The following is a 228,777-nucleotide window of genomic DNA, read 5'->3' on the forward strand; positions in this document are numbered from 1 at the left end:
TCAGGACGGCTCCAACCTCAGCCTGCAACGCTATCTGGAGCGGGTGGCCGCCACCCGGCTCAAGCTGCAACAGGTGGCAGCCGCGCCGGACCCGGACGCCGCCGCCCGCGCGCTGGCGCAGGCGGTGTTCCAGGGCAAGGGCGGCGAGCTGGCCGAGGGCCGCGACTACGCCGCCCAGCTGGCCGCCAGCCTGGGCGAGGACTGGCAGGGCCTGGGCCAGCACCTGTTCCTGCAACCCTTGAACCAGTCCTGGCACACCCTGCTGCAACCGGCGGCGGCCAGCCTCAACCAGTTGTGGGATCAAAGCGTCTTGCGGCCGTGGCAAGCCAGCTTCGCCGGCCGCTACCCCTTCCACCGCGCCGACGCCGACGCCTCGCTGCCGGAACTGGGCCGCTTCCTGCACCCCGCCGACGGCCTGATACAGCAGTTCGTGCGCCAGCAGCTGGGCGGGGTGCTGGAGCGCCAGGGCGATCAATGGTCGCCGGACCCGGCGGCGGCGCAGGCGCTGCGCTTCGATCTGGACTTCCTCAACGAACTGAACCGGCTGTCGCGGCTGTCCAGCCTGCTCTACGCCCAGGGCGACGCCGGCATCCGCTTCGAACTGAAGCCCATCGCCAGCGTCGGCCTGGAGGAAACCCGGCTGCAACTGGACCAGCAAAGCCTGCATTACTTCAACCAGGTGGAAAGCTGGCAGGCGATGCGCTGGCCCGGCGATCCGCTGAAAGCCGGGTCCAGCCTGCTATGGCAAAGCGTGGACACCGGCTTGCGACTGAGCCAGGACCACCCCGGCCGCTGGGGCTGGCTGCGCATGCTGGAGCAGGCCAAGCGCGAACAGCTCGACCGTTCCAGTTGGCAGCTGAGCTGGGCGCTGCCGGACGGCCATCAGGCGCGCTACCAGTTGCGCAGCGAGACCGGCGCCGGCCCGCTGGCCTTGCTGCAACTGGTGCAGTTCCAGTTGCCCACGCGGATTTTTATCGTGGAGCCGGGCAAACCGCCGGCTCCCCCAGGGAGCAAGCCTAAACCATCCCGGCCGGCCGTCGTTTCGACTAGTCCTGGACGTTGAAAGGGAAACAGGAGGACATCATGATTAATATATTGATTCGACAACACCTGACGCTCAAAAAAGCGGCGCAGCTAATCCTGGTCTGCGAAACGGCGCATGGCCCCGTCTCCTTGGCGGACCCGCGCCTCGCCCACCTTGCCAGCAACGCCGAACTCAAGCAGGAGCTGAAGCAGACCATGGAGCTGTACTACCGCTGGATGCGGAGGCATGGCCCAATGCTGCGGCTAGGCGGGCTGGCAAACCTCCAACTGCTCTCGCCAGTCAGGCCCCACGATGAGGCCGCCTGGGCGACCATCCGCAAGTTCTGGACCTCCGGCAGGTGGAGCAACCGGGACAACTGTGTTCGAGCCTGCTACAAACAGGCGGGCTTGACCAATCTTACCGAAGCCCGCCAGGCGCTGGTCAAGCAGCCCGCGCCGCCCAACAAGCTCTCTTGGCCGGCCCAGACCTTTCTGGAAAACCACTAGCGGACGCGCGGCAGGAACAACTCGGCCAGCATGCAGCGGCAACTGCCGCCGCCCACCGCTTCTATGGTGGGGATGGGGTTCACTACCGGCTGGCCGTGGCGCTCCAGCACTTGTTGCTGCGCAGGCGTGAAGCCGTTCCAAGCCTGCTCCGACATCGCGATCAGCGGCTGGCCGCCGGCCCCGCGCAGCTGCAGGATATTGCCGCAGAAGCTGCGTTCCACCTGGGCCAGGCTGATGTCTATCACGTCGTGATGCTCGCCCAGCGCGCTCAGCACTTGCCGCCGCTGCTCCGGCCGGTGCAGACTTTCGGAACAGATCACCGCGAAGCCCTCGCCCACGCTCATCATCACATTGGTGTGGTAGATGGGGACGCCGCGGCTGTCCACGGTGTCGAACAGGTGTACCGCCTCCAGACCGCGCCGGCGCGCGTAACGATACAAGGCGCTCGGGTGGCAGCGCTGTGAACGCGCCGCGTACACACGCTTGCGCGGGTGATCGAACACCATCACCCCGGTGCCCTCCAAAATCAACTCCTCTTCCAGCGGATGGCCGGCCCACACCACTTGCTCCACGTCGTAACCATGGTTCAACAGCAATTGGCACAGCTCTTCCACTCGCCGCTCCCGACGGCGGTTTAGCGTGTGCATCGGATAGACGTGCAGGCTGCCGTCGGCGCTGGTGGTGAACCAGTTGTTGGGAAACACGGCGTCCGGCGTCGGATAGCCGTCCGGGCTTTTCTCCAGCACCAGCACTTCTACGCCGTGATCGCGCAGCCGCTGCGCCATGGCGTCGAATTCGGCCAGCGCCAGCGCGGTGACCTGGGCCGCCGGCAGTTGCAGCCGGTGCTGGAACACGTTGTCTGCCCCGGTTTGTTCATTGAAGGCGAAGTCGTGAGGACGCACCATCACAACAGCGCGGGCCAGTTGGCCTTGTCTCGCGCGGAGCCAGAGCGGCTCCAGATTTTCTTGCGGCGCCGCATCTGCGGCGGCGATAGCTTGGGCTTGCATGGTAGGCGACTCTTGGGTGGGTGGTTGCATGGCCGCCCGCGGGCGGCAAATCATTCTACTGACAGTACGCGTTCCGGCCATGCCGGAAACATGACGCTAACGTTCAAGCAAGCGACACGCGCGCGCTGGCGTCTGCCCGACCCAGAATGCGGCACAATTCCATGCCGGCCTGGGCGTAGCGCAGCGGGTGGCTGACGTAGAGCAGGCCCTCAGCCGGGCTGAGCACCGGCGTGACGCGGTTTTCCAACGGGTCTATCAGTTCCAGTAGCGGTTGGCCGCGCTTGACCTCCGCCCCAACCACGCAATGGCGCAGCACCAGGCCGGGCGTGGGCGCGCTCACGCTGGCCATGCCTCGCCAGGTCCACGGCGCGGGCACCGGCGGCGGCATAGCCGGCGCGCAGCCGCCTATATGGCCCCGGAGTTGAAGATAGGCGTACAGCGCCTCCGCGTCCCGCCGCGCCTGACCATGATCCAGATCGCCTTGCCCGCGCAGCTCCACCGTGGCCGCCACGCAGCCTAGCGGCAGCGGTTGCGCCGGCCCCAGTTCGCCGGCCAGCCGCCACCAACTCTGGCCGCAGGACTCCTCAAAAGTCGTGCCGCCCGGCTCGTCATTCAGCACCACCGCGGCCACGCCCAGATAGCGCGCCAGCGGCTCCAGCGCCGGCCAGAACGGCGCGTCGGCGTATAAATGCAGCAGCGCCTGGCTGTCGCAATGCAGGTCCAGCACCAGATCGCTGTCCAGCGCCATCCGGCTTAGCTCCAGACGCAAAGCGTCTAGTTCCGTGACCGGCGCTTGCGCGTCCAGCGCGGCGCGCATCCGGGCGCGCACCGTCCGTAGATTGGCGTCGGCGTCGTTGCCCAGGCAGTCTTCCAGACCGGAGCGCAGCAGCGGGTGGAAATCGGTGAAGCGGCGATTGAAGTTTTCGCCGCTGCGCAGCTCGAAACGCCCCGGCTGCTGATGCAGCAAGGCTTGGGCCAGGCCGATGGGATTGGCCGCCGGCGCCAGCACGATTTCGCCGCGCAGCAGGCCGGCCGCCTCGGCCTGCTCCAGCAGCCGGCGCAGATGGTGGATCACCAGCATGCCGGGCAGTTCGTCGGCGTGCAGGCTGGCCTGCAAATAGGCCTTGGGCCCGTCGCCGCGCCGGCCGTAGTGCAAACTCAGCAGTTCGCGCCGCATGCCTATGCTGGCCTGCGGCAAAACCCGGCTGACGATTTCCATAAAGCGCCCTCCTTTTTCATGCCGTTCAATTGAAAAACCCATGGTGGTTGCGCCGCCTTGACACCACCGCCCGCCAAGGCTCAAATCAGCGGACAGCCCCACCTCATCCCGAAGCCCGCCATGAATGAGAAGAAACCCAGCCTGGACCGCATAGACCTGAAAATTCTCGCCGCCTTGCAAGAAGACGGCCGCATGTCCTTTCAACGGCTGTCCGAGCAGGTCAACCTGACGCCGCGCCCCTGCCTGGAGCGCGTTCGCCGCCTGGAAAAAGCCGGCGTGATCCGCGGCTACCGCGCCGTGGTGCAATTGCCGGCGCCGGTTTACCCCGTCATCGTGGCGGCTCAGGTGGCGCTGGCCGATCACGCCTTGTCGCAACAAGCCTTCATCAAGGAGCTGCAGCGCAGCGAGGCCGTGCTGGATGCCTGGCTGGTGGCGGGCAGCTTCGATTTTCAGGTCCGCATCGGCTGCCGCGACATCCAGCAGTACCGCGAGCTGGCCGAACAATGGCTGGCCAGTTCCGCCTTCAAGATCGACAAGATCATCACCATCACCGAGCTGCAGGAGATCAAGCGCAGCGCCGGCCCTCTAGGCTGAGCGCGGCTGCAGGAATTTCAGCCAGCGCCGCTCCGCCTGGCGGAAGCTCGCCAGCAGCGCGAAGGTGCAGCCCAAGTAGATCGCCGCCGCCATCAGGAACGGGAAAAACGGCGCGTAAGTGGCCGCGTACAAGGCGCGCGCCACGCCGGTGACGTCCAGCAGCGTCACCGTGGACGACAAGGCGGTGGCGTGCAGCAGAAACACCATTTCATTGCTGAGCACCGGTATCGCGCGCCGTAGCGCGCCGGGCAGCACGATGCGGCGTATGGTTCGCGCCCGCGACATGCCGAAGGCCTCCGCCGCCATGATTTCCTCCCGCGGATAGGCGGCGAGCGCGCCGGCCAGAATCTCCTGGGCGTAGGCCGCGGTGTTCAACACATAAGCGAGCACGGCGCAGAAGGTGGCGTCGCGAAACAGCAGCCAGAACGGGTCTTCCGCCTGCCAGCCGTCTATCACCCAACTGAATTGCGACACGCCGTAGTAGATCAGCATCAATTGCATGAACAAGGGCGTGCCGCGAAAGAAATAACTGAACGCGGCCACCGCCCATCGCAACGGCGCCGGGCCGTAGACCCTGAGCAAGGCCAGCAGCACCGCCAACAGCATGCCCAAGCCGCCGGAGATCAGGAACAGTTTTGCGGTAACCGCCAGGCCGCTCCATTGGCCGCCGTCTCCCCACAGATAGCCGGGCAAAGCGCGCAGGATTTCGTCGAGCGTCATTATTTTCCCCTCAGAGCAAGCCGCGGCTGTAGCGCAGCCCCAGCCAGCGGAACACGCCCCCGGAAGCGGCGGTGAACAGTAAATAGACCAGGCAGACCAGGAAATAGAACAGGAAAGGCATCTGGGTGGCGCGGCCGGCCTGCTCGGCGAGCCAGGCCATGTCTTCCAGGCCGATCAACGACACCAGCGCCGCCGATTTCATCAACGTCAGCCAGTTGTTGTTGATGCCGGGCAAGGCGTGGCGCAGCATCTGCGGAAACAGGATGCGCCGGAACAGCTGCCACGGCCGCATGCCGTAAGCGACACCGGCCTCCAACTGGCCGCGCGGCACCGCCAGGAAGGCGCTACGGAAAGTTTCAGTGTAATAAGCGCCGAAAATGAAACCTATGGTCAGCACCCCCGCCAGGAATTTGTCGAACTCCACCGCCGGCAACCCCAGCGCCCCCAGCAACAGGTTGAAAACCTTCTCGCCGCCGTAAAACAGCAACAACATCATCACCAGTTCCGGAATGCCGCGAATCACCGTGGTGTAGGCGATGGACGCCGCGCGCAGCCAGCGCGGGCCAAACAGCTTGACGCAGGCGTTGGCGAGGCCGAACAGCAGCGCCAGCCCCAGCGCGGCCAGCGCCACGCGCAGGCTGAGCCAGGCCCCGGTCAGCAACAGGGGCAAATAGGACGCCACCATGGCCGCCCTCCTTGTGAAACGGCCGGCGGACGCCGGCCGGGAAAACGGACGTATGCACGAGGATCAGAGCCTAGCGAGCAAGGGCGAGACAAGGCGAAGACTGCGAAGAAAGCGGAATGTCCGTTTGGTACATAAGCATTTCGAAGCAGTAATCCCCGTAGCAAGTCTCACGAAGCGCCGTAGACTTTGAACAGGTTCTTAGTGGTAAATATCGAAGCCGAAGTATTTCTTGCGCACGCCTTCGTACACCCCGTTGGCGCGGATGGCGGCGATGGCGCGGTTGATCGCCGCCTTCAGTTCCGGATCGCTCTTGCGCACAGCGATGGCCACCGGGATGGATTCGCCCAGTTTGGAGCCGGCGAAAGCGAACTGCTTGCCGCGCTCGGTGCGTAGAAAGCTGGTTTCGGCTTGGATATTGTCCTGCAAGGCAGCGTCTATGCGGCCGGAGGCCAGGTCCAGATAGACGTTGTCCTGATTGGCGTAGGTAACAATCTTCACCTTGCCGCCGCCCCAGTTAGCCTTGGCGTACTGCTCGTGCACCGAGCCGGACTGCACGCCCACGGTCTTGCCGGCCAGCGACTGCGGCGTGGGCCGCAACGGGCTGCCTTTGCGCGCCACCAGCTGAGAGGCGGACGCGTAGTATTTGTCGCTGAAGTCCACCTGTTTCAGCCGTTCAGCCGTCACGTTCAGCGAGGCGATGACGGCATCGAACTTATTGGCGTTGAGCGCGGCTATCATGCTGTCGAACGGCTGCTTGACGAAGACGCAGCGGGCCTTGAGTTCGGCGCAGACGGCTTTGGCGATGTCCGGATCGAAGCCGGAGATCTCCCCGTTGGGGGCCAGCACGTCGAACGGCGGGTAGCCGCCGTCCACGCCCCAGCGGATCTGCTTGATGTCCTTGGCCAGTACAGGGCCTGCGCTTAGCGCCAGCAAAAGCGCGATCTTGATGGTTTTCATCTTTTTCTCCTTGTAGAGCCTGTTCATGGCCGGCTGCGCGTCGGCGACAGGTTCTGAATCTCCCCGGCTCTGCGGCCGGTGGCGAATGAAACGGCGCTGCTTTTAGAACGTGTTTACGATCTCGCTAGCTAGAGCGCGACAAGGCGAAAACGGCTGAAAAAGCGGAGTGTACATACGGTACATGAGCATTTCGAATGCCGCTTTCAACGCCGTATCGCCGACGCGCAGCAGATCGTAAACAGGTTCTTAGAAACGCAAGGACATGCAGGTCAAGCCCCCGTCCATCTTGCGGATTTCGCTGGTGTCGGTCTCGATGATGGGCAGGCCCAGCGTCTTCAGCTTGCGCAGCGTGTCCGGGTAACCGCTTGGCGTGATCAGGGTGTCGTTGATCCACAAGGTGTTGCCGGCGTATTCCTCGTCCTTGGCCAGCACGATCTGCTGATAACCGCGGAATACCGGATCGTCAGCGCGGTCCTCGGACAGGATCAGCGTGTTGCGGCCCACGTAATTGACGATGGACTTCAAATGCAGGCCGGCGCTGACTTCCACCGCGGTGACGACGTAACCGAACTTCTCCACCGCGGCGGCAAACTGGCTGATCCCGGCCTCGTTGGTGCGGCTGGTCAGGCCGACGAAGAAACGCTTGTCTATCATCAAGACATCGCCGCCGTCCATGCGCGCGTCGCCGTTCATCCACACTGCGTGGCGGAAGCGAGATACCAAGGGCGCGATGCTGCTCACCTCGCCGCGGCGTGCCGGCGCGCCGGGCTGGGTGATCACCGCCAGCTCCGGCATCAACACCGCGGTGTCTTCAACGAAATGGGCATCGGGGAAATCGGGCTGGGCCGGCAAGGTGCTGACGGTCAAACCCAGGCGCAGCAGGATATCCACGTAATCGCGGAATTGGGAGCGAGTCAGCGCCGGGTCCGGCGCGCCGATGTTGGCTGTAGTCAAGCCGCCGGCCACGGTGTCGGCAGGCAGACGGGTGATCGCATGGGTGAAATGCATGGGCAGGCTCCTTGATCAGGCGGCCCAGCAACCAAATGGTTGATGGGGGCGGCGCGTGGCCGTTCTCGCTCGAACCATTCTAGGCAGCGCCCTGGGCCCGCGTCGGTCGTATGGGCCGGCGGCGACAGCCGGTTTCGGCTGTTTTGGAGCAGAGGGCAGCCGCTTTGCGTGGCGGCCGCCAAACCCGGCCATATCCTACTCAACTAAACCAATGGCCAGTCGTTTAAATCCTGTTTTTGTTTGAAATTAAGCATATTATTTCAAGGGCTAGAGCAAAAATGCCGTATATCAAACTATCCATCCTCCTTCTTTTTGCGCTCTGCACCATCTACATCCATTATCGCGGCCGTCAACGCTTGGGGTTCTGGCGGCAATTGACCGACCACTCTACCTTCATGGCGCCGATCAACTGCTTCTGCTATCTGTTCTCCACTCTACCCGCGCACCCCTATTTGCCGCTGCAGCGCTTTCCGGAGCTGCAGGCGCTGAACGATAACTGGCAACGTATCCGCGCCGAGGCGCTGGCCTTGTCCGACGATGGCGCGATCAAGGCATCCGATCGTTACGACGACCTGGGCTTCAATTCTTTTTTCAAGACCGGCTGGAAGCGTTTCTACCTGAAGTGGTACGACCAGCCGCACCCGTCGGCGGCCAAGCTGTGCCCGTACACGACCGCGCTGCTGCAAAGCATTCCCTCGGTAAAGGCGGCGATGTTCGCCAGCTTGCCGCCGGGCAGCCGGCTAGTGCGCCACCGAGACCCCTTCGCTGGTTCGGTGCGCTTCCATTTGGGCTTGTCCACACCGCAAAACGAGGCCTGCTACATAGAGGTGGACGGTGAACGCTACAGCTGGCGCGACGGCGAGGCGGTGATGTTCGACGAAACCTATCTGCACCACGCGGAAAACGCCACCACTGAGCAGCGCATCATCTTGTTCTGCGATATCGAGCGCCCGATGCGCTTCCAGCTTGCGGCCTGGGGCAACCGCCTGATCAGCCGTCTGCTGCTGGGCGCCGCCAGTTCCCCTAATCAGGACGGAGATCGCACCGGCGCGCTCAACCGCCTGTTCCGCTATGTGCAGGCGGTGCGGCTATTCGGCAAGCGCATCAAGGCGCAGAGCCGCCTTGGCTACTATGCGCTGAAATGGCTGTTGTTCGGCGGCTTGTTGCTGGGCTGGCTGCTGAGCTGAAGCGCCCTATAGATTGAAGAAAGCCCGCGCATTATCCGTCAGCAGCCGCCGGCGGATCTCCGTGTCCGCCACCGTGTCGCGGATCAGGCCGCCCACCGTCTGCTCGCCCAAGGGAAACGGCGCGTCCGAACCCAGCATCACCCGCTCCGTGCCCATCGTGGCGATCAATAGCCGCAACGCGCCCGGATCGAAGATGGCGGAATCCACGTAAAAGCGGTCCAGATAGCTGGACGGCCGCCGCGGACAGTCTTCGCGCACGATGTCCCGCTGCTCCCAGGCGTTGTCCACCCGCCCCAGCAGATAGGCAAAGCTGCCGCCGCCGTGAGCGAAGCAGATTTTCAGGCTGGACGGCAGCCGTTCAAAAGCGCCGGACAGGATTAGCGACAGGATGGCCAGCTGGGTTTCCGCCGGCATCGACACCAGCCAGGGCAGCATCCAGCGCTTCATCCTCGCGCCAGCGCCCATCATGTCCCATGGGTGCACCAATAGCGGGATGTTCTCGGCAGCGCAGTGAGCCAAAAACGTCAGCAGGCCTTCGTCGTCCAGATCCCGCTCACCGACATGATTGCCGATCTGCACGCCGACATGGCCGGCCTCGCAAGCGCGGCTGGCTTCGCGGCAGGCGGCGTCAATGTCCTGCAGCGGCACTTGCGCCAGCACTTTCAGGCGTTGCGGCGCAACGGCGGCCATCTCCAACGCGCGGTCGTTCATCAGCTGCGCCCACGGCAAGGCGCGCTCTATCGGCGCGGCGTAGGCGAACATCACTGGCGTCGCACACATGATCTGCGTATCGACTCCCTGCTCGTCCAGCCAGGCCAGCCGGCGCGCGCCGTCCCACAGCGCATCGTGCACCGGCCGGAACGGCTGGTCGCCTACCATGATCTGCCCGTTGCGACCGGAGGTTTCCAGCCAAGGCCCGCGCCGCGGGTCCAGCCGGGCCGCCTCGGCCTGGCTGATCCGCGGAAAAAAATGGGAGTGGATGTCTATCATGGCGGCGTTTCTCTAGTTAACGGCGTTTCTTCAAGAACCTGTTTAAGGCTCGCGAGCTAAAGCGAAACAAGGCGTTTTCAACGCCCATTTCAATCCATCCCGCTGAAGCGCAGCAGGAATGAAGAACCGCTGACAAAACTCAGTTTTACGGCTGAGGCAAGGCGCGCCGACGCAGACAGTGCAATGAGTACGACAAGTCGGGGCAACGCAGCATCAGGGAGTTTGTTAGCGGGTCTAAACAGGTTCTCAATGGTTGGACCGCTGCCTCAGTCCATGCCAGGCGGCGTAATCCTTGCCTGGGTGCACGGTGCCGCAATGGCGGCAACGGCGTTCGTCCTCGCTCCGCGCGTAAAACAGCTGATAAGCCTTGGGCAAGTCGTCCACCAGGCTTTCCAGCTGCTTGGAGAAGCGCCAGACCTCAGTGGCGCAAACCGGACAGTACCATTGCAGGCTGTCGTGCTCGCCGGCCGGCCGCGGCTTCTCCACCAACAGGCACAGGCCGGGTTCCGGCCGTTGCGGCGAGTGGATGACATGGGCCGGCAGCAGGAAGGCGTCGCCCTCGCGCAGCTCGATGCGGTCGAAACGCCCGCGGTCCCAGATCTCCAGATAGGCGTTGCCCTGGATCTGGTAGAAGATTTCCTCGGTGGGGTTGTCGTGAAAATCGGTACGGGTATTCGGCCCTCCCACCATATTGATGATGTAGTCGCCGTCCGGCCAAACGGCCGCGTTGCATACCGGCGGCTTGAGTCGGCTTTGATTGCCTTGCGCCCAGTGCAGCAGATTGAGCGGCGCGCCATATTGCAGTTCCATCTCCTATCTCCTTCTCTTGCGGTCAATTCCGTCTAAATCCGTCTAAAGCGGTTTGTAGGCGATCGCCTTGATTTCAATGCGCAAATGCGGATGCGGCAGCTGATGCACCGCCACCGTGGTCCGCGTCGGTCCCGTCTCGTCGAAGTACTCGGCGTAAACCTGGTTGTATGCGGCGAAATCGTTCATATCCACCAGGTAGGCGCTGATTTCAACCACATCGGCCAGTCCGGCGCCAGCCGTGGCCAGGATGTCGCGGATATTCTCGATCACTGCCCGGGTTTGCAGAGCGATGTCCAGCCGGGTCGCGCCCATGGCGTCGGCTTCGGCGCCGGCTATGCTGTTGTCCGGCCGCCGCGAGCTGGTGCCGGAGATAAAGAGGAAATCCCCGGCCCGCTTCAGGTGCGGGAAGCGGCCACGCGGCGTGGCCTTGCCGCTGACGGTGGTGGCTTGGGTGCTCATGCGGCGCTCCCGCTGGTTACAAATTCGCAGCGCCCCAGCCCGGCGATCTCCACGCCGATATGCAGGCCGGCGCGCAGCGGCTCGGCCGCGGTGGCGGCACCGGCCAGCAGCAAGGAGCCGGCCGGCAGCGTGCGCCCCGCCGCGTGCAGCAACGCGGACACTTCCATCAGCGCGCGCAAGGGCTGGCCCAGGATGGCGGCGCTGCTGCCCAGCTGCACCGGGCGGCCGTCGAAGCGCAAGGTCACGCCCAAATTGTCCAGCGGCGCGTCCGGCGGGCTCAGCGGGCCGACGACGAAATGAGATGAAGAGCAGTTATCCGCCACCACGTCCTCCAGGCTGAAACGGAAGTCGCGGTAGCGCGAATCGATGATTTCCAACGCCGGAGCCACGCCGGCCAGCGCCAGCCCGGCCTCGGCCAGGGACAGCGGCCGCGAGATCTCCTGCGCGGTGATGAAGGCGATTTCCGGCTCCACCCGCGGATGGATCAAGCGCGCCAGGTCCAGCTCGCCGCCGTCCGCCAGTTGCATCGCGTCGGTCAGCTCGCCCCAGATCAGCGCGTCCACACCCATCTGTACGCGCTTGGCGCGGCTGGTGAAGCCCAGCTTCAAACCCAGCGCGCGTTCGCCGCGCTGCTGGCGCAGGCCGATGCCGGCCTGCTGGATGCGGTAGGCCTGCGCCAGATCGAAGGGCTGCCGCGCGCTTAGTTGATCGACGGCTTCGCCGGTTTGGGTCGCTATGTCCAGTTCGCGAGCGCAGCTTTGAATGAAGTCGGTCATGCCGCGCCTCCTTTGGCCTTGAGCAAGTCCAGCGCCACGTCGACTATCATGTCCTCCTGCCCGCCCACCATGCGGCGGCGTCCCACTTCCAGCAGGATGTCCAGAGTTTTCAAACCATATTGCCGCGCCGCCGTTTCCGCGTGGCGCAGGAAGCTGGAGTAGACGCCGGCGTAGCCCAACGCCAGTGTTTCGCGGTCCACCCGCACCGGGCGGTCCTGAGTGGGGCGCACCAGGTCGTCGGCGGCGTCCATCAGCCGGATCAGGTCGCAGCCGTGGTTCCAGCCCAGCCGCTCAGCGGCGGCGATGAACACTTCCAGCGGCGCGTTGCCGGCGCCGGCGCCCTGGCCGGCCAGCGAGGCGTCGACGCGGCGACAGCCTTCTTCCACCGCCACAATGCTGTTGGCCACGCCCAGCGACAGATTGTGATGGGCGTGCATGCCGGTTTCCGTTTCCGGCCTCAAGGCCTCGCGCAAGGCGCGGAAGCGGTCTCTCACCTCCTGCATCAACAGGGCGCCGCCGGAATCCACCACGTAGACGCAGTTGGCGCCGTAGCTTTCCATCAGCTTGGCCTGCTCCGCCAGCCGCTGCGGCGTGGTCATGTGCGACATCATCAGAAAGCCGACGGCGTCCATGCCCAGTTCCCGCGCGTAGCCGATGTGCTGTCTGGCGATGTCGGCCTCGGTGCAGTGGGTGGCGACGCGGACGATGCGCGCGCCGGCGTCGTAAGCGTTGCGCAAGGCGCCGACGGTAGCGATGCCGGGCAGCAGCAAGGTGGCGATCTTGCTCTTACTCACCGATTCGGCCGCTGCGGCGATCCACTCCACGTCGCTATGGGCGCCGAAGCCGTAGTTGAAGCTGGAACCCTCCAGCCCGTCGCCGTGCGCCACTTCGATGGAATCCACGCCGGCGGCGTCCAGCGCCGCGGCGATGGCGCGCACCTGGGCCAGCGAATAACGGTGACGGACCGCGTGCGAGCCGTCGCGCAGGGTCACGTCGGAAATATACAGTTTGTCCATGCCGTGCTCCTCAAGCTTGCTGCAGGCGGGCGGCGACGCGTTCGCCGCAGGCCATCGCCGCCGATGTCATGATGTCCAGATTGCCGGCGTAGGCCGGCAGATAGTGGGCCGCGCCTTCCACCTCGATGAAAACCGACGCCTTGAGCCCGCCGCTCCGCGCCAGTTCCGGATAGGCCGCCAGCGCTTCCGCCGGCAGCGCCTCGAACTGCACTTCCTGTTTCAGCCGGTAGCCGGGCACGTAGGCGCTCACCTTGTCCGCCATCGCGGCCACCGAGCGCGCGATCGCGTCCCGGTCCGCCGGCGCGGTCAGACAAAACACCGTGTCCCGCATCATTAGCGGCGGCTCCGCCGGATTGAGGATGATGATGGCCTTGCCGTGACGCGCGCCGCCAACGCCCACAATGGCCTGGGCGGTGGTTTCGGTGAATTCGTCGATATTGGCGCGGGTGCCGGGACCGGCCGATTGGCTGGCGATGGAGGCGACAATCTCGCCGTAGAACACCGGCGTCACCGCGGCTACCGCCGCCACGATCGGGATGGTGGCCTGGCCGCCGCAAGTGACCATATTGATGTTGGGCGCGTCCAGGTGCGCGTCCAGGTTCACCGCCGGCACCACATAGGGGCCAATGGCGGCGGGCGTCAGGTCTATCACCCTGACCCCGCGCGGGCGCAGCAACTGCTCGTGGCGCGCGTGAGCGCCGGCCGAAGTGGCGTCGAACACCAGGCGGATGTCGGCGGCGCCGGGCATGGCCAGCAGCCCTTCCACGCCCTGGTGGCTGGTGGCCAGGCCCAGGCGTCGCGCGCGGGCCAGGCCATCGGAATCGGGATCGATGCCTATCATGGCGGCCAGTTCCAACTGCCGGCCGTGGCGCAGGAGTTTGACCATCAGATCGCAACCGATATTGCCGGAACCGATAATGGCCGCTTTGACGCGAGCGGGATGGTTCATGAGGAGGCTCCCTGAAGTGAGGCGAAACGGGCCGAGACTTCGCCCAAGCCCTGGATGCGGGCGGTGAACACATCGCCGGCTTTCGCCGGCGCCATCGGACCCAGCGCGCCGGTCAGCACGATGTCGCCGGCCTTCAGCGGCTCGCCGCGCCGCGCCATCGTGTCCGCCAGCCACAACGCGGCCAGCAGCGGGTTGCCCAGACAGGCCGCGCCGACGCCCACCGAAACCGGCTCGCCGCGCAGTTCCAGCGTCATGCCGCAGCCGAGCAGATCGACATCGGCCAGCCGCCGCGGCCGGTTGCCCAGCACGAACAGGCCGCTGGACGCGTTGTCGGCGATGGTGTCGCTGATGCGGATATCCCAGCCGGCGATGCGGCTGTCCACGATCTCCAAAGCCGGCAGCACCGCGTCCACCGCGCGGAACAGATCGGCCAGCGTGTGCTTGTCATGGTCCAGGTCGCGGCCCAGCAATAACGCCACCTCCGCCTCTATCTTGGGCTGCAGCAGCCTGCGGCTGTCGATCTCCTCGCCGTCGCACAGCGCCATGTCGGCGAACAGACGGCCGAAATCCGGCTGGGACACGCCCAATTGCCGCTGTACCGCCAGCGAGGTCAGGCCGATCTTGCTGCCGACCAGCCGCCGCCCCTGAGCCTGGGCATGCCGGACATTCAGCGTTTGCACCTGATAGGCGGCGTCGACGTCTCCCTCGCCAAGCAAGCCGCGCACCGGAGCGCAGGGCTGGCCGGTTTCGGCGGCGCGACGCAACTGCTCGGCGGCGGCTTGCAATGTGGATGATGAAGCTGGGCTCACGGTTCTCTCCTTATCAAGCGGTCCGGCGCGGCCAAACCGGCCGTTCAAACAGGGACGCGTTCCAGTCTATGGGGCGCGGCAATAAGGAGAAAATGAATATGCGGGCTTCTGCTATTCCCTAAAGTTATGCCATAGTCTTGATCGTCCCGTCCCAACCGCACAGGAGCGCCAATGGATCCTCTCACGCCTTTTTCCGTGCAAGACATGGTGCTGAACCGGCTCAAGCTGCGGCCGCTCTTGGTGTTCGATCGGGTGCTGCGCTGCCAGTCCATCGCCCGCGCCGCGCGCGAGCTGAACCTGACCCAGCCGGCGGTGACCAAGGCCATACGCGAGCTGGAACAACAACTGGACACCGTGCTGTTCCTGCGCGGCAACCGCGGCGTGACGCCCACCGAATACGGGCTGCTGCTGGGCGAGCGCGTCAAGGCGGTGATCGCCGAGCTGCGCTATCTGACCGACGAGATCAACGCCTTCAAGGGCGGCATTTGCGGGCATGTGATCGTCGGCACCCAGATCTCCGCCAGCGCCAGCCTGCTGCCGCAAGCCATCCTACGGCTGAAGGCGCACGCGCCCAAGCTGCTGGTCACCGTGCGCGAGGGGCCACAGGATTATCTGTTTCCGGCGCTGGCCGCCGGCGAGCTGGACCTGGTGGTGGGCCGCCTGCCGGACCCGGAAGCGCCGCTCACCCGCAAGCTGCCGCTGCGCCATCAGCCGCTATACCTTAACCGGCTGTGCATCGTCGCCGGCGGCCACCATCCGCTGCTGGCCGCGCCGCCGTCCAGCCTGGCCGAACTGCGCGACTGGCCGTGGATCCTGCCGCCGCCGGATTCGCCGGCCCGCCTGGTGGCCGAGCAGTTCTTCCACGATGCCGGCCTCGCGCTGCCGGACAATCTACTGGAGTCGCTGTCCTTGCTGACCAACGTCAATCTGCTGGTGGACTCGGACTGCCTGGGCCTGATGCCGCGGCTGGCGGCGCGCCGCTTCGCCGCCGCCAAGCTTCTGGCGGTGCTGCCGTTGGACGAGGTGGGGCCGCCCACCGCCGTCGGCTACTCGGTGCGCGCCGACAAGCCGCTGCCGCCGGCGGCCAGGCAGATGATAGACAGCTTGAAACTGGCCGCAGCCCAGCTGGACGCGGCGGATCAGGTATAAGCGCAGGGAATAGCAAGACTCGATTTATTCATTTTCACGAGGAGGCCCGCGTTTCCTACACTCGCCGACATGGCGCCGCCCCATACCTCGGCGGCGTCCAAACACCGTTGACGAGGATAGAAACCATGAGCCGTCCCGCCCTGCTGCCGCTGTACATCAATGGTCGATTCGAAGAGGAAGGCGCCCGCTTCGACAACATCAGCCCGGTGGACGGCCGCCTGTTGAGCCAGGCGGTAGAAGCCGACGCCGCTCAGGTGGCCCGCGCCGTCCAGGCCGCCAGCGACGCGCTGCAAGGGCCTTGGGGCCGCTACAGCGCGCCGGAACGCGCCGCCTTGCTGCACAAGGTGGCCGACGGCATCCAGGCGCGCTTCGACGACTTCGTCGCCGCCGAGGTGGCGGACACCGGCCGCCCGCTGCATTTGGCGCGCACGCTGGACCTGCCTCGCGCCATCGCCAATTTCAGAACTTTCGCCGACCTCGCCGTCGCCCAGATCGACGATTGCTGCGAAACACCGCAAGCAGACGGCGGCCTGCTGTTCAACTACACCGTGCGCAAGCCGCTGGGCGTGGTGGCGGTGATCGCGCCGTGGAATCTGCCGCTATTGCTGCTGACCTGGAAGCTGGGCCCCGCGCTGGCGATGGGCAACACCGTGGTGTGCAAGCCGTCCGAAGAGACCCCGTCGTCGGCCGCCTTGCTGGCCGAAGTGATGGACAAGGCCGGCATCCCCGCCGGCGTGTTCAATCTGGTGCACGGCTTCGGCCCCGGCTCAGCCGGGGAATTCCTGACCCGCGCGCCGCAGATCAGCGCCGTGTCCTTCACCGGCGAATCGCGCACCGGCAGCGCCATCATGAAGGCGGTGGCCGACGGCGTGAAGGATATTTCCTTCGAGCTGGGCGGCAAGAACGCCGCCGTGGTGTTCGCCGACGCCGACTTCGACACGACGGTGGCCGGCGTGGCCCGCTCGTCCTTCTTCAATACCGGACAGGTATGCCTGTGCACCGAGCGGGTCTATGTGGAACGTCCGATCTTCGATCGCTTCGTCGCCGCGCTGAAAGCCCGCGCCGAGGCCCTGAAGCCGGGCTATCCGGACGAGGACGGCGTGGACCTGGGCCCGCTGGTTTCGCGCCAGCACCGCGACAAAGTGCTGTCTTACTTCGCGCTGGCGCGCGAGGAAGGCGCGGTGGTGGTCACCGGCGGCGAAACACCGCGCTTTGGCGACGCGCGCGATCAGGGCGCTTATGTGCGCCCGACGATCTGGACCGGCCTGCCCGACCACGCCCGCTGCGTACGCGAGGAGATCTTTGGCCCGGTCTGCCACATCGCGCCGTTCGACGACGAGGAGGAAGTCCTCCGCCGGGTCAACGACAGCCCTTACGGCCTGGCCTGCGCGCTGTGGACCCAGCGGCTGGACCGCGCCCACCGGCTGGCGCGGCGCGTCCAGGTCGGCATCGTCTGGGTCAACGCTTGGTACGCGCGCGATCTGCGCACCCCCTTCGGCGGCAGCAAACTGTCCGGCCTCGGCCGCGAGGGTGGCCGCCATTCGCTGGATTTCTACTCCGACATCAGCAATGTCTGCGTCAAGCTGTGATGCGCCGGGAGAACGCCGCCATGCCCGCCACACTGGATGTTGACCGTTTTATCGACCAAAACCGCCTCGGCCCCTTCCACGCCGTCTTGCTGACGCTGTGTTTCCTGGTCATGTTCGCCGACGGCTACGACCTAGCGGCCCTGTCCTACATCGCGCCGGCGCTGATGGAACAATGGGGGCTGAGCAAGCCGCAACTGGGCCAGGCGCTCAGCGCCGCGCTGTTCGGCCTGGCCGGCGGCGCCATGCTGGGCGGGCCTCTGGCCGACCGCCTGGGCCGCAAACCCGCGGTGATCGCATCGACGCTGCTATTCGGCGTCGGCAGCCTGCTGACCGCGGCGGCGGACTCGCTGAGCACGCTGACCGTCTATCGCCTGCTCACCGGCATCGGCCTGGGCGCGGCCCTGCCCAACACCATCACCCTGCTGTCCGAGTACAGCCCGGCGCGGCGGCGCGCACTGCTGGTCAGTTCCATGCTGTGCGGTTTTCCGCTGGGCGCCGGCGCCGGCGGCTTGTGCGCCGGCTGGCTAATCCCCTCCTATGGCTGGCGCGCGCCGCTATGGCTGGGCGGCGTCTTTCCCTTGTTGCTGGCGCTGGCGCTGTACCGCTGGCTGCCGGAATCGGTGCGCTATCTGGTGGCGCGCCGCCGCTCCGTCGCCGATATTCGTCAGCGGCTGCGCCGTCTCGCCGCCACGCCGGAACTGGAACGAGCCGCCGCCTTCCGCCTTGGCGGTCCCAGTGAAGACGCTCCGCGCGACGGCCTGCGCGCGGTGCTGAGCCGGCCCTTGGCCGCCGGCACCTTGCTGCTCTGGCTCAGCTGTTTCATGAGCATGCTGATCTATTACCTGGTAGTAAACTGGATGCCGCTACTGTTGAAAGAAGCCGGCCTCTCGCTGAGCCGCTTCGCCTGGATCAGCGCGCTGTTTCCACTGGGCGGCGGCGTAGGCTCTATTTTGCTGGGCTGGTGGATGGGCCGTGCCGAACCGCACCGCCTGTTGGCGGCCAACTTCGTCGCCTCCGGCATGCTGGCCTGGGCGATTGGCGCCGCCGTCGCTCAAGGCGAGCAAGGCGGGCAGCTGGGCTTGCTGGTGTTCTGCATGGGCTTCGCTTCCGGCGGTGGACAATCGGCGCTGGCTTCGCTGTCCGCCGCCTTTTATCCAACCCATTGCCGCGCCAGCGGGGTGGGCGGCATGTACGGCGTCGGACGCGGCGGCGCCATCTTCGGCGTGCTGGCCGGCGCGGAGTTAATGCGCCAGCAGGCGCGGCCGGACTGGATTTTCAACGCGCTGCTGCTGCCGGCGATTATCATAGCCATCTCCCTCTTGCTGAAGCGGCGACGCTACGCCCCCAGCCTGACGCGAGAAATCTGAACCGCCGCCCTTATCTCGCCGGCGCGGCCCCGTCCGCTCCAAACGCCAGGTCTCCCTCGTTGAAACTCATTTCCATTGCCTCCCCGGCGGCGTCCCGGCAACTTACCGCGAAATCCGGCCGCTCCGGACTCTTGCTGCCGGGGTGCAGCCTGACCGACGTCACTTCCATGCAGTCGCGCACTAGCGCCGCTTGGCGCCCCACATCCGCCAACGCCGGCGCCCAACCGCAAAAGGCGCCGCCCGCGAAGGACTCGGAACCGCACAACTCCCCCGCAGCTTGTTCGGCCCCCGGCAGCACTACGCCGGCGATTTCCTTCAACTCCGCCTCGTTCCTAGATGCGGCCTGTTGCTGGCTGGGCCAAGCGGTATAAGCCAATACGCCCGCTCCGGCCAGCAAAGCGGCAAACACCACGCCCACATGCGTCCATTGCAGGCGGGAAGCTTGCCCCGGTTCCTGCCGCGGCAGCGGCTGAGGGTACATTTCCTGATAAGGCGCCTGGCACAACGGACACGCGTAATGCGGCGCTCTCTGATCGCGCGGAGAATCGCCGCGCGAGTATCCGCAGTGTAAGCACAGTTTCTTTTCCATTGGCACTTCTCCCCAGGTGGAAGTCAGTCACGCTCGCCGGCGCTTTTAGAGCTGCTTCCCAAATGATTGACGCCCCCATGCGTACGTCCTGACATGCTAACAAAGAAATGCCATTGCAGTTTCACATCGCCGTCGCGACTCTTGCACTAGCGCTTTGGCCAGGTGCAATCCAATCGGATTGCTTGCCGGCGCGCACTCATCTGACCGGGGCTCACAATGGCGCTCCAGCAGGCTTGTGAATAGCGGCTCAACTCGCGCCAATATTAAACCATTTAATTTAAACAAATATTTAACTTTGTTTCTTATAAGAGTTGTGCTAGCTTAATTTAAACAATGTAAAACAGTAGTTTCAACAAAATACAAAAAGATATGCTGAACGCTCGTGAATTGCCTTGATGGAGATAATATGTTTACCGTACTAACAATCTTTGGCACCCGTCCGGAAGCCATCAAGATGGTGCCCGTGATTCACGCACTACAAGACTGCCCGGGCGTGGCGTCTAAGGTCTGTGTGACCGGCCAACACCGCGAGATGTTGGATCAGGTATTGGACTTTTTCGAAATCCGCCCGGACATCGACCTGAGGCTGATGCAACAGGGACAGAGCCTGGCGTCTTTGACCGCCAGGCTGGTGGACGCGCTAGACAAAGTCCTAGAGGAAGTCCAACCCGACGTCGTGCTGGTGCACGGCGATACAGCCACCACGCTTGGCGCCAGTCTGGCCGCGTTTTACCGCCATATTCCGATTGGACATGTTGAAGCGGGATTGCGCACCGGAGACTTGTCTTCGCCTTGGCCTGAGGAAATGAACCGTCGCGTCACCGGCATTCTTGCGTCTTGGCATTTCGCTCCGACGGAGGCTTCCCGACTCAACCTGCGGAATGAAAAGGTCGACCCTGATCGGATATTCATCACCGGCAATACCGTTGTCGATACCTTGCTGTTGGCGGTGAAGAAGCTGGAACAACAGCCGGATCTCAAGGCCGGCATCGCCTCCCAGTTTGCCTTCCTGCGCCCGGAGGCCAGAGTGATACTGGTCACCGGCCACCGCCGGGAAAATTTGGGGGAGAGGTTTGAAAGCTTCTGTCGCGCGCTGGTGCGGCTGGCCGAGCGCTACCCCGACGTGGACATCGTCTACCCGGTGCACCTCAATCCCAATGTGCGCAAACCGGTGTACGCGCTGTTGTCCCAGGTGAGCAACATTCATTTGATCGACCCGCAGCAATACCTGCCCTTCGTCTATCTGATGGCCCGTTGCCACCTCATCATCACCGACTCCGGCGGCATACAGGAAGAGGCGCCTGCGCTGGGCAAACCGGTGCTGGTCACCCGGGACACAACGGAAAGACCAGAGGCGCTTGCGGCCGGCACCGCCATGCTGGTGGGCACGGAAACCGAGCTCATCGTCCAACACGCCAGCGCCTTGTTGGATGACGAGGTGGCTTATCAACGCATGTCTCAAGCCCATAATCCCTATGGCGACGGCGACGCCGGCAGACACATCGCCGCCATTCTCTCGTCGCTGCCGCGTCGGCGGCAGGCGGCGAACACAGCCAGTCGGACCGTCGATGCGCTCGCTCCCGTACCCGGGAGATAAGCATGCCCCCGCGACTCCTACTCTGGTTGATCCTGCTGATGTGCTGTTACCCCGCCTGGTCCGCCGTGGACCCGTCCAAACCGGCCGCCAGCCACCCGCATCGCCACGGCGCGGCCACGTCTACGGAGAGCCAGGCCGCCATGGCGGCTCTGCCCATGGACCCAGACGAACACCCCTCCTCTGTCAGCCCCACAGTGAGCATCAAGGGGGCCTCGGACAATGTCGATCTGCGCCATACCCAGCAGTTGATCCTGGACCAGATCGAAGAAGCCCGTCGCCGCACCGTCAGCCAGGAGGACGACCCCCTGCTGCGGCGCGACACCGCAACGCCGTTCATCTGGCCTTTGCGCGCGCTGAGCTTCGTGCTGTACGGCGTGGTGCTCTTGGTCGTGGTGTACGCGGCGCGGCATATGGCGTTCACTTTGAACCGGCTGTTCGGCCATCAGCGCCACCCCTATCTGGACATTGAAACCGCGCAATGGCCCAAAGTCACGGTCTTCATCGCGGCGCACAATGAAGAGGCCGTGATTGCCGATGCGATGGAAGCGTTGCTTGAGTCCGACTATCCGCCTGGGCAAATGATCATCATGCCCGTCAACGACCGCTCCACGGACGGCACGCGCGCCATCATAGACCGCATCGCGGCGCGCAGACCGGACGCGATCAGGCCGTTTCACCGCACCCAGGGCAAGCCTGGCAAAGCCGCGGCGCTGAAAGATGCGACGGCATTGATCGACACCGATATTTTCATCGTCTTCGACGCCGACTACCTGCCAAGCCGCGGCCTGCTCAAGCAATTGATCGCGCCGTTCTTCGATCCGGAAGTCGGCGCCGTGATGGGCCGCGTGGTGCCCTTGAACCCGGGCGCCAACCTGTTGACCCGCATGCTGGACATGGAGCGCGCGGGCGGCTACCAGGTGGACCAGCAGGCCAGGATGAATATGAAGCTGGTGCCGCAGTACGGCGGTACGGTCGGCGGCATTCGCGTCGCCGCGCTCAACAGCGTGGGCGGCTGGCACGACGACGTGCTGGCGGAAGACACCGATTTGACCTACCGCCTGCTGATCGGCGGCTGGCTCACGGTCTACACCAATCGCTCCGAGTGCTACGAGGAGGTGCCGGAGAGCTGGCCGGTTCGCATCCGGCAATTGATGCGCTGGACGCGCGGCCATAATCAGGCGCTGGCGCGACATGTCGGCCGTCTGCTGAGCACCCGAGGAGTGCAACGGCGGGAAAAACTGGACGGGCTTCTGCTGTTGGGCACTTACGCCATGTCCCCGCTGCTGCTGCTCGGCTGGGCCATCACCTTGGTGCTGTTCTTTTTCGACAGCATGCTGCCGTCCCCCGGCCTCCTGCTGATCCTGGCCCTGGTCTGCTACAGCGCGATGGGCAATTTCGCCGCCTTTTTCGAGATCGGCGCCGCCTGCTATCTGGACGGCAACGGCAAAAGACTGCGTATTTTGCCTTTCGCCATTCTTGGCTTTTTGGTCAGTCTGGTCACCATTTCCCGCGCCACGCTGCAGCAGTCGCTGGTCGAACCCTTCAAGAAAAACAGAACGCTGCATTGGGATAAAACCAAGCGATATCGGAGACAGCCGGGATGATGGCCATACTTTACGTGCTCGGCGTGGCGCCGCTGATCGCGCTGCCGCTCTTGCCCGGTCTATTGGAGTTGCTGCGCAAGACCGACGCCTCCGCGCTGGGCATCAACCGGCTGCACACCGGCACCGCCGACGTCTTCGCCCGCAACTACCGGCAACGGCTGGAAACGCTGGACTTGGGCGAGCGGCGGCAGGACTGGAACGCTCGCCTGGACGCCATCGGGCCGGAAAACCGCCCGGTCGTGGACGAGGAGGTCTTGGCCGCGGGCGAGTTGCGCATTCCGGCGCGCTTCAGTTTCCTGAAAGAAATCCATTGCGACGACAACGTCGTCACCGGTCCGGGCGTGATCCTGCGCAGCGTCTTGGCCGACGGCGATCTGAACCTGGGACGGAGCAGTTCGATTCTGCGTTGGGCCGGCGCCCGTAACGTCCGCATCGAGCCGGACAGCCTGTTGTTCGGGCGCACCGTGGCGGAGGACACCCTGGATATTTCGGGACCTGTCCGCTTCCAGCGCCTTCAAGCGGCAACCATCCGCATGGGAGAAACCCCGCGCCATCAGCCCCCGGCCACGCCGCTGCGTGAGGTGGATATCGAAAGTTTGGAAACGCCCCACCCCTTTAACTCGGAAATGCGCCGCGCGGTAATGGACGGCGATTTCCTGCTACCGGAAAACAGTTTGCTACGCGGACACTTGGTGGTGCGCGGCGGCTTGAGCATCGGCCCCGGCTGCCGGATCGAGGGCAGCGTCAAAGCCAGCGGACCCGTCCGCCTGGCCAGAGGAGTGGTCGTGGACGGCGCCGTTGTTTCCGATGACTCCATCATCTGCCGCGAGAACTGTCTCTTGCTGGGCCCGGTTGTTGCCGACCGGATTGTCGTCATTGGCGCCCATTCCGTATTGGGCGCGCCGGACTCGCCCAATACCGTTTCCTCGCGCTTGGTGCTGCTCACGCCGCCCCTGATCGCTCACGGCACTATCTGGGCCCGCATCCGCGGCAAGGTGCGCGGCCGATGAAGCATCTATGTTTACTGCTGGCCTTGTGTTGCGGAACAAGCCAGGCCGCGGACAGCGCATTCAAGCTGCCTGGCTACCAGGACGAGGACGGCGCCATTCTGCTGCAAGCGCATGGACGGCATGTCGACCCCTATTTCGCCATGAAAGCCTTGCTGACGGCCGAGGAGCTGGGGCTGTCCATCGCTCCGGCCACGGACGCTTGGGTGGCGTGGCTGGCGCCCAGGCAGGAGCGCAACGGCAGCTTTCCCCGCTTCGAGCGCCAAACGGACGGTGCCTGGCGCCGAACGGCCGACGCCGACGCCGACGACTCCACGCTGGCCATGTGGATTTCCCTGCTGAGCCGGCGGTATGGGCAACAAGACATGCCCCCGCCGCTTCAGGCATCGCTGGCGCGCGCCAGGCGGGCGCTGTGGCGACTGAGGCAAACCCGCAGCGGCATTTATGACTATGCCGCGGGCGTCAAGCTGGGCTACCTGATGGACAACGTCGAAGTTTACGCCGCGCTGCGCGACGACTGCGCCAGAACAGGCGCCAGTTGCCGGAGGATGCGACAGTTGGCCGCGGCGCTTCCCAAAGCGTTTTGGGAGACGAAAACCCGACGCTGGCGCGTAGCCAGCCGCGACCTTCCCCCTGTCGCCTTCTACCCGGAAGCCGCCGCGCAACTGTTCCCCCAAATGGAGGGCATGCCGGCGATGCCGGGGCAAGCCTCCTTCGACGCCTGGCTGCAGGGCGAAGGCCGGCCCTGGCTTGCTCAGGACAAGGCGCATCTGGACTTCCCATGGGGCGTGCTGGCCCTGGCCGCGTTAAGAGACGGCCGGGAGGACGCCGCGCGCGCCTGGTTGCAGAAGGCGGCGCCCGCGCGAGGAACCCCGCGCTGGAATGTGCTGGAGGAGGCGGTTTTTCAAGGACTGGAGCGCCGTCTGGCCACAACGGCGGAGCAAGAACAAAGGTTGGAAAAATGAATAAGATTCGATCCTGTCCCCGCTGGGTGTTCATCATCCTGCTGCTGGGGCTAATACTGGCGGCAAGCGCGATCTGGCACAGCTTGCGCGCAAGGCAAACGCCGCAGCCCCAGGCTTTCATCGCCTTGCTGCTGCCGGACAAACCGGCCAGCGGCAAATACTCGCTGGCATGGCAAGACGCCGCCAGCGAAGGCGGCGTGGCGATGATGCAAATCACCGCCAGCCAACTGGTGGACATGGAACCGGAGCAACGCGCCCGTCTCCGCGGCATCATCTTGCCGGACACGATACACCGCTATGTCGATGCGGCGCTGACCGGAGTGCTGGAGGAGTACGTGCAGGCCGGCGGCGCTCTATGGATCAATTACGACGCCGCCAGCGAAAACGCCGGCGGCCGCTTTTTGGACAAACCGGCGCTCTCGCGCCTGGTGGGCGTGGATTATCTGCTGTACCGGGAGTTGGGCAAGCAGATGGTGCGCAGAGATTTGATGTTGATGCCGCCCTCCGCCGTTGCCGAGCTGGGCATCACCCCCGGCCGCTTCCAGCCCTATCCGGACGGCAAATCCGCCTTGCTGCAAGCCTCGACCTACGGTTACGACCAGGCGGCGTTCAGCTACCTGGCGACCCGCGGCAGCTTCCCGGGACGCGTGCTGGCTCAAGGGCCGGACGGCACCTTGATTGCCGGCGTGCGCGATTACGGCCGCGGCAAGGTCTTGTTCGTCAACCTGCCGGTCACTTTTCTCAAAATACGCACCGACGGTTTGTGGCTGCAGTCCTACCTGCACTTCTTCAATAGCCAAGTTCTACATCTGCCCCAATTGGCCTCCGTGCCGGACGGCGTGGGCGGGCTGGTAATGAACTGGCACGTCGACGACGCCAACGCCATTCCCTATCTGGACTTGCTCAAAAAACTGGGTTTTCTTGAGCAAGGCCCTTATTCCGTCCATTTCACCACCGGGCCGGACACCAATCAGCCCGGAGACCACCGAGGCATGGACCTCGCCCATAACCCGAAGGCTCAGGACTGGGTTCGTCGCTTGAGCGAGCGGGGTTACGAAATCGGCGCGCACGGCGGCTGGGCTCACAACTACTTCGCCTTCAACATCAATGAGCATAACGGCAAACGCTGGGAACCCTATCTCGCCAACAACAAGAAAGATCTTGAAAAACTCACCCAACAACCTCTCACCGAGTATTCAGCGCCCAACGGCCACCATCCGGACTGGGTAACCACTTGGCTGCGCCAGCACGGCGTGCTGGCTTATTACTACGTGGGCGACCTGTCCATGGGGCCCACTCGAGCCTATATCGATCCAGCCAACATGCATGGCCGGCCCTGGGCCTTCCCGGTATCGGCCAACGGCGGCATCGCCTCCTTCGAAGAAGCCGTGCGCAATAAACTGCCCAGCGCCCAGATGACGCTTTGGCTGCAGGACATGACACGTTTCGCGGTGCAACAGCGGGTGGCGCGCCTGGTTTATTTTCATCCTCCGGGTGTCTATTTCTATCAGCAAACCGTCCGCGAATGGCTGGCCCAAACCCGGACTTTGGGCAAGCAGGGCGTGTTTCATTGGTACACGATGACCGAGCTGTCCCGTTTCCTGTCCCAACGAGAACTGACCCAATGGCAAGCCGCGCCGGCGGAGGGCCGGGACGCGTCCTGGATCAGCATAAGCGCGCACAACCCAAAGACCTTGGCGCGGCAAAGCTGGCTGCTGCCCAAAACCCCAACGCCGCCCATGCTGAGGTCCGGCCAAGCCGATATCGAAGCGCTGCCGGACGCTTGGCGAATCACCGCCCGATCCGGGCAGGACCTTAGATTTGAATACGTGCAAACAGCGAGCAACACTTTGGAGAGCAGCCATGCTCAGTAAACGATTAGCGCAAATCTGCCTTTTGGCCCTGTCTCTTGCCGGGCATGCCCGCGCCGACGAAATGGCGGCCCCTGATACGCCGGAAACGGCGTCCGCTCCCGCAGATGTCGAGACAGAGTCCCCGCCGTCAGCGCCGGAGCCGTACTCATGGGCGCGCAGCATCGAGATCGGCGCGCAACACTCCCGTCTCACCGGAAACAACCCCGCCTGGGATGGCGTTTATCTGTCCGGTGTCTGGCAAACCGACGCCGGCAACGTCTTCGATTGGACCGCGGAGCAGGACAGCCGCTTTGGCGAACGGGGCATGGCCTTGAACGGCGGCTGGAACCACGACATCAACCCGGACTGGTACGGCAGACTGGAGTTGGGGCGCAGCAGCAGCGGCACCTTCTGGCCCGGCACCCACTACGGCGCGGCCATCAACCGGAAATGGCTGCCCAACCGCAATCTAGTCACCACCTTCGGCCTGGCCTACAACGACAATCGCCAAGGCTATAGCGACCGCATTCTGACCTTGGGCATGGTCTATTACTTCGACGCGCCCTGGGTCGTGGAAGGCGGCGTGCACCGCACCTTGAGCAACCCCGGCAGCGTAAGCTCCATGCAGGGTTACGGCGCGGTGACTTATGGGCGCGACCGCTGGCGCCTGATCACCCTGGCCGTCAACGCCGGCGGCGAGGGTTATATGCCCATCGGAGTCGACCAGCCCAAGCAGAGCTTCGACAGCCAACTCTATCAACTGAGCTGGAGGGAGTGGATAGGCAAGCATTGGGGCATCCATGCCGCCGTTGAACGCTACCACAGCCCCTATTACGAGCGTACCGGCATCACTACCGCCGTGTTCTGGAACCTGCCATGAGCCTTCAAGAACGTCTGAAACATTTCAAGGCGCTGCGCCACACCGGCCATGGGGGCGAACTCATCTCCCTGCACCGGGCCATGCGCACAGAATCCTTCCAACGTCTTCGCTGGCTGGAGATCCTCGGCATTCCGCTGCTGTTCAACCTGTTGCTGCTCGCCTTCCTGCCGCAAACGCTTGCGCTATGGCGGCTCGTCACGCAATGGAGCATAGCGGTTACCGGCGTGCCGGCCCAGCTCTCCAGCCTGGAGATACTGAACGGACAAATACCGGGCTTATTGTTGCCGTGGCTGGATCTGCCGGCCTCGGTGCCCTCGTTCTGGCAATGGTGGGGCAACGGTCTCGCCGGCCTGCTGCTGCTGTTGCTGTCGTTTTTGATCAGCCCGGAAAACATGCCGATGCGCTACTTGCTGCGCTTGTTCGTCATCATCCATGGCTGTTCCTGCGTTTACTTTGCCCTATTGCCGGCGGCCTTCAACCACTCCCTTCCCGAATATCACAGCTCCTGCCTGACATTTGTGCTCACCTTGCTGTTTTTGATGCCCTGGGTGCACGCGCTGACCTTTCACGTGCTGGAAAAACCGCTCTGGCACAAGTTTGCCCTCACCGGGGTCTCCCTGGCCTATTTGCTGCTTGAGGCTCCGCTGCATTACTTCGCCGCCGCCCTGGTGCTGCACTACGGCTCGCTGCTGTTCATGCCCCTGCTGTTCATACTGGGCAGCCTGATGATGGAGGTCATGATGATGATTGCGCTATACGCCTGGGCGATGAGTTGGGAGTAAGAACGGCAAATCCCCTGATGCGAAATATATCCGCGCCCTATCATTCAAACCGCGCGGCGCGTGTATCCTGTGGCGTGGATAGCAATCAAGACAGGGAGGACGCATGGGTTTCAGCTCAGATGAAAAAAACAAGATGGTGGCTTTGAAAGGCGTGGGCGCCACCGTTGTGTCCAGACTGGAGCAAATCGGCTTTTCTTCCTTGGCGCAGTTGGCGGACCAGGACCCGGCCTTGCTGACGCGCCAGATCGCCGACATGATGGGCTCCAGCTGCTGGCACAACAGCCCGCAAGCCAGGGCCGCCATCCAGGCCGTTGTCGATCTGGCCCGCGCGGAGCGCCGCCTGGCCGCGGCGACGGACCTGGACCCGATTGCCTGATAGACGGGCGGCAGTTTGAGTCGACAACGTGGATGCTATGGCGGAGGTGGCATTGCTGCGGGTTGCGATATTAATAGAGAGGTATAAGACGGTGCTGGGCGGCAGGCCGGCCAAACCGTTTTGATGAGGTGCTGCGAACAGCCCGATCATCCGGTATAGTGTTTTTCATCCCAACCCCCAGCAGCAGTCTTAAAAGCCCAGCAAAACCATTTGGGGGTACAAACGGGGGTATCAAACACACGGCAAGTCACTTGCCCACAGCAAAATCAAGGACTTAAGCCAATCATGCTGTTGATGATCGACAACTACGACTCCTTCACCTACAACCTGGTGCAATACTTCGGCGAGCTGGGTCAAGAGGTCAAGGTGTACCGCAATGATGAAATTTCCTTGCAGCAAATCGAAGCGCTGCAGCCTAAATACCTGGTGATCTCGCCCGGCCCCTGCACGCCCAACGAGGCGGGTGTGTCCGTGCCGGCCATCCAGCACTTCGCCGGCAAGCTGCCCATCATGGGCGTGTGCCTGGGGCATCAGGGCATAGGCCAGGCTTTCGGCGGCCGCATCGTCCACGCCAAACAACTAATGCACGGCAAGGTATCGCCGGTTAAACACCGCGATGTCGGCATGTTCCGCGGCCTGCCCAATCCAGTGACCTGTACTCGCTACCATTCCTTGGTGATCGAACGCGAGACGCTGCCGGACTGTCTGGACGTCACCGCCTGGACCGACGACGGCGAAATCATGGGCGTGCGCCACAAGACGCTGCCGATCGAAGGCGTGCAGTTTCACCCGGAATCCATCCTCACCGATCACGGCCACGCAATGCTGGACAACTTCCTGAAAGAGTTCGCCTGATGAAGAGAATGTTGATGCTGAGCACCGCGCTGGCTTTGTCCAGCGCGGCGCAGGCCGGCGCGCTGGACGACTGCATGCGTACGGAAGCGCAGACTCCGGCGGTATCCGCCTGCCTGCAACAGCGGCTGAGCAAAGCCGAAGCCGAACTGGCCCAAAGCGAAAACAGGGCCTCCGCCGCGATGCGCGAGCTGGACCAGATCACCGGCAACCGCTACCGCGCCCGGCTGGCGCTCAGCCAATCCAAGCGCGCCTTCAAGACCTATCTGGACAAGCAATGCCGTTGGGTGGCCAGCAGCTACGCCAGCGGCAACGGCGCGGACCAGGCGCAAGCCGCCTGCCGCGCCGACCTGATCGAGCAGCGCCTCTCCCAGCTGGCGGCGCACGCCGGCAATTGAATTTTTGGACGGCCCGCCTCCGCGCGGCGCCGCCCACGCAAGCAAAAGGACTCCCCGATGATTACCCCGCAGGCCGCGCTGAACCGGCTGATCGACGGCAACGAACTGTTTTATGACGAAATGCTGGACTTGATGCGCCAGATCATGCGCGGCGAACTGACGCCGGCGCAAACCGCGGCCATCCTGATCGGCCTGCGCGTCAAAGTGGAATCGGTGCTGGAAATCGCCGCCGCCGCTACCGTGATGCGCGAGTTCGCCACTCCGGTGCCGATCAGCCAGCGCGACCACTTGGTGGACACCTGCGGCACCGGCGGGGACAAATCCCACACCTTCAACATCTCAACCACCTCCGCCTTCGTCGCCGCGGCGGCAGGCGCCCGCGTGGCCAAACACGGCGGTCGTTCAGTGTCCTCCAGTTCCGGCAGCGCCGACGTGCTGGAGTCGCTGGGCGTCAAACTGAGCTTGAGCGCAGAGCAAGTGGGCCGTTGCGTCGACGAAATCGGCATCGGATTCATGTTTGCGCCCAACCATCACACGGCGATGCGCCACGTGGCGCCCATCCGCAAGGAGCTGGGCGCCCGCACCATTTTCAACATCCTGGGGCCGCTGACTAATCCGGCCGACGCCGAGAATCAGTTGATGGGCGTGTTCCACCCGGACCTGGTGGGCATCCAGGCGCGGGTGCTGAAGCAGTTGGGCAGCCGCCACGCGCTGATCGTGCACGGCCTGGACGGCCTGGACGAGCTGACCTTGTCCGGCCCCAGCATGGTGGCTGAACTAAAGAACGGGCAGATCGAGGAATACCAGCTGGATCCGCGCGAACTGGGCCTGGATTTCGCCGAGCTCAAGCAGCTGCGGGCAGATACCGCCGCAGCTTCGCGCGACATTCTGTTGGCGGTGCTTGACGGCCAAGCCGGCCCCGCGCGCGACATCGTCTGCCTCAACGCCGCCGCAGCCATCTACACGGCAGGCGTTTCCCCTACCCTGGCCGACGGTGTTACCATGGCGCGCGAAGCGCTCGACTCCGGACAAGCCCGCGCCAAGCTGGACCAATTGATCAGCCTGAGCGCCGCGCTGGCCGCCTGAGCCCCCAATTTCCGACGCGGAGCGCCGCCGCTCCGCGCTCATCCTTCATTTCGATTGCATAAGAACGCCATGAGCAAACTGTCCAAAGACATCTTCAAGGCCTATGACATCCGCGGCATCGTCGGCAAGACCCTGACCAATGACGTAGCCCGCCAGATCGGCCAGGCCGTCGGCTCCGAAGCCAAGGCCCGCAAAGTGAAAACCATCGTGGTAGGCCGCGACGGCCGCCTGTCCGGCCCGGACCTATGCCAGGCCCTGGCCGAAGGCATTCAGGCCGCTGGCGTCGACGTGATCGACGTCGGCCGCGTCGCCACCCCAATGCTGTACTTCGCCGCCCATGAGCTGGGCTCGATGTCCGGCGTGATGGTCACCGGCAGCCACAACCCGCCAGACTACAACGGCTTCAAGATGATGTTGGCCGGCAACACCCTGGCCGGCGACGACATCCAAAAACTGTACCAGCGTATCGTCGACGGCGATCTTTCCAGCGGCGAAGGCGCTTACGGCACCCACGACATCGCCGAAGCCTACTTGGACCGCATCACCTCCGACATCAAGCTGGAGCGCCCGCTCAACATCGTGGTGGACTGCGGCAACGGCGTGCCCGGCGCTTTCGCCCCGGTGCTGTTCCGTCGCCTGGGCTGCCGCGTGCGCGAACTGTTTTGCGATGTGGACGGGAATTTCCCCAATCACCACCCGGATCCGGCCAAGCCGGAAAACCTGCAGGACGTGATCGACGCGCTGCAGAAAACCGACGCTGAAATCGGCCTGGCCTTCGACGGCGACGGCGACCGCCTGGGCGTGGTGACCAAGGACGGCACCATCATCTGGCCGGATCGTCAGTTGATGCTGTTCGCCGCCGACGTGCTGGAACGCAATCCCAAGGCCAAGATCATCTACGACGTGAAGTCCACCCGCCTGCTCAAGCCGTGGATCAAACAGAACGGCGGCGTGCCGGTGATGGCTCGCACCGGCCACAGCTTCATTAAGGCCAAGATCAAGGAAACCGGAGCACTGCTGGCCGGCGAGATGAGCGGCCACGTATTCTTCAAGGAACGCTGGTACGGCTTCGACGACGGCATGTACGCCGGCGCTCGCCTGCTGGAAGTGCTGTCCCGCGTGGAGAATCCGAGCGAGCTGCTCAATGCGCTGCCCAATGCGGTGTCCACGCCGGAACTGAATCTGAAGATGGCCAAGGAAGGCGAAAACCACGCCTTGATCGCCAAACTGCAGGCCTCCGCCCGCTTCGACGGCGCAGAGGAGGTCAACACCCTGGACGGCCTGCGCGTGGAGTATAAGGACGGCTTCGGCCTGGCCCGCGCCTCCAACACCACGCCGGTGATCGTGCTGCGCTTCGAGGCCGACAACGACGCGGCGCTGGAGCGCATCAAGGGCGACTTCCGCCGCGTGCTGGGCACCGCCACCGACGCCAAGCTGCCGTTCTGACGCCCGCCGTTCAAAGTCATTGCCCGCGCTCTCCGCGAGCGTGAATCAACACCGCCGGGGACATGGCCGCAGCCATGTCCCTGTTGTATTGAAAGGAAAACCATGTACGCCCAGGCTGCATCCAGCTTCACCACCTTGCGCGACCTGCTGCGCTTCGCCGTATCGCGTTTTAACGACGCAGGCCTGTTTTACGGCCACGGCACTCAGAACGCCTACGACGAAGCAGCCTATCTGACGCTGTCCGCGCTAAAGCTGCCGATGGATCAGCTCGAGCCCTTCCTCGACGCCAAGCTGCTGCCCACCGAGGTTCAGGACGTGGTCGACATGATCGAGCGCCGCGCCGAACAGCGCGTGCCGGTGGCTTATCTGACCCACGAAGCCTGGCAAGGCGACTTCAACTTCTACGTGGACGAACGCGTGCTGGTGCCGCGCTCCTTCATCTACGAGCTGCTGGGCGAGCCGCTGCAACCGTGGATCGAACACCCGGAACTGGTCCAGCGCGCGCTGGACCTGTGCACCGGCTCCGGCTGCCTGGCCATCCAACTGGCGCACCACTATCCGGACGCGGAAATCGACGCGGTGGATATTTCCCTGGACGCGCTGGAAGTGGCTGCCATCAATGTGCAGAACTACGGCCTGGACGAGCGCGTGCAGCTGATCCACACCGATATGTTCGAGGGCCTAGAGGAAAAGTACGACCTGATCATCTCCAACCCGCCCTACGTCGACGCCGAATCGGTGGACGCGCTGCCACCGGAATATCTGCACGAGCCGGAACTGGCTTTGGGCTCCGGCGAAGACGGCCTAGACGCCACCCGCGAAATCCTGCGACGCGCGCCGGACTTCCTGAACGACAAGGGCGTGCTGCTGGTGGAGATCGGCCACAACCGCGACATGCTGGAAGAGTGCTTCCCCACCCTGCCCTTCATGTGGATGGAAACCGAGAGCGGCGACGGCTTCGTATTCCTGATCACCCGCGAGGATCTGGTGGCCGGCCTGGCCGCTGACGCTCAGTAAAGCCTGTTCAAAGTCCACTGCGTTTCAGCGCATAGTGGATGAGCGCATGTAAAACGCCAAGCTTCGCAAACGAAAAACCGGCGGCCCCCTTGCGGGGGTCGCCGGTTTTTTGCGACCGCTAGCCTTTGGACTGAGCCGCTCCCGGATGCAATTCGCGCCAAATCTGCTCCGCGCGCTCCGTCGCCGCCGCTTTCTGCCCGGCGTTCAACTGCCGATAGTCCTTGGTGGTCAGGAACCAGTCCGCGCTCAACGTGTCTCCGGCCCGCCGCGCCACCAGATTCCAGGCCGCGGCCTCCAAGGGCTGCCGTTCCAGCAGATAGCTCTCGGAGATCATCGCCGCCGCATGGCGGTTGCCCAGCCGGTACGCCTGCTGCAAAGCGGCGCGCGCCTCCTCGCGGTAACGCATCTCGGGCTCAAAGCCCGGCCGCTGCGGCTTGCCATCCAGCTCGAACAGATAGCGCTCTGCCAAGTGAGTCAAGGCCTGGACATTGCCGGCGGCCGCCAACTTCCGCAGCTCGGCCAGCGGCATCCGGTAGAAGCGCTCGTCGATGACGTAGCCCAGTTGGCGCAAAACCTGCTTGCGCTGGCGTTCGGTCTTGCTCTCGGGCAAGGGCTCCGCCGGAGCAGCGGCCGGAGCCGGCCCGTCGCCAACCGCGAAGCTCAGCCCCTGGTAAGCCCTCGCCGGCACCTCCCCCTTGGCCGGCTGCGACGCGGCTCCGGCAGCCCCGGCGACCAAAGCCGCCGGGGCCGGAACGCTCAGGCCAAGCCGCGCACGAACCGGTTCAGGCAGACTGACCCAGGCCAGGCCCAACAGAGCCAGCCCGCCGGCCAGCCCCCACGCTTGCTTGCCCATCGTCGATTAGATCGAGTTCAGGCAAGCGTTGAGCCCGTTGGCGTGGCCGTAGCGCGAATAGTAATCGCGTTGAGACGGCGTGCCGTGTTCGCCGTAATCGGCGGCGTTGCGCGCCGAAGCCACCGCGTTCTCGATAAAGCTCGGATAGCGCAGATTGGTTTCGGCGTACTTGGCGAAAGTTCCTCCCACGCAATCGGCCTGCAACTCCTGCATCGGCGCCTGACGGTAGATATTGTGGGTGAACTGGATGGAATGGCCCCATTCATGCGCCAGGATGAACTTGGCCACATAGTTGCCGTAGCTGTTTTCCTGTTGCTGCAGGAAGCCGGTGCCCACGCTGATGGTGTAAGGCCCGCACGCCATCGCGCTCAGTTGAGGTTCGCGGCAAGCGTACTGGTTGACGTAGACCGTCGGCCGCGCGTAGCCGCCGAGAAAACCGCGAATCTCGTTGGCGCTGGACTGGATGTAACTGTTGTTCACCGGAGCGGCCGCAACCTGGACGGATGCGCCGGCCAATACAGAAACCCCAATCAAACCGGCTTGGATCAGACTTCTCATGACTAACTCTCCTTATGTTGTTCACAACGGAGATTTAGTTATGGTAAATGATTTGGTATTTACAAAATTATTTTGCAATTCCAAATACATAAATACGTGGTGAAAAATTACCTTGTCACAACAAACTACATATGAAAAAGTGACGGGTTGCTTAAAAGCAAGCCGTCACTTTCAAAAAACAAAGCGCCAACTCCCATCCCAGCCGCTCAGGCCATCCCCTCGAAACCGTAATTGCGCAACAACATGAACGCGGTGAACAGCATTACCAGGCCAATGACGCAATCCAGCACCCGCCAGCTTTGCGGACGCTGAAACAGGGGCGCCAGCTTGCCGGCGAAGCAGCCGATCGCGCCGAACCACAGCACGGAGGCGCTGAGGCTGCCCAACAGAAAGGATGGCGCGGCACTCTCTCCATAAATGGCGGACACGCCGCCGATCAGCACCACGGTGTCCAGCCAGGTATAGGGATTGAGCAAAGTCACCGCCAGCACGGTGCGAATAGCGCGCTTGCGATCTTTCTCCACGCCGCCCGCCAGCGACATCGCCCCAGGCGTCAAGGCGGAACGAAAGGCTTTATAGCCCAGCCACAGGATGAAGCCCGCGCCCAGCCAGGTCACCGTGACAATGAAGCCGGGAATCGCATTGAGCAGTTTGCCCACGCCCATTACCCCGCAGGCGATCAGAAACACGTCCGCGACAATACAGATCGCCACAATGGGCAGGATGTGGCTGCGGCCTATGCCCTGCCGCAATACGAAGGCATTCTGCGGCCCAATGCCGACAATCTGCCCGATGGATAGCCCAAGGGCAGACAGATAAACGCTAAAGTTGAACAAGAGCCGCTCCCGGAAATTTTCAACACAGACTAAAGGAGCGGCATAGCAAAGTAAAACTAATAAAAATTATTATATATAAGTGGAATTAATACTTGCTCGCCGCTCCCAATCCGCCATCCACTCCGGTAACTGCTTAGGGTCCACCGGCGGTGAAATCTCGTACCCCTGTCCGTCCAGGCAGCCTATTTCCAGCAGACGGTCCCAGATCGCCCGGCTTTCCACCCCCTCCACCACCAGTTTGCGCCCAGTGTAGTGGGCAAAGGACACCATGCTGCGGATGATGGCCTCGTTACCCGGCGTATCCAGCAGCAGCCGGACAAAGCGCTGGTCTATCTTGATGGTGTCGAAGGGCAGTTGCTGTAAATGCACCAGCGAGGATGCCCCGGTGCCGAAATCGTCCAAGGCGATGGACAGGCCGAGATCGCGGCAATGCTCCAACTTGGCTGTGATCTGCTCCGCCTCCTGCTGGGTCACGCTCTCCAGCACTTCCAGCTCCAGGTAGCCGGCCGGCAGCGGGTAAGCCTGCAACAAAGCCTGGATGCCAGGCACAAAGCCCTCGTGCTTCAAAGTGATGGCGGAAAGATTGACGCTGACCGGAATGTGACGGCCGTCCGCCAGCCATTCGCCTGACTGACGCAGCGCTTCGCGCAGCACCCACCAATCCAGCTCCCGCATTAAGTCGGTGTTCTCTATCGCGGGAAAGAAGGCCCCCGGCATTTCCAAGCGGCCATCACGACGCCAGCGCACCAGCGCCTCCACGCCTTCGATTCGGTTGTTGCGCAGATTGATCTTGGGCTGATAAAACAGCGCCAGCTCTTCGCGGGCGATGGCCTGCGCGAAAGCGTTGCGCACCGCGTGCATGTGCTGGATCTCTTCATCCATGGTCACATGGTAATAACGGCAATGGCCGCCGCCCGCCTCCTTGGCCCGGCTCAACGCCAACTCGCCGCGCCGCAACAGCGCGGAGGCGTCGCTGCGGTCGCTCACCGGCTCCACCACAATACCCATGCTGCAGCGGGTGTGAATCACCACGCCCATGCAGTCCACCGGCTGCTGCAGGCTACCCATCAGACTATCCACCAGTTGGTCCAGCCGTTCGTGGCGGTCGCTGCAAGCAACGAAGCGCGAAGCGCCCACCCGGCCGACGTAGCCGTAGGGATAGATGCAGCGCCGTAGCCTATTGGCCACCTCGCACAACACCGCGTCGCCGCCCTCGTGTCCCAGGCGAGCGTTGATTTCGTGAAAACCTTCGATGGACAGCACCAGCACCGCCAGTTGCGCGTTGGCGCGCCGGATCTGCAACTGCTTATTGATGTGCTCTTTCATCAGGTGACGGTTGGGCAGGCCGGTCAACGGGTCATGAAAGGACAGGAAGGCCAGTTCGGACTCGGCGCGATGGCTGCGCTCCAACGCGTCCTGGCGCTCCAGCGCGCGACTGATCTCCCGCGCCATAGTGTCCACCAAGGCCACCTTGGTGTCGTCGAAAAAGCCCGGCAAACCAGAATACAGCGACAGGGTGCCGATCACCTGTTCGCGCAAGGTCAACGGCGCCACCAGCGCGCTGCGCACATTCCGGGCGTTGAGCACGCGCATCCACGGCTGCATCGACGGATCTTCGCCGCAATCGTTGACCACCTGCACCGCCAGGCCGCGGATGGCCCGACCGCTGGGCCCGCGGCCATGCAGGCTTTCGGAATGCGCAGAGACTTGCAGCCAGGGGATGAAGGCTTCGGCGTGAGCGCCGGCCATCGCGGCGGGACGCACGCTTTGCGATTCGGCGTCCAGCAGGCCAACCCAGGCATGGGAGAAATCGCCCTCGCGGACGCAAACGTCGCAAATCGCCTGAAACAGCTCGCGACGCTCGGAACAGCGCACCAGGGCCATGCTGACGCCGCTGAGAGTGGCGTACAAACCGGACATGGTCTGCAAATGGCGGTGCTTGCTGTCCACCGCTTCCTGCAAGGACTGCTGGTGGCCGTGCAACTGCAGCATCTGGTCCAGCAAAATGCGCTTGCGCAGCAGCCTAGACAGCGCGGCGAGCTCGTCCAGATCCAGCCCGGCCTCGGCCAGCCGCGCCAGGAAATGCGCCTGACAGCGCTCGTAAGCGCCCACCACCCACATCAGCCCCACGCCCAGCTGGCGCATCAAGCGCCCCTGCTCCACCACGCGCCAGGCGGCGCGGCCGCTCACAGGACGGGTCAGCATCCGCTCGCAATATTGCAACAAGGCATCCACCAGGGAATCGATGCCGCCCGGCAGGCGCTCGCTCAGCAGCGCCAGCGTGTCCGGGCATTTCAACGCATACCAGTAAAACTCCTTGCCCAAGGCCTCCTTGCGCGACAACAAGAGCGGAGCATGGACGGTGAGCTTCGCCATATGATCCGCCCGAACCCCGATAAAACGGCACATGCCATCCAATAGTGCCTTATTATCTGCTTGCATCTTCAACATGCCTGTCATTGGCCATGAGCCGCCGGCGCCAGCCGATCAGAACCGTCGCCGCCAGCCGCTCTAATTATTTTTATGCCGCCACCGCGTGCAGGCAAACCTTTGTACCGTCCGTGTTCGGACGAAGCAGCACAACATGCCATAGGTCGCGGCGACAAAGCAAGAAACACCGTGGAATTATCACGGCGAGGACGTCAATACATGCTTGATCCTAAACAACTGGAAACCTTATCGGCCGTAGCCGAAACCGGGGGCTTCGACAAGGCGGCCAAAAAGCTGTTCCTGACCCAGTCCGCCATTTCCCAACGCATCCGTCAGTTGGAAGAACAACTGGGCCAGCCGGTGCTGACCCGAACCATTCCGGCCGAGCCCACCGAGGCCGGCCGCCAGCTGCTGCAATACTTCCGCCAGATCAGCCTGATGGAAAACCATTTGATGAACACCCTGTTGCCCAGCGGTCCGCGGCAGGAGTTCACCACTCTCGCCATCGCCGTTAACGCGGACAGCCTGGCCACCTGGTTTTTGCCGGCGGTGCGGCCGGTGCTGGACAGCCAGCCAGTGCTGCTGGACATCATGGTGGATGATCAGGACTATACCCACGAGTTGATGCGCGCCGGCCATGTGGTCGGCTGCGTCAGCACCCGGCCGCAGCCGATTCAGGGCGGAGACAGTTTGTTCCTCGGCCACATGCGCTATCTTTGCGTCGCCACCCGCGATTTCGCCCGCCGCTATTTCCCGGACGGCGTCACCGAGTCCGGACTGGCCGCCGCGCCCACCATTCTGTACAGCCGCAAGGACGATGTGCATCGAGAGTTTCTCTTGCACACCGTGTCCTATCACGGCGGCTTTCCCTATCTGACCGTGCCCACGCCGCAGGGCTTCGTCGAGATCACCCGCCAGGGCCTGGCTTACAGCCTGCTGCCCGAGCTGATGCTGGACGACGACATCGCCGCCGGCCGGCTGATCGATCTGTTTCCGCAACAGCATCTGGACATTCCCTTGTATTGGCACCACTGGAGGGTGGAGTCGGAATTGTCTCAGGCGCTGGCCGACGCGATGGCGCGGCATTGCCAAGAGCACCTGCGCCAATGATCAGTCGAGGCCGCTTGCGCCAGGCCGGATATTGACAGCCCGGCCGCGCCCGGCGCAACATGCCACGCCAATAGCAACGGAGGCAATATGACCGGCAACGCACCCAACAACGAGCAATGGGCCGAGTTGGAAATGGCCGCCCGCCTGGCCGCTCGCCAGGCTTATGTCCCTTACAGCAAGTTCGCCGTCGGCGCCGCCATCCTGGACGGCGCCGGCAAGATCCATATCGGCTGCAACGTGGAGAACGCCTCTTACGGCCTGACCAATTGCGCCGAGCGCACCGCGGTCTACGCCGCGCGCGCCAACCACGGCATCCAGGATGTGCTGGCGGTCTGCATCTACACGCCCACCCCCACACCCACGCCGCCCTGCGGCGCCTGCCGTCAGGTACTGAACGAGTTTGGCCCGGCCATGCGTGTGCGCGCCATCTGCGACGGCGAGGACCTGATAGACACCACGCTGGAAGTACTGCTGCCGGGCGCCTTCGGGCCCAAGAACCTCAAAAACGCGAGCTAAAGCCCGCTCACGGCTCGCGCGGCGCCGGACTTACCCGGTAGCCGCGCTGCCGCAGCAGCTTGACCAGCCCCTGCTGTCCGGCCAGATGCAAGGCGCCCACCGCTACCAACAGCCGCCGTGAAGACGCCAGTTCATCAATGCGGCGCGCCATCGTCAGGTTGCGGCGGTCCAGCATTTCATGCTGGGTCCAGGCGCTGAGCCGCGGATAGCCCGGCAGCGCCACCATCGCCTGCAGGGCATCCAGATCGCCGCGCTCCCAGGCTTTGGTCAGCTCCCGATAATAGCGGTCAGCCTCCTCCACTCCCTGCCATTCCGCACTCTGGCGCACCCATTCCCGCAAGGCCGGCGCCGGCATCTCGAACAGCAAGCGGCTTTGCTCGCCGGCGGTTTCCAGCGCCAGCACCGGCCGCCGCGCCGCGCGCGCCATCTCCAGCAGCATTTCCTCCCGGCTGTGCTGCGCCTGCTGTCCCATGCGCTGGTATTCGCGCAGCGCCAGCTGCATCAGCCAGAGGCTGGGCGCCAGGCCGCGCGCCTGCTCCCGCGCTACGCCGATCCGCGCCAACTGCCCCTCCAGCGAGCGCTGGCTGGCGGCGTCCAATTGCCGCCATTGCCGGGACGCGGCCGCGCCGGCCAGCGTCGTCACCTCGGCCGCCGCCTCCGCCGTCGTCGGGTCCAGTTCCAGCACCAGCGCGTCGCTGACGCGCAAGGCCTGTTTCAGCCCCCAATCCGGCGTGTCCGAGCCGGGCCGGCCCACATGCATGGTGCCGTACAGATAGTGGATGCGGCCCTGTTTACTGAAGGAGAACAAGGGGCCGTAGGCGGGCTCCGCCTGCGCCGCCTGCAGCAGCAAGCACAGCGCTAGCCAGCCGCCCCAGAGGAAATGCCATCGTTTCATGTCTGCCATCCGAATCAAAACCGCTCAAGGATACCAGTTCGACGCGCCGGCTCCTCCCGTTTTCAAGTCCTTCGCACGCATACCGACCGCCACTTGCAAGCGCCGCTTCAAATAAGTAGTTGCCCCGAGACAAAAACCATTCTTTAGGACAGTTCGAAGCCGTCTCGGTTTGCTAATCCGAATACACCGCCTCACCGCCAGCCTTAGCTCCTCCCGCCACGGCCGCGCCGGAGCGGCGTTCGCATCAAGGAGAACGACATGGCTCGCGTCCGCAAAGACATCTTGAAGATGAGCAACCCCTGGGACCCCACCGTGCTGTGGTACGCGCGCGCAGTGGGGGAAATGCAGAAACGGCCGATCAAGGATCCCACCAGCTGGCGCTATCTGGCCGCCATTCACGGCTTCGACCCCCAGCTATGGCAGCAACACGGCTACCTCCAAGCCGGTGAAGCGCTGCCCAGCGCCGCCGACCAGAACACCTACTGGCGGCAATGCCAGCACCAGAGCTGGTACTTCATGCCCTGGCACCGCGGCTATCTGGCCGCCTTCGAAGCCATTGTGCTGGCGGAGATCGTCAAGCTAGGCGGCCCCGCCGACTGGGCCTTGCCCTACTGGAACTACAGCGACAGCGCCAATGCCAAGGCGCGCGACCTGCCCACCTGTTTCCAGTCCAAGACCTTGCCGAATGGCAGCGCCAACCCGCTGTGGCTGGCCCAACGCTACGGCTGGAACAATCAACCCAATCACATCACGCTGCGCCCGGAAACCGTACAGCTCACCGCTTTGAAAGACGCGCAGTTCGTCGGCACTGCCAGCGGCATCCCGCCGGGCTACGGCGGGCCGCAAACGCCGTTCTGGCACGGCGGCGGCAATAGCGGCGGGCTGGAAAACCTGCCGCACAACCCGGTGCACACCAATATCGGCGGCCGCAACGGCTTGATGTCGGACCCGGACCTGGCCGGCCTGGACCCGGTGTTCTGGATTCACCATTCCAATATCGACCGGCTATGGCAGGTATGGCTCAACCGTAACCCCGCCCACCAGAACCCCAGCAGCGACAATTGGCTGGAGGGCCCGGTCAACCGCAAGTTCGCGATGCCGCGCCCCAACGGCAGCGGTTACACCTTCGTCGCCAAGGATGTGCTCAACACTCAGGCGCCCAATCTGAACTATGTCTACCAAGACGTTTCGGATCCTCTCGGCGGCGCCAGCCGCGTCGCGCAGCGCATGCAGACGCTGGCGGCCATCCATCCCGACATCGCGGCGGCAAGCACCATGGCGAACAATCCGAAAACCGAACTGCTGGGCGCCAACGCGGCGGCGATCAAACTGGGCAACAGCACCGTTCACGCGCAGATGCAACTGGACAACGACGCGAAGAATAAGGTGCTGAGCAGCTTCCAGGCCAGCCAGGCCGCCGCCGGCCAATTGAAGGCCCAGCCAGGCGCCGCGCCGCAAGAGCCGGACCGTGTTTTTCTCAGCCTGGAAAACATCCGCTGCAAAGTGGACGGCGGCACGTTCAACGTCTATGTCGGCCTGCCTCAGGGCGCCGACCCGGCGCAGCACCCTCAGAACCTGGCCGGCACCATAGCGTTGTTCGGCGCGCGCAAGGCCTCTTTGGCCGAGCACGGTGGCAACGGCGTCAGCCAGACGCTGGAAATCACCGACATCGTGGACCGCATGTGCCAAAACCAAACGCTGGACACGGCGCCGATGGGGGTGCAACTGGTGCCGGTGTCCGACATAGAGGACGACGACGAGGTGACGATAGGCCGCATCAGCGTCTACCGCCACGGCCAGTAAGCGCTCATTCCCGGCCGCCCTCGCGGCCGGGCCTCCTCCTTCCGCCACCGGGAGCCTCATGCCAGTCAAAACCCTTGTCGCGGCGTTCAGGGACTTGCCCTGGCCGCTGTGCTGCGCCAGCGTCCTGGGCTGGCTCGGTCTGATCGGCCTGGAGCGGCAACTGGCCGCGCCCGGCTATTGCGGCGTCTGGACGCCCAGCCGCCCCGGAGGCGGCTGGGAGGCGGTGTTGAGCGCGCTGTGGTTGAATCCGCCGGCGCTGCTGCTGCCGTCCTGGTCGCTGATGCTGCTGGCGATGATGTCGCCGTTGCTGGCCGATCCGCTGCGGCTGCTGTGGCTGCGCAGCCTGGCGCGCAAACGGGCGCAGACCTTGGCGCTGTTTCTCGGCGGCTATGCGCTGGTCTGGCTGGCGGCGGGGCTGCCGCTGCATCTGTTCGGTCTAGCGCTGTTGACTTTCAGCCCCTCGCCCTGGCTGGCCTTCGCCGTCGCCTGCGGCACGGCCTGGCTGTGGCAAGCGTCTCCGCCGCGCCGACATTGCCTTCAAGCCTGCCACCATCAGCCCCAACTGCCCGCCTTCGGCTGGCCTGCGGCGGCGGCGGCCTTGCGCTACGGCCTGTCCAGCGGCGGCTGGTGCGTTGCCTCCTGCGGCGTATGGATGCTGCCGCCGCTGCTCGCGGGGCCAGGACACCTACCGATGATGGCGACCGTCGGCCTTTGGCTGTTGCTGGAGCGGCGCCGGCCGGACAGCGCTCCAACCACCCCGTTCATTCCAAAGCCATTACGACCCGCAGCGCGTAAACGCCTGCCTGCGATCTGAGCGCCGGCGCTAAATTCAACTCATAAGCCAACGGCCCGCATAAGCGGGCCGTCAGGGCGTAAAGCCGGCGCAGCCGGCTCAGAAACTTGAAAACCGGTTTTATCGGCGTTCGTCCAAAATGGCCTGCGCCACCGCCTCCGCCACCTTGATGCCGTCCACCCCGGCGGACAGAATCCCCCCGGCGTAGCCTGCGCCCTCGCCGGCCGGGTATAAGCCGCGCACGTTCAAGCTCTGGCAGTCATCTCCGCGAGTGATGCGCAGCGGCGAGCTGGTGCGGGTTTCCACCCCGGTCAGCACCGCGTCGTGCATATCGTAGCCGCGGATCTTCTTGCCGAACTCCGGCAGCGCTTCGCGCATCGCCTCGATGCAATAATCCGGCAAGGCCCCGGCCAGGTCCGTCCAATGCACGCCGGGCTGATAGGATGGCGGCACCGAGCCCACCTGAGTGGACGGCCGACCAGCCAGAAAATCGCCCACCAGCTGCGCCGGGGCTTCGTAAGTGCCGCCGCCCAGCACATAGGCGCGGCTCTCCAGTTCGCGCTGGAAGGCGATGCCGGCCAGCGGATCGCCTGGGTAGTCGTCCGGGCTGATGCTGACCACCAAACCGGAATTGGCATTGCGTTCGGCTCGCGAGTACTGGCTCATACCATTGGTCACCACCCGGCCCTCTTCCGAGGTGGCGGCCACTACCTGACCGCCCGGACACATGCAGAAGCTGTACACCGCGCGGCCGTTGCTGGCGTGATGCACCAGTTTGTAATCCGCCGCGCCCAGGAGCGGATGCCCGGCGTATTTGCCCCAGCGCGCCTTGTCGATCAAGGTCTGCGGATGCTCGATGCGGAAGCCCACCGAGAACGGTTTGGCCTCCATGTACACACCGTGACCGTGCAGCATCTCGAAGCTGTCGCGCGCGCTGTGGCCCAACGCCAGCACGATGTGATCAGCGCGGATCTGCTCGCCGCTGGCCAGGGTCAGGCCGCGCGCCACTTTGCGCCCGTCCGGGCCGTCTTCCATATGGATGTCGACGACACGCTGCTGGAAACGGATTTCACCTCCCAGCGCCTCGATATCGGCACGCATTTTTTCCACCATGCTCACCAAGCGGAAGGTGCCGATATGCGGCTTGGCCACGTAGAGGATTTCCTCGGGCGCGCCGGCTTTGACGAACTCGGTCAGGACTTTGCGGCCCAGATGACGCGGATCCTTGATCTGGCTGTACAGCTTGCCATCGGAAAAGGTGCCGGCTCCGCCTTCGCCGAACTGCACATTGGATTCGGGGTTCAACACGTTCTTACGCCACAGGCCCCAGGTATCCTTGGTACGCTCGCGCACCTTCTTGCCGCGCTCCAGCACGATGGGCTTGAAGCCCATCTGCGCCAACAGCAGCGCGGCGAAGATGCCACAGGGCCCAAACCCCACCACTACCGGGCGGCGTTCCAGGTTTTCCGGCGCTTGTCCCACATAGTGGTATTGGGTATCCGGCGTCGGCATCACATGCTTGTCGGACTTGAAGCGGGCCAGCAGGCGCGCTTCGTTGGCCACGTCGATGTCGACGATGTAGGCCAGGTTCATCATGCCCTTGCGCGCATCGTAACTGCGCTTAAAGACGATGACCTGGCGGATATCCTGCTCCGGCACGCCCAGATAAGCCGCGATCGCGACGTTAAGTTCTTCCGGGGCGTGGTCCAGCGGCAGTTTTAATTCGGTAATGCGCAACATCTTGAATTCCAGTACGGGTTGGTGTCTATTCAACGAGGCGGTATTGTAGCTGCAAACCGCTCCCGTCCCTATCACCTAGACGCAAACTTCCCGTAAAAGCCTGTTCAGCATCTACTGTGCTTCGTGAAGCGTTGCACGGCGAGTACAAGCTCGAAATGTTCATTTACCTCTCGACCATTTCGCTTTTTCGCTTGTTTTCGCCTTGCCTCGCCCTGGCTCGCGAGACTTTGAACAGGCTCTAAAAATCCACGCTCCCTTCCGGCGCTACACCTGGAAACCGGCCACCGTCTGGCGCAGGCCGCCGGTCACCTCGTCCATGCTCTGGATGCCGCTGGACGCCTGGGTGGCGGCGGCGGCGTTGCCCGCGGCCACTTGGGCGATCTGCTCCACATGGCGGGCGATGTCCTGGCTGGCAATGCCTTGCTCCTGCAGGGCATGGGAAATATCGCGCACCACCTGCACCACTTGACCGGCGCTGCCCCGTATCTGCTGAATCATCTCCCCGCCCTGCTCGGCCAGCGCCAGCCCGGCGCGCACCCGCTCCACGGTCTGGCTCATATTGGCGCGCGACTGGTCGGAGCTGAGCTGGATCTCGTCTATCATTCCGGCGATCTCTTCCGTGGCCTGCGCGGTGCGTTCGGACAGCTTGCGCACCTCATCCGCCACCACCGCGAAGCCGCGGCCGGTTTCACCCGCGCGCGCCGCCTCGATGGCCGCGTTCAAGGCCAGGAGATTGGTCTGGTCCGCGATATCCTTGATCACCTGCATGATGCTGGAGATGGTGGCGGTCTTGTCCGCCAGCGCAGAAATCGCGCCGGCGGTCAGGTCCACCGTCTCGCTGATGCCCTTCATCTCCGCCACCGCCTTGGCGATCACCTCGCCCCCTTCGTCCGACAAACTGCCGGACTGCTGCGATACCTGGCGCGCATCCTGAGCGTATTGCGAGATGTGATTGATGCTGACTGTCAGCTCTTCGATCGAAGCCGCCATCGAGGTGGCGCTTTCGCTTTGCTGCTGGGAGTTGTCCGCCACCGCCTGCGCGCCGGATACCACCTCCTCGCTCAAACGCCCCAGCTCACCGGCGCTGGCCACGATGTCCGCCACCATCTGCCGCAAAGCCTGCTGCATATGAGCGATATTGGCCATCAAACTGTCCTTGTCGCCCGCCCGGACCGGCACGGGCACATCCAGCCGTCCGCCGGCGATTTCTCGCACCACGGCCGCGGTCTGCGCCGGCTCCGCGCCCAGCTGCCGCGTCACGCTGCGGAACAGCCACCAGCCCAAACCGCCACACACCGCGGCGATCAACAGCACCTGGACCGCCACGCCCAGCAGTTGCACACGCAAAGCCGCCCATACGTCGTCCATATACAAGCCGGTGCCCACCACCCAGCCCCAGCGCGGGCTGGACTGCAAATACGCCAGTTTGGGTTGCGGCTCCGCCGAGCCGGGTTTGTCCCAGACAAATTCCGCAAAGCCCTTGCCCTGCCCCTGACGCAGGGTCTGGTCGAACTTGTCGCCCAGGCTGCTGCCGCTGGAATCCTTGACCGCGTGCATGTCCTTGCCCACCAACTTGGGATTGACCCCGTGCGCCAGCCAGATCAGCCCCTTGTCCAAGGTGAAGAAATACTCCTTGCCGGCAAAACGCAGCCGGGTCAGCGCCAGCAGTGCCTGCCGCTGCGCCTCTGCCTCCGGCAAAACACCGGCGGCTGCCTGCTCCTCGTAATTGGCCACCAGGCTCAAGGCGTTTTCCACCTGACCGCGAATCAAATCCTGCCGATCGGCCATCATTTGCTGGTGCATGCTGCGCAGCACCAGGCCGCCCAGCAGACAAGTCAACGCAATCACGCTAAAAATCAATAACAACAAACGCTGCTTCAAGGAAAGGCCCGCTCGCATGGTGTCTCCAAAAATCGCCGACGATGCGGCAAACCGGGCGCAAGCTCGCCGCGCGGCCCGGTTTATCCGCCGTATTTATTAAGCAAACCCAAATAATACACTCGTCATTACTCTGCCGACCATATTTAATGCCATGCGCTTGATTTGCGTCAGTCGGAGATGGCATGGCCAGGAATATGGGGAGCATGGCTTTGCCGCGCCCATCAAATTATGTTTTACAAATGTAATATCAACAAATAAAATATACATAGATGTAAAACATGGATGAACAGATGAAGCCGTTTCCCGCCACCCTCGCCCTTGCCGGCGCGCTCATGCTTAGCGCCTGCGCCCAAATGGACGCCGTCAAACCTGCATCTCAGCTTAAAACGCCGCCCGCATTGAACGCGCCCTGGGCCGGGATGCCCTCCGCGGACTGGTGGCGGCAATGGCGGGATCCTCAGCTGGAACAACTGATCCGCCTGGCCTTGCAAGACAATCCAGGCCTGCGCGGCGCCGAAGCGCGGCTGCGTCAGGCCCAGGCGCTAAGCGAGGCCAGCGCCGCGGCCGCCCAACCGCAAATCAACGCGCAATGGCAAAGCACCCGGCAGTTGCATGCTGAAAAAAATCTTGTCCCGCCGGCGGGCCACGGCAATTACGACTGGCAAACCCGCGCCGCCGTCAATCTCAGTTACGATCTGGACGCGTGGGGACGGGAACGCCAAGCCTTGTCGGCGTCGCTGAGCGACGCGCAGATGGCCGCGGCCGACGCCCGGCTAAGCGCGCTGAACCTGGAAACCGCGGTTATCCGCGCTTATCTGCAACTGTCCGAGCAATACCAGCAAAAAGACCTGGCCGTAGCCGCGCTGCAACAACAGCAGGCGCTGCTGGATCTCAGCCTGCGCCGCAAGGCCGCCGGGCTGACCGCGCAACCGGAAGTGGAGCAGCAACGCGGCAAGCTGCCGGCCGCCCGCGCCCAGTTGGAACAGATCGACGAACGCATCGCCACATTGGGCAACCAGCTGGCCGCGCTCAGCGGCCAAACGCCCGACACCCAAAACCGTCCGCGACGCCCAACGCTGCGCCTGGATCAGCCGCTGGACCCGCTCGCCGCAGTGCCGGCCCAATTGCTGGGCCGCAGGCCGGACCTGAGCGCGCAACGCTGGCGAGTAGAGGCCGAGGCCGCGCGCATCAAGGTCGCGCGCGCCGCGTTCTACCCCAACATCAACATCAGCGCCTTCGTCGGCTATCAGGCAATAGGTTTTGCCGATCTGTTGTCTCCTGCCGCGGCTTTGCGCGGCTTCGCGCCGGCGATCAGCCTGCCGATATTCGAAGGCGGCCGCCTGCGCGGCCAATTGCGCGCCCAAACCGCCGCCTACGATCAGGCGGTGGAAAGCTACAACGCCGTCTTGATCAACGCCTTGAGCGAAACCGCCAGCGCCATCGTCCGCGCCCGCTCCGCGGACCAGCAGAGCCGGCAGGCCGATCAGGCGCTAGACGCCGCCAGCCGCGAGCGGGCACTGGCCGAGCAGGCTTACCGCGCCGGACTCAACGATCAGAGCGCGGTGCGACAGCTGCGGCTGAGCGAACTATCCGCCCGGCAAAAGCGCGCGCAGGCCCAAGCCCAGCGCCTGGACAGCTACGCCGCGCTGATGGCCGCGCTGGGCGGCGGCATTGAACCCCAAACCCCCATCGCCGACGGAGAAGTCAAATGAGTCACTTCGAAGAAACCCGCAAGCGCCTGCTACGCGTCAAGACCAGGATTCCGGAGTTCCCGCTATCGCTGCTCACACTGACGCGGCTGAACTATCACGTGCAAAAGCGCATCCAGGACCTGACCAACGCCGCCCTGCGCAAACATGGGCTGACCGAAAGCAGCTACTTGGTGCTGGCGGTGCTCTACGGCTCCGAACAAGAAACGATGACGCCCGGCTCGCTGGCGGAAACCTGCTCGCAAAAACCGGCCAATATGACCCGCATCTGCAACGATCTGGAAAAGCAGGGCCTGATCCGTCGCGGCGGGCTCAGCGACGACCGCCGCGCGGTCGCCGTCACCCTCAGCGAGGCCGGCCGCGATCGCATCCGCAAACTGCTGCCCGATGTATGGGGCAATCTGGGCAATACCTTCGACGGCTTCAGCGCCGAGGAGATGCAACAGCAAGAGCAGTTCTATCTGCGCCAGCTCGGCAATCTGAACCGTGCGGTATCCAATGATGACCACGGCTAGCCTCGCCGCCCGGCGTCGTTTGCTGGGCCGAGCGCTACGCAGCGCAGGTCAAGACTGGCTGCGCCTGGAGGGCGAGCGCTGGATCTTCATCCTCAAAACGCTGCTGGCCGGTTTCGCCGCCTTGTGGCTCGCCTTCCGCCTGGGCTTCGACTCGCCGGGCACCGCGCTGATCACCGTGCTCATCGTCGGTTCGCCGCAAAGCGGCCTGGTACTGGAAAAAGGCTTTTACCGGTTGCTGGGCACCCTGGCCGGCTGCGCCGCGGCCTTGATCCTGGTCGGCATGCTGGCCTCGCAGCCAATCTTGCTGTTGGCGGCGCTGTCGCTATGGATAGGGCTGTGCGCCGGCTGCGCCACCTTGTATCGCAATTCGCGCTCCTACGGCTTCGTGCTGGCCGGCTATACCGCCTGCATCATCGCGCTGCCGGCCATAGGCCATCCGCTGACGGTGTTTGATCTGGCGGTGACCCGAGTCTCGGAAATCTCGCTGGGCCTGATCTGCAGCGCGGTGGTCTACGACATCGTGTTTCCGCGCTATCAGGCCGAACAGGTGGTTAGCAATGTGCGCGGCCGCTATCTGCGCTTCATTCTGCTGTGTCAGGACGCGCTGGCTCAGAAACTGCATGCCCGCGACCTGGAACAGGCCCAGCTCAAATTCGCCGCCGACATCGCCGCGCTGGAGGCCGGCCGCGCCACCGCTTTCTTCGAAGCCGGCAACGTGCGCTCACGCAGCAACCAACTGCACGCCTTCAACGCCACCTTCATGGCCGCGCTGACCACTTTTCACACTCTGCATCGGCAAATGGAGCGGCTGCGCCGCGACGCCGATTCGCCGCTGCCCAGCCTGCTGCTGCCCTTGTTCTCCGAAGTGGCCGCCGTGCTCAGCGGTCCCGACGGCCCTGCGCGCAACGCCTCGGAAGCCCAGGACACGGAGAAGCAGTTAGGGCGCCTCCGCGCCGGCTGGCCGCGCCGCATCGAGGCCGCGCGCGCTCACTTGCCAGGCGGCGAGCAAGCCGAGCACTGGCGCATAGACTTTGACACCGCCACCGAGCTTCTGACCCGCTTCATTGAGGAAATGCACGCCTTCGTCGGCGTCTACCACGGCTTCGCCAGCAAGACGCCGCAGCAAATCAGCTCGCTGGCGGCCTATGTGCCGGGCACCCCGTTGCCGGTGGCAGTAGCCGGCGGCGTGCGCGCGGCGCTGACCCTGGGCACCTTGTCCATCGCCTGGTACTGGCTGGCCTGGCCCAGCGCGCTGGAAGCCGTGCTGCTGGCTACCGTGCTCTGCGGCCTGGCCGCCTCCTCGCCGCGGCCGGTGCTGATGGTGAAACAGTTCCTGACCGGCTTCGCGCTGGGCACCCCGCTGGCCTATATCAGCTTGTTCTGGCTGCTGAGCCAGGGCAACGGCTTTCCAATGCTGATGCTGGGCCTGCTGCCCTTTCTGGCGCTGGGCAGCTATCTGAAATGCCTGCCCAAGTACGCCGGCGTCGGCGCCGGCATGACCATCGTGCTGGCCAATGCGATCAACCCGCAAAACCAGATGAATTACGACATCGTCGCCTTTCTCAACAACGGCATCGCCCGCATTCTGGGATTGGCCCTGGCGGCGGCCTTTTTCCAACTGGTGCTGCCTGAACACACCATGGGTTCGCCGCGCCACATCGCCGCCGCCTTGTGGCGGGAGGCGCGCCGCGCCTGCGACGCCAAGCTGCCGCACTTGAAGCAACGCTACGAGAACCGCATCCGCGACCTGCTCAATCTGCTGAACACGCTGAGCCCCGCCCAGGCCGAACTCAAGCAGGCGATCACCGCGCAGGCCATCACCCTGTTGGAACTGGGGCTGGCGGTCATCAATCTGCGCACCCTGACCGCGGAATCGCCGTCTCCGCAGTTGCGCGCCGATCTGGAACATACCGTGGCGCAACTGGCGCGCTATTTCGCCTCGCCGTCGCCGGAGCGGCTGCAACAAGCCATCGCCACCATGCGGGCGGCCGGTCCGGTTCTGCGCGCCCATCTGGCGCTGGCGGAGCCCGAACGCGCCGCGCGGATTCAACGCGCGCTGGCCGATCTGCACCTGATCCACACCTCATTGCTGGATGTGGCCGAAGCCGCCGCAAGCGCAGCGCAAGGAACTGACCATGACTCGTGAAATCGCCGTGTTCGGCATTCTGATTCCCACCCTGCTGCCCTTATTCCTGTTCAGCCTGCTGTGTCAGGCCGGACTGGACTGGCTGCTGGGCCGAGCCGGCGTCTACCGCCGGGTATGGCACCCGGCCTTATTCCGCCTCAGCCTGCTGATCTGCGTGTTCAGCGGCCTGGCGCTATTGCTCTATTGAACGCACCGCTCGCCCAGGCCTGGCCCGCAGGGCTTTGAACAAGCGCTGAAACCCTATTTCGGACAATCAAAATGCAAACCAACACCCTCATCCGCTATCTGACCACCTTGCTGCTGCTGGCGCTCGCCGTCTGGCTGGGCAAGGCGCTGTGGGACCACTACATGCACTCCCCATGGACTCGCGACGGCCGCGTGCGCGCCGACGTGATCACGCTCTCCGCCGACGTGGCCGGCCTGGTGACCCAGGTGGCCGTCAAGGACAATCAACCCGTGCATAAAGGCGACGTGCTCTTCGTCGTGGACCGCGTCCGCTACGCGGCGGCGTTGGCCCAGGCTGAAGCCGCGCTGGACGGCCAGCGCACCGAGAAAAACCGCCGCGGCAAGGAGGCGGCGCGACGCGACAGCCTGGACAGCGCCGTGGTTTCCGCCGAAAACCGCGAAACCGCGAGCTTCGCCGCCGCCGCCGCCGGCTCCCAATATCAGGCGGCGCTGGCCGCCCGCGATCTGGCCCGCCTGAATCTGGAGCGCACCGTGGTGCGCGCCCCGGCGGATGGCTACGTGACCAACCTCAATGTCCACGTCGGGGACTTCGCCGCCGTCGGCGCGCCCAAACTGGCGCTGATAGACCGTAATTCTTATCGGGTGGAAGGCTATTTCGAGGAAACCAAGCTGCCCTTGCTCAAGCTCGGTGCCAAGGTGGAGATCACCCTGCTCAGCGGCGGCCCGACATTGCGCGGCCACGTCGCCAGCATCGCCCGCGGCATCACCGACCGCGACGCGGGCACCGGTCGCGAACTTCTGGCCGACGTCAACCCCACCTTCAACTGGGTGCGGCTGGCGCAGCGGGTGCCGGTGCGCATTGAGCTGGACACACTGCCGGCTGGACAGGTTCTGGTGGCGGGCACCACTTGCACCGTGGTAGTACGTTGAGTGCGCTGCGGCTATGAAAAAAGGGGCCGACGGCCCCTTTTCATTTCCATACTGAACAGACTCTTACAGCCTATTCAAAGTCTCGCGAGCAAGAGCGAGACACGGCGAAAACGGCTGAGAAATCGGAATGGTCGAGTGGTACATGAGCATTTTGAGCTTGTACTCACCGTGCAACGCTTCACGAAGCGCAGCAAACTTTGAACAGGTTCTTACAGCAAACGCCAAACTCCCCACTGCACCGCCAGCGCGAACAAGGCTGCCAGCAGATCGTCCACCATCACGCCAAAACCGCCGCCCACGTGACGGTCCAGCCAGCGGATAGGCCAGGGCTTGAGAATGTCGAAAAAGCGGAACAAGACAAAAGCCAGCAGCCAGGCCAAGGGCGTGGCCGGCGCGAAGGCCAGCACCAGCAGCATGGCGACGATCTCGTCCCAGACGATGCCGCCGTAGTCGTGCACGCCCAGCGCCCGGCCGCTGTAGCCGCAGATCCAGATCCCGGCGATGAACAGCGGCAGACACAACGCCGCCAACGCCAGACCTTGCACGCCCAGCGCGTGCAGGACAAAAAACAAGGGATAGGCGGCCACCGTGCCCCAGGTCCCAGGCGCCTTGCGTGCCAGGCCGCTGCCGAAACCGAAAGCCAGGAAATGGGCGGGATGGCTCAGAACAAAGCGCCAGTTCGGCTGCAGCTTCAGGGTTTCCGTCTCATTTGAAATGGTCATAGCCGGTGCTTTCCAGTTGAATGATGTTGCCGGCGCCGTCCAGCAGGCTGACGCCCTGGCCCGCCGCGATGCGGCCGATGCGGCTCAGGCGACAGCCAGCCGTCTCGGCGCAGGCCTCGATCTGAGTTCGATGCGCGGCCGGCGCGGTGAATACCAGTTCGTAATCGTCGCCGCCCGCGGCCAGGCAATCCAGCCATTGCCCACGCCCGGCCTCCGCCAGCGGGTGCGACGGCAAGGCGTCCGCCCATACTTCCACCGCCGTCTGAGAAGCGGCGGCGATATGGCCGAGGTCCGACAGCAGGCCGTCGGACACATCGGCGGCGGCATGCGCCAGCGGCAGCAAAGCCAGGCCCAGGGGGATGCGCGGCTCCGGGTATTCCAGCTTGCGCCAGGCCGCCTCGCGCAAACCGTCCGGCAGCGGCGCGATCTTGCCCAGCCGGCTGCGCACCGCCATCGCCCCCAGACCCAGCTCACCACTAACCCAAACGTCGTCGCCCACGCGGGCGGCGGCGCGGCGCAGCGCCTGGCCTCGCGGAGTCTCCCCCCCCACGGTTACCGACAGCGTCAACGGGCCGCGCGTGGTATCGCCGCCGATCACATCGACCCCGTAACGCTCCGCCAAGGCGAAAAACCCCCGGGAGAAGCCGGCGGCCCAGGCCTCGTCCATCGCCGGCAGAGCCAGCGACAACACCACCCAGCGCGGCGCGGCGCCCATCGCCGCCATATCGGACAAATTCACCGCCAGCGTTTTATGACCCAGCGCTTCCGGCTCGACGTCGGCGAAGAAATGACGCCCCTCCACCAGCATGTCCACCGATACGTGCAGATCGCAACCCGGCGTCGGCCGCAGAATGGCGGCATCGTCTCCAACGCCCAGGACCGCGCCGCCGGCCGGACGCGTGAAATAGCGGCGGATCAATTCAAATTCATTCATCACGATCTTTCTGCTCGGCCGATGCAAAAACACCCGCGGTCGCGGGTGTGTTCCAATCTGACAGCGCCGGCGACAAGGCCTCAGTTTTGGCGACGCGCCTTCTGCGACGCCACTTCGTCGGCGCGCACTTCGGCGGCCAGCTTGTCCAGCACGCCGTTGACGAATTTATGACCATCGGTGCCGCCGAAGGTCTTGGTGATTTCGATGGCTTCGTTGATGATCACCGGATACGGGGTTTCCGGATGCTGGGTCAGTTCCAGCGCGGCCATCAACAGCACGGCGCGTTCCACCGGGCTGACTTCGTCTTCGGCGCGCTCGTAGTAGCGGCCGATCTGGTTGGACAGCGTGCCGACGTCTCTGAGCACACCGTACAGGATTTCGCGGAACAGGGCCTCATCGGCCTTGGCGAAGTATTCATTCTCGCGCAGATGCTTTTCGATCAGGGAGGCCGGACGATCCGGGTTCAACTCCCATTCGTAAATGCCTTGGATGGCAAATTCGCGGGCGCGGCGGCGAGCGGTTTTCATAGAGGTGTTCCTTGTAAAGAGCGGTGAGCCGGGCACGCCCGGCTCCGGTATCTTGGCGGGAGCCGATCAGCCGCGCAGGATGCGCTTCCGCAGATTCGCCATCTCCACCGCCACGGCAGCGGCCTCGCGGCCTTTGACTTCCATGCGCACTTCGGCCTGCTCGTCGGTTTCGGTGGTCAGAATCGCGTTGGCGATCGGGATGTCGAAGTCCAGGCCCACGCGGGTCACGCCCGCGCCGGATTCGTTCGACACCAGTTCGAAATGGTAGGTTTCGCCGCGGATCACCGCTCCCAGCGCCACCAGCGCGTCGAAGCGGCCGCTCTTGGCCATGGTTTGCAACACCAGCGGCGCTTCCAGCGCGCCCGGCACCGTGGCCAGGGTCACGTCCTCGGCGGCCACGCCCAGCCGGGCCAGCTCGCCCAGGCAGGCATCGCGCAAGCCTTCGCAAACCGGGGTGTTGAAACGCGACATCACAACGCCGATTTTCAGGCCCTTGCCCATCAGATCGGGTTCTATACGCTGGATAGCTTGAAGCATCTTGTTCCTCGCGGCGGAATCACTACGGAAAACCGGAGATTCTACCTCAATCCCCGGACCTTATCCATTGCGCCGCCGCTCATTCCTCGTCCACGTGGAAGGCCCGCGGCTGACAAAACCCGGTCACTTCCAGGTCGAAGCCGGTCATGGACGACAAGCTCACCGGGGCGGTCATCAGCTTCATCTTGCCCACGCCCAGCGCCTTGAGCATTTGCGCGCCGATGCCGAAGGTCTTGCTGTCCCAACGCTGCTTCTGCTGCTCCAGGCCCAGCGCGCGCTGCGCCAAGTCCTCGCCGGTTTCATCGCGGTACAGCAATACCACGACGCCGTGGCCGGCTTCCTCTATCATTTCCAGCGCATTCGGCACTGTCCAGGAATGCTGGCTGCACAAGGGCGCCAATACGTCGATCACGGACAAGGGTTCGTGCACGCGCACCAGGGTTTCGCGCTGCGCCTCAATCTCGCCCTTGACCAGGGCCAAGTGAGTGGCGCGGGTGGTGATGTCGCGGAACACATGCAAGTCGAACGCGCCGAACGGGGTGTCCACCGGTCGTTGCCCCACCTTCTCCACCAGCGATTCCGTGCGGCTGCGGTATTGGATCAAGTCAGCGATGGTGCCCACTTTCAAGCCATGCTCGCGCGCGAACTCCACCAGTTCTGGCAGGCGGGCCATGGTGCCGTCGTCGTTCATGATTTCGCAGATCACGCCGGCCGGCTCCAAACCCGCCAGCATCGCCAGATCGCAGCCGGCCTCGGTGTGGCCGGCGCGGATCAACACGCCGCCTTTTTGCGCTTTCAGCGGGAAGATATGACCCGGCTGCACCAAGTCCGCCGGCTTGGCCAACCGCGCCACCGCGGCTTGCACGGTGCGGGCTCGGTCCGCCGCGGAAATGCCGGTGGTCACGCCTTCGGCGGCCTCGATGGACACGGTGAAGTTGGTGCTGTACGGAGTGCCGTTATTGCTAACCATCAACGGCAGGTTCAACTGCTGGCAACGCTCCTCGGTCAAGGTCAGACAGATCAGCCCGCGGCCGAACTTGGCCATGAAGTTGATCGCCTCCGGGGTGACGAACTCCGCCGCCATGACCAGGTCGCCTTCGTTCTCGCGGTCCTCGGCGTCCACCAGCACCACCATCTTGCCGGCCTTGATGTCGGCGATAATGTCCTGAATCGGGGAAATAGTCATACCATCTTCCTTCGTAAGCACTTGTTTTTGGCGCGGGCCGCCGCCCGCCTGAATTCATTTTCAAAGCCTGTTCAAAGGCTCGCACTTGCTCGCGAGACTCTGAACAGGCTCTCAGCCGGGCAATAGGTCCAGGCTGACATAATCTCCATGGCGATGGATGTCGCCGTCGCGCAAGCGCAAGGGCTGAGCGAACAAAGGCCCGTCCATTGCCAGGGTGTGAAACTCGCCGGCCTCGGCGCAAGGGTCCAGGCCTTCCGCCAGCATCCGGTCCACCAGTTCGTGGCTCAGTTCGCGGCCCAACCACTGCTCGCTCGCCAGCCGGGTGTTCACCACCACGATGCGGGCGCTGAAGCCCGCGTTGATGAACTCCCGTACCAAGGCGGCGCGCGGCTGCTGCCACAACGGCAGCCATGCCTGCAGGCCGGCCGCGGCGCAGACCTTCTCCTCCCACTCGCGGTGAGCGTCCAGATCGATGTCGCCGAACACCACCGCCTCGCAACCGTCGGCGCGGGCCTCGCCCAGCCGGACGATGAACTCGGCCTCGTAGCCGGCCCAGCTCGCGCGCCCCACCCGCAAGGGCAGGCCCAGCGCAGCGGCCTGCAGCGCCAGCACTTCCGGGCGCAAACCGTGCGAGCGCGAACGCTCGCCGCTCTCGTCCGCCATCGTCAGCAAAGCTTGCGGGCTGGCGCCGGCTTGCACCGCGCGCCACAGCGCCAGGCAGGAGTCCTTGCCGCCGCTCCAGGAGGCCAGCACGCGCCGGCCGGCCAGGTTCACGCCGCGGTCCCGCGCTGGGCCAGCACCCGTTCCACCGTCTCCACGATGGCCTGGGTCTGCGGGTCCACTTCGATATTGATCAGATCGCCCACTTTGCGCGACTTGATGATGGTGCGCTCCAGGGTTTCCGGAATCAGGTGCACGCAGAAGCGATTGTCCGCCACCTCGCCTATGGTCAGGCTGATGCCGTCAATACCGATATAGCCCTTGGCGAACACGTATTTGATGTGTTCCGCCGGCAATTCGAACCAGACGGTGCGGTTATTGGGCAGATCGATCACCCGGGCCACCTTGGCCATGCACAGAATATGGCCGGACATCGCATGGCCGCCGATCTCGTCGCCGAAGCGCGCGGCGCGCTCGATATTGACCAGACTGCCGGTTTGCAACAGGCCGAGGTTGGTGACGCGCAGGGTTTCGCGCATTAGATCGAAGGAAACTTGATCGCCGTTGATGGCGGTGACAGTGAGGCAGCAGCCGTTGTGAGCCACCGAGGCGCCCAGCTCCAGGCCGGGCAGCAAGGCCGCCGGCAAACGCAGCGTATGGGTACGGAAGTCCTGCTTCTCCGTGATGGCGATCACTTCCGCCACCCCTTGGACGATACCGGTAAACACGAAGACGCTCCTTTGCGAGGGATTTGGAGCGCCATTGTAACGCAAGGAGGGGCCTGCGGCCCCTCCTAGTCTCAAATCAAACGCAAGCCGCGTTCCCTCAGAAACGCCAGGACACGCTGGTGCGGATCGCCCGCCCCATGCCTTCCGCGCCCTCGGTCAGATAGGGGGTGTACTCCCGATTAAACAGATTATCCACCGCAGCCCGCACCTCTACCCCTTTAAGCTTGCCTGTCGGCTGCCAGCTGGCAAACAGTCCCGCCAAGGCGTAGCCATGTTGCGGGGCAAAGCCATATATCACTTCTGGATTGACCGCTTGCGGAACCCTATCCTGAGCGCGAACGAACTTGCCCTGCCCGCCCACGGTAAGCCCAAGTTTCCGGAAGGTATGCCCCAAAGTCAGCACTGCCTTCCGCGGAGGAATTTGCACCATAGGCTCAGACTTGCCCCAAGGATCACGCAGACTATGCGCATGCTGACCCGTCATGGCCGATAAGGAGAGGCTACCGAACCAGCCACGCCACTGATAGTGACTATCCAGTTCAAAACCCTGAATAACATAACCTGGCAAGTTCCGGTAAAAACCCGTACCTTTCGGCGGCTCGACGCCTGGCGCATCGCCTGTTCTCTTGTTGCCAAGGCGCATCCAAATATTGTCATGCACATTTTGCTGGAACCAAGCCAAAGAAGCAGACAGCCGATCACCCGTTGCAAGCACTCCCACTCCATCAAAACTTACACCCAGACGTAAAGCATCAAGGGTTTCGGGTTTCAGTTGACGGCTGGTGCCAGATAGGGTGGAGTTCCTGGTCTGAACATGGTAGACCTCGTCCACATTAGGCGCACGCCAGGTATGGGCATAGGCCGCATCCACCGTCCAACTTGGCGCGAACTGCCAGGCCAGCGCCAGACGCGGCGACCAGCCGGCATAACTGACAGGCCGGTAGTCATGTCCAGCCGACGCGTCGCTATAAATCGGCGCCAGGTTGGGACGCCCCTGCAACTGCACATGGTCATAGCGCAGCGACGGCATAATTTTCAGCTCCGCCAATGGTCGCCACTCATGCACCCAGTACGCGGAACGCATGGTTTCCTTGCCCTTGGAGGAACCATAAGGATTGATCCAACCATAGTTGTAGTCCGCGTTTTTGGCCTGAGGCGCCAAATAAGTCAAAGGGTCCCAATCTTTCTGCGACCAACTTACCCCCGTGGTAATCGTTTGACTTGCCCAGCCTTCCCCTACATTGGCGACGTTACGAAACTCTAGCGTCTTGTCGCGTTGCGTCACCCAACTTTCCTGGCCATAAGAATTACGGAAATCAACCTTCCACGCACTTTCCGGACGGCGGTCATGTTGAAATCGCCGAGACTGGCTATAAGTCAATTGCCAATCCAGCCACGACAAATCAGGACTGGCATAGCTCCACTCGGCGCTCACGGAGTCAACATCCTGCTCACGCCACACTGTTTTCTTCAGCCAAGCTTCTTCTAGGCCCAACTTCTGGATTTCCCATTCAGTAGGCGCGGGGATATCGCCTCCACGTGCAGCCCATGGTGTTCTCAGCTGCTCACTTTGCTGAACAAAACCCAGCTTGAACTGATGCCCGATCGCCGGCCGCCAAGTCAGCTTCAACATCCCGGAGCGCTGAGAACCTCCCGAGAAATGGTATGTCCGGCCATTTGCCTGCTCGCCATCTCCCCCGCGGCTGTGCGTGATGTAAGCCAACAAATCCAGCGGCTTGCCGGCTCCGCCAGTATAAGCGGCCAAAGACTGGCCAAAGCGATGGCCGTTATCTTGATAAGACAGCTTGGCGAAGCCGCCCACCGACTTACCCGGCAGAAGCAACTCGCTTACTGTTTTGGTTTCCGCTTTGACCACGCCCCCAAACGCGCCGTTGCCGTAGAACGGAGAATGCCCGCCTTTCAACACCTCTACCGAACCCAACAGTTCAGGATCCACAAATGATGTGCCCTGCTGGTATTTATCAAAATTCTGAGCGGTGCCGTCCAGTGTTACCGGGACATGCTCAACCGCGTCAAAACCCCAAACATTGATGGTCTGACCGCCAGGACGCGGCGAGCCGCCGGCATTGACACCAGGCAGCGCGTCCAGCACTTCGGCCAGGGAGGGGGCTTGCGGCCGCTCAATTTCCTCGCGGTCCAGCTTATTGCTACCTACCCGCGCCTGCGGGCCGTCGGCGGTGACGTGAACGGTATCCAGGCGCGCCGGCGCTTCGGCGGCCCAGACGCTTGGCGCAGCCAGGCAAGCCAGGCTCAGAACCAGAGCTTTGGGACGGAAGCGCGGCGGATTGGGGGCACGGAAAATAGAATCGGGGCAAGGCGGAGAAAGACGAGAGCAAGGCATCACGGTTTTATTTTGTTAATGATAATCATTATCAATACTAACATAAAACTTCCACCGTAAGGCAAGTCCGGTAAAATACTCGGCTTTATCGAATTCCAATACAAGCAATCCCATGTCCGCCGAACTCGCCCGCATCGCCGAAGAAGTGTCCCACCGCCGCACCTTCGCCATCATCTCCCACCCTGACGCCGGTAAGACCACGCTCACCGAAAAGCTGTTGCTGTTCTCCGGCGCCATTCAGATGGCCGGCACCGTCAAGGGCAAGAAAGGCGGCAAGTTCGCCACCTCCGACTGGATGGAGATCGAGAAGCAGCGCGGCATCTCGGTGGCGTCCTCGGTGATGCAGTTCGAATACCGCGACCACACCGTCAACCTGCTGGACACTCCCGGCCACCAGGATTTCTCCGAAGACACCTACCGCGTGCTGACCGCGGTGGACAGCGCCCTGATGGTGATCGACGCCGCCAAGGGCGTGGAGGAGCAGACCATCAAGCTGCTGAACGTCTGCCGCCTGCGCAGCACGCCCATCGTCACCTTCATGAACAAGTACGACCGCGAGGTGCGCGACAGCCTGGAGCTGCTGGACGAAGTGGAGAACGTGCTGAAGATCCGCTGCGCGCCCATCACCTGGCCCATCGGCATGGGCAAGGCCTTCCGCGGCGTCTACAGCCTGCTGAACGACGAGGTCATCCTGTTTGAACCGGGCGCGGAAAAGCTGATCACCGACGTGGAAGTGATCAAGGGCATAGACAACCCGCGCCTGGACCAGCTGTTCCCGCTGGAAATGGAACAGCTGCGCATGGAGATCGAACTGGTCAAGGGCGCATCCAATGAGTGGAATCTGGACGAATTCCTGGCCGGCGAACTGACCCCGGTATTCTTCGGCTCCGCCATCAACAACTTCGGCGTGCGCGAAATCCTGGACGCGCTGATCAACTGGGCGCCCGCGCCGCAGCTGCGCGACGCCACCGTGCGCGAAGTCGCGCCCACCGAAGGCAAGTTCTCCGGTTTCGTGTTCAAGATCCAGGCCAATATGGACCCCAAGCACCGCGACCGCATCGCCTTCCTGCGCGTGTGCTCCGGCAAGTTCGAGCGCGGCATGAAGATGAAACACCTGCGCCTGAACCGCGACATCGCGGCCTCCAGCGTAGTGACCTTCATGTCCCACGACCGCGAAATCGTGGAAGAGGCGTTTGCCGGCGACATCATCGGCATTCCCAACCACGGCAATATCCAGATCGGCGACAGTTTCTCCGAAGGCGAAGACCTGACCTTTACCGGCATTCCCTTCTTCGCGCCGGAACTGTTCCGCGGCGTTCGCATCAAAAACCCTTTGAAGCTGAAACAACTGCAAAAGGGCCTGCAGCAACTGGGCGAAGAAGGCGCGGTGCAAGTATTCAAGCCGCACAGCGGCGGCGACCTGATTCTGGGCGCGGTGGGCGTGCTGCAGTTTGAAGTGGTGGCCTCGCGCCTGGCGGCCGAATACGGCGTGGACGCGATGTTCGAATCCGCCAGCATCTGGTCCGCGCGCTGGTTCAGCTGCGACGATCGCAAAAAGCTGGACGAATTCGTCAAAGCGCTGCAGATCAACATCGCCACCGACGCCGGCGGCAACCTCGCCTACCTGGCCCCCAACCGCGTCAACCTGCAACTGACTCAGGAACGCTGGCCTGACATCGTATTCCACGAAACCCGCGAACACGCGGTCAAACTCAACGACTGAAGCTGAAACCGACACCACATGGAGCCCAAGGCCACCTTGTTCGACTTGATAGGCTATCTGCGCGACAACTACTCGCACGAAATAGCGCGTTCGCTGATCCTGATCGCCGCCCTGCTTATCATCCGCCTGGTGGTGGACCGGCTGCTAGCGGCCAACAACAGCATAGCGATCGAGTCGAAGCGGCGTTGGTCGGTGAACACTCGCAACATCCTCTTCGTCTCCGGTCTGGCCGGCATCGGCCTGATCTGGGCCAGCGAGCTGCAAACCATCGCGGTATCCATGCTGGCCTTCGCCGCCGCGCTGATCCTGGCCACCAAGGAACTAATCATGTGCCTGTCCGGCGGTCTGGTGCGCCAGACCTCCAACAGCTACAGCTTGGGCGATCATATCGAAGTGGGCACGGTGCGCGGGCGGGTGGTGGACATCGGCCTGCTGTCCACCACGGTGATGGAAATCGGACCCAATCACAGCTCGCACCAGATGACCGGGCGGGCGCTGACCTTTCCCAACAGCCTGCTGCTATCCACGCCGGTGATTCGCGAAAACTACATGGGCGACTATGTGATGCACATCGTCAACGTCCCCATGGCCTACTCCGTGCCGCCCATTCGCGCCGAGCGCCTGCTGATGGCGGCGGCGGAAGAGTCCTGCCAGCCTCATCTGGAAGTGGCGCGTCAGCACATGGAGGACATGGCCAAGCGTAATCTGGTGGACATTCCGTCAGTGGAACCCCGCATCGCGCTACAGCCCATCGACGAAAAACGCTATCAGTTGATCTTGCGCATCGCGATACCGGCCCGCGACCGGCATCGTATCGAACAGACCATCTTGCACCACTTCCTGGCGCAATGTTTTCCCGAGCAGAGCGACACCGCACTGACCTAAAACATCGGGAAGCGCGCGCGCAAACAATTAGAGCAAGAACTCCAAATTTGCGTTAGAATGGCGCATCCCGAATGTCATTGAACAGCCCAAGCGCATCATGAGCAAAAACAGAATCAAAACCTACGACCGCATCATCCAGGAGAGCCTCAAGCTGTTCAACGAGCAGGGCGAGCGCAGCATCACCACCAATCACATTGCCGCGCATCTGGGGATCAGCCCGGGCAACCTGTACTACCACTTCCGCAACAAGGAAGAGATCGTCTATCAAATTTTCCTGATGTACCGCGAGTTCATCAATCAGCGCCTGGCGGTGCCGGAAAACCGAGAAATGACGGTGGACGATCTGGTTAACTACCTGGATACCGCCTTCCTGGCAATGTGGCAGTTCCGCTTCATGTTCTACGACCTGCCGGGCATGCTGGCGCGCAACCCGCAAATGCAGTCGGAGTACCATCAGTTCGTCAACACCGAATTGAAAAACATCCTGGCCGAGCACTTCCGCGAATTCATCCGCCTGGGCTTGCTGGAAATGGACGAGGAAGACATCGAACCGGTCAGCATCAATATCTGGCTGGTGGTGAAGTTCTGGTTCGCTTTCGAACAAACCGCACGCCCCAAGGCGCCGATCACCGAGGAATCCGGCCACCGTGGCGTGCTGCAGGTGCTGGCCCTGCTCAAACCCTATGTGCAGGATCAGTATATGGGCGCCTTCCGCGCGCTGTGTGAACGCCACAAGGTTTGATCGCCGACACCGGAAAAAGCAAAGCCGCGTAAACGCGGCTTTTTTCATGCATCGACGCTTGGAATCCAATTACAGACTGCGCCCCAAGGCCTCCGCCAAGGGCCGCAGCTCAGCCATCAGCGCGGCCAGCCCCTCCGGCGTCAAGGCCTGATCGGCTTCGCACAAAGCGGCCTCCGGCTGCGGGTGCATGTCCAGCAGCAGGCCGTCCGCACCGGCGGCCAAAGCCGCCTTGGCCAGCGCCGGCACCAACCAGGCTTTGCCAGCGGCGTGACTGGGGTCGACAATCACCGGCAAATGGGTTTCGCGCTTGAGCAAGGGAATCGCGCTGACGTCCAGCGTGGCGCGATAGGCCGGCTCGAAACTACGAATGCCGCGCTCGCAAAACACAATGTTGTGATTGCCGCCGGCGGCGATGTATTCGGCGGCCATCAACCAGTCGCCCAAGGTCGCGGCAACGCCGCGCTTAAGGATAACCGGCTTGTTCAAGCGCCCCACCTCCTTCAACAGTTCGACGTTTTGCATGCTGCGCGAACCAATCTGGATGATGTCCACGCCCTGCTCCAAAAACACGTCCAGCATGCGCACATCGGCCAACTCGGACACCACCGGCAGCCCCTCGGCGCGGCCGGCTGCGATCAACTGCTCAATGCCCTCAACCCCCAGGCCTTGGAAGCCGTAAGGGCTGGGATGCTGCTTGAACACGCCGCCGTGCAGCAACCGGCAACCGGCGGCCCGCGTCGCCGTTGCGGCCTGCGCGATCTGCTGTGCCGACTCCACCGCGGACGGTCCGGCAATCACCTGCAAGGCTTCGCCGCCAAAGGACAGACCTCGCGCCTGCACCACGCTGTTCTGCGGGTGAGTCTCCCGGGAGACGATGCGGTACTCGCGCACCACCCGCATCGCCCGCTCCACCCCCGGCATCGACTCGAACATTTCCGGCGACAAGCTGCGTTCGTCCCCCACCGCGCCGATGATGGTGCGCTCCGCGCCGCGCGACACATGCTCGCTGAGCCCCGCGCCTCGTATCTTGGCCACCACGGCCGCCACTTCGCTTTCCGGCGCCAGCCGGTTCATGATGATGATCATCCGCTATCCCGTTCAAAACCCTTCATGACCGCCTGCGCCAACGCCCAGCCAAACGACGCCCCAGCCGCGACCAGAACGACGGCCGCTGCGCGCCGCGCCGGACAAACCCGGCCAGCGCATGCGCCAGCCGCCACGGAGCCGAGGCCCGCAAGCGCTCGAAGATTCGCTCGCGCCAGTAAACGAAGCCATTATACAGCCGCACAAACCAGGACACTCGCATCAGCGTCGGCCGGGTCAGCGTAAACAACCGCGCCGCCAGCGCGGTGCCTCCCACCTTGGCCAGCAGAATAATCAGCACGCCCAGCAGCGCGTGCCCCCGTCCGATCAGGAACAGCGCCGCTAGTTTGACCGGCAGCAACAAGGCCGCCGGCAGCGCGAATATCGCCAGGGCAGCCCACGGCGGCAAGACGGCGATGCGCCGCTCCAGCGCAGCCAGCGGCGGCCAGGCCGCCAAGCGCCCCAGCGCGGCGGACAGCTCGTCCCAGGCGTACTCTTCGAACAGGATGATCAAGGCCGCCAGCAAGGCCAGCGGCCAGGTCAACACCCGTTTCAGCCGGCGCCAGCCCTGCGCCGCTGTTTCTCTCGCCCGCATCTTGACTTCAGCGCCGACTCAAGCCTTGCCCAGGTCCAGCCACTTGGCGACCTCCCGCGGCTGGTAAGCGCGCATATCCGACAACAGCGCAGGCAAGTCTTCGTTGATGCGGAACAGATCCATATTGCCGGGACGGGCGAAGCCCTCCGCCACCGCGTGCTCCATCATCCGATGCAAGGGCTGATAATAGCCGGCGGCGTCCAGCAGCCCCACAGGCTTGCCGTGCAAGGACAACTGACCCCAGGTCAAGATCTCAAACAATTCGTCGAAGGTGCCGAAGCCGCCCGGCAGCGCGATGAAGCCGTCGGACAACTCCGCCATCAGCGCCTTGCGCTGGTGCATGGTTTCGGTGACATGAATTTCCGTCAAGCCGGTATGCGCCACTTCTTTGGCCTTGAGAAACTCCGGAATCACGCCGATGACTTTGCCGCCGGCCGCCAGCGCGGCATCCGCGGCCACGCCCATCAGGCCGACCTTGCCGGCGCCGTAGACCAGGGTCACGCCCTGTTCGGCCAAGGTGCGGCCAAAGTCCCGGGCGGCCGCTTCGTATTCCGGCTTGATCCCCTTGTTGGAGCCGCAAAACAGGCAGATAGCTTTCATTCTTATTTTTCCCCTATCAAACATTAACGTCAAAAACACAACGGGCCGCTGCGCGGCCCGCTTGCATCCTCATCCTATAAAATTCAAAGCACCGCGAGCGGATAAGAGCCCAGCACTTTGACAAAGGAAGTGCACTCGGCGAGCCCCGCCAGCGCCTGCTGCACATTGGCGTCGTCTCGATGCCCTTCCATATCAATGAAGAACACATAGTCCCATAAACCCGCGCGCGACGGCCGCGACTCGAACTTGCTCATCGACACCCCGTTGCCGGCGATGGGCGCCAGCAACTGGTGGACCGCACCCGGACGATTGGGCGCCGACACCACCACCGAGGTCTTGTCCTGGCCAGTGGCGCCCACGTCTTGCAGCCCCAATACCAGGAAACGGGTGGTGTTGTTGGGCTCGTCCTCGATATTGGACGCCAGCTTCAACAGCGCGTAGCGCTCAGCCGCGGCCTGACCGGCGATCGCCGCCGCGCCCTCGTCTTCGGCCGCCAGCCGCGCCGCCTCGGCGTTGCTGGCCACCGACACCCGCTCCACCGCTTCCGGCAGGTTCTTGTTCAGCCACTCATGGCACTGCGCCAGCGCCTGAGCATGCGCGTAAACGCGACGGATGCCGTCCAGGCCCTCCACTTTGCGCAGCAAATGGTGGTGAATGCGCAGCACCACTTCGCCGCAAATCTTCAACGGACTGGTCACCATCAGGTCCAGCGTGCGGCCCACCGCGCCTTCAGTGGAATTCTCCACCGGCGCCACCACGTAATCCAGACCACGCGACTCCACCAAACGGAAAGCCTCGTCGATCGAACTACAGGCCACCGTGCGCGCGGCATGGCCGAAGTGCTTAAGCGTAGCCAACTGGCTGAAGGTGCCTTCCGGCCCCAGGTAAGCGATGGACAGCGGCTTTTCCAGCGCCAGGCATTCGGACATCACCTCGCGGAACAAGCGCGCCACCGACTCGCCCGGCAAGGGACCGGGATTCAGTTCCTTGACGCGGCGCAGCACCTGCGCCTCGCGCTCGGGCCGATAGATGATGCCGCCGCCCTTGATCTCGCCGATCTCACGCGCGTGAGTGGCGCGCTGGTTCAGCAGATTGAGGATTTCCACATCGATGTTGTCGATGGCGTCGCGGTGCTGTTTAAGTAAATGTTCCGACACGGCTTCCAGTCTTTCTCTATTGCATGCATCCTGTAGAGACGCGCGCGTCCAAGTTTGAACACGCGGCTCCCGAAACACCCAGTTTCCGCGAGATGAGCCACGCTCGCAAGCCTTTGTCGCGATAAAACGCAAGAGACCAACCAACTCTTAGAATCTCTTCAAAGCCTCGCGACTTACGTCGAAGCAAAACGAAAAGCGCTGGGTAAGAGGAATGCATACACGCCCCATGGGTATTTCGAAGCGGGTTTCAACGCCTCTGTCTAACTCTCCCGCCGACGCGCAGCAGCTCGTGAACAGGTTCTTAGCCAAAACAAGTCCATACCCGGTTGGCCAGGTCCACCACGAAATCGGCGCGCAGATACATCCCGGTCAAGCAGGCCAACAGCAGCGCCGCGCCGACGGACAGCAGCAAGGCTCTCATGCGTCCTCCTTGGCGAAACTCGCCGACGGCGTTTCGCGCACCGGCAGATTGGCCGCGGCGGCCAGCAGGCCCAGGGCTATCGCCAGCACCCATACCAGATCGTAATTGCCGAGCAAATCATAGAGCGCCCCACCCAGCCACACCCCCAGGAAACTGCCCAACTGGTGCGAGAAAAACACCGCGCCGGACAGCATGCCCAGGTGACGCACGCCGAACATGCCGGCGATCACCCCATTGGTCAACGGCACCGTGGACAGCCACAAAAAACCCATCGCGGCGGCGAACACCGCCACTGAAACGCCGCTAAGCGGCAGTAACAGAAAAACCGCGATCACCACGCTGCGCATCAGATAAATGAAACTGAGCAGGCTGGGCTTTGACCAACGGCTGCCCAGTTCGCCGAAGGCCATGGTGCCGAATATGTTGAACAGGCCGATCAAGGCCAGCGCCAGACTAGCGGTGCCGCCGCCCAAACCGTGGTCGCGCAGATAGGCCGGCAGATGCACGCCGATGAACACGACCTGAAAGCCGCAGACGAAATAGCCGGCCATCAGCAGACGGAAGCCGCGTTCCGCCCAGGCGGCGGCGAAGGTGTCCGCCATCCCTCGCAACAAATGCTGGGCCGCGGCGGTTTGCGCCGGCCGGTCCTCGCGCGCCAGCCAGCCGGACAAGGGCAGCATCAGTGCGGCGCAGCCGGCCAGGATCAGCAACGCCGGCAGCCAGCCCAGGCCGTCGATCAAGCCTTGCTCCACCGGGATCATCGCAAACTGGCCGAAAGACCCCGCCGCCGCGACGATGCCCATCGCGCGCGAACGGTAAGCCGGCGACACGCTGCGCGCCACCACGCCAAAAATCACGCTATAAGTGACACAGGACAAGGCCAGACCGAGCAAGACGCCGGCCGACAGAGAAAACAGCAAGGGTGTGCCGGACACCGTCATCAAAGCCAGGCCGGCGACATAAAGCAAGGCGCCGCCCAGCAGCACCTTGCCGGAACCATGCCTGTCCGCCAGCGCGCCGGCGAAGGGTTGAGCCAGGCCCCATACCAGGTTTTGCAGGCCCAGCGCGAAGGCGAAGGCTTCCCGGCTCCAGCCGAAGGCCTGGGTCATCGGCGGCATGAAGAAACCAAAGCCATGGCGTATGCCCATGGCCAGCGACACAATCAGGCCGCCGGTCAGCAGCAATCGCTTGATGGAATCGTTCATCGCTAGTCTCCATGCGAAATAACAGCGGCGCGGCTGTTGTGATCATAGGGCAAAACCGGCTCGACCAATACAAAACCGGCCAGCTAACGCTGGCCGGTATTCGCATCAAACCTTAGCTAACAGAGATTCAGCGCGCCGGCACCGCAGCCAACACCGCCTTCAGCAAATGCCAGGCCTTGCCCACTGACTCCACCTCCACCCGCTCGCCCGGCGCATGCGCGCCGCGGATGTTGGGCCCGAAGGACACCATGTCCATATCCGGATACTTGGAACCCAAGATGCCGCACTCCAGGCCTGCATGGATCACTTGCACCTGAGCCTCGTCGCCGAACTCGCGTGCATAGACCTGCTGGAACAAGGCCAGCAGCTTGGATTGCGGGTTAGGCGCCCAGCCCGGGTAGCCGCCTTCCATCTCGACTTTGCAACCGGCCAACAGGAACAGGCTTTCCACCTCGCGCGCCAGCATCCAGGTACCGGAATCCAGCAAGGAGCGCACCATCAGGTTGGCGAACAACTTGCCCTCTTCCACCACCACCACGCCCAGGTTGTTGGAGGTTTCCACCACGCCCTGGACGCGCTGGCTCATGCGCTTGACGCCATGCGGCGCCGCGTGCAAGGCAGCGAAGATCGCGCCTTGATCCGCGCGCGACATCACCTTGCCCAGCTCGATCCGCTCCTGCACCACGGTGACGCCCTCGTCGACGCCAGCCAGTTCAAAACGCATCAGGCTCTGGAACGCATCCAGCTTGGCCGCCACCTTGTCCGCATCCGCGGCCGGGAAAGCCACTGCGGCGAAAGCCTCGCGCGACAAGGCGTTGCGCGCGGTGCCGCCCTTGAACGAAGACACGCGCAGATCGGTTTCCGCTTCCAGCTCGCGGATCAGACGAATCAGAATCTTGTTGGCGTTGCCGCGACCCAGATGAATATCGGCGCCGGAATGGCCGCCGCGCAGGCCTTTGATCACCAGGCTAGCGGCTTGATAGCCAGCGGGTACGGCCTCGCTCGCATAGCTGCGGCTGACGTTGACATCGACGCCGCCGGCGCAGCCCATGTAGAACTCGCCCCACTCTTCGGTATCGATATTGATCAGGTACTGGCCTTGTAAAAGACCGGTACCCAAGCCCAGCGCGCCGCCCATGCCGGCTTCCTCATCCAGCGTCAGCAGCACCTCGATCGGCCCGTGCGGCACGTCCTCGCTATTCAACACCGCCATGCCCAGCGCCACGCCGATGCCGTTGTCGGCGCCCAGCGTGGTGTTTTCCGCCACCAGCCAGCCGTCTTGCAGCACCGGACGAATCGGATCCTTGAAGAAGTCGTGCTCGGTGCCGGTGTTGGCCTGGCACACCATGTCCAGATGGCCTTGCAACACCACGCCGATGCGGTTTTCGTAGCCTGGGGTCGCCGGTTTGCGAATGATCAGGTTGCCGACCTCGTCCACCACGGTGTCCAGACCGCGCAGTTCCGCCCACCCCTTCAGGTAATCGCGCAATTGCTGCTCATGCTTGGACGGACGCGGGATTTCACACAAGGTCTGGAAATGCTCCCAGACGACTTTGGGTTCTAGTTCTGCAATTCGGGTCACGGAAAGTCCTCTAAATCATCAAGATGCGATAGCGGTTCGGGCTATGGCCGAACGCGCCGCGCCCGGCGCGGCAACGTTGGAATTCAGACTGTCCACTTTATCACGCCCGCATGCGCGGCGTCATGTGGGAAACTCATGCCAAAAGCGTCTAATCCGCTGAATCGCTTGACCGAAGTCATGAGTCCTCCTGCAAGCGGCGCCATGCTATTTGCCAGCTGTGACAAAGCCGCTATCCTCCGACACTGAAAATCCCTCTCGTCCGTTTGCCAAAGCCTGTTCAAAGTCTCGTAATCTGGAGCAAGACAGGATGAAACCGCTTGAAAAGAGAAATGGCCATGCGATGCATGAACGTTTGAGCTCATGAACATTTGAGCTTGTGTTTCACACCGTATTGCTGAAGCGCAGCAGATCTCGAACAGGTTCTTTAGAAAGGCCTCCCCATGCACCGCTATCCCGATCAAGACATCGCCGCCATCTACCGGGTGATAGAACAACGGCGCGACATGCGCCATTTTCTGCCGGACCCGGTAGACCCGGCCCTGCTGCGACGGCTGCTCGAAGCCGCCCACCACGCGCCCAGCGTCGGCTATATGCAGCCGTGGCGCTTCATCCGCATCGCTAACCGCAGCCTGCGCGAGGAAATAGGCAAACTGGTGGACGCCGAGCGCCTGCGCACCGCGGATCAATTGGGCGAGCGCCAGGCGGAATTCCTGCGCCTGAAAGTGGAAGGCATCCGCGACTGCGGCGAAGTGCTGGTAGCCGCGCTGATGGATGGCCGCGAACGCCATGTGTTCGGCCGCCGCACTCTGCCGGAAATGGACTTGGCCTCAGTGGCCTGCGCCATCCAGAACCTGTGGCTGGCGGCCCGCGCCGAAGGCCTGGGCATGGGCTGGGTGTCCTTGTTCGATCCGGCCGCGCTCTCCGCGCTGCTGGGCATGCCGGAGGGCGCAAAACCCATTGCCGTGCTGTGTCTTGGCCACGTCGCCGAGTTTTACGCCCAACCCATGCTGGAACAAGAGAAGTGGGCCAGCCGCCAGCCTCTGGAGCAATTGGTGTTTGAAGACCGCTGGCGCGACTGAGCCAAAGCTAGCGGCGCGGCCATTGAAGCCCCCGCCGCCGTCATGCTAGCCTGCGAAGCATGGAACATGCTCTGTACGACTTTCTCGACCAGCACCAGATCCGCCGCCAGCGCTTCGACCATCCCCCGGTCTACACCTGCGAAGAAGCCGCGCGCCTAGCACCCGGCCTGCCCGGCGCGGAATGCAAAAACCTGTTTCTATGCGACGCCAAGGGCCGCCAGCATGTGCTGTTGGCGGTGCCTGCCGACGCTGGGGTCGACATCAAGGCCCTGGGCGAATTGCTGGAACTCAAAGGCCTGCGCTTCGCCTCGCCTGACCGCCTGCAACGTTGCTTGGGCCTGACGCCGGGCTCGGTGACGCTTTTGGCCGCCATCAATGACCGCGACCGCCAGGTCGCCGTCGTCATTGATCAGGCGCTGAGCTGCCGGGACGCCATCCTTTGCCATCCGCTGGTCAATACCAGCACGCTGGCGTTGCCCATGGACGAGCTGATGCGCTTTCTGGACCTGACCGGCCACCCGCCGCGCATCGTCGAAGTGCCCCGCAGACAAAACCCAGCAGAGCAGGACTGAACGACGCGGCTTGTCAACGCCACGGCTGTTCCTGCATGATGGTCGTTTCTTTGGACTTGGCCGGATTGCAGACTCAAGCATGTCAGACATACTCAACACCATCATTTCCACCAAACGCGAAGAAATCGCCGCAGCCTTGCCGCAGCGGCCTCTGAGCGCGGTGCGCGCCGCCGCGGAAGCGCTCAGCGGCGATCGTCGCGATTTTGTCGCCGCGCTGCGCGCCAAACACGCGCTGGGCCAAGCCGCGGTCATCGCCGAGATCAAGAAAGCCAGCCCGAGCAAAGGCGTGATCCGCGAGGACTTCCGTCCTGCCGACATCGCCGCCAGCTACGCCGAACACGGCGCAGCCTGCCTGTCGGTGCTGACCGACCGCCAGTATTTCCAAGGCGACGCCGCCTATTTGCAGGCCGCCCGCGCCGCCTGCCGCCTGCCGGTGCTGCGCAAGGACTTCATCGTCGACCCCTATCAGGTGTACGAAGCCCGCGCGATGGGCGCCGACTGCATTTTGCTGATCGCCGCCGCGCTGGAGTTGCCGCTGATGCGCGAGTTGGAATCCCTTGCGATGGAACTGGGCATGGCGGTTCTGGCCGAAGTGCACGACGCAGACGAACTGGAACAGGCTCTGCAATTAAGAACAGAACTGATCGGCGTCAACAACCGCAATCTGCGCAGCTTCGAAGTCAGCCTGGCCACCACGCTGAAACTGCTGCCTCAAATTGAGAACGGCCGTATCGCCATCACGGAAAGCGGCATCGCCACCATCGACGACGTGCGGCTGATGCGCAGCCACCAGGTCCACACCTTCCTGGTGGGCGAAGCCTTCATGCGGGAAAAAGAGCCGGGAGAAGGTCTCTCCCGGCTGTTTCAGAACGAAGAAAACCGCTAAGCCGCCGGCTATTGCGGCGGGACGATAGCGTCCAGCCGCAATTGCTCCTGCGGATTGAAGCGCTGGGCGCGCCAGCCAGCCAAGGCCTGCCGCCTCTGCGCGGCGTCCAAACCGGCAACCGTTTGCAAGCGCTGCGCCTCTAAGCGGTAAGCTTCCACCCTGGACTGCCACTGAGCTTGCTCGCGATCCAACTGCGACAAACGATCGGCGGCGGCCTGGCCCACCATGCCGGCGCGCAAGGCGTACAGCTCCTGTTCGCCGCCGCCCTTCTTCCGCAAAGCCTCCTCCGCCTCGGCCAAGGTCAAGTGCTTGACCGGTTCCAAGCGCGCCGCGCGCAGATCAGCCGGCAAGCCCGCCTCCAAGGCCTTGAGCCGCGCGGCTTTCTGCTCGGCGCTCAGGCTGACGTCGGCGGCAATGCGCAACCGTTTGACGGTGAAGTCGTCGTAAACGTCTTCCTCTCCAAACAAGCCGGCCACTTCCCTCTCCGACAGGAACTGCAAACGCAGCGCCCTCATCTGCTGCAAACGCTCGGCCACGCCGCCCGCCGCCGCCTTGCCATCGCTCAAAGCACGACGATAGGCGACATAGCGGTCGAACAACTCCAGCGCCTGCTTCAGGGCCGCTCCGTTCAATTGCGCCTGCAAGGCCTGTTGCACCGCCTTGCGGACCGCGGGCAGATCTCGCTCCCCCAACGCCGCCAATTGGTAATCGAACAAGCGTCTCAGTTCCGCGTCCACCCTCAGCGCCCCGCTCGCCTCCGCGCTCGCCCGGCCGTCGACCTGAGTGCCGCGCAACGACGGCGCCGCCTGCGGCGCGGAGCCGCCGGCCTGGGCCGCCGCCTCATCAGCGCCAGGCCGCCCCAGCCAGACCAGCCCGCCCAACAACAACGCGCAAGCCCAGCCTACCCAGGCGCGCCGCATCATAGCCCCGTATTCTTCAAGCGGTTGGCCTGTTGCCGATACAAACTCACCGGACTGACCTCGAACAAGCTGACCAGGCCGAAACTCTGGTTGATCTCATTCATATGGTTCATCCGGTAATTGTCGCGGATCACCTGCCCCAGCCGCGCCGAGCAAGCGCTGACCAGGCCATCGGTGGGCGTGGAACCAAAAGCCAGGCCCAGCACCCCCATCGGCACCGATAGCGGGTCCAGAATATTGGTGACGGTGGCCGAGCCGGTCCAAGAGTAATAACGGATGCCGTTGACCTGGTAATCCCCCTCGCCGCAAGCGCTGGCCGGGACCCCTTGCGGGAATTTGGCGCTAAAAGCGGCGGAGCCCGCGGTGGTCAAGGAATCCAAGGCGCCCACCGGATATTGCGGCTGGCCTGAAGTACCGGCGAAGAACTGAATGACCGTGCCCAAAGCCTTCGCCACGGCAACCGCCACGGCCTCGGACACCGAGCCCGAAGGCGCCACGCCTCGTACGATGTCGGCCACCACCGACCCCTTGTTGACGCCGCCCACCGATGTAACCGATGCCACCAGGTCCGGCCTCACCCCAGCCACGTAGCGTGCCGTTGGCGCGCCCTGGCTATGCCCGATCAAGTTGACCTTGGCGGCGCCGGTAATGGCAATGATTTTTTGCACCTGCTGCAACAACTGCTCTCCGCGAGCCTCGTTGCTGTTCAGCACGGACACTTCGGCCACGAACACCTGCGCGCCGTCTGAACGCAAAGCCGCCGGCACTTGGTAGAAGTAATCCACTCCCAGCAATTGGCCGAAGCCGAACAAACCATGCACCAGCACGATGGGATAGCGGGTCTGGGTATAGCCGCCAGCGGCGTAAGCCACGGACAGCGGCAGCCATAGTCCCAGACACAGCAATGCTCCGTGAAGCAACTTCTTCATGGTGTTTCTCCTCTAGTCGATGAAATACGGGCTGAGTATTTGCTCTTATTTGCATGCCCAAGATTGTTAATAGGGGAAAGCTGCTGAAAACACCAGAATTATTCAAACGTTTGTATTTTTACGTCACATATCAACAACAGAAAATACAACAACTTAAAAATTCAACCGTCCAAAAGATTAGAAATCAGCTGACTAAACAAACAGCAGCCAATAAAAAACGCTATATGGCTGCAGCCATATAGCGTTTTTGGTTTGCCCAAGCTCAGCTCGGATTTCGTTCAGTAGTCGGAACCCAAGTACAGATAGGCAGTGGGCTTGCCGCCCCTCGCTGTGCCGACGCCGACGAAGAACGGCCCGATAATGGTATCCGCGGCCAGGAAAACCGAGCCGGCGGGGATCCAGTTAGTATCTTGCGACGTTAAATCTTCAGCCCGCACTCGGCCCCAAATCTTGCCTAGCTCCATCGAGATGCCAGCGTAAACGCCAGATCCAATGGCGGACGGCAGGCTGGACGCTCGCCAATACAGCATGGAGCGGAAAAGAGACGAGCGATCGCCGATCAGTTCGGATTCCTGATAACCGCTCAGGTTCAAAAAGCCGCCCAGCGATCTGGGCAAGGTCTGAGTATCCTCTCTGTCCTTGAGATTCAAAGCTCCCTTGTTCTTGGCGCTCAACCTTATTGTGATGCTGCCCAGCGTCTTGGCGTACTCCAAGGTCGTATTGTAACTGGTCAGATTGACATCGCTTCCCCAGGACGGAATGCTCTTGGTCAACCGGCCACTGAAGAAGTAGCCGGAGCGCGGCCAGCGCGGGTTGTCGAACTGGTCGACTATCAGGCTGGTGCCCACCCCGGTATCCCGAAAGTTTGACGGCACGAAGCCGGGAAACCAAGATACTCTCGAACCGAAGTGATTATCGTCCCGGTACGCGCCAATCCGCCATTCGCCGTACTGCCCCAAAGCCACGCCGCCATCCAGACGCACGCTGCCCACATCATTATTCCACTCCGTGTTCAACGAATGGTCAGCGTTATAAATCGGCAGAAAGTCCTGTCGATAGCCCAAGGACGCGGCGCCGAATACCGGGCTGCCCTCGTACAGCGGCTGGTACCACTCGGTCTTGAACAGCTTGTTCTGGCCTATGGACGCATCGTTGCGCCAGGCGCCGCCGGCGCTGTTGGCGTTGCGCCATTCATGCGAGGCCAAAAAGTTGAAATTGCTCTCGCCCGGCGTCGCGCTGTTCAGGTTCAAGCCAAAACGCAGGAAGTTAGGGCCAATGCTGCGTTCCAGCGGCGACACCGTCATCACATTGCGGCCGGACACATTGTCCACGCGGTAGGTCAGCCGGTCGTAATCGCCTCCGGCGAACACGCCGCGCAAGCGGGACTGGGCGCTGCTGATCGGCTCCACCACAGAGGAGAAGGCCAGCGATTTGGCCAATTGCTCCGGCTTGGTGAACTGACCGGGCTTGCCCTCCACCTGGATTTTGTCGATCAAGGGGAAATGCGGCCGTACCAGCCGGCGTTTCCACGCCGCGTACTCCTCTTCGGATACCGAATAGGCCGACAACTGCTTGGCCAGCGCCTTGGCCGCCTCCTCCCCTCGCTGAGTGATGGCTTGGTGTTCGCTGAAGGAGGCCGAGGTATAGCCACTCAGATCCGGCTTGATCACCAGATCGCGCTTGTCCAGCTTGCGCAGTTGTTCCTTGGCGTTGCGGCTGACCATCAGATTGGAGGTCTGCGCCACCACGTCGAACAGGCTGTTGATCTCTTTCGCCTTCATCAGCGGCGTGGACACATCCACAACGATCACCCGGTCCGCGCAACGGCCTTTAACATCCTGAATAGGCAGATTGCGCGCCAAACCGCCGTCCACCAGCAAGCGGCCCTCGTCATCCTCGATCAGATCGAACAATCCCGGCACCGCCATGCTGGCACGCAGCGCTCGCGCCAGCGAGCCTTGGGAAAACACCACCGGCTCACCGGTTGCCAGATTTGTGGCAACGGCGCGGAACGGGATGGGAAGCTGATCGAAACTGCCCACCACGCGGTCACGGGTCAGCTTATGGATGTACAGCTCGATTTCCTGCGAGTTGATCGCACTGCGCGGCACTTTCAGCCCGTCTTTTTTCAGACCGAAGGTGATGTCCAGATAGTTCTTGTAATCATCGCGCTTGCGGTCGTACGGCACGTCCGCCCGCGTCGGCTTGCCGGACAACAAGGCGTCCCAATCAGCGGCGTCGAACTCGTGCTCCATCTGAGCCAAAGGCAAGCCATTTGCATAAATACCACCAATCAGGGCTCCGGCGCTGGTTCCCGCGATACAGGTGATGGGAATCCGCAAACGCTCCAACTCCTTCAGCACGCCCAGGTGGGCAAAGCCCCGCGCGCCGCCGCCGCCCAACACCAAACCCACGCCCTGCGGCGGATAAACGCCAAGCTCTTCCGTGCCGTCCGCCCTAGCCGTTTGCGACAAAACCCCGAGCAACAGCAGCGCAGCCAGCGACTGTCGCCGATTCCTGCGATTGTTATTTGTAAGCATATGGGTAAATAATGAGAATTACCGTTTCACCCACGCCTGCGCGTGGCGTAAGATATAGCGATATGCCAATGAAAACATAATTTCCTATAAAGCCGGGCTAAATGTTTGACTTCAAATCACTTGTCAGTTCCCTACTGAACAAAAACACGACTGCCTCCGAAGTGGCGCAGTCCGCAACCCTATTAGTGCGCGACCTGCCTGAAGCCGAGTATTTCGGCGCCCTAGTGGAAATCATCAAAGCCGTCGCCAAAATCAATACCGACACCGAGATATCGCTGAAAGAGCGCGTCAAAACCTTGGTCTACGTCGACGACAAGGCCAACAATATCCACCGTCAGCTGTGCCAGGACTATTTACAGTCCAAAGGCGGCAGCAAAGGCTATCTTCCCACCATTCTGGCCTATTGGCACGAACTGTCCACCGCCTATCAAATCTGCCTGCGGCTGTATAAAAGCCACCCCAACGCGGTGCCGGAAGACGAAATCCGCATCGTCACCATCCGCGGCCTGCATCATCAGATGCGGCTGATCGCCTGGAATTCGCTGCGCTATCTGAAGCCGGAAGGCGCGGCGTGGCAAAACGGTTTCCGCTTTTTCAGCCAGGCGGAGGAAAGCGGCTTTTCCCGGCAGCCTATCAAGCTTTATCTGAACAGTCCGGATGAATTCAGCTGCGAGCAGTTGCTGATTCAGGCCGGAATGCTGTTCCTTGCGCAGACCGACAATATGCTGCACAAGGAAATCGTCGCGGTCGACCAATTGCTGATGATGCTGAGCCAGGGCATTCCGCTAGACAAGCAACCTCCGGTGGAAGAACCTATTTTCGTGTACAACCTGTCGATGCCCGAACCACCGCAGGCCATGCTGCGCGGCATGGCTGGCAAATGGCACCGCTATTGGTCCGCTTACGAAATCACCAGCCGGCTGGCGGATCTGATGTTTGACCTGGACAGACGCACCCCTCCCGCTCTGGAGGCCATGGACGGCAACCTGGAACGCGAGGAATGGGCCATTCTATGCGAAAAACTGGCCATTCGCTGGTCTACCGACGGCGGCAAGTCACTACGCAAGTCCGAACGTTCCCTTCACGCGTCCAACGCCCATGTCAGCATCGGCTTTGAACGCGTCGCCTATCAGGTCAAGGTTCAGGACGTGCCAACACAGGATACCGAGCGCGCAAGCGACTGGCGCATCAACGACATCAGCTCCACCGGCATGGGCCTCACCTTCATCGGCAAGGCGGTTGAGCAACTGGCCATCGGCCGCGTCATCCTGGTCAAAGCGGACAACCACCCTCAACTGCTGGGTGTGATCCGCCGCATCCTGCGCCAGAGCAACGGCACCAAGGTAGGCATAGAAATCCTGGGACAAAATCCCGTCGGCGTATCGCTGCTGGATCCGGAGCACTCGGACTCTCCGCCCTCCACCGCCATCTACATCACCCAGCCCAACTCCCGCAAAGGCCAACGCTACTTTCTGATGCCCAAGGCGCTAACGCAGCCGGACAAGCAACTGGTGCTGGCGGCGCAAGGCAAGTCCTACCAGATCCGCCTCAAAGCCCCGCAGCACGAATACGAAGACTGCAGCCACAGCGACTTCGACACCCTGTCCAAAGTGGATTAAGCCTCGCCCGCCGCCCGACGGCACTCAATAAAAAACCGGCTTGCGATTGCAAGCCGGTTTTTTAAGCGGGTAAATCCTGCTTACAGCACTTCAATGATCCCGGCGGCGCCCATGCCGGTGCCGATGCACATGGTCACCATGCCATAGCCCTTCTGGCCGGCGTCGCGCATGCCATGCACCAAGGTGGCGGTGCGGATAGCGCCGGTGGCGCCCAGCGGATGGCCCAGTGCGATGGCGCCACCGTGCGGATTCACCTTGGAAGTATCCAGCTCCAGGTCACGGATCACCGCCAAAGCCTGAGCCGCAAACGCCTCGTTCAGTTCAATCCACTTCAGATCGTCCTGCTTCAAACCGGCCTGGTTCAAAGCGGCGGGAATCGCCTCTTTCGGGCCAATGCCCATGATTTCCGGCGGCACACCCTTGACCGCGAAAGTGACATAGCGACCCAGCGGCGTCAGCTTGAACTCCTTGAGCACGCGCTCGGACACCAGAATCACCGCGCCGGCGCCGTCGGACATCTGCGAAGAGTTGCCGGCGGTGACCGAGCCCTTGGCGTCGAACACTGTCTTCAGCTTGGCAAGGCCCTCCAGCGTGGTCTCGCGACGCGGACCTTCGTCGGTGTCCAGAACTCGGGTTTTAACGGCCACTTCGCCGGTTTCCAGGTTGGGCGTGCGATACGTCGCCTCCAGCGGAGTAATCTCGCTCTTGAACTTACCACCGTCAATCGCGGCCAGCGCGCGACGGTGCGACTCCACAGCGAACGCGTCCTGATCTTCACGCGACACGCCCCACTGCTGCGCCACTTTCTCGGCGGTCAGACCCATACCGTAAGCAATGCCGTAGTTTTCGTCCTTGGCGAAGATTTCCGGGTTCAACGACACCTTGTTGCCCATCATCGGCACCAGAGACATCGACTCGGCTCCCGCGGCGATCACCACGTCGGCCTCGCCCAAGCGGATGCGGTCGGCGGCCATCTGCACGGCGTTGATGCCGGACGAGCAGTAACGGTTAATCGTAATACCGCCCACGGTATTGGGCAGACCGGCCAACAGCACGCCGATACGCGCCATGTTCAGACCCTGCTCCGCTTCCGGGAAGGCGCAACCCACCACGCAGTCGGAAATCAGTTTCGGGTCCAGATTCGGCACTTGGGCCAGCGCGCCGGTAATCACGTGCGCCAGCATATCGTCCGGGCGCACATGACGCATCATGCCGCGCGGAGCCTTGCCCACCGGCGTGCGGGTGGCGGCGACGATGTAAGCTTCTTGTACTTGTTTGCTCATTTTCGATTCTCCTGTCGGTCGCCTGATCGGCTTTGCGGCGATCAAGCGGCCTTTCATCTGGCTATTGACCGCGCTTGCGGGAGGATTCGTCGCGAGCGGGCCGAGATCGAAGCGAGAAGCGCAGCCGTACATGGGGTACGGCGAGCATCACAGCATTCGATATCGGCTCGCGCAGCAGAATCGTCCCCAAGCACTTAGTTGCGCAGCGGCTTGCCGGTGGTCAACATATTGGCGATGCGGTCCTGGGTCTTGGAGTTTTTCAGCAAGGTCATGAAGGCCTTGCGCTCCAGGTCCAGAATCCATTGCTCGTTGACCAGAGTGCCCGCCTCGACATCGCCGCCGGTCATCACGTCAGCGATCAGGCCGGCGATGAAGAAGTCATGCTTGGAAATGAAGTTGCCTTCCAGCATATTCACCAACTGGCCCTTGACCGACGCAGCGCCGCTGCGGCCGGCCACCGGGAAGCCCTTGACCTTGAGCGGCGGGCGATAGCCAGCTTCGGCCAGCGCGATCGCCTGCTGCTTGGCCACGTGCAACAGCTCGTAGGCGTTGAACACCACTGGGTCGCCGTTGCGGAAAAAGCCGATTTCCTGCGCCTCGAAGCCGCTGGTGGCCACTTTGGCGGTGGCGATGGCCATGAAGTAATCCTTCAATGCGGCCAACACATCGCCACGCGCTTCTTGCGCGGCACGCAGAGCGAACTCCTTGCAGCCGCCGCCGCCCGGCAGCAGGCCGACGCCGACTTCCACCAGACCAACGTAGGACTCCAGCGCCGCCACGGTCTTGTCGCAGTGCATCGCGAACTCGCAACCGCCGCCAAACACATAGCCCTGGGTAGCGGCCACCGTCGGCACCTGGCAGTAGCGCAGGCGCATCGAGGTTTCCTGGAAGCGGCGCACCGTAGCGTCGATCGCGTCCCAATCGCCCATCATGAAAGCCGGCATCATAGACTGCAGGTCGGCGCCGACGGAGAACGGCTCCTCGGTCTGCCAGATCACCAGGCCCTTGAAGCGGTCTTCGGCGATGTCGATGGCTTTATTCAGGCCTTCGATCACAGCCGGGCCGATGGCATGCGCCTTGGATTTGAACGACACCACCAGGACCTCGTCGCCGGTGGTGAAGGCGCGCACGCCCTCGTTCTCGAACACGGTCTCACCCAGCGGAGCCGACACCTCGCCCAGCACCTTGGCCGGCGCCAGTTGACGCTGGTACACGTCCAGCGCGGAGCGGCCCACCAGCGTGTTGCCGGCAGGGTCGAAGGAACCTTCGGCGAAATGCACGCCGGCGCGGTCTCCCTGCAATACCCAGGCCGGCAGCGCGGCGGCGCTCAGCGCCTTGCCGGCTTTCACGTCCTCGTCCAGCCACTTGGCCACTTGCTGCCAGCCGGCGGCCTGCCAGGTCTCGAACGGGCCCACGCTCCAGCCGAAGCCCCAGCGGATGGCGAAGTCAACGTCGCGCGCGCAGTTGGCGATATCGGCCAGATGATGGGAGATGTAATGGAACACATCGCGGAAACATGCCCACAGGAATTGCGCCTGCGGATGGCTGCTCTCGCGCAGTTTCTGGAATTTTTCCGCCGGGTTGGCGATCTTCAAGATTTCCTTGACCGCGTCGTCGCCCTTCTCGCCGGAGCCAACGTATTCGCCCTTGGCCGGGTCCAGCACCAGCATGCGCTTGCCGTCTTTTTTATAGATGCCGGCCTTGGTCTTGGCGCCCAGCGCGCCGGCGGCGATCAGCTTCTGCATCCATTCCGGAGTCTGGAACAGACCGTGCCACGGATCTTGCGGCAGGGTGTCCTGCATGGTTTTAACCACGTGGGCGAAGGTGTCCAGGCCCACCACGTCGGCGGTGCGGAAAGTGGCCGACTTGGGACGGCCCAGGCGCGGACCGGTCAGATCGTCCACCACGTCGAAGCGAATGCCGAACTTGTCGGCGTTGGCGATGGTGGCCAGCATCGAGAATACGCCGATGCGGTTGGCGACGAAGTTGGGAGTATCCTTGGCGCGCACCACACCCTTGCCCAGGCTGGACACCAGGAAGCGCTCCAGATTATCCAGAATGTGCGCGTCCGAGGTCAGGCAGGGGATGATTTCCACCAGGTGCATATAGCGCGGCGGATTGAAGAAGTGCACGCCGCAGAAACGCGGACGCACATTGTCCGGGCAGCTTTGCGCCAGCGTGTTGATCGACAAGCCGGAAGTATTGGTGGCGAAAATGGTGTGCTCGCCCAGGTGCGGTGCCACTTTGTGGTACAGGTCCGCCTTCCAGTCCATGCGTTCAGCGATGGCTTCGATCACCAGGTCGCAATCCTTCAAGAGGTGCAGGTGGTCGTCGTAGTTGGCCGGCTGAATGTGGTTGACGGCATCCTTGTTGGCCAAGGGGGCCGGCTTCTGCTTTTTCAAGCCTTCCAGCGCCTTGAGCACGATGCCGTTCTTGTCGCCTTCCTTGGCCGGCAGATCGAACAGGATGGTCGGAACTTTGGCATTCACCAGATGAGCGGCGATTTGAGCCCCCATCACGCCAGCGCCTAGCACGGCTACCTTGCGTACGTTGAACTTGGTTTGAGACATGGTTTCCTCGTTTTGTTGAAACACAACATGAGACAGGCCCCTCTCGCCTGCTCAGCCTGCTTCAAGGACGGGCGTTGTTCGTCCTTGCGCTGAGTCGGCGGCGCGCCGCCGCTGCAGCCGGCACAACTGACCGGCCGGGAAGTGATTATGATAAAGCCCGGCCCGCCCGGAACCCTGGCGGCGAAGGAATCACCCTATCGCCGATGGATATCCGTCAATCTACTGAAAAACCACGCCGGCAGCCACTATGGCGGCGGCTCAAGCGCAGCTGGAAAAAGCCTGTATTGAAAAATATCAAACACTCGCTTTTCTCCCAAATAAGTCTAACCCAATTTGGGCAAAAAAACAGGGGGTGCATGGAAAAATAGAGGGAGAAAACAAGCGGAAAGCTCGACGCGCCGCAAACGCAAAAACCGGGCGAGCGCCACCGCGCCCGCCCGACCGGAAATCCGCGCGCCCTGCGGCGCCGATTCAATTAAAACCGATAGTTGTACTGCAGACCGATCAACTGCAGATAGGTCTTGTAGCTACCCCTCACCGTGCCGCCGTTGCCGGTGCAGGCGCCGTTGTTACCAGAAGGGCTGCATGCATCAGTGTAGTTCACATTGGCATTTGCAAAGTTGATAAAGCTATAGGCGACGTCGACCGAGCTTTGCTTGTTGATCTTGTAGTTGGCGCCCAGCGACAACCACAGACGATCGCTATCCGGGATAGCAGGATGACGATCATTATCGGACTTCAACGGCGACTGCTCCCAAGCCACGCCGCCACGGAACAGCCAGGCATCGTTGTACAGGTAGTTGGCACCTAGGGACACGCGCCAGGTGTCACGCCAGTTCTGATGAATTGTGATATCTCCCTGAGATACGCCATTCACCGTACCCTGCTTAATAACGATATCCTTCATTTGCGAATTGGCCACCCAGGTCACATCGCCCATCACCGCCCACTTCGGATTCAACTGGTGGAAGAAGTTAGCCGACGCGGTCTCCGGAGTCGTAACATCCACAGTTGCACTTGTATCAGGGTGCTTTTTTGAGCTCAAATAAGCCTGAAGATTGGGAATGCCGAGCCCAGCTAAGTTACCCTTCACATTAGAAAAATCCCAATCCGCCGTTCCTTCTAGCTTCTGCTTGATCGCTGAGCGATAAGCAAGGCCGAATCGGGTATTCTCATCCAGAGTAAACATATAACCGATGTTCCAGCCAAAGCCCCAGTCGTCACCGGAGATTCGAGCAGTCCCATCCCCAGACACGCCCAAGGCATTAAGCTGCCCCTGCACCAATGCACCACCAACGACATTGGGATTCATTCCATTCGCGCCAGCCAACAACTGACCAATTCCTGTACGCACATCCGCAGCCTGCTGCAAAGTCGCGTCAAGGTACTGAGCCGAAATACCAAAACCAAATGCATGGCGGTCATCCAACTTGAATGACATGCTTGGATTAATATTGAAGGACTTGAGATCTACGTTCTGCAAGGCATAACGCCCCGCCCAGCCACTGTCATAATCTAACTTGGCACCATACGGAACAAAGACACCCACACCTAAATTAATCTTTTCGTTTAGCTTGTGCGATAGATAAAAGTTAGGTGCAACTACCACCGAAGGCGCAAAAGAGCCCCCATTACCACCTCCGGTGGGTTGATTGGCAAAATTGGTAGAGCCATTGTCGGTATATTCGGAATGCGGCACCACAAAGGTAAGACCGCCGGCAAACTGCGTGCCCTCCAGCCGGGACAGGCCGGCCGGGTTGCTGAAAATGGTGGAAGGATCGTTGGCCTCGGCGCCGTTGGCGTGCGCGGTGCCCTGGCCGGACACGCTCTGCGAACCAAACTGATAACCCGAGGCCACGGCCTGGGTGGACATTAGACCGAATGTTGCGCCCATGACCATCACGGACAGGCTGAGGTGCTTGAGTTTCATGTTCTCCCTCTCTCTTTGGCTTTGCTATATATAAGTGTTCTTAGGTATTAGACGACCAATAACAAGCACTGGTCATATTTGATGCTACCAGAGAATTAGAGCAATTCCACAAGGTTTTGGAGTGTTTGTTCCAAACAAACGTTTAATGAGACATTTCTGCAACAAGCACGCAAAAAAGCATTGAAATAGGCTAAATATCGCCCAAAAGACGCGATTTTCCATCGCAACCCACCGCCACATAGGTGGCGACCACCTCAGTGATCGCCTCATGCGAGCCGTCGATGCGCTCCGCTTCCACGGTGATTTTCAGGGTGATGGATTTCTGGCCGATTCGCAGCCGTTCCACATAAAGGTCCACCACGTCGCCCAACAGGATGGGCGCGGCGAATTGGAAAGTATTGACAGCCACCGTGGTCACCGGGCCGCGCGACAAACGCTCGGCGTCCAGACTGCCGGCCATGTCGATCTGATTCATCAACCAACCGGCCTGGACTCGGCCGTAAGCGTTGGTGCTGGTTGGCAGCGCGCGCACGCGCAACGTGGGAATCCGGACTTCAGGGCGGTCCATGCTCACTCCTTTGTTCTTGTTCGTCGCTCGGCTTTGGCGACTTTCGTCATTTCACGCCAGCGGCCGTCATCACAGCCGCTGGCGTGAAATGCCGGGACGAATCCCGGCAAATCTTACCCCTTATGCTCAGAAGATCAAGCGTTGCAGCAGCTTGTCGTCATGTTGCTCCAGCATCTTGTCGAAGTCGTCCACCATGATCACGTCGCGTTTGAGCTTGCGCGCGCGGCTGACGGCATCGAACTCGGCCTGGGTAAGCAAACCGGCCGCCAAGGCTTCCGCCAGGCGCTCTCGCGCGGTAACGGAAACAAACTTGCCGTCGCGCGCCAGTTTGCGCAGCTTTTGCTCCAGCGGCTCGGTGGCCAGTACCGCTTCCAGCGCGTGGGCCAGCACGCCCACGGCGTCGCCCTCTTCTTTCGGCAGATACATGCCGCGCGTCAGCCGTTCGCGCGTTGCGCCCGGCTCCATCATCGCGCGCGCCACTTGGGTGCCGACGCGATCGGACGCCGGCTTGAGCGTCAGGCCCCACGGGAAGATCAGCTTGCGCAGCACCGCCGCCAGCATGCGGCTGGGCAGATTGGCCAGGAAGCCGTCCATCGCCTGCTGCACGTCGTACAAGGCGTTTTCCACCGACCACTGCAGCACCGCCAGGTCTTCCTTGGGCGCGCCGTCGCGCTCGAAGCGCTTCAGGCAGGCGGAGGCGATGTAGAGGCCGGACAGCATGTCGCCCAGACGCGCGGACAGTTTCTCGCGGAATTTCAGGCTGCCGCCCAGGCTGAACATCGCCATATCGGACAGCAAGGCGAAAGCGCTGGAGAAACGAGTCAACCGACGATAGTAAACCCCCACCTCGCCGCCGCGCGGCGCGCCGGCGAAACGGGCGCCGCTCAGGCCCAGCCACAGAGAGCGGACCACATTGCTGATCACAAAGTTGATGTGACCGGTGATGGCGGCGTCGAACTCCTTCCCGTCATTGGCCATCGCCGCCTTCATCTCGCGCAGCACGAAGGGATGGCAGCGGATCGCGCCCTGGCCGTAAATGATCATCGAACGGGTCAGGATGTTGGCGCCTTCCACGGTGATGCCGATTGGAATCGCCTGATAGGCGCGCGCCAGGTAGTTGCGCGGCCCCAGCACCACGGCCTTGCCGCCATGGATGTCCATCGCGTCGTTGATGGCTTTGCGCATGCGCTCGGTGTTGTGGTACTTGAGGATGGCCGACAGCACCGACGGCTTCTCGCCGGTATCGAGGCCGGTCAGCGCCAAGTCCTGAGAGGCTTCCATCTGATAGGTGTAGCCGCCGATGCGCGCCATCGCCTCGTCCACGCCCTCGAACTTGCCGATGGGCAGGCCGAACTGGTCGCGGATGCGCGCGTAAGCGCCCGTGACGAAGGTGCTCATCTTGCCAGAAGCCACCGACATCGCCGGCAGGGAGATGCAACGACCCACCGACAAGCATTCAACCAGCATGCGCCAACCCTGGCCGGCGAACTCGCGGCCGCCGATGATCCAGTCCAGCGGAATGAACACGTCCTTGCCCCAGGTCGGACCATTCATGAAGGCCGCGCCGCCGGGGAAATGGCGCCGGCCGATGGCCACGCCTTCGTGCTCGGTGGGGACCAGCGCGCAAGTGATGCCCAGGTCTTCCTTATCGCCCAGCAGATGCTCCGGATCGTACATCTTGAACGCCAGGCCCAGGATGGTGGCCACCGGGGCCAAGGTGATCCAGCGCTTTTCCCAGCTGACGCGCAGGCCGAGCACATCGTCAAAACGTTCGCCGGTGCGCGGATGGGTGTAGCTGCCGCGGCAGACGATGCCGTAGTCGGGAATGCTGCCGGCGTCCGAACCCGCATAAGGGCTGGTCAGCGCGAAGCACGGGATTTCCAGGCCCTTGGCCAGGCGCGGCAGGTAATAGTCCTTCTGCTCCTCGGTGCCGTAGTGCTGCAGCAATTCGCCCGGGCCCAGGGAGTTGGGCACCATCACCGATACCGCGGCGGTGCCGCCGCGGGTGGCGATCTTGGTGACCACCTTGGCGTGGGCGTAATTGGAGAACTCCAGACCGCCGTACCGCTTCTTGACGATCATGCCCAGGAAGCCGTTGTCCTTGATGAACTGCCACACTTCCGGCGGCAGATCCTTCAGCTCGTGGGTGATCTTCCAGTCGTCGATCATCGCGCACAGCTGTTCGGTGGGGCCATCGATGAAGGCCTGCTCTTCCGGCGTCAGCTTGGGATCGGGAAAGGACAGCAGACGATTCCAGTCCGGCTTGCCGGAGAACAGGTCGCGATCCCACCATACCGTGCCGGCGTTGATGGCTTCCTGCTCGGTCTGGGACATTGCCGGCGTGATTTTCTTGAACACGCCGAACACCGGGCCGGTGAACACGGCGCGGCGCAGCGGCGGAAGATTGAGAACGGCGGCGACCACCGCGAAAACAGCCCAGGCTGCCGGCGGCAGAGGGCAATGGAAGACGAACTGGAGCGCGGCTAGCCAGGCGGCCAGCCCCACGGTCCAGGCCAGAACAGGCGCGCGGAAATACGCCAGCGCGCCCAGCAGCACGACCAGAACAACGGCAGATATCATTTTGTTTTACCCTCGTGTTGACCCTTCCATTCCGGCGGCAACAGCAAGGGACGCGGCCGCGATCGGCACGTCCTGCCCTGCGCTCCGGAATCAGCCTTCCATGGGCGCGACCAGGCCAGCCATGACAAAGGGCACGAGGTATTTGACGATCATGTCCGGATCCCGCGCGCTGACGATCTGACTGCGAGTAAAGATCTTCAGCACGTCGTTGCCGGCGAAGGCATTGAACATGACGCTGAACGCAAGATGCATTCTCCAGGCCAACTGCTCCGTGTCCAGCAAGGGCAAGGCGCGCTGAAACGCGCGACTGTAACGCTGGACGAACACGCTGTACTGCTGGGAGATGGTTTCACGCAACAGACGATGGTTTTCCACCAAGGTGCGCGACAACAAGCGCACGAACATCGCCCCGCCGCGCGACGGGTCCTTGGACAGCGACAGGCAAGGCCGTATGAACGACAGCACCAAGCCTTCCACCGACAGTTTCTCCTCCGAGGCCTCCGCCTCCAGCTTATCCAGTTCCGCCAGGCAGTCCGCTATCAACGGGGCCAGCCTGCGCATGAACACGGACTCGAACAACGCATCCTTGGAGCCGAAGTGATAATTCACCGCGGCCAGGTTTACCTCGGCTTGCTGGGTAATCATGCGCAGCGAGGTCGCTTCGAAACCGTGCTCCACAAACAAGCGTTCTGCAACGTCCAGAATGCGGGTGGCGGTATCGGGGCGGCTTGCTTCCATGTTTTCCAGTGCCTTTTTTGTATTTGCTGGTTTTATGGTCTTGCTCATTTCAGCTTTCGAACAAGCGTTTCAAACTTACGTTTTAATTTGATGAATGTCAAGACATGTCTCGACAGCGCTCGGGCCAAACTCAACAGGGCGGCAACAAAAGCGGCAGTCCGTATTTTAGACTGCCGTTTGAATGAAACACATGTTGAAAGCGTTTAGTCAAGGCCGCGTGCCAAATCTCGCTTCAGGTCTTCGACATGCTCCAGGCCCACGGCTACCCGCAACAGGCCTTCCACGATCCCGGCCTTGGCTCTGGCCTCCGGCGTGATGCGGGCATGCGTCGTGGACGCCGGATGGGTGATGGTGGATTTGACGTCGCCCAGATTGGCGGTACGGGAAATCAACTGCACCCGGTCAACCACTCGCCAAGCCTCCTCCCTGCCGCCCTTGACCACGAAGGACACCACCGCGCCGCCGCCGCTTTGCTGGCGAAGCGCCAGTTCGTGTTGCGGATGACTGGCCAGCCCCGGATAGAACACCCGCTCCACCGCCGGCTGGGTTTCCAGCCAGCGCGCCAACTCCAGCGCGCTGGCGCTGTGCTTTTCCATCCGCAAATGCAGGGTTTCCATGCCGGAGAGCAGCGTCCAGGCATTAAACGGGGCCAGCGTGGGGCCGGCGGTACGCACATGCAGATAAATCTGTTCGATCAACGCATCGCTGCCCACTACCGCACCGCCCATCACCCGGCCATGCCCGTCGAGATATTTGGTGGCGGAATGCATCACCAGATCCGCCCCCAGTTTCAACGGCTGCTGCAAGGCCGGAGAACAGAAGCTGTTGTCCACCACCAGCAAGGCGTCGCGCTGATGCGCAATCTGGGCGATGGCGGCGATGTCGGCGATTTCCGTTAAAGGATTGGACGGCGTTTCCAGAAACAACAAACGGGTATTGGGCCGCGCGGCGTCGCGCCAGGCTTGCAGGTTTGTGGCGTCGACAAAGGTGGTTTCCACGCCAAACTTGGCCAGCAGGCCGGCGAACAGATTGGTGGTGGAGCCAAACAGGCTTTGCGAAGACAAGATGTGGTCGCCGGCCTTGAGCAGGCTCATCATGATGGCCTGGATAGCCGCCATGCCAGTGGCGGTGGCGATGGCGCGCTCGCCCCCCTCCATCAGCGCCAAGCGCTGCTGAAAGGCGGCGACAGTGGGATTGGTGAAGCGGGAGTAGGTATAGCCGTCCAGCTCGCCCAGAAACATGGCCGCGGCCTGTTCCGCCGAATCGTAGGTGAAGCTGGAAGTCAGATGCAGGCTTTGGCTATGTTCGCGATATTCGCTGATTTCGCGACCGCCGCGGATTGCCAGTGTTTCCGGGTGCCAACAGGCTTGTTCGGTATTGTCGGATGCCATTGAAGAGTCTCTACGGGTGCTTCAAAGATAAAGCCAGCGCCCATATTGCCTGAAAACCCACCGTTTGCTAAATGCCTGCCGGGCATAAAGCCGCCGGCCCGGCGGCATTAGGCAGGCCAGCATCCACTTAATTATTCGATCAACAGCATATGAGCGCGTACCCAATCCCGATCCGCCGCCTCGAAGTGCCACCACTCGGTGGCGATGCCGCTGAAGCCGGCTTGGCTCATGCAATGGCGCAACAGCAAGCGATTGGCCAATTGCGCCTCGCTCAGCCTCCCCGTCCGCCGCAACTCCGGCTCGCGCTGCGGCTGCGCCAGCTCGGTGAAGTCGTCAAAGCCGGTGCCCATGTTCAGTTCGCGCCCGCCGTCATCCTCCACGCTTAGGTCCACAGCCATGCCGAAGCTGTGAATCGAGCCGCGCGCGGGGTCGGCGACGTAGATGCGTTGCGGCGTGTCCTTGACGATGTCCCACAACACTCGCTGCACCCTACCCGGCCTCAGCGCGTCGAAAACCCGCAATTGGAAACCCGGCCGTTGCCTGCGCAACTCGCGCGCGGCCATGGCCAGGCGCTCGGCGGCGCGGCGATGCAACAGCGCCGGCGCCGCGTCGCCGTAAAGATTCCGTCCCACAAAATTATTGGGGCAGGCATAGCGCAGGTCCAGTCTTACCCCGTCGATATCCGCAATCGACAGGTACTCCGGATGCGCCGCCAACTCCTCCATGGCGATGACCGCTTTCATTCTCTTCGCACTCCCCTTCATTCATCCCCCAGCCATCTCCCGCGCCAGCCGCTCGGCGCTGCCCAGGGCCAAGGTAAAGCCCAAGGCGCCGTGTCCGAGATTCAGCCAGAGATTAGCCGGCCCGCCAGGCGCGCGCCCTATCATGGGCACCCCGTCCGGCGTGGCCGGCCTCAAGCCGGCCCATTCCGTAGCCTGTTCCAAACAGCCCGCTCGCGGCCAATCGCGCTTCACTTGCCGGCGCAAGCCAGCCACGCGCCGCGGATCCGGGCTTTCGTCGTAGCCAACCAGATCCGCCGCCGCCGCAACCCGCAGGCGCCCGTCTATCGGCGCGTACAAGGTCTTGCGCTCGAAGTCTGTGACGCTTAGAACCGGCAAACACTCTCCCGCGGGCATGTCCAGGCTGTAACCCTTCAGCGGATAGAGCGGCAGCCGCAGGCCCAGCTTGCGCGCCAACGCCGCGCCGCCGACGCCGGCGGCCAGCACCAGATGCAGGCAGGGCAAGACCTCATCGGACAGCAAGACTTGCCGCACTCGCCCCTGAGCCATTTCGAAACCGCTAACTTCCCGACCAAAGCGGAACTCGACATCCAGGCCTTCCTCAAGCATCCGCCGCTGCATGGCCAGGCAGAACAGCCGACAATCCGCCACTTCCTCGTCAGGGGTATGCACGCCGCCGGCTATCGGCCCGCTTAGTCCGGCCAAGGCCGGCTCCAAATCATGGCAAGCATCCGTATCCAGCAGTTGCTGGCACGCACCCAGCTCGCTCATCGCCGCCACGCCTTGACGCGCATGCTCCAGCGCCGCCGCGCCGCGGTACAGTACCAGCTTGCCGTTGCGCCGCCAGGCAAAGTCGCCCAACCCCTCCTCGCGCAGCCCTTCAAGCAACACGCGGCTTTCTTGCGCCAAACGCCACAACTGAGCACTACCGGCGCTATTGGCTTTACGGTTGCAAGCGCGATAAAAGCGCCACAACCACTGCCATTGGGCCGCGTCCCAACGTAGACGCAAACGCATCGGCGCATCCGCGCTCAACAACCAGGCCAGCGCCTTGGCCGGCACGCCCGCATCGGCCAGCGGCGCGACATAGCTATAGCTTAGCTGACCGCCGTTGGCGTGGCTGGCGCCGGCCGCCGCCTCGCCGCGCCGCTCCAACACCGTGACCGGCCAGCCCGCCCGCGCCAGCCGCCATGCGCTGCACAGGCCAACTACGCCGGCGCCCACGACAAGCACTCTCGATCCCCCCATCACCGTCCCCTCGCAAAGTCCGTCGAAACCGCGAAGCCGGCCCGCGCCGGGAACCAATTGCCAAGGTCTTGGACCGACAGCGGTAGATGACGGACAATTCGCATGCCGCGAACAAGAATTCAGGATAGCGTAAATGACAAAATCGATCCTCTCCCTTTCCCTGTTGCTGGCCGGCGCTTTGCCTGCCGCCGCGCTGGCGGCCAAGCCGCTGGTCTTTTGCGCGGAAGCCTCGCCGGAAGGCTTCGACCCCGCGATGTGGGACACCGCCTCCACTTACAACATCGTCAAGCCCGTCTTCCAGGGGCTGACCGAATTCAAGCGCGGCGGCGTGGCGCTGCGCCCAGGGCTGGCGGAAAGCTGGAGCGTGTCGGCGGACGGGCAGGAATACACCTTCAAACTGCGCCGCGGCGTCAAATTCCATCACACAGAGTATTTCAAGCCCAGCCGCGACTTCTCCGCCGACGACGTGGTTTTCACCGTCAACCGTTGGATCCGGCCGGACCTGCCGTTCAATCAGGCGTTCAAGACCCCGCTGACCGGCCCGGACGGCTACGGCCTGGTCAAGCTGATAGCCTCGGTACAAAAGCTGGATCCTCACACCGTCAAGATCCGGCTGAAGGAGCGCAACGCCACCTTCCTGACGTTCTTCGCGATGGGCTTCGCCGGCATGCAGTCGGCTGAATACGCCCAGCAGCTGCTACAGGCCGGCAAGCCCGCGCAGATCAACCTGCTGCCCATCGGCACCGGCCCCTACCGCTTCAAGAGCTACGCCAAGGATTCGACCGTGCGCTATGAGGCCAATCCTCAATACTGGGGCGCGCCGCAAAAAACCCGCAGCCTGATCTTCGCCATCGTCACTGACCCGCAAGTACGCATCCAGAAGCTAAAGGCGGGAGAATGCCAAGTGGCCGCGGCGGTGCGCGAGTCCGATCTGGACACCTTGAACACCGACAAGAACATCAAGATCGCCGCCACCGGCGCCAGCAATATTTCCTACCTGGCCTACAATCTGAAACGACCGCAGTTCGCCAAACGCGAAGTGCGCGTGGCGCTGGACATCGCCATCAACCGCGATGCCCTGTTCAAGGCGATGTTCCCCAAGGGCGGCGCCACTCAGGCGGTCAACCCCTATCCGCCGTCCACCTGGAGCTGGAACCCCAAAACCCGTAATGAATACAACCCGGCCAAGGCCAAGGCGCTGCTGGCCCAAGCCGGCTACCCCAACGGCTTCACCCTGGATTTATGGGCGCTGCCGGTGCAGCGGCCCACCAATCCCAACGGCAAACTGATGGCGCAGATGATCCAGCAGGACTGGGCCAAGATAGGCGTCAAGGCCAATATTCGGTCCTACGAATGGGGCGAGTACCTGAAACGCGCCGCCGCCGGCGAACACGATGTCTATATGTCGGGCCTGACCAGCAACTCCGGCGATCCGGACGACTTCCTCTGGAACGCCCTGTCCTGCAGCGTCAGCAAGGGCGGTCAGCGCTTCTGCAATCAGGAGTTCGATAAGCTTCTGCTGCTCGGCCGGCAGGCCACCGAGCAGAAGCAACGCACTCAGTATTATTTGAAAGCCCAGGAAATTTTCAAATACGAACGCCCCTGGATCACCATGGCCCATTCGCGCATTTACATTCCAATGCGCAACAATGTGCAGGGTTTCGTGATGAATCCCAATGGCTCTTTTGACTTCGAGGACGTATGGCTCAAATAAACCCGGCCTGGCCCACCCATTTCGCCAGCCACCGTTACCAGAGTTTGCGGGCCGGCCCGCGCCTGATCGTCACCGGCGCCGTGCACGGCAACGAGGTTTGCGGCGCGCTGGCCATCCGTCGCGTGATGGCCGAACTGGAACAAGGCGCGCTGGCGCTCCGCGCCGGCCGGCTGACCCTGGTTCCGGTGGTCAATCTGCTGGCTTTCCAGCTAGGTCAGCGCGGCGGCGAGCGCAACCTGAACCGCAATCTCTCGCCCAGCAACGCGCCGGACGATTTCGAAGATCACGTCGCCAACTGGCTGTGCCCCTTGCTGTCGGAACATGAGGTTTTGCTGGACCTGCATTCCTTCCAGTCCCGCGGCCAGCCTTTCGTCTTCCTCGGCCCGCGCGACAACGCCGGCGAGCTCGAACCCTTCGCCCTGGCCGCGCGGGAAGAGGCTCTGGCGCAGCGGCTGAGCGTGGCCCGCGCAGTGGACGGCTGGCTGTCCACTTACGCCCTGGGCGTGAGCCGCCGCGGCAAGACGGCCGGCGGCGATGCCCGCTACGGCGTGGGCACCACCGAATACATGCGCCAACAAGGCGGCTGGGCGCTAACGCTGGAATGCGGCCAACACGACGACCCCGCCGCGCCGGATGTCGCCTACCAAGCCATTGTCAATACGCTGGCCCATCTGGGCATGGTGGACGCGCCGCCCCCCACGCCGGCTCCTCTGGAAGCGCTGAGCCTGTATGAAGTGGTGGACAAACTTGACGATGGCGACCGTTTCGCCCGCGACTGGACCAGCTTCGATCCGGTGAGCAGAGGCGAACTCATAGGCTGGCGCGCCGACGGCAGCCCGGTGACGGCCATAGACGACGGTCGCATCGTCTTCCCCAACCCTCAATCGCCAAGCGGCCAGGAGTGGTTCTATCTGGCTCGCCCCTCCAATCGGTTTTAAGCCTCTCTTCCTTGCTCCGGGCTGCGTTAGCGCGGCTCGGTACTTCCACTTAAGTATTTGTTCTTCATAAAAACTGACCTTAAGTCCAGTTTGTCTCCGCCCCCAACTGCTACACCGATAAACACTGCCAAGCATTGTCCGGCAGCCCTTTGCGGGCGGCCCGCTCTCTTCCGTCCGTCATCTCGTTAATCAGCGCTAAGGAACAGGTCGACTCATGAGCCATCTTCCCTCGCACCAAACCCTGCCTTACGGCGTCGCCATCCACCAAGCGATTGCGGAAGGCAATCTGGCGCAGATGAAAACTCTGCTGGAACAAGGCGAACAGCACTTGCGCCAATACGGCGATCTGCACGCCGCCGTCGATCAGTTGAAGCAGGAAATCTCCCGCCTGGAACGACGCTAAGAACACTCTCGCGATCCAGCGAGCCCGCTCGGCTCGCCAGGCAGGAACATCACCTAACTCTCCGGAGGTTTTATGTCAGACACCGCGCAAACCGATATCGGCTTGTTTCCCGTCAGCTACCTCATCGGCACCGGCAAGGACGGCGCGCAACGGCTTACGCTGAACCTGCTGGTCGCGCCGCCGCGCAGCGCCGTCACCGGCGACGCCCACATCACCCAGGCCACCAATCCGCCGCTGGACGTTCACTCCCACGTTCACGGCGACTACACCTACCTGACGGTGATGCCGCCCAGCGAAGGCCGCATCTTGATTACCGCCCAAGGCCACGGCGGCAACACGATCAACTTCAAACTGCACTTGGTTCTGAGCCAGGACTGGAAACAGGGCGTGGCCAATTACAGCTATCTGAACGGTTCCGCGTGGGTGGAAGTGGAAAACGCGCCGGCCAAGCTCAACCCGGAACTGAAATCGCGCTATTTCCCGTTGCCGCTGGAACCCGGACCGGTGATTCTTCCCAACCCGCCCATCAATGCGCTGTACGGCGTGCCGATTCAAAGCGCCATCGCCAGCGGCGACCTGGCCCACATGAAAACGCTGGCCTCCTACGCCCGCCAGCAATTGGACGCTCAGCCGCAACTGCGCAAGGAACTGGACGCGCTGAAATCGGAAATCGCCAAGCTGGAACGCAAATAGGCTAGCGCCGTCTCTCCCCCATCCGCCAAGGAGTGCTCCATGTCAGCAACAGGATTGTTCCATACCCGTTACATCGTTTCCGCCCCGGTGCTGGGCGCACCGGTCCTGACCCTGGACCTGCTGGTCAACACGCCGCAGAAAAAGGTCAGCGGCCACGCCAGCATTTTCCAAAGCGTCAGCCCGCCGCTGCAATTCCAGGCCAATGTCTGGGGCCATTACAGCCAAGCAAAACTGGACCCGTCCGCCGAGCACCACATCGTGCTGTCGCTGGACGGCAGCCCCAGTTCGCCCAATAGCCAGATCGCCGAAACCTTCCACCTGCAAGGCATCCTCGATCAGGACTGGCAGGACGGCCACGCCAGCTACCGCTTCTTCTACCAGAACGCTTGGCATACCGTGGCGCACGCCATCGTGACCGAGGCCCCGGTCGTGCATCCGGAGCCGCGCTCAGGCAGCAAGCCCTACCCCCACCCCATTCCGCTATACGCCGCCGCGCTGCAACAATCACGCGCCAGCGACAATCTGGCGCAGATGAAGTCGCTGGCCGGCCAGGCGGAGGAGCAACTGAAGCAGCACGACAATATCGAAGCCGCGCTGAAACAGCTGCATGCGGAAATCGCCCGCCTAGAAGGCCGGCATTGAACGGCGACGCAAGCTAAGAGCATGTTTTTGATCTCGCGAGCCAAGGTGAGGCAAGGCGAAAACGGCGGAGCAAGCGGCGTGTACACACGGTACATGAGCATTTTGAAGTTGCACTTGCCAAGCCACGTTTCACCATGCGTAGCAGATCGTAAACAGGTTCTAAGCAGTTCAAAGTCCAGGGGCGTCCAGCGGACGCTCCTCGCCCCCTTCCAAGGACCCGCTCATGCTCGATGACCGCCCCGCCGTCCGTCCCGCCCGTTATCTGGACGACGAAGACTTCAAGCGTTACGTCCCGGTGCACGTGGTTTGGGAAATCACGCTGGCCTGCGACCTGAAATGCCTGCACTGCGGCTCCCGCGCCGGCCACCGCCGCCCCAACGAGCTATCCACCGCCGAATGCCTGGAGGTCATAAACGCGCTGGCGGCGCTGGGCACGCGCGAGATCACCCTGATCGGCGGCGAAGCCTATCTGCGCAAGGACTGGACCCAATTGATCCGCGCCATCCGAGGCCACGGGATGTATTGCGCGATTCAGACCGGCGGCCGAAATCTGAACCCGGCCCGCCTGCAACAGGCGATAGACGCCGGCCTCAACGGCGTCGGCGTATCGCTGGACGGCCTTGCGCCCTTGCACGACAAGGTACGCAATGTGCCGGGCGCTTTCGACAAGGCGGTGGACGCCTTGCGCCGCGCCAAGGCGGCCGGCCTCGCCGTCAGCGTCAATACCCAGATCGGCGCGGCCACCATGCCGGACTTGCCGGCGCTGATGGACCAGATCATCGAACTGGGCGCCACCCACTGGCAGATCCAGTTGACGGTGGCGATGGGCAATGCGGTGGACAATGACGAGCTGCTACTGCAACCCTACCAACTGCTGGAACTGATGCCCTTGCTGGCGCGCCTTTACCGCGAAGGCGTGGAGCGCGGCCTGCTGATGAATGTGGGCAACAATATCGGATACTACGGCCCGTACGAGCGCCTGTGGCGCGGATTTGGCGACGAGCGGGTTCACTGGAGCGGCTGCGCCGCCGGCCAGACCGTGCTGGCGCTGGAGGCGGACGGCACCGTCAAGGGCTGTCCATCGCTGGCCACCGTCGGCTTTTCCGGCGGAAATGTTCGCGATATGAGCCTGGACGACATCTGGCACCACAGCGAGGGCATCCACTTTGGCCGCCTGCGCTCGGTGGAGGATCTGTGGGGCTATTGCCGCGGCTGCTACTACAACGACATCTGCCGAGGCGGGTGCACCTGGACCTCTCACTCCCTGCTGGGCAAGCCCGGCAACAACCCCTACTGTCATTACCGCGCGCTGGAGCTGGAAAAACAGGGCCTGCGCGAGCGCATCGTCAAGCTGCAGGACGCCGCGCCCGCCTCCTTCGCCGTTGGGCGATTCGACTTGATCACCGAAGACATCGCCAGCGGCCAGGAGGTCAGCCGAATCAGCCGCAGCGGCCAAGTCATCGCGCTGACTTGGAAAAACAAGGGCAAAACCGCGCCGCGCGAAGGCAAGCCGCCGGCCAAGCTGGCGCTGTGCCGGCAATGCCAGCAATACATCCATCCCGACGAAACCTGTTGCCCACACTGCTCGGCGGACATCGCCGCCGCCGACCGCGACTACCAGCAAGAGCAGGCAAAACGTCAGCAGGTGATCAACAATCTGCGTCGCTTATTGGGCTTGCCGGCCGATTAAACCCCGCGTCGCCGGCGCCGAAACGCGGTTTTATGCCAAAAAACTTGGCTCTACGGTCACGGTCATCCACTAGCCATAGCTCATTTGACGGAAATCGGTCTACAATCGCGGCTTGCCTGACTCACCACGCCGCCATGGGAGCCGATGTCCGCATGACCTGTTTCGCGCCGTTCGCCCTATCTCTGGAAGCCGCCGCTTCCGCCTCGCCGGACCCGTGCCATGAGCGATAAGCCAAGGCGCCCGTCGCTGCAGGACATCGCAGACCGGGTAGGCACTTCCAAAATGACGGTCAGCCGTTACTTACGCAACGCCAGCCTGGTATCGGACGCCACCGGCCAGCGCATCTCCGGCGCGATGGAGCAATTGGGTTATATCCCAAACCGGGTGCCGGACCTGCTGGCCCGCGCCAAGAGCCGCGCCATCGGCGTATTGTTGCCGTCGATGTCCAATCAAGTGTTCTCCAACCTGGTTCACGGCGTCGAATCCGTCACCCGCGAAGCCGGCTACCATACGCTGTACGGTCATTACTGCTACGACGTCGAACAGGAAACCCGGCAAGTGGAGCAGTTGCTGTCCTTCCAGGTGGATGGGCTGATTCTGTGTGAAACCCTCCACTCGGAGCGCACCTTGCGCATGCTGCAAGTGGCGGCGATTCCGGTGGTGGAGGTGATGGAACTGCCGTCCCAGCCCATTGACCTGGCTGTGGGCCTGGACCATCAGGCCGCCGCCGAAGACATGACCCGAGCCATGATCGCTCGCGGCAAGCGACGCATCGCCTACCTGGCCGCCCGCCTCGACCGCCGCACCCGACTGCGCGCCGCCGGCTATCGGACGGCAATGGAACAAGCCGGACTGGTTCCGCTGGAGATACAGACCGAGCAACACTCCAGCTTTCAGCTAGGCGGCGAGATGTTGCGCCAAGCCATGGCCGCCGCGCCGGACCTGGACGGCGTGTTCTGCACCAACGACGACATCGCCGCCGGCGCCTTGCTGGAAGCCCAGGCCATGGGCATGGCCGTGCCGCAGCGTATCGCCGTCGCCGGCTTCAACGCCTTGGATATCGGCTCCGCCTTGCATCCGCGGCTGGCCAGCGTGGTCACGCCGCGCGAAGCGATTGGCCGGCTGGCGGCGCAACGCTTGCTAGGCCGCATTCACGGCCAGCGTTACGCTGACCCCGTTGTTGACCTGGGTTACACCCTGAGCCTGGGCGGCAGCGTCTAGGCCGGGTGCCGGAATACGACACTCGCCCCTCAAGAAAACCTTTATTTATCAAGACAAAAACTCCAAAGCGCCGCAGCCGAGTCAAGGCCGGCGCTCAAAACGCTTGCCTGCGCGCAGCAAAGCCGACATATTGTTATCGGCATAATGTTACCGGTAACAAATACGATCTGCCTTAAAACAATTCAACAACTCATTGGAGTGGCTTCATGAATTCCACACCACATCAGGTTTACGTGCTGATGGGCGTTTCCGGCTGCGGCAAATCCGCGCTCGCCGCGCAACTGTCCCAGCGCCTGACATGCGCTGTGCTGGACGGCGACTTCCTGCATCCTCGCGCCAATATCGACAAAATGGCCGCAGGAACGCCGCTGGATGACGCCGATCGCCACCCCTGGCTCAGCGCGCTCAGCGACGCCGCCTACGCCATGCAACGCAGCAACGCGCTGTCCATCATCGTGTGCTCCGCGCTGAAACGGCGTTACCGCGACCAGCTGCGCGCCGGCAACCCGCAGTTGTCCTTCCTCTATTTGAAAGGCGATTTCGAGCTGATCCTGCAACGTCTGCAAGCCAGGCAAGGCCATTTTCAAAAAGCCGACATGCTGGCCTCTCAATTTGCCGCTCTGGAGGAGCCTGGGCCAGACGAAACCGATGTCCACACTCTGGACATCCGCCCCGAGCTGAACAGCGTCGTCGCCGGCGCGCTGCGCCTGATCCAGTCCCGCCAGGAGCGCTGACATGTCCATTGCAACCCTAGTATTGACCGCGCTGGGCTCGGTCGCCCTGCTGTTGTTGCTGGTGATGAAGGCTCGTTTGCATGCGTTCATCGCGCTGATGCTCGTCTCAATCGGGGCCGGCGTGGCCTCAGGCATGCCGGTGGAAAAAATCGCCGACACCATGCAAAAAGGCATGGCAGGAACCCTAGGCTTCCTCGCCGTGGTGGTGGCTCTGGGAGCGATGTTCGGCAAGATACTGCATGAAACCGGAGCGCTCGATCAGATCGCCGGCCGGCTCTTGAGCCGCTTTGGCGAACGGCGCGCGCACTACGCACTGGGCGTGGCCGGACTGGTCTGCGCACTGCCGCTGTTCTTCGACGTCGCCATCGTGCTGCTCATCGGCGTGGTGTTCGCAGTGGCCCGCCGCACCGGCGGCAATGTGGTCAAGCTGGCTGTGCCGCTATTCGCCGGCGTGGCAGCCTCGGCGGCCTTCCTGCTACCCGGCCCCACCCCCATGCTGCTGGCCTCGCAGATGCAGGCCGACTTCGGCTGGATGATCGTCATCGGGCTGGCCGCGGCGATTCCCGGCATGTTGCTGGCCGGCCCGCTGTTCGGCAGCTTCATCAGCCGGCACGTCAGCCTGGCCCTGCCGGACGACATCAGCGAGCCGACGCTGGAGCGCGACCGCATGCCCTCCTTCGCCTTCAGCCTGACGTTGGTGCTATTTCCGCTAGTCATGGTGGCCTGCAAAACCCTGGGCAGCCATCTGGCGACGCCGGGCTCGGCCGTCTTCCATTGGCTGCAGTTCATCGGCCATCCGTTCAGCGCCATCCTGGCCGCCTGCCTGATCGCCATCTATGGCCTGGCTGTTCGTCGCGGCATGGACGCGGAACAGGTCATGCGCATCTGCAACGCCGCGTTGCAACCGGCCGGCATCATTCTGCTGGTGACCGGCGCCGGCGGGGTATTTAAACAGGTATTGGTGGATTCCGGTGTGGGGCCGGCGCTGGGCAACGCGCTGATCGGCGCCGGCCTGCCCATCGCCGTCGCCTGCTTCGCGCTGGCGGCCGCGGTCAGAATCATTCAAGGATCCGCCACTGTCGCCTGCCTGACCACGGTGGGACTGGTGCTGCCGGCCATCGAGACCATGGGCTTGTCCAGCGCCCAGCTGGCCGCGCTGTCCATCTGTATCGCCGGGGGCTCCATCGTACTCAGCCACGTCAACGACTCCGGCTTCTGGCTATTCGGTAAATTCACCGGCGCCAACGAGGCTCAGACCCTGAAAACCTGGTCGCTGATGGAGACGATTCTGGGCACTACCGGCGCGCTGGTGGGCATGGCGGCCTTCGCCATGTTGTGACGCATAGCGTGCGCCTTGGCAAGCACGGCAAGCGGGTACGATACTCACTGAAACACGCTCGAGTAGCCCACCTTCATGACGGACGCCCTCTGCATCAAACTGCTTGCCATGCTGGACGACAGCGCGGCCCTGGTCGCGCTGTTCGACCAATACGACATGCTGCGCTACGCCAACACCGCCTTCCGCCAAAGCTTCTTCCTGACCCAGGAGGAATGCCTGAGCTGGGCGGAACTGATGCGACGAAACTACCTGCAGAAACAAGGCTCGCGGATAGAAACCGACGATATCGAAACCTGGTTGCGCTCCGCCTGTTCGCGCCGCGGCAAGCTGCCTTATCGCGCTTTCGAGGCTGATTTATGCGACGGCCGATGGATGTGGATGACGGAAACGATGAGCGCGGACGGCTGGATGCTGTGCCAAGCCAGCGACATCACCGAGCTGCGGGCCGACAAACGCGAGCTGCGCCAAGCCCGCGATGTGGCCTTGCGCGCCGCACAAACCGACCCAATGACCGGAATCAGCAACCGCACCCATTTGATGCAGTTGCTCCAACTGTTGCTGCAGCAAAGGCGTGAGCACTCCGCGCCGGTCTGCCTCGCCATCCTCGACCTGGACCACTTCAAACGCATCAACGACCTGGAGGGCCATCCAGCCGGCGATCAGGTGATCTGCGGCTTCGTCCAGACCGTGCGCGCTCAGCTACGGCAAAGAGACGGCTTTGGGCGTTTGGGCGGCGAGGAATTCATGCTCTTGCTGCCGCAAACCTCGCTGCTTGAGGCGGAACAATGCTGTGAGCGGATTCTCGCCGCCGCACGGCGGGACCGTCCGCTGGCGGCCAAGCCGGAACTGGGCTACACCTGCTCGATCGGGCTGACTGAACTGCGGCCAGACGACGACATCGCCAGTTGCTACGCGCGCGCCGACGAAGCGCTTTACCACGCCAAGGGCAGTGGACGCGATTGTTTAAGCAGTAGCCGCTAAGCGCTTGTTTACGATCTGCTACGCGTCGGCGATACGGCGTTGAAAACGTCTTCAAAATGCCCATGCAGCGTATGTACACTCTGCTTTTTAAGCCGTTTTGGCCTTGTCGCGGCTTAGCTCGCGAGACCGTGAACAGGCTCTACTCAGCCGGCCGCGGCCAACAGATCATACATTCTCCAGCGCTCAAAACGCCGCTGCGCCGCTGCCACGCTGGACGCGGTCAGCGTCAGGCCGCCGCAAGCCGGTGCCCAGTCTTCGCCGCGTTCCGGAGCGTCGTCGAAGGCCAGTAAGTGCGGGGTGTCTCCCGCCGCCATGCCCGGCCCCAACAGCACCGCGCCGTCCGGATTGCCGGCGCTTTCCACCAGGCCCACCCGCCCCTCGATCAACAGCATCGGGAATCGATGGCTGGCGGCCACCGCCTGGCGAGCGTCGCGCGCGATCTGCAGCTTGTCTGCGTCGCCAGGCTCCAGCAGCACCGGGCAAGGCAGAGCCGATGCCAGTTCGCGGTGAATCTGGCTCTCGATCACGGTTGGCGGCAGCAACACCGCGCTGACTAGATCGCTCAGATACGCCATCTCATTGAGTTGAATCAAGACATGCGCCAAGGGAACGCCCGCGGCCAAACATTGCAGATAAGCCCTTCTTTGCTCCAACAACGCCTGCCTTCCGCGCCCGCTCGCCGCGCCGGCAAGAGGCTGAACCAACACGCTCCAGCCTTCCTCTTTCGACTGCCATGCGCCCAACTGTCCAGCCTGCTCCAACAACGCCGGCAGCGGCAAACGCAACAACAGCAGGCGCTGAGAGCCGGTTCCGGTCAATGCCGCCTGGGCCGCGCGACGGCCGCGCGTCACCGTCTCCCGCGCTCTATCGTCCGCCATCGCGTCGGCCATCAGTTCGCGCGGCGAGGGTAAACGCCGCAAACCCATCGGCTCCGCCGCCTGCGCACTATCGGGAACGCCATCCATGCTGTCGCTGCCTTCGGAATACATTGTCATTCTCCATCCTGCGCCTGCCATGCAAGCGGTTCAATTGGCGGCTACGATATTTTTATTGAGAATGATTGTCAATTGCGTTTTTACCAAAATTAGTCCAATCCACCGGCATGAGGCACCCTCTTCCACCTCCGCATAAGCTGCCTTCACCCCCCCCCTAGCGTCCCCAACCCCTTCACACAGCAACCAAAAATTGACAAAAGCATTGGCGGTAATGCCCTAAGCCTAGTCCCTGTCCAGCAAAGTCCTAGAGAAAAAATGTGGAATCAATATCATCTGCACGCAATATCACCGTATTGCAATGGATAACGATTATCATTTATATTCGCCATCGACGCTCAGACGAGCCCTCCCCCACCTACCCAGTGGACTCAGGAATAGCGATGAACCAAACCTCACTCGACCCAGCCTATAGCGGCGAACACAATCTGTTGGCCGCCTACCAGGCCGATTCCGCCTTCTTCTTCGCCTCGCCATGCCACACTCTGCTAGCCGAAGGCATCCAGCAAGTCATTACAGACACCGACCCCAGCGCCGCCATCGCCGCCGCGCTGGCTTCCCAGCCGGACCCGGCCCAGGCCGTAGTGGTCGGCGCCATTCCCTTCATGCCGGAACAACAACCCTGGTTGTTCGTGCCGCGGCGCGTGCGCCGCGCCGACGCGCTGAAACAGGAACAGCGCAGCGCTCTGCGCCAACCTTTGCAGGCCGATTGCCAATTGACCCCGCAGCCGGCGCCGGCCGCTTACTGCCAAGGCGTCAGCGACGCGCTGGCCCGCATCGGCAGCGGCGCGCTGGACAAGGTGGTACTGTCGCGCACCTTAGAACTTTCCGCCCAACAAGCCATAGATCAGCGTCAATTGCTGCTCAATCTGGCCAGCCAGAACCAGCACGGCTACACCTTCGCGGTGCAACTGAGCGCGGACGACGCGCCGCGCCGGGCGCTAATGGGCGCCAGCCCTGAGCTGCTGCTGGCGCGCTACGGCCGGCAAGTGATCACCAATCCGCTGGCCGGCTCCGCCGCGCGCAGTCCGGACTCGACTGAAGACCGCCGCCGCGCCGACGCTCTGCTGGAATCCGGCAAGGACTTGTACGAACACAAGCTGGTGATCGACGCCGTGGTCGAGGCCTTGGCGCCGTATTGCCGCAATCTGCAAGTGCCGGCCGGCCCGTCCCTGGTGTCTACCGCCACCATGTGGCACCTGTCCACCCGCATCAGCGGCGAACTTATCGACCCGACCGTGGGCTCCTTCGAGTTGGCCCGCGCGCTGCACCCCACCCCGGCGGTATGCGGCTTCCCGGCAGACCCGGCCCGCAAGCTGATCCGCGAGATCGAACCCTTCGACCGCGGCTTCTTCACCGGCATGGTGGGCTGGTGCGACGGCAACGGCGACGGCGAATGGGCGGTCACCATCCGCTGCGCCGAAATCTCCGAGCGCACGCTGCGTCTGTTCGCCGGCGCCGGCATCGTCACCGGCTCGCTGCCTGAAAGCGAACTGGCTGAAACCGCTGCCAAGTTCCGCACCATGCTGCGCGCGATGGGCCTGGCAGACTTGGCGGAGGCGGCATGAGCGAGCAACAACTAGACTGGACCCCTTGGCCGGAAGACTTTGCCCGCCGCTACCGCGAGGCCGGCTATTGGCAGAGCCAGACCCTGTTTTCCATGCTGGCGGCCCAGGCCGAGCAACAGCCGGAAAAACTGGCCCTGGTGGCCGGCAAGCAGCGGCTGAACTACCGCGAACTCAAGCTCTACGCCGAACGCCTGGCCGCCGGCCTGTATGCCCGCGGCCTGCGCCCCGGCCAGCGCGCCGTGGTGCAGTTGCCTAACTGCGCCGAGTTCTTCATCGTCGCTTTCGCGCTGTTCCGTCTCGGCATGCTGCCGGTGTTCGCGCTGCCGGCGCATCGCCGCGCCGAGGTATCTTACTTCTGCCAGCACACCGACGCCGCGGTCTACATCTGCGCCGACCAGCACGGCGGCTTCGACTACCGCGCGCTGGTGGCCGAGCTGCTGCCGCTGGCGCCCTCGCTGCAACACGTGATCGTGGCCGGCGACGCCGGCGACTACACCCCGCTCAACAGCCTCTACCTGATGGACCAGCCGCTGCCCGCGGAGCCGGACGCCAGCGGCCTGGCCTTCTTCCAGCTTTCCGGCGGCAGCACCGGCGTGCCCAAGCTGATTCCGCGCACCCATGACGACTATCTGTACAGCTTCGCCGCCAGCGCCGAAATCTGCGGCTTGAGCCGCGACAGCGTCTACCTGTGCGTACTGCCGGCCGGCCACAACTTCCCGATGAGTTCGCCCGGCAGCTTCGGCGTGTTCCACGCCGGGGGCACCGTGGTGCTGGCCTCCGGCCCCAGCGTCGACGAATCCTTCGAGCTGATCGAGGCCGAGTCCGTCACCATCGCCGCGTTGGTGCCTCCGCTGGTGCCGCTGTGGCTGGACGCCGCCGCCAAGCAGCCGGGCAAGCTGGCCAGCCTGCGCCTGCTGCAAGTGGGCGGCGCCAAGTTCGGCCCCGAGCTCGCCGCCCGCGTCGAGCCTGCGCTGGGCTGCAAGCTGCAACAGGTGTTCGGCATGGCGGAAGGCCTGGTCAACTACACCCGGCTCGACGACGGCCCGGAACGGGTGCTACACACCCAGGGCAGGCCAATCAGCGCAGACGACGAAGTGCGCATCGTCGATGACGAGGACCAGCCTGTGGCGCCGGGCGAGGTCGGCCATCTGCTGACGCGCGGCCCCTATACCATCCGCGGCTACTGGCGCGCCGCCGACCACAATCAGCGCGCTTTCACCGCCGACGGTTTCTACCGCACCGGCGACCTGGTGAGCATGAACGCCGACGGCTATCTGACGGTGGAAGGCCGCGCCAAGGATCAGATCAACCGCGGCGGCGAAAAGATATCGGCCGAGGAAGTGGAAAACCACCTATTGGCCCACCCGCTGGTGCGCGACGTCGCCATCGTGGCGATGAGCGACCCCTATCTGGGCGAGCGTTCCTGCGCCTTCATCATCCCACGCGAGCAACAGGCGATCCGCCTGCCCCAAGTGGCGGCCTTCCTGCGCGAGCGCGGCCTCGCCGCCTACAAGATTCCGGACCGGCTGGAGCTGGTCGACACCCTGCCGCAAACCAGCGTCGGCAAAGTCAGCAAGAAAACCCTGCGCCAGATGCTGGAACAGAAACTGGCCGCACAGCCCACCCAAAGGTCACAAGCATGAGCATTCCCCGCATCGCCCCCTACGCCATCCCGTCCCAACTGCCGGACAACCGCGTCAACTGGACGGTGGCGCCGCAGCGCGCCGCGCTGCTGATCCACGACATGCAGGAATACTTCCTGGATTTCTATGATCGAGAGGCCGAGCCTGTGGCCACCGCGCTGCGCAATATCGCCGCCATCCGCGCGCGCTGCCGCGAGCTCAACATCCCCGTGTTCTACACCGCCCAGCCGGCGGAACAAGCCGACAACGACCGCGGCCTGCTCAACGATATGTGGGGCCCCGGCCTGCCGGCGCGCCCGGAACGCCACCCCATCGTGGCCAGCCTGAGCCCGGCCGACGACGACACCGTGCTGACCAAGTGGCGCTACAGCGCCTTCCAGCGCTCGCCCTTCCTCAACCTGCTGCGCCAACAAGGGCGCGATCAGCTGATCATATGCGGCATCTACGCCCACATCGGCTGCATGAGCACCGCGCTGGACGCCTTCATGTACGACATCCAGCCCTTCTTCGTCGCCGATGGCCTGGCCGACTTCTCCGCCGAACGCCACGCGATGGCGCTGGAATACGTCGCCCAGCGCTGCGGCGTGACACTGGACAGCCAGCGCCTGCTGAATCAACTGGCCGCTCCGACCAGCGCCGCGCCTAGCGCTGAAGCGCTGCGCGCCGCCGTCGCCGAGCTGTTGCAACAGCCGGCCAGCGACATCGGCCTGGACGACAATCTGCTGGACTGGGGTCTGGACTCCATCCGCCTGATGAGTTTGCTGGAACAGTGGCGCGCGCTGGGCGCGGAAATCGACTTCATCGAGCTGGCGCAGCAACCCAGCGTCAACGCCTGGCAGGCGCTGCTGGCGCGCCAGCTGGACAGGGTGGCCGCATGAGCGCCAGCTATCCGGAATTCCACGGCCGGCTGGCCGTGGTCAGCGGCGCGGCCCAGGGCATAGGCGCGGCGCTGGCGCGCTCCCTGGCGGACCAGGGCTGCCGCGTGGCGGCCCTGGACCTGCGCGCCGACGGCCTGCAGCAGCTGGCGCTGCACGCGCCGGCTCACGCCGACGGCCGCATCATTCCGCTGCCGCTGGACATCCGCGACGGCGCGTCGGTGGAACAGGCGGTGGCGCGCATCGAGGACGAGATCGGCACCATCGACATGTTGGCCAATGTCGCCGGCGTGCTGCGCCTGGGCACGGTGGAGCAACTCAGCGACGAGGACTGGCTGCAGAGCTTCGCCGTCAACACCCACGGCGTGTTCTTCCTCAGCCGTGCGGTGGCGCGGCGCATGCAGGCGCGCCGCCGGGGCGGCATCGTCACTGTCGGCTCCAACGCCGCCGAAGTGCCGCGCACCCAGATGGCGGCCTACGCCGCGTCCAAGGCCGCCACCACCCAGTTCAGCAAATGCTTGGGCCTGGAGCTGGCCGAGTTCGGCGTGCGCTGCAACATCGTGTCGCCCGGCTCCACCGACACCGCGATGCAGCGCCAGCTGTGGAGCGACGACGCCATCCCGCCGGCCATCCTGCAAGGCTCGCTGGAGCAGTACCGCACCGGCATCCCGCTGCGCCGCATCGCCACGCCGCAGGATGTGGCCAATGCCGCGCTGTTCCTGCTGTCGGATCAGGCGCGCCACATTACGCTGCATAATTTGTACGTGGACGGTGGCGCGACGCTGGGGATCTGAGAGCCTGCTCACAATCCTTTTTAGCATGTTGAAACCTTGTTAGGTGCGCAAGAAGCCACGTACCCGACGTGCCTAGAACCCCTTCAAGCCTGCCGTCGGGTGGCAGGCCCGAGGTCTTAAGCGGCTGCTTGTTCGAGCACCGCGACGTTAGCGCGGTGCGAGTTCAGCCGCACCTCGGGCCTGACGGGCCCCGGCGGGAAGCCGTAGGCCAGGCTTGCAGGGCGGCCTTTGGGGTAAAGGGGAATTTGGCCGAGCAAATTCCCCTTTCCGTTCGCCGGGCGGAACCGGCCCTGAGTCATCATCCGCGCAGCGGATTCAACCCTAAAAATCGCAAACTGTTTCGAATAAATTCACTTTGGCAAAGAAAAACGGGCAAGACCAGATGGTCTTGCCCGTTTTCACGTCGCCGCGCCTAGCGCAGCCCCGACGAATCAGTTCACCGGGCAGCGATTGGCGGCGCGGTAATCCACCACCTTGATCTTGCCGCTGACGATGTCCTTGCGCGCCTGCAGAATCTTCTTCTCCATCTCAGGCGTGATCAACGAACGGTTGTACTGGTCCAGCGCCCAGTCCACACCGTTTTCCTTCAGGCCCATCAGCTTGACGTCCGGCTTCCACGCGCCGTTCTTGGCGTCGCGCATGGTTTCGTACACCGCGTTGTCCACGCGCTTGACCATGGAGGTGAGCACCACGCCCGGCTGCAGATAGTTCTGGTTGCTGTCCACGCCGATGTAGAACTTCTTCGCGCCCTTGGCCGCCTGGATCACGCCCATATTGGACAGCGCCGCCGCGGCGAACACCACGTCCACACCGCGATCGAACTGGCTCTTGGCCAGTTCGCCGCCGCGCGCCGGGTCGTTGAAGGCGGCATGGGTGGTGCCTATCATGTTCTGCATCACCACCGCCTTGGGGTTGGCGTACTTGGCGCCCTGGGCGTAGCCGCAGCCGAAGGCGCGGATCAGCGGCACGTCCATGCCGCCCAGATAGCCCACCTTGCCGCTCTTGGACTTGAGCGCGGCGGCCATGCCCACCAGGAAGGAGCCTTCCTGCTCCTTGAAGGCGATGCTCTGCACATTCGGGCCCTTGGCCACAGAATCCACCAGGGTGAACTTCACCTTGGGGAACTCCTTGGCCACGGTCTCGATGGACTGGGTGTAGGCGAAGCCCACCGCCACCACCAGGTCGGCGCCCTTGCGCGCCATATTGCGCAGCATCTGCTCTTTCTGAGCGTCGTTGCTGACCTGGCCTTCGCGGTAGTTGATGTGGAATTCTTTCTTGAAACGTTCGGCGCCGTTGAATGCCGCTTCATTGAAGCTCTTGTCGAACTTGCCTGCCTGATCGTAGATCACGGCGACAGTGAAATCCTTGGCTGCAACCGGGCCTGCCAGCAAGATGGCAGCGGTTGCGCCTGCGATGTGTTTCAGCGCAAACGTCATGTTTTATCTTTTCTATGTGGATTACAGTCGATGCGACAGCGCCGCGGACGGCGCTGCCGGCGCTTCAAGCGAAAGACGGAGGGGGAAACCGAGTGGACCGCGGCTGCCTAAGCAGACGGGACGAAACAGAACCACGCCGCTGCGAAAACCGCAGCGGATACAACGCGCCAATTGAAGCTGCCGGATTGTAGGCAGACCGCCGCCGGCTGTAAACCGGCGTGGCCGATTCCTGCAACAACAGGTCGAAAAACGGACAGCCCGCCGTGGAACGGAGGGCTGTCCACTGCTACATGACACTAGCTCAACGCGGAAACAGCTGGCCGATGTCCTTGGCCTCCCAGTGCGGGAAGTATTTGCGCACCAGCGCGTTCAACTCCAGCTCAAAGGCGCGCAGCCGCTGCAATTCGTCCTGCGGCGCGGCAGCCTGCTCCGCCCTGGCCTCCGTGATCATGCCGGCGCCGGCGGTGGCGTTGCTCAAGCGGTCTATCACGATGAAGCTGCCGGTGCCGCGACAGGCCGCGTAGGCGTCTATCACCGCCGGCGCGTTCAGACTGATGCGGCACAGCGCGATCTCGTTCAGATGCAGCGCCTCCGACGGTCTCTGCTCCAGCGTGTTGACGTCCACCTGGTGCAGGATGGCCTCCACGCGGCCGGTGACGAATTTGCCGGCCAGCTTGAAACCATACTCCTTGCCGGCGCGCAGCGGCGCGTCCTGCATCCACACCAAGTGCGCGTCCAGGCTGCCGGTCACCGCCGGCGGCGCTTGATCTGCGCGCACGATCATATCGCCGCGCGACACGTCGATCTCGTCCTCAAGCGTCAGCGTGATCGCCTCTCCGGCGCCGGCCGCGGCCAGCTCGCCCTCGTAGGCCACCAGCGCCTTGACCTTGCTGCGACGGCCGGACGGCAGCGCCAGCACTTCGTCGCCGGGACGGATCTCGCCGGCGGCGATGGTGCCGCAGAAGCCGCGGAAGTCCAGATTGGGCCGGTTCACGTACTGCACCGGAAGACGGAAGGCTTCCAGCGCCACGTCGCTGCTCACTTCCACCGTTTCCAGCAGCTGCATGAGCGTCGGCCCCTGATACCAGGGCGCGCCCTCGCCGCGGCTAACCACATTGTCGCCGCGCAGCGCGGAAATCGGCACGAAGCGGATGTCCGGGATCTCCAGGCCCTCGGCAAAGGCCAGGTACTCATCGCGAATACGCTCGAACACCGCCGGGTCGTAATCCACCAGGTCCATCTTGTTCACCGCCACAATCACATGACGAATGCCCAACAGGCTGACAATGAAGCTGTGGCGGCGGGTCTGAGTCTGCACCCCGCGCCTCGCGTCGATCAAGATGATGGCCAGATTGCTGGTGGACGCGCCGGTGGCCATATTGCGGGTGTACTGCTCGTGGCCCGGGCAGTCGGCAATGATGAATTTGCGCTTGTCGGTACTGAAATAGCGATAAGCCACGTCGATGGTAATGCCCTGCTCCCGCTCCGCTTGCAAGCCGTCCACCAGCAAGGCCAGGTCGATGTCCTGGTCGGTGGTGTTGTACTTCTTGGAGTCTCGCTCTATCGCCGCCAGTTGATCCTCGAAAATCAGTTTGGAGTCATGCAGCAGCCGGCCGATCAGGGTTGATTTGCCGTCGTCGACATTACCGCAGGTGATGAAGCGCAGCAGATCCTTGTTTTCGTGCTGGCGCAGGTATTCCAGAATATCGCCGGCGATCAGATCGGATTGGTGGGTCATCAGAAATATCCTTCCATCTTTTTCTTTTCCATCGAGCCGGCGCTGTCGTGGTCTATCACCCGGCCCTGGCGCTCGGAGGTGCGGGTCAGCAGCATCTCCTGGATGATGTCCGGCAGCGTGGCCGCCTGGGACTCCACCGCGCCGGTCAGCGGATAACAGCCCAGGGTACGGAAGCGCACCTGTCTGGTTTCAATGCCGGCCTTCTCCTCCGGACTCAGATATTCCAGTATCCGCTCATCATCTATCATGATCAGCGTGCCGTCGCGCTCTATCACCGGCCGTTCGGCGGCGAAGTACAGCGGCACGATCTCGATATTTTCCAGGAAGATGTATTGCCAGATGTCCAGCTCGGTCCAGTTGGACAGCGGAAACACCCGTATGCTCTCGCCCTTGTCTATCTTGCTGTTGTAGATGTTCCAAAGCTCCGGGCGCTGGTTCTTCGGGTCCCAGCGGTGATTGCGGTCGCGGAAGGAGTAGACCCGCTCTTTAGCGCGGCTCTTTTCCTCGTCGCGGCGCGCGCCGCCGAAAGCCGCATCGAAGCCGTATTTGTTCAAGGCCTGCTTCAGGCCCTCGGTCTTCATCACGTCGGTGTGCTTGGCGCTGCCGGCGGTGAACGGGTTGATGCCGGCGTCCACCCCCTCCTGGTTGACGTGGACGATCAGGTCCCAGCCGTATTCGCGCGCCTGCTTGTCGCGCAGCGCGATCATTTCCTTGAACTTCCAGGTGGTGTCCACGTGCATCAAGGGGAACGGCGGCTTGCCCGGCGCAAAAGCCTTCTTGGCCAGATGCAGCATCACCGCCGAATCCTTGCCTATCGAATACAGCATCACCGGGTTTTCGAATTCCGCGGCCACTTCGCGAATGATGTGAATCGACTCCGCTTCCAACTGTTTGAGGTGAGTCAGCCTCTGATGACCGATGTCCATGCTTCCTGCCCATCCTGTAGATGCGTTCAAATCTACCGAAAGCCCATCGGCGCATCAAAACCGATTGGATATATCAATATGCTCTTAGCAAATCAAAAATTAGTCCAAAGGGCAATAAGAATACCTAGCCAAACGCGGTGGAATCTTCGGCTCGCGCCTCAATAACTGTCTACATTAGTACAAATACGCAAGCCGCACGGAGACAGCGATGTGCGCCGCCGCAGAGCCGGAATACCAAATCGTCGCCACGCTGAACTGCCCGGATGGCTTGTCGGTGCTGCTGGCCAGCCGCGACGGCGAGGCTCTGGCGTTGATGGAGTCCAAGTCGGAGTTGCCGGACACGCCGCCGCGCCCGGCCTTCCGCCATCCCTTGCTGCAAGCCTGGCAGGGACAAGTCCGCCTCGACGGCAAACACTACGCCGTCTACCGACAGGACACGCTACAGCCCTTGCGCCTGAAAACGCTGCAGGCGCTGCCGCTGGCCGAACGCATCGGCCTGGCGTGCGACATCCTGGAACCGCTGATCCACCTGCACGCCAGCGGGAAATGCCTTGGGCGGCTCTACCCCGAAACCGTGTTGGCCGACATCCATCAACGCGTCGCGCTGCTAGGCGAGCACGCCTGCCAAGCGTTGAGCCCGGAACGCTTGCGTCAGGAACTGCTGCAGGCCGAGCAATTGCTGCGCTGGCTAATCAGCGCCAGCGCGCCGGAACGAGAGTGCGACCCGGAATTGGAGCAATGGCTGGCCGCGCTGCGCGACCCGGCGGCCGACGCCGGCGCCTGCCGCCGCGCGCTGGCCGGCCTGCAAGACTGGCTGGCCCGCCATCAGCGCTTTAATCGCCAGGAAGGCGGCCGCGCCGCGCTGGACCACCTGCTGCAACGCATGCGCCACGCGCCGGACTTTCCGGCGCTGTCCCAGGCCATCGCCGCCATCAACAAGAGCAACAACGCCGACAGCGAGCGCCTGCAAGCGCTGTCCAGCGCCATCCTCAAAGACGTGTCGCTGACCAATAAACTGCTGAAGGTGGTGAATTCCGCCAATTTCAGCCAGTACGGCGGCGCGGTCAGCACCATTTCCCGCGCCATCGTGATCCTCGGCTTCGACACCATACGCAATCTGGCGCTCAGCCTGCTGCTATTCGAACACCTACACAACCGCGCCCATGCCGACGAGATCCGCGACGTGGCGATCAAGACCCTGTTCACCGGCCTGCTGGCCCGCTCGCTGGCGTCGGCCTGCGGCGTGCGCGAGGCGGAAGAGGCCTTGATTTGCGGCATGCTGCAAAACTTGGGCGAACTGCTGTGCGTCAATTATTTCCGCGACGAATACCGGCAAATCCAAATGCTGATCGACGCCGGCGCCGGCGTCGACCAAGCCGCGCACCAGACGCTGGGCGCCGATTACGCCGACCTGGGCGCCGCCACCGCCGCGCTCTGGCGCTTCCCGGAACGGATTCTGACCGGCATGGAGCCGATGCCGGCCGGCGCGGTGCGTCAGCCGCAAACCAGCGAGATGCGGATGAAGGCCTTAAGTTCGCTGTGCCGAGAACTGGTTTGCCAGCTGACTCAGAGCGGCATTGATCAAGCCGACGCCAGCCGCAAGCTGCTGCAACGCTACAGCCGGGCGCTGGCGCTGGAGTGGGCGCCCCTGGAGCAGCAGCTGGCGCAGGCGCAGACCCTGCTATCCGCCTATCTGGCGGAGCTGGGGCCGGAGGCCGGCCAGGGGCCGCGTTCACAGGCCTTGCGCCAGGCCAGACTCAACAAGAGCGCGCCGCCGCCCGCCGCCAGCGCGCCTCCGCCAACGGCGCCGGACCCCACCCGGCTGCAAGCCACGGCCGGCTCCGCCGGCGTTCAGGACATCACCAACACCCTGCTGGGCGATTACAAACTCAATGACCTGCTGCGCATCATTCTGGAAACCATGTACCGCGGCCTGGGCTTCGACCACGCGCTGATCTGCGCGCGCAGCGGGACCGACCTGCCGCTGCAAGCCCGCTTCGGTTTCGGCGAAAAGGTGGAATTGCTGCTGCCGGCGCTACGGGCCGACATCGATAGCGGCGACAGCCTGTTCCGCAAGGCGCTGGAGCGCAACGCCGACATGCTGATAGACGACATCGACGCGCCGGCCATCGCCCAGCACATCCCGGCCTGGTATCGCCAAATGAGCGTGGCCCACACCTTCGTCTTACTGCCGCTGTCCTTGGACAAACGCAAGCTGGGCATACTCTACGGCGACCGCCGCCAAGCGGGATCGTTGGCCATCGCGCCGGAGCAACTCAGCCTGCTGAAAACCTTGCGCAATCAGGCCTTGCTGGCCATTCGCCAGCAAGCCGCGCGCTAAGAGCCTGTTTATGATCTGCTGCGCGTCGGCGGGATTTTAGACAGGCGCGCTCAAAAGCGCGCCTTGCCGCTGCGTCTCAGCGAGGTGTTCCAGCGACTCTAAACCACCTCGCCGGCAAAACCGTCCAAGGCCTCCAGCAGGCGATCAACGTCGGCAAATTCGGTGTCCGGACACAGCAACAACATATTGTGGAAAGGGGTGATCAGGAAACCGCGGTTGAGCAGGTAGAGATGAATCACCCGCTCCAGCGCCTCATCCTGCATCGCGCCCGCCTCGCCGCCGTTGCGCGGCGGGCGCGGGGAAAACTGGAACTCGCAGCGCGCGCCGACGCGGCTCACGCACCACGGCAGCCGCCAGCGCTCTATCCAGTCCTGCAAACCGTCCGCCAGATGCTGAGCCAACGCGAACATCCGCTGGTAGGCGGCGTCGCTCATCACCTCGGCCAGATTGGCGCGCATCGCCGCCGCGGCCAGCATATTGCCGCTCAGCGTGGTGCCGATGCCGGAATGACCGGGCGCGGCGGAGCGCTTTGCGCGCTGCGCCCGCTCCGCCAGTTCCGCGCTGAACCCATAGACCGCGCACGGCAGCCCGCCCCCCAGCGGCTTGCCCAGCACCAGCGCGTCCGGCTTCAAGCCGTAAGCCGCGCAGTAACCGCCCGGCCCGCTGCTGATGGTATGGGTTTCATCCAGTAGCAGATAACTGCCGTAGCGGCGGATCAAATCCTGCGCCGCGCTCCAGAAGCCAGGCTCCGGCAACACCATGCCGATATTGGTCATCACCGGCTCGGCCAGCACGCAGGCCACCCGCTCGTCGCTCAGAGCCCGATCCAACGCCTCCAGGTCGTTGAACTCCACTACTCGGGTATACGCGGCCGGATCATGCGTCTGCCCCAGCAAACTGGCTCGCCGCCTTGGCCGGCCGTCGATCAGATCGACGAAGGCGTCGTCCACCGTGCCGTGGTAACAGCCGTTGAACACGATGATCCGGTCCCGGCCGCTGGCGGCGCGCAGCCAGCGCAGCGCGAAGCGATTGGCATCACTGGCGCTGAGGGCGAATTGCCAGTGCGACAGACCGAAGCGTCGCGCCAGTTCCTCCGCCACCCACACCGCATCCGGCGACGGCAGCATCGCGGTCAAACCGCGCGCGGCCTGATCAGCGATGGCGCGCGCCACCGGCTCCGGCGAATGGCCGAACATCGCGCCGGTGTCGCCCAGACAAAAATCCAGATATTCATGGCCGTCCACGTCGCGCAGCCGTGCGCCCCGAGCCTCTTCCACATAGAGATTGAACGGGGTGGACCAATCCGCCATCCAATGCAATGGCGCGCCGAACAGCAAATGCTCGCCGCCGGCGGCGGATAGCTGCCGCGAACGCGGACGCCGCTCGGAAAACATCGCCTGCTCCTGCCGGTGCAGGGCTTGAGCCTTGTCGAAATCGACGCCGTGACGCAAAGCCATGAAGCTCTCCTTAGGAGGGGAAGACTGCGCGTCAGTATATCCAGATGTGGTGAACGGAGGCAGCGTCGCCAACGCCTCCCGGCACAAGGAACAGCCCGAACGCGACGAAGCCCGGCCAAGACCGGGCTTCGTCGCCGCCGTGACGGCGAGCTTTACAAGGGCAGATGGCCCGCCAGCGAGTTGATTTTTTGCAGCGCGCGGCGGAATCGGCTGTGCGCGCGGGACACGGTGGATTCGCTGATGTCCATTTGCTGAGCCGCGAAGTAACCGGTCATGCCCTCCACCTCCATCAGCCACACCGCTTCGCGTGAGCGTTTTTTCAGGCCGATCAGATCGGCCACCTGGTTGAAATCGTCAAGCTTCATCGCGCTGTTCTCCTCAGGCGTTCGCCTTCGCATCATGACAATCATGCAGTGGGCGGCTTTCTCGACAACGACGTGGCCGCGCGTTCCGCGCGACACTATCCAGTATAGAGGCTTGCAAAAAAAATGCAGGCAACGCTCCGTAGAAACACGCAGTCGCCGCCTATTGCGCTGGCGTGGACGCAACAGGCCTCAGCCCTGCCTCATCCAGCGCAGCACGCCGCCCGCGGCGGCGCGTCCGGTGGAAAAGCAGGCGGTCAGCAAATAACCGCCGGTGGGTGCTTCCCAGTCCAGCATCTCGCCGGCGCAGAACACGCCCGGCATCGCCTGCAACATCAGGTTCTGGTCCAACGCGCCGAAAGTCACGCCGCCCGCTGTGCTGATCGCCTCATCCAGCGGCCTCGGCGCCAACAGGCGCAGCGGCAGCGCCTTGATGCCCTCGGCCAGCTTGGCCGGGTCGTTGAAAACCTCCTTGTCCAGGCATTCGCGCAACAAGCCCATGCGCACGCCCTTCAAGCCCAGCCGGCTTTGCAAATGGCTGGACATCGAGCGCGAACCACGCGGCCGCGCCACTTCGCCCAGGATGCGCTGCAAGCTCCAATCCGGCATCAGATCCAGATAGCACAAGGCCGCGCCGCTGCGCGCGATTTCATCGCGGATGGCGCCGGAGCAGGCGTAGATCAGATTGCCTTCCACGCCGCCGGCGGTGACGACGAATTCGCCGCGGCGGCTGAACGGGTGGCCGACGGCCGGATGGAACTGCAAGGTCACCGACTTCAACGGCGCGCCGGCGAATTTGTCAGCGAAATACTCGCTCCAGCCGGCGTCGAAACCGCAATTGGACGGCTGTAACTTGGACACCTCCACGCCACGCTCGCGCAGCATCGCCGCCCAGCTTCCGTCCGACCCCAGCTTGCGCCAGCTTCCGCCGCCCATGGCCAACACCACGGCGTCGGCTTCGGCCAAGCGCTCGCCGTCCGGCGCCGACAGGCGCAGGCGGCCGCGCTCGTCCCAGCCCAGAAAACGGTGACGCACATGAAAGCTCACCCCCGCCTCGCGCAAACGCGTCAGCCAGGAACGCAGCAGCGGCGCCGCCTTCATCTCCTTGGGAAACACCTTTCCGGAACTGCCGATGAAGGTTTCTATCCCCAGGCCGTGCACCCAGGCCCGCACATGTTCGCCGTTGAATACGTCCAGCATCGGCCGCAGCTCGGCGCTGCGCGCGCCGTAGCGCTGCACAAAGCTGGCGTGGGGTTCGGAATGGGTGATGTTCATGCCGCCCACGCCGGCCAGCAGGAATTTGCGGCCGACCGACGGCATCGCGTCGTAGACATCGACCCGCACGCCCGCCGCCGCCAGTTGCTCGGCGGCGGCCAGGCCGGCCGGTCCGCCGCCGATGATGGCTACGCGGCGTCCGCTTGTGTCACCCATATACTGCGCTCCTTGAAATCCATGGTGATGAAGATGCCCAACTGCGGCGAGGGCGGGATTTTCACAGAAAACCGCCTCAAACCCAAGCCTAATCGTTTTAACTATAAGTTTGATTTAAACCAACATTCCTACGTCATCAAATCACTACCATCGCGCTGCGACCCATTTCAATAAACCTATAGCGGCAATCGCGCGATTCTACAAACACACCAGGAGAACGGACCCGCCGTCCGCACACGCATGCGCAAATTTTCCGATTGGCCGATCTGGCTGAAACTGACCATGGCGGTATGGTGCTGCCTGGTCCTGGCCTGGAGCGGGCTGATTGCCTGGGAAACCAGCGTCAGCCGCGACATCGCGGTGGAGCAGGCGCAAGACCTGGCCCACAGCATGAACGAAATGACCATGGCCGGACTCACCGGCATGATGATTACCGGCACCGTGGGCCAGCGCGACGTTTTTCTGGACCAGATCAAGGAACTCTCCGCGGTGCGCGACCTGCGCGTGATCCGCGGCCAGGCCGTCAGCAAGCAGTTCGGCCCCGGCAACGCCGGCGACAAAAGCCTGAGCGGCGACACGGTGGAACAACAGGCCTTGCGCGACGGCAAGCCCCATATCCAGATCGAATCCACCCCGGCGCTGGGCGAACACCTGCGCGTGGTCTACCCTGCGTTGGCGTCGCGCAACTACTTGGGCAAGAACTGCATGATGTGCCACCAGGTGGCGGACAAGACGCCGCTGGGCGTGGTCAGCATGCGCATCTCACTGGAAAAACCCTACGCCTCGGTCAGCCGTTTTCGCGATCAAAGCATTCTGTTCGCCATCCTGGCCTCGCTCCCCCTGATGGCGGTGGTGTTCCTGCTGGCTCGCCGCCTCGTCACCCGGCCCTTGCAGGCGATGTCGACCGGCCTCGCGGAGCTGGCTCAGGGCGAAGGCGATCTCACGCGGCGGCTGCCGGTGCGCAGCCGCGACGAAATCGGCGATACCGCGCAACGCTTCAACCAGATGCTGGCCGCCATCGCGGAGCTGGTGCGCCATGTAGGCGCTTCCGCCGGCGCGGTGTCGCAGTCCTCGCGCCAGTTGGCCGACGGCGCCGCCCACCTGGCGGAAAGTTCTCACAGGCAAAACCGTCAATCCCAATCCGCGGCCGACGCGGTGGAGCAACTGGCCAGCCATATCGGTGAAATCGCCGGCAAGGCGGAGGATGTCAGCACCGAGGCCGACCAGAGCCTGCAACGCTCCGAGGACGGCCGCTCCAGCCTCAGCCAGCTTCAACGCGAAATCAGCCAGGTGGAGCAAGCGGTGCGGTTGATGGCTCAGGCGGAAACCGAACTGGCCAGTTCCACCTCCAGCATCACAAATATGACCAAGGAAGTGCGCGAAATCGCCGAACAGACCAATCTGCTGGCGCTGAACGCGGCGATTGAGGCCGCGCGCGCCGGCGAGCAAGGCCGCGGTTTCGCTGTGGTCGCCGACGAGGTGCGCAAGCTGGCGGAGAAATCGGCCCGTTCCGCCAGCGAGATCGACGCAGTGACCGACGCGCTGAACCAGAAAACCGACGCGGTGCGCGCCGCGGTCAACGCCGGCCTGTCCTCGCTGACCGCCAGCCGCCAGTCCGCCGACAGCGTGTCCAGCGTGCTGGACGCCGCCAACCAGTCCGTAGCCGAGGTGCGCCAGGGCCTGCGCCAGATCGTCGCCGTCACCGAACAACAGCGCGCCGCCAGCCAATCCGTGACCGGCAGCATCGACGCCATCGCGGAGATGGCTCAAACCAACGACCAAGAAATCGGGCAAACCGTGAACGCCGCCGAGCAACTGGAGCAATTGGCGCAACGGCTGACGGAATCGGTATCGCGCTTCACAGTCTGAACGGCGCCGGCGGCGGACATCCGATTTGGCCGTTGGCCGCCGGCCTGTTACACTCGCAGCCCGATACCGTAATACGCCAAGTCATTGTGAAAAAAGCCGCTTTCTCTATCCTGCCCCTGCCCGCCGCCCTATTGTCCAATCTGGACAGCCTGGGCTACCACAGCATGACCGCCATCCAGGCCGCCAGCCTGCCGGCGATCCTGGACGGCCAAGACCTGATCGCGCAGGCCAAGACCGGCAGCGGCAAAACGGCGGCTTTTGGGCTGGGCATCCTCGCGCGACTGAATCCGCGCTGGTTTGGCGTGCAGGCACTAGTGCTCTGCCCTACCCGCGAACTGGCCGACCAAGTGGCGCAGGAAATCCGTCGGCTGGCGCGCAGCATAGACAATGTCAAAGTAGTGACCCTGACCGGCGGCAGCCCGATGGGTCCGCAGATCGGCTCGCTGGAGCATGGCGCCCACATCGTGGTGGGCACCCCTGGCCGGCTGCAGGACCACCTCTTCCGCGGCTCGCTGAATTTGTCCGGCGTCGGCACCCTGGTGCTGGACGAGGCCGACCGCATGGTGGACATGGGCTTTATCGAGGAAATCGTCGGCATCGTCCGCGCCTGCCCGCGCCAGCGCCAAACCTTGATGTTCTCCGCCACCTACCCGGAAGACATCCGCAAGATCAGCGCGCAATTCATGCGCCGCCCGCAGGAAATCCACGTGGAGTCGCTGCACGGCGGCGAGCGCATTGAACAATGGTTCTACAAGATCAAGCCGGAACAGCGGCTGGAAACCGTCACCACTATTCTGCAACACCTGCGTCCGACTTCCGCGCTGGCCTTCTGCAACACCAAGGAACGCTGCAAAGAGCTGGTTCGCGACTTGCAGGCACGAGGCTTCAGCGCGCTGGCGCTGTACGGCGACCTGGAGCAGCGCGAGCGCGACCAGATCCTGCTGCGCTTCGCCAACAAGAGCGCCACCGTGCTGGTGGCCACCGACGTGGCCGCGCGCGGCCTGGACATCAAGGAACTGGACTTGGTAATCAACGTCGACGTCACCCACGACCCGGAAATCCACATCCATCGCATCGGCCGCACCGGCCGCGGCGAGTCGATGGGCCTGGCGCTGACCTTGGCCGCCGACAACGACGACAAGCGGCTGGCGCTGATTGAAAGCTATCAGCAGGCGCCGCTGACCTGGGCCAAGCTGGACCAGCTGACCCCGGCCCCTGGCGGTCCACTCCTGCCGCCCATGGTCACGCTGGAGATCGCCGGCGGCAAGCGTGAAAAGCTGCGTCCCGGCGACATCCTCGGCGCGCTGACCGGCGACGCCGGCTTTGCCGGCGCCCAGATAGGCAAGATCAATATCTTTGAATTCGCCAGCTTCGTGGCGCTGGACCGCGCCATCGCCGAGCAAGCGCTGGAGCGCTTGTCCGCCTGCAAGATCAAGGGCAAGCAGTTCAAGATGCGCCTGATTTGAACGCCAACGCGCCCCCGGCCCGACAAGCACTGCCGGGCCGGGGGCGTTTTTGCTAGAATACGTCTCATTAGCCGCAGACACGCACATCACCAGAATCCCATGAGCATCCAACTAAAAACCGCCCAAGACATCGAAAAGATGCGGATTGCCGGCCGCCTGGCGTCGGAAGTCCTCGACTACATCACCCCCTTCATCAAGCCCGGCGTCACCACCGAAGCCATCGACAAGCTCTGCCACGACTACATCGTCAATGTGCAGGGCGCGATCCCGGCGCCGCTGAACTACGCGCCGGACGGCCACAATCCGTATCCCAAATCGGTGTGCACCTCGGTCAACCACGTGATTTGCCATGGCATCCCGAACGACAAGCCCCTGAAAAGCGGCGACATCATGAATCTGGACGTCACCGTGATCAAGGACGGCTACCACGGCGACACCAGCCGCATGTACCACGTGGGCAACGTCAGCGAACATGCCCGCCGCCTGTCCCGCGTCACCTATGAATGCATGTGGCGCGGCATCGACAAGGTCAAGCCGGGCGCCACGCTGGGCGACATCGGCTACGCCATCCAGCAGCACGCGGAAAACTCCGGTTACAGCGTGGTGCAGGAATTCTGCGGCCACGGCATCGGCACAAAATTCCACGAAGAGCCGCAAGTACTGCACTACGGCCGCCCCGGCACCGGGCTGGAATTGCAGGCCGGCATGATCTTCACCATCGAGCCGATGATCAACCAAGGCAAACGCCACCTGCGCATGCTCGGCGACGGCTGGACCGTGGTCACCAAGGACCGCAGCCTGTCGGCGCAGTGGGAGCATACCGTGCTGGTCACCGACAGCGGCTACGAAATCCTGACTCAGTCCGCCGGCACGCCGCCCAAGCCCGGCAAATAAAAGAAATGCTCAATCATCAGCCCGGCGCCGCCGGGCTTTTTCACGCCCATGCCCGCGCCATCCGTCGCGACGCGAATTTACCCGAAACCCGGCTTGCCCTGCCCCACGCGCTTTCTTACACTGAAGAAGTGAAACCACATCCAGCGGGAGCCGGCCATGGCACTGACCATCAATAGCAATCTGAGCGCGCTGCAGGGGCAGAACCAGCTGAACCAGACCCAGAAAGCCAAAGACAAGCTGCTGGCCCAACTCTCGGCCAGCAAAACCACCAACAACGCCGCCAACAACCCGGCCAACGCCGCCATCTCGGAAGCGCTGCTAGCCCAGATCAACGGCAACAATCAAGCGATCAACAACGCCAACGACGGCATCTCGCTGGCTCAGACCGCCGACGGCGCTCTCAACCAGCTACAAAGCAACACCCAGCAAATCCAAGAACTGGCGATTCAGGCCGGCAACGGCGCGCTCAGCCCCAGCAATCGTCAGGCGTTGCAGCAGCAAGTCGACCAACTGACCCAGGCCAATTCCGCCATTGTGCAAAGCACCGAATTCAACGGCACCCCTTTGCTGAACAGCAACGCCACCACCACCTTTCAGGTGGGCCCCAACGGCAGCGCGGACAACCAAGTGAACATATCCGGCGTCAATCTGGCCGCCGCGCCGGCCAGCGGTGGCTTGAACAGCTACAACGCCAATCTGAACGCCACCGGCACCATAGACATCAGCACCCAGGCCGGCGCGCTGGCCGCGCAGCAAAGCACTAACACCGATCTGAACACCTTGGCCAATACCCGCAGCACCCTGGGCTCGATCAGCAACCGTTTCGAGGCCAGCATCAACAACCTGCAAACCGCCTCGGTCAACACCGCCGCCGCCAATAGCCGTATCAGCGACACCGACTTCGCCGCCGCCACGGCGCAACTGGCCGCCAAGCAAATCCTTGGCCAGACAGGCCTCGCCGCCCAGGCACAGGCCAATATCGGCCCCCGCGCGGCGCTGTCGCTGTTGGGCTGAACGCTTAGAGCCTGTTTACGATCTCGCAGGCAAGGGCGATACAAGGCGGAAATGGCTGAGAAAGCGGAATGCACACACAGTACATGAGCATTTTGAAGGGGATTTCAACGCCGTATCGCCGACATACAGCAGATTGCAAACAGGCTCTTACGCCGCATTACAAGCCCGGCCCAAAGCCTAGTATTCCTGGCGATTGAGCCGCCAAGCCTTGTTACATGCGGTTACAAGCGATATCATTGGCACACACGCTTTTCGCGCACTAAATCATCGGGCACCCTGCGGTGCCCTTTGTCTATCTGAAGGAGTTGCATATGTCGACAAGCCCGGCCATCACGGTGTCCTCTTTGGACTATGAGCGCCTCGCCGCGCTGCTGGAGGATTGCGAGAGCGGCCACCCCACCGCGGCCGCGCTGGAAGCCGAGCTGGAGCGCGCCGATGTGGTGGAGCCCTCCGCCATGCCCGCCGGCATCATCACCATGAACAGCTGCGCGCGGGTCAAGCTGGACGACGCCCAGGAAAAAACCCTGACCCTGGTCTACCCCCGCGAAGCAGACAGCGAACAGGGCAAGATCTCGGTGCTGGCACCCATTGGCGCCGCCTTGCTGGGTTTGTCCGTTGACCAAAGCATCGACTGGCCAACGCCGGCCGGCAGCATCCGCCTGAAGGTGCTGGAAGTCACCTACCAGCCAGAAGCCGCGGGCGAACTGCACCGCTGATAAAAAAAACCGGCCATCGCATGGATGACCGGTTTTTTTGCGCCAGAGTCAGGCGACGCCTTACCAGCAGCGTTGAATCGTTTGCGCCAGCTGCACCAGCCGGCCATGGAAGAAATGGCCCGCACCGGGAAACACCACAACCGGCAAGCCTTGCGGCCGGGCCCAATCCATCACCGCAGCCAGCGGAATCACCTCATCCTCCTCACCGTGAATCACCAGCGTGTCGGCCGGCACCTCCGGCGTAGGCGTCTCGTACTTACCCACCGCCACGCCCATCAGCAGTAATTTATCTGCCTCAATGCGCGCGCGGGTGCGCGCGGCGACAAAGCCGCCAAAGGAAAAACCCGCCAACGCCAAGGGAAGATTACCCTGCTCGCGGCGAGCATGATCCACCACCGCAATGACATCCTCCACTTCGCCGATACCGTAATCGTGCTGCCCTTCGCTATCGCCCACGCCGCGCAGATTCGGGCAATAGCAGACATAGCCCAGCTGCGACAAGGCCTTGGCCGCGGTCTGCACCACCTTGTTGGTGTTAGTGCCGCCCTGCAGCGGGTTAGGATGGCAGATGACCGCGACACCGCGCGTCTCACCCTGTGCAGCCACCACGATGGTTTCCAGGCCCCCGGCCGGACCGGCCACCACTTGCTTGTTCATTGCCTTCAACATCAGATCTTCAACCTTTCCACCACGCGCCCGCCCACCATATGCTCGGCGACAATTTCGTCGATGTCTTCCTTATCGACGAAGGTGTACCAAGTCTCTTCCGGGTACACCACCATCACCGGGCCGTCGTCGCAACGCCCAAGACAGCCGGCCTTGTTGACGCGGATCTTGCCCTCGCCGGCCAGGCCCAGCGCCTTGACCTTGTCCTTCATGTAGCCCAACAGTTCGCTGGAACCATGATTGTTGCAGCAATCCTCGCAGCCGGCGCGCTGATTGCAGCAAATGAATACATGCTTGTCGAAAAAGCTCATCGGTATCTCTCGTATGCTCAGTCTCAGAACCATCTCAGAACTGTTCACGATCTCGCGAGCAAGGGCGAGACAAGGCGAAAACGGCTGAGAAAGCGGAGTGTACACACGGTACATGAGCATTTCGAAGTCGTTTTCAACGCCGTATCGCTGAAGCACAGCAGATCGTGAGCAAGTTCTTAGGAGTCGCTGTCTGCCCAGCCGCTGACGCCCAAGGTGGCGGCGTTGTCGAACTTGGCGTACTTGCCGACGAAGGCCAGCCGCACCGCGCCGGTAGGACCGTTACGGTGCTTGCCGATGATGGCCTCGGCCAGACCCTTCACTTCCTGGTTCTCCGGGTTGTAATACTCTTCCCGGTACATGAAGACGATCAAGTCGGCATCCTGCTCGATGGCGCCGGATTCCCGCAAGTCCGACATCATCGGCCGCTTGTTGGGGCGCTGCTCCACCGCCCGCGACAGCTGGGACAGCGCGATTACCGGCACCTGCAGCTCCTTGGCCAGGCCTTTCAGACCGCGCGAAATCTCGCCCAACTCGGCGGTGCGGTTGTCACCGCGGCCCGAACCCGACATCAGCTGCAAATAGTCGATCACGATCAGACCCAGCTTGCCGCCGTGCTGGCGCGCCAGCCGGCGCGCGCGCGCGCGCACTTCCAAAGCGGTTAGCGCCGCGGTTTCGTCGATGTACATCGGCGCCTCGGACAGCTTGCCTATCGCGTAAGTCAGCTTCTGCCAGTCGTCGTCGCCCAGTTTGCCGGTGCGCAGCGTATGCTGATCCAGCCGCCCCACCGAACCCAGCATACGCATCACCAGCTGCGCGCCGCCCATCTCCATGGAGAACACCGCCACCGGCAGATGCTGCTCCACCGCCACGTGCTCGGCGATATTCATCGAGAACGCGGTCTTGCCCATGGACGGACGACCGGCGACGATGATCAAGTCGCCCGCTTGCAGGCCGGAGGTCTTGGCATCCAGATCGATGAAGCCGGTAGGCACGCCGGTGACCTCGTCCGGGTTCTCGCGGCTGTAAAGCATGTCGATGCGCTCGACCACTTCTTTCAGCAAGCCCGGCATCTCCAGGAAGCCCTGCTTGGCCTTGGCGGTGGATTCTGCGATCTGGAACACCTTGCCCTCTGCCTCGTCCAGCAGCTGCGAGGCGTCGCGCCCCATTGGCGCGTAAGCGGCCTCGGCGATCTCGGTGCCCACCAACGCCAGCTGACGCATGATGGAGCGCTCGCGCACGATCTCGGCGTAGCGGCGGATATTGGCGGCGGACGGCGTGTTTTGCGCCAGCGTGGCCAGATAGGACAGGCCGCCGATATTGCCCAGCTCGCCGTTCTTGTCCAGGCTTTCGGAAACGGTGACCACGTCGGCCGGACGCGCCAGTTCCACCAGCTTGGCCACATGTTTGTAGATCAACCGGTGGTCGTGGCGGTAAAAGTCCGCCTCGGACACCACGTCGGCGATCTTGTCCCAGGCGCTGTTGTCCAGCAACAAGCCGCCCAGCACCGATTGCTCGGCTTCGATCGAATGAGGCGGCGTGCGGATCGCCGCCATCTCGCTGTCAAAATTCTCGTACGATTCAGTCATGTAGACTCGGAGTAATGGCGCGGTCTGGCCGCGCGAATGAAGCAAGCCTGGATCAGGCAAAACCAGATTTTAACCCGAAACCGCCGCTGGCTGAGCATGCGTTGACAAGCGCCCCGCGCGGCCCCAGCATCGAAAGCTCTCTCAGCAGGAACCGCCATGACGCCCGCCGCCCTAGTCCAACAACAACTCGACGCCTACAACCAACGCCAGCTGGAGCCCTTTCTCGCCGTCTACGCCGACGACGTGACGGTGTACCGGCTGCCCGGCGCGGAACCCAGCCTGCGCGGCAAAGCCGCTCTGGGCGATTTCTACGCCACCCAGCGCTTCGCCCTGCCCGGCCTGCACGCGGAGCTGGTCAAACGCATCGAGTTCGGCAACAAGGTGATCGACCACGAACACGTCAGCGGCGTTGCCGAGCAGCCCTTCGAGGTGGCGGCCGTTTATGAAATCATTGACGGCAAGATCCAGAACGTGTGGTTTCTGGCGGCGGACTAAGAGCGGCTAACAAAAATCAGTTTTACTGCAGGGGCAAGGCGCGCCGACGCAGGCAGTACTTGAAGTACGGCAAGGCGGCGCAACGCAGCATCAGGGGTTTATCAGCCACTCTAAGTCAGCAATGCATCCCGGCCACATAGCCCGACGACCAGGCCCACTGGAAATTGTAGCCGCCCAGCCAGCCGGTGACATCGACGACTTCGCCAATGAAGAACAGGCCGGGCACCGCGTTGGCCATCATGGTCTTGGACGACAGCGCCTTGGTCGACACCCCGCCCAGCGTCACCTCGGCCTTTTTATAGCCTTGGGTGCCGTTGGGCTTGACCCGCCAGCCGTGCAACCGCTCCGCCAACTGCAGGCGCTGCTTGGGCGATAAATCCTTCAGCCGCTTATTGCATCCCTCTCGCTCCAGCCAGGCCTCAGCGAAGCGCTTGGGCCAGCCGAACTCCGCCAGCGCGTTGGAAATCAATTGCTCGCTGCCGGCCTTTTGTTCCAGCCAAGAGGCGGCGTCCGCATCCGGCAGCAAATCCAGCTCCAGGGTCATGCCAGGCTGCCAATAAGACGACACTTGCAGGATGGCCGGCCCGGACACGCCCTTGTGAGTGAACAACACGTTCTCGCGGAAACGCCCCTTGCCGGCCCGCGCCTCCACCTCCAGCGACACGCCGGCCAGCGGCGCGAACGCTTCCGCGTCCTCCACGTGGAAGGTCAGCGGCACCAGGGCCGGCGTCAGAGGCGTCAGCTCCAGGCCGAACTGCTCGGCCAGCTGGTAGCCGAACGGCGTCGCGCCGATCTGCGGAATCGACAAACCGCCGGTGGCCACCACCAGCGAGGCCGCTCGAAAACTGCCGCCGTCGGCGTCCAAGGCGAAGCCGTCCGCTTCTCGACTCACTTTCAGAATCTGCGTTTCCATGCGCCTATCCACCCCGCCCAGCCGGCACTCTTCGTCCAGCATCGCGATGATGCGCTCACTGCCGTCGTCACAGAACAGCTGCCCCAGCTTCTTCTCGTGATAGCCGATACCGTGGCGCTCCACCATGGCGATGAAATCCTGAGGCGTGTACTGCGCCAGCGCCGAGCGACAGAAATGGGGATTGGCGGACAGATAACAGTCGAAACGAGCGTGGAGATTAGTGAAATTGCAGCGGCCGCCGCCGGAAATGCGAATCTTCTCCGCCAGCTTGCGCGCGTGGTCCAGCAACAATACGCGCCGGCCGCGCTGGCCGGCCGTGGCCGCGCACATCAGGCCGGCGGCGCCGGCCCCGATGACAATAACATCATACTGCAATGGCGTTCATCCTTACTTTACTTTTTTAGTCAACTATTGGCGACCAACGGCTTAATCCAGTAAACTTGCGGCTAAAGCATCCGCTTATGCGGCTTACTTTCTCAACAAGGAGAGCATAATGGAACACAAACTGCCGGAACTGCCGTACGCGCTGGACGCGCTTGCCCCGCACATTTCCAAGGAAACCCTGGAATTCCACTACGGCAAGCATCATCAGACCTACATCACCAACCTGAACAACCTGATCAAGGGCACCGAGTTCGAAAACGCCTCCCTGGAAGAGATCGTGAAGAAATCCTCCGGCGGCATCTTCAACAACGCGGCCCAGGTATGGAACCACACCTTTTACTGGCTGGGCTTCGCCCCCAATGCCGGCGAAGAGCGCAAGCCCACCGGCGCGCTGGCCGACGCCATCAACGCCAAATGGGGTTCCTACGACGAATTCAAGAAGGCCTTCACCCAAACCGCCATTGGCACCTTCGGCTCCGGCTGGGCCTGGCTGGTGAAGAACACCGACGGCTCGCTGGACCTGGTATCCACCAGCAACGCCGCCACCCCGCTGACCACCGACAAGAAGCCGCTGCTGACCTGTGATGTGTGGGAGCACGCGTATTATATCGATTACCGCAACAGCCGCCCGAACTATATGGACAGCTTCTGGAAGCTGGTGAACTGGGACTTCGTCGCCAAAAACTTCGCCTGATTCGCCGCTGCCTGGCAGCGACCTGCAAAAAGGGACCTCGCGGTCCCTTTTTTCTTGCCTCAGCCCCCCGCACCCCGCATGCGTTGCAATAGCGCCGCCACTGAACGCAGCGCGAAAGCGTAAACGGACAACTGCGGATTGGCGCCGACGCTGCTGGGAAACACGGAGCCGTCCACCACGGTCAGATTGCCCAACTGCCAATGCCGTCCCCACTCGTCCACCACCCCGGAATCCGCGTCGCCCGACATCGCCAGCCCACCCATCACATGAGCGCTGACCACCTTGGCCAGCAAGGGCTTGAGCGCCAGCCCCGCTATCGTTGTCCTAGCCTCGCTCCAGCTACGGGCCAGGCCGGCCTGCTCGTGCACCGTCAGCACCTGCCGCGCGCCGGCCGCGAACTGAATCTCGGCCATGCTCAACCAGGCACGGCGCGCGCCCTCCCACACCACCTCGTTCAAGGGGTAGTCCAGCTCCGGCGAACCGTCGCCGCGCAAACGCACCTGGCCGCCGCGGCTTTCCGAGTGGAAACCATCCCGCAACAAGGCCAGCGTCGCGTGCAGATGCGGCAAGCGACGCAGCAAAGCCGACTGCGCCGCGCCGAAACCCGGGAAAGTGATGCTGGCCAGCAAGGGATGGATGGGAGGCACTTCCAACTTGTAGCCCAAGAGGCCGTCCAAAGCATGCTCATGCATGAAGTGGTCGCTGTACACCGTCTGCGGCGCGCCGTTGAACGGCTCTACCGGCTCGGGCATCAAGGCCGCGGACAACACCACCGGGTGTAGAAAGGTCCGCGTCCCGGTATGCCCTCCCGGATCGATCAGGCCGCTGCGCAGCAGGATGGCCGGCGAACCGATGGCGCCGGCAGCCAGCACCACCTGAGCCGCCGTCACCTTGAAACGGCGTCCGGTTTCGCTCACCCCGTCCGCTGCCAGAAAGCGTCCTTCCACCCCCTCCAGCCGAGTCCTGCCGGCATTGGCGCGCAAGCGGTCAACCCGCGCGCGGCAGATCAGCCTGGCGCCGTGTTCCAGCGCGGCGGGTATCGCCGTCACCAGCATCGACTGTTTGGCGTTGGTGGGACAGCCCATGCCGCAATAGCCCAGATTCCAGCAACCGCGCACATTGCGGCGGATGCGCTTGTAGGCAATGCCCAAAGCCTCGCAACCGCGGGCCAGCACCGCGTTATTGGGATTCGGATCCGGCAGCCAGTCGGCGATGCCCAGCCTCGCCTCGGCCTGCTCGAACCACGGCCGCATCGTCTCCTCGCTGACGCCGCCCAGCCGATGCCGCTCCCGCCACCAGTTCAAGGTGTCCGGCGGCGTGCGGAAGGAGCTGGTCCAGTTCACCACAGTGCTCCCCCCAACAGCTTTTCCCTGCAAGATGGAAATCCCCTTGTCCGCTGTTTTACGACAGGCGGACTCCTGATACAGCTCAGGATAGGCCTGGGCTTCCAGCAGGCGGAAGTCTCGCGAGCTGTACAAACCACCTTCTTCCAGTAGCAATACATCCAGCCCGGCCGCGGCCAATTGCTCGGCCGCCATGCCCCCGCCGGCCCCGCTGCCAACAATCACGACATCCGCCCGCAGTTCCAGATCAGGCAAGGTCGCGCCGTCCTGCGCCTTCCAGCCCGCGGCGACGCCGGCCGCCACCGGGTCGGGTATCGTCGCGCGGCTCACGGCAGCATCTCCATCACCGCCGCCGGCTGCCGATAGCCCAGTGCCGGCCAGCTAGCCGGATTGCCGTACCAGGCCGCGTTCAGCAATTGGTGCAAGGCCTGGTAACCACTACGCAACAAGGGAAACGCGCTGCCTCGCCAGCGCTGCAGAAAGGCGGCGACGTCCTCCGCCGACGCTTGCCTCCACGGCGTGGCCACGCCGGCGATCCAGCGGCGTCCCCAAGGGTTGCCAAGCAGGTCCAGCAACTGACGCAGCTCAGCCCGCATGGCGGGCGGCAAGCCGGCCACCGCGCGATCCACACCGCGCACCACGTCCTCTGGCGGTGCGACGCCCGGGCCCAAGACGGCCGGGGCGATCGCCGCCAACAACTGCGCGTCCAGCGGCGTCAGGGCGCGTAATTTCAAGGACGCGACCCAGCCCTCCGCCGGGCCTTCCGGCTGCGGCGAGGCCAGCAAGGTGGCCAGCGCCAAAGCCACGGCGCCGCCCAGGCCGGTTTTGAGCAACTGACGACGGCTCGGCATCTCAGCGCAACATCCATTTCAACAACCTCTCCACGCCGGCCCCGTAAGGCGCGCGCGTCAAGGCGGTGCCGGCCCAGCGGCTTTGCCGGAACACTGGCTTGAGCTTGGAAAACGCCATGAAGCCCTCCTTGGCGTGGCAATGCCCCATGCCGGACGGACCGACTCCACCGAAAGGCAGGTCCTCCTGCACCACCTGCAGGGCGATATCGTTGATCGCCACCCCGCCCGATACGGTTTCGCGCAAGGTCTTCTCAATGCGCAGCGCATCGTTGTCGAATAAATACAAGGCCAGCGGCCGCGGCCGCGCGTTGACGTAGGCCAACGCCTCGTCGAACTTGTCGTAACTCAACACCGGCAGAATCGGCCCGAAAATCTCCTCCCGCAGCAGGGTCGCGTCCTGCGGGCAGCCCAGCACCAGGGTGAGCGGGAATTTGCGGCTGGGCCGCCAGTCTTCCGCGGCCGGGTTAATCTGCTCCACCTCGGCGCCGGCCGCGCTCGCCTCTTCCAGCCATTGCAGCAGACGCTGGCAATGGCGCTCGTTGATGATGGCGCTGTAATCGGGATTGTCTGCCAAACTTGGGTACGCCCGGCGCGCCGCGCGGCGCAACTCTTCCAGCAAGGCCTCTCGGTCCTTGTCGTTGACCAGCACATAATCCGGCGCCACGCAGGTCTGGCCGGCGTTCAACATCTTTCCGGCGACGATGGCCTCCGCCGCGTGGCGTAAATCGGCGCCCCTGGCGACGATCACCGGCGATTTTCCGCCCAGCTCCAGCGTCACCGGCGTCAGGTTCTCCGCCGCCGCGCGCATCACGTGACGGCCCACCGAAGTCGAGCCGGTAAAGAACAAATGGTCGAATGGCAGCCGGGTGAAATCCTGCGCCAGTTGGGCGTCTCCATTGACCACAGCGATTACATCAGGCCCCAGATAGCGCTCGGTCAGGCGCTGCAGCAGCGCGCCGGTGGCCGGCGTGTATTCCGACATCTTCACCATGACCCGGTTGCCCGCCGCCAACGCGGACACCACCGGCCCTAGCGCCAAGAACAAGGGATAGTTCCATGGCACCACCACGCCGATGACGCCCAAGGGCTGCGGCATCACGCTATTGCCGGCCGGCTGGAACCACAGCGACACTCCGCGCCGCTCCGGCCGCATCCAGCGGCGCAGCCGTCGGCGCGCGTAACGTATGGCCTCCAGCGAGGGGAACAACTCGGCCAGCCTGGTTTCCACCGCGCTGCGGTGACCAAAGTCTTGACTGATCGCGTCGACGAAAGCCTGGCGGTTCTCCTGCAACATGCTCTCCAGGCATTTGAGCCAATCCTGGCGAAGCTCCAGCGGCGGAAACGCGGAGGTCCGGCTGAGGCGATGCAGGCGGGAAAACTCCGCTTGCAGAAGATCATCCCGGCAAATGGGCATGGCGGCGGCATTCATTGTATTATCCCTAGGATAGCAGTATCCGAACGATTGTTTAGAGCCGTAGCTCTAAAACAAGAATATCATCGCCCACCCACGCTGTCACCCTCTTGCCGCGCCATGTTGATTGATTTTTTTTACGCCCTGCGCGACGCCGGCCTGCCGGTCACGCTGAAAGAATTCCTCACCTTGCTGGAAGCGTTGCAAAAGCGCGTCGCCTTTGGCGACGTGGACGCGTTCTACTATCTGGCGCGCACCACGCTCATCAAGGATGAAAAACACTTCGACCGCTTCGACCAGGTATTCGGCAAGCATTTCAAAGGCCTGTCGCAGACACTGGACGAGCTGAAAACAGGCATTCCGGAGGACTGGCTGCGCAAACAGGTGGAAAAGCACTTGTCAGAAGAAGACAAGCGCCGGCTGGAAGCGCTGGGCTGGGAGCAATTGATGGACACCCTGCGCCAGCGGCTGCAAGAACAGCAGGAGCGACACCAGGGCGGCAATAAATGGATAGGCACCGGCGGCACCAGCCCCTTCGGCGCCTTCGGCTACAATCCGGCCGGCATTCGCATCGGTCAGCACGAATCGCGCCACCGTCGCGCGGTGAAGGTATGGGATCAACGCGAATTCCGCAATTTCGACGACTCGGTCGAACTAGGCACCCGTAATCTCAAGATCGCGCTGCGCCGGCTGCGCGAATTCGCCCGCGACGGCGCAGAGGAAGTGCTGGACCTGGACGCCACCATCGCCGCCACCGCCGGCAAGGCCGGCATGTTGGACCTGCGCATGCAGCGCGAGCTGCGCAACGCGGTCAAGGTGCTGGTGCTGTTCGACATCGGCGGCTCGATGGACGATCACGTCAAGGCCTGCGAGGAGCTGTTCTCGGCGGTAAAGTCCGAGTTCAAGCATCTGGAGTATTTCTATTTCCACAACTGCGTCTACGAAGCCGTGTGGAAGGACAACGCCCGCCGCCACACTCAGACCTTCCCCACTTGGGACTTGATCCACACTTTCGGCTCCGATTACAAGCTGATCATCGTCGGCGACGCCACCATGAGCCCTTATGAAATCAGCTACCCCGGCGGCAGCGTCGAGCACATGAACCAGGAAGCCGGCGAAATCTGGCTGCGCCGCCTGCTCGGCCACTTCAAACACGCCGCCTGGCTCAATCCGGTGCCGGAGGCGCACTGGGAATACACCCAGTCGCTGCACATGCTGCGTCAGCTGATGTCCGGGCGCATGTACGGGCTGACACTGCAGGGCATCGATCAGGCCATGCGCGCGCTAAAGCGCAGCGCGCCTTGAATTTTAACTTTCCGACACAAATTATTACTTGAGCTTGCGGCGGCTTGTGTTCCAGAATGAAATCACAGGGGGCCGCCATAGACGAGTTTGCTTCCAGGCTTGTTCGCCGGCAATCGTCATCATCAATACTTCGTACTCAAGCCTCGGGGAGCCATGCCATGGAAATTTTGCTTTTATTCGCCCTCATCGCCGCTGTGGTCGTCGTCGCCAAGATGTTGAGCGGCCCGGTGGAAGACCAGGACCAACTGGCTCCGATCCGCATCCGCAACGATCAGGACCAGCGCCGTCGCTGACCCCCGCCCAAAGCAGAAGAAAGAAAAAAGCGCGCCGCAGCCGGCGCGCTTTTTCATTATGATCGCACAGAGATTTTCACAGCTCGCGCTGCGGCACCAGCACCGTCCGGTTGCCGTTGCTTTCCATCGGGCTGACGATGCCCGCGGCCTCCATTTCCTCAATCAGGCGCGCGGCGCGGTTATAGCCTATGCGCAGGTGGCGCTGCACAGAGGAAATCGACGGCTTACGAGTGCGCATCACGATTTCAACCGCCTCGTCGTACAACGGATCACTCTCGCTGGCCGCCTGCGCCTTCGCCGTGGCGGCGGCTGACTCCTCCTCCGCCTCGCTCTCGCCGGTCAGCAACCCTTCGACATAATCCGGCTCGCCAAACTGCTTCAGATGCTCGACGACGGCATGCACTTCGTCGTCGGTGACGAAGGCGCCGTGCACGCGCTGCGGGTAGCCTGTGCCCGGCGGCAGGAACAGCATATCGCCCTGACCCAGCAAGCTTTCCGCCCCCATCTGATCCAGAATGGTGCGGCTGTCCACCTTGCTGGACACTTGGAAGGCGATCCGCGTCGGGATATTCGCCTTGATCAGGCCGGTGATCACATCCACCGACGGCCGCTGAGTCGCCAGGATCAAGTGGATGCCGGCCGCGCGCGCCTTCTGCGCCAAACGCGCGATCAATTCCTCGATTTTCTTGCCGGCCACCATCATCAAGTCGGCGAACTCGTCCACCACCACCACGATGAAGGGCAGCGCCTCCAAGGGCTCCGGCGTTTCCGGCGTCAGGCTGAACGGATTGCCGATGCGCTGACCCATGGCCTCGGCCTCGCGCACCTTGTCGTTGTAACCGGCCAGATTACGCACGCCCAGCGCGCTCATCAGCCGGTAACGACGCTCCATCTCGCCCACGCACCAATTCAGCGCATTGGCGGCCAGTTTCATATCAGTCACCACGGGCGCCAGCAAGTGAGGGATGTCGTTGTACACCGACAGCTCCAGCATCTTGGGATCTATCATGATGAAACGCACTTCGTCCGGCCGCGCCTTGTAGAGCATGGACAGAATCATGGCGTTGACACCCACCGATTTGCCCGAGCCGGTGGTGCCGGCCACCAGTAGATGCGGCGCCTTGGCCAAGTCCATCGCCACCGGTTGGCCGGTGATGTCCTTTCCCAGCGCCAGAGTCAGACGCGATCGCGGTTGCTGGAATACCTCGGAGGAGAATATCTCGGACAAGCGGATCATCTGACGCTTGGGATTGGGCAGCTCCAAACCCATGCAAGTCTTGCCGGGTATGGTTTCCACTACCCGGATCGCCGCCAGGCCCAGCGCGCGCGACAAATCCTTCATTAGATTGACCACTTGGTTGCCGCGCACGCCTACCGCCGGCTCCACTTCGTAGCGGGTGATCACTGGGCCGGCGTAGGCGTCCACCACGCTGACCTTGACCTTGAACTCGGCCAGTTTCTCCTCGATCACGATGCCGCGTTCCAGCAGTTCCTCTTCCGAGCAAGTCACCGTCGCCTCGTCCGCCGGGCGCAACAAATCCAGCCCCGGCAAGCCGTAATCATCGTATACCGGCCGCGGCTTGGGCGGAGCCGGCTCGGCCGCCAGCTCCACCTGCTGCTGCGCCTGTTGCGCCCAACTGCCGGACTCAGGCGCTGCGTCCCAAGGCAGTGCCTTCTCCGCCGGCGCCTCATCCGGCGCCGCGGCGACGGGGGGCTCGATCAAAACCCAAGGCAGTGGCTTGGCGGCCAGTTGCTGCGCCGCGGCAGCCACCGAAGGCGGCTCCGCCGGCACGCTCTCGCGCTGCACCACGGCCGGCTTTTCTTCGTCCTGCACCAGTACCGAACGGGTCTGCGGCCAGCGCCACGGCGCCGGCTCGGCAGCGCGCGGCGCATCCTCCTCTGCAAAAACCGGATCTGGCGTCCTTACGGCCATGACAGCAGGCGGCGGCTCGGACGGGCGGGTCTGCGATTCGGCTAAAACAGCAACCTCGGGCGTCGTAGGCCTTGGCTCGGACAAATCCACCGCAGCGGCAACTTCTGGCCCCGGCGGCGCGTCGAACACGGGGTTTACAAACGCCTCTGGCTCCGGGCGCGTCGCATCAAGTTCCACGGACATCTCTGCAAGCATATCGGGCATATCCACAGCTGCAACGATTTCCGGCTTAGCCAGCGTGTCGAGGCTATCGGGAACCGCAAAAGCGACGACCTCAGGCTCAACCGGCGGCGCTGATGGCCGCGCCGGCGCCAACCAACCGTGTTGAGCCGGCCGCGCGCTGGCTGGCAACTCATGCCGCACCACCGGAGGCGGCACGATTTGCGGCTCCGCCTCCTCCTGCGGCTTGACGGTCAGCGGACGCATGGCTGCCGGAAGGGGAGCGGCCATGCTTTTGCCCCTCTTGGAATGAATATGGCGCAACTGCTCGCGCACCTCGCTGGGCTCAATCATCGGCAAGGCGGACGCACCCTGCTCCTTGATGCTCTGCGTCAGCACCCGGGAGGCCTGACGGCGGCGATAGTCCGACTGCAAATTATGCTGCAGCTCATGCAAGCCAATCACTGGCAGTTCCTTGGCCTGCGGCTGATCCGCCGACGGTTGCCGCACGCGCTTGCGATATTCTCGAGACAGTTCGAGCGTAGGCAACTCAGGCTTGGCTTGAGGCGGCGCAGTCTGTCGTTTCGGCAACACGATGGTTTCACGCTCAGGCATGGCCAAAGGCGCTTCACGCTCCGGAGAGGGCTGCGGCGCGGCGGGGCTTGCCGGCTCCGGCTCGGCGGCGGGAGCCTCTTCGCGGGACGCCGTCGGTTCGGTTCGCTGCCCGGTTCGGGACTCCGCTGCGCTCAATCCGGCGTCGGCCTCTTCAGCGAAGTAGTCCGGCTCATGGCGCTCCGACGGCGACATGCCCAACAAGCGATCCAGCTTTTGGGTCCATTCGGACAAGACGACACGGCCGGTATACACCAGCCAAGCCAGCGCACCCAGCATCAACAGCAGCACACACAGCACAAACCACACAGTTCACAACCTCTGACGATGTCGAAAATTAACGGCCGAGCCCAAATCCAATGTCGGCCCGACTGCGGCGATTGTACCGTTTTTTATAGTGTTCGCGGCAGGCGCTCGTCGACGATGAATGCCCGTAAGTGAAAAAAATTAAGCCGCAGCGTGACGCGGCGGCTTAATCCCTGCTGATGGCGAAATCAGACTAGGCGGCCAGTTGCAAGTACCCCTGCAGTTGGCCGTTGGCCAATAGGCGGCGCAGATGACTCCCCGGCGCAGGTCCGGCGTAGGCGACGCCGGCCTGTTTGCAACGCAAAACCTGCCCAGTGGCCAAAGTCACAAGCTCCATTTCCAAAACCCAGGCCTGAACATCGTCCACGCCTTCAACCTCCGGCTCCAGCGTTGCGGTCAGGCGATAACGGCCATCGCCCGAATTCACATCCAACAAACCCATCAGCCCCAGATTGTTGCGCACATCGGCGTCGTCCGCGTCAAAAGCCCCCGTCGCCAACACGGCGGCCGGCAGCTTGTCTTTAACAGTGTTTGCAACCATGACAGTTAATCCCCTTTGATGTTGTTATCGTTTGCCGCTTTTGGCCGGCCGCGGTTCAAAGCGCCGCATGGACGCGGCCGCCTAAGCAAATCAGCCGCGGAGACGGTAAACGCCGCAACATCATGCTGCATTTCATTGGCTCACTGCAATCCCTTGCCAGAAGCCTCTGCGTTGGGAGAGAGACAAACTGTCCTTTTTGCCACTTACTTACATTGCGGAACGGTTACAGCAAACGCGGATTCAGCGTATAGCGCCCGGTCAGGCTTGCCGATGCAAGCACATGGCCGTCGATGGCCGCCATGATGTTGGCCGGCGTCAGCGCCCCGGCCACCGGCAGGCTGGCCACGTCCAAAGCGTATACGGTGAAGACGTAGCGATGCTCTAGGCTGTCGTTCCACGGCGGGCAGGGACCATCGTAACCGTAATAGTCCCCCGCCATCGCCGCATCCCCGGCGAACCAGCCGGTGTAGTCATTGACGCCGTGACGCAAACCGCCCGGGGCTCCCGGACCGCTCTTGCCGCGCGCGACCACACCCGCGCTGTGGCCGCCCTCGGCGATCTCGTTCTGTCCCGCGGGGATATCCAATAGCAGCCAGTGATAGAAGTCCACTCGCGGCAGATCCGCCGGCACTTCCCTCCCCTCCTGATTGACGTCGTCTCCGCGCGACGGCACGTCCGGATCATGGCAGACCAACGCATACGAGCGCGTCCCCGCCGGCGCCCCGCTCCAGGTCAGATGCGGGTTGAGGTTGTCGGACAGCGCCACATGGCTGCCCGCGTCCGGCACGCAGAAGGCCAGGCGGCCCGGAATGCGTTCCCCGTCTTGAAAGCTGCGGCTGTGCAATTGCATGAATCTGCTCCTTGACTACGGCCGGCGATCGGCCGATTGAAAAAAAGCCCCGACAGGCGGGGCTTTGGCGATGCTTGATAACAAAACCGGCCAGGCTTAGCCCGCTTTCACCACCTGAGCGATGGCGGAAGCCACATAGGCCAGGTTCTTGCTGTTCAACGCCGCCAGGCAGATGCGGCCGGTGGATACGGCGTAGATGCCGAAGTCGGCGCGCAGGCGCTCCACCTGGGCCGCGCTCAGGCCGGTATAAGAGAACATGCCGCGCTGCTGGGCGACAAAGGAGAAGTCCTGAGCCACGCCTTCGGCCTTGATCGCCTCGACCAAGCCGACGCGCATCGCGCGAATGCGATCGCGCATGCCGGCCAGCTCGTCTTCCCACAGCTGGCGCAGTTCCGGATTGGACAGCACCGCGGCCACCACCGCGCCGCCGTGAATCGGCGGGTTGGAATAGTTGGTGCGGATCACACGCTTCAGTTGGGACAGCACGCGCGCGGACTCTTCCTTGCCGGCGGTGACGATGGACAAAGCGCCCACGCGCTCGCCGTACAACGAGAAGCTCTTGGAGAAGGAGCTGGACACGAAGAACTGCAGGCCGGAGGCCGAGAACAGGCGCACGGCCACGGCGTCGGCGTCGATACCGTCGGCAAAGCCCTGGTAGGCCATATCCAGGAAGGGAACCAGGCCGCGCTCGCGGCAAACTTGCACCACCTCGGCCCATTGCGCGTCAGACAGGTCGGCGCCGGTGGGGTTGTGGCAGCAGGCGTGCAGCACAATCACGGAACCGGCCGGCAGCTGCGCGAGGAAAGCGCGCATGCCGTCGAAATCGACGCCGCGGGTGTCCGCGTCGTAATACGGGTAGTTTTCCACTTCGAAGCCAGCGGACTCAAACAGCGCGCGGTGGTTTTCCCAGCTCGGGTTGCTGATGTAGACCTTGGCCGCCGGATTCAGGCGCTTCAGAAAGTCCGCGCCGATTTTCAAGGCGCCTGTGCCGCCCAAGGCCTGAGCGGTCACCACCTGCCCTGCCTTGATCAACTCGCTGTCCACGCCGAACAACAGGTTCTGCACCGCGCTGTCGTAAGCCTGAGCGCCTTCGATCGGCTGGTAGCCGCGCGGCGGCATGGTTTCAAGACGAGCCTTCTCCGCGGCCTTCACCGCCGCCAGCAGCGGGATCTTGCCGTTGTCGTCGGAATACACGCCGACGCCCAGATTCACCTTAGTGGTGCGGGTATCGGCGTTGAATGCTTCGTTCAGGCCCAGGATAGGGTCGCGCGGCGCCAGTTCTACGGCGGAGAAGATCGAAGAGGTCATGCAAGGCTCCATTACTTTACGCAACAACCGGCCAAAAGCGCGCGCCCTGGCCGGCTGGACAAGAAAAACCGGATGGCCACAGTCTAACATGGAGAGCCGTTCTCCGGGCCGCCATCCGTCGCCGCAGCGTTTTGACAGCGCGACGCCCGGCCATTACCCTGACACCAGCCACCCAAGCATTCCGTTGCGGCAGCCACAGGAGCATGACTCATGAAAACAGGCATCTTGCTGTTCTGGCCCTCCTTCATCATCGCCATCTTGGCGACAGGGGTATTCTTTTCCATTTTCGACCCTGCCGAGCTCAGTCTGCACGGCAAAATCCTCTTCAACGACAAACTCTCGGCCTACTCGGTGTTTTTCCTGATTAGCTGGGCCTTCGGCGCGCTCAACACCAGCATTGTGCTGCTACTGGAAAAAAACGCCCGAGAAATAAATGGCTTCACGCCTCCGCCAGTGGTGATACCGGAAGACGACGTCGCCCAGCCCTGACCGCTTGCGCAAAAATGAAAAAGGAGCCTGTTGGCTCCTTTTCTATTTGCGTTCCGCTCAGCATCCGAGGCGCGCCTGAGCCGCGGCTCAGAACGAGCCTACGATCTCGCGAGCTAAGGCGAAAAAGACCGAGAAAGCGAATGCACCCGTGGCACATGAGTATTTCGAAGCCGGTTTCAACGCCGCATCGTTGACGCGCAGATCGCGAACAGGTTCTCAGATCACGCCCAGGCCCTTGAGCATCACCACCAGAATCAACAGCGGCGACACATAGCGCAACACGAAGAACAGCGCCTTCAACAAGCCTTCGTTCTTCAGCTCGCCCTCATTGCTCAACGCCTGCTTCAACCGTTCGAAACCCCATACCCAGCCAACGAACAGGCAAAGGAAGATGCCGCCCAAAGGCATCAGCAGGTTAGAAGTCACAAAGTCGAACAGATCAAACAAGGTCATGCCGAAAGGCTTGAAGCCGGACAGCGTACTGTTGGACAAGGCGCAGCCCGCCCCCACCAAGGCCAACAGCAGCAAATTGATCACGGTGGCCTTGACTCGGCTGATGCCGAAGCGTTCGCTGAAAACCGATACCGGCACCTCCAGGATGGACAGCATCGCGCCGGTGGCCGCGATCGCGGCAAGCACGAAGAAGGCCACCATGAACACATTGCCCAGCGGCATGCTGGCGAATACCGCCGGAATTGTGATGAACAACAGCGACGGCCCGGCCGCCGGCTCGAAGCCGAAAGCGAACACGGCGGGGAAAATGGCGATGCCGGCCAGAATGGAAACAAACAAATCCGCGCACATCACCCTGAATGTGGTGACGGGGATGTTTTGATCATCGCGGAAATAGCTACCGTAGGTGATCATGGTGCCCATGCCAATGGACAGCTTGAAGAAGGCCAAGCCCACCGCGGTCAGCACCACCGCGCCGCTGATCTTGGAAAAATCGGGGGTAAACAGGAAGTCCAACCCTTTGGCCGCGCCGGGCAGCATCAGGCTGCGCGCGCCGATCACCAACAACAACAGGAACAACAAGGGCATCAGCTTCTTGGTCACCGCCTCAATGCCTTTGGACACGCCCATCAGCAGAATGCCGCCGATCAACAGTAAAACCAGCCATTGCCACAGCAAGGACTGCAACGGATCGGAAATCAGCGCGCTGAACGCCTGCGAGGTGGCCTTGGGGTCGCTGGACAATAAGCCTCCGCCCAAGGATTTGAACACGTAGGCGAACACCCAGGCCGCCACTTCCGAATAGAAGGCCATAATCAGGAAGGCGGCCAGCACGCCGAAGGCGCTGATCAGCCACCACGGCTGGCCGGCGGGCGCCAGCGTCTTCATCGCCGTTACCGCATCGGTCTTGGCTTTGCGACCCAGCATGATCTCGGCGATCATCACCGGCAGGCCCACCAGCAATGTGGCCAGCACGTACACCACCAAAAAACCGGCGCCGCCATTGGTGCCGGTCAGATAAGGAAACTTCCAGATATTGCCGAGACCCACGGCGGAACCGAGAGTCGCAGCCAATACGCCAAAGCTGGAGGTGAAGCCGTCTCGCGACTTGGCCGCGCCTCCCTGCCGCACAGATCCCACGTTCTGACTCATTTATTTTTTCTTTCTGACAACCGCCGCGCCAACGCCCCCAGCCCCTTTGGACCGGACGTTGAGCGGCTTCTAACGCCACCATAAAACAAGCCCGCCTAAGGGATCCCCCTGGCGGGCAACTTGAGTGTTCGGCTTGTCGCCGGCAGCGATTTTGCTGCTATTCGGCCATCAGCGCAAAAAAATCTTCATGCTTTTTGCGCCAGCTCATCCCCTAAACGCCGCAACCAGGCCACGCACCGCTCCAGTTGTTCAATCTCGATGTATTCATCGGGCCGGTGAGCCTGTTCGATGTTGCCAGGCCCCAGCACCACGCAGGCGATGCCGGCCTCGCTGAACAGGCCCGCCTCGGTGGTGTAGGCAACGCCCTTGCCGCCGTCGCAGCCGCACAAGCGCGCCACAGTGCGGCGCACCTCGCTGTTTTCCGACGACTCGAAGGCCGGGCTGTACACCACCTGCTCAATCTCTATCTCCGCCTCCGGCGCCACCTCCCTCATCTCCAACAGCAAGGTGGCCGCGTAGTCCCGGACAGAGCTGACAAAACGTTCAGGTCCGTCGCCCGGCAGCCAGCGGCACTCGAACATGAACTCGCAATCCTTGGGCACGATATTGCAAGCGGTGCCGCCATGGATGGTGCCGGTCTGCAAGGTGGTGAACGGCACATCATATAAGGCCTGGCGATGACCAAACGAAGCCTCCGCATCGGCCAACTTGCGAATATGGGTAATCAGTCGCGCCGCGAACTCGATAGCGTTGACGCCTTGCGGCGTTAGGGAGGAATGCGCCGCGCGGCCTCGGACCTTGCACAGAAAATGGGCGATGCCTTTGTGCGCGATCACCGGCTGCATGCTGGTGGGCTCGCCGACGATGCAGCCGGACACCTTCACTCCGTCCGCCGCTAATCGGTCTATCAGACGCCCCACGCCCAGGCAGCCGACTTCCTCGTCGTACGACAGCGCGATGCCTATGCCCTGCCTTAAACTTCCGCGCTGGGCCAGCTCGACGAACCAGGGCGCCAGCGACAGCACGCAGGCGATGAAGCCCTTCATGTCGGCGGATCCGCGGCCATACAGCCGCCCTTCTCCTTTGTCAGTCAAAACGAAGGGATCGCTACTCCAGACCTGGCCATCCACCGGCACCACGTCGCTATGCCCGGACAAGACCACCAACGGCGTTTCGGGCGCACCGATGCGGGCAAACAGATTGGCCTTGCCGCCATCGTCGTTAAAGGTCAACGTCGACTCCACGCCCAGTTTCAGCAGATAAGCGCGCACCCATTCGATCAGCTGCAAATTGGAATGCCGGCTGGTAGTGTCGAAGCGGACCAGTTCCGCCAACAGTTCTTGCGCTGATTGAGTCATTACACATTCCCACGCTTGCCGCGGTATTTGAGATAGATGCCGCCCAGTCTGCCTGCGCGGCCAAGCTTCGGCAACCAACGCCGCCCCAGCCCCAGCGACAAAAACGCACGTCGCGCTTGGCAAAACGACTGCTTATCGTTAGAATGCGTCTTCTCTTGAGGCGGGTCTCCCCGCATTGCGCGATAGCGAACCTGGTCAGGTCCGGAAGGAAGCAGCCACAGTTATTTAGCGCAAGTGCCGGGGGTCAGGCTCGCCGCCCCTCCCTTTTTTTTCAGTCTCAAACGCCAAAACGCTTTACAAAAAAGCGACCACACAGTATCTTTTCGCGTCTCGCCCTTCAAATCCCATTGTCCTTGACAATAAGAATCCACTAACATTGCAAAAAACGAAGTTGGCACTTAACGGAACTTCATGAACTTTTTTGCATCAGAATTATTCCTGATGGATTTTTTTTGCTATTTTTAGGGTGCAGGGCACGAAACCTAAAAAATATTAGAACCAATATTCTTTGATACTGAGAGGAACACTCATGAAACTGTTTGAAAAGATCCCCAACCCGCGTGAAATCCGCCGCAAGCTCGGCCTGAACCAGCAAGAGTTCTGGAGCCGCATCGGCGTGACCCAGTCCGGCGGTTCCCGTTACGAAAGCGGCCGCAACATGCCCAAGCCGGTGCGCGAACTGTTGCGCCTGGTTCACGTTGAGCAGATCGACCTGTCCAAGGTTCGCCGCGAAGACTTCGAGATCGTCGAGTACCTGAAGGAAACCCACCCGGACCTGTACAAGAGCCTGCGCAAAGCGGTTCGCACCAAGCTGGAAGCCCAAGACGGCAGCGTGGAAGCCACCGCCGCTTGATCCTCTTCCGCGAGGAAAGCCAGCCCGCAGCAATGCCGGCTGGCTTTATTTTTACCCTCAGGATTGTCCGACAAGCAACGGCGCGCCGCACCCCGCTCTAGCCGCGCGCCCGCCATGCCATCAGCCTAGTCCCCGGGGTTGCGCACCAGCAACACAGGCACGTCCGCCAGTTTAAGCACGCCCTCCGCCACGCTGCCCATCAGCAGATGCATCAAACCGCTCCAACCATGGGTACCCATCACTATCAAATCAGCACCCCAGGCGCCGGCGTCGTCCACCAGCACCGCGGCGATTTTATCTCCCCAGCTTTCCAGAATTTTGCAATCCGCCGTCACACCCAACTCCTTGGCCTTGGCCCCGGCCTGCCCCAGCACCTGCTCTCCCGCCTGCTTGATCGACTTTTGCAGTTCGGTCGCATCCAGAAACTCGGTCCCGCCCCAGCCGAACTGGGCCAAATCCACCACATGCACTAGCTTCAGACTGGCGCCCACCTCCTTGGCCAGGTGGCAAGCTTCGTGCAACGCCAGATTGGAGGTCTCGCTATCATCCACCGGTACAAATATGCGCTGATACATGACTCTGCTCCTTGTTGTATTTGCCTTACACTTGCAGTCTATCAAACCAAGACACTGTCCTGTTGACTCAGGTTAAGACAAACAACTCAGCCAAACCACTCGCCCAAAGCCCACATCATGTCCAGAATCCAGCTTGCCATGCCTGAGCGCTTCGCTTTCGAAACCCGCGTCGACATCCGAATCGGCGACGTCAACTACGCCGGCCACCTAGGCAACGACGCCGTATTGAGACTGGCCCACGAGGCGCGTCTGCGCTTTTTACAAAGTCTAGGCTATCCGCACGAACTCAGCATCGAAGGCCTGGGCATTGTGGTGGCGGACACTGCAATCTGCTACCGCGCGGAAGCCTTCCACGGCGAGATGCTGCGCTTTGATTTGGCGGTGGACGACATTGGCCCGCGCGGTTTCGATTTGCTCTATCAGGCAAGCAATGACAAAACCGGGAAAGAAGTGGCAAGATTGAAGACAGGCCTAGTCTTCTTCGATTACGAAAGCCGCAAGCTTGCCGCCATGCCCCCAGCGTTTCTGGAGCGGCTGAGCGTCACATCAGAATAAAGGAAAGGCGTCATGAGAAAATACGCACTCAATAGCCCGGAAGCAATGGCGCGCCTGCTGGCTATGTTTATGATCACGGATGGCAATATGGACCCGCGCGAGCTGGAGCTACTGGAAAAACTCCACGTCTACGACCTGATCGGGTTGCCGCGCAAGCAGTTCACCAAGGTGCTTGTGGATTATTGCGACGACGTCTCCGACGAAGCCAACGACGACGGCACCATCCACTTACTGGACGCGGAGCGCATCAACGGTTTGCTGGCCGAGGTGAGCGACCACCGAAAACGCATTTTGGCCTGCGTGCTGGCCATGGACATCAGCAAGTCCGACGGCACCATCAGCGAGCCGGAAATGGCGCTGCTAAGCCACATGATGAAAAGCTGGGGCATTTCGCTGGACGACCTGGAACGCGAATTCGCCCGTTGATCTCTTTCCCCGCCAAAGCAGCCGTTTGCGCGGCTGCTTTGGCCATTTCGAAGCCCTCCCCGCCCATGACGAGCAATACCCGATTTTCCGGAACAGACAACTATATCGCCACTGAAGACCTGATGATGGCGGTGAACGCCGCCATCACTTTGGAGCGCCCGCTCCTGATCAAGGGCGAGCCCGGCACCGGCAAAACCATGCTGGCCGAGGAAGTGGCCCGCAGCCTGGGCCGAGAACTGATTGTCTGGCCGATCAAATCCACCACCAAGGCCCAGCACGGCCTGTACGAATACGACGCAGTGTCGCGGCTGCGCGATTCGCAACTGGGCGACGCTCGCGTGCACGATATCCGCAACTACATCGTCAAAGGCAAGCTGTGGCAGGCTTTCGACGCCGCCTCCGCGCCGGTGCTGCTGATTGACGAGATCGACAAGGCCGATATCGAATTCCCCAACGATCTGCTGCGGGAACTGGACCAGATGGAGTTTTTCGTGCACGAAACCCAGGAATTCGTGCGCGCGCGCCAGCGCCCCATCATCATCATTACCTCCAATAATGAAAAAGAACTGCCGGACGCCTTCTTGCGCCGCTGCTTCTTCCATTACATCCGCTTCCCGGACCGGGACACCATGCAGGCCATCATCGACGCCCACTTCCCCGCCCTGCGCCAGCAATTGGTCAGCGAAGCGCTGGAGGTGTTTTTCACCATCCGCGAGCTGCCGGGCCTGAAGAAGAAACCCAGCACCTCGGAACTGCTGGACTGGCTGAAATTATTGTCGGCGGAAGGCATGGACGCCTCGGCGCTGAAGCAGCGCCATCAGGACAACGCCCCGCCGCCGCTGGCTGGCGCGCTGTTGAAAAGCGAGCAGGACCTGCAATTGTTCGAGCGCCTGATGCAGATGGCCAAACTGCGCCGCTAAGATGGAATCCCTGGAGCGCTTTGCCGCCTCGCTGGCGCTGGCCGGCCGCAGCAACCACACTTCCGCCGCCTACTTGCGCGATCTGGAGCAGCTGGCGAGCCTGCTTCACCCCGCCCCTCTGGAACGAGCCGAGCACTCCCAGCTGCGCAAAACCCTGGCCAAATTGCACGCTCAGGGCCTGCATAGCCGCAGCCTGGCGCGCAAGCTCTCCGCCTGGCGCCGTTTCTACCAATGGCTACTGGACAGCGGACAGCGCGCGGACGATCCCAGCCAGGGCCTGCGCGCGCCCAAACAGGATAAGCCGCTGCCCAAGGCTTTGCCGGTGGACAGTACCGCGGCCCTGCTGGACCGCATCGACGACGCCGACGCGCTCTCCATACGCGACCGCGCCTTGTTCGAGCTGATTTACTCCTGCGGGCTGCGATTATCCGAAGCGGTGGGGTTGAATCTGGAAGACCTGGACTTTTCCGACGACCTGCTGCGCATCCGCGGCAAAGGCGGCAAGGAGCGCATCGCGCCGCTGGGCGCCGAGGCGCATGTCTGCCTGCAGCGCTGGCTGGCGCAGCGCCAGGCCGCGCCGGACGAGCGCGCGGTGTTCATCGCCCGTCATGGCGGACGACTGGGCGGCCGCCAAGTGGAAAAACGCTTGCGCGACTGGGCGATCAAGACCGGCGCGCAGCAACACGTGCATCCGCACATGCTGCGCCATTCCTTCGCCTCCCACCTGCTGCAGTCATCCGGCGACTTGCGCGCAGTGCAAGAACTCTTGGGGCACGCCAATCTGTCCAGCACTCAGATCTATACCGCGCTGGATTTCCAGCACCTGGCCAAGATCTACGACAGCGCGCATCCGCGTGCGCGCAAGAAGCAGGAAAAAAAGGATTAAATACCCTGCGAACCAAGAGCGTGTTCACGATGTAGCGAACCAAGGCGAAAATGGTAGAAAAAACAGAATGTGCAAGTGGTTCACAAGCATTTTGAGCTTGTTTTTAACGCCCCCCGTTTAAACTATCCCGGCAGCGCAGCAGACTTTGAACAAGCCCTAAGCCGAGCAGCTACGCTCGGCCACCAGCTCATCCAAGCGCTGCAAGGCGCGAATCACCGTTTGCGCGCGCACCTGGCCTCGATCGCCGTCAAAGCGGCAGCAGAACGCCTCGCTCCAACCGTCCGGACCGGCAATGCCGAACCAAACCAGCCCCACCGGCTTGGCTGCCGTGCCTCCGCCGGGACCGGCCACTCCGGATACCGCCACGCTCCAGTCCGCGCCGGACAGGCTCTGCGCGCCAGCGGCCATCTGTCGCACCACCGCCTCGCTGACCGCGCCGTGCTCGCGCAAGGCGCCGCCTTCCACCTTCAGTAGACGTTGCTTGGCCTCATTGCTGTAAGTGACCACGCCGTAGCCGAACCAGGCCGAGCTACCGGCGATGTCGGTCAGCGCCGCGGCGATCATGCCGCCGGTGCAGGACTCGGCGGCGGCGACGCTCTCGCCCGCCGCCAGCAAACGCTCGCCTAAACGGCGGGCCAACTCCAAGCTTTCTTGCATGGCGCTTTCTCTTAAGATTGCCGCGATTTGAAATGGCGAATCAAGCCGTTGGTGGAGCTATCGTGCGCCAGCGCGTCGTCATCGGCCGTCAACTCGGGCAGGATGCGGCGCGCCAGCTGCTTACCATACTCCACTCCCCATTGATCGAAGGAGTTGATCCCCCAGATCACTCCCTGCACGAACACCTTGTGTTCATACAGGGCCAGCAACATGCCCACGCTGTACGGACTCACTTCGTCTAGCGCCAGGGTGTTCGACGGCTGGTTGCCAGGAAACAGCTTCTGCGGCAGCAGCATGTCCACTTGCTCGCCCGGCAGATGCGCCAGCTCGCGCATCGCTTCGGCCTCTCCCTTGCCGCGCATCAGCGCCTCGGTCTGGGCCAAGCAGTTGGCCACCAGCACCTGATGCTGATCGGCCACCGGGTAATGGCTGCGCATCGGAATAATGAAGTCGCAAGGCACCAGCCGAGTGCCCTGATGCAGCAACTGAAAAAAGGCGTGCTGGCTGTTGGCGCCCTCCTCGCCCCAGATCACCGGACCGGTGTCGAAATCCAGCGCCTCGCCATAACGACCGACGCGCTTGCCATTGGACTCCATATCCAATTGCTGGACATGGGCCGGCAGGCGCCTCAAGCCGTGGTCGTAAGGCATGATGGCGTGGGTGTGGGCGCGGTAGAAGGTGTTGTACCAGACGCCGATCAGCGCCAGCAGCACCGGCATATTGGCGGCGAACGGCGCGGAAAAGAAATGCAGATCCATCGCGTGGCCGCCCGCCAGGAATTTCTGGAAGCGCTCGAAGCCTATCGCTAGCATCACCGGCAAGCCGATGGCCGACCACGTGGAGTAGCGGCCGCCCACCCAGTCCCAAAAGCCGAACATATGCGCCGGATCGATGCCGAAAGCCTGCACCGCCGGCTGATTGGTGGACACCGCGACGAAATGACGCGCAATATCGGCCTCGCTCCCCGCCTGCAAAAACCATTGCCGCGCAGCCTGCGCGTTCAGCAAGGTCTCCGGCGTGGTGAAAGACTTGGAGGCGATAATGAACAGGGTTTCGGCGGGGTCCAGCCGCTCCAGCGTGCGCGCGACATGCGCGCCGTCCACATTGGAGACGAAATGCACGTCCAGCTCCGGCGTCGCGTACGCGGCCAGCGCTTCCTTCACCATCAGCGGCCCCAGGTCGGACCCGCCTATACCCAGATTGACCACGTGACGGATGCGCCGGCCGCTGAAGCCTTTCCACTCGCCGCCGCGTACCTGCTCGCTGAACGCGCGCATCCGCGCGAGCACCGCTTGCACCTCGGTCACTAGCTCGCAACCGTCCAGCACCAGTGTCTCGCCGGCCGGCAAGCGCAAAGCTGTGTGCAACACCGCGCGGTCCTCGCTGACATTGATGCGCTGGCCGCTCCGCATTTTCTCCATCCAGCCGGCCAAATCGGCCTCCCGCGCCAACTCGAACAGCAACTCAAGCGTGCGTTCGGTGATGCGGTTCTTGGAGTAATCCAACAATAGGCCGTCCAGCTCCAGCGAAAAACGCTGAAAGCGCTGCGGATCGGCGTCGAACAACTCGCGCATATGCATGTGCCGGGTAGCGCGCTGATGTTGATGCAAACGGGCCCAGACCCGGGTGGAGTTGATGTCGGACGTGCGTTGCGAAGCCATGTATATTGCCGATGGAATGAAGTTCGCCAAAAACAAAGGGGCAAGCCCCGTTTCGGAGCTGCCCCTGCGGGGCAGCGCCCCCGGTTACAGCTTGAGGAAATGCTCGCGGTAGTAACGCAACTCCTCGATGGACTCCAGGATATCCGCCAGCGCCTCGTGTTTGCCGCGTTTGACCACGCCGCGCGCCACTTCCGGCTTCCAGCGCTTGCACAGCTCTTTCAGCGTAGACACATCCAGGTTGCGATAGTGGAAATACTCCTCCAGCTTGGGCATCCAGCGCACCATGAATCGGCGGTCCTGATGGATAGTATTGCCGCACATTGGCGTAATCCGCGGCGGCACGTACTGAGCCATGAAGTCCAGCAGCATCTGCTCGGCCTCGGCTTCGCCCAAGGTGGAGGCCTTGACCTTCTCGATCAGGCCGCTTTTACCGTGGGTGTTCTTATTCCAGTCGTCCATGCCGTCCAACACCTCGTCGGGCTGGTGGATCACCAGCACCGGCGATTCCGCCACCACGTTCAGCTGGCTGTCGGTAACGATCATCGCGACTTCGATGATGCGGTCGGTCTCAGGATTCAGACCCGTCATTTCCATGTCGAGCCAGATGAGGTTCATTTGATCTTGTGTCATACTTGCCAATCTTTGCAAAACCCTGCCATTTTCCTTCATTGCCGCGCTGGCGGCAAACCTGACAGCAGATAACGGACTCCGATGACCGAGGCATTCAGCTCTCTCTTCCTGGCCGCGCTGGCGGCCACCCTCGCGCTAAAACTCTGGCTAGGCTGGCGCCATGCCCGCCACATCGCCCGCCATCGCGCGGAAGTACCCGCGGCTTTCCGCGATGCCATCACTTTGCAACAACATCAGTTGGCCGCCGATTATTGCATCGCCAAAACTCGCTTCGGCCTGTTTTCCGCCTTGTTGGACAGCCTAGTGATCCTGGCGCTGACCTTTGGCGGCGCTCTGCAATGGCTGGCCGGCATCGCCGCCGGCGCCAGCGCTTCGCCGCTACTGTCCGGCCTGCTGCTGATAGTGGGCGTGGCTACGCTGACCGGCTGCATCAGCTTTCCACTCAGCCTATACTCCACCTTCGACATCGAGGCCCGCTTCGGCTTCAACAAAACCACGCCCAAGTTGTTCATCATCGACCAGATCAAGGGCCTGCTGCTAGGCGCAGCCATCGGCTTGCCGCTGGTGGCGCTGGTTCTGTGGCTGATGGACATCTCCGGTCCGCTATGGTGGCTGTGGGTGTGGCTGGTCTGGACCGGCTTCCAGCTACTGATGGTGGCGCTCTACCCCACGCTGATCGCCCCGCTGTTCAATAAATTCTCACCGCTGCAAGACCTGGAACTCAAGGCTCGCATCGAAGCGCTGCTGCAACGCGCCGGCTTCAAAAGCCAAGGCGTGTTCGTGATGGACGGCTCGCGCCGCTCCAGCCACGGCAACGCCTACTTTACCGGCTTCGGCGCCGGCAAGCGCATTGTGTTTTTCGACACCCTGCTGGGACAGCTGGACCACGCCGAAATCGAGGCGGTGCTGGCGCATGAGCTGGGCCATTTCAAACGCCGCCATATCGCCAAACGCATCGCGCTGGCCTTCGCGCTGTCACTGGGTTTCCTGTTTCTGTTGGGCCAGCTGCTGGATGCGCCGTGGTTCTACGCCGGCCTGGGCGTTTCCACACCCAGCACCGCGATGGCGCTCATCCTGTTCTTCACCGCGGTACCCGCCTTCACCTTCCCGTTCACGCCGCTGTCCAGCAGCCTGTCGCGCCGCCACGAATACGAGGCCGACGAATTTGCCGCCAACGAAACCGACGCCGGCAAACTGGTGTCAGCCCTGGTCAAACTCTATCGCGACAACGCGTCCACGCTGACGCCGGACCCGCTGCACTCCGCCTTTTACGACTCGCACCCGCCCGCCGCGCTGCGCATCAACCATCTACAAGGAAACCGCTGACATGAACCTGCTTGAACTGTCCTGCGAAGCCCAACACGGCGCCAACCCGCTGGCCGCCAGCACCGTCAATCAATTGATGGGCTCGCTGCCCGGCTGGAACATCCGCGGCATCGAACTGACCAAAACCTTCCCCTTCGCCGATTTCCACGACACCATGGCCTTCGTCAACGCGCTGGCCTGGATCGCCCATCGCGAAGACCACCACCCGGACATGTCCGTGCATTACAACCGCGTCGTCGTCAACTTCAGCACCCACGACGCCGGCGGCCTGACATTGAACGATTTCATCTGCGCGGCCAAGACCGAAGCGCTGCTGGCTCGCCCATGACAGGTCAGACTGGACAAATCATCCGCAGCCACGGCCGCCGGTTCATCGTCGAATCCGAGGGCCAAGTTTACGATTGCACCACCCGCGGCAAGCGCGTCGATTTCGCCTGTGGCGACTGGGTGGACATTCTGGTGCAAAACAAGGAACAGGCGGTCATCGAGCGCTCGCAGGAGCGCCGCAGCCTGCTCTATCGCCAGGACGACTGGAAAACCAAGGTCATCGCCGCCAATGTAACCCGCATCCTGTTCGTGATCGCCGCGGTGCCCAGCCCCAACGAGGAGTTGCTGGGCCGCTGCCTGATCGCGGCGGAAGCCGGCGACATCGACCCCGTCATCGTGGTCAACAAGGCGGACTTGCCGGAAACCGCGAGCTTGCTGCTCAAACTGGACCTGTACCGGCGCCTGGGCTACCAGGTGGTCACCCTGTCCGCCAAGCAGGATGTCGCGCCGTTGCTGCCGCTGCTGCAAGGCCAGACCAGCGTTTTCGTCGGCCAGTCCGGCATGGGCAAATCCACGCTGACCAATGCGCTGCTGCCGGACGCCAACGCCCGCATCGGCGACATCTCCACCGCCTTGGACTCCGGCCGCCACACCACCACCCACGCCACGCTCTACCATCTGAACGCGGACAGCCACCTGATTGATTCCCCCGGCTTGCAAGAGTTCGGCCTCAAGCATTTGAAGGCCGCGGAACTGACCCGTTACTTCCCGGAAATGCGCCCGCTGATAGGTCAATGCCGCTTTCACAATTGTTCGCACCGCGTGGAACCGAACTGTGCCATCATGACCGCATGTGAATCCGGCGCCATCGTCAAGTCCCGGCTGTCTTTGCTGCAACGCCTAACGGATGAACTTTCACCATCCAAGCCGTGACGAAAGGTGTGCGTACTTTCCATTCACATACACGGGTAATTCACTTATCCTAAAAAACTGAAAGTCGTATCGCATAAGCATATCCAGACAGACAGCTAATAAGGAGCCAGCACTATGACTAAGCGAATCGCACTCGTAACCGGCGGCATGGGCGGCATTGGCACCGCCATCTGCAAAGCCCTGGCTGAAAGCGGTCACATCGTAGTCACCACCTACAGCAAGCCCGGCCGCGAGCAAGCCTGGCTCGCCGACATGAAGGGGCTGGGACTGAAGGATATCCACGCCTATCAATGCGATGTCACCGACACCGCAGCCTGCAAGGGACTGGCCGAAAAGGTGGCCAAAGACCTAGGGCCGATCGACGTGCTGGTCAACAACGCCGGCATCACCCGCGACTGCAGCTTCAAGAAGCAGACCAAGGAAGACTGGGACGCGGTGCTGCGCACCAATCTGGATTCGCTGTTCAATATGACCAAACCGGTGGTGGACGGCATGAGCGACCGCGGCTTCGGCCGCATCATCAACATTTCGTCGATCAACGGCCAGAAGGGCCAGTTCGGCCAGACCAACTACTCCGCGGCCAAGGCCGGCATGCACGGTTTTACCATGGCCTTGGCGCAGGAAGTGGCGCGCAAGGGCGTGACCGTGAACACCATTTCGCCCGGCTACATCGCCACTGATATGGTGATGGCGGTGGCGGAAGACGTCCGCAACAAGATCATCGCCCAGATTCCGGTGGGCCGCTTGGGCAAGCCCGAGGAAATCGCCGCCTTGGTGACCTTCCTCGCCTCCGAACAGGCGGGCTTCATCACCGGCGCCAACGTGGCGATGAACGGCGGCCAGCACATGATGTAAACCGGGCCGCCGCCCGCGATGCGACGCCGCCCCGCCGGGCGGCGTTTTCTTTTTGCCCGTCGGCTGTGTATGCTATCGCCTTCCCAAGCCACACCCCGACATACCCATGGCAGAACACCTGATCGTCCACGGCGCGGACAAACAAGAGCGCTACCAAACCCTATTGCCGCAGGCGCTGGCGCTGATTGAATCCGAGACGGATCAAATCGCCGCGCTGGCCAATCTCTGCGCCGCCCTACACAGCAGCTTTGATTGGCTGTGGACCGGCTTTTATCTAGTCAAGGACAAACAATTGGTGCTCGGCCCCTTTCAGGGCCCAATCGCGTGCACCCGCATCCCCTTCGGCAAAGGCGTATGCGGTAGCGCCTGGCAGGCCGGCGCCACCCTGGTGGTGGAAGATGTCGACGCCTTTCCCGGCCATATCGCCTGCTCATCCAGCGCGCGCTCGGAAATCGTGGTGCCGGTCCGCAACGCCGACGGCGAAGTGGTCGCGGTGCTGGACGTGGACTCCAGCGAACTAGCCAGCTTCGACGCGGTGGACGCCGAATACCTGGAACGCATCACGGCGGGACTTACCCACCTGCTTTAAGACCCGCTAACAAAACCCCTGATCCTGCGTTGCGCCTCCTTGTCGCACCACTTGTACTGCCTGCGTCGGCGCGCCTTGGCTCAGGTTCTCTGCGAGGTTTTGTTAGCGGCTCTAAGAACCTGTTTACGATCTCGCGAGCTAAGGCGAGACAAGGCGGAAACGAGCGAAAAAGCGGGATGCACAGGTGGCGCATGAACATTTCGAAGCGGTTTTCAACGCCGTATCGCCGACGCGCAGCAGATCGCAAACAGGCTCCAAGCGCTTGCCGCGCTTCAGTGATACGGTGCTGGAAATACCTTCCGGACCATGAAAAAGCGCGCCGACAGGCGCGCTTTTTCATTATCAGACCGGCTTAAGCGGCTAGAGCTGCAAACGGATTGAATCGCGCCCCTCCCGAGGCCGCAACCAAACTCGCCCCGCCAGCTCCAAAATCCAGAACACGACCAGACCAGACAGAATGGACAGATTTTTGCCCGTAACCATAGCCAGCAAGCCCTGCCAGAAAGATCCAGCGTCCGCCCAGCACAATCCACACCACACGAACAAGGCCAGCAAGGAGATCAGCGCCGGGGCGCGGTAGTATTCGCCGAAAGTCATATTGCCTCCAATAAAGACAATCCTATCTCGACAAACTAACAAAGCCCGCTACAAGCGACATCGTGGCAAGCACTTAGTAGAAACACGCGTCCGGAGCGCAATTAGCCCAATAGGGGCAATTGCAGCTGCCGGCCCAACCACTCGCGCAAGCCGGCCTCGTCCAACGTCAACAGCTCCTGACGCGAGACGGCCAGCAACTCCACCAGACGCGCCAGTTGCCGCTCGGCGCCCAGATTGATCTCTCCAGCCAGCCGGCTGTTCTCGCTGGCCATGTCCAGCAAGCGCGCCGAGGTCTGTTCTAATTGCACAGCCTGCCTCAGCGCGTCCTGCTCCAAGGCCGCGTTGCGCCCTTCCAGCCACTCCAGCCTCGCCTCCAGCCTGCCGTTGTCTCGCTCGCGCTCCGCGAGACGGTCGCGCCACTCCCCCTCCAGTCGAGTCCGCTCGCGCCGGCTTTGTTGCAAAGCCTCTTCCTGGCGGGCCTGCGCCTGTTGCATGGCTCGGCGCTCCTCTTCCATTTGCTCGTAAAGCCTCAGCCGCAAACCTTCCAGACGCTCATAAGCCAGGGACTCGCGCCTGGCGGCTTCTTCGCGCGCCTCCTGCACCTTCTGCTCCGCGCGCTCCTCAAGCTCCTGCTGACGCTGCTCAGCCTGACGCCGGACCTCGGCCATTTCCTTCCGGGTCTGCTCCAGCCTCGCCTCCAGCTCCCGCGCCGCCCGCTCCAACATCTGACGCCGGGTTTCCTCTCCCTGCAAGCGTCCTTCCAGGTCCGCCAGCCGCGCGGCCCGCAACTCTAGCTCACGCAAGGCGGATTGCAGCTCGGCCTGGCGCGCAGCCAAGCTGTCCTTTAGCTCTCGAGTCTCCGCCGCAGCCTGCGCCACTGCGGTTTCCGCGTCCTGACGCACAGACTCCAGCCGCCCATCCGCTTCGTCGCAGGCCCGCTGCCATACCTGTTCGAAAGCTTCGGCCAGGCCGGCCGGCCAATCCGGCCGCCGTGACGAGATCGCCACCCGTGACAAAAACTCTTGTCGCCATTCTTTCAAGGTGTTGTTGATCGTAGTGTTGGAGCCCGCGCCGATTCTAGCCCGAACCTCCAGCACTGTCGGCCATACACCCTCGCCCACCAGTTCGAACGCTGCTTGCCGGATGCGCGAATAAATGTCTGTCGCCATGCCTGAAAATGCTCGTTTATCGTGGTCGACATTCTAGCAAAGCGGCACTTTAAAATATATTACGTATTACATTTAAAATTTAACAATTCGCACTCGCACGCACCGCAAGAGCCGCGAAAGAAAAAGAGCGGTGCGCCGCCTGCGACGCCCGCCCCTCTTGTTAACTCTCCCACCTTAGCCGCGCGCGGCTTCTCCCACGAAGATTTCCACGCGCCTGTTCTTCGCCCGCCCCGCGGCGCTGGAATTGCTGGCCACCGGCTCATGCGACCCGCGACCCGTGATGCTGACCCGCCCCTCGGCCACGCCGCGCGCGGTCAGATAGTCGCGCGTTGCGCGGGCGCGGTTCAGCGACAGCGGATCGTTGACCGCATTGGAGCCGGTATTATCGGTATGGCCAACAATCTTCACCGTGGTCACCGGATTCTGATTCAAGGTGGCGGCGAAACGATCGAGAATGGGCCGCAGATTGGGCTTGATATCGTAACGCCCCACGTCGAAAGACACATCGCTGGGAATATCCAGCTTCAGTTGATTGTCGGCGGTCTGGCTGACGCTAACACCGGAACCCTTGGTCGCTTGCTCCATCGCGGCCTTCTGCTCCTGCATGTGCTTGGACCACAAATAACCGCCGCCAGCGCCCAGCGCAGCGCCCAAGGCTGCGCCGGTGGCCGCGCTGCGCCCCGGATTGCCACCCGCGGTCAGCCCCCCCAGCACCGCGCCGGCCACAGCGCCAATTGCCGCGCCCGTGCCGGTGTCCCTCTGTGTTTCGGACATATTCGCGCACCCGGACAAGCCGCCACTCCCCAGCGCCAATGCAACAAACATCACGATCAGTTTATTCATGCCTGGATCCTTTCCATTCAGTCCATCACCCACCCCAGCTCCTGCTGGACGCGCTTTCAGCATATACCTAATTGCGCAGTGGACACTGCGCGCCCCGGCAAAAAGGCAGACGCAACCGGCGACACCCACGCGAAAAAACGCTTGATTCGACAGCTAAAGCCTTCCCTTGACACGTCAATCCGCGTACCATCGCGCCTCGCTTTACGGGAGGGAATATGAACACGCAGACTACGGCCCGCGCCTGCGGCATTGACTTTGGCACATCCAACTCCACCGTGGGGTGGCTGCGCCCGAACCAAGCCACGCTACTGACGCTGGAGGATGGCAAGATTACCTTGCCCTCGGTGGTTTTCTTCAACTACGAGGAGGATCATTCCGTCTTCGGCCGGCTGGCGCTGCAAGAATACATGGAAGGCTACGAAGGCCGACTGATGCGTTCGCTGAAAAGCCTGCTGGGCTCCAACCTGATCGATAGCCAGACCGAAGTGCAAGGCAAGGCCCTACCCTTCCGCCACCTGCTCAGCCTGTTCATCCAGGAGCTGAAACTGCGCGCCGACCGCGCCGCCGACCGCCCGTTCGAACAAGTGGTGCTGGGCCGGCCCGTCCACTTTGTCGACGACAATCCCAAGGCCGACGCCGAAGCGGAGTCGACGCTGGGCGAGATTGCGCGCCAGGTCGGTTTCAAAGAAGTGTCCTTCCAATTCGAACCGATCGCAGCCGCCTTCGACTACGAAGCCCGACTGGACCGCGAAGAGCTGGTGCTGATCGTCGACATCGGCGGCGGCACCTCGGACTTCACCCTGATCCGGCTGGCGCCCGAGCGCCATCGCCTGGACGAGCGCCGCGACGACATCCTCGCCACCGGCGGCGTGCATATCGGCGGCACGGACTTTGACAAGCAATTGAGCCTACACGGCGTAATGCCCCTGTTCGGTTTCAAAAGCCGCTTGCGCAATAACGCGGAGATGCCGTCCAGCCAATATTTCAACCTGGCCACCTGGCACACCATCAATTTCGCCTACACCCGCAAAGCCTGGATGGACCTACAAGACGTGCATCGCGATGCCGCGCACCCCCAGGTTCTGGATCGACTGTTCCGCCTGATCCAAGACCGCGCCGGCCACCGGCTGGCAATGCAGGTGGAAACCGCCAAGATCGCGCTGTCGGACGAGGACTTCCACCAGTTGGACCTCGGCCACATAGAAGCGGGCCTGCACTGCGAGTTGAGCCGTGATCAGTTCAACCAGAGCATCGACGCGATGCTGACCCAGATTGGCGCCACCGTGCGGCAATTGCTAACGGACGCCTGCACCCAGGCCGGCGACATCGACACCGTTTTCTTCACCGGCGGCTCCAGCGGCGTGCCGGCGCTGCGCGACAGCATCAAGCGCCTGCTGCCCCAAGCCCGTCACGTAGAGGGCGACCTGTTCGGCAGCATCGGCAGCGGCCTGGCGATCGAGGCGGCTAAACGCTACGGCTAAGCACCTGTTTACGCTCTCGCGAGCAAGGGCAAGATCTCAAACAGACGCCAAACCCATGCTTCAATAGAAAAAGGCCGGGCAATTTGCCCGGCCTTTTGCATATCCGTTCCGCCTCAAGCATCGGGCTTGCCGCCCGCCACCTTCTTGCCCTTGCGCCGCGCTTCAGGCGGCAACTCGAATTCGAACAGCTGCGCGGTACGCCCGGTTTGCGATTGACAGGCTATCATCAGCGCGCGATTGATCGCCTCCTTCTTGCTAACGCCCCACCACTCTATCATCTTGTCCAGTGACTTTTGCGCGTCGCGGCTCAACTCCACCGTCACCGACAACTCCTGCAGGCGACTGCGGCGCAATTCGCGGCTACGGCGCTTGCGCTCGGCCACGGTCATCGCGCGCTCGCCCAAGGGCTTGCGCCCCGGCTTTTTGCGGACGCCGCCAATCAGATCGAAGGTGTAGTGATCGCAAGGATCTTTCATGGCTTGAGTGACGGGTCACAGTCGTTGCTGAAGAGGGGCGCAAGGATAGCACAAAGCAAGCCCTGACGGGCATATCGCGCGTTCTGGCCGCAAAATATCCCATCGCGATACGGCCGACACAAAAAAACCCCGGCCTGGTGCCGGGGCAGACTCAATCAGCCGCCCTGAAGGCTGATCGAAAGCGACTCTACAGTTCCAGCATAGCCCTTGTTTCGGCTTTGCACAGCCCGCTTTGACGAAGCAGGATCTGTTTCAGTCGCTGCCGAACTCCCGTTCCAGTTCCGCCAAAGCCTGACGCGTCACCCGCACCGGCATCAAGGCCCGACGCAAAGGCTGAGCCTGCCCCAGCACCAGTTCCTCGAACTCCAGCTCGGTGGCGTCCTCGCCGGGCGCATCCTGCTTCACCCCCATGCGGTTCAAGTACAAGGTCCGCCATTCCAAGCGGAAATAATCCGCAGGATGCTCCAACACATGGCGCACGGTTTCCAACAGACCCTCGAGACTCAGCGCGCCTCGCGCCTCGCGCAACTGCGGCTCAATCTCTTCCATGCGTCGTTGCACTCCTTCGCAGGTGTCAGGCAAGGGCGAGCCGTCCGAGGATCCATCCACCACGGTACCGGCCTCGCAACGCAGCACGCTCATACGCAACTGCAGCCGCGACATCTCGTTGTCCAGCGTCTGGCGCAACTGCTCCAGCAGGCTCAAGCGCCGAGCAATCACCGTGGTCAGCATCTCCTCGCTGCGCCGCGCGCTGCTCTCGCGCAGCAACTCGCGCGACGCGCAAGGCATCGCCAAGCGATGGCCGTCAAAGCTCACCACCTGCTGCGGCACTTCGCGCCGCAACTCCCCACCCTCCATCGCCACGCCCAAACGACCGGTTTCGCTGCGCGACATCGACAGCAAAGCCCAGGCCTCGTCGCCCTGACTGGCGGACAAGAAAAAGTTGCGCAGGGGCTCGCTCTGGCGCAGGCAGGATAGCAGGCTGGCCGGCCCGGAAAACAGCAAGCCCAGACGCGGGTCCTGTGCAAAACCGCGCAAGGACAGTTCCAGCGGCTCCGGCATTCGGTTCGGCAACTCGGACAGATAAGCTTGGGTAACTCGCATGCCCGGCGCCAGCGCCTCCAGATAGCCGGGAGTCAGGCGCAAGCGCTTGTCCGTGCCGTCGATCAGGCACTCTATCGCCTGTGTCAACTCCCGCTGCTGCTGCCGGCTTTCGGCATCCAGCCCCCATCTTTGCAACAAGCGCCCTAACATGCATCCCCCTCTAGGAACCTGTTCACAATCCGCTTCGCGAAGCGGCGAGCACTCCGTCTCGCGCTGCTCGTGAGATCGTCAACACGTTCTTACAGCCGGTCGCCCAGCCGGATTAAAATGATTCGTCGTCCCGCAGATAGCGCCATTGGCCAGTAGGCAGATTGCCCAACTTGACCTTGCCGATGCGAATCCGCTTCAGGCCCACCACGCGCAAGCCCACCAGTTCGCACATGCGGCGGATCTGGCGTTTCTTGCCTTCGCGCAGCACAAAGCGCAACTGGTCCTCGTTCTGCCAGGCCACAGTGGCAGGCAGCAATTTTTTACCATCCAGCTCCAGACCATGATTGAGCAGACGCAAACCTTCGTCGGAAAGTTCGCCCTCCACGCGCACCAGGTACTCCTTGTCCACGCTGGAGTTCTCGCCAATAAGCTGCTTGGCCACTCGGCCGTCCTGGGTCAGGATCAGCAGGCCCACCGAGTCGATATCCAGACGGCCGGCCGGCGCCAGCCCTTTCAAATGCTGCGGAGAAAACCGGCGACGACTCTTGTCCTCCGTCCACTGGTTCTCCGGCTTGACCAGCACCACCGCCGGCTCATAGCCGTCCTCGGCTTGTCCGGACACATAGCCCATGGGCTTATTCAATAGGATGGTGACGCGCGAGGCCTGCGCGTCCTGGGCCTTCTTATCCACCTCAATCAGATTGTGCGGCAGCACTTTCTGTCCGAGAACGGCCACCTCGCCATCCACTTTCACCCACCCTTGTTCGATATAGCTATCGGCCTCGCGGCGCGAGCACAAACCCAACTCGGCCATGCGTTTCGACAGGCGCACTGGTTCCATCATTTCGTTCCGTAATAAAAAAAGCGGCTTGCGCCCGCTGCGGCGCCCGCCCCGTCTCTTCAACCCAAGACAGGCGACCGGGCAACCCGCAACCACCGGCAAGTCCGCTGTTGCATTTGGCCGTATTGTAGGGGATAGCGTCCCGACTGACCATGCATGGATGCGGCCTTTGCCCGCGAGGAACCCCAAAAACACCGCGCACGCCTGGCATCCGGCCAACGATACCGTTAGCATAAGACGAACTTCCCGATCGCCACCGAGGCACGCATGAGCATTTTCAAAGACTACGAACAATACGACGGCATTGGCCTGGCCCAACTCATCGCTAGCGGCCAGATCAGCGCCGGCGAAGCCGTAGCCTCCGCCCAAGACAGGCTGGAACGATGGAACCCGGCGCTGAACGCGGTGTGCCTGCCGCTGCCGGAACAAGCCCAGGCCCAGTTGAAACAGGCGCAAGGCGCCGGCCCGCTCGCCGGCTGCCCGGTGCTGATCAAGGACTTGCTGGCCGACATCGCCGGCGTGCCCACCCGCAACGGCAGCCGCCTGTTCGACGGCTACGTCGCGCCGCGCGACGCCGACATCATCCAGCGCTACCGCCAGGGCGGCCTGATCTTCATCGGCAAAACCACCACCCCGGAACTGGGCCTCAGCCCCTACACCGAATCCGAGGTCTACGGCCTCAGCCGCAACCCCTGGGATCTGAGCCGGACGCCTGGCGGCTCCAGCGGCGGCTCGGCGGCCGCGGTGGCCGCCGGCATCGTGCCCATCGCCCACGGAGGCGACGGCGGCGGCTCCATCCGCATCCCCGCCTCCAACTGCGGCGTGTTCGGCCTCAAACCCACCCGCGGCAGAGGCCCGGCGGGCCCGGACTACAGCGAGGGCTGGCAAGGCCTGGTCTGCCAACACGCGTTGACGCGCAGCGTGCGCGACAGCGCGGCGATGCTGGATTTGCTGGCCGGCGGTCCGCGCGGCGGCGAGGCTTATTACTGGCCTGCGCCGGAGCAAAGCTTCTTCGCCGCGCACCAACGCGAGCCCGGCAAGCTGCGCATCGCCTGGAGCAAGCGCCCCATTCTAGGCGGCGCGCTGCACCCGGATTGCGCGGCCGCGCTGGACGGCGCATTGGCCTTGCTGGCCGATCTGGGGCATGAGGTGGAAGAAGCGGCGCCGCCGTTGGCGTCTCCGGAGGAGTACAACCGCGCCATGTTGACGATCATCTGCGGGGAAATGGCGGGGCTGCTGCGCGACATCGAGCGCCGCACCGGCAAGCCGGCGCGTCACGAACAACTGGAGGCGGCAAGCTGGGCGCTGGCGCGCTACGGCGAGCGCCTCAGCGCCGGTGAGCTGGCCTGGGCGCGCGGTTTCGCCTGGGAGCAGGCCAGGGTCATGGAGAGCTTTCATCAGCGCTACGACGTGCTGGCGACCCCGACGCTGAATCAGCCGCCCGCCCTGGTCGGTGGCCTGGGGCCCAGCGCGGCCGAGGCCGCGATCTCGCGCTGGATGCTGGGCAAGCTGGGCTGGGACTGGACCTTGCGCTTCGGTCAGTTGATCCCGGCCACCTCGCGCCGCCTGATGGAATACCTGGGCTGGACCATTCCCTTCAATATGAGCGGGCAACCGGCGATGAGCGTGCCGCTGCACTGGAATCAGGCGGGGCTGCCCATAGGCGTGCAATTCGTCGCGCGCTGCGGCGACGATCTCACGCTGCTTCAGCTCGCGCGCCAGCTGGAACAGGCGCGGCCATGGGCGCACCGGCGTCCGCCGGCGCCGCCTAGCCCTTGAATCCCGCCAGGGCGGGCCCCAGCTCGTCAGCCACGCGGCGGCTCAGCTCGGTCACCAGCGCCTGCAGGCCGGCCACGGCCGCTGCCGCGTCATTCGTCGCCAAGGGCCGGCTCTGCAGGAAATAGCCGCTGGCCAGCGGCTTCTTGTCGCCCTGCGCCGGCAGGGCCTGCCAAGCCACTTCCAGCGAGGCGTCGCGCCCCGGCCTCAAACGCAGTTGGCGCACATCCAGCAATAAACGAACATCCCCTCCGCCCATGCCCGGCTGCGGATAAGCGTACACGCTGGCCAAGCCCAGAGCGCGGGACACATCCGCCGCCACGGCTTGCGTCAGCATGCGGTCCAGCGGCCCGGCCCAGCGCTGCAAATCCAGCAACTCGACATTGCCGACCGCATCCTCCACCACTAGTTGCGGCCGCTCCAGCCCGGCCGGCAGCGAGGCTGGACCCACCATGACGCTGACGCCTTGCGCGGGATTGGCCGCCGCCGGCAGCGCCGGACGCAGCTGGTGAAAGGTGGTGGGCGGCGAGGCGCAGGCGCTCAGCAGCGCCAGCATGATCAGACTCAACGCGATGGACTTCATTTTTTCTCTCCCTTGCCGCGTATCAACGCCTCCGGATGGCGGTCCAGGTAATCGGCCAGCGCGCGGAAGCTGCGCGCGGTTTCCGACACCTCTTGCGCGGCGGCGCGCACGTCCTGCTGCAGCGGCGAATCCGCCTGCATCGCCTGACGCGTGCTTTCCAACGTCTTTTGCAGATCCTCCAGCGTTTTCACCGCCTGCGGCAGTACCTTGCCATCCATGTTCTCGGACAGCTTGCGCATGCCGTCCAGCGTCTGGTGCAGCGATTTCAACGATTGATTCAATTCCTCGCCTATGCTGTCGAACGGCACCTTGTCCAGGCGGCGCGCAATGCGCTGCAACACCCGCTGCAGTTCTTCCAGATCGCCCGGCAGCGTCGGCAGCTCGGTCATGCCGTTGCGCATCACCACCTTGGCCGGTTTGGCCTCGGGGAAGAAGTCCAGCGCCACGTAGAGCTGGCCGGTGATCAGGCTGCCGGAGCGCAGCTGGGCGCGCAGGCCGTTGCGCACCAGCGACTCCACGGAAATCTTGGCCGACAGGCTGTGGTCGCCGGACAGGGTGTTGAGCCGGCTGGGATAGGTGCGGATATCCACCGTCATGTCGAAGTCCTTGCGCGCCGCCGCGTATTCGATGCCGATGGCGGTGACCTCGCCAAAAGTGATGCCGCGGAAGTCCACCGGCGCGCCCACGGTCAGGCCCCGCACCGACTGGCGGAATTTCAGCCGGAAGGATTGGGTTTCGCGGTCGCGGTTTTGCAGCGCCTTCTCTCGGGTTTCGTTGAGCAGGAATAAGTATTTGGCGTCCGGAGCCTTGTCCGGCCCATCGCTAAGCGGAGTTTCAAAGGCGATGCCGCCCAAGGCGATCGCCGCCAATGACTGGGTGTTGACGCTCAAACCGTTGGCGCCGATGGCCACGTCGATGCCGCTGGCGTGCCAAAAGCGGCTGTTGACGGTAACGAAGTGATCGTAAGGCGCGTTAATGAAGACCGACAGCTTCACCGCGCTGCCGGCCGGGTCCAGTTCATAACCCACCACCTGCCCCACCGGCACGCGGCGGAAATAGACCGGCGAGCCGGCGTTGAGCGAGCCCAGGTTGTCGGAACGCAACACGAACATTTTGCCCGGCAAGTCCGCGTTAATGATGGGCGGCACTTCCAGACCCTTGAACTCCGTGCGGCGCTCCTTGCTCTTGCCCACGTCCATGCCGATGTAGGAACCGCCCAGCACCGTGCCGAGGCCGGACACGCTGCCGCCGGAAATACGCGGACGAACCACCCAGAAGCGGCTGTCCGCCACCAGATAATCGTCCACCTTCTTGCTCAGCTCCGCGGTCACCAGGATGGATTGACGATCCGGGCTCACCGACACCGCCTTCACCTCGCCGATCTCCACGTCCTTGTACTTGATGCGGGTTTTGCCCGCCTCCAGCCCTTCCGCGTTCTGAAAGGCGATGGTGATGGTGGGCCCGCGCGACAATACCGCGTTCACCGCCAGCCAGCCGCCGATCACCGCCGCCACCACCGGAATCAGCCACACCAGCGACGGCGACCAGCGCCGCCGCTTCACCGGCACCGCGGCCGGCAAATCCTCGCCGGCTGCGGCCGGGTTTTCGGGTTGATCACTGCTCATCGTCTTCCTTTACCTGATCCCAGATCAGCCTGGGATCGAAACTCATCGCCGCCACCATGGTCAGCACCACCACCGTGCCGAAGGCGATTGCCCCCGGCCCGGCCTTGATCGACGCCAACGACTGCCATTGCACCAGCGCCACCATTAGAGCCACCACGTAAATATCCAACATCGACCACGGGCCTATCACCTCCACCACCCGATACAGCCGCGTCCGCTGCCGCGGCGCCCAACCGGAACCCAGCTGCACCGTCACCAACAATAACAACAAGGCCAAAATCTTCAACAGCGGCACCAGCACGCTGGCGGTGAACACCACCAGCGCCAGCGGCCAGGAGCCGGATTTCCACAAATACACCACCCCGCTCATGATGGTGTCGTTCTGCATGCCCATGATGGTGGAGGTTTCCATGATAGGCAGCAGATTGGCGGGCAGATAGGCCACCATCGCCGCCAACAGCAGGGCCCAGCTGCGCTGCAGGCTGTGCGGCTTGCGCGAGTGCAGAGCGGCATGGCAGCGCGGGCAGGATTGAGCGCCTTCGCCGGCGCGGCATAACAAGCCGCATCCGTGACACAGCCACAGGCCGGACTGGACGGCGGTTTTCACGCGGTAGCCCGACATTGCTGATAACGCTCCCACAAATCTTCCGGATTGAAACGGCTGGCGGTGGCCGCCATCAGCATGATCAAGGCGAACAAGGCCAGCAGGCCCACGCCCACGTGCACGGTGGCCAGACTGACCAGTTTGACCAAAGACACCAGGATGCCCAACAGAAACACCTCCACCATGCACCACGGACGGGTCAATATCTTCAACCGCATCAGCCAGGGAAAGCCCCGCGGCACATGACCGAAGGCCAACGGCAGCCGCACATACAGCATGCTGCCCAGCTCCAGCGACGGCATCACAATGCCGGTGAACATCACCAGCATGGCCACCGACAGCATGCCCTGGCGCTCCAGCGCCACCACCGTCTGCCACAAGGTGGCCGCGCTGCGGGCCCCGGCGGCCTCCAGCGTCACCACCGGATAGACGTTGGCCAACAGAAAGGCGATCACCCCGGTCAACAGCAAGGCCAGTTCGGCGTCCTGCCGCTGCGCGCCGTAGCGGCGCACCAGCGCGCCGCAGCGCGGGCAGCAGGCCCGCCCCTCGCCCTTCAACGGCACCCGCATCAGCAAGTCGCAATCATGGCAGGCCGTCAGTTTGGAATCCGCATCCGGTCGCGACATCAGTAACCGCCCTTCGCCTTGCGCTCGGCGGTAAAGCTCCACCACAGCCGCGCCTCGCCGGTGTCCATGTAGTGCACCACCGACATCAAGGTATCCAGCACGCACGGGTCCTGCCGGGTTCCGGTCAATTCGCACAAACGGTGGTAAAGCCGCAAAGGCTCGGCGCCGCGCAACTGCGACGGCTGCTCAATGCCGAGCAGGCGCAGGTCGTCGGCCAGGCTGGGGCCGATATTGGGCAGCTCGCGCAGATGCCGCGCCCGCGCAGCGGGCGGACAACGTGATGGGTGCATAAACTCTCGGCGAGGGTTAGGACATCCCGCATGATAAAGGACGCCGCGCCAGAGTTCAAAAGCAGGCTTGGCCTCGATGCCTGCTCAAGGTCGCGGGGACAAAAACAAGGCGACCGGGAAAGCGGCGTTTAACGCCCTTCCCTAGCCGTACCGCCGAAGCACAGCCAGCCTTGCCCAGCGGATCAACCGTGGAAGATGTCCCAGCCCAGCTTGAGGATGAGCGTACTGGTCAGCAACAGGAACAACACCCGCACAAAGCCCGTGCCTTTCTTCATCGCCACCCAGCTCCCGACCATCGCGCCGGCCATATTGCAGGCCGCCATCGGCAGCGCGTACTGGAACAACACATGGCCGGCGGGAATGAAGAACAGCAGCGCCGCGCAGTTGGTGGTCAGGTTCACCACCTTGGCCGATGCCGAAGCGTGCAGAAAGTCGAAGGCAAAGAAGCGGATAAACAGAAACATCAGGAAGCTGCCGGTGCCGGGGCCGAACAGGCCATCGTAAAAACCGATCGCGCCGCCGATGGCCATGCCTATCGCCATCTCGCGCCGCCCTATCGCCACCGGTTTGTGCAGGGAACCGAAATCCTTCTTCCACAAGGTGTACACCGCCATCACCACCAGCAGCGCCAGCACCATGGGCCGCAACACCGCCTTGTCGATCAAGCTGACTGTGGCCGCGCCCGCGATAGACATGAAGAAGGCCGCCGCCGCCGCCGGCAGCACCAAGCGCCACGGCACCCGGACCCGCTTCAGATAAGAGCGCGCGGCGGACAGCGTGCCCATCGCCGCGGCCAGCTTATTGGTGCCGAACACCGTGGCCGGTGCCAGATTGGGCAAGGCGCTGAACAAGGCCGGAATCTGGATCAGCCCGCCGCCGCCCACCGCCGCGTCCACCAGGCCGGCGGCAAAGGAAATCACACACAGAAAACTCAAGGTCAACAGCATTCACTTCTCCCGGCTCCGCGCCGCTTACAGTTAGGACAAGATTCTATGCCTTGCCAGCGGCCCGTGCTTGCAATACCGTATTGCGAAAATCGCAATAAAGATGACCGAGGCCGGAATGAAATCGCTGTGGGAATTGCGCGTATTCTGCGCGGTGGTGGAAAGAAAAAGCTTTGTCGCCGCCGCGCGCCAGCTGGGCACCTCGCCCAGCAGCGTCACCCGCGCGGTACAGGCGCTGGAAGAAGCGCTGGGCGGCAGCTTGCTGGCGCGCTCGCAAAAACAGGTCAACCTGACCCTGGCCGGCGAAAGCTATTACGTCTCCGCGCGCAAGATGCTGGACCTGCAGGAAGAAGCCGAAGACGAGCTGGCCGCCTTGAGCGAGGCCCCGCGCGGCCTGCTGCGTTTTTCCGCGCCGGAGGCGATGAGCCACGCGCTGCTGCCGCCGGTGCTGGCGCGCATGGCCGATGCCAACCCGGAACTGCGCTTCGACGTGCTGTACAGCGACACCATCTTGGACCCGATCCGCGAAAAGCTGGACTTCAGCATCCGCGGCGCCTTCCCCGCCTCCAGCGAGCTGATCGGCTACCCGCTGTGGGATTATCAGCGCCACCTCTACGCCAGCCCGGACTATGTCGCCCGCCATGGCGCTCCGCAAACGCCGGAACAATTGCCGGAACACCGGGTGGTGATCCACTCCGCGCCGCGCGTGCTGAAAGCCTGGAACTTTATCTCCGCCGGCCATCAGCTCAGCCTCAATCTCACGCCCTGGCACCGCGTCAGCTCCGGCAGCGCCGTGCTCAACGCCGTGCTGGCCGGCCTGGGCGTCGCCCGCCTGGGAGACTGGCTGGCCGAGCCGCTGGTCCGCTCCGGCCAACTACTGCGGCTATGCCCTGACTACCGCATCGTCTCCAGCCACGGCGACAACCCGCAAATGCACGCCGTCTTCGCCAACCGCCGCATCCCGCGCAAAGCCCGGCTGCTGCTGGAAGCCGTGCGCGCGGCCGCCCGCGACGCCGGCCACGGGCTTAAGGCGCGCTGAAACCAAAAAAAAACGGAAGCCAAAGCTTCCGTTCGCATATAACGCCAGGCGGGGCCGGACAAACGGCCCGCCGTGAGCTTGCCGCTCAGCCCACCCAGCGGCGAGCGGTGGCGAACATCCGATACCAGCCGCCGTTCTCGCCCCAGTCCGCCGGATGCCAGCTGTTCTGCACCGTGCGGAACACCCGCTCCGGATGCGGCATCATGATGGTGAAGCGGCCATCGGCCGTGGTCACCCCGGTAATGCCGGCCGGCGAACCGTTGGGGTTCAGCGGATAAGTTTGAGTGGCGCGGCCGTCAAAATCGACGTAGCGCAACGCCGTCAGCGCCTGCTCCTGCGCGCCAGGCGCGAATACCGCGCGGCCTTCGCCGTGGCTGACCACCACCGGCAGCTGACTACCCGCCATGTCGGACAAGAAGATGGACGGCGAAGCCGTCACTTCCACCATGGCGAAGCGCGCCTCGAACTGCTCGGAAGCGTTGCGATGGAACTTCGGCCAGTGCTCCGCGCCCGGAATGATGGACGACAGATTGGACATCATCTGGCAGCCGTTGCACACGCCCAGCGCGAACGTGTCGGCGCGGCCGAAGAAGGCCTCGAACTGCTCGCGGGCGCGCGGATTGAACAGAATGCTCTTGGCCCAACCCTCGCCGGCGCCCAGCACGTCGCCGTAGCTGAAGCCGCCGCAGGCGGCCAAGCCCTTGAAGTCCGCCAGCGACACGCGACCGCTGATGATGTCGCTCATGTGCACGTCCACGGTGTCGAAACCGGCTCGGTCGAAAGCCGCCGCCATCTCCAACTGACCGTTGACGCCCTGCTCGCGCAGCACCGCCAGGCGCGGACGCGCGCCGCTGGCGATGAAAGGCGCCGCCGGATCGGCGTGCACGTCGAAGCTCAGCTTGGCGCTCAGGCCCGGCGCTTTCGGGCTGGAGCGCAGCAGATGCTCGCTGTCGGCGCACGCCGGATTGTCGCGCAGGCGCTGCATGCGGGCGCTGGTCTCGGACCATTCGCGATGCAGATCGGAACGGCTCTCGTTGAACAACTCCACGCCGCGGTGCTTGATCACCAGGCGGTCCTTGTTGTTCACGCGGCCGATCACAAACAGCTCGCGGCCGATGCCGGCCTTCATGAAGCGCGAAATCACTTCCGGCGTGTCGGATTTCTTCACCTGCAACACCGCGCCCAGCTCTTCATTGAACAGCACCCGCATCAGGCGGCCATGGGTGGCGGCTTCCTGAGTGGGCTGAACGAAGTCGTCGATGATGCGCTGGGTGTTCTTGCGCTCGATCACCAGTTCCTGCAGATCGATGGTGACGCCGATATGGCCGGCGAACATCATTTCCGACAAAGTCACGAACAGGCCGCCGTCGGAACGGTCGTGGTAGGCCAGCAACATATCGTCGCGCAACAGCGTCTGCACGGTGTTGAAGAAGGCCGCCAACTGGTGCGGGCTCTCCACGTCCGGCGCCTTGCCTTCCATCGCCTTCCACACCTGGCCGTAGATGGAACCGCCCAGACGGCAGCGGCCGTAGCCCAGGTCGATCAGGATCAGATCGGTGTCTTTGTCCTCTTTCAGCTCCGGCGTGGCGGTTTTGCGCACGTCTTCCACCGGGGAGAAAGCGGAAATGATCAGCGACAGCGGCGCGGTCACGGCTTTCTTCTCGCCGGCCTCTTCCCACACCGTCTTCATCGACAAGGAATCCTTGCCCACCGGGATGCTGATGCCCAGGTCCTGGCTCAGCTTGGACACCGCGTCCACCGTGCGGTACAGGCGCGCTTCCTCGCCCGGGTGGCCCGCGGCGGCCATCCAGTTGGCGGACAGTTTGACGTTGCCCAGGTGGCCGACGAAGGACGCGGCGATATTGGTCAACGCCTCGCCTATCGCCATGCGGCCGGAGGCCGGCGCGTCGAACAAGGCGGTGGGCGTGCGTTCGCCCATTGCCATCGCTTCGCCGCGATAGGTGTTGAAACCCATGGTGGTGACGGCCACGTCCGCCACCGGCACCTGCCAGCGCCCCACCATTTGATCCCGCGCGGTCATGCCGCCCACGGTGCGGTCGCCGATGGTGATCAGGAAGGACTTGTCCGCCACCGTCGGGTTGCGCAGCACGCGCAACGCGGTTTCCTTCAGTTCAAAGCGAGAAGCGTCGAAAATGCTCAAATCGCGCTCGCGGGTGGTCACGTCGCGGGTCATGCGCGGCGGCTTGCCCAGCAACACCTCCAGCGGCATGTCCACCGGATTGTTGTCGAAGTGGTCGTCGCGTACTTGCAGATGGCCGTCGTCGGTGGCCACGCCCAGCACCGCGAACGGGCAACGCTCGCGTTCGCACAGCGCGCTGAAGCGCTCCAGGTCCTGCGGCAGCACCGCCATCACATAGCGCTCCTGCGACTCGTTGGACCAGATCTGCATCGGCGTCATGCCCTTTTCTTCCAGATGCACTTTGCGCAAATGGAAGACGGCGCCGCGGCCGGCGTCGTTCACCAGCTCCGGGAAGGCGTTGGACAGGCCGCCGGCGCCCACATCGTGAATGGACACGATGGGGTTGGCCTCGCCCATCTGCCAGCAGCGGTCGATCACTTCCTGGCAGCGACGTTCGATTTCCGGGTTGCCGCGCTGCACGGAGTCAAAGTCCAGGTCCGCGCTGTTGGCGCCAGTGTCCATGGACGAAGCCGCGCCGCCGCCCAGGCCGATCAGCAAGCTGGGGCCGCCCAGCTGAATCAGCAGCGCGCCTTCCGGAATCTCGTTCTTGTGAATTTGCTGCTGCTGGATGTTGCCCAGGCCGCCGGCGATCATGATCGGCTTGTGATAGCCGCGCATCTCGCCTTCCACCTCTTCTTCGAAGGTGCGGAAATAGCCGGTCAGATTGGGGCGGCCGAATTCATTGTTAAACGCCGCGCCGCCGATCGGGCCTTCCAGCATGATCTGCAAGGCGGAGGCGATGCGCTCCGGCTTGCCGTACTGCGCCGCCGCGTCGCTGTAACGCTCCCACGGCTGCACAAAGCCCGGAATGTTCAGGTTGGACACGGTGAAGCCGGTCATGCCGGCCTTGGGACGCGAGCCGCGGCCGGTGGCGCCCTCGTCGCGGATCTCGCCGCCGTTGCCGGTGGATGCGCCGGCGAACGGCGAAATCGCCGTCGGGTGGTTGTGCGTCTCCACCTTCATCAGAATATCGGTGGGTTCGCTGTGGTAAGCGTAAGCGTGGCCTTCCGGCTGCGGGTAGAAGCGCTCGATGAAAGCGCCTTCGATCACCGAGGCGTTGTCCTTGTACGCCACCAGCGTGCCTTGCGGATTGGCGTCGTGGGTGTCCCGGATCATGCGGAACAGCGACTTTTCCTGCTCCTCGCCGTCGATGATGAATTTGGCGTTGAAGATCTTGTGGCGGCAGTGCTCGGAGTTGGCCTGCGCAAACATCATCAACTCCACATCGGTGGGATTGCGCCGCATCTTGGTGAAATTTTCCACCAGGTAATCCACCTCGTCCTCGGACAGGGCCAGGCCCAGATCGGCGTTAGCCGCCTCCAGGGCCGCGCGGCCGCCGGCGAGGATGTCCACCGACGTCATCGGCTGCGGATCTTGATGAACAAACAAACGCGCGGCGTCGTCCAGCGACGGCAGCACCGTTTCCGTCATCCTATCGTGCAAGAGGCCCGTCAAAACATGACGAGCCTCTTCATTTAAAGATTGTTTTGCGGACTTAACCCAGAAGGCGGTGCCGCGTTCGATGCGGAGAATCCCTCCCAGCCCGCAGTGCTGGGCGATATCGGTGGCCTTGGAGGCCCAGGGCGACAAAGTGCCCAATCGCGGCGTCACCAGAAACAGTTCGCCATCCGGCTGGCCGGCCAACGGCGCTTCGCCGTAGCTCAGCAACTTGCCCAAGGTGGCCTGCTCTTCCAACGTCAGTTCGGTTTCGCTTTCGGCGAAATGCCAGAATTCGGCACTGATGCTGAGATCCGACAGCCCGGCTTCGGCGGCTGCGGCAAGCAGTTTTTCAAGACGGAACGGCGACAGCGCAACGCCGCCACGGAGCTTGGTAAGGTAAGACATTAGACACCCGCGACAAGTATCAGGAAAGCGCGTCATAATACAGCAATTCACTGTTTGTTTTAAGCGGCTAATTGCCCGGATGCCCGCCGCTTAATAAAATAATCCGCATTTAGACAGCATTTCATCTCATCAGCAAGGAGCTTCCAGCATGAAAAAGGTTGAAGCCGTGATCAAGCCGTTCAAACTGGACGAGGTGCGCGAGGCCCTGTCCGAGCTGGGCATCAACGGCCTGACCGTCACCGAGGTCAAGGGCTTTGGCCGCCAGAAGGGCCATACCGAGCTCTACCGCGGCGCCGAATACGTGGTGGACTTTTTACCCAAGGTGAAAGTGGAAGTGATTCTGCCGGACGACCTGGTGGAACGCGCCATCGAAACCATCGTCGCCACCGCCCGCACCGGCAAGATCGGCGACGGCAAGATCTTCGTCACCCCGGTGGAGCAAGTGGTGCGCATCCGCACCGGCGAAACCAACGAACAGGCGATCTGAGTCCAAACGACAAGCGCCTCGCAAACGCCCCGCTTTCGCGGGGCGTTGTCATTCCAGCCGGTGTCAGCGTTTGCGCTTGCGCTCCAACCACGCCAACACGCCCAGGCTACGGTGCAACTGATGCACCGCCTCCACGTGGCGGTACAGGTTCAACCGCCGCCCGGCCAGGCCCAGCAGCACTTCCAGATAATTGAAAAAGCCCAGTTGCAAGCCGCGGCGATGGCTGCGGTCGCTGTAATCGATGTCGCGCGCAATGCGGTGTAATAAACCGCGCCCGATGTGCAACTGGTTGTTTTTCAGCAGTTGAGCCAGATGCGCGGCGTACTGGCGGCCCAGGAAGCAGGCTTCCTCGTAATCCTGGGTCTCCTCCGGTTGCCAGTAATGCGGATGATTGCGCCCCGGAATGTAGCGGACAAAGGGCAGGCGGATTTCCTTGGTGACCAGCGCGATGAAGCGATAACGCGAGCGCGGCAAAGCCGGCTGTTGCGGGGAATCGATGGTCTGGCGCACGCCGGATGCCTTGGGTGCGAGGGGTTTGGCTTTATTGCGAGCAGACTTCGTCATTACAGCCTCCTGAGCAAGTAACGCCAAGCCGCGAAAGCGGCAAGGCGGGGACATGCAACGGTGCATGTCCACTGAATCCCTATTTCAGGAGGCCAGACCCGAGCGCCGCGATTGCTGCGGCGCGGGGCTATTGTGACATGAAGAATCCGGGAGTCAAGGCGGCGCGGACCCGGCAGCACACGCCCTGGCCAGTACCGCCAAGCAGCAAAAAACGGCAAGGCGGGCACATGACAAGGTTGGCCTACCGGGGAAGAAGCCCAAACACCGGCGCACCCGTGAAGGTGCCCTTGCCATCGCCCGCCCGGATCTGACGTAATAACGGCAATCGGACATGCGGCGAAGCACGTCCCTAACTCTTCTTATCGAGACGCCAATCCCGAGCGTCGCGATTGCTGCGGCGCGAGGCGATTGTGGCATGACATATTCGGGAGTCAAGGCGGCGTGGGCCGCCGAAGCGTAGCAGCTCTTGAACAGGGTCTTAATCCAAAGGCCCGAACAGACAAGTATGCACCTTGCCGTGCTTCTCCTGGCCCGCCGCCACCACCTTACCGTCGCCGGACATGACGATATGGCTGCTGCTCCTCGCCTCGCCCGGGCAGAACAGACGCTGCGTCTTCGGCGCGCCAAAACGCCAGCGCAAAGTGGCGTAGCCGCCCTGCTCCGGCTGGGTGGAGGTGCCCGCCAACACGCGGCCGTCCTGACTAAAAGCGGTCAACGTCAGATCGCCCATCACCGGCGAGAACGGCGCCAGCTTGCCGTTTTCCAAGCGCAGCGGGAACGTCCCGTCTGCCGTGAACGAGTTCAGCCATAAATAGCGGCCATCCTCGGAGACCGAGCGCAAGAACATCTCCAGGCTCTCCTTGCGGGTTTCCGCGCGCACCACCGCCTCCAGATCCACCTCGCCCTCCGGCGAGATTTGCACGAAGGCGCGGCTATGGTCGCTTTCCCGGTTAAAGGACACAAAAACCGTGCGCCCATCCGCGGACAAGCCTTCCAACACGGACTTGGCGCGGATCACGCTGACGCCCTCGCCCGCACGCCAACGCACGGCGTCGCTTTCCATGAAGATATTGCCATCCTCGTCGCTCATTCCGGCCCAGGCCAGCACTTGCGCGTCGCGTTGCGCGCCAGTCGCCTTGCCTTCCGTCTCGGTCAGCCACGGCAAGGGCTCGCGCCGGCTTGGCTTGCCCTCGTCCGGATTCCAGACAAAGCCGTACCAAACGCCGGTGTCGGCATGCTTGAAGGAGCCAGCCACATCCCCGCTCCCCGGATGGACGCCGGAAACTCGCAACTTGGTCACCTCGCCCTCGCTCATTAGCGGGCTTTCATTCATGAAATCTTGCATCCACCGCATCCGCCGCAGCATGTCCAGATTGCCGCGCAAGGCAAGACCGGCCGTTACCGCCCCATCCGCGCTCAGCGCCAGCGGCAGGCTCATGGGTTCCGGCAACAAGCTGAACCCCTTGCCCTCCACCCATTGGAAGCCGCGCAGCATCGCCTTTTCGTCGCTCAGCAGCCAGCCAATCACCGTGCGGCCGTCGGCGCTGATGCCGGTGACGCCGGACAACCAGGCTTGGCCCTCAGGCACCAGCGTCTCCAGCGCGCCGCCGCGCCGCCAGCGCACAGCCTCCAGTTTGCCGTCCCGGCCGGTTCCAAAAGCCAAGGTCAGGCCGTCTCGCGACATCGCCACATAGCTGGTGGTGAAATAACTGCCCTTGGGCAAAGGCAAGGCCGCCTCTGTTCGCCCCTGACGCAAGGTCAAGCCGTTGGCCGAACGCAACGCCCACAGCTCATGCCAAGGGAAACGCAGCTTGAGCGCATCAATCAAGCCCATGACGGAATCGTTCAGTTCGCCGTCGCCAGCGCTCAGTAGTTGCGCCGAGCCGTCGTAGGACAGCTTTTCCGGGTAACGCTCTTTCAGTAGGACGACGCCTGGCTTTGTGGCGGCGGCAACCGGCGCGCACAAGGCGGCCAACATCAACAGGGAAGCGAAGGTTTTGGACATGACTAATTATGATTATCAGCTTAAAGGATGAGATCTTACCATCCCAAAAGCATCACCCTCAAACCATGACCCCGCGCAACTTGCCCGGCATCAAACAAAAAGCCCCCGGATTCCGGGGGCTTTCAAATCATTCAAGGCCAGCTTACTTCCACAGCTTCCACCACGGCATGTCCTCAATGGACCAGCCTTCTTTCAGGTATTCGCTATTGGGGTAGTTCAGCGCCAGCACGCGCTTGGCGTCGTCGCGCAGTTGCGGCATGGACAGCTTGTCGTAAGCCGCCACCATGATGCCAAGCGCCTCTTCCGGATACTTGGTGTTGGCATAGCTCTTCACCACGCCCTGAGCGCGGTTGGCCGCGGCCAGGTAAGCGCCGCGCTTCATGTAATAGCGGGCCACGTGCATCTCGTTGCCGCCCAGCGCATCCAGCAGCCGCTCCATCTTCTTGGAGGCGTCTTCCTTGTAAATGCTGTTGGGGAAGCGCGTCACCAGCTCGCGGAAGGCGGTGAAGGCCTCGCGCGCGGCGCGCGGATCGCGCTCGCTCATGTCCTGGCCGGCCCATTTGGCCAGCAAGCCGGAATCATCGTTGTAAAACACCAAGCCTTTCAGATAATAGAGGTAGTCCAGGTTTGGATGGGTGGGATGAAGCTTGATGAAACGGTCCGCGGCGGCGATGGCCTGCTCCGGCTCGTTATCCTTGTAATGGGTATACGCCAGGTCCATCTGCGCCTGCTGGGCGTAACGCCCGTAAGGGAAACGCGCTTCCAGCGTTTCGTAGAGCTTGACAGCGCGGGTATAATTGCCGCTGTTCAACTCATCATGCGCTTCCGAATACAGCTTTTCCACGGTCCAGCCGCGAGTCTCATCGTAGGTTTCCGTGGTTGCACAACCGGCAAGCCCCATCACCAACATTGCAGCGACAACGTATCTTTTCATGACTGATCCTTACTTTGACCCGGACGATTATAGCGACATCTCGGAAAACGAGATATCCGCTACACAACAACTTGATGTTCCGCTGTCGCTGGGCGGCGAACGGCTGGACGCCGCGCTGGCGAAATTGATGCCGGAATACTCGCGCAGCCGTCTTACGCAATGGATCAAAGATGGCCACGTGCTGCTGGACGGAAAAACCGCCGCGCCCAAGACCAAGGTGCTGGGGGGCGAGAAGCTGGACGTCACCCTGATGCGCAGCAACGAGGAGATGGCCTTCCAGCCGGAAGCCATGGACTTGCCCATCATTTTTGAAGACGACCACATCCTGGTGATCAACAAGCCGGCCGGCCTGGTGGTGCACCCCGCCTCCGGCAACTGGAGCGGCACCCTGCTCAACGGCCTGCTGCACCACTGCCCGGCGCTGGCCCAAGTGCCGCGCGCCGGCATTGTGCACCGGCTGGACAAGGACACAAGCGGCTTGATGGTGGTGGCCAAGACGCTGCCGGCCCAGACCGAACTGGTGCGCCAGTTGCAGGCGCGCACCGTCAAGCGCATCTACCGCGCCATCGCCGACGGCAACGTGCCGTTTGACGGCACCATCGAAACCCAGATGGGCCGCGACCCGCACAACCGCCTGAAAATGGCGGTGCTGAAATTTGGCGGCAAACAGGCCATCACCCATGTGCGGGTGCTGGAGCGCTTCGCCAGCCACTCCTATATCGAGTGCAAGCTGGAAACCGGCCGCACCCACCAGATCCGCGTGCATATGCGCGAAGCCAACCACCCGCTGGCCGGCGACCCCATCTACGGCAACCTGCGCCACAAGATGGACGAAGACATCGCCGCCGTGGTCAAGTCGCTGGGCCGCCAGGCGCTGCACGCTTACTCCCTGACCCTGGTGCACCCGGCCAGCGGCGAGGAGCGCAACTGGAAAGCGCCGCTGCCGGAAGACCTGCGCCACCTGCTGGACGTGCTGCGCGGCGACGGCGACGCCGCCGACGACGCGCCGCTGCCGCAGTTGCTGGACGAGGCGGAAGACGAGGACTGGGACGAAGAAGACGACGAAGACGACGGCGACGTGGAGGTGATCTATGTCCGCTGAGCTGTCCGCCGAGCAAGCGCCGGACTGGCTGGAGGCCGACTGGCCCGCGCCGCCCAATGTGCGCACCCTGATCACCACCCGCAACGGCGGCGTCAGCGCCGCGCCCTTTCACAGCCTGAACTTGGGCCTGCACGTGGGCGACGACCCGGCCGCCGTGGCCGCCAACCGCGCGCTGCTGCGCCAACAACTGCCGGCGGAACCGGCTTGGCTGAATCAGGTGCACGGCGTGACGGTGCTGAACGCGGCCGAGGTGGGCGCCCAGCCCCCGGACGCCGACGCCAGCTTCAGCCGCCAGCCCGGCACGGTGTGCGCAATCATGACCGCGGACTGCCTGCCGCTCTTGCTGTGCAATAGCGAAGGCACCGTAGTGGCCGCCGCCCACGCCGGCTGGCGCGGGCTGTGCGACGGCGTAATAGAAGCCGCCGTGGCCGCCTGCAACGAGCGCCCGGCGCGGCTGATGGCCTGGCTGGGCCCCGCCATCGGCCCGGATGCCTTTGAAGTGGGCGCGGAAGTACGCGCCGCCTTCATGGAACGCAACCCGGCCGCCGCGGCCGCCTTCAGCGACATTGGCGACGGCAAATACCTGGCCGACATCTACGCGCTGGCGCGCCAGCGCCTGAACGCCGCCGGCGTGGAACAGATCTACGGCGGCGAGGAATGCACGGTGATAGACCGAGCTCGCTTCTTCTCCTACCGCCGCGACGGCCAGACCGGCCGCATGGCCAGCCTGATCTGGCTGGAGTAAGAATCTGTTTACGATCTGCTGCGCGTCGGTAGAGCGATTGTGCGATGAGTGCCGGCTTCGAAATACTCATGTACCACACGTACATTCCGCTTTCTCAGCCGCAACGCCTTGTCTCGTCTTAGCTCGCAAGATTTTGAACAGGCTCTAAGACATCCGCCCCAAGGCCCCGCCGCGCGCGGGGCTTTTGATTGACCGCGCGGTCGGACAGGCCAAAAACCCAACACACCAATCACGCACCACTTTCCCCCAACTCAGCACTGCCCGCGCCCTGATGCAAATCCACAACATCTAGTGGCCCGCACCGCCCACCCCGCTGCGGCTTGTTTCAGCAAGGTTTCCTGCCTACAGAATGAAATGTGTTGGCCGGCCAAAAAAAATCTCAGGCCCCGCAAAGCCAGCAACCACGGGCTTTCGCCCACAATCCCCTCCAAAACAGCCATTAAATCTTCCGCTGTCAAGACTTGTACTGCCCCATACTCAACACTAGAATTTGGGTGTTCCGCGAGCTACAAACAATACATATTGTGTTTACCCACAGCTCGCGCACAGCTTTTCAACAGATTTGTCCACAGCCGGCCTGCCCCTCGGGAAACGCAGTAACGGAAGGACGCAACCACCCACCTTATCGAGGGCTACATGCAATTGACCACCTTTGAAGGGCAGACCGCCGCAGAACTCGGCCGCGCAGCCGCGCCCAAGGCCGATTTCAGCCAGTACAAAACCATCCGTCGCAACGGTGCGGTGGTGCCGTTCGAACCCGTCAAGATCTCCATCGCCATGACCAAAGCCTTCCTGGCCGTCATGGGCCACCAGGGCGCCACCTCCGCCAGCCTGCGCGAAAAAGTCGCCCAACTGAGCGAACAAGTGGCCAGCGCCCTGATGCGCCGCAAGCCGGAAGGCGGAGCCATCCACATCGAAGACATCCAGGACCAGGTGGAACTGTCTCTGATGCGCTTTGGCGAGCATGATGTAGCCCGCGCCTACGTGCTGTACCGCGAACAGCGCTCCCAAGAGCGCGCCGCCCGCGGCGAAGCCCTGACCCAGGTGCAGATCAACGTGGTGCGCAAGGACGGCCGCAAGCTGCCGCTGGACGTGGCCCGCCTGCGCGCCACCATCGAATCCGCCAGCCAGAACCTGGCCGGCATCGACATCGACGCCATCCTCAGCGAAACCCTGAAGAATATTTACGACGGCGTCAGCGAAGACGAAGTCAACAAATCCGCCATCCTGGCCGCCCGCTCCATGATTGAGCAGGACCCGGCTTACGATTACGTGACCGCCCGCCTGCTGCTGAACAACATCCGCCTGGAAATCCTGGGCGAAGCCGTCAGCCAGGAAGAAATGGCCAAGCAGTACGCGCTGTACTTCCCCACCTTCATCAAGAAAGGCATCGACGCCGAACTGCTGGATGAAAAACTGGGCGAATACGACCTGAAAAAAATGGGCGCCGCGCTGGACGCCAACCGCGACCTGAAGTTTGGCTACCTGGGCCTGCAAACCCTGTTTGACCGCTACTTCCTGCACGTGGACGGCACCCGCATCGAAATGCCGCAGGCCTTCTACATGCGCGTGGCCATGGGCCTGGCGCTGAACGAAGTGAACCGCGAAGAGCGCGCCATCGAGTTCTACAACGTGCTGTCCAGCTTCGACTTCATGTCGTCCACCCCCACCCTGTTCAACTCCGGCACCCGTCGCAGCCAGCTGTCCAGCTGCTACCTCACCACCATTGCCGACGACCTGGACGGCATCTACGAAGGCATCAAGGAAAACGCCCTGCTGTCCAAGTTTGCCGGCGGCCTGGGCAATGACTGGACCTCCGTGCGCGCCATGGGCTCCCACATCAAGGGCACCAACGGCAAATCCCAAGGCGTGGTGCCGTTCCTGAAAGTGGTCAACGACACCGCCGTGGCGGTGAACCAGGGTGGCAAACGCAAAGGCGCCGTCTGCGCCTACCTGGAAACCTGGCACGCGGACATTGAAGAATTCCTGGAGCTGCGCAAGAACACCGGCGACGACCGCCGCCGCACCCACGACATGAACACCGCCAACTGGATTCCGGACTTGTTCATGAAGCGCGTGATGGAAGGCGCGGACTGGACCCTGCTGTCCCCGTCCGAAGCCCCGGACCTGCACGACCTGTACGGCGCGGCCTTCGAGAAGCGCTACAAGGAATACGAAGCCATGGGCGAGCGCGGCGAGCTCAAGGTGTACAAGCGCATCCCGGCGCTGTCCCTGTGGCGCAAAATGCTGACCATGCTGTTTGAAACCGGCCACCCTTGGATGACCTTCAAGGACCCGTGCAACATCCGCAGCCCGCAGCAACACATGGGCGTGGTGCACAGCTCCAACCTTTGCACCGAGATCACCCTCAACACCAATGAGGACGAAATCGCGGTCTGCAACCTGGGTTCCGTCAACCTGTCCGCCCACCTGAAGGCCGACGGCAGCCTGGACTCTGAAAAACTGCAGCGCACCATCCGCATCGCCCTGCGCATGCTGGACAACGTGATCGACATCAACTTCTACCCGGTGAAGAAGGCGCGCAACTCCAACCTGAAACACCGTCCGGTGGGCATGGGCATCATGGGCTTCCAGGACTGCCTGCACCAGAAGCGCGTGGCCTACGGCTCCGACGCCGCGGTGGAGTTTGCCGACGAATCCATGGAAATGGTGGCCTACTACGCTTACTGGGCATCCACCGAGCTGGCCGAAGAACGCGGCCGCTACCCGTCTTACAAGGGCAGCCTGTGGGACCGCGGCATCCTGCCGCACGACAGCATCAACCTGCTGGCGGCCGAGCGCGGCGGCTTCCTGGAAGTGGACCGCAGCGAACGCATGGACTGGAACGCGCTGCGTGAACGCGTGAAAACCCACGGCATGCGCAACAGCAACTGCCTGGCCATCGCGCCCACCGCCACCATCGCCAACATCATCGGCGTGTCGGCAAGCATCGAACCGACCTACCAGAACCTGTTCGTTAAATCCAACCTGTCCGGCGAATTCACCGTCACCAACGAATACCTGGTGCGCGACCTGAAAGCCGCCGGCCTGTGGGACGAAGTCATGGTGGCCGACCTCAAATACTTTGACGGCAGCCTGGGCCAGATCGACCGCGTGCCGGCCGAACTGAAAGCCATCTACGCCACCGCCTTCGAGCTGGACCCGCGCTGGCTGGTGGAAGCGGCCTCCCGCCGTCAAAAGTGGATCGACCAGGCTCAGTCCCTGAACCTGTACATGGCGGGCGCTTCCGGCAAGAAACTGGACGAGCTGTACAAGCACGCCTGGTTGCGCGGCCTGAAAACCACCTACTACCTGCGCACCCTGGCCGCCACCAGCGCCGAGAAATCCACCGGCCGCGGCGGCGAACTGAACGCGGTGTCCAACAGCCACAGCCAAGCGGCCGCGACTCCGGAAGCCGTGGTGGACAACACCCCGGCCACCGACGCCAAGTTCTGCAGCATCGACAACCCGGATTGCGAGAGCTGCCAATAACCAGAGTTCAGACTGGTTTGTCTTTAATGGTCCTGCTAATCCTTGTTAGTTAGTGTTATTGGTAGTTTCTTAGTTTGTCTTTAATGTTGAAGGGGTGACGGGTATCTGGGAGAATAGGAAAATGTCTCTAAGCCAGCCCCTTCCTTTTCAACTCATAAGAGCGCTGCTCCCCAACGGGGAGCGGCGCTCTTTTTTGGTTGACCAGCACGGGATGGAAGATGACTACAGCTCGCTGTTCGTCATCTCAACGATTCGGAACCCAGGTCTTTCAGTTGCTTCCCAGGAAGCAGCCCTGAATGCAGTTAACGTGTTCCGGGGTTTCTGCTGCCTCCACCAGATTGACTTGGTGGAACGGTTCATAGGTGGAAAGTATCTGACCTTTGTGGAGTGCGAATCGCTAAGCAACTTCGCCCGGCAGAGCTTCGGGGTAGAGGCAAAACGACTTCAGAAGGTTGTAGAACTGGGGAAAGTCCGCCGTGGTTATTCCTACTCCGCTCCTTCCGTTGCGGGCCCAACACACTTCAAACGGCTGACGCACATAGCCGACTTCGCTGAATGGATGGCGAAGTACCTTCTCACTCACGTAAGCCAGGAACGCATGGGCAGCATTGCGGAGATGCGAGCGCAAATCCTGCGGCATCGAGGTCTGGCGACGCAGCGAAAGGATGATGTTGGAGGGGTCGAATTCACGCGTCGTCACAACCAAGTTCTCAACGAACTGATTGCACCTGGCGCTGAACGGAATCCCTTCCGGCCGGATTTGCAGTTGCGCAACCTCCTCTTGGTCGAATTGCTTCGCCAGACTGGTATGCGCCGTGGCGAGGTTCTCAGTCTGCAGGTGCGGGATGTCGACCACGTGAAGCGTCAAGTCACCATTCGACGTCGCCACGACGAGAAGGATGACCCTCGCATCGACCAGCCGGTGGCAAAGACCGAAGGTCGGACCATTCCGATTTCCATCTACCTGACTGAACTATTGGTGTGGTACGTGAGTCAGCGGCGCACCGTACCAGGAGCCACCAAGCATCGTTACCTATTCGTCACCCACAAGTCCGGACCAACTCAGGGTCAGCCAATGACCAAGGCCGCACTGAAGGAGGTATTCGATACCTTGGCTGATGCCGATGAGCGTATAGCGCAGGTACGGTCACATCTGCTTCGCCATTTCTTCAGTAGCGAATTGGCCAAACTGCAGCATGAGCAAGGCAGCGACGGGAACAGCAAGGAACTCCATCGCCGAGTACGAAACTACCTGGCCGGCCGCAAGCAGTATTCTGAGGTCGATGCTGTCTACACGAAGCTGGAGACCAAACGCCAGGCCCGCGAAGCCACATTGGAATTGCAGGACCGCATGACGGCAGACCTGCCGCTGAAACGGAAGCCCACATGAATGCTCGCAGGCACATCTCAGAGTCCACCAGCTCGGAGCAACTGGATTCACACATTGTGCACACACGCTATGGCATCGAGTTCGATGCTCGGTGCGGATGGTGGCCTATAGATGGGAAGCGAGGGCTCGACGTCGATTCGATTCGCGCCCTAGTTTCTCCGGCGTTATTGCCCGGCCTTGAGACGACACTACGCCATGCTTGCACGAAATACTCTTGGGCGACGCTGTCCCAGTACCGCTGGGCGTTAATGAGCTTCCGAGAAGTGTGCTTCCCCGGCGGCACCATTTCCGCTTGGCAAGTCACCGACTTCCGTCGATATCGAAAGGCCTTGCTTGCCAAGTTCGGCCACGAAGACGCCTTGCGACACATAAGGTCGCTGCTGGTGAATTGGCACAGCGGCAAGCACGCCGGTGTTTCGGGTTCGCTAATAGCGTCCTTGAGGGAAATGCGGCTCAAGGGGGTGGAGGCTGGTCGCGCAGTGAGGACCATGGACCCAAACGACGGCCCTCTCACCCCGGAAGAATCTCACCATCTCCTGCAAGACTTGAGTGATGCCACTGAGGCTGGCAGGTTGGACATCGAGGAATTCAGTCTGGCCTACTTCCACATCGCCACCGGCCGACGCCCCAGCCAGAGCGCGGCCCTGAAGTGCAAGGACGTACAGGAGTGCGAAGGAGACCCTGAGCCTGGAGTCCAGAAGGGACCGACTCTCTATCTACTGGCGGTGCCGCGCGCAAAACAACGCGGGCACGCCTTCAGGGAAACGAGACGCGCCATCGACCTGACGTTCAGTAACTTTCAAGTGTTCCGGACTCAACGCGAGAGCGTCAAACATGCTTTCGCAGGACTGTTAAATCGTAGCGGGTGGGTGCTCCAGTCGTCTGATATGCAGGTGCTTCTAGGCGAGCTGCCTCTTTATCCGGCATGGCCAGCCATCATTGAAACGATTGACCTGGCGACGCAAATACGTGATGGCGGCGAGCACGGTAAAGCCCTGCAGGCTTTGCATCAGGATGCGAAAGGCATGGCCTGGCACCGCACACCCGCAGCTCTCAGTAAGCGCATTACGGCAATCTGCGACTCAGCCCAGACCCAGAGGCGAGACAGCAAACTACTGCACGTCTCAGCCGCCAGACTCCGCCACACCAAAGGCACCGAACTGGCGCGCGAAGGACTACCGACAAGCCTGATTGCGTGGCTCTTGGACCACTCGACCTCTCGCTCGGCTGAAATCTACATCGACAATTTGCCGGAGCACGCTGGCGAAATCGACCGTGCCGTCTCCGCCTCGCCGACATTACAACGGTTTGCTTCGGCCTTTCGTGGCACCTTGGTCGACTCGGAAGTCGATGCCGTGGCCGGTCATAACGCCCAGAGCCGTGTCGCGTACCGCGGGAAAAATGCAGCCACTTGTGGGCACTTGAAGCAATGCGGTCTTGATGAGGGCATTCCACGTGCTTGCTACACATGCAGCCACTTCCAGCCCTGGCTAGACGGGCCTCATGAGGAATTCCTGCGGGAGTTGCTTACAGAACGTGCAAACCTAGTAGCAGAGCTGGGCCCTGATAGCCCTGTAGCGAAACGTAGCGACAAGCTCATTGGAGCCGTGCAAAACGTAGTCCAGCTGTGCCATGCACGCCGTTCCGAACTAGATGCCGTCGCAGGGGGGGGCGCATGAAGTCAGCAGCCGCATCTGTCAAAGTGTTTGTATCTCGGGATAGCCAGGTCCGGTCTACAAATTTGGCACAATACATCAGCAATGCCAAAAGCGAAGCAAAGGTACTTGGTGTCGACTGGGCCGCCGCCTATTGGAAAGGTGTTGGCTATTTTGTGAAGCAGGAACACGCTCCACGGGGTAGCCTTCCGCGCAGCACTATCCCCGTGGAAGCCTGGCTGGATGAGTCATTCATCAACTTCGCCAAGGCATACGTGGTTGAAAGACATCTGGTTAATCCAAGTGAAAGCCGCTCCGGGCATATTAAGCGACTGCAGACCTTGCGGCTCGTCGAAGACGCATTGCTTACCCTGCGAGACGACGCCAATCCGCTCGGAATCGACTGCGCGGCCCTGGATGCCGCCGCGAGCCTTGCCCGCACGCACCTAAAGACCGGCGGGGCGCACAGGATTGGGGCTGAGCTGCAACGTTTGGCCGATGTTCTGGTGCGTACTGGTGTGCTGCCGTCGAATTGCGGAACATGGGTCAATCCCAACAAGCAACCGAAAAACCTTAGCATCAGTGTTGATGCCGAGTCGGACCGTGCGCGACAGAAAAAACTTCCAAACTTTCAGGCGCTTTACGCACTCGCTGAAATATTCAACCGGAATCTCGAGCCTAGTGACAAGCGGTGCCACAGAGACATATTTACCACCAGCGTGGCCGCCATTTTGATGTGTGCCCCCTCTCGCGGCCAAGAAGTATTACGCCTGCCCGAAAACCTAGTCTTCGAGGCTACGGACAAATTTGGCAAGGAGCAAATGGGGCTCAGGCTGCATGCATCCAAGGGCTTTGGCGCTTACGTGAAATGGGTGTGGTCTGGGATGGTGCCAGTGGCTGAACGCGCCATCGGCATGATTCGAGCCATCACAGAGGATGGCAGGAAGCTCGCACGCCATCTGGAAGACCCGAAGAGCAAACATCGCTTTTACCGGCATACCAATTGCCCAGATGTTCCAGATGACCAACCCTTATCGAAGGAGCAAGTTTGCCTTGCCCTTGGATTCAGCTCCGCGGGTCACACATCCTCGCTGAATAAGAACGGCCTTAAGCAAACGCACGGAGCCTACACGCTGCAGCAATTATGGGACGCCTTCGTGCTGCCCCGACTCGCAGAGATGCACCCCTATTTCCCCTATGTTAGTGCTGCAGACCAAGGGCTCGGCCGAAAGGGAGGCCTGAAGTTTAGTGAGGCGCTCTTCTGTATGCTGAAGTACCAATTGCATCTGACAGCAGGAGCAAGCCCAATATCGCTGTGGATTCCTGACCTAAGTGACCTCAACTTTGCACTTACCGGGGCGCGCACCCAGAAGAGCATCTTCGAGCGGTTCGGGTACAGGGATGATAAGGGCACAGTGCTCAGACTTACCTCTCATCAGATTCGCCACTTAATAAACACCGAAGCTCAGCGAGTTGGTCTTACTGACGAACAAATCGCACATTGGTCCGGCCGTCGACGCGTCGAGCAAAACGCGGTTTATGACCACCGCACACTGGAAGAGCGCGTTGAGCAAGCACGTGGTGCCATTGAAGCCGTCCAAACAGTGGTTGCTCTACCAACGGCAACAGAAAGCGGCAGCAGCCATGCCGTGGGTCAGTGGGTTGTGAATGTGATTCGTAACCCGCGCGCCCTGACAGACATTGATGGGATTCAGCCTCAACTCACAGGCTTGAAGACGCTGTACGGGGAGTGCCACCACGATTGGTCATTCGCACCATGCGAAGGCTTCGTTAAGTGCCTGGATTGCAGTGAGCATTCCTGTATCAAAGGCTCCAAGGATGCGGCCACGCAGCTCATGCGGCTTCATGCCCTACACGCTAGCATAGCTGCAGAGGTAGCCAATGCTGAGCTGGTCGCAGATGACGATGTCGACGCACAGGATTGGCTGGACGTACAGCGGCGCAGTCTCGCCAAAGTTCAGCAGCTTATTGGGCTACTTGAGAGCGAGGCAGTACCTGATGGCGCCGTAATTCGGACGGCTAAAGGCCAGAGCCCGACGCATCTCCAGCGCGCGTTGCGTGGCCTCGCAACGAAAGCCCTGGCGCAGGAAGCTGAAACGATGCCCGCCATGAAGCAGCTGCTTAGGTCTCTCGATAGTGATTTGCTTGCAAGGGAAAACTTCTCGCTAGAGACGACAACAACGCCAGGGGGGCACGTTAATGGCTAGAAATCGACATATCCGACCTGACCAAGTGGAGGCTATTCTGAATGCCATCCACACTTGGGATAGTGGCAGCATCACCTGGGACGGCGTATGCAAAGTGGCAAAGCCCATTTTAGGCTACCACCCCAGTCGCTCCGGCCTAAGTGCCCATGCGGACATTCAAGCAGCTTTCTCTGCGCGCAAGAAGAATCTCGCCCAGCGCCCCGCAGGAAAAGTGCCCAGCCCGGGTAGCCTCGCCGATGCCGCCCGGATGATTGCCGCGCGAGATGCTGAAATCAGCGCGCTCAAGCAGCTTGTCACAGAGTACCGAGAGAAGTTCGACCGGTGGCGCTACAATGCAATGCTCGCCAATGTCACCATTGAGCGTCTTGACGCTCCATTGCCGCCGATTGAAAGGCGAAAATGAATCAGGTGCGTGAATAAATTGAGAAGTGCCAACGCTATTAAGCGAGGCTTCACGGTCGATGCGGATACAAAAATCGACTTAATAATTAACTAAGGAGTTGAAATATGGATTTCAAAAAAGCAATTTCCGTTGCGGTAGAAAATGCGAAAGAGCTTGTGCCTGATGCAAAAGAATTTAACCTAGAGGGTGTGATTATTTCGGGTGGAAATTATGAAGTAACTCTTAGTTACCACCTGACCGGACAAAGCCCACTTGAGCTAGCCGGAGGGAATGGCGAAAAAAATCCCATATATAAGCTAGCCACACTCATGGGAACGAGAAGGGAGTATAAAGTATTTATAGTTGACAAAGATAACTTTGCCTTCAAGGGATTCAAGGCATACAAAGAGAAGTGATACTAATGAAAGATGGGTTATTAATAGACACCAATCTTCTTCTTGTAATGATAATAGGCAGCGTAGACGAAGGGCGGTACATAAACAAATCAAAGCGCCTAGGGGAATTTTGCGTTGAAGACTACTACGCGCTGTGGAAAATTGTTGAGAATTACAAGGAGATTTGGATAACTCCTTACATTGCCGCAGAGGTTTCCAATCTAATCGACCTAAACGGGTATGCTGGCGTTAAGGCTTTTGAATTGGCAAGGGAATTATTTGGTCATTTCAAACAAGCAAAAACCTTAATTTCTGATGATTGCAAGGATGATTTATTTATCAGCTTTGGCCTAACGGATAACTCGATAATTAACTTATCAAAAGAATTTGACATTCTTACAAATGACCAAAGAATGTTGATTCCTCTATATACAGTCAGCCCCGAGAGAATAGTCCCCTACATTCCGTTTAAAGTTTTAAATGGTTAGCCAGAGCCTTGCCTGGTCGAGTAAATCACCACCTCCCAGAGAGGCTTGTTATGACAAAGTCAGTTGTTATTGAACTTCAAGAACTTGCATCCAGCAGTGCCAATGACATCGGCGATTTACTCCGCAAGGCACTTATGGTCGCAACCAAGCTGGGACTCGCCGAATTTCGGCAATGGGTGCTGGCAGAGCTCAACGGATATACGGGAGAACTTAATGAGAACCTCCCCGACTACCGTATTATCCATGGGGAACTCAAGGCATATAACCCGGCGCGTGGACTAATTCCATTTCAACTTCCTCATCAGCTTCATGATTTGCTCACTGAAATCAGAGTAACCGAATCAGTGTACTCTCTGGAGCAGCTGCTGGCTGACAAAAGCGCCGGAACTATTGTTTACAATTTTCCCCCTGAGCAGGAGCAGTACCTAATGTCTATGCAGCATGACTACGTTCAGTTTCGGCCGACCCGGAGCGTAGGCCTGAACAGACTGACGGCTATTTTAGGGGTAGTAAGAACGACTATTTTGGACTGGGCTCTCGCACTCGAAGCAGATGGCATCCTGGGAGAGGGTCTTTTATTTTCAGAAAGTGAAAAGAAGGCAGCCATGCACAACATCAGCATCCAGAATTTCCAAGGCATCTTAGGCAATATTGATGGTGGCTCTTCGGTCACCCAAAGCAATTCGCAGAAAATCATGACTGATAATTTTTCGTCGCTAGAGCGCCATTTAACCGAGAACGGGGTAAGCAAAGAAGACGTTGATGAATTGGAGCATGCCTTGCGTCATGACCCAGTACCGCAATCTGCCACACAGTTCGGGCCAAAGGTCAGTGCATGGGTGGGGAAAATGATGGAGAAAGCAGCCATTGGAGGCTGGGACATTGGAATTGCAACCGCGGGTGGATTACTGGTAAACGCACTGAGTAAATATTACGGCCTTGGCTAATACGCACGACTATTGGGGCGAAGTGATTTACCCTAGATACTTCACCGAACCTAGCAACCCATTGTCAGCATGATTACTCCGCGACCTCCCTTTCTGCATTGCTCCTGTTGCCGTCAGGGAAGGATGGCAACAACCCTATGCTCTGCAATCGCAACGTGACAGAGATGTGTGGCACACACCCCGTCGGTGGCCGCTACGAGTGCACAGTGCTACAGGCACCTAGCCGACAGCCACGTCCTCGGCCACCTGCAACTGAGTGCGCTCAGCATCAGCCAGACGCAGGGAGACGACCGCTGCACACTGCTGGGGCGCGAACGCGCTCTTTATTACTGGCGCAACCATGTCAATAGCCGTATGGCCAGCCGCATCTGGTTGGCGGACGACTGAGTTGCCTGGCCGATGGAGCCAAGCCTCGCTTTTACGGGGCGATTCACGGCAGCCACCCAAGCTGACTGGAATTGCCAGCACAGTCCATGCAAGAGTCGTCATAAAGCCACAGACCACTAGGCACAACATCTTGTGGTAAGTCTGCACGTGTATAGAACCCCTGCCATATCAGGCTTATAGCCTTACCGGCGTCGGCCGGCCCCAGTCTGTGCAAATTTTTTTTGCCCCGAAAAGCCAATCACAGCGCGGCTTTCGCATTATTGGCCTTGCGTCAAGACTTGTTGTCTCTGCGCTGCAATACTATAATTTGGGTCAGCACTTAAATGAAGCGGCACATGTTGTGGTTGCGCGCAGTTTTAAGTGCCCATCTAATCTCTGCTTGAAATGACAATTGCAAATGGAAGGATTGCGACATGGCTCAATGTACAGCCCCAGTACGTGGACACTCGTCAGCTGCCGCTGCCGCTGCCTGCCCTGCATGCCGGCACCGCAGTAGCTACCGTGGCGGCTACGGCTCGTCCTATTCCACATCAGGCTATAGCGGTAGCAGTTATAACCACGGCGGTGGCGTAAGTGGCGGCAGGTCCAGCAGCAGTTCGAAACCGCGCTGGTCGAGAGCAGGTTCATCTGTGTCGTACACGCCAGCCCAAGTACAGTCCCTCACACCAATACGACAAACTGTTGAGACGCGAGCAGCGGCACAGCCTGACCTTCGCGACGTCTTTCTGTGCCACGCGTGGGACGACCGACAAGGGGCAGCCAAAGAGCTGCACGATTTGCTTGAGGCGGCCGGTGTCAAAGTTTGGTTCAGCGAAAAGGACCTTGGTCTCGGCGTGCCGATGATGCGCGCAATCGACAAGGGCTTAGCAAATTCGCGAATCGGGCTTGTTCTGGTGACTCCTGCACTGCTGACCCGGCTTCCAAAAGAGGGCGTCGCCGACAAAGAGCTTTCGGCACTCCTCGCGGGCAACCAGCTCGTACCCATCGTGCACAACACGACCTATGATGCTCTTCGCAATGTCAGCCCCTTGCTCGCCTCTCGAAGCGGCCTGGACACTGGAGAAGACACAATGGCGGTGGTCGCTGAAAAAATCGCCGAACTGGTTGCTATCTAGCCCCATTGCCTACACGGTCGCGTTGTCTGTTGCTCTATCACTGTCAGCTTTCCAAGCAGTGCCAAGGAAAACGCTTTTTACAGTACACTATATGTCTTTAAGTGCTTCAATCGGCGCACTTACCGACAAACTTACGGACAAACAACACTAGCCAATTCGTAAAAATTAGGCAATGGTTGATTTGCTGACTGCCAGACACTCAAAAATTGGTCTTAACTCCACTTAATTGCCAATAAGGCGGAAGCAGCCATCCTGGCTTGAACGGCCGGCCCCTCGGGGCTGGTCTAGCCTGGCTCCGGCCAGGCTCCATCTCACAGCCCCCTGCCCGCAGCCGGCTGTGAAATGGCCCCATAATCCGGCCGCCCCACCCATTGGCCAGCCGCCTGCCCGTTCAGACGGCTGGCCAATGGGGAACGCAGCAAAAAACCGCGCCAGACCGTAACGGCAGCGGACGCAGCACACACGCAAAACCAGGGGAAACCGGATGAACATAGAAGAATTTTTCAACAGCTACGCAGTGGGCTACAGCCAGCTGGACGTGCCCCAAGTGACCGCGCACTTCACCGTGCCCTTCACCGCCATCCATCAGGGGGACCTGACCAGCTGGGACGACATGGCATCGCTGCGCGACACCACCACCGCCTTGCTGGAGTGGTACCGCAGCCAGGGCTTCGCCAGCGCCCGCCACCAGCTGGACAGCGTGCTGAATTTTGGCGAAGACGCCGCCAGCGCCCGCGTGCGCTGGATTGTGCAACGCCAGGACCAGCCGGCTTGGGAATACTGCACCGGCTACCACCTGAAACGGGTGGACGGCGAGTGGAAGATTTACGGCCTGGTCCAGTACCAGGACGCGCCGCAACAGTAAACAGTGCCCAACCTCAAGCCGCTTGCCCGCAGGCGGCTTCGGGATGGAAACGCCGCCGGCCCGCGATGCGGGCGGACGGAAGCAGTTCAAGGCCCGGCCAGCGAGCGCAGCCGGCTTTGAGCAGGTTCCAGGATGACGAGGCCCGCAGCCCCGCCTCTACCAGCCAGGCTTCAGCAGGAGGTCAGATGCAAACGTTTGAAAACATCCGGATCAACGGGTTTTGCGAACAAAGAACCCACAACCCCGACAAGCAGTTTGTGCTGTTCAATATGTACCTGACGCTGAACCAGGCCCCGCCCTGCGAATGGAAGGACCTGTTCAACGAAGCCCGCCGCCTGCCGCGCCAAAAAGTATGGCGCAAAGCCTGGGTGGAAGCGGACGCGCTGGTGGTGTACTGCCAGCCGGAAGAACTGCAGCAGCAAATAGAGCTGCTCAAGCAAGACATAGAACAAGCCAACCGGCAATACCGCCAGCTGCTAAAGCTGCGGCAGCCGCGCGGCAGCCAGGTGGAGCAGGAGGAAAGCAGCGAACGCCAGCTGATCCACCGCCTCAGCCAACAGCTGCGCTTCTGAAAGGACGCCGCTCATGAGCGCCACCGCATTCTGTATCGCCCGCCATGGAGAACATGGCAAAGACGCAGGCTACCGCAAACTGGGCAGCCTGCACGTAGACCTGGACCCGGTGCCGGCGCTTGCCGCCGCGCCGCGCCAGATACAAATACTGCGCAAAAGCAGCCTGCCGCTCAGCCCCAGCCTGGCTGGCGACAAGCAGCCGCTGCCGCCCCAAATCACCGCGCCGGACGCGGAATAAATCCAAACAGGAGCCCTTAATGCTGAACTTTGACGACACCATCGAAACCAAACCGGCCGCCCCCTCCGCGGGCGCCAACGCCGCCGGCCGCGTCAACGTGGTGGACAAAAAAGTGATCAACGGCACCACCGACGTCAACCAGCTCGTGCCCTTCAAACACAAATGGGCATGGGAAAAATATCTGGCCCAATGCGCCAACCACTGGATGCCGCAAGAAGTGAACATGCAGCGCGACATCGAACAGTGGAAAACCGGCCAGCTGACCGAAGACGAAATGCGCATCGTCAAGCGCAACCTCGGCTTCTTCGTGACCGCGGACTCCCTGGCCGCCAACAACATCGTGTTGGGCACCTACCGCCAGATCACCAGCCCGGAATGCCGCCAGTTCCTGCTGCGCCAGGCCTTTGACGAAGCCATCCACACCCACGCCTACCAATACATCGTGGAAAGCCTGGGCCTGGACGAAGGCGAAGTCTTCAACGCCTACAACGAAATCAAATCCATCCGCGACAAAGATGAATTCCTGATCCCCTTCATCGACGTACTGTGCGACCCGGCCTTCAAGACCGGCACGCTGGAAAACGACCAGAAGCTGCTCAAATCCCTGATCGTGTTCGCCTGCATCATGGAAGGCCTGTTCTTCTACGTGGGCTTTGTGCAAATCCTGGCGCTGGGCCGCCAGAACAAAATGACCGGCGCCGCGGAACAGTACCAATACATCCTGCGCGACGAGTCCATGCACTGCAATTTCGGCATCGACCTGATCAACACCATCAAGCTGGAACAGCCGGAAATCTGGACCGAAAGCTTCAAGGCCGAGATCACCGAACTGTTCAAGCACGCGGTGGAACTGGAATACGCCTACGCCGAAGACACCATGCCGCGCGGCGTGCTGGGCCTGAACGCCAGCATGTTCAAGGAATACCTGCGCTTCATCGCCAACCGCCGCATGCAGCAGATTGGCCTGGACCAGCTCTACCCCGGCGTGAACAACCCCTTCCCGTGGATGAGCGAGATGATCGACTTGAAGAAAGAGAAGAACTTCTTTGAGACTCGCGTGACCGAGTACCAGACTGGCGGGGCGTTGAGCTGGGATTGAGCTAGTATCAAAATTTGACCAGAAAATATCCAAAGGGCACAATTTAGTGCCCTTTCTTTTATTCTGTTTGCAGCACTCATCACAAGAGTGGATAAATCAATCATGATTGACGATAAAAACATTTTTGAAATCGAGACCGATTCTGAAGTACCTGATCCTGAAGAAGTTCCTATCCGGGAAAGAAAAGTAGTTACACAGCCATATGACTTCAATGTGGACAGTCTAATCATTCAAATAAAAAACAGCACCATTTTCTTAAAGCCATTATCAGAGCGTCCAGACTTCCAAAGAAAATATGTCTGGAATGACAAGCTAGCCTCAAGATTAATTGAATCGATCTTATTAAATATCCCCATCCCACCGTGCTACCTATCGCAAAACGAAGATTACGAATTAGATGTAATTGATGGTCAGCAGCGTTTATACTCACTATTCCGTTTTATTGAAAATCAGTTCAAACTAACTTCGCTAGAAGTTATAAAAGAATTAAATGGACTTCGATTTCATGAAATAGACCATAAATTGCAAAGGCAGATTAAAACTCACACAATTCGATGCGTACTAATAACAAATGAGTCTCATCCGGAGGTAAAGTTTGACGTTTTTGAAAGACTAAACACAAATACAGCCCCACTGAACGCTCAAGAACTAAGAAATTGCATCTACAGAGGCAGTTTAAACTCATTAATCAAAGAGCTATCTACAGATACGAATTGGCTACGTATCCTTGGGAAAAAGGCCCCTGACCCAAGAATGAGAGATGAAGAGCTTATACTACGCTTCTTTGCATTTAAGATAAAAGGCATTGAAAACTATAAAACCCCACAAAAGCACTGGCTTAATGAAGTCGCCAAAGATGGCAGAAAATTATCGACCGAAGAAGTTAACCAGTTCAAAGAAAAATGGGACCGAGCAATCCAAAATAGCCTCATTTGGTTTAATGAAAAAACCTGCTTCAGGAGGCCAGGCGCAAAGGTTATCAATAGAGCCCTTTTTGATTTAATAATGGATTTTGCCGAGAGAAATTCAACAGCACTAGCCCAGTCCTCTAAAAACGATTTTCTTGAAAAATATAGACAAATAATTGCCAATGAAGAGTTTCAAGACCTAATCAGCCGAGCCGTAGATCACACAAGCAGAACCCGCCGCAGATTTAAATTATGGAACGATGCCATGGATCAAATAGGGCAATAAAAAATGGCAAGGTATACAAAAAACTATTCTTCACTATTGAAAAGATTAGATGAAGTTAGAATACTTATCGCTAGTGCGAAGAAGCAAGAGCTAAAAAACCCTATCAAGCTTCAACCTGAGATCAATGCACTATGCAGGGCAAGTATTGTATTGCTATCAAGCCACCTAGAGGCATATGTAAAAGAGCTAGGAGAAAGTGCGATTGATTCACTTTATTCAAATTCCATTACAAGAGAAAAAATTCACCCAAGCGTCTTTTACCACTCATCCAAGGATTACATAGATGAAATAAAAAATTCAAATCAACCAGATAAAATATCAGAAAAGATATTTAACTTTGTAAGACAAGATGGTGAAATATGGAATACAGATGACTCACTACCAAGACCTTTATCGAGCGAAAAATTTAACAAAGGATTTGCCAGCCCATCTTTTGAAAAAATAAAATCATATTTTAATAGATTTGGATATAGTGAATACCAAAGAGAGCTATCTAGAAACTTGAAAGGGGATTACTTACCAGTTACAAACATGATCAATCAGCTCGTTGACACAAGAAATCAAATCGCTCACGGAGACCCTGGCGCAACAAAAACTCCACAAGAAGCTGATGACATGAAACGACTAACAACTGTTTTTTGTAGAGAAACTGATATTGTTTTTGCAAATTGGTGGAAAAAAACCTACTGTTCAATTAGATAACGATATTGAATATCACTTCGTCAATAAAATTTCACATGTAGAATTATTTTGAAAAATAAAGAGTTACATGAAAACCTCACTATATATACCCACTCAAGTTGATACCCGTCCTTCAAACCAAATCTCGATTAAATTTCATAAAAAATGCATTTATCACCTACATTAAGCAGGCAGCAATTTTAAACATCCAGTTCAGCCCCAAGTCTATCTCCCCATTAAAATAGTTTTACAATATTAATTTAATTATAATATTTTGGAACTCAATGAAATATCCCAATGAGGTTTATCAAGAAGAGTCAAAGTTACTCCCTAACCAAGCTACTATCAAAAACTTTAACAAACCTGACCTTAGAGCAGAATTCAAAACCCCATTTTCCTTAGCCATATCTGGAGGGGGCGTCAGATCAGCGGCTGTAGCGCGAGGGTTTCTTGAATTTCTTCAAGAGAGTAACCTCTCAAAAATCATCAGATATCTGTCATCTGTATCGGGTGGAGGGTATGCAGCATGCGAATTTTTACATGAGCAAGAAATAAAAAAAAGAAAGCAACACTCAACCAATCTTAACTATACCCTTTCAGGTTTTATTTATCCGATCGCCATGGAATTTTTTTCTAGGTTAGTATTCATTTTCTCAATCGGAATAGCAGCAGGTCACACGCTTGAAAAATTTAATTTTTCATTATTTTCAGAATCAGCAGAGCAATTGCTAGTATTTTCAAATCTCACAGTAATTGCACTAGGTGCCACCCTGGCTTTCGTCACCACAAAGCTCAAGTTACTCAAAATTAGAAAGGCACTTCTATTTTTAGTAATGATTTATACTTATTTCCTTATCAGCATCATACCATTTTTAAAATTTGGATTACTAACAATTCCAATTGCAACTGCCGTCATCATTGCCATTGCTTTTTACTTCTCCAGAATGCCTCACAGAGCCTCTCAATATTCCATATACAATGGATTAGACAAGTTAATCGCCTATCCCATATTTTTTCTATCGGCCATATACATTCACGACAAACATCAAGGGTACGAGTCAATAATAATTAACCATACAATCACCATCTTAATTTTGCTCTTTATTTGTTTTTTTACATTTAGGCTATCAAACAAAACCTGGCCAAAACTATCTTTGTTCGATTATTACACATCGATACTGCAAAAAACATATCTACCGAACAGCGATGACTACAATTTAAACGATTTGAACAAATCACCATATCCAATCATCAACATAACTGCAAACAATGGGGTATCAAAATTTCAAAGTGAATTAACCCCCAAACATATTTTATTGAATGATGGCAACTATCAAACCTTAAGCGGAGGAGTTTCGCTAAAACATGCAATGGCAGCTTCAGGCTCAGCTATGGACTATGTAAAACTAGGGTGGGGAATTGAAACTTTATCTCTATTTTTCCCTGGAACAGGCTACTGGAGAAATCCCAAACACTACAATGGCAGTTTTCCTGGCATTATAAATTTATTACAGCTCTTCCTAGCCATTCCAACCAAAAATTATATGAGACTTTCTGATGGTGGCTTCACTGAAAATCTTGGTTTGCTAGCACTTTTTCGCAGGCATGAAAAAAATATCGTCTGTCTAGACTCAGGACATGACCCAGAATATCTATTTGGCGATTTAAGGCTCGCATGCAACAAAGCCATCTCTGATGGATTAATAGATAAATTCTCAATAGACGGTTTGGTAAAATTCAAAAATCAGCTAGACTTTTCCAGCAATGAAATCAGACATATAAAAATACCTTTCATTTATAGCAATCAAGAAGGTGGCACCCTTTGGTTAGTCAAGCTGAACTCACCAAAGTCAGCAATGAGAAAACAGTATATAAAATTCCCTCAAATCACCACCTCTGATCAAATGCTAACAAACGAAGAACTTGAAGAATTACAAAAAATTGGTTACTCCATGGCAGAAGAAATTTTCACTGCCCGCAAGTTTTCTAACCAGAAAATCTAAAAAACCTAAATACTCTCTTTATGATCTACCTCACAAGACACCCAGAAAAACACTCCAGCTCATGCGTCTAATCCACAAATATTTCGACAAATAGAATTGATAGAAATAAGCCCTAAAACCATATAACGACTCTTTTTGCTTCAGTAGATTGACTCCACGCAACCTCACTGTTAAATTGACCGCTGGTGCTCAACACACCCTCCGCTAGCGGTTAGCCCGCACCCGTAAGTCGTGGCTTTTTTGCGTCCATAGGTTCCTGTCGTGCCACTCTCTTGGCACGTCCAAAGCTTATGGCCGGGTAGCGTGCAGCCATACAATACCCCGGCAACGGGGAAAATCTGCGGGCCGTCTAGCGGCGGTGTTGAAGTACCCGGCCGCCCCTCTCAACAGGGGGCGCTTTAGACAAAACCGCTAGGAGTCCATAACCATGGATGCTCGTCTTATGTTTGTCGTCTCTATCTCCCCTCCCCTTATTTACTCTTCCCGCCATCTATCTCATGCCTGCTTGCGCCTGCGCGCCGCGTATCGCCGTGCGTTTTTGGTAGCGCGGCTTGCGCGCCTCACAGGGGAGGCTCAGCCATGAATGCCGCTATCGGTCTAGAAGTGAATACGCCGCTGCGGCTGGATTTCGCCAAGGATTTGGCCATGCGGGTGCTGCGACGGCCTGAAGGATTCTGGTTTGTCGCGGCGGAGGTGGCTGCGTCCATGAAGCTGGAGGTGAAGGATTTGCAGCAGGCCTTGGGCGAGCCGCTGGGACAAGCCTTCTGCCTGGCGGATGAGGTGGAGCCGGTGTTGTGCCTGTCCGAGGGTGAGCTAGACGAGGTGTTCCGCCGCATCAAGAAGCCAGGCGCGCGGCGGCTGCGGCGCTGGTGGCAGGAGGAAACCCGCCCGGCCTTGCTGCATCAGGCCGCTGCGGCTGGCACCGCGGATACCCTGCACTTGGCGCTCGCCCTCGCCGCGGAGGCGGCGCAACAGGTCAGCCGCGCTGTGCTGGACGCCGTGCTGCGCGAACCCGGCCCATGGCTGCATTCACGCTGGGTGGTGACGCTGGATTACGCGCCCAGCAACAAGCAGCGCTGGCCGCAAGGCAGGCTGATCGGCTTGAACAGCAGCATCTCCACGCTTAGCGGCATGGCGGAGCTGATCGCCCCACCCGGCAAGATGCCAGCCAGCAAGACGGAACTGGTGAAGCTAGCCACCGCCTGCCAGTTGCGTTTGGCGGAGCGCATAGACAGTTAGAGCGGCTGACAAAACCCCTGATGCTGCGTTGCGCCGACTTGCCGTACTCAATGTACTGTCTGCGTCGGCGCGCCTTGCCTCAGCCGTAAAACTGAGTTTTGTTAGCCACTTTTAGCCGGCTAATCGCGCAGCGCAATAAGAAACACCGCTTCAATGTTGCGAAGCGGTGTTTTCGTCACAAGAGTCCTAGTAGTTTAAACGCGACCTACCCGTCGGCTTCTTTCTCAAAGTATTGACTTGGATATGCGGCCAGCGCGTCACTTGCCCATTGGAGCCAAACATGAACTCAAAAAACAGCACCTGCTCATATTGAAGCTGCAATACTTCACAGCCATCGCTGTCTATCACGGTTTGTATCCATAAATTCAGATTCATTTCCGTAACATTGGCAAAGGTGCTCACAAATGGCGTATTTAAAATCCCGCCTTGCGGCCCGCCGTTGTGCTTGCTGCTGAGCTGAATCAGCGTGTATTTTTTGATGCGCTGGTCTTTGATCACATCTCGCAGTCGCAAATCCGGGCGCACGGAATACGGGTAGTTTGGGTCAGCGACAATCCGCTGGAAATAAGTCAGATTGCTGTCCGGGTGGGTGGCGGGCAATGACTTGTCAAACGCCCAAGCCGGCGCGGGTTCATCCAGATTGAGCGGCGCGGCCGGCGTGCCTTCCTGAATTTTCAGCAATGCGGAAGCACCCATGCTGGGTGAAATGGCGAGCGGAGATCCAGCCAGGGGCACGGGGTTGGCAGCAACGGCAGCCGGCACCGTATTATTGTCTTGCGGCGGCGGAGTCGTTGGCCACGAGTTGCTAAAAGGCTGAGTCCAACAGTCGGTGCCGGTGGGGTATTCCGGTTTACCGGGAATGTCCGCCTGAAATCCGCCGGTGATCATCATCGCACTGCCATGGGGTATGGTCCCGCTACGCGCAATGGAATAAGGCGGCACATAATTTGGCCCATTGGCGCCGGCGCCAATGGCAATCCCAGGGAAGCCGTTATCTGAAATGACGGACTCTTCGGTAGCCGCATGATTGTACATCGGGTTCATCCACAAATACATGCCATCTTCTTCGTGAATGCTCACCTCATCACTGACGCGTTTGATGCTTTGATTGTATTTCACCGCGCCCGCGAACTGCTCATTGGTACCGCCCCGATTCCGCACCCCGCCATCAACCAGGGAGAACGTCAGTTCTTCGGTATAGTTTTCACAGAGGAAGTGGAATATGCCAAAAATGGTTTCAGAATTCGTCCCTGGAGACGGCATACAGGTGGTATGCAAGCCCCACCCCAGATTCGTCTTGTCCGGATTGTAGTTAACCCATGTGCCTTCCAGCTGCTTTAGCACACCATAATCAGCCGGCTGATCCAGTACTTTATCCGAATATTCCGGATAGGGCGGAGCCGGCGTTTGAACCACATTGTTTTCAGGCATACACACCTCGCATGATCATTCATTTTGATAAAGGCCGGTGCAGCGAAAAGACGATAAAATCAACATAAGCCGTGTCAGCTTCATGGGACTTGCTGTACAAATAAATACACGTCAATGAAAGACTGGTTTTTAGCAAAATTTGTATTTGCATGACTGAAATATTCTGCAAATCTCTAGCCATGAAATGAAGTCAACTTCGTTATACAAAAATCCTAGCACCGATCATGACAATGTCAAGTCAAACTCTATTGATTATTTTACCCTGAATAGAGAATGTCTTGATTAGATGAAGCTTTCTGAGAAACCATCTTTGGAGAGAATGTGGTCATCGGGATGGTAGAACCGAAACCCAAGCACAGTGGAGGCGATATCGCCCTCCCGGACGATTGCGGTACAGCCACCGTCTTCCATCCGCACTTCGCTTTCGCCAAACTACAGCAGCCCGTAAGCCACTCCTTGCCTATGGCTTGCACTTGCGAAGACTAGAAACGGGGAAGATGCAACTGAAGCGATGAGCACGCCTATGCTGGGGGCCGGCGCGCATCGGTGTGATAGAAAACGGGGCACATCACTGATTGGTGCAGGCTCCATATCATTGTAAGGTCAGCAGAAACAAGCCATTCTATCGCCGCTCTAGCCTGCATAGGCTTCAGAACTCGGCACTTTACCCTTCAATAGGAGCCACACCATGTTTTTTCCAACATTCAAACCTTGCGTTTGTTGCTACGCTCATCGCAACGATAACCGCCTTATGATTAAACTCAGGTAGCTCTCCCAATTTTTCCAAGAGTTCCCCATGCCTTCCGCAGTGCTTGAAATGCGACAATACCGACCACCTCCAGCAAGCACCCAAAACACATCATCTACAAACGGCCCTTGATCCGTGGTTTCAATGCTTACCTCGCACAGATCAGCCCAATGGAACTCAACATCCTCCCCCCTCAATGGGCTATGGATAATTTTACGCTCATCAAACACAACCTTCTCCACTGCCCGTCTTGACTTCCTCTTAAACCATCGAGACAAAAACCCCATACCACCTCCTCGGCACAACCCAAAACACTCCCCTTCCAAAGACTCACAAGGGGGTTAACTGAAGATACTTGACCGGCTTTAGCGCCCCTAAAATCAATCTATATTTCAGATCACCAAAGGAGTAGCCAACCTTCCCCTTATTTTCAATTACTACTTTATACCTATTGCCATTTCCATACTTTTTAAAGAAAAATACTCCATCCTTTAATTCATAACTATCAATCAATTCATCATCTCGATCAGGAGGTGATAGCAGGCTCAAATAGTCCAAAACTTTGAAGTCTTTTGACAGCAGATAGAATTCATAGTTTGTATCTTCCCACGTTGAATTTTGAAGAACTAAAAAATACCTCGCAACCTCATCCAGCCAATATTGAGCAAAAACTGACTCACTCATAACCTTGACCCCTGTTTTCTGACCACGATACAGAAGATCAAAGTAAACAATCACACACCCAGGTTTTCTTGGGCTCTCAACGACATCAAAGTCTTTTATTGCAGTTTCCATCTAGAGCCCCTCTAACTCTTCACCTAGACCATCAACTCCTTCCTCGACAATCCATATTCATGCAGCAGCACACATAAAATTAACCGCAAGTAATCCGCCATCCATTACAATCATGCGAGAAATCACATTATATCTCTCGTAGTTCAAGATACTTTTTTGGCTTCATAAAACCAAAGCACGACCTATATTTTAGCTCACTCAACAAATAACTCGCCCGACCCCCCGCCCGAATTGACAACTCATATCTTTTCCCACTCTTATATTTTTCAAAAACCAAACCACTCTCTTTAAGGTGGCACTCTTGAATAAACCCATTATCCTCAGGTGTTGCGCTCAAATTAATTCGATCGACAACATGAAAACCCTCATCTAGCAGATAGAACAGATAGTTTGTCCCCTCCCAAAAATCATTCTCAAGAACAACAAGAAAGAAATGGTTTATCTTATATTGAGCAAAAACAGTTTCATAATCCACCCTAACTCTTGTAGCATGGCCATCAAACATCAAGTCAAAGCATTCGTCCACCTCCCGTAAGGGCTTCACCTTCTGCAAGTGAAACAAATTTATTGAATGCACCATCTAATAAAACCTCCCCACACTTACCCTAGACAACCACTTTTCAAACACAAACCCCTACACCTCTGTTAAAAGCAAGTATTTTCTCAACCGAAAAAAATCAAAAAATGGCCTCCCCTTAAAATCACTCAACGAATAAAAAATCTTTCCTTTACCATCTATCTTTAAAGAGTACTTCTTGGAGTTGCCTGATCTTTTGAAAACAAACTCTTTCCCCGAAAAATGCTTATCAGTCATAAATCCATCACGTTCGTAATACTGATATTGTTCCACACAATCCAAAGTCGAAAGACCTTTACCTAACAGATAAAAAGCATAGTTGGTAATCTCAAAATGTTCATTCTTCAGCACAACAAAAAAACACCCATCCATTAATTGATATTGAACGACAATATCGTGGTAGTAGATAGACTTGATACCAGTATCCGCTCCTTCATACAAAAGTGTATACTCAACATCTCTTGATTCAGGAAGGTAGATATCACGTTTAGTTATGCTGAAAGCACTTATTGCAGCTGCCACTTTAAACCCATTCAATCCAATAATTATACTTTGGACCTCACAAGGCGATTAACTTCAGATACTTAACCGGCTTTAGCACCCCCCAAATTAATCTATACTTTAAATCACCCAAGGAATATCGCATTCCCCCCTCTTTTTTAATCAATACTTTATACCTATTTCCATTCTCGTATTTTCTAAAATAAAAGACGCCATCCTTCAGCTCATAACTATCAATCAATTCATCATCACGGTCATCAGGCGAAAATAGATGCACACGATCCAAAACCACAAAATCTTTTGTTAAAAGATAAAATTCATAATTAGTTTCCTCCCAGGGGGCATTCTGGAACACCAAAAAATAACGTTCAGAATCTTCCATCCAGTACTGAGCAAAAACCGACTCGCTCATAACTTTGACACCGGTCTTTTTGCCACAAAACAAAAGATCAAAATAAACGATTATAACCCCTGGCTTTCTTGGGCTCTCCACTACATCAAAGTCTTTTATTGCACTCCCCACTCCTCCTACTCCTCACCTTCACAAAGCAGTGTTACTCTTCTGCTAGAAGTAAATATTTTCTCAAACGGAAAAAATCAAAAAATGATCTCCCCTTAAAATCGCTCAGCGAATAAAACAGCCTTCCTTTATCATCCATCCTTAAAGAATACCTCTTGGAATTGCCTGATCTTTTAAAAACAAGCCCCCCCTCTGAAAAACGCTTATCCGCCATAAACCCTTCGCTTTCATAAGACTGAAATTGTTCCACACAATCCAAAATCGAAATACGCTTATCCAGTAGATAAAAAATATAGTTAGTGAACTCCCAACTCTCATTCTTCAACACAACAAAAAAATGCCCACCCATTAATTGATATTGAATGACTATGTCGCGATAGTAGATAGACTTGATATCCGTAGCCTCACCCTCATACAAAAGCGCATACTCTACATCTCTTGATGTCTGCGAGGTAGATATCACGTTTAGCTATGCTGAAAGCGCTTATTGCAACTGCCAATTTGCAAACTCCCCCAGCCTTTCATCTAGACAATCAATCGCCATTTCCATCAAGATTACAAGAACAGAAGGCATCATGCCTGCACTGACAGGGTTAAGAACTTCCGTGGCCTGATGAAGTCCAGCAAAGCCCTATATTTGAAATCTCCTCCTGAATAACGAAACTCACCATCGTCGCTAATCTTCAGCATGTATTTTTTATTGTTCATATATCTCGCAAAGCAAAGCACATCATTATTCAGTTGATAGTGCTGTATAAACCCCCTATCCAATTCAGACCAATCCAGATACAAACAATCCAAGACATGAAGACTGGCATCAAGCAAATAAACAATATAATTTACAGCATCAAAACACTCATTTTCCAAAACAACAAAAAATCGCCCACCCTCACCTAAACGATGCTGAATAAAGACAGTTTCACAATATGTTCTTACTCCTGTCCTATTGCCATCAAATAGTAGAAAGTAATAAACACTCCCATCATTTGATGGTTTCTCATCTTTAAGCAAGCTGAAGTTGGTTATTGCATCTGCCACTTTGAAAACTCCTCCAGTTCCTCATCCAAGCTATCAATCACATGCTCCGTCAAAGCCCCACCCGCAAGACTACCGGCAAGAACAACAGCAATCGCACAAATCGGCGCACCAGGGCCACACAGTGGAGTTATAGCTAGACCCGCAAGAACTCCACCAGCCATGCCACCACCAATCACAGCCCCTTGTTTTATGGCTTCCTTTTTTTTGTTCTCTGCATTTACAACTGCATGAGCAGCCAAAGCCGCTGTTACAACCCAAGCGACCTTCCCCATAACCTTCAATTTTTTTACTTTGGCATTTATAGGACCGTTTGGACGCGCAGAAGACTCAATAATTGCGTAGTAAACCTTGTTTTGCTCTACTGGAGTCAGTGCATCAAAACTTTTATTAAATAGCGTCCCAGACTTCTTTTCTAGCAACTCTTTGACTGTCAGTCCTACTCTCTTGTGCTTTTCCGCAGCAGCAACTCCTTGCACTGAAGTAAACGTTCGATGCTCCATCATAATTTTATTGCGCATTTCTATAGAAAATTCCATGCCCTCTTTGGCTGTTATACGGCCGGCGTGAACCTCCTCAAGAACAGCCTGCCCCATCCGCTCAATATTGCCCTGATAAAGACTTCTCACCTTGGCGTCATTAATAGCGTCTGTCGCAAACCGTGCGGCAGCGGCCTCCATCATGTCCAAACTTTTCTTGAGCGGCGACTCCAGCTCATGCCGCTGGTTCACCTGATAGTAGCCCCGGTACTCGATCTTATACTCGGGAGCGCTGGCCCCGCTGGTGGAGGATGTGCCGGCGCTGCGGCTTCTGCCATAGGTCACGGAATCACTCATGTCTCAGCCCTCGATCAGATTAATGATTTTGCTGGAGAGGTTTTCGTCGCTAACGTCTTCATTTTTTGGGATTTCAACGTGGATGCCCGCGATCTCAGCAATGGAGTCGATCCGCAAACAGCTGGCCTGGTCAAATATCATCTCTTTCGAACTGCCATCGTTGAAGTTGATGGTGCAGGTCAAGCCCTGGTAGTTCTCCTGGCCCGGCAAGGCAAACTCGATCCAGTTCGGGCCTTGGGCCGGCAAGGACGCTCCTGCCGCGATCATCGCGCTCAGCGGCCCCGGCACCATCTTGACCGCGCCGGGTTCGATATCCACCGTGGCTTGCCACTGGGAGGCGATCAGAACCGCGCCGCAGGAAGTCAGCATCCCTTCCACCGCCACATTCTTGCCCATGAAGATGAAGTTCTGCGCCCCGGCCACGATGACGAATTCTGTCCTGCACTGCGGACAGTACCCACGGTGGCCGATGCCGGACGCGTTCTTGCCATAGATATTGAAGTTGGGGAATGACTCCAGCACGGTGCCGCCATGAGAAGTGGTATCGCCCTCCCGGACGATTGCGCGCGCAGCCATAGTTTTCCTTTCCATTCAAGAAAGTAGCTTCCGGCACGCCACTGGCATTCTCGGCAATTATTCTTAAGATATCAACTAAATGAAACCACCTACCCCGATTAGTCCCCCCAGAGACATTAATCTCCTCCGTCGGCGGCTTGACGCCCCACCCCCGCCTCAGTAACCTGTGCCTCGCGCTGCGCCCAATAACGCCGCGTCGGGTTTGGAAGCCCGTGATCTACTGAACCTAGCGGCACCGCCGCTGTATAGGTTCGCCTAGCTGTACCCTCGTAGTACCCGCAAGAGGGCAGGCCGTGGCATTGAGCCTTACGGCTGCCGTAGTAGATCGCGGTCTTCCAACCTTGTCACGTGCCTGTCCAAGCCTCTCCGGACAGGCTCTAAAGCTGACTAGGAGACCGCAATGACGCCTTCCCATCCGCACTCCGCTTTCGCCAAACCACCGCCAGATCCACAGACCCAAACCCTGGCCGCCTGCGCCATCGCCTTGAATTGTCTCGCCACCCTGCGTCACGCGCTTGACGCCTTCCAGTCCCACGCCTCACAGACACAGCAGCCCCGTTTACAGCATTTGGCCTGCGCCGCCACCGCGGTGCTGGACGATTGCGCCAGCCAGTTGCAAAGCCTTAGCCGCGACGCTTTTTCCTATCAGCCGGACAGCAGCTTGCCAACCTCAGACACCGTGCTGCGCTGACGCGCGGCGGCCCTTTATGGGAGCAAAGGATGAATACTCGCTTTGTTGAAGCTTTTATCTGGGTGGCGCGTTTGGGCAGCTTTCGCGCTGCGGCGGACCGGTTGTTTCTGACCCAGGCCGCCATTTCCCACCGCATAGCCGCGCTGGAGCAGGAGTTGGGCGGCCGGGTGTTTGAGCGCAAGCCGCGCGGGCTGAGGCTAACGCCCTTGGGCAGCCGGCTTTTGCCTTACGGCGAGCGCTTGCTGGAGCTGGAAGCGGAGATCATGCAACTGGACCAGCCTGGCGCGCCTTTGCTGGGGCTGGTGCGCATTGGCGTGATAGAAAGCGTGGCGCATACCTGGCTGGTGCGTTTCCTCCAGCGCCTGCAAAGCAAGCACCCCGGCATTGAGGTGCAGTTGAGTTCTGAAACCACGGAGAAGCTGCGCCACAGCCTGCGCGCGGCGGAGATCGACATCGCCTTGCAAAGCGATGCGGCGCTGGGGGACGGCATTGTCAGCCGGCCCTGTCTGCCGCTGGCGATGGGCTGGGTGGGGCCGCCTGGCAAGGCCCGGCCGGAGGAGGCCAGCCTGGGTCAGTTGCTGCGCACGCCCATCATCACCATGAGCCGCGGCTCGCAGCCTTACTTGGCGGTAAAGGATTTGTACCGCAAGGCGCGGCTGCCGCCGGGCAAGGTGCATTGCGTCAGCTCCATCGCCGCTCTTGCCCGCTTGGTGCAAGCGGGCTTTGGCTATGCGCTGCTGCCGCTGGCGCCGGTGCGGGACAAGATAGAGCGCGGGGATTTGCGTTGGATTCCCTGTGCTCAGCCGCTGCCGGCCCAGCAGTTGGTGGTGAGCCATCTGGAGCGCGACGCGTCGGAAGCCATTAACTTGGCGGCGGAGTTGGCTTGCCGTGAATCGGACGATTTTGTCCGCGCCCTGCCCGCTCCTTATGCGCCGCCGGCGGAATTGGCCTTGATAGATGGGCCAAGCTGCGCCGATAAGAAAAGCTGATCAAGCGCCGCAAGAATTACTCGTTTGTCCTGCTGCGGCGCGACGGCGATCATCGCGACATGTCAGCAGCCTTTCGGAGGCTTTCCATGCGCCCCAGTTCTCCCGCCATGCTCGTGGTCGCGTCCAATGTCGACGCGGCGGACGAGGCCGATTTCAACCGGTGGTACGACCGGGAACACCTTGAAGAGCGCGTGCGCCTGCCGGGTTTTATCTCCGCCGCGCGCTATCTGTCTGAACAGGCGGAACACCGTTATCTGGGCTTGTACCGTGCGGAGTCCCTGGACTGCTTCTCCTCAGACGCTTATCAGGACGCGTTCCGGCATCAGACTGAGTGGTCGCAAACCAATTTGCGGCGCATGCGCCAACCCATGCGCCGGGTTTGCCGGGTGTTGGCGGAGGTGGGACAAGGCAGCGGCCGTTACCTGCTGATGCTGCCGCTGTCCATCATGGCCCGAGCCGATGAACTCGCCGCCCAAGCGCGAGCCTTTGGCCAAGCCCACATCCAGTCCTCCGGTTTTGTCCGCTCTTGCTTGCTGTGGCCGGACGCGAAACTCAGCCAGCCGCTGCCTAACGAATCGCTGAGCAATCGTCTGCTGCGGCCCTTGTTGCTGATGGAGTGCAGCTATGAAGCAGCGCGCCGGCGGGCGCTGGAGCTGGCCTGTTTGCTGCTGGACGGCAAGGAGCAGGACGCCGCCCGCTACGATCTCAAATGGAAGCTGTTTGCCGAGGAGCTGAAACGATGATGCAAACCTGCGCGGCGGCAACGCCGCCGGACAGCCGGACCGCCGCCCGCCCCAAAATGGGCCGCCTGGCCATGGCCAGCATGCTCGGCACCACGCTGGAGTGGTACGACTTCACGGTGTACAACCTGATGGCGGCCCTGGTGTTCAACGTGCTGTTCTTCCCCTCCTTCGATCCCTTGACCGGCACCATCCTGGCGTTTTCCACTTACGCGGTGGGTTATCTGTCTCGCCCCCTGGGCGGCGCGGTGTTTGGCCACCTGGGCGACAAGCTGGGCCGCCGTTTCGTGCTGATCGCCACCCTGCTGCTGATGGGCGTGGTTACCGGCCTGATGGGGCTGCTGCCCACTTACCGGGATTGGGGCATCTGGAGCCCGCTGCTGCTGGTGAGCCTGCGCTTTTTGCAAGGCGCGGCGATTGGCGGGGAATGGGCCGGCGCGGTGCTGCTGTCCATGGAGCACGGCGCGCCGACTCAGCGCGGCCGCAATGCGTCCTTTACCCAGGTGGGGCCGTCCTGCGGCACTTTGCTGGGCACCGGGGCGATTGCCGCGCTGTCCTGGTGGCTGAGTCCGGACGCCTTTCTGGAATGGGGCTGGCGCGTGCCCTTCTTGTCCAGCGTCCTGTTGGTGGTGTTTGGCTTGTGGCTGCGGCGCGGCGTGGAGGAAACCCCGGTTTTTCAGGCCTTGGAGAGCCGCCAACTCAAGGCGGCCACGCCGGTGCGGGAGGTGTTCACCGGGCATTGGCGCCGCTTGCTGCTGGCTGGCGGCGTGCGCATCGGTTCCGATGTTTTGTACGCGCTGGTGGTGGTGTTCACGCTGACTTACGTAACCACGGTGCTGCAACTGCCGCGCTCGCTGGCTCTGACGGTGACGATGATAGGCGCGGCGGTCAATGCGCTGGCCGTGCCGCTGTTCGGCATCTTGTCGGACCGTTGGGGCCGCCGTCCGGTGTACGCTGCGGGCGCTTTGCTGGGCGCGCTGTGGGCATTCCAGTATTTCCAGTTAATGGATAGCCAACAGCCGCTGCAAATAGGCGTTGCGGTGGTGGGCGGCCTGCTGGTCCACGCAATGATGTACGGCCCGCAAGCGGCTTTCGTCACCGAACAATTCCCGTCTCGCGTCCGCTACGCCGGCTCGTCCCTGGCTTACACCCTGGCCGGCATCGTAGGCGGCGGCTTCGCGCCCTTGATCATCACCAGCCTGTATCAGGCCTTTGATTCCACGCTGGCCGTTTCCATCTATGTGTTGGCCGCTCTGTGCCTGACGCTGCTGGCCTTGCTGCTGGCGCGGGAAACCGCGAAGCAAGCGCTGGAGGAGTAAGCCGATGAACACGCTGACTTTTCAGATTGAAGGCCTGGGGCCGCGATGCCTCCAGCCGCGCCGGTTGATCATCTCCGGCTGGACCGGACGGGACAAGCACGCAGTGGAACATCACATCCATGAACTGGCGGCACTGGGAGTAAGCCCGCCGGCCAGCACGCCCTGCTTCTATCCCTTGTCGCCCCAGCTGCTAACCACGGCCGCCCGGATAGAAGTCCCTCGCGCCCACTCCTCCGGCGAAGTGGAATACGTGCTGCTGGCCGGTGCCGACGGTTTGTACGTGGGCGTGGGATCGGACCATACCGATCGCCAGGTGGAAGCCTACGACGTGACGGTATCAAAGCAAATGTGCGCCAAGCCGCTTAGCGCCAAGCTGTGGCGTTTCAACGAGGTGGCCGCGCACTGGGATCAGTTGCTGATGCGCAGCTGGCGCAGCCGCAACGGCCAGCGCGAGTTGTATCAGGAAGGCGGCGTCGCAAGCCTGTTGCACCCCTTGGAACTGATTGATCGCTATGGCAGCGGCCCAGTTCTACCGACGGGCAGCGTGCTATTTGGCGGCACCTTGCCCGTTAAGGCCGCACTGGGGCACGGCGAGGCGTTCGAGCTGGAGTTGCACGACCCGCTGCTGGGACGGAGCCTGCGCCACGCTTACCGCGTCGAGGTATTGGAGGTGACGCAATGAAGCAAGACGCCAAGGGCTCCATAGAGCATGAAACGGCGGATGCCTCGCCCGTGGAATACGCCGAACCTCCGGTTATGGAGCAATTAAGGCGCTTGAACCAAAACCTGTGCAACGCTCAGGACCAGACCGCATTGCCCCAGCTTGGCCGCCAACTGGCCCGGCAATGCGAAGAGATGGACGCCCGCCTGATGCAAGGCTTGATCGACATCCGCGCCGCCCATATCAGCCTGCAAGCCATCCTGACCTTGCTGCAACGCCGCGACGAACCCTTGCTGTTGAGCAGCGAGGAAGCCGCGGCGCTGTTGGAGCCGGTGCAGCAACGCCTGTGTCAGGGCTTAAGCTGCATTAACCGCTTGGTGTAGGCGGAGGCCCCAAGAAGCGCCCGTGCTCCTTGGGGCGCTGTACGTCAAGAACCGGCGCTGCGCAAACGCGGCCGCCTTAACGACTGCCGGCCTTTTTAAGCCCTTCGGCAATCATTCCCGGTTCATAAATGGACTTCACCGCTTTCATGAAGGGCATGCCCCACGCATTGGCATGCGCGGCGCCATTGAATGGCTGCGCAAACACATGCTCCTCTTGCATCATCACATTCCACACAATCCCGCCAAACCATGCGCAGTTATGAATCGGCGTATAGACACCATGCTTCAAGAGTTCGATTGAGCCGCCCCGGCTCCAGCGGACATCCCTTCAAAACACACCAGCAGCATGTGCTTGATAATGTCTTCATCCTGGTATTTCCCATACACGCGCAGGTACTCCACCGCTGGGTCACAGGTTCGAGAGTAGTAGCTGAAAAGGATGACATCCGTTGGCATCTCCGCCTTCAGTTCGCCTTGCTTCTTGGCCTGCTCAACGATGCCTTGCAAGGTCTTGTGCAATTTAATGACCCGGCCAACGTAGGTCATGCTGCGCGTCAACATGCCGCGCACTTGCGGGCTGGCTGACGGCAAGAAGGGCAGCCCCCCTGCCAGCCGTACCCTTAGCGCCCAGGCCAAGAGATCACGCAGGCGTGCCAGCGGGCTCAGCCTTGAGTCTTGTCGCGCCAAATAGCGCAGAGCATCGTCCAGCAAACGGATCATTACCTCGGTGGCCAGTTCATCTTTGGATTTGAAATGCTTGTACAGGCTGGGCTTGGAAATACCCGCTTCGTTTGCCACGTCGTCCATGGTCATGAGATCGAAGCCCTTGCTCGCCAGCATGCGCGTCGTCGCGTCCAACACTGCTTGTTCGCGCAGCTTGAAAGCCTGATCTTTGAAGCTGAGCCTGCCTAAAATACCCATTGGTAACACCTTTTACTGATTGGTAGCATTTTTTCCAAACCGGTTATATCCTGAATATAAAGCACCGCCCAGCGGCTGCCAAGTTAACCCGCTCAACCCATACGCCCATAGGACGCATCGGTGAATACTCAGCAGCGACAACACATCGCCGTCATTGGCGCCGGCATCTCCGGTTTGGCCTGCGCGCACTTTTTGGCCCGCGGTCACAACATTACCCTATTCGAAGCCGCCGATTATCTGGGCGGCCACGCTCATACCGTCGACATCACGATGGATGGCGTCCGCTTTGCCGTGGACACAGGCTTTCTGGTGTACAACGATCGCACCTACCCTAACCTGATCGCGCTATTTGCCGAGCTGGGCATCGTCAGCCACCCCAGCGACATGTCATTCAGCGTTTCACTGGGCCAGGGCCAGCTGGAATGGGCGGGCAGTAATCTGGACACGGTGTTCGCCCAACGCCGCAATCTGTTGTCGCCGGGATTTTGGGGCATGCTGGCCGACATTATCCGTTTCAACCGCGCGGCGCCCCGCAACCTGAAACGGGCCGTCGAATCACCGCTCACGCTGGGCCAGTTGCTTGAAGCGGACCGCTATGGCGCACGCTTCCGCGATCACTATCTGCTGCCGATGGCCGCGGCCATCTGGTCCAGCCCCTGCCGCGACATCCTGTCCTTCCCCGCGGAAACCTTTCTGCGTTTCAGCCTCAACCACGGCCTCTTGCAGTTGAGCAACCGGCCGCAGTGGCGGACGGTGCGGGATGGTGCGCGCCAGTATGTGGAAAAAATAGCGGACGGGCTGGACGATATTAGGCTGTCCACCCCGGTACTGCGCGTCTGTCGGGAGAATGGCCAAGTGCGCGTGCAGACCGCTCATGGCGAGGAATGCTTCGACAGCGTGGTATTCGCCACCCACGCCCCTCAAACGCTGGCGCTGCTGGCCGATGCCGACGAGCGCGAACGGTCGCTGCTATCCGCGGTGCGCTACCAAGCCAATGAGGCCGTGCTGCACTCCGATGTCTCCTTGCTGCCGCGCAGCCCTCGCGCCTGGGCGGCCTGGAACTTCTTGGCCGAAGGGAAAGACGATGGACGCGCCGTGGGCGTGAGCTATCTGTTGAACCGATTACAGCCGCTGCCGGTGGACACCCCGGTGATGGTCACGCTTAATCCAACACAAGAGCCGGATCCGGCCAAGGTGCTGGGCCGCTACCATTACGAACACCCGCTGTTGGACAACGCCGCCATCGCCGCGCAAAAAGCGCTATCCAAAATCCAGGGTGGACGCGGCTGCTGGTTCACTGGCGCCTGGACTGGCTACGGCTTCCATGAGGATGGCCTGAAATCGGCTTTGCGCGTGGCGCAGGATTTTGGCCTGGCACCCGCCTGGGCGAGGCTGTAAACATGAGCACAGCCTATCTGTTGACCGGACACGTGATGCACCATCGCTTACGCCCGGCCGCCAATCGCTTCGTCTACCCTGTGTTTTGTTTGCGGCTCAAGCTATCCGCGCTGGAAAACATGCGCGGGCCATGGTTTGGCGTGGACTGCCGCCGGCCGCTGTCGCTGCGCACGCGCGACTACGGCCCGCGCGACGGCTCGCCGCTATTGCCCTGGATACGCGCGCGCCTGGACGAAGCCGGCCTTCCCTGCGACGGCGAGGTCTGGCTGCAAACCTTCCCGCGCGTGTTCGGCTACGTTTTCAATCCGGTTAATTTCTGGCACTGCCACAACGCCTCTGGCCAGTTGATCGCCGTGCTGGCCGAGGTGAACAACACCTTTGGCGAAAGGCATAGCTATCTGCTCAGCCAAACCGACGGGGGGCCCATTAGCGCCTCCTGCCAGTTGGTCTGCCGCAAACTGCTGCATGTCTCCCCGTTTTGCCAAGTGGAAGGCCATTATCGATTCCGCTTCGTGGAACAAGCGGGCCGCGCGCTGACGCGGATCGATTATCACGACGCCAACGGCGCTCTGCTTCACACCTCGATATCCGGCCGCTTGCGCGCCTTGAGCTCGGCCACAGCGGCGGCCGCCTTGCTGCGCCAGCCTCTGCTCACCCTGGGCGTCATCGCCCGCATTCACTGGCAGGCGCTGAAGCTTTGGCTAAAGCGCGTACCCTTTTCCCGCAAACCCCATCCCCCCGCCACCGCCCTCAGCCGTGGCCAGGAGCTGAAACCATGAGCGCGAGCCAACCCCTCTCCTTGTCCCACCCCAAGTTTCCGGCGGCGGGGCGCGCGCTGCTCGCCATACTGGCTCAGTTGCGCCACGGCAGCCTTAAAGTGGTCACGCCAGATGGCGAGACCTTATGGTTTGGCGCGGCCCAAACGCACGTCAGCGCGGAGTTGACGCTGCGGGACTGGCGCGCCTGCGCCCGCATCCTGTCCGGCGGCGACATCGGCTTTGCCGAGGCCTACCGCGACGGCTGGTTGGACTGCCCGGACCTGACAGGGCTGCTGCAACTGATGCTGCGCAATGAAGACGCCTTGCAATTGGGGGCGCTGGGCCGTTGGGCCGCGCGTTTGTGGCACAGGCTGCGCCATCTCCTGCGCGTCAACAGCCGCCGCGGCAGCCGCCGCAACATCCATGCCCATTACGATATCGGCAACGATTTTTACAAACTGTGGCTGGACCCCAGCTGGACTTACTCCAGCGCATGGTTCGACGGCGACTACAGCCAGCCCTTGGCCCAAGCGCAGGCGCGCAAGTACCAACGCATCTGCGAGCAGTTGCAGCTACGCCCCGGCATGCGGGTGCTGGAAATCGGCTGCGGCTGGGGAGGGTTCGCCGAACACGCCGCCGGTCTCGGCGTCTCTGTGCACGGCATCACCATTTCGGATGCGCAACTGAGCTTCGCCCGCCGCCGCCTGGCCAAGGAGCCGCTGGTCACACTGGAACACCGCGACTACCGCGACCTGAGCGGCCAATACGACGCCATCGTGTCGATCGAAATGTTCGAGGCGGTGGGCGAGCGTTACTGGCGCGGCTATTTCGACACCCTGCGCCGCTGCCTCAAGCCGGGCGGCCAAGCGCTGGCGCAAAGCATCACCATTGATGAATCCCGTTTCGAGGCCTACCGCGCCAGCACCGATTTCATCCAGGCCTTTATCTTCCCCGGCGGCATGCTTCCCAGCCGCGAGCGTTTTGAACGCGCGGCGCATCAAAGCGGGCTGACCTGCCGCAAACGCCTGGATTTCGGCGCGGACTACGCGGAAACGCTGCGCCGCTGGCGCGAGGCTTTCGAGACCCAACTGGACGCCGTTCGCGGCCAAGGTTTCGACGAGGCCTTCATTCGGCTGTGGCGGCTTTACCTGTGCTACTGCGAAGCGGGTTTCGATGCGGGACGCATCGGCGTGTCGCAGTTTCTGCTGCAAAGGGCGTAACCATGCGCGCGCCCCTCTGGCTCGCCGCCATGCTCCTGCTGGCTGGCTGCGCCGCTCCAACGGTTGGAGATTACGCCGCCAACCGCCCGCTGCTAGACCCCGGCCGGTTTTTCCTTGGCCAAACCAAGGCCTGGGGCATATACCAGGACCGGCAAGGCCGCCTGCTCAAGCGCTTCACCGTCGACATGGACGGCGAACGCCACGGCGACGAGTTGGTGTTGACCGAGCGCTTTCTTTACAGCGACGGCAGCCGACAACAACGCGTCTGGCGGCTCAAGCCCATCGGCCAGGGCCGCTGGCGCGGCCTGGCCGACGACGTGGAGGGAGAAGCCATTGGCGAGACGGCCGGCAACGCGCTGCGCTGGCGCTACACGCTGAAGTTGCCGGTGGAGGGCGAGGAATACCTGGTCCAGTTCGATGACTGGATGTTCCTGCAAGACGAGCGCAGCCTGCTCAACCGCGCGGTCATGAGCAAGTTTGGTTTCCGCTTGGGCGAGGTCACGCTGTTTTTCCACAAACCGGAGTCAGGATCATGACACTCCGCCTTAACCCTCGCATCGCCGATTGGCGCGCGCGCCGGGTATGGGTGATAGGCGCGTCCAGCGGCATCGGCGCGGCATTGGCCGACGAGCTGCTATCGGCCGGCGCCCAAGTCATCCTCTCCGCCCGACGCGCCGAGCCGATGCGCATGCTGGCGGCAGAGCGCCCGGGCGCGCAAGTGGAAACGCTGGACGTGACCGATCCGGCCGCCTGGCGGGCCGCTTGGTCGCGTCTGGAAACCGCCGGCGCGCTGCCCGACCTCGTGGTGTTCTGCGCGGCGGACTACCGTCCGCAAACCTGCCTGGATCTGCACGCCGATGAAACCCGCGGCCTGCTCGACACTAACCTGCTGGGCGTCTACCACGGCCTGGAAGTGGTGTTGCCGGCGCTGGCGGGGCAAGGCCGCGGCGGCGTGGCGCTGATCGCCAGCGTGGCGGGTTATGTCGGCCTGCCGGGCGCCGCGGTGTACGGCCCCGGCAAGGCGGCGCTGATCAATCTGGCGGAAATCCTCTACGCGGAACTCAAGCCGCATGGCGTGGCGGTTTATCTGATCAATCCCGGCTTCGTGGCCACACCGCTCACCGCCAAGAACGATTTTTCCATGCCGGCTCTGCTCTCGCCGCGTCAGGCGGCTCGCGACATCATGCGCGGGCTGGCCCGCGGCGCGTTTGAAATTCACTTTCCGCTGCGCTTCACCTTATGGCTCAAACTACTGCGGCTGCTGCCTTACCGGCTGCGGCTGCCTTTGCTCGCGAGGTTGGCTCGACCATGAAACGCATCCCCACTCAAGCCGATTGGCAAGCTTTGCTCGACTGGTATCAAACGCTGACACCGCAAACCTTGCCGGACATCGCTCGCTTTTACACTGAAAACGCGCGCTTCAAGGATCCCTTCAACGACGTGCGCGGCGTGGCCAAAATCCAGGCGGTGTTTCACCACATGTTCAAGACGCTGGAACAGCCCCGCTTCACTGTCATCCACGCGCTACGGGATGGCGACCAGGCATTCATCACCTGGGATTTCGATTTTGCCTATGCCGGACGCAAGGTCAGCATTCATGGCGGCAGCCATTTCCAGTTCGATGCCGACGGCAAAATCACGCTGCACCGCGATTACTGGGACGCCGCCGAAGAATTGTTCGAGAAAATCCCACTGCTTGGACTGCCGGTGGCCTGGCTGCGCAAAAAACTGAAGGTAGCGTGATGGCGCGGATATTCAAGGGCAATAAGGCGGCACTGCCATCCAAGCGCTGCGCCGCCTGCGGCCACCCCATGAGCTGGCGCAAAAAATGGCGCGATAATTGGGATGCCGTCCAATACTGCTCAGAACGCTGCCGCCGTCAGAAGGACATGGCCCAATGACCCTCTTGCGGCTGATTCTGGGCGACCAGCTCAACCCCAACCATAGTTGGTTCACCGCCCCCGACCCCGAGGTGGTGCATGTGATGATGGAAATCCGCCAGGAGACGGATTACGTACGCCACCACGCGCAGAAAATCCTGGCCATCTTCGCCGCGATGCGTGATTTTGCAAGCCAACTGAAGGCCTTGGGGCATCGAGTGCGCTACATCGCCATCGACGACGGAAGCAACCGCCAATCGTTAATCGGCAATTTGGATGCGCTGATCCGCCACTACGGCGCGACGAGGGTGGAATACCAGGCTCCGGACGAATGGCGACTGGACCATCAACTCGCCCGCTGGGGCGCGGGTTTATCCATTCCATGCCACATGGCGGACAGCGAGCACTTCTACACCGCTCGCGGCGACGCCGCCGCGTTCTTCGGCGCGCGGCGGCAATGGAGGCAGGAGACCCTATATCGTCACCTGCGGCGCCAGCACGGCATTTTGGTGGACGAGAACGGCGAACCCGCCGACGGGCGCTGGAATTTCGATGCCGAAAACCGTCAGCGCTGGTCCGGCAGCCCGCCGGAACCCAATGACCCTCGCCCTGAGCATGACCACCGCGAGCTGTGGCAAACCATAAGCGACGCCGGCGTGAACAGTTTCGGTCAGCCTCAGGCCGAAGCGCTGCGCTGGCCGCTCAAGCGCGCCGAGGCGCAGGCCCTGCTGTGCGACTTTATCGAGCGGACGCTGCCGCACTTTGGCGCTTATCAGGACGCAATGAGCCGGCATGCGCGGCGCTTGTTTCACTCCCAGCTTTCCTTCGCCCTCAATGTAAAAATGCTCAATCCGCGCGAGGTGGTGGACGCCGCCATCGCCGCCTGGCGCGCAGGCCGCGCGCCACTGGCCGCGGTAGAGGGCTTTGTGCGGCAGATACTGGGCTGGCGCGAATACGTGCGAGGCGTCTATTGGGCCAAGATGCCCGGCTACCGCGACAATAACGCTCTTTCGCACAGTCTGCCGCTGCCGCGCTGGTTCTGGGATGGCGAAACGGGCATGCGGTGTCTTGCTCACGCCATCGGCCAATCGCTGGAAGACGCCTACGCCCACCACATCCAGCGGCTGATGGTGATCGGTAATTTCGGACTGATAGCCGGGCTGTCGCCGCAGGCGCTGCATGAATGGTATTTGGGCGTCTACATCGACGCCTTCGAATGGGTGGAGTTGCCCAACACTCTGGGCATGAGCCAGTTCGCCGACGGCGGGCTGCTCGGCAGCAAGCCCTACGCCGGCAGCGCCGCTTATATCGGCCGCATGAGCGATTACTGCCCCGGCTGCCGCTACCAGCCCAAACTGCGCATTGGCCGGGACGCCTGTCCCTTCAATGCCCTGTACTGGAATTTTTTCCAGCGCCACCGCGCGCGGCTGGCGGCCAATCCGCGACTCAGCCTAGTCTATCGCCAGCTGGACAAGCTGCCGGATGCCGAACAAGCCGCTATCGCCGCTCACGCGGCGGCGCTGCAAACCAATCTCGACACACTGTGAGCCTGATATGTTGAAAAAACCTTTGGTCCTGTTGGCTATTACCCTATTGCCGCTCACCGGCTGCAACACTCTGCCGCCGCCGGACGTCACCCCTGTGCAAGGCTTCCAACTGGAACGCTATCAGGGGCGATGGTATGAAATCGCCCGTCTGGACCACCGTTTCGAACGGGGCCTGCACGCGGTGAGCGCCGACTATAGCCGCAATACCGACGGCAGCATCCGCGTGGTCAACCGCGGCTTTGACACCGCCGCCGCCAGCTGGCGCGAAGCCGTGGGCAAGGCCTGGTTCAACGGCCCCGCCGACGTCGCCTCGCTGAAAGTGTCCTTCTTTGGCCCGTTCTACGGCGGCTACCACGTGGCGGAGCTGGACCCCGACTATCGCTGGGCGGTGGTGGTGGGACCCGACAAGAACTACTTGTGGCTGCTGTCGCGCGACAAGCAGCCCGCCCCGGATGCCAAGACCGCTCTGCTGGCGGTGGCGGCCAAGTTGGGCATACCCGCGGAGAAGTTGATTTGGGTGAGTCAGGACCGTGGCGACAACTAGGCGGCTCAACCCGGAAAAATTGCTGCTGAGCAAGTGGACCGCCGCCGTGCCGCGCGACAAGGAAAAACACTTCCTGGTGGTGGCGCTGGGACGGCCCGCGCCCGACAGCCCGATAGACACGGTGACGCTGGAGGCGGTGTACACCCGACGCCAGCAAACCGTGCCGTGGGAGGTTCTGCGCGACGACAAGCAATGGCGGCAAGGATGGAAATAAACGCCTAGTCGTAATCACCAGGTTGGCGCTTGCCTCATGCCGGCAATCTTTTTATCGTTAATACATGTCTTCGCATCCATTGTCATGGAGTGTTGCCGTGGAGTTATTCGATACCTTGTCCGCTCAAATCCGCCATATGCGCCTGCCGCTATTCGCGGTCAGTCTCAGCGCGGTGCCCTTTCCCGATACCCCCTTGTTGTTGATGCTGCATTGGCATGGTTTCCGCCGCCCTGAGCCCGACCGCGGCCAAAATGGCGACCCCTTGCTTCGGCAAGTGCCGGCATCGGCCTTGCAACTGACGCGCAGATGGGACGCTCTCTCCCTGATAGAAGAAGACATTCTGGACGCGGCCTGGCAGCTGGGCGCCTGGAACCTGCTGCGCGACGAGCGGCGCGGCTGCAACACCATAGGCGCGGCCGCAGGGGAAGAGCTGGCCTGCCGCCAGGCTTTCGGCGATCTGCCACCTATCGCTGGAGAGGAAAGTGTCTTGATGGAAGCGCCCGACGGCCCGGACCTGATGCGGCTGGCCTCCCGTCGAGGCTATGTTTCCTGGCAGTTCCGCCCCGTACACGGCGGACTATGGCGTGACCTGGCCGAAGACGACACCCTGGGCGAGGAAGGCCTGCGCAAACCACCCTGCCCCCTTAGGCCGCGCGTCTGCCATGGAGGCAAGGCAAGCAGAACGGAGTACCGTTTTGGCCGTGTCGAGCGCATCATTTTGTAGTCTCGTTTTTTCTGCAAAAAACCTCTTGAAAAGTTTTTGGCCCGCCCTTACTTCGTCTTTGGTCAGCCGTACCGGCTGACTTTGACCGGTAAGCGTGGGCCATTTCGCGCCTGCCGCTCGGTCTTACCAACCGTTTCCAATGATCTGAATCGCACAGGAGATTGATATGCAAATCCGTCCTCTGCACGACCGGATTATCGTCAAGCGGATCGAGAAAGTCCGCCAGACTGCTTCCGGCATCGTCATTCCCGATAGCGCCGCTGAAAAACCGGAACAAGGCGAAGTTCTCGCCGTGGGCCCTGGCAAGCGTCTGCAAGACGGCACATTGTTGCCGATGCAGGTGCAAGTGGGCGACCTGGTTCTGTTCGGCAAATACGACGGCCAGACCGTCAAGCTAAACGACCAGGAATACTTGGTGCTACGCGAAGAAGATGTCTTCGGGGTTGTTGAAGACGCCCCCCAATCCGGCCGCAAGGCTGCCTGATTTCCTACAATCATCACAGGAGTTAAACCATGGCTGCGAAAGAAGTCCGCTTCCACGACAACGCCCGTGAGCGCATCGTCAACGGCGTCAATGTGCTGGCTAATGCCGTCAAAGTCACCCTGGGCCCGAAAGGCCGCAACGTATTGTTGGCGCGCAGTTTCGGCGCGCCGCACATCACCAAGGATGGCGTGTCGGTTGCCAAGGAAATCGAACTGAAGGACCCATTCGAGAACATGGGCGCCCAGATGGTAAAAGAAGTGGCGTCCAAGACCGCCGACGTGGCGGGCGACGGCACCACCACCGCCACTGTGCTGGCCCAAGCCATCGTGCAGGAAGGCATGAAGTATGTCGCTTCCGGCATGAATCCGATGGACCTGAAGCGCGGCATTGATAAAGCCGTCCAGGCCGTAGTGAAAGAGCTGCAAACCCTGTCCAAGCCGGTGACCAACAGCAAGGAAACCGCCCAAGTCGCCGCGCTGTCCGCCAACTCCGACGAGTCCATCGGCAAGATCATCGCGGATGCCATGGAGAAAGTGGGCAAGGAAGGCGTGATCACTGTGGAGGACGGCAAATCCTTGGACAACGAGTTGGCCGTCGTCGAGGGCATGCAGTTCGACCGCGGCTATCTGTCGCCCTACTTCATCACCAACCCGGAAAAACAGACCGCCGTGCTGGAAGATCCGCTGGTGCTGCTCTACGACAAGAAGATCAGCAATATCCGCGATCTGCTGCCGGTGCTGGAGCAAGTGGCCAAGGCCGGCAAACCGCTGCTGATTGTAGCCGAAGACGTGGAAGGCGAAGCGCTGGCCACCTTGGTGGTGAACAGCATGCGCGGCATCCTGAAGGTGGCCGCCGTGAAGGCGCCTGGCTTTGGCGATCGCCGCAAGGCCATGCTGGAAGACATCGCCATCCTCACCGGCGGCACTGTCATTTCCGAGGAAACCGGGCTCACGCTGGAAAAAGCCGGCCTGCCGGAGTTGGGCAGCGCCAAACGCGTGGAAATCGGCAAGGAGAACACCACCATCATCGACGGCGCGGGAGACAAGGCCAAGATCGATGCTCGCGTTCAGACCATACGTGCCCAGATCGATACGGCCACTAGCGACTATGACCGCGAGAAACTGCAAGAGCGCGTGGCCAAGCTATCTGGCGGCGTGGCGGTCATCCGCATTGGCGCGGCTACCGAAGTGGAAATGAAAGAGAAGAAAGACCGCGTGGACGACGCACTGCACGCTACCCGCGCCGCAGTGGAAGAAGGCATCGTTGCCGGCGGCGGCGTCTCCCTACTGCGCGCGCGAGCCCACATCAGCGGCTTGAAGGGCGACAACGCCGACCAGGATGCAGGCATCCAGATCGTGCTGCGCGCGCTGGAAGCGCCTCTGCGCGCTATTGCCGCCAATGCCGGCGACGAGCCTTCGGTGATCGTCAACAAGGTTCTGGAGGGCAAGGGCAGCCACGGCTACAACGCTGCCAGCGGCCAGTTTGGCGACTTGGTGGAAATGGGCGTGATCGACCCGACCAAGGTGACGCGCACCGCGTTACAAAACGCCGCTTCCATCGCCAGCCTGATCCTGACCACGGACGCCACCGTGGCCGAAGCGCCGAAGGACAGCAAGGAGCAAGTGCCGACAGAGTTGGATTATTGATCCGCTGACCTGGTCCTCTTCCATCATTTGCCCGCGCTTACGCGCGGGCTTTTTTATTCCCAAAATCTTAGTGCTATCGTGACCACAGCGATGTCGGCCCTCTTGTAGTTTTACCTTAGAACCAGTTTACGATCTGCTGCGCGTCGGCGATACGGCGTTAAAAACAAGCTCAAAATGCTCATGTACCACTCGACCATTCCGCTTTTTAGATCGTTTTCGCCTTGTCTCGCCCTTGCTCGCGAGACTTTGAACAGGCTCTTAGCCGCTAACAAACCCCTGTTATAGACTCGAAGCGCCGGGCTCCAAACAGGAAGCCTCCCGACACTATGGCGCCCGGAAAGAGCTAGTCCAGGCGACAAACTCCTCTGCCGGCATTGGCGAGGCGATGAAGAATCCCTGCGCAAAATCACAACCCATTTCGCGCAGGCTCTGCCAATCCTCGGCGGACTCTACGCCCTCCGCTACCACTAGCCGTCCCAGGTCGTGCACAAGTTCGATGGTGGATTTCACGATCATGGCCGAGTCTTTGTCCTGCGACATGTTCATTACGAAAGACTGATCAATCTTTATGTAATCCACCGGCAATTTCTGTAAATAGCTCAGCGACGAGTAACCTGTGCCAAAATCGTCCACATACAGTGCGGCACCGGCGCATCGCAGCTCTTGCAGCAAGGCCAGCGCCAACTCCGGATCCAGCATCATGGAGCTTTCCGTGATTTCCAGCTCCAACAAACCGGTGCGAATCGAACGCTGCTCCTGCCAAAGCCGCAGCTTGTCCGGCAAGGTGTCATCCTGCAGATTGCGCACCGATAGGTTCACCGCGATGGGCAGCATTAGCCGCTGTCGCTGCCAGACTTGGAGTAAATCCAGCGCTGCAGTCACGACCCACTCGGTCAACGGGTGGATTAAACCGGACCGTTCCGCGATATCGATGAAGGCGCTGGGCGCCAACAAGCCGTGCCGCGGATGCTGCCAGCGCACCAGCGCCTCGGCGCCACAGACCTGGCCGTCGGCCAAGCTGACCTTGGGCTGCAGATAGAGTCGCAGTTCGCCCTGCACTATGGCGTGGCGTAGCTCTCTGGCCAGCACCAGCCGCTCGGCTTGCGTCTCGGCTTTGCCCGGCTCGTACAAGTAATACGCCACCCCTCGCTGCTTGGCCTGCTGTGTAGCCTTGTCCAAGTGGCGCAACAAATCGTGTACGTTCCTTCCATGTTGAGGGAACAGCACCATCCCCACTCTTACAGCAACATCCAACGTCAGCCCCGCCACTTCAATAGCTGTAGTCATCGCCCAATTGACCGCAGTGACCAAGACCAGTGCCTCCTGTCCGTCCGCACCGGGAAGCAATACCGCAAATTCGTCGCCTCGCACGCGTGCGGCTAACGCGGCAGCCGGCAGACAGGCCGTCAGGCGCGCACCAAACTCACGCAATACTTGATCTCCCTGCGCAAAGCCAAGTACCTCGTTGATTTCTCCCAGACGCTCGATATTGAACTGCAGCACGGCCAGCGTGCGGTCCTCCTGGCTTGCGTGCACTAGCTCCAACGTCAGCGCCTCTTCAAACTGCAACATATTGGGCAGGCCAGTCAGTTGATCATGGCGCAGCATTTGCTGCATGGCGACGCGGGCCTGCTCTCGTTCCCTCTGTGCCCGCAAGGAGCCGATGCCGAATGCCAGGTCGGCACTGGCCTCGATCAGCAAATCAATCTCATCATCGTCAAAGGTATCCGCCTGCCTGTCGTAAATGGTCAATGCGCCGATAACGCGGCCATCCACCTGCAACGGGCAGGCCAAGCCGGATGCCGCCCCATGCAGCATGGCCCGCAGCGCCTCATACCGGTTGTCGCTTTGCATGTCGCGCGCCAGTTGCACCTTACCGGTGCGCACTGCGGTGGGCGTGATGCTGATGCCGCCGACGGCGTCGGCCCTGCCCAGAACGATACCCGCCAGCTCAGTCAGCTCGCCGGCAAAACCGCATTGAGCCATCGGCTGTATGCCTTGCGCATCCGCGTCGCCATACCAGATCACCGCCGTGCTATAACCGCCGGCCTCAACGATGGCCCTGCAACTACTATCCAGCAATTGCTGCTCATCCTTGGCCCTCAACATGGCGCGATTCCCCGCGCTCAGGGTACGCAGGGCGCGGGAGACATGCTCTAGCTCGCGTACTTGTTGTGATAGCTCGCTGTTAAGCAACTGGATATGCTCCTCTGCCGCCTTGCGCTCGGTGACGTCGATGCCCAGCACGTAATAACCGATCACCTCCTCCTGCTCATTGTGCTTGGGCACATAGCGTATGTTTTGCCAAACCCCCGGGAAAGGCTGCCAGTCATAGTTCAGCGGCTCGCCCGCCAGCGCTTTGTCAATGTACGGGCAGGCTATGGCATAACGCTCTTTCCCCAGAATGTCCTTCACCGCGCAACCGGTGATGCTCACGCGCTCAGGCGCAAAGCGCTGCCGGTACTGTTCGTTGACATACACATAGACGCGATCGGCATTGACATAGGCGATCAGCACCGGCACCGCGCTGAGGATGGCGTCCAGATGCGCTTCGCTTTCCACCAAGCGCAAGGACCGGTCCTGAACCCGCTCGGTAAGTAGTGCATTCTGCGCAAGTATGGTCCGCCGGGCATCCCGTTCCGCAGTGGAATCGCGGAAGACAACCACCACGCCATTCAGCAAGTCGCTACCGGCGATAATCGGCGCTACGGTGTAGCTGATCGGACATTGTTGGCCATCCCGCGCCACCAGTTCCCCATGCAAGGACTCCGGCATGTACTGGGTCTGCGCTACCATCCTTGTACCGCAGGCGAACAAATCGATGGGCCGTTCGTCTTTATCCCGCCGCACGGTCAATACCTGTGACAACGGCAATCCAGCGGCCTCGGCGGCAGGCCAACCTGTGAGGGTCTCGGCTACTCGGTTACAACGGATAACCAACCCACAGGCGTTGACGGAGACTACCGCATCCCCAATCGAATGCAGCGTGGCGGCCAGATTTTCCTCACTGGATGCAAGCGCTCTTCGGCTGATGTTGAGCGCCCGCCATTGCCGACGCACCATGAAATAAGTCCCGCCCAGCAGCAAGAAAAGCGTGATGCCGCTCACGGTGTTCCACCATATTTGCCACTGCTGCGAATGCTCGTAATCGGCCAGCCGCCCCTCTAGCACGCGGTGCTCTTCATGGTCCATTTCGTCCAGTAAGCTATAGACCTGCGTGCGGGTGGAGCGTAGCGGCGCGCTCGTGGCGTAGGCGCTGGCCGCGGCTCTACCATAGTGACGGTACAAACGCTCCACCTCGCGAGAGATTGCCACCCGTTGAGTGACGACCCGGCGCAGAGCCATCCAGCGATCAAGCTGCCTGGGATTGTCGCCGATTCGTGCGCGAATCTGCGTCAGTAACCGCTCGCGCTCCTCAATTGCCCTATCGCGCTCTTTTAGATTGGATTCATCACCTGTCAGGCGAAAGTTCTGGGTGCTGATTTCCGCATGCACGGTAAAGCCGCGGATATGAGCCAACTGGTCCGCGACCATCACGCTGTTCGTCAGCCAGCGCGCTGCTTGCTTAGCGCTGTCCACAACTTTCCAAATAGAAAACGACAGCACAGCTACAAACAACATGGAAACGGTAATGACTACTCGCAGCTTGGCTTCAAATCGGTCTGGCAAGATCTCCACTCCGGCATACATACACCTATCGATATCTTCTATAGATAGTAAAGTTCACCCCGGTAAAACAAGACTTTGGGTAGAGGTTTGGACTTCCCCGGCTCCCGCATACGCCCCAGAATCATGTCTTTGACATGCCAATCCTCCATGTATAAAACCTAGTCGCTGTAGTTGCCAAAGCAGCGCTAGATTCCCGCATTGCGCGGGGTGGCGGATGGAATAACCTTCCTGCACAACGCTGGTGCGACAATGTCTCCATTGTCTATACCGGAGGAAAGCCCCTGCGGCTAATTGGCATAGCGTGAAGAAGCTATTGAAAATGGGGAGGTCATGCTCGGCTCGTTTTTCATTGACGCTTACCAGTCCTATTTGTTTTTGCCAACCAGATACAACTTGTGGCTGGTGGCGCTCTCCTTACTGGTGGCCATATTTACCTCTTGCTTGGCGCTGCAGATAGCCGGCTTGGCTCGCGAAGCCAGCGAGCGCTGGCTGCGCTGGGTCGCTCTTGCCACCGGCTCTTGCGCAATGGGCGGCGGCATATGGGCGATGCATTTTGTCGGCATGCTGGCCTTCAGCATTTGCAGCACAATCCAGTACGCGCTGCTTCCCACTCTCTTGTCCATGCTGCCCGCCGTCGCCGCGTCGCTCATTGCCCTTCACTTACTGTCTCAGCCCAAAATCGACGGGAAACAGCTATTGATCAGCGGGGTGCTGGTGGGAAGCGGCATCGGCACCATGCACTACTCCGGCATGGCGGCCATACGCATGACGCCGCTGCTCCGTTACGACCCCTCGTGGTTCGCCATTTCAATCTTGCTCGCCGTGCTGCTAAGCACCTTGTCGCTATGGATACGCTTTGGTCTGGACAGTAAGAAAATCGGCAAGGGAGGGATGACGCTGCTCAGCGGCGTGGTCATGGGGGTTGCCATTGCGGGTATGCATTATTTCGGTATGGAGGCCGCCCGCTTCATCGGCACGCCGGACCCGGCTTTCCACAGCCCCTTTGAAGACAATGCGGGCTTGGCCGTCGCCATCGCCATCACGGTGCTCCTGCTTGGCAATATCGTCTTCGCGTGCAATGTGTTGTTGCGGTACCGCCCCTTGTATCAAAGAACACTAAGCAACGAGCTGAAGCTGCAAGCCACGTTCAACACCTCGTTGGACGGCATCATCACCATTGACGAGAAGGGCTGCATCTTGAGCGCCAACCCCGCGGTGGAAAGACTGTTTGGATGGCAGGTGGAAGAGTTGCTGGGCAAGAGCATCAATCTGTTGGTGCCGGAACCGCACCGCGCCAAACATGATCGCTCTCTTGCCGATTATATGGAAACCCAGATCACGAAATTGATTGGCCGGGAACGCGAGGAGATGGCGCTCAAAAAGGACGGCAGTCAGTTTCCCATCCGCTTATCGATAGGCAAGGTGCTGCTGCCCGAGCAAGTTATTTACGTCGGCTTCATCGGCGACATCAGCGCGCGCCACCGCATCCAAAAGGAGCTGGAAGAGCGTGAAAGCCAGTTTCGCACCTTGATCGACAACATCCCCGGCGTCGCCTTTCGCAGCCATTCCCAGGAGCCGTGGAAATCCATATTCATCAGCGAAGACATAGAAAAACTATGCGGCTGGCCGGCCAAATCCTTTCTGGACGGCCGTATTCAGCTACTGGATATCGTTCACCCGGAAGACAAGGAAAGGGTTTGTGAAACCATCCGCTACGCTTTGGAGCAGCATCAGCTTTATATCGTCGAATACCGCCTGCTCGGCCTGAATCAAGAGGAATGCTGGGTATTGGAAAGCGCCCGCGGCGTATACGACGACAACGGCGCGCTGCTGTTGATTGACGGGGTGATCCTGGATATTTCGGAGAAAAAAGCAGCGGAGTTCGCTTTGATTGAAGCCAAAAACCGCGCGCTTTCCGCCGTTAAATCCAAAAGCGCCTTTTTGGCCAATATGAGTCATGAAATCAGGACGCCGATGAACGCCATCATCGGCTACACCGATTTATTGCAAGACACGGAGTTGGACGACAAGCAGAAAAGCATGCTCAAAACCGTCAACCACTCCGCCAAGAGCTTGCTGGGCCTGCTCAACGATGTTCTCGACACGGCAAAGCTGGAGCAAAACGCGCTGGAGTTGGAAGAGGCGCCCTTCTCTTTGCGCGAAGTAGCGGAACACGTGATCGATATCCTGCAGCTGAGCGCCAGCAAGAAGGGCATCTCCCTGCATCTGAAATATCCGGCCATTATCCAGCAGGTCTTTATTGGCGACGCTTTCCGGGTGCGGCAGATCTTGATGAACCTGGTGGGCAACGCCATCAAGTTCACCGCTCAGGGCGGGGTCTGGCTGACGGTGCTGTCCGCGGAAGAAAACGTGGTCGTCATCATCAGGGACAGCGGCATTGGCATGAGCCAGGACACCCTGGCCAAGCTGTTCGAACCCTTTTCCCAAGCGGACGCCTCGACCACCCGCCGCTTTGGCGGCACCGGCCTGGGCACCACCATCGCCTTGCAGCTGGCGCAGAAGATGGGCGGCCGGATAGAAGTGCAAAGCGCCCTCAACAAAGGCTCCGTCTTTCAGGTTTACCTTCCCTTGCGCCCGGCGCCGCTTGACGCCTTACCCTGCCAGGATCCACCCGATACGGAGTTCAGCTCCGCCCCCCTGCCTCCCTTGAGCATCCTGGTGGCCGATGACGACTTAATCAATTTGGACATCGTCACCGTCCTGCTCGAAAAATACGGGCACCGGATCTACACCGCATCCAACGGGAAAGAAGTAATCAACGCGTGGCAGCACCATGATATAGACCTCATCCTGATGGACATTCAAATGCCGGTGATGGACGGCATCACCGCCTGCAAGTTCATCCGCCAGGTGCATCCCGACAGCGACAAACGCGCCACGCCCATCATCGCTTTGACGGCCGGAGCGTTTCAGGAGGATCGCGAAGCGGCCATGTCTGCCGGCATGGACGGGTTCATGACCAAACCCATAGACATCGGCCGGCTGCAGGATGAAATCGAACGCGTGATGAAGCGCATGGCGGGCTAGGCGCCGGCATTGCACGATGAGCGCCCCTTCAAAACGCTCATGTTCCGTATGCGCCTTCCGCTCCGCCAGGGCTTTGCATCCGGTCTCGCACCAGCTCGCCGGACTTTGAATAGCCTACAGGTTAGAGCCGTCGGCCCCTTTCGTTTTTGCTGGTTCCGCCTCGCCATAGTTCATTTATTGCGATAAAACCATATTTATTTAATGACATTTTCATTTTGTGTTGATATGCTGTTCGGATATTTCTGCAAATTGATGCAGACAAACCTCATGAGAGAGTCACAGGGAGAAGTGTCATGGCGAACCCGTTCGACAATAAGGAAGGCGTTTTTTTCGCCCTGATCAACGATGAGGGCCAGTACTCGCTCTGGCCCGAGTTCGCTCCTGTTCCGGAGGGTTGGCAAGCCTGTTTCGGCCCCTCGGACCGCCAGTCCTGTCTTGACCATATCGAACAAAACTGGATAGACATGCGGCCCGCCAGTCTGGCACGCGCTCAGGACGCCTTGCTCTCCACCGGCTGATTCCCGCCCCGGCTCAAGGGGGCCATGCCGAGACGCACCCGCTTTCAAGACAAAGCGCGGCGTTTCTCTATCCGTATTGCGGCGGCGCGCTCGCCGCGGCCCCTCGACAGCCATCCCGCTCCACACCGAAAAAATCGCCGGCCGGCCGCGCATGCGCGGAAGGTT

General features: G+C 61.4%; 215 protein-coding genes and 1 other RNA gene. 117 read left to right on the forward strand and 99 right to left on the reverse strand.

Annotated features, from left to right (window positions below; all coding sequences use genetic code 11):
• Together MOV80_RS12075 and MOV80_RS12080 are read left to right on the forward strand one after the other, a co-directional pair.
• Positions 1-1,063, forward strand: a 1,063-nt coding sequence (locus MOV80_RS12075; protein WP_275975338.1) for a type VI secretion IcmF C-terminal domain-containing protein, incomplete at its 5' end; no start/stop codon positions are given.
• A 20-nt stretch (positions 1,064-1,083) separates the two neighbouring features.
• Positions 1,084-1,530: a hypothetical protein gene (locus MOV80_RS12080; protein ID WP_249605135.1), complete on the forward strand. Its 447-nt coding sequence runs from the start codon at positions 1,084-1,086 to the stop codon at positions 1,528-1,530.
• On the opposite strand, the gene MOV80_RS12085 is transcribed toward MOV80_RS12080, so the two are convergent.
• A complete protein-coding gene (locus MOV80_RS12085) occupies positions 1,527-2,537 on the reverse strand; it encodes an arginine deiminase-related protein (RefSeq protein ID WP_019101903.1) in 1,011 nt (336 codons plus the stop codon). The genes MOV80_RS12080 and MOV80_RS12085 overlap by 4 nt on opposite strands.
• A 103-nt stretch (positions 2,538-2,640) precedes the next feature.
• Entirely contained in the window at positions 2,641-3,756 is a 1,116-nt protein-coding gene (locus MOV80_RS12090; RefSeq protein WP_118267749.1) for a succinylglutamate desuccinylase/aspartoacylase family protein, read from the reverse strand.
• Between the two features lie 120 nt (positions 3,757-3,876).
• Here MOV80_RS12090 and MOV80_RS12095 point away from each other — a divergent pair, with 120 nt between their 5' ends.
• The gene (locus MOV80_RS12095; protein WP_019101901.1) at positions 3,877-4,350 is read left to right on the forward strand and encodes an Lrp/AsnC family transcriptional regulator; all 474 of its coding nucleotides are present in this window, start codon (positions 3,877-3,879) and stop codon (positions 4,348-4,350) included.
• Here MOV80_RS12095 and MOV80_RS12100 read toward each other — a convergent pair.
• The 4 genes from MOV80_RS12100 to MOV80_RS12115 all read right to left on the reverse strand — a co-directional run bounded on the left by MOV80_RS12100 (position 4,342) and on the right by MOV80_RS12115 (position 7,720).
• Positions 4,342-5,070 carry an ABC transporter permease subunit gene (locus MOV80_RS12100; protein ID WP_019101900.1) on the reverse strand — a complete coding sequence of 243 codons (729 nt, stop codon included), beginning with the start codon at positions 5,068-5,070 and terminating at the stop codon, positions 4,342-4,344. The genes MOV80_RS12095 and MOV80_RS12100 overlap by 9 nt on opposite strands.
• 10 nt (positions 5,071-5,080) lie before the next feature.
• Positions 5,081-5,755 (reverse strand): ABC transporter permease subunit, encoded by a 675-nt coding sequence (locus MOV80_RS12105; RefSeq protein ID WP_249605136.1) that lies wholly within the window; start codon positions 5,753-5,755, stop codon positions 5,081-5,083.
• A 198-nt stretch (positions 5,756-5,953) separates the two neighbouring features.
• Complete coding sequence (locus tag MOV80_RS12110; RefSeq protein ID WP_043590633.1) at positions 5,954-6,712, reverse strand: transporter substrate-binding domain-containing protein; 759 nt, start codon at positions 6,710-6,712, stop codon at positions 5,954-5,956.
• 246 nt (positions 6,713-6,958) lie between these two features.
• Complete coding sequence (locus tag MOV80_RS12115) at positions 6,959-7,720, reverse strand: arginine deiminase family protein (RefSeq protein WP_019102597.1); 762 nt, start codon at positions 7,718-7,720, stop codon at positions 6,959-6,961.
• 278 nt (positions 7,721-7,998) lie between these two features.
• On the opposite strand from MOV80_RS12115, the gene MOV80_RS12120 reads away from it, so the two are divergent.
• Positions 7,999-8,907, forward strand: coding sequence for an aspartyl/asparaginyl beta-hydroxylase domain-containing protein (locus MOV80_RS12120; RefSeq protein ID WP_249605137.1), 909 nt, complete (start codon positions 7,999-8,001; stop codon positions 8,905-8,907).
• A gap of 6 nt (positions 8,908-8,913) precedes the next feature.
• Here the strand turns inward: MOV80_RS12120 and MOV80_RS12125 are convergent, their stop codons facing one another.
• The 7 genes from MOV80_RS12125 to MOV80_RS12155 all read right to left on the reverse strand — a co-directional run bounded on the left by MOV80_RS12125 (position 8,914) and on the right by MOV80_RS12155 (position 14,716).
• Positions 8,914-9,897 carry an amidohydrolase family protein gene (locus MOV80_RS12125; protein WP_043590632.1) on the reverse strand — a complete coding sequence of 328 codons (984 nt, stop codon included), beginning with the start codon at positions 9,895-9,897 and terminating at the stop codon, positions 8,914-8,916.
• A 246-nt stretch (positions 9,898-10,143) separates the two neighbouring features.
• Positions 10,144-10,707 carry a 3-hydroxyanthranilate 3,4-dioxygenase gene (locus MOV80_RS12130; protein ID WP_043590630.1) on the reverse strand — a complete coding sequence of 188 codons (564 nt, stop codon included), beginning with the start codon at positions 10,705-10,707 and terminating at the stop codon, positions 10,144-10,146.
• A gap of 42 nt (positions 10,708-10,749) precedes the next feature.
• Complete coding sequence (locus MOV80_RS12135) at positions 10,750-11,166, reverse strand: RidA family protein (protein WP_019101631.1); 417 nt, start codon at positions 11,164-11,166, stop codon at positions 10,750-10,752.
• Positions 11,163-11,942: a fumarylacetoacetate hydrolase family protein gene (locus MOV80_RS12140; protein WP_249605138.1), complete on the reverse strand. Its 780-nt coding sequence runs from the start codon at positions 11,940-11,942 to the stop codon at positions 11,163-11,165. The genes MOV80_RS12135 and MOV80_RS12140 overlap by 4 nt, the downstream gene beginning before the upstream one ends.
• Positions 11,939-12,958, reverse strand: a complete 1,020-nt coding sequence (gene dmpG / locus MOV80_RS12145; RefSeq protein WP_191186778.1) for a 4-hydroxy-2-oxovalerate aldolase — start codon at positions 12,956-12,958, stop codon at positions 11,939-11,941. The genes MOV80_RS12140 and dmpG overlap by 4 nt, the downstream gene beginning before the upstream one ends.
• A gap of 10 nt (positions 12,959-12,968) precedes the next feature.
• On the reverse strand, positions 12,969-13,907 hold the full coding sequence (locus MOV80_RS12150) for an acetaldehyde dehydrogenase (acetylating) (RefSeq protein ID WP_249605139.1): 939 nt from the start codon (positions 13,905-13,907) through the stop codon (positions 12,969-12,971).
• Entirely contained in the window at positions 13,904-14,716 is an 813-nt protein-coding gene (locus tag MOV80_RS12155) for a fumarylacetoacetate hydrolase family protein (protein ID WP_081574537.1), read from the reverse strand. The genes MOV80_RS12150 and MOV80_RS12155 overlap by 4 nt, the downstream gene beginning before the upstream one ends.
• Positions 14,717-14,887: 171 nt before the next feature.
• Here MOV80_RS12155 and MOV80_RS12160 point away from each other — a divergent pair, with 171 nt between their 5' ends.
• From MOV80_RS12160 to MOV80_RS12170, 3 genes are all read left to right on the forward strand, one after another.
• Positions 14,888-15,865 carry a LysR substrate-binding domain-containing protein gene (locus MOV80_RS12160; protein ID WP_019100650.1) on the forward strand — a complete coding sequence of 326 codons (978 nt, stop codon included), beginning with the start codon at positions 14,888-14,890 and terminating at the stop codon, positions 15,863-15,865.
• Positions 15,866-15,990: 125 nt separating this feature from the next.
• Positions 15,991-17,454: a 2-hydroxymuconic semialdehyde dehydrogenase gene (locus MOV80_RS12165; protein ID WP_249605140.1), complete on the forward strand. Its 1,464-nt coding sequence runs from the start codon at positions 15,991-15,993 to the stop codon at positions 17,452-17,454.
• Between the two features lie 20 nt (positions 17,455-17,474).
• The gene (locus MOV80_RS12170) at positions 17,475-18,821 is read left to right on the forward strand and encodes an MFS transporter (RefSeq protein WP_205423002.1); all 1,347 of its coding nucleotides are present in this window, start codon (positions 17,475-17,477) and stop codon (positions 18,819-18,821) included.
• A gap of 10 nt (positions 18,822-18,831) precedes the next feature.
• On the opposite strand, the gene MOV80_RS12175 is transcribed toward MOV80_RS12170, so the two are convergent.
• The gene (locus tag MOV80_RS12175) at positions 18,832-19,302 is read right to left on the reverse strand and encodes a hypothetical protein (protein ID WP_146176135.1); all 471 of its coding nucleotides are present in this window, start codon (positions 19,300-19,302) and stop codon (positions 18,832-18,834) included.
• Positions 19,303-19,816: 514 nt separating this feature from the next.
• Here MOV80_RS12175 and wecB point away from each other — a divergent pair.
• The 13 genes from wecB (at position 19,817) to prmB (ending at position 33,273) form a co-directional block, all read left to right on the forward strand.
• On the forward strand, positions 19,817-21,007 hold the full coding sequence (gene wecB / locus MOV80_RS12180) for a UDP-N-acetylglucosamine 2-epimerase (non-hydrolyzing) (RefSeq protein WP_019100654.1): 1,191 nt from the start codon (positions 19,817-19,819) through the stop codon (positions 21,005-21,007).
• A gap of 2 nt (positions 21,008-21,009) precedes the next feature.
• The gene (locus MOV80_RS12185) at positions 21,010-22,611 is read left to right on the forward strand and encodes a glycosyltransferase (RefSeq protein ID WP_200122616.1); all 1,602 of its coding nucleotides are present in this window, start codon (positions 21,010-21,012) and stop codon (positions 22,609-22,611) included.
• Positions 22,608-23,621, forward strand: coding sequence for a hypothetical protein (locus tag MOV80_RS12190; RefSeq protein ID WP_019100656.1), 1,014 nt, complete (start codon positions 22,608-22,610; stop codon positions 23,619-23,621). The genes MOV80_RS12185 and MOV80_RS12190 overlap by 4 nt, the downstream gene beginning before the upstream one ends.
• Positions 23,618-24,583 (forward strand): hypothetical protein, encoded by a 966-nt coding sequence (locus tag MOV80_RS12195; protein ID WP_019100657.1) that lies wholly within the window; start codon positions 23,618-23,620, stop codon positions 24,581-24,583. Before MOV80_RS12190 ends, MOV80_RS12195 begins: the two co-directional genes overlap by 4 nt.
• Positions 24,580-26,457 carry a polysaccharide deacetylase family protein gene (locus tag MOV80_RS12200; RefSeq protein WP_019100658.1) on the forward strand — a complete coding sequence of 626 codons (1,878 nt, stop codon included), beginning with the start codon at positions 24,580-24,582 and terminating at the stop codon, positions 26,455-26,457. The genes MOV80_RS12195 and MOV80_RS12200 overlap by 4 nt, the downstream gene beginning before the upstream one ends.
• 61 nt (positions 26,458-26,518) lie before the next feature.
• Positions 26,519-27,316, forward strand: a complete 798-nt coding sequence (locus MOV80_RS12205; protein WP_157222003.1) for a YaiO family outer membrane beta-barrel protein — start codon at positions 26,519-26,521, stop codon at positions 27,314-27,316.
• Entirely contained in the window at positions 27,313-28,098 is a 786-nt protein-coding gene (locus MOV80_RS12210; RefSeq protein WP_191186782.1) for a hypothetical protein, read from the forward strand. Before MOV80_RS12205 ends, MOV80_RS12210 begins: the two co-directional genes overlap by 4 nt.
• 103 nt (positions 28,099-28,201) lie before the next feature.
• Positions 28,202-28,474 (forward strand): hypothetical protein, encoded by a 273-nt coding sequence (locus tag MOV80_RS12215; protein ID WP_081574533.1) that lies wholly within the window; start codon positions 28,202-28,204, stop codon positions 28,472-28,474.
• A 285-nt stretch (positions 28,475-28,759) separates the two neighbouring features.
• A complete protein-coding gene (locus tag MOV80_RS12220) occupies positions 28,760-29,329 on the forward strand; it encodes an aminodeoxychorismate/anthranilate synthase component II (RefSeq protein WP_191186783.1) in 570 nt (189 codons plus the stop codon).
• A complete protein-coding gene (locus MOV80_RS12225; RefSeq protein ID WP_083860588.1) occupies positions 29,329-29,724 on the forward strand; it encodes a lysozyme inhibitor LprI family protein in 396 nt (131 codons plus the stop codon). Before MOV80_RS12220 ends, MOV80_RS12225 begins: the two co-directional genes overlap by 1 nt.
• 57 nt (positions 29,725-29,781) lie before the next feature.
• Positions 29,782-30,810 (forward strand): anthranilate phosphoribosyltransferase, encoded by a 1,029-nt coding sequence (gene trpD, locus MOV80_RS12230; RefSeq protein ID WP_019100664.1) that lies wholly within the window; start codon positions 29,782-29,784, stop codon positions 30,808-30,810.
• A 69-nt stretch (positions 30,811-30,879) separates the two neighbouring features.
• The gene (locus tag MOV80_RS12235) at positions 30,880-32,256 is read left to right on the forward strand and encodes a phosphomannomutase/phosphoglucomutase (protein ID WP_019100665.1); all 1,377 of its coding nucleotides are present in this window, start codon (positions 30,880-30,882) and stop codon (positions 32,254-32,256) included.
• Positions 32,257-32,358: 102 nt separating this feature from the next.
• Positions 32,359-33,273 carry a 50S ribosomal protein L3 N(5)-glutamine methyltransferase gene (prmB, locus tag MOV80_RS12240; protein WP_019100666.1) on the forward strand — a complete coding sequence of 305 codons (915 nt, stop codon included), beginning with the start codon at positions 32,359-32,361 and terminating at the stop codon, positions 33,271-33,273.
• Positions 33,274-33,391: 118 nt separating this feature from the next.
• Here the strand turns inward: prmB and MOV80_RS12245 are convergent, their stop codons facing one another.
• From MOV80_RS12245 to MOV80_RS12260, 4 genes are all read right to left on the reverse strand, one after another.
• Positions 33,392-34,126 (reverse strand): hypothetical protein, encoded by a 735-nt coding sequence (locus MOV80_RS12245; RefSeq protein ID WP_118267764.1) that lies wholly within the window; start codon positions 34,124-34,126, stop codon positions 33,392-33,394.
• Positions 34,127-34,132: 6 nt separating this feature from the next.
• The gene (locus tag MOV80_RS12250; RefSeq protein ID WP_019100667.1) at positions 34,133-34,684 is read right to left on the reverse strand and encodes a hypothetical protein; all 552 of its coding nucleotides are present in this window, start codon (positions 34,682-34,684) and stop codon (positions 34,133-34,135) included.
• A 206-nt stretch (positions 34,685-34,890) separates the two neighbouring features.
• Positions 34,891-35,520 (reverse strand): LysE/ArgO family amino acid transporter, encoded by a 630-nt coding sequence (locus MOV80_RS12255; RefSeq protein WP_019100668.1) that lies wholly within the window; start codon positions 35,518-35,520, stop codon positions 34,891-34,893.
• Between the two features lie 69 nt (positions 35,521-35,589).
• Complete coding sequence (locus MOV80_RS12260) at positions 35,590-37,980, reverse strand: EAL domain-containing protein (protein WP_118267766.1); 2,391 nt, start codon at positions 37,978-37,980, stop codon at positions 35,590-35,592.
• Between the two features lie 189 nt (positions 37,981-38,169).
• Between MOV80_RS12260 and MOV80_RS12265 the strand changes: the two genes are divergently transcribed.
• A complete protein-coding gene (locus MOV80_RS12265; protein WP_081574530.1) occupies positions 38,170-39,060 on the forward strand; it encodes a LysR family transcriptional regulator ArgP in 891 nt (296 codons plus the stop codon).
• Between the two features lie 87 nt (positions 39,061-39,147).
• Positions 39,148-39,576: a cytidine deaminase gene (locus MOV80_RS12270; RefSeq protein WP_019100671.1), complete on the forward strand. Its 429-nt coding sequence runs from the start codon at positions 39,148-39,150 to the stop codon at positions 39,574-39,576.
• A 7-nt stretch (positions 39,577-39,583) separates the two neighbouring features.
• On the opposite strand, the gene MOV80_RS12275 is transcribed toward MOV80_RS12270, so the two are convergent.
• Positions 39,584-40,471 carry a TraB/GumN family protein gene (locus MOV80_RS12275; protein WP_162897076.1) on the reverse strand — a complete coding sequence of 296 codons (888 nt, stop codon included), beginning with the start codon at positions 40,469-40,471 and terminating at the stop codon, positions 39,584-39,586.
• Positions 40,472-40,729: 258 nt separating this feature from the next.
• Between MOV80_RS12275 and MOV80_RS12280 the strand changes: the two genes are divergently transcribed.
• Positions 40,730-42,274 carry a tyrosinase family protein gene (locus MOV80_RS12280; RefSeq protein WP_107732595.1) on the forward strand — a complete coding sequence of 515 codons (1,545 nt, stop codon included), beginning with the start codon at positions 40,730-40,732 and terminating at the stop codon, positions 42,272-42,274.
• A gap of 58 nt (positions 42,275-42,332) precedes the next feature.
• A complete protein-coding gene (locus MOV80_RS12285; RefSeq protein ID WP_052051976.1) occupies positions 42,333-43,088 on the forward strand; it encodes a DUF2182 domain-containing protein in 756 nt (251 codons plus the stop codon).
• Between the two features lie 99 nt (positions 43,089-43,187).
• On the opposite strand, the gene MOV80_RS12290 is transcribed toward MOV80_RS12285, so the two are convergent.
• Together MOV80_RS12290 and MOV80_RS12295 are read right to left on the reverse strand one after the other, a co-directional pair.
• A complete protein-coding gene (locus MOV80_RS12290) occupies positions 43,188-44,807 on the reverse strand; it encodes an NAD(P)/FAD-dependent oxidoreductase (RefSeq protein WP_019100676.1) in 1,620 nt (539 codons plus the stop codon).
• Between the two features lie 264 nt (positions 44,808-45,071).
• On the reverse strand, positions 45,072-46,706 hold the full coding sequence (locus tag MOV80_RS12295) for a methyl-accepting chemotaxis protein (RefSeq protein ID WP_019100677.1): 1,635 nt from the start codon (positions 46,704-46,706) through the stop codon (positions 45,072-45,074).
• A 272-nt stretch (positions 46,707-46,978) separates the two neighbouring features.
• On the opposite strand from MOV80_RS12295, the gene MOV80_RS12300 reads away from it, so the two are divergent.
• The 5 genes from MOV80_RS12300 (at position 46,979) to MOV80_RS12320 (ending at position 52,174) form a co-directional block, all read left to right on the forward strand.
• On the forward strand, positions 46,979-48,400 hold the full coding sequence (locus tag MOV80_RS12300; protein ID WP_162897077.1) for an efflux transporter outer membrane subunit: 1,422 nt from the start codon (positions 46,979-46,981) through the stop codon (positions 48,398-48,400).
• Entirely contained in the window at positions 48,397-48,912 is a 516-nt protein-coding gene (locus MOV80_RS12305; protein WP_043590600.1) for a MarR family transcriptional regulator, read from the forward strand. Before MOV80_RS12300 ends, MOV80_RS12305 begins: the two co-directional genes overlap by 4 nt.
• The gene (locus MOV80_RS12310) at positions 48,896-51,058 is read left to right on the forward strand and encodes an FUSC family protein (RefSeq protein ID WP_249605141.1); all 2,163 of its coding nucleotides are present in this window, start codon (positions 48,896-48,898) and stop codon (positions 51,056-51,058) included. Before MOV80_RS12305 ends, MOV80_RS12310 begins: the two co-directional genes overlap by 17 nt.
• Positions 51,048-51,245: a DUF1656 domain-containing protein gene (locus MOV80_RS12315; protein WP_019100681.1), complete on the forward strand. Its 198-nt coding sequence runs from the start codon at positions 51,048-51,050 to the stop codon at positions 51,243-51,245. The genes MOV80_RS12310 and MOV80_RS12315 overlap by 11 nt, the downstream gene beginning before the upstream one ends.
• A 71-nt stretch (positions 51,246-51,316) precedes the next feature.
• Positions 51,317-52,174, forward strand: a complete 858-nt coding sequence (locus tag MOV80_RS12320; protein ID WP_019100682.1) for a biotin/lipoyl-binding protein — start codon at positions 51,317-51,319, stop codon at positions 52,172-52,174.
• A gap of 209 nt (positions 52,175-52,383) precedes the next feature.
• Here MOV80_RS12320 and MOV80_RS12325 read toward each other — a convergent pair whose 3' ends face one another.
• From MOV80_RS12325 to MOV80_RS12360, 8 genes are all read right to left on the reverse strand, one after another.
• On the reverse strand, positions 52,384-52,896 hold the full coding sequence (locus MOV80_RS12325; RefSeq protein ID WP_019102384.1) for a phosphatidylglycerophosphatase A: 513 nt from the start codon (positions 52,894-52,896) through the stop codon (positions 52,384-52,386).
• Complete coding sequence (thiL, locus tag MOV80_RS12330; protein WP_249605142.1) at positions 52,880-53,830, reverse strand: thiamine-phosphate kinase; 951 nt, start codon at positions 53,828-53,830, stop codon at positions 52,880-52,882. Before thiL ends, MOV80_RS12325 begins: the two co-directional genes overlap by 17 nt.
• Before the next feature lie 80 nt (positions 53,831-53,910).
• A complete protein-coding gene (gene nusB, locus MOV80_RS12335) occupies positions 53,911-54,357 on the reverse strand; it encodes a transcription antitermination factor NusB (protein WP_019102386.1) in 447 nt (148 codons plus the stop codon).
• Positions 54,358-54,423: 66 nt separating this feature from the next.
• A complete protein-coding gene (ribH, locus tag MOV80_RS12340) occupies positions 54,424-54,894 on the reverse strand; it encodes a 6,7-dimethyl-8-ribityllumazine synthase (protein ID WP_043590598.1) in 471 nt (156 codons plus the stop codon).
• A 79-nt stretch (positions 54,895-54,973) separates the two neighbouring features.
• Positions 54,974-56,080: a bifunctional 3,4-dihydroxy-2-butanone-4-phosphate synthase/GTP cyclohydrolase II gene (gene ribBA / locus MOV80_RS12345; protein WP_019102388.1), complete on the reverse strand. Its 1,107-nt coding sequence runs from the start codon at positions 56,078-56,080 to the stop codon at positions 54,974-54,976.
• A 111-nt stretch (positions 56,081-56,191) separates the two neighbouring features.
• Positions 56,192-56,854: a diphthine--ammonia ligase gene (locus tag MOV80_RS12350; protein ID WP_249605143.1), complete on the reverse strand. Its 663-nt coding sequence runs from the start codon at positions 56,852-56,854 to the stop codon at positions 56,192-56,194.
• A complete protein-coding gene (locus MOV80_RS12355) occupies positions 56,851-57,468 on the reverse strand; it encodes a riboflavin synthase (protein ID WP_019102390.1) in 618 nt (205 codons plus the stop codon). Before MOV80_RS12355 ends, MOV80_RS12350 begins: the two co-directional genes overlap by 4 nt.
• Positions 57,469-57,565: 97 nt before the next feature.
• Positions 57,566-59,830: a TonB-dependent hemoglobin/transferrin/lactoferrin family receptor gene (locus MOV80_RS12360; protein WP_249605144.1), complete on the reverse strand. Its 2,265-nt coding sequence runs from the start codon at positions 59,828-59,830 to the stop codon at positions 57,566-57,568.
• A gap of 112 nt (positions 59,831-59,942) precedes the next feature.
• Here MOV80_RS12360 and MOV80_RS12365 point away from each other — a divergent pair, with 112 nt between their 5' ends.
• From MOV80_RS12365 to MOV80_RS12375, 3 genes are all read left to right on the forward strand, one after another.
• Positions 59,943-61,553, forward strand: a complete 1,611-nt coding sequence (locus MOV80_RS12365; RefSeq protein ID WP_249605145.1) for a peptide chain release factor 3 — start codon at positions 59,943-59,945, stop codon at positions 61,551-61,553.
• Between the two features lie 18 nt (positions 61,554-61,571).
• The gene (locus MOV80_RS12370) at positions 61,572-62,438 is read left to right on the forward strand and encodes a mechanosensitive ion channel domain-containing protein (RefSeq protein ID WP_107732601.1); all 867 of its coding nucleotides are present in this window, start codon (positions 61,572-61,574) and stop codon (positions 62,436-62,438) included.
• 97 nt (positions 62,439-62,535) lie between these two features.
• Entirely contained in the window at positions 62,536-63,180 is a 645-nt protein-coding gene (locus tag MOV80_RS12375) for a TetR/AcrR family transcriptional regulator (protein ID WP_019102235.1), read from the forward strand.
• Positions 63,181-63,249: 69 nt separating this feature from the next.
• On the opposite strand, the gene aroF is transcribed toward MOV80_RS12375, so the two are convergent.
• From aroF to MOV80_RS12405, 6 genes are all read right to left on the reverse strand, one after another.
• Entirely contained in the window at positions 63,250-64,266 is a 1,017-nt protein-coding gene (gene aroF, locus MOV80_RS12380) for a 3-deoxy-7-phosphoheptulonate synthase (protein WP_019102234.1), read from the reverse strand.
• Between the two features lie 22 nt (positions 64,267-64,288).
• The gene (locus tag MOV80_RS12385) at positions 64,289-64,858 is read right to left on the reverse strand and encodes a hypothetical protein (protein WP_181248042.1); all 570 of its coding nucleotides are present in this window, start codon (positions 64,856-64,858) and stop codon (positions 64,289-64,291) included.
• A gap of 18 nt (positions 64,859-64,876) precedes the next feature.
• Positions 64,877-65,458, reverse strand: a complete 582-nt coding sequence (locus tag MOV80_RS12390; protein ID WP_200122595.1) for a TIGR00730 family Rossman fold protein — start codon at positions 65,456-65,458, stop codon at positions 64,877-64,879.
• Positions 65,459-65,541: 83 nt separating this feature from the next.
• Positions 65,542-66,615 (reverse strand): prephenate dehydratase, encoded by a 1,074-nt coding sequence (gene pheA, locus MOV80_RS12395; RefSeq protein WP_019102231.1) that lies wholly within the window; start codon positions 66,613-66,615, stop codon positions 65,542-65,544.
• Positions 66,616-67,032: 417 nt separating this feature from the next.
• Positions 67,033-68,241: an MFS transporter gene (locus MOV80_RS12400; protein WP_118267778.1), complete on the reverse strand. Its 1,209-nt coding sequence runs from the start codon at positions 68,239-68,241 to the stop codon at positions 67,033-67,035.
• A gap of 127 nt (positions 68,242-68,368) precedes the next feature.
• Positions 68,369-69,823, reverse strand: coding sequence for an aminoacyl-histidine dipeptidase (locus tag MOV80_RS12405; protein WP_118267780.1), 1,455 nt, complete (start codon positions 69,821-69,823; stop codon positions 68,369-68,371).
• Between the two features lie 440 nt (positions 69,824-70,263).
• Here MOV80_RS12405 and bluB point away from each other — a divergent pair, with 440 nt between their 5' ends.
• From bluB to trpC, 3 genes are all read left to right on the forward strand, one after another.
• Positions 70,264-70,902, forward strand: a complete 639-nt coding sequence (gene bluB / locus MOV80_RS12410; protein ID WP_019102227.1) for a 5,6-dimethylbenzimidazole synthase — start codon at positions 70,264-70,266, stop codon at positions 70,900-70,902.
• A gap of 59 nt (positions 70,903-70,961) precedes the next feature.
• Positions 70,962-71,474 carry a prolyl-tRNA synthetase associated domain-containing protein gene (locus tag MOV80_RS12415; RefSeq protein ID WP_118267783.1) on the forward strand — a complete coding sequence of 171 codons (513 nt, stop codon included), beginning with the start codon at positions 70,962-70,964 and terminating at the stop codon, positions 71,472-71,474.
• Between the two features lie 79 nt (positions 71,475-71,553).
• The gene (gene trpC, locus MOV80_RS12420) at positions 71,554-72,360 is read left to right on the forward strand and encodes an indole-3-glycerol phosphate synthase TrpC (RefSeq protein ID WP_118267785.1); all 807 of its coding nucleotides are present in this window, start codon (positions 71,554-71,556) and stop codon (positions 72,358-72,360) included.
• Positions 72,361-72,368: 8 nt separating this feature from the next.
• On the opposite strand, the gene MOV80_RS12425 is transcribed toward trpC, so the two are convergent.
• The 3 genes from MOV80_RS12425 to MOV80_RS12435 all read right to left on the reverse strand — a co-directional run bounded on the left by MOV80_RS12425 (position 72,369) and on the right by MOV80_RS12435 (position 76,749).
• Positions 72,369-73,283 (reverse strand): lipase secretion chaperone, encoded by a 915-nt coding sequence (locus MOV80_RS12425; protein ID WP_019102224.1) that lies wholly within the window; start codon positions 73,281-73,283, stop codon positions 72,369-72,371.
• Positions 73,280-74,209, reverse strand: a complete 930-nt coding sequence (locus MOV80_RS12430) for a triacylglycerol lipase (protein WP_019102223.1) — start codon at positions 74,207-74,209, stop codon at positions 73,280-73,282. Before MOV80_RS12430 ends, MOV80_RS12425 begins: the two co-directional genes overlap by 4 nt.
• Positions 74,210-74,487: 278 nt before the next feature.
• Positions 74,488-76,749: a patatin-like phospholipase family protein gene (locus tag MOV80_RS12435; RefSeq protein ID WP_249605146.1), complete on the reverse strand. Its 2,262-nt coding sequence runs from the start codon at positions 76,747-76,749 to the stop codon at positions 74,488-74,490.
• A gap of 161 nt (positions 76,750-76,910) precedes the next feature.
• On the opposite strand from MOV80_RS12435, the gene MOV80_RS12440 reads away from it, so the two are divergent.
• Positions 76,911-78,368 (forward strand): PilZ domain-containing protein, encoded by a 1,458-nt coding sequence (locus MOV80_RS12440; protein ID WP_232060394.1) that lies wholly within the window; start codon positions 76,911-76,913, stop codon positions 78,366-78,368.
• An 80-nt stretch (positions 78,369-78,448) separates the two neighbouring features.
• Here MOV80_RS12440 and MOV80_RS12445 read toward each other — a convergent pair whose 3' ends face one another.
• From MOV80_RS12445 to MOV80_RS12485, 9 genes are all read right to left on the reverse strand, one after another.
• Entirely contained in the window at positions 78,449-79,651 is a 1,203-nt protein-coding gene (locus MOV80_RS12445) for an acetyl-CoA C-acyltransferase (protein ID WP_019102934.1), read from the reverse strand.
• A gap of 194 nt (positions 79,652-79,845) precedes the next feature.
• On the reverse strand, positions 79,846-82,221 hold the full coding sequence (locus MOV80_RS12450) for a 3-hydroxyacyl-CoA dehydrogenase/enoyl-CoA hydratase family protein (RefSeq protein WP_019102935.1): 2,376 nt from the start codon (positions 82,219-82,221) through the stop codon (positions 79,846-79,848).
• A gap of 475 nt (positions 82,222-82,696) precedes the next feature.
• On the reverse strand, positions 82,697-84,151 hold the full coding sequence (locus MOV80_RS12455) for an OmpP1/FadL family transporter (RefSeq protein WP_043590578.1): 1,455 nt from the start codon (positions 84,149-84,151) through the stop codon (positions 82,697-82,699).
• Between the two features lie 190 nt (positions 84,152-84,341).
• The gene (locus MOV80_RS12460; RefSeq protein ID WP_107732606.1) at positions 84,342-84,719 is read right to left on the reverse strand and encodes a hotdog domain-containing protein; all 378 of its coding nucleotides are present in this window, start codon (positions 84,717-84,719) and stop codon (positions 84,342-84,344) included.
• Between the two features lie 126 nt (positions 84,720-84,845).
• Positions 84,846-87,299: an acyl-CoA dehydrogenase gene (locus MOV80_RS12465; RefSeq protein ID WP_118267789.1), complete on the reverse strand. Its 2,454-nt coding sequence runs from the start codon at positions 87,297-87,299 to the stop codon at positions 84,846-84,848.
• A 90-nt stretch (positions 87,300-87,389) separates the two neighbouring features.
• Positions 87,390-88,037 (reverse strand): TetR/AcrR family transcriptional regulator, encoded by a 648-nt coding sequence (locus tag MOV80_RS12470; protein ID WP_019102939.1) that lies wholly within the window; start codon positions 88,035-88,037, stop codon positions 87,390-87,392.
• Positions 88,038-88,240: 203 nt separating this feature from the next.
• Positions 88,241-89,428 (reverse strand): O-succinylhomoserine sulfhydrylase, encoded by a 1,188-nt coding sequence (locus tag MOV80_RS12475; RefSeq protein ID WP_043590576.1) that lies wholly within the window; start codon positions 89,426-89,428, stop codon positions 88,241-88,243.
• A gap of 131 nt (positions 89,429-89,559) precedes the next feature.
• On the reverse strand, positions 89,560-90,171 hold the full coding sequence (locus MOV80_RS12480) for a M15 family metallopeptidase (RefSeq protein ID WP_249605147.1): 612 nt from the start codon (positions 90,169-90,171) through the stop codon (positions 89,560-89,562).
• A gap of 21 nt (positions 90,172-90,192) precedes the next feature.
• Positions 90,193-91,416 (reverse strand): D-amino acid dehydrogenase, encoded by a 1,224-nt coding sequence (locus MOV80_RS12485; RefSeq protein WP_249605148.1) that lies wholly within the window; start codon positions 91,414-91,416, stop codon positions 90,193-90,195.
• 133 nt (positions 91,417-91,549) lie between these two features.
• On the opposite strand from MOV80_RS12485, the gene MOV80_RS12490 reads away from it, so the two are divergent.
• From MOV80_RS12490 to MOV80_RS12535, 10 genes are all read left to right on the forward strand, one after another.
• Complete coding sequence (locus tag MOV80_RS12490; RefSeq protein WP_249605150.1) at positions 91,550-93,130, forward strand: ABC transporter substrate-binding protein; 1,581 nt, start codon at positions 91,550-91,552, stop codon at positions 93,128-93,130.
• Positions 93,118-94,068, forward strand: a complete 951-nt coding sequence (locus MOV80_RS12495) for a succinylglutamate desuccinylase/aspartoacylase family protein (RefSeq protein ID WP_249605151.1) — start codon at positions 93,118-93,120, stop codon at positions 94,066-94,068. The genes MOV80_RS12490 and MOV80_RS12495 overlap by 13 nt, the downstream gene beginning before the upstream one ends.
• 214 nt (positions 94,069-94,282) lie before the next feature.
• Entirely contained in the window at positions 94,283-94,471 is a 189-nt protein-coding gene (locus tag MOV80_RS12500; RefSeq protein WP_191186795.1) for a DUF1843 domain-containing protein, read from the forward strand.
• Positions 94,472-94,543: 72 nt separating this feature from the next.
• Positions 94,544-95,164 (forward strand): DUF1842 domain-containing protein, encoded by a 621-nt coding sequence (locus tag MOV80_RS12505; protein WP_019104569.1) that lies wholly within the window; start codon positions 94,544-94,546, stop codon positions 95,162-95,164.
• A gap of 39 nt (positions 95,165-95,203) precedes the next feature.
• Positions 95,204-95,806: a DUF1842 domain-containing protein gene (locus MOV80_RS12510; protein WP_039756881.1), complete on the forward strand. Its 603-nt coding sequence runs from the start codon at positions 95,204-95,206 to the stop codon at positions 95,804-95,806.
• 223 nt (positions 95,807-96,029) lie between these two features.
• Positions 96,030-97,496 carry a GDL motif peptide-associated radical SAM/SPASM maturase gene (locus MOV80_RS12515; RefSeq protein WP_043590567.1) on the forward strand — a complete coding sequence of 489 codons (1,467 nt, stop codon included), beginning with the start codon at positions 96,030-96,032 and terminating at the stop codon, positions 97,494-97,496.
• A 219-nt stretch (positions 97,497-97,715) separates the two neighbouring features.
• Complete coding sequence (locus MOV80_RS12520) at positions 97,716-98,717, forward strand: substrate-binding domain-containing protein (protein WP_043590565.1); 1,002 nt, start codon at positions 97,716-97,718, stop codon at positions 98,715-98,717.
• A 206-nt stretch (positions 98,718-98,923) separates the two neighbouring features.
• The gene (gntK, locus tag MOV80_RS12525) at positions 98,924-99,451 is read left to right on the forward strand and encodes a gluconokinase (protein ID WP_019104565.1); all 528 of its coding nucleotides are present in this window, start codon (positions 98,924-98,926) and stop codon (positions 99,449-99,451) included.
• A gap of 1 nt (position 99,452) precedes the next feature.
• Entirely contained in the window at positions 99,453-100,790 is a 1,338-nt protein-coding gene (gene gntU, locus MOV80_RS12530) for a gluconate transporter (RefSeq protein WP_019104564.1), read from the forward strand.
• Between the two features lie 75 nt (positions 100,791-100,865).
• Positions 100,866-101,771 carry a GGDEF domain-containing protein gene (locus MOV80_RS12535; RefSeq protein WP_019104563.1) on the forward strand — a complete coding sequence of 302 codons (906 nt, stop codon included), beginning with the start codon at positions 100,866-100,868 and terminating at the stop codon, positions 101,769-101,771.
• Positions 101,772-101,914: 143 nt separating this feature from the next.
• Here the strand turns inward: MOV80_RS12535 and MOV80_RS12540 are convergent, their stop codons facing one another.
• On the reverse strand, positions 101,915-102,766 hold the full coding sequence (locus tag MOV80_RS12540) for a hypothetical protein (protein WP_249605152.1): 852 nt from the start codon (positions 102,764-102,766) through the stop codon (positions 101,915-101,917).
• A 380-nt stretch (positions 102,767-103,146) separates the two neighbouring features.
• Between MOV80_RS12540 and dhbC the strand changes: the two genes are divergently transcribed.
• The 4 genes from dhbC to MOV80_RS12560 are packed head-to-tail and all read left to right on the forward strand — an operon-like array spanning position 103,147 to position 107,643.
• Positions 103,147-104,331, forward strand: a complete 1,185-nt coding sequence (gene dhbC, locus MOV80_RS12545) for an isochorismate synthase DhbC (protein ID WP_019101765.1) — start codon at positions 103,147-103,149, stop codon at positions 104,329-104,331.
• A complete protein-coding gene (locus tag MOV80_RS12550) occupies positions 104,328-105,974 on the forward strand; it encodes a (2,3-dihydroxybenzoyl)adenylate synthase (RefSeq protein ID WP_118267802.1) in 1,647 nt (548 codons plus the stop codon). Before dhbC ends, MOV80_RS12550 begins: the two co-directional genes overlap by 4 nt.
• Positions 105,971-106,852, forward strand: coding sequence for an isochorismatase family protein (locus tag MOV80_RS12555; RefSeq protein WP_249605153.1), 882 nt, complete (start codon positions 105,971-105,973; stop codon positions 106,850-106,852). Before MOV80_RS12550 ends, MOV80_RS12555 begins: the two co-directional genes overlap by 4 nt.
• Positions 106,849-107,643, forward strand: a complete 795-nt coding sequence (locus MOV80_RS12560) for a 2,3-dihydro-2,3-dihydroxybenzoate dehydrogenase (RefSeq protein ID WP_249605154.1) — start codon at positions 106,849-106,851, stop codon at positions 107,641-107,643. The genes MOV80_RS12555 and MOV80_RS12560 overlap by 4 nt, the downstream gene beginning before the upstream one ends.
• Positions 107,644-108,074: 431 nt before the next feature.
• On the opposite strand, the gene MOV80_RS12565 is transcribed toward MOV80_RS12560, so the two are convergent.
• The 3 genes from MOV80_RS12565 to cysD all read right to left on the reverse strand — a co-directional run bounded on the left by MOV80_RS12565 (position 108,075) and on the right by cysD (position 111,743).
• Complete coding sequence (locus MOV80_RS12565; RefSeq protein WP_019102171.1) at positions 108,075-109,079, reverse strand: BMP family ABC transporter substrate-binding protein; 1,005 nt, start codon at positions 109,077-109,079, stop codon at positions 108,075-108,077.
• Positions 109,080-109,380: 301 nt separating this feature from the next.
• Positions 109,381-110,817 (reverse strand): sulfate adenylyltransferase subunit CysN, encoded by a 1,437-nt coding sequence (gene cysN / locus MOV80_RS12570; protein WP_249605155.1) that lies wholly within the window; start codon positions 110,815-110,817, stop codon positions 109,381-109,383.
• Positions 110,817-111,743, reverse strand: a complete 927-nt coding sequence (cysD, locus tag MOV80_RS12575; protein ID WP_249605156.1) for a sulfate adenylyltransferase subunit CysD — start codon at positions 111,741-111,743, stop codon at positions 110,817-110,819. The genes cysN and cysD overlap by 1 nt, the downstream gene beginning before the upstream one ends.
• A 208-nt stretch (positions 111,744-111,951) precedes the next feature.
• Between cysD and MOV80_RS12580 the strand changes: the two genes are divergently transcribed.
• Positions 111,952-114,084 (forward strand): HDOD domain-containing protein, encoded by a 2,133-nt coding sequence (locus tag MOV80_RS12580; protein WP_249605157.1) that lies wholly within the window; start codon positions 111,952-111,954, stop codon positions 114,082-114,084.
• A gap of 98 nt (positions 114,085-114,182) precedes the next feature.
• On the opposite strand, the gene MOV80_RS12585 is transcribed toward MOV80_RS12580, so the two are convergent.
• The 3 genes from MOV80_RS12585 to MOV80_RS12595 all read right to left on the reverse strand — a co-directional run bounded on the left by MOV80_RS12585 (position 114,183) and on the right by MOV80_RS12595 (position 117,334).
• The gene (locus MOV80_RS12585; protein WP_161523835.1) at positions 114,183-115,541 is read right to left on the reverse strand and encodes an aspartate aminotransferase family protein; all 1,359 of its coding nucleotides are present in this window, start codon (positions 115,539-115,541) and stop codon (positions 114,183-114,185) included.
• Between the two features lie 152 nt (positions 115,542-115,693).
• A complete protein-coding gene (locus tag MOV80_RS12590; RefSeq protein ID WP_019100111.1) occupies positions 115,694-115,906 on the reverse strand; it encodes a sigma factor-like helix-turn-helix DNA-binding protein in 213 nt (70 codons plus the stop codon).
• A 189-nt stretch (positions 115,907-116,095) separates the two neighbouring features.
• A complete protein-coding gene (locus tag MOV80_RS12595) occupies positions 116,096-117,334 on the reverse strand; it encodes a TIGR03862 family flavoprotein (protein ID WP_081574492.1) in 1,239 nt (412 codons plus the stop codon).
• 240 nt (positions 117,335-117,574) lie between these two features.
• Here MOV80_RS12595 and MOV80_RS12600 point away from each other — a divergent pair, with 240 nt between their 5' ends.
• The 5 genes from MOV80_RS12600 to rnk all read left to right on the forward strand — a co-directional run bounded on the left by MOV80_RS12600 (position 117,575) and on the right by rnk (position 123,293).
• Positions 117,575-119,203 (forward strand): methyl-accepting chemotaxis protein, encoded by a 1,629-nt coding sequence (locus MOV80_RS12600; RefSeq protein WP_249605158.1) that lies wholly within the window; start codon positions 117,575-117,577, stop codon positions 119,201-119,203.
• An 86-nt stretch (positions 119,204-119,289) separates the two neighbouring features.
• Positions 119,290-120,669, forward strand: coding sequence for an ATP-dependent RNA helicase DbpA (gene dbpA, locus MOV80_RS12605; protein ID WP_039753418.1), 1,380 nt, complete (start codon positions 119,290-119,292; stop codon positions 120,667-120,669).
• Between the two features lie 66 nt (positions 120,670-120,735).
• A complete protein-coding gene (gene map, locus MOV80_RS12610) occupies positions 120,736-121,563 on the forward strand; it encodes a type I methionyl aminopeptidase (protein ID WP_254894682.1) in 828 nt (275 codons plus the stop codon).
• A 156-nt stretch (positions 121,564-121,719) separates the two neighbouring features.
• Entirely contained in the window at positions 121,720-122,577 is an 858-nt protein-coding gene (locus MOV80_RS12615) for a flagellin (RefSeq protein ID WP_118267812.1), read from the forward strand.
• 311 nt (positions 122,578-122,888) lie between these two features.
• Positions 122,889-123,293 (forward strand): nucleoside diphosphate kinase regulator, encoded by a 405-nt coding sequence (gene rnk, locus MOV80_RS12620; RefSeq protein ID WP_019100117.1) that lies wholly within the window; start codon positions 122,889-122,891, stop codon positions 123,291-123,293.
• Between the two features lie 60 nt (positions 123,294-123,353).
• Here rnk and MOV80_RS12625 read toward each other — a convergent pair whose 3' ends face one another.
• From MOV80_RS12625 to dnaB, 3 genes are all read right to left on the reverse strand, one after another.
• Positions 123,354-123,962, reverse strand: a complete 609-nt coding sequence (locus tag MOV80_RS12625) for an alpha/beta fold hydrolase (protein WP_019100118.1) — start codon at positions 123,960-123,962, stop codon at positions 123,354-123,356.
• Positions 123,962-124,270 carry an NAD(P)H-dependent oxidoreductase subunit E gene (locus MOV80_RS12630; RefSeq protein ID WP_043590538.1) on the reverse strand — a complete coding sequence of 103 codons (309 nt, stop codon included), beginning with the start codon at positions 124,268-124,270 and terminating at the stop codon, positions 123,962-123,964. The genes MOV80_RS12625 and MOV80_RS12630 overlap by 1 nt, the downstream gene beginning before the upstream one ends.
• A 176-nt stretch (positions 124,271-124,446) precedes the next feature.
• Complete coding sequence (gene dnaB, locus MOV80_RS12635; protein ID WP_039753396.1) at positions 124,447-125,856, reverse strand: replicative DNA helicase; 1,410 nt, start codon at positions 125,854-125,856, stop codon at positions 124,447-124,449.
• A 156-nt stretch (positions 125,857-126,012) separates the two neighbouring features.
• Here dnaB and MOV80_RS12640 point away from each other — a divergent pair, with 156 nt between their 5' ends.
• Complete coding sequence (locus tag MOV80_RS12640; RefSeq protein ID WP_081574490.1) at positions 126,013-126,351, forward strand: nuclear transport factor 2 family protein; 339 nt, start codon at positions 126,013-126,015, stop codon at positions 126,349-126,351.
• 115 nt (positions 126,352-126,466) lie between these two features.
• On the opposite strand, the gene MOV80_RS12645 is transcribed toward MOV80_RS12640, so the two are convergent.
• Positions 126,467-127,639, reverse strand: coding sequence for an NAD(P)/FAD-dependent oxidoreductase (locus MOV80_RS12645; RefSeq protein WP_081574489.1), 1,173 nt, complete (start codon positions 127,637-127,639; stop codon positions 126,467-126,469).
• Between the two features lie 118 nt (positions 127,640-127,757).
• Between MOV80_RS12645 and MOV80_RS12650 the strand changes: the two genes are divergently transcribed.
• On the forward strand, positions 127,758-128,342 hold the full coding sequence (locus MOV80_RS12650) for a Fe-Mn family superoxide dismutase (RefSeq protein ID WP_019100123.1): 585 nt from the start codon (positions 127,758-127,760) through the stop codon (positions 128,340-128,342).
• 59 nt (positions 128,343-128,401) lie between these two features.
• Here MOV80_RS12650 and MOV80_RS12655 read toward each other — a convergent pair whose 3' ends face one another.
• From MOV80_RS12655 to MOV80_RS12665, 3 genes are read right to left on the reverse strand one after another with little or no spacing between them, the layout of a single operon-like run.
• Positions 128,402-130,015: a GMC family oxidoreductase gene (locus MOV80_RS12655; protein ID WP_118267816.1), complete on the reverse strand. Its 1,614-nt coding sequence runs from the start codon at positions 130,013-130,015 to the stop codon at positions 128,402-128,404.
• Positions 130,012-130,536: a hypothetical protein gene (locus tag MOV80_RS12660; RefSeq protein ID WP_019100125.1), complete on the reverse strand. Its 525-nt coding sequence runs from the start codon at positions 130,534-130,536 to the stop codon at positions 130,012-130,014. The genes MOV80_RS12655 and MOV80_RS12660 overlap by 4 nt, the downstream gene beginning before the upstream one ends.
• 1 nt (position 130,537) lies before the next feature.
• Positions 130,538-131,965, reverse strand: a complete 1,428-nt coding sequence (locus MOV80_RS12665) for a coniferyl aldehyde dehydrogenase (protein WP_118267819.1) — start codon at positions 131,963-131,965, stop codon at positions 130,538-130,540.
• 102 nt (positions 131,966-132,067) lie between these two features.
• On the opposite strand from MOV80_RS12665, the gene MOV80_RS12670 reads away from it, so the two are divergent.
• Positions 132,068-133,252, forward strand: a complete 1,185-nt coding sequence (locus MOV80_RS12670; RefSeq protein ID WP_043631473.1) for a VWA domain-containing protein — start codon at positions 132,068-132,070, stop codon at positions 133,250-133,252.
• 158 nt (positions 133,253-133,410) lie between these two features.
• Entirely contained in the window at positions 133,411-133,545 is a 135-nt protein-coding gene (locus tag MOV80_RS23445) for a hypothetical protein (protein WP_019100128.1), read from the forward strand.
• 76 nt (positions 133,546-133,621) lie between these two features.
• On the opposite strand, the gene MOV80_RS12675 is transcribed toward MOV80_RS23445, so the two are convergent.
• The 4 genes from MOV80_RS12675 to MOV80_RS12690 all read right to left on the reverse strand — a co-directional run bounded on the left by MOV80_RS12675 (position 133,622) and on the right by MOV80_RS12690 (position 139,242).
• Positions 133,622-136,558 (reverse strand): DNA translocase FtsK, encoded by a 2,937-nt coding sequence (locus MOV80_RS12675; RefSeq protein ID WP_233423308.1) that lies wholly within the window; start codon positions 136,556-136,558, stop codon positions 133,622-133,624.
• Positions 136,559-136,748: 190 nt separating this feature from the next.
• Complete coding sequence (locus tag MOV80_RS12680; RefSeq protein WP_019100131.1) at positions 136,749-137,096, reverse strand: hypothetical protein; 348 nt, start codon at positions 137,094-137,096, stop codon at positions 136,749-136,751.
• 223 nt (positions 137,097-137,319) lie between these two features.
• The gene (locus MOV80_RS12685; RefSeq protein ID WP_114152391.1) at positions 137,320-137,946 is read right to left on the reverse strand and encodes a YbhB/YbcL family Raf kinase inhibitor-like protein; all 627 of its coding nucleotides are present in this window, start codon (positions 137,944-137,946) and stop codon (positions 137,320-137,322) included.
• 96 nt (positions 137,947-138,042) lie between these two features.
• Complete coding sequence (locus MOV80_RS12690; protein ID WP_345944381.1) at positions 138,043-139,242, reverse strand: amino acid aminotransferase; 1,200 nt, start codon at positions 139,240-139,242, stop codon at positions 138,043-138,045.
• A 222-nt stretch (positions 139,243-139,464) separates the two neighbouring features.
• On the opposite strand from MOV80_RS12690, the gene MOV80_RS12695 reads away from it, so the two are divergent.
• Positions 139,465-139,743 carry a hypothetical protein gene (locus MOV80_RS12695; RefSeq protein WP_019100134.1) on the forward strand — a complete coding sequence of 93 codons (279 nt, stop codon included), beginning with the start codon at positions 139,465-139,467 and terminating at the stop codon, positions 139,741-139,743.
• 216 nt (positions 139,744-139,959) lie between these two features.
• Here the strand turns inward: MOV80_RS12695 and MOV80_RS12700 are convergent, their stop codons facing one another.
• On the reverse strand, positions 139,960-141,348 hold the full coding sequence (locus MOV80_RS12700) for a sodium-dependent transporter (protein ID WP_052051967.1): 1,389 nt from the start codon (positions 141,346-141,348) through the stop codon (positions 139,960-139,962).
• A 185-nt stretch (positions 141,349-141,533) separates the two neighbouring features.
• On the reverse strand, positions 141,534-142,706 hold the full coding sequence (gene argE / locus MOV80_RS12705) for an acetylornithine deacetylase (RefSeq protein WP_019100136.1): 1,173 nt from the start codon (positions 142,704-142,706) through the stop codon (positions 141,534-141,536).
• 159 nt (positions 142,707-142,865) lie between these two features.
• Here argE and ffs point away from each other — a divergent pair.
• Both ffs and MOV80_RS12715 read left to right on the forward strand, forming a co-directional pair.
• Positions 142,866-142,964, forward strand: an RNA gene (gene ffs, locus MOV80_RS12710) — signal recognition particle sRNA small type.
• A gap of 271 nt (positions 142,965-143,235) precedes the next feature.
• Positions 143,236-143,559, forward strand: a complete 324-nt coding sequence (locus tag MOV80_RS12715; RefSeq protein ID WP_019100137.1) for a helix-turn-helix domain-containing protein — start codon at positions 143,236-143,238, stop codon at positions 143,557-143,559.
• A gap of 125 nt (positions 143,560-143,684) precedes the next feature.
• Here MOV80_RS12715 and MOV80_RS12720 read toward each other — a convergent pair whose 3' ends face one another.
• Entirely contained in the window at positions 143,685-144,134 is a 450-nt protein-coding gene (locus tag MOV80_RS12720) for a universal stress protein (protein ID WP_019100138.1), read from the reverse strand.
• Between the two features lie 117 nt (positions 144,135-144,251).
• On the opposite strand from MOV80_RS12720, the gene MOV80_RS12725 reads away from it, so the two are divergent.
• The 4 genes from MOV80_RS12725 to xerC all read left to right on the forward strand — a co-directional run bounded on the left by MOV80_RS12725 (position 144,252) and on the right by xerC (position 146,921).
• A complete protein-coding gene (locus MOV80_RS12725; protein WP_039753400.1) occupies positions 144,252-144,689 on the forward strand; it encodes a thioesterase family protein in 438 nt (145 codons plus the stop codon).
• A 12-nt stretch (positions 144,690-144,701) separates the two neighbouring features.
• On the forward strand, positions 144,702-145,115 hold the full coding sequence (locus MOV80_RS12730) for a hypothetical protein (RefSeq protein ID WP_039753403.1): 414 nt from the start codon (positions 144,702-144,704) through the stop codon (positions 145,113-145,115).
• Positions 145,116-145,180: 65 nt separating this feature from the next.
• A complete protein-coding gene (locus MOV80_RS12735) occupies positions 145,181-146,035 on the forward strand; it encodes a MoxR family ATPase (RefSeq protein ID WP_039753405.1) in 855 nt (284 codons plus the stop codon).
• 1 nt (position 146,036) lies between these two features.
• Complete coding sequence (gene xerC / locus MOV80_RS12740) at positions 146,037-146,921, forward strand: tyrosine recombinase XerC (protein ID WP_118267824.1); 885 nt, start codon at positions 146,037-146,039, stop codon at positions 146,919-146,921.
• A gap of 156 nt (positions 146,922-147,077) precedes the next feature.
• On the opposite strand, the gene MOV80_RS12745 is transcribed toward xerC, so the two are convergent.
• From MOV80_RS12745 to orn, 3 genes are all read right to left on the reverse strand, one after another.
• Positions 147,078-147,578 (reverse strand): CinA family protein, encoded by a 501-nt coding sequence (locus MOV80_RS12745; RefSeq protein ID WP_107732619.1) that lies wholly within the window; start codon positions 147,576-147,578, stop codon positions 147,078-147,080.
• A gap of 11 nt (positions 147,579-147,589) precedes the next feature.
• Positions 147,590-149,239, reverse strand: coding sequence for a glucose-6-phosphate isomerase (gene pgi / locus MOV80_RS12750; protein ID WP_043590523.1), 1,650 nt, complete (start codon positions 149,237-149,239; stop codon positions 147,590-147,592).
• Between the two features lie 84 nt (positions 149,240-149,323).
• On the reverse strand, positions 149,324-149,869 hold the full coding sequence (gene orn, locus MOV80_RS12755) for an oligoribonuclease (protein ID WP_019100145.1): 546 nt from the start codon (positions 149,867-149,869) through the stop codon (positions 149,324-149,326).
• An 81-nt stretch (positions 149,870-149,950) separates the two neighbouring features.
• On the opposite strand from orn, the gene MOV80_RS12760 reads away from it, so the two are divergent.
• The 5 genes from MOV80_RS12760 (at position 149,951) to MOV80_RS12780 (ending at position 153,839) form a co-directional block, all read left to right on the forward strand.
• Positions 149,951-151,195, forward strand: a complete 1,245-nt coding sequence (locus tag MOV80_RS12760; protein WP_249605160.1) for a M48 family metallopeptidase — start codon at positions 149,951-149,953, stop codon at positions 151,193-151,195.
• A gap of 1 nt (position 151,196) precedes the next feature.
• On the forward strand, positions 151,197-151,523 hold the full coding sequence (locus tag MOV80_RS12765; RefSeq protein WP_019100147.1) for a 4a-hydroxytetrahydrobiopterin dehydratase: 327 nt from the start codon (positions 151,197-151,199) through the stop codon (positions 151,521-151,523).
• The gene (gene rsgA / locus MOV80_RS12770; protein WP_019100148.1) at positions 151,520-152,395 is read left to right on the forward strand and encodes a ribosome small subunit-dependent GTPase A; all 876 of its coding nucleotides are present in this window, start codon (positions 151,520-151,522) and stop codon (positions 152,393-152,395) included. Before MOV80_RS12765 ends, rsgA begins: the two co-directional genes overlap by 4 nt.
• A gap of 114 nt (positions 152,396-152,509) precedes the next feature.
• Positions 152,510-153,250 carry an acetoacetyl-CoA reductase gene (gene phbB, locus MOV80_RS12775; RefSeq protein WP_039753408.1) on the forward strand — a complete coding sequence of 247 codons (741 nt, stop codon included), beginning with the start codon at positions 152,510-152,512 and terminating at the stop codon, positions 153,248-153,250.
• A 106-nt stretch (positions 153,251-153,356) separates the two neighbouring features.
• On the forward strand, positions 153,357-153,839 hold the full coding sequence (locus tag MOV80_RS12780) for a GAF domain-containing protein (RefSeq protein ID WP_118267830.1): 483 nt from the start codon (positions 153,357-153,359) through the stop codon (positions 153,837-153,839).
• A 360-nt stretch (positions 153,840-154,199) separates the two neighbouring features.
• Here MOV80_RS12780 and MOV80_RS12785 read toward each other — a convergent pair whose 3' ends face one another.
• The 3 genes from MOV80_RS12785 to MOV80_RS12795 form a co-directional block, all read right to left on the reverse strand.
• Positions 154,200-154,436: a hypothetical protein gene (locus MOV80_RS12785; protein WP_118267832.1), complete on the reverse strand. Its 237-nt coding sequence runs from the start codon at positions 154,434-154,436 to the stop codon at positions 154,200-154,202.
• A gap of 101 nt (positions 154,437-154,537) precedes the next feature.
• Positions 154,538-155,605: a DNA-binding protein gene (locus MOV80_RS12790; protein WP_249605161.1), complete on the reverse strand. Its 1,068-nt coding sequence runs from the start codon at positions 155,603-155,605 to the stop codon at positions 154,538-154,540.
• A 174-nt stretch (positions 155,606-155,779) separates the two neighbouring features.
• On the reverse strand, positions 155,780-156,448 hold the full coding sequence (locus MOV80_RS12795; RefSeq protein ID WP_118267836.1) for an OmpA family protein: 669 nt from the start codon (positions 156,446-156,448) through the stop codon (positions 155,780-155,782).
• 215 nt (positions 156,449-156,663) lie between these two features.
• Between MOV80_RS12795 and MOV80_RS12800 the strand changes: the two genes are divergently transcribed.
• On the forward strand, positions 156,664-157,929 hold the full coding sequence (locus MOV80_RS12800; protein WP_019100154.1) for an Hsp70 family protein: 1,266 nt from the start codon (positions 156,664-156,666) through the stop codon (positions 157,927-157,929).
• A gap of 113 nt (positions 157,930-158,042) precedes the next feature.
• On the opposite strand, the gene MOV80_RS12805 is transcribed toward MOV80_RS12800, so the two are convergent.
• From MOV80_RS12805 to MOV80_RS12815, 3 genes are all read right to left on the reverse strand, one after another.
• A complete protein-coding gene (locus tag MOV80_RS12805) occupies positions 158,043-158,405 on the reverse strand; it encodes a hypothetical protein (RefSeq protein ID WP_081574475.1) in 363 nt (120 codons plus the stop codon).
• 252 nt (positions 158,406-158,657) lie between these two features.
• Entirely contained in the window at positions 158,658-159,659 is a 1,002-nt protein-coding gene (locus MOV80_RS12810; RefSeq protein WP_043590512.1) for a hypothetical protein, read from the reverse strand.
• A 112-nt stretch (positions 159,660-159,771) separates the two neighbouring features.
• A complete protein-coding gene (locus MOV80_RS12815; RefSeq protein WP_019100157.1) occupies positions 159,772-160,500 on the reverse strand; it encodes a pseudouridine synthase in 729 nt (242 codons plus the stop codon).
• A 267-nt stretch (positions 160,501-160,767) separates the two neighbouring features.
• On the opposite strand from MOV80_RS12815, the gene MOV80_RS12820 reads away from it, so the two are divergent.
• Complete coding sequence (locus MOV80_RS12820; RefSeq protein WP_118267838.1) at positions 160,768-162,279, forward strand: amidase; 1,512 nt, start codon at positions 160,768-160,770, stop codon at positions 162,277-162,279.
• On the opposite strand, the gene MOV80_RS12825 is transcribed toward MOV80_RS12820, so the two are convergent.
• The 6 genes from MOV80_RS12825 to MOV80_RS12850 all read right to left on the reverse strand — a co-directional run bounded on the left by MOV80_RS12825 (position 162,269) and on the right by MOV80_RS12850 (position 166,951).
• A complete protein-coding gene (locus MOV80_RS12825) occupies positions 162,269-162,859 on the reverse strand; it encodes a PqiC family protein (RefSeq protein ID WP_019100159.1) in 591 nt (196 codons plus the stop codon). The genes MOV80_RS12820 and MOV80_RS12825 overlap by 11 nt on opposite strands.
• Entirely contained in the window at positions 162,856-164,484 is a 1,629-nt protein-coding gene (locus tag MOV80_RS12830; RefSeq protein WP_107732623.1) for an MlaD family protein, read from the reverse strand. Before MOV80_RS12830 ends, MOV80_RS12825 begins: the two co-directional genes overlap by 4 nt.
• Positions 164,474-165,091 (reverse strand): paraquat-inducible protein A, encoded by a 618-nt coding sequence (locus MOV80_RS12835; RefSeq protein WP_039753432.1) that lies wholly within the window; start codon positions 165,089-165,091, stop codon positions 164,474-164,476. The genes MOV80_RS12830 and MOV80_RS12835 overlap by 11 nt, the downstream gene beginning before the upstream one ends.
• A complete protein-coding gene (locus MOV80_RS12840; protein WP_249605162.1) occupies positions 165,088-165,714 on the reverse strand; it encodes a paraquat-inducible protein A in 627 nt (208 codons plus the stop codon). Before MOV80_RS12840 ends, MOV80_RS12835 begins: the two co-directional genes overlap by 4 nt.
• Positions 165,714-166,004 carry a helix-hairpin-helix domain-containing protein gene (locus tag MOV80_RS12845; RefSeq protein WP_161523846.1) on the reverse strand — a complete coding sequence of 97 codons (291 nt, stop codon included), beginning with the start codon at positions 166,002-166,004 and terminating at the stop codon, positions 165,714-165,716. The genes MOV80_RS12840 and MOV80_RS12845 overlap by 1 nt, the downstream gene beginning before the upstream one ends.
• A gap of 182 nt (positions 166,005-166,186) precedes the next feature.
• The gene (locus MOV80_RS12850; RefSeq protein ID WP_196783762.1) at positions 166,187-166,951 is read right to left on the reverse strand and encodes a TSUP family transporter; all 765 of its coding nucleotides are present in this window, start codon (positions 166,949-166,951) and stop codon (positions 166,187-166,189) included.
• A 115-nt stretch (positions 166,952-167,066) separates the two neighbouring features.
• Here MOV80_RS12850 and MOV80_RS12855 point away from each other — a divergent pair, with 115 nt between their 5' ends.
• Positions 167,067-167,987, forward strand: a complete 921-nt coding sequence (locus MOV80_RS12855; protein WP_039753440.1) for a LysR family transcriptional regulator — start codon at positions 167,067-167,069, stop codon at positions 167,985-167,987.
• Positions 167,988-168,072: 85 nt separating this feature from the next.
• Here the strand turns inward: MOV80_RS12855 and purL are convergent, their stop codons facing one another.
• Positions 168,073-172,032 (reverse strand): phosphoribosylformylglycinamidine synthase, encoded by a 3,960-nt coding sequence (gene purL / locus MOV80_RS12860; protein ID WP_019100166.1) that lies wholly within the window; start codon positions 172,030-172,032, stop codon positions 168,073-168,075.
• A gap of 148 nt (positions 172,033-172,180) precedes the next feature.
• Here purL and MOV80_RS12865 point away from each other — a divergent pair, with 148 nt between their 5' ends.
• Positions 172,181-172,519, forward strand: a complete 339-nt coding sequence (locus MOV80_RS12865) for a P-II family nitrogen regulator (protein WP_019100167.1) — start codon at positions 172,181-172,183, stop codon at positions 172,517-172,519.
• A 63-nt stretch (positions 172,520-172,582) separates the two neighbouring features.
• Here MOV80_RS12865 and MOV80_RS12870 read toward each other — a convergent pair whose 3' ends face one another.
• The 3 genes from MOV80_RS12870 to MOV80_RS12880 form a co-directional block, all read right to left on the reverse strand.
• Complete coding sequence (locus MOV80_RS12870) at positions 172,583-173,083, reverse strand: hypothetical protein (protein WP_157221982.1); 501 nt, start codon at positions 173,081-173,083, stop codon at positions 172,583-172,585.
• A 478-nt stretch (positions 173,084-173,561) separates the two neighbouring features.
• Positions 173,562-175,088: a hypothetical protein gene (locus MOV80_RS12875; protein ID WP_019100169.1), complete on the reverse strand. Its 1,527-nt coding sequence runs from the start codon at positions 175,086-175,088 to the stop codon at positions 173,562-173,564.
• 142 nt (positions 175,089-175,230) lie between these two features.
• Entirely contained in the window at positions 175,231-176,022 is a 792-nt protein-coding gene (locus tag MOV80_RS12880) for an outer membrane protein assembly factor BamD (RefSeq protein ID WP_039753413.1), read from the reverse strand.
• Here MOV80_RS12880 and rluD point away from each other — a divergent pair.
• From rluD to MOV80_RS12980, 20 genes are all read left to right on the forward strand, one after another.
• Positions 176,021-177,124, forward strand: coding sequence for a 23S rRNA pseudouridine(1911/1915/1917) synthase RluD (rluD, locus tag MOV80_RS12885; RefSeq protein ID WP_019100171.1), 1,104 nt, complete (start codon positions 176,021-176,023; stop codon positions 177,122-177,124). The genes MOV80_RS12880 and rluD overlap by 2 nt on opposite strands.
• Entirely contained in the window at positions 177,114-177,869 is a 756-nt protein-coding gene (pgeF, locus tag MOV80_RS12890; RefSeq protein WP_081550606.1) for a peptidoglycan editing factor PgeF, read from the forward strand. The genes rluD and pgeF overlap by 11 nt, the downstream gene beginning before the upstream one ends.
• A gap of 636 nt (positions 177,870-178,505) precedes the next feature.
• Positions 178,506-181,361, forward strand: coding sequence for a ribonucleoside-diphosphate reductase subunit alpha (locus MOV80_RS12895; protein ID WP_249605163.1), 2,856 nt, complete (start codon positions 178,506-178,508; stop codon positions 181,359-181,361).
• A gap of 121 nt (positions 181,362-181,482) precedes the next feature.
• The gene (locus tag MOV80_RS12900) at positions 181,483-182,751 is read left to right on the forward strand and encodes a site-specific integrase (protein ID WP_249605164.1); all 1,269 of its coding nucleotides are present in this window, start codon (positions 181,483-181,485) and stop codon (positions 182,749-182,751) included.
• The gene (locus tag MOV80_RS12905) at positions 182,748-184,430 is read left to right on the forward strand and encodes a site-specific integrase (protein ID WP_275975341.1); all 1,683 of its coding nucleotides are present in this window, start codon (positions 182,748-182,750) and stop codon (positions 184,428-184,430) included. Before MOV80_RS12900 ends, MOV80_RS12905 begins: the two co-directional genes overlap by 4 nt.
• Entirely contained in the window at positions 184,427-186,634 is a 2,208-nt protein-coding gene (locus MOV80_RS12910) for a hypothetical protein (protein WP_249605166.1), read from the forward strand. Before MOV80_RS12905 ends, MOV80_RS12910 begins: the two co-directional genes overlap by 4 nt.
• Positions 186,627-187,037: a hypothetical protein gene (locus MOV80_RS12915; RefSeq protein ID WP_249605167.1), complete on the forward strand. Its 411-nt coding sequence runs from the start codon at positions 186,627-186,629 to the stop codon at positions 187,035-187,037. The genes MOV80_RS12910 and MOV80_RS12915 overlap by 8 nt, the downstream gene beginning before the upstream one ends.
• Before the next feature lie 104 nt (positions 187,038-187,141).
• On the forward strand, positions 187,142-187,432 hold the full coding sequence (locus tag MOV80_RS12920; RefSeq protein WP_249605168.1) for a hypothetical protein: 291 nt from the start codon (positions 187,142-187,144) through the stop codon (positions 187,430-187,432).
• A 5-nt stretch (positions 187,433-187,437) separates the two neighbouring features.
• Positions 187,438-187,899, forward strand: a complete 462-nt coding sequence (locus MOV80_RS12925) for a hypothetical protein (RefSeq protein WP_249605169.1) — start codon at positions 187,438-187,440, stop codon at positions 187,897-187,899.
• Positions 187,900-187,949: 50 nt separating this feature from the next.
• Positions 187,950-188,846, forward strand: a complete 897-nt coding sequence (locus tag MOV80_RS12930; protein ID WP_249605170.1) for a hypothetical protein — start codon at positions 187,950-187,952, stop codon at positions 188,844-188,846.
• A gap of 168 nt (positions 188,847-189,014) precedes the next feature.
• On the forward strand, positions 189,015-189,233 hold the full coding sequence (locus tag MOV80_RS12935; protein WP_249605171.1) for a hypothetical protein: 219 nt from the start codon (positions 189,015-189,017) through the stop codon (positions 189,231-189,233).
• A gap of 413 nt (positions 189,234-189,646) precedes the next feature.
• Positions 189,647-190,348: a toll/interleukin-1 receptor domain-containing protein gene (locus MOV80_RS23450; RefSeq protein WP_275975342.1), complete on the forward strand. Its 702-nt coding sequence runs from the start codon at positions 189,647-189,649 to the stop codon at positions 190,346-190,348.
• Positions 190,349-190,832: 484 nt separating this feature from the next.
• Entirely contained in the window at positions 190,833-191,213 is a 381-nt protein-coding gene (locus MOV80_RS12945) for a hypothetical protein (RefSeq protein ID WP_019102818.1), read from the forward strand.
• 185 nt (positions 191,214-191,398) lie between these two features.
• The gene (locus tag MOV80_RS12950; RefSeq protein WP_019102819.1) at positions 191,399-191,785 is read left to right on the forward strand and encodes a hypothetical protein; all 387 of its coding nucleotides are present in this window, start codon (positions 191,399-191,401) and stop codon (positions 191,783-191,785) included.
• A 13-nt stretch (positions 191,786-191,798) separates the two neighbouring features.
• Positions 191,799-192,023, forward strand: a complete 225-nt coding sequence (locus MOV80_RS12955; RefSeq protein ID WP_043590482.1) for a hypothetical protein — start codon at positions 191,799-191,801, stop codon at positions 192,021-192,023.
• Positions 192,024-192,042: 19 nt separating this feature from the next.
• Positions 192,043-193,122, forward strand: coding sequence for a ribonucleotide-diphosphate reductase subunit beta (locus MOV80_RS12960; RefSeq protein WP_048410338.1), 1,080 nt, complete (start codon positions 192,043-192,045; stop codon positions 193,120-193,122).
• A 102-nt stretch (positions 193,123-193,224) separates the two neighbouring features.
• Positions 193,225-194,316: a DUF262 domain-containing protein gene (locus MOV80_RS12965; protein ID WP_249605173.1), complete on the forward strand. Its 1,092-nt coding sequence runs from the start codon at positions 193,225-193,227 to the stop codon at positions 194,314-194,316.
• Between the two features lie 3 nt (positions 194,317-194,319).
• The gene (locus MOV80_RS12970; protein WP_249605176.1) at positions 194,320-195,018 is read left to right on the forward strand and encodes an MAE_28990/MAE_18760 family HEPN-like nuclease; all 699 of its coding nucleotides are present in this window, start codon (positions 194,320-194,322) and stop codon (positions 195,016-195,018) included.
• Positions 195,019-195,281: 263 nt separating this feature from the next.
• On the forward strand, positions 195,282-197,000 hold the full coding sequence (locus MOV80_RS12975; protein WP_249605177.1) for a hypothetical protein: 1,719 nt from the start codon (positions 195,282-195,284) through the stop codon (positions 196,998-197,000).
• 579 nt (positions 197,001-197,579) lie between these two features.
• Positions 197,580-198,239, forward strand: coding sequence for a hypothetical protein (locus MOV80_RS12980; protein WP_249605178.1), 660 nt, complete (start codon positions 197,580-197,582; stop codon positions 198,237-198,239).
• Between the two features lie 186 nt (positions 198,240-198,425).
• On the opposite strand, the gene MOV80_RS12985 is transcribed toward MOV80_RS12980, so the two are convergent.
• The 9 genes from MOV80_RS12985 to MOV80_RS13025 form a co-directional block, all read right to left on the reverse strand.
• A complete protein-coding gene (locus tag MOV80_RS12985; protein ID WP_249605180.1) occupies positions 198,426-199,670 on the reverse strand; it encodes a peroxidase, FMP-type in 1,245 nt (414 codons plus the stop codon).
• Between the two features lie 1,078 nt (positions 199,671-200,748).
• Entirely contained in the window at positions 200,749-201,213 is a 465-nt protein-coding gene (locus MOV80_RS12990) for a hypothetical protein (protein WP_152596881.1), read from the reverse strand.
• 127 nt (positions 201,214-201,340) lie between these two features.
• Positions 201,341-201,688 (reverse strand): hypothetical protein, encoded by a 348-nt coding sequence (locus MOV80_RS12995; protein ID WP_152596880.1) that lies wholly within the window; start codon positions 201,686-201,688, stop codon positions 201,341-201,343.
• Between the two features lie 159 nt (positions 201,689-201,847).
• Positions 201,848-202,312 (reverse strand): hypothetical protein, encoded by a 465-nt coding sequence (locus MOV80_RS13000; protein ID WP_249605181.1) that lies wholly within the window; start codon positions 202,310-202,312, stop codon positions 201,848-201,850.
• Between the two features lie 37 nt (positions 202,313-202,349).
• The gene (locus MOV80_RS13005) at positions 202,350-202,814 is read right to left on the reverse strand and encodes a hypothetical protein (protein WP_249605182.1); all 465 of its coding nucleotides are present in this window, start codon (positions 202,812-202,814) and stop codon (positions 202,350-202,352) included.
• A 31-nt stretch (positions 202,815-202,845) separates the two neighbouring features.
• Positions 202,846-203,274: a hypothetical protein gene (locus tag MOV80_RS13010; RefSeq protein WP_249605183.1), complete on the reverse strand. Its 429-nt coding sequence runs from the start codon at positions 203,272-203,274 to the stop codon at positions 202,846-202,848.
• A gap of 110 nt (positions 203,275-203,384) precedes the next feature.
• Positions 203,385-203,849 (reverse strand): hypothetical protein, encoded by a 465-nt coding sequence (locus MOV80_RS13015; RefSeq protein ID WP_249605184.1) that lies wholly within the window; start codon positions 203,847-203,849, stop codon positions 203,385-203,387.
• On the reverse strand, positions 203,834-204,682 hold the full coding sequence (locus MOV80_RS13020) for a hypothetical protein (RefSeq protein ID WP_249605185.1): 849 nt from the start codon (positions 204,680-204,682) through the stop codon (positions 203,834-203,836). The genes MOV80_RS13015 and MOV80_RS13020 overlap by 16 nt, the downstream gene beginning before the upstream one ends.
• A 3-nt stretch (positions 204,683-204,685) precedes the next feature.
• Entirely contained in the window at positions 204,686-205,258 is a 573-nt protein-coding gene (locus MOV80_RS13025) for a PAAR domain-containing protein (protein WP_249605187.1), read from the reverse strand.
• A 400-nt stretch (positions 205,259-205,658) separates the two neighbouring features.
• On the opposite strand from MOV80_RS13025, the gene MOV80_RS13030 reads away from it, so the two are divergent.
• From MOV80_RS13030 to MOV80_RS13055, 6 genes are all read left to right on the forward strand, one after another.
• Positions 205,659-205,949 carry a hypothetical protein gene (locus MOV80_RS13030; RefSeq protein WP_043590460.1) on the forward strand — a complete coding sequence of 97 codons (291 nt, stop codon included), beginning with the start codon at positions 205,659-205,661 and terminating at the stop codon, positions 205,947-205,949.
• 29 nt (positions 205,950-205,978) lie between these two features.
• Positions 205,979-206,938, forward strand: a complete 960-nt coding sequence (locus tag MOV80_RS13035; protein WP_052051957.1) for a LysR family transcriptional regulator — start codon at positions 205,979-205,981, stop codon at positions 206,936-206,938.
• Positions 206,939-207,024: 86 nt separating this feature from the next.
• Positions 207,025-207,681, forward strand: a complete 657-nt coding sequence (locus MOV80_RS13040) for a DUF4286 family protein (protein WP_043590459.1) — start codon at positions 207,025-207,027, stop codon at positions 207,679-207,681.
• Positions 207,678-208,997, forward strand: a complete 1,320-nt coding sequence (locus MOV80_RS13045; RefSeq protein WP_039756794.1) for an MFS transporter — start codon at positions 207,678-207,680, stop codon at positions 208,995-208,997. The genes MOV80_RS13040 and MOV80_RS13045 overlap by 4 nt, the downstream gene beginning before the upstream one ends.
• 4 nt (positions 208,998-209,001) lie before the next feature.
• The gene (locus MOV80_RS13050) at positions 209,002-209,679 is read left to right on the forward strand and encodes a DUF2848 domain-containing protein (RefSeq protein WP_249605188.1); all 678 of its coding nucleotides are present in this window, start codon (positions 209,002-209,004) and stop codon (positions 209,677-209,679) included.
• Positions 209,676-210,041 carry a hypothetical protein gene (locus tag MOV80_RS13055; protein WP_249605189.1) on the forward strand — a complete coding sequence of 122 codons (366 nt, stop codon included), beginning with the start codon at positions 209,676-209,678 and terminating at the stop codon, positions 210,039-210,041. The genes MOV80_RS13050 and MOV80_RS13055 overlap by 4 nt, the downstream gene beginning before the upstream one ends.
• Before the next feature lie 76 nt (positions 210,042-210,117).
• Here MOV80_RS13055 and MOV80_RS13060 read toward each other — a convergent pair whose 3' ends face one another.
• Together MOV80_RS13060 and MOV80_RS13065 are read right to left on the reverse strand one after the other, a co-directional pair.
• Positions 210,118-210,264 (reverse strand): hypothetical protein, encoded by a 147-nt coding sequence (locus tag MOV80_RS13060; RefSeq protein ID WP_176218543.1) that lies wholly within the window; start codon positions 210,262-210,264, stop codon positions 210,118-210,120.
• A gap of 62 nt (positions 210,265-210,326) precedes the next feature.
• Entirely contained in the window at positions 210,327-210,962 is a 636-nt protein-coding gene (locus MOV80_RS13065; protein WP_019104395.1) for a TetR/AcrR family transcriptional regulator, read from the reverse strand.
• Between the two features lie 120 nt (positions 210,963-211,082).
• On the opposite strand from MOV80_RS13065, the gene MOV80_RS13070 reads away from it, so the two are divergent.
• The 13 genes from MOV80_RS13070 to groL all read left to right on the forward strand — a co-directional run bounded on the left by MOV80_RS13070 (position 211,083) and on the right by groL (position 221,377).
• A complete protein-coding gene (locus tag MOV80_RS13070) occupies positions 211,083-212,360 on the forward strand; it encodes an FAD-dependent oxidoreductase (protein WP_118267861.1) in 1,278 nt (425 codons plus the stop codon).
• 2 nt (positions 212,361-212,362) lie between these two features.
• Entirely contained in the window at positions 212,363-213,139 is a 777-nt protein-coding gene (locus MOV80_RS13075; RefSeq protein ID WP_249605190.1) for a DUF1365 domain-containing protein, read from the forward strand.
• Positions 213,136-214,338 carry a cyclopropane-fatty-acyl-phospholipid synthase family protein gene (locus MOV80_RS13080; protein WP_043590451.1) on the forward strand — a complete coding sequence of 401 codons (1,203 nt, stop codon included), beginning with the start codon at positions 213,136-213,138 and terminating at the stop codon, positions 214,336-214,338. The genes MOV80_RS13075 and MOV80_RS13080 overlap by 4 nt, the downstream gene beginning before the upstream one ends.
• Before the next feature lie 2 nt (positions 214,339-214,340).
• Complete coding sequence (locus MOV80_RS13085; protein ID WP_043590450.1) at positions 214,341-214,874, forward strand: DUF3833 domain-containing protein; 534 nt, start codon at positions 214,341-214,343, stop codon at positions 214,872-214,874.
• Positions 214,871-215,650: an SDR family NAD(P)-dependent oxidoreductase gene (locus tag MOV80_RS13090; protein WP_019104389.1), complete on the forward strand. Its 780-nt coding sequence runs from the start codon at positions 214,871-214,873 to the stop codon at positions 215,648-215,650. The genes MOV80_RS13085 and MOV80_RS13090 overlap by 4 nt, the downstream gene beginning before the upstream one ends.
• Complete coding sequence (locus tag MOV80_RS13095) at positions 215,647-216,081, forward strand: nuclear transport factor 2 family protein (protein ID WP_019104388.1); 435 nt, start codon at positions 215,647-215,649, stop codon at positions 216,079-216,081. The genes MOV80_RS13090 and MOV80_RS13095 overlap by 4 nt, the downstream gene beginning before the upstream one ends.
• 68 nt (positions 216,082-216,149) lie before the next feature.
• Positions 216,150-216,239 carry a DUF2256 domain-containing protein gene (locus MOV80_RS13100; RefSeq protein WP_233423306.1) on the forward strand — a complete coding sequence of 30 codons (90 nt, stop codon included), beginning with the start codon at positions 216,150-216,152 and terminating at the stop codon, positions 216,237-216,239.
• Positions 216,236-217,765 (forward strand): cryptochrome/photolyase family protein, encoded by a 1,530-nt coding sequence (locus MOV80_RS13105; protein ID WP_249605191.1) that lies wholly within the window; start codon positions 216,236-216,238, stop codon positions 217,763-217,765. The genes MOV80_RS13100 and MOV80_RS13105 overlap by 4 nt, the downstream gene beginning before the upstream one ends.
• A 7-nt stretch (positions 217,766-217,772) precedes the next feature.
• Positions 217,773-218,309: a lipocalin family protein gene (locus MOV80_RS13110; protein ID WP_043590447.1), complete on the forward strand. Its 537-nt coding sequence runs from the start codon at positions 217,773-217,775 to the stop codon at positions 218,307-218,309.
• Complete coding sequence (locus MOV80_RS13115) at positions 218,296-218,523, forward strand: TIGR02450 family Trp-rich protein (RefSeq protein WP_200122545.1); 228 nt, start codon at positions 218,296-218,298, stop codon at positions 218,521-218,523. Before MOV80_RS13110 ends, MOV80_RS13115 begins: the two co-directional genes overlap by 14 nt.
• 97 nt (positions 218,524-218,620) lie before the next feature.
• Positions 218,621-219,247: a diguanylate cyclase gene (locus MOV80_RS13120; protein ID WP_107732643.1), complete on the forward strand. Its 627-nt coding sequence runs from the start codon at positions 218,621-218,623 to the stop codon at positions 219,245-219,247.
• A 166-nt stretch (positions 219,248-219,413) separates the two neighbouring features.
• Positions 219,414-219,731 carry a co-chaperone GroES gene (locus MOV80_RS13125; protein ID WP_249605192.1) on the forward strand — a complete coding sequence of 106 codons (318 nt, stop codon included), beginning with the start codon at positions 219,414-219,416 and terminating at the stop codon, positions 219,729-219,731.
• A gap of 29 nt (positions 219,732-219,760) precedes the next feature.
• Positions 219,761-221,377, forward strand: coding sequence for a chaperonin GroEL (groL, locus tag MOV80_RS13130; RefSeq protein ID WP_161523873.1), 1,617 nt, complete (start codon positions 219,761-219,763; stop codon positions 221,375-221,377).
• A 324-nt stretch (positions 221,378-221,701) separates the two neighbouring features.
• Here the strand turns inward: groL and MOV80_RS13135 are convergent, their stop codons facing one another.
• Complete coding sequence (locus MOV80_RS13135) at positions 221,702-225,067, reverse strand: EAL domain-containing protein (RefSeq protein WP_249605193.1); 3,366 nt, start codon at positions 225,065-225,067, stop codon at positions 221,702-221,704.
• Positions 225,068-225,376: 309 nt separating this feature from the next.
• Between MOV80_RS13135 and MOV80_RS13140 the strand changes: the two genes are divergently transcribed.
• Positions 225,377-228,094 carry an MHYT domain-containing protein gene (locus tag MOV80_RS13140; RefSeq protein WP_161523875.1) on the forward strand — a complete coding sequence of 906 codons (2,718 nt, stop codon included), beginning with the start codon at positions 225,377-225,379 and terminating at the stop codon, positions 228,092-228,094.
• 293 nt (positions 228,095-228,387) lie between these two features.
• Positions 228,388-228,612, forward strand: coding sequence for an MbtH family protein (locus MOV80_RS13145; protein WP_019104006.1), 225 nt, complete (start codon positions 228,388-228,390; stop codon positions 228,610-228,612).
• Positions 228,613-228,777: the final 165 nt, after the last annotated feature.

Origin of the sequence: Chromobacterium sp. IRSSSOUMB001 (assembly GCF_023507765.1) — a bacterium.
Lineage (GTDB): Bacteria > Pseudomonadota > Gammaproteobacteria > Burkholderiales > Chromobacteriaceae > Chromobacterium > Chromobacterium haemolyticum.

Excerpts from the sequence above, each read along its gene's own strand:
- orn (WP_019100145.1), bottom strand. The coding sequence starts at position 149,869 with ATGACACAAGATCAAATGAACCTCATCTGGCTCGACATGGAAATGACG.
- MOV80_RS13040 (WP_043590459.1), top strand. The coding sequence starts at position 207,025 with ATGCGCCCCAGTTCTCCCGCCATGCTCGTGGTCGCGTCCAATGTCGAC.
- MOV80_RS12275 (WP_162897076.1), bottom strand. The coding sequence starts at position 40,471 with ATGAAACGATGGCATTTCCTCTGGGGCGGCTGGCTAGCGCTGTGCTTG.
- MOV80_RS12600 (WP_249605158.1), top strand. The coding sequence starts at position 117,575 with ATGCGCAAATTTTCCGATTGGCCGATCTGGCTGAAACTGACCATGGCG.
- MOV80_RS12880 (WP_039753413.1), bottom strand. The coding sequence starts at position 176,022 with ATGAAAAGATACGTTGTCGCTGCAATGTTGGTGATGGGGCTTGCCGGT.
- gntK (WP_019104565.1), top strand. The coding sequence starts at position 98,924 with ATGAATTCCACACCACATCAGGTTTACGTGCTGATGGGCGTTTCCGGC.
- MOV80_RS12445 (WP_019102934.1), bottom strand. The coding sequence starts at position 79,651 with ATGAGCAAACAAGTACAAGAAGCTTACATCGTCGCCGCCACCCGCACG.
- MOV80_RS12185 (WP_200122616.1), top strand. The coding sequence starts at position 21,010 with ATGCCCCCGCGACTCCTACTCTGGTTGATCCTGCTGATGTGCTGTTAC.
- purL (WP_019100166.1), bottom strand. The coding sequence starts at position 172,032 with ATGTCTTACCTTACCAAGCTCCGTGGCGGCGTTGCGCTGTCGCCGTTC.
- MOV80_RS12360 (WP_249605144.1), bottom strand. The coding sequence starts at position 59,830 with ATGCCTTGCTCTCGTCTTTCTCCGCCTTGCCCCGATTCTATTTTCCGT.
- MOV80_RS12865 (WP_019100167.1), top strand. The coding sequence starts at position 172,181 with ATGAAAAAGGTTGAAGCCGTGATCAAGCCGTTCAAACTGGACGAGGTG.
- MOV80_RS12720 (WP_019100138.1), bottom strand. The coding sequence starts at position 144,134 with ATGTATCAGCGCATATTTGTACCGGTGGATGATAGCGAGACCTCCAAT.
- MOV80_RS12455 (WP_043590578.1), bottom strand. The coding sequence starts at position 84,151 with ATGAAACTCAAGCACCTCAGCCTGTCCGTGATGGTCATGGGCGCAACA.
- MOV80_RS12120 (WP_249605137.1), top strand. The coding sequence starts at position 7,999 with ATGCCGTATATCAAACTATCCATCCTCCTTCTTTTTGCGCTCTGCACC.
- MOV80_RS12985 (WP_249605180.1), bottom strand. The coding sequence starts at position 199,670 with ATGCCTGAAAACAATGTGGTTCAAACGCCGGCTCCGCCCTATCCGGAA.
- MOV80_RS12795 (WP_118267836.1), bottom strand. The coding sequence starts at position 156,448 with ATGAATAAACTGATCGTGATGTTTGTTGCATTGGCGCTGGGGAGTGGC.
- MOV80_RS12500 (WP_191186795.1), top strand. The coding sequence starts at position 94,283 with ATGAGCCATCTTCCCTCGCACCAAACCCTGCCTTACGGCGTCGCCATC.
- MOV80_RS12475 (WP_043590576.1), bottom strand. The coding sequence starts at position 89,428 with ATGGCATCCGACAATACCGAACAAGCCTGTTGGCACCCGGAAACACTG.
- MOV80_RS13095 (WP_019104388.1), top strand. The coding sequence starts at position 215,647 with ATGAAACGCATCCCCACTCAAGCCGATTGGCAAGCTTTGCTCGACTGG.
- MOV80_RS13065 (WP_019104395.1), bottom strand. The coding sequence starts at position 210,962 with ATGGGTATTTTAGGCAGGCTCAGCTTCAAAGATCAGGCTTTCAAGCTG.
- MOV80_RS13055 (WP_249605189.1), top strand. The coding sequence starts at position 209,676 with ATGAAGCAAGACGCCAAGGGCTCCATAGAGCATGAAACGGCGGATGCC.
- MOV80_RS12590 (WP_019100111.1), bottom strand. The coding sequence starts at position 115,906 with ATGAAGCTTGACGATTTCAACCAGGTGGCCGATCTGATCGGCCTGAAA.
- MOV80_RS13030 (WP_043590460.1), top strand. The coding sequence starts at position 205,659 with ATGACGCCTTCCCATCCGCACTCCGCTTTCGCCAAACCACCGCCAGAT.
- MOV80_RS12085 (WP_019101903.1), bottom strand. The coding sequence starts at position 2,537 with ATGCAAGCCCAAGCTATCGCCGCCGCAGATGCGGCGCCGCAAGAAAAT.
- MOV80_RS12365 (WP_249605145.1), top strand. The coding sequence starts at position 59,943 with ATGTCCGCCGAACTCGCCCGCATCGCCGAAGAAGTGTCCCACCGCCGC.
- MOV80_RS12430 (WP_019102223.1), bottom strand. The coding sequence starts at position 74,209 with ATGAAGAAGTTGCTTCACGGAGCATTGCTGTGTCTGGGACTATGGCTG.
- MOV80_RS12505 (WP_019104569.1), top strand. The coding sequence starts at position 94,544 with ATGTCAGACACCGCGCAAACCGATATCGGCTTGTTTCCCGTCAGCTAC.
- MOV80_RS13100 (WP_233423306.1), top strand. The coding sequence starts at position 216,150 with ATGAGCTGGCGCAAAAAATGGCGCGATAATTGGGATGCCGTCCAATAC.
- MOV80_RS12830 (WP_107732623.1), bottom strand. The coding sequence starts at position 164,484 with ATGAGCAGTGATCAACCCGAAAACCCGGCCGCAGCCGGCGAGGATTTG.
- ribH (WP_043590598.1), bottom strand. The coding sequence starts at position 54,894 with ATGCTTCAAGCTATCCAGCGTATAGAACCCGATCTGATGGGCAAGGGC.
- MOV80_RS12215 (WP_081574533.1), top strand. The coding sequence starts at position 28,202 with ATGGGTTTCAGCTCAGATGAAAAAAACAAGATGGTGGCTTTGAAAGGC.
- MOV80_RS12435 (WP_249605146.1), bottom strand. The coding sequence starts at position 76,749 with ATGCTTACAAATAACAATCGCAGGAATCGGCGACAGTCGCTGGCTGCG.
- nusB (WP_019102386.1), bottom strand. The coding sequence starts at position 54,357 with ATGAAAACCGCTCGCCGCCGCGCCCGCGAATTTGCCATCCAAGGCATT.
- MOV80_RS12990 (WP_152596881.1), bottom strand. The coding sequence starts at position 201,213 with ATGGAAACTGCAATAAAAGACTTTGATGTCGTTGAGAGCCCAAGAAAA.
- MOV80_RS12945 (WP_019102818.1), top strand. The coding sequence starts at position 190,833 with ATGAACATAGAAGAATTTTTCAACAGCTACGCAGTGGGCTACAGCCAG.
- MOV80_RS12115 (WP_019102597.1), bottom strand. The coding sequence starts at position 7,720 with ATGCATTTCACCCATGCGATCACCCGTCTGCCTGCCGACACCGTGGCC.
- MOV80_RS12280 (WP_107732595.1), top strand. The coding sequence starts at position 40,730 with ATGGCTCGCGTCCGCAAAGACATCTTGAAGATGAGCAACCCCTGGGAC.
- MOV80_RS12670 (WP_043631473.1), top strand. The coding sequence starts at position 132,068 with ATGTTGATTGATTTTTTTTACGCCCTGCGCGACGCCGGCCTGCCGGTC.
- MOV80_RS12800 (WP_019100154.1), top strand. The coding sequence starts at position 156,664 with ATGAACACGCAGACTACGGCCCGCGCCTGCGGCATTGACTTTGGCACA.
- dmpG (WP_191186778.1), bottom strand. The coding sequence starts at position 12,958 with ATGGACAAACTGTATATTTCCGACGTGACCCTGCGCGACGGCTCGCAC.
- MOV80_RS12265 (WP_081574530.1), top strand. The coding sequence starts at position 38,170 with ATGCTTGATCCTAAACAACTGGAAACCTTATCGGCCGTAGCCGAAACC.
- MOV80_RS12870 (WP_157221982.1), bottom strand. The coding sequence starts at position 173,083 with ATGACGAAGTCTGCTCGCAATAAAGCCAAACCCCTCGCACCCAAGGCA.
- MOV80_RS12535 (WP_019104563.1), top strand. The coding sequence starts at position 100,866 with ATGACGGACGCCCTCTGCATCAAACTGCTTGCCATGCTGGACGACAGC.
- MOV80_RS12715 (WP_019100137.1), top strand. The coding sequence starts at position 143,236 with ATGAAACTGTTTGAAAAGATCCCCAACCCGCGTGAAATCCGCCGCAAG.
- MOV80_RS12970 (WP_249605176.1), top strand. The coding sequence starts at position 194,320 with ATGGCAAGGTATACAAAAAACTATTCTTCACTATTGAAAAGATTAGAT.
- rnk (WP_019100117.1), top strand. The coding sequence starts at position 122,889 with ATGTCGACAAGCCCGGCCATCACGGTGTCCTCTTTGGACTATGAGCGC.
- MOV80_RS12915 (WP_249605167.1), top strand. The coding sequence starts at position 186,627 with ATGGCTAGAAATCGACATATCCGACCTGACCAAGTGGAGGCTATTCTG.
- MOV80_RS13145 (WP_019104006.1), top strand. The coding sequence starts at position 228,388 with ATGGCGAACCCGTTCGACAATAAGGAAGGCGTTTTTTTCGCCCTGATC.
- MOV80_RS12080 (WP_249605135.1), top strand. The coding sequence starts at position 1,084 with ATGATTAATATATTGATTCGACAACACCTGACGCTCAAAAAAGCGGCG.
- MOV80_RS12490 (WP_249605150.1), top strand. The coding sequence starts at position 91,550 with ATGACAAAATCGATCCTCTCCCTTTCCCTGTTGCTGGCCGGCGCTTTG.
- pgi (WP_043590523.1), bottom strand. The coding sequence starts at position 149,239 with ATGGCTTCGCAACGCACGTCCGACATCAACTCCACCCGGGTCTGGGCC.
- MOV80_RS12700 (WP_052051967.1), bottom strand. The coding sequence starts at position 141,348 with ATGAGTCAGAACGTGGGATCTGTGCGGCAGGGAGGCGCGGCCAAGTCG.
- MOV80_RS12200 (WP_019100658.1), top strand. The coding sequence starts at position 24,580 with ATGAATAAGATTCGATCCTGTCCCCGCTGGGTGTTCATCATCCTGCTG.
- MOV80_RS12165 (WP_249605140.1), top strand. The coding sequence starts at position 15,991 with ATGAGCCGTCCCGCCCTGCTGCCGCTGTACATCAATGGTCGATTCGAA.
- cysN (WP_249605155.1), bottom strand. The coding sequence starts at position 110,817 with ATGACCCACCAATCCGATCTGATCGCCGGCGATATTCTGGAATACCTG.
- MOV80_RS12310 (WP_249605141.1), top strand. The coding sequence starts at position 48,896 with ATGATGACCACGGCTAGCCTCGCCGCCCGGCGTCGTTTGCTGGGCCGA.
- MOV80_RS12170 (WP_205423002.1), top strand. The coding sequence starts at position 17,475 with ATGCCCGCCACACTGGATGTTGACCGTTTTATCGACCAAAACCGCCTC.
- MOV80_RS12270 (WP_019100671.1), top strand. The coding sequence starts at position 39,148 with ATGACCGGCAACGCACCCAACAACGAGCAATGGGCCGAGTTGGAAATG.
- MOV80_RS12190 (WP_019100656.1), top strand. The coding sequence starts at position 22,608 with ATGATGGCCATACTTTACGTGCTCGGCGTGGCGCCGCTGATCGCGCTG.
- MOV80_RS12780 (WP_118267830.1), top strand. The coding sequence starts at position 153,357 with ATGGCAGAACACCTGATCGTCCACGGCGCGGACAAACAAGAGCGCTAC.
- MOV80_RS12875 (WP_019100169.1), bottom strand. The coding sequence starts at position 175,088 with ATGTCCAAAACCTTCGCTTCCCTGTTGATGTTGGCCGCCTTGTGCGCG.
- ribBA (WP_019102388.1), bottom strand. The coding sequence starts at position 56,080 with ATGACTATTTCCCCGATTCAGGACATTATCGCCGACATCAAGGCCGGC.
- MOV80_RS12260 (WP_118267766.1), bottom strand. The coding sequence starts at position 37,980 with ATGACAGGCATGTTGAAGATGCAAGCAGATAATAAGGCACTATTGGAT.
- MOV80_RS12660 (WP_019100125.1), bottom strand. The coding sequence starts at position 130,536 with ATGCCGAGCCGTCGTCAGTTGCTCAAAACCGGCCTGGGCGGCGCCGTG.
- MOV80_RS12845 (WP_161523846.1), bottom strand. The coding sequence starts at position 166,004 with ATGCACCCATCACGTTGTCCGCCCGCTGCGCGGGCGCGGCATCTGCGC.
- MOV80_RS12840 (WP_249605162.1), bottom strand. The coding sequence starts at position 165,714 with ATGTCGCGACCGGATGCGGATTCCAAACTGACGGCCTGCCATGATTGC.
- MOV80_RS12550 (WP_118267802.1), top strand. The coding sequence starts at position 104,328 with ATGAGCGAGCAACAACTAGACTGGACCCCTTGGCCGGAAGACTTTGCC.
- MOV80_RS23445 (WP_019100128.1), top strand. The coding sequence starts at position 133,411 with ATGGAAATTTTGCTTTTATTCGCCCTCATCGCCGCTGTGGTCGTCGTC.
- MOV80_RS12925 (WP_249605169.1), top strand. The coding sequence starts at position 187,438 with ATGAAAGATGGGTTATTAATAGACACCAATCTTCTTCTTGTAATGATA.
- MOV80_RS12485 (WP_249605148.1), bottom strand. The coding sequence starts at position 91,416 with ATGGGGGGATCGAGAGTGCTTGTCGTGGGCGCCGGCGTAGTTGGCCTG.
- MOV80_RS12210 (WP_191186782.1), top strand. The coding sequence starts at position 27,313 with ATGAGCCTTCAAGAACGTCTGAAACATTTCAAGGCGCTGCGCCACACC.
- MOV80_RS12630 (WP_043590538.1), bottom strand. The coding sequence starts at position 124,270 with ATGAGCTTTTTCGACAAGCATGTATTCATTTGCTGCAATCAGCGCGCC.
- MOV80_RS13105 (WP_249605191.1), top strand. The coding sequence starts at position 216,236 with ATGACCCTCTTGCGGCTGATTCTGGGCGACCAGCTCAACCCCAACCAT.
- MOV80_RS12930 (WP_249605170.1), top strand. The coding sequence starts at position 187,950 with ATGACAAAGTCAGTTGTTATTGAACTTCAAGAACTTGCATCCAGCAGT.
- MOV80_RS12510 (WP_039756881.1), top strand. The coding sequence starts at position 95,204 with ATGTCAGCAACAGGATTGTTCCATACCCGTTACATCGTTTCCGCCCCG.
- MOV80_RS12250 (WP_019100667.1), bottom strand. The coding sequence starts at position 34,684 with ATGAGAAGTCTGATCCAAGCCGGTTTGATTGGGGTTTCTGTATTGGCC.
- MOV80_RS12595 (WP_081574492.1), bottom strand. The coding sequence starts at position 117,334 with ATGGGTGACACAAGCGGACGCCGCGTAGCCATCATCGGCGGCGGACCG.
- MOV80_RS12855 (WP_039753440.1), top strand. The coding sequence starts at position 167,067 with ATGAAATCGCTGTGGGAATTGCGCGTATTCTGCGCGGTGGTGGAAAGA.
- MOV80_RS12110 (WP_043590633.1), bottom strand. The coding sequence starts at position 6,712 with ATGAAAACCATCAAGATCGCGCTTTTGCTGGCGCTAAGCGCAGGCCCT.
- MOV80_RS12195 (WP_019100657.1), top strand. The coding sequence starts at position 23,618 with ATGAAGCATCTATGTTTACTGCTGGCCTTGTGTTGCGGAACAAGCCAG.
- MOV80_RS13110 (WP_043590447.1), top strand. The coding sequence starts at position 217,773 with ATGTTGAAAAAACCTTTGGTCCTGTTGGCTATTACCCTATTGCCGCTC.
- MOV80_RS12955 (WP_043590482.1), top strand. The coding sequence starts at position 191,799 with ATGAGCGCCACCGCATTCTGTATCGCCCGCCATGGAGAACATGGCAAA.
- bluB (WP_019102227.1), top strand. The coding sequence starts at position 70,264 with ATGCACCGCTATCCCGATCAAGACATCGCCGCCATCTACCGGGTGATA.
- prmB (WP_019100666.1), top strand. The coding sequence starts at position 32,359 with ATGTACGCCCAGGCTGCATCCAGCTTCACCACCTTGCGCGACCTGCTG.
- MOV80_RS12825 (WP_019100159.1), bottom strand. The coding sequence starts at position 162,859 with ATGAAGTCCATCGCGTTGAGTCTGATCATGCTGGCGCTGCTGAGCGCC.
- MOV80_RS12520 (WP_043590565.1), top strand. The coding sequence starts at position 97,716 with ATGAGCGATAAGCCAAGGCGCCCGTCGCTGCAGGACATCGCAGACCGG.
- MOV80_RS12950 (WP_019102819.1), top strand. The coding sequence starts at position 191,399 with ATGCAAACGTTTGAAAACATCCGGATCAACGGGTTTTGCGAACAAAGA.
- MOV80_RS13060 (WP_176218543.1), bottom strand. The coding sequence starts at position 210,264 with ATGATGCAAGAGGAGCATGTGTTTGCGCAGCCATTCAATGGCGCCGCG.
- MOV80_RS13135 (WP_249605193.1), bottom strand. The coding sequence starts at position 225,067 with ATGTATGCCGGAGTGGAGATCTTGCCAGACCGATTTGAAGCCAAGCTG.
- cysD (WP_249605156.1), bottom strand. The coding sequence starts at position 111,743 with ATGGACATCGGTCATCAGAGGCTGACTCACCTCAAACAGTTGGAAGCG.
- MOV80_RS13050 (WP_249605188.1), top strand. The coding sequence starts at position 209,002 with ATGAACACGCTGACTTTTCAGATTGAAGGCCTGGGGCCGCGATGCCTC.
- trpD (WP_019100664.1), top strand. The coding sequence starts at position 29,782 with ATGATTACCCCGCAGGCCGCGCTGAACCGGCTGATCGACGGCAACGAA.
- pgeF (WP_081550606.1), top strand. The coding sequence starts at position 177,114 with ATGTCCGCTGAGCTGTCCGCCGAGCAAGCGCCGGACTGGCTGGAGGCC.
- MOV80_RS12495 (WP_249605151.1), top strand. The coding sequence starts at position 93,118 with ATGGCTCAAATAAACCCGGCCTGGCCCACCCATTTCGCCAGCCACCGT.
- MOV80_RS12640 (WP_081574490.1), top strand. The coding sequence starts at position 126,013 with ATGACGCCCGCCGCCCTAGTCCAACAACAACTCGACGCCTACAACCAA.
- MOV80_RS12225 (WP_083860588.1), top strand. The coding sequence starts at position 29,329 with ATGAAGAGAATGTTGATGCTGAGCACCGCGCTGGCTTTGTCCAGCGCG.
- xerC (WP_118267824.1), top strand. The coding sequence starts at position 146,037 with ATGGAATCCCTGGAGCGCTTTGCCGCCTCGCTGGCGCTGGCCGGCCGC.
- MOV80_RS13020 (WP_249605185.1), bottom strand. The coding sequence starts at position 204,682 with ATGAGTGATTCCGTGACCTATGGCAGAAGCCGCAGCGCCGGCACATCC.
- MOV80_RS12745 (WP_107732619.1), bottom strand. The coding sequence starts at position 147,578 with ATGCAAGAAAGCTTGGAGTTGGCCCGCCGTTTAGGCGAGCGTTTGCTG.
- MOV80_RS12905 (WP_275975341.1), top strand. The coding sequence starts at position 182,748 with ATGAATGCTCGCAGGCACATCTCAGAGTCCACCAGCTCGGAGCAACTG.
- MOV80_RS12625 (WP_019100118.1), bottom strand. The coding sequence starts at position 123,962 with ATGTTGAAGGCAATGAACAAGCAAGTGGTGGCCGGTCCGGCCGGGGGC.
- MOV80_RS12295 (WP_019100677.1), bottom strand. The coding sequence starts at position 46,706 with ATGCGAGCGGGCCTTTCCTTGAAGCAGCGTTTGTTGTTATTGATTTTT.
- MOV80_RS12565 (WP_019102171.1), bottom strand. The coding sequence starts at position 109,079 with ATGACGTTTGCGCTGAAACACATCGCAGGCGCAACCGCTGCCATCTTG.
- MOV80_RS12370 (WP_107732601.1), top strand. The coding sequence starts at position 61,572 with ATGGAGCCCAAGGCCACCTTGTTCGACTTGATAGGCTATCTGCGCGAC.
- aroF (WP_019102234.1), bottom strand. The coding sequence starts at position 64,266 with ATGATCATCATCATGAACCGGCTGGCGCCGGAAAGCGAAGTGGCGGCC.
- MOV80_RS12390 (WP_200122595.1), bottom strand. The coding sequence starts at position 65,458 with ATGAAAGCTATCTGCCTGTTTTGCGGCTCCAACAAGGGGATCAAGCCG.
- MOV80_RS12805 (WP_081574475.1), bottom strand. The coding sequence starts at position 158,405 with ATGAAAGATCCTTGCGATCACTACACCTTCGATCTGATTGGCGGCGTC.
- MOV80_RS12135 (WP_019101631.1), bottom strand. The coding sequence starts at position 11,166 with ATGAGCACCCAAGCCACCACCGTCAGCGGCAAGGCCACGCCGCGTGGC.
- MOV80_RS13075 (WP_249605190.1), top strand. The coding sequence starts at position 212,363 with ATGAGCACAGCCTATCTGTTGACCGGACACGTGATGCACCATCGCTTA.
- MOV80_RS13035 (WP_052051957.1), top strand. The coding sequence starts at position 205,979 with ATGAATACTCGCTTTGTTGAAGCTTTTATCTGGGTGGCGCGTTTGGGC.
- gntU (WP_019104564.1), top strand. The coding sequence starts at position 99,453 with ATGTCCATTGCAACCCTAGTATTGACCGCGCTGGGCTCGGTCGCCCTG.
- MOV80_RS12140 (WP_249605138.1), bottom strand. The coding sequence starts at position 11,942 with ATGACCGACTTCATTCAAAGCTGCGCTCGCGAACTGGACATAGCGACC.
- MOV80_RS12095 (WP_019101901.1), top strand. The coding sequence starts at position 3,877 with ATGAATGAGAAGAAACCCAGCCTGGACCGCATAGACCTGAAAATTCTC.
- MOV80_RS12790 (WP_249605161.1), bottom strand. The coding sequence starts at position 155,605 with ATGGCGACAGACATTTATTCGCGCATCCGGCAAGCAGCGTTCGAACTG.
- phbB (WP_039753408.1), top strand. The coding sequence starts at position 152,510 with ATGACTAAGCGAATCGCACTCGTAACCGGCGGCATGGGCGGCATTGGC.
- MOV80_RS12205 (WP_157222003.1), top strand. The coding sequence starts at position 26,519 with ATGGCGGCCCCTGATACGCCGGAAACGGCGTCCGCTCCCGCAGATGTC.
- MOV80_RS12285 (WP_052051976.1), top strand. The coding sequence starts at position 42,333 with ATGCCAGTCAAAACCCTTGTCGCGGCGTTCAGGGACTTGCCCTGGCCG.
- MOV80_RS12730 (WP_039753403.1), top strand. The coding sequence starts at position 144,702 with ATGAGAAAATACGCACTCAATAGCCCGGAAGCAATGGCGCGCCTGCTG.
- argE (WP_019100136.1), bottom strand. The coding sequence starts at position 142,706 with ATGACTCAATCAGCGCAAGAACTGTTGGCGGAACTGGTCCGCTTCGAC.
- MOV80_RS12100 (WP_019101900.1), bottom strand. The coding sequence starts at position 5,070 with ATGACGCTCGACGAAATCCTGCGCGCTTTGCCCGGCTATCTGTGGGGA.
- MOV80_RS12245 (WP_118267764.1), bottom strand. The coding sequence starts at position 34,126 with ATGGGCAAGCAAGCGTGGGGGCTGGCCGGCGGGCTGGCTCTGTTGGGC.
- MOV80_RS12465 (WP_118267789.1), bottom strand. The coding sequence starts at position 87,299 with ATGATATCTGCCGTTGTTCTGGTCGTGCTGCTGGGCGCGCTGGCGTAT.
- MOV80_RS12785 (WP_118267832.1), bottom strand. The coding sequence starts at position 154,436 with ATGACTTTCGGCGAATACTACCGCGCCCCGGCGCTGATCTCCTTGCTG.
- MOV80_RS12680 (WP_019100131.1), bottom strand. The coding sequence starts at position 137,096 with ATGGTTGCAAACACTGTTAAAGACAAGCTGCCGGCCGCCGTGTTGGCG.
- MOV80_RS12965 (WP_249605173.1), top strand. The coding sequence starts at position 193,225 with ATGATTGACGATAAAAACATTTTTGAAATCGAGACCGATTCTGAAGTA.
- MOV80_RS12735 (WP_039753405.1), top strand. The coding sequence starts at position 145,181 with ATGACGAGCAATACCCGATTTTCCGGAACAGACAACTATATCGCCACT.
- MOV80_RS12150 (WP_249605139.1), bottom strand. The coding sequence starts at position 13,907 with ATGAACCATCCCGCTCGCGTCAAAGCGGCCATTATCGGTTCCGGCAAT.
- MOV80_RS12980 (WP_249605178.1), top strand. The coding sequence starts at position 197,580 with ATGAATGCCGCTATCGGTCTAGAAGTGAATACGCCGCTGCGGCTGGAT.
- MOV80_RS13045 (WP_039756794.1), top strand. The coding sequence starts at position 207,678 with ATGATGCAAACCTGCGCGGCGGCAACGCCGCCGGACAGCCGGACCGCC.
- MOV80_RS12810 (WP_043590512.1), bottom strand. The coding sequence starts at position 159,659 with ATGTTAGGGCGCTTGTTGCAAAGATGGGGGCTGGATGCCGAAAGCCGG.
- MOV80_RS12105 (WP_249605136.1), bottom strand. The coding sequence starts at position 5,755 with ATGGTGGCGTCCTATTTGCCCCTGTTGCTGACCGGGGCCTGGCTCAGC.
- MOV80_RS12175 (WP_146176135.1), bottom strand. The coding sequence starts at position 19,302 with ATGTACCCTCAGCCGCTGCCGCGGCAGGAACCGGGGCAAGCTTCCCGC.
- MOV80_RS12130 (WP_043590630.1), bottom strand. The coding sequence starts at position 10,707 with ATGGAACTGCAATATGGCGCGCCGCTCAATCTGCTGCACTGGGCGCAA.
- MOV80_RS12900 (WP_249605164.1), top strand. The coding sequence starts at position 181,483 with ATGTCTCTAAGCCAGCCCCTTCCTTTTCAACTCATAAGAGCGCTGCTC.
- groL (WP_161523873.1), top strand. The coding sequence starts at position 219,761 with ATGGCTGCGAAAGAAGTCCGCTTCCACGACAACGCCCGTGAGCGCATC.
- MOV80_RS12895 (WP_249605163.1), top strand. The coding sequence starts at position 178,506 with ATGCAATTGACCACCTTTGAAGGGCAGACCGCCGCAGAACTCGGCCGC.
- MOV80_RS12695 (WP_019100134.1), top strand. The coding sequence starts at position 139,465 with ATGAAAACAGGCATCTTGCTGTTCTGGCCCTCCTTCATCATCGCCATC.
- MOV80_RS12315 (WP_019100681.1), top strand. The coding sequence starts at position 51,048 with ATGACTCGTGAAATCGCCGTGTTCGGCATTCTGATTCCCACCCTGCTG.
- rsgA (WP_019100148.1), top strand. The coding sequence starts at position 151,520 with ATGACAGGTCAGACTGGACAAATCATCCGCAGCCACGGCCGCCGGTTC.
- MOV80_RS12975 (WP_249605177.1), top strand. The coding sequence starts at position 195,282 with ATGAAATATCCCAATGAGGTTTATCAAGAAGAGTCAAAGTTACTCCCT.
- MOV80_RS12515 (WP_043590567.1), top strand. The coding sequence starts at position 96,030 with ATGCTCGATGACCGCCCCGCCGTCCGTCCCGCCCGTTATCTGGACGAC.
- MOV80_RS12850 (WP_196783762.1), bottom strand. The coding sequence starts at position 166,951 with ATGCTGTTGACCTTGAGTTTTCTGTGTGTGATTTCCTTTGCCGCCGGC.
- MOV80_RS12820 (WP_118267838.1), top strand. The coding sequence starts at position 160,768 with ATGAGCATTTTCAAAGACTACGAACAATACGACGGCATTGGCCTGGCC.
- thiL (WP_249605142.1), bottom strand. The coding sequence starts at position 53,830 with ATGAATGAATTTGAATTGATCCGCCGCTATTTCACGCGTCCGGCCGGC.
- MOV80_RS12290 (WP_019100676.1), bottom strand. The coding sequence starts at position 44,807 with ATGTTGCGCATTACCGAATTAAAACTGCCGCTGGACCACGCCCCGGAA.
- MOV80_RS12665 (WP_118267819.1), bottom strand. The coding sequence starts at position 131,965 with ATGAATGCCGCCGCCATGCCCATTTGCCGGGATGATCTTCTGCAAGCG.
- MOV80_RS13090 (WP_019104389.1), top strand. The coding sequence starts at position 214,871 with ATGACACTCCGCCTTAACCCTCGCATCGCCGATTGGCGCGCGCGCCGG.
- dnaB (WP_039753396.1), bottom strand. The coding sequence starts at position 125,856 with ATGACTGAATCGTACGAGAATTTTGACAGCGAGATGGCGGCGATCCGC.
- MOV80_RS12650 (WP_019100123.1), top strand. The coding sequence starts at position 127,758 with ATGGAACACAAACTGCCGGAACTGCCGTACGCGCTGGACGCGCTTGCC.
- MOV80_RS12910 (WP_249605166.1), top strand. The coding sequence starts at position 184,427 with ATGAAGTCAGCAGCCGCATCTGTCAAAGTGTTTGTATCTCGGGATAGC.
- MOV80_RS12125 (WP_043590632.1), bottom strand. The coding sequence starts at position 9,897 with ATGATAGACATCCACTCCCATTTTTTTCCGCGGATCAGCCAGGCCGAG.
- MOV80_RS12585 (WP_161523835.1), bottom strand. The coding sequence starts at position 115,541 with ATGGCTTTGCGTCACGGCGTCGATTTCGACAAGGCTCAAGCCCTGCAC.
- MOV80_RS13080 (WP_043590451.1), top strand. The coding sequence starts at position 213,136 with ATGAGCGCGAGCCAACCCCTCTCCTTGTCCCACCCCAAGTTTCCGGCG.
- MOV80_RS12470 (WP_019102939.1), bottom strand. The coding sequence starts at position 88,037 with ATGGAAGCAAGCCGCCCCGATACCGCCACCCGCATTCTGGACGTTGCA.
- MOV80_RS12385 (WP_181248042.1), bottom strand. The coding sequence starts at position 64,858 with ATGCGGGCGAGAGAAACAGCGGCGCAGGGCTGGCGCCGGCTGAAACGG.
- MOV80_RS12400 (WP_118267778.1), bottom strand. The coding sequence starts at position 68,241 with ATGAACGATTCCATCAAGCGATTGCTGCTGACCGGCGGCCTGATTGTG.
- MOV80_RS12960 (WP_048410338.1), top strand. The coding sequence starts at position 192,043 with ATGCTGAACTTTGACGACACCATCGAAACCAAACCGGCCGCCCCCTCC.
- MOV80_RS12540 (WP_249605152.1), bottom strand. The coding sequence starts at position 102,766 with ATGACAATGTATTCCGAAGGCAGCGACAGCATGGATGGCGTTCCCGAT.
- MOV80_RS12305 (WP_043590600.1), top strand. The coding sequence starts at position 48,397 with ATGAGTCACTTCGAAGAAACCCGCAAGCGCCTGCTACGCGTCAAGACC.
- MOV80_RS12160 (WP_019100650.1), top strand. The coding sequence starts at position 14,888 with ATGGATCCTCTCACGCCTTTTTCCGTGCAAGACATGGTGCTGAACCGG.
- MOV80_RS13085 (WP_043590450.1), top strand. The coding sequence starts at position 214,341 with ATGCGCGCGCCCCTCTGGCTCGCCGCCATGCTCCTGCTGGCTGGCTGC.
- MOV80_RS12815 (WP_019100157.1), bottom strand. The coding sequence starts at position 160,500 with ATGGAACCAGTGCGCCTGTCGAAACGCATGGCCGAGTTGGGTTTGTGC.
- MOV80_RS13025 (WP_249605187.1), bottom strand. The coding sequence starts at position 205,258 with ATGGCTGCGCGCGCAATCGTCCGGGAGGGCGATACCACTTCTCATGGC.
- MOV80_RS12415 (WP_118267783.1), top strand. The coding sequence starts at position 70,962 with ATGGAACATGCTCTGTACGACTTTCTCGACCAGCACCAGATCCGCCGC.
- MOV80_RS12460 (WP_107732606.1), bottom strand. The coding sequence starts at position 84,719 with ATGGACCGCCCTGAAGTCCGGATTCCCACGTTGCGCGTGCGCGCGCTG.
- MOV80_RS12555 (WP_249605153.1), top strand. The coding sequence starts at position 105,971 with ATGAGCATTCCCCGCATCGCCCCCTACGCCATCCCGTCCCAACTGCCG.
- MOV80_RS12685 (WP_114152391.1), bottom strand. The coding sequence starts at position 137,946 with ATGCAATTGCACAGCCGCAGCTTTCAAGACGGGGAACGCATTCCGGGC.
- MOV80_RS12220 (WP_191186783.1), top strand. The coding sequence starts at position 28,760 with ATGCTGTTGATGATCGACAACTACGACTCCTTCACCTACAACCTGGTG.
- MOV80_RS12615 (WP_118267812.1), top strand. The coding sequence starts at position 121,720 with ATGGCACTGACCATCAATAGCAATCTGAGCGCGCTGCAGGGGCAGAAC.
- MOV80_RS12325 (WP_019102384.1), bottom strand. The coding sequence starts at position 52,896 with ATGACCATTTCAAATGAGACGGAAACCCTGAAGCTGCAGCCGAACTGG.
- MOV80_RS12560 (WP_249605154.1), top strand. The coding sequence starts at position 106,849 with ATGAGCGCCAGCTATCCGGAATTCCACGGCCGGCTGGCCGTGGTCAGC.
- MOV80_RS12480 (WP_249605147.1), bottom strand. The coding sequence starts at position 90,171 with ATGAAAGCGGTCATCGCCATGGAGGAGTTGGCGGCGCATCCGGAGTAC.
- MOV80_RS12235 (WP_019100665.1), top strand. The coding sequence starts at position 30,880 with ATGAGCAAACTGTCCAAAGACATCTTCAAGGCCTATGACATCCGCGGC.
- MOV80_RS12580 (WP_249605157.1), top strand. The coding sequence starts at position 111,952 with ATGTGCGCCGCCGCAGAGCCGGAATACCAAATCGTCGCCACGCTGAAC.
- MOV80_RS12450 (WP_019102935.1), bottom strand. The coding sequence starts at position 82,221 with ATGTCTCAAACCAAGTTCAACGTACGCAAGGTAGCCGTGCTAGGCGCT.
- MOV80_RS12375 (WP_019102235.1), top strand. The coding sequence starts at position 62,536 with ATGAGCAAAAACAGAATCAAAACCTACGACCGCATCATCCAGGAGAGC.
- MOV80_RS12090 (WP_118267749.1), bottom strand. The coding sequence starts at position 3,756 with ATGGAAATCGTCAGCCGGGTTTTGCCGCAGGCCAGCATAGGCATGCGG.
- MOV80_RS12320 (WP_019100682.1), top strand. The coding sequence starts at position 51,317 with ATGCAAACCAACACCCTCATCCGCTATCTGACCACCTTGCTGCTGCTG.
- MOV80_RS12920 (WP_249605168.1), top strand. The coding sequence starts at position 187,142 with ATGGATTTCAAAAAAGCAATTTCCGTTGCGGTAGAAAATGCGAAAGAG.
- MOV80_RS12725 (WP_039753400.1), top strand. The coding sequence starts at position 144,252 with ATGTCCAGAATCCAGCTTGCCATGCCTGAGCGCTTCGCTTTCGAAACC.
- MOV80_RS12765 (WP_019100147.1), top strand. The coding sequence starts at position 151,197 with ATGAACCTGCTTGAACTGTCCTGCGAAGCCCAACACGGCGCCAACCCG.
- rluD (WP_019100171.1), top strand. The coding sequence starts at position 176,021 with ATGACTGATCCTTACTTTGACCCGGACGATTATAGCGACATCTCGGAA.
- wecB (WP_019100654.1), top strand. The coding sequence starts at position 19,817 with ATGTTTACCGTACTAACAATCTTTGGCACCCGTCCGGAAGCCATCAAG.
- MOV80_RS12425 (WP_019102224.1), bottom strand. The coding sequence starts at position 73,283 with ATGATGCGGCGCGCCTGGGTAGGCTGGGCTTGCGCGTTGTTGTTGGGC.
- trpC (WP_118267785.1), top strand. The coding sequence starts at position 71,554 with ATGTCAGACATACTCAACACCATCATTTCCACCAAACGCGAAGAAATC.
- MOV80_RS12760 (WP_249605160.1), top strand. The coding sequence starts at position 149,951 with ATGACCGAGGCATTCAGCTCTCTCTTCCTGGCCGCGCTGGCGGCCACC.
- MOV80_RS12300 (WP_162897077.1), top strand. The coding sequence starts at position 46,979 with ATGAAGCCGTTTCCCGCCACCCTCGCCCTTGCCGGCGCGCTCATGCTT.
- dhbC (WP_019101765.1), top strand. The coding sequence starts at position 103,147 with ATGAACCAAACCTCACTCGACCCAGCCTATAGCGGCGAACACAATCTG.
- MOV80_RS23450 (WP_275975342.1), top strand. The coding sequence starts at position 189,647 with ATGGCTCAATGTACAGCCCCAGTACGTGGACACTCGTCAGCTGCCGCT.
- MOV80_RS13125 (WP_249605192.1), top strand. The coding sequence starts at position 219,414 with ATGCAAATCCGTCCTCTGCACGACCGGATTATCGTCAAGCGGATCGAG.
- MOV80_RS13140 (WP_161523875.1), top strand. The coding sequence starts at position 225,377 with ATGCTCGGCTCGTTTTTCATTGACGCTTACCAGTCCTATTTGTTTTTG.